Annotated in this window: 132 protein-coding genes and 3 pseudogenes; 70 read left to right on the forward strand and 65 right to left on the reverse strand. The window is 48.4% G+C overall.

Features of this window, described 5'->3' with window-relative positions:
* Nucleotides 1–214 precede the first annotated feature (214 nt).
* The 3 genes from ACYQ2M_RS03475 to ACYQ2M_RS03485 all read left to right on the forward strand — a co-directional run bounded on the left by ACYQ2M_RS03475 (nt 215) and on the right by ACYQ2M_RS03485 (nt 4,127).
* On the forward strand, nt 215–1,822 hold the full coding sequence (locus tag ACYQ2M_RS03475) for a phosphoethanolamine transferase (protein ID WP_459914926.1): 1,608 nt from the start codon (nt 215–217) through the stop codon (nt 1,820–1,822).
* 382 nt (nt 1,823–2,204) lie between these two features.
* A complete protein-coding gene (locus ACYQ2M_RS03480) occupies nt 2,205–3,011 on the forward strand; it encodes a substrate-binding domain-containing protein (protein WP_459914927.1) in 807 nt (268 codons plus the stop codon).
* Nucleotides 3,012–3,287: 276 nt separating this feature from the next.
* Nucleotides 3,288–4,127, forward strand: a complete 840-nt coding sequence (locus ACYQ2M_RS03485; RefSeq protein ID WP_459914928.1) for a sodium:proton exchanger — start codon at nt 3,288–3,290, stop codon at nt 4,125–4,127.
* Nucleotides 4,128–4,157: 30 nt separating this feature from the next.
* Here ACYQ2M_RS03485 and ACYQ2M_RS03490 read toward each other — a convergent pair whose 3' ends face one another.
* Complete coding sequence (locus ACYQ2M_RS03490) at nt 4,158–6,188, reverse strand: molybdopterin-dependent oxidoreductase (RefSeq protein ID WP_459914929.1); 2,031 nt, start codon at nt 6,186–6,188, stop codon at nt 4,158–4,160.
* A 335-nt stretch (nt 6,189–6,523) separates the two neighbouring features.
* Here ACYQ2M_RS03490 and ACYQ2M_RS03495 point away from each other — a divergent pair, with 335 nt between their 5' ends.
* The 15 genes and pseudogenes from ACYQ2M_RS03495 to ACYQ2M_RS03565 all read left to right on the forward strand — a co-directional run bounded on the left by ACYQ2M_RS03495 (nt 6,524) and on the right by ACYQ2M_RS03565 (nt 25,746).
* The gene (locus tag ACYQ2M_RS03495; RefSeq protein ID WP_459914930.1) at nt 6,524–8,131 is read left to right on the forward strand and encodes an alkaline phosphatase; all 1,608 of its coding nucleotides are present in this window, start codon (nt 6,524–6,526) and stop codon (nt 8,129–8,131) included.
* Between the two features lie 89 nt (nt 8,132–8,220).
* Entirely contained in the window at nt 8,221–8,592 is a 372-nt protein-coding gene (locus tag ACYQ2M_RS03500) for a DEAD/DEAH box helicase family protein (RefSeq protein WP_459914931.1), read from the forward strand.
* A 267-nt stretch (nt 8,593–8,859) separates the two neighbouring features.
* Complete coding sequence (locus ACYQ2M_RS03505) at nt 8,860–9,837, forward strand: virulence RhuM family protein (RefSeq protein ID WP_459914932.1); 978 nt, start codon at nt 8,860–8,862, stop codon at nt 9,835–9,837.
* A complete protein-coding gene (rhuM, locus tag ACYQ2M_RS03510; RefSeq protein WP_459914933.1) occupies nt 9,737–10,450 on the forward strand; it encodes a RhuM family protein in 714 nt (237 codons plus the stop codon). The genes ACYQ2M_RS03505 and rhuM overlap by 101 nt, the downstream gene beginning before the upstream one ends.
* A 2-nt stretch (nt 10,451–10,452) precedes the next feature.
* Complete coding sequence (locus ACYQ2M_RS03515; protein ID WP_459914934.1) at nt 10,453–10,986, forward strand: hypothetical protein; 534 nt, start codon at nt 10,453–10,455, stop codon at nt 10,984–10,986.
* A gap of 293 nt (nt 10,987–11,279) precedes the next feature.
* Nucleotides 11,280–11,615, forward strand: coding sequence for a hypothetical protein (locus tag ACYQ2M_RS03520; RefSeq protein WP_459914935.1), 336 nt, complete (start codon nt 11,280–11,282; stop codon nt 11,613–11,615).
* A 34-nt stretch (nt 11,616–11,649) separates the two neighbouring features.
* Nucleotides 11,650–13,038 (forward strand): annotated as a pseudogene (gene mtbB, locus ACYQ2M_RS03525) ([dimethylamine--corrinoid protein] Co-methyltransferase).
* A gap of 13 nt (nt 13,039–13,051) precedes the next feature.
* Nucleotides 13,052–14,365 (forward strand): aspartate aminotransferase family protein, encoded by a 1,314-nt coding sequence (locus tag ACYQ2M_RS03530; protein ID WP_459914936.1) that lies wholly within the window; start codon nt 13,052–13,054, stop codon nt 14,363–14,365.
* Nucleotides 14,366–14,395: 30 nt separating this feature from the next.
* Entirely contained in the window at nt 14,396–15,850 is a 1,455-nt protein-coding gene (locus ACYQ2M_RS03535; RefSeq protein ID WP_459914937.1) for a CoA-acylating methylmalonate-semialdehyde dehydrogenase, read from the forward strand.
* A 135-nt stretch (nt 15,851–15,985) separates the two neighbouring features.
* A complete protein-coding gene (locus ACYQ2M_RS03540; protein ID WP_459914938.1) occupies nt 15,986–16,408 on the forward strand; it encodes a hypothetical protein in 423 nt (140 codons plus the stop codon).
* A 508-nt stretch (nt 16,409–16,916) separates the two neighbouring features.
* Nucleotides 16,917–19,193, forward strand: coding sequence for a sigma 54-interacting transcriptional regulator (locus ACYQ2M_RS03545; protein WP_459914939.1), 2,277 nt, complete (start codon nt 16,917–16,919; stop codon nt 19,191–19,193).
* 702 nt (nt 19,194–19,895) lie between these two features.
* A pseudogene (mttB, locus tag ACYQ2M_RS03550) lies at nt 19,896–21,335 on the forward strand ([trimethylamine--corrinoid protein] Co-methyltransferase).
* Nucleotides 21,336–21,796: 461 nt separating this feature from the next.
* A complete protein-coding gene (locus ACYQ2M_RS03555) occupies nt 21,797–22,453 on the forward strand; it encodes a cobalamin B12-binding domain-containing protein (RefSeq protein ID WP_459914940.1) in 657 nt (218 codons plus the stop codon).
* A gap of 142 nt (nt 22,454–22,595) precedes the next feature.
* Nucleotides 22,596–24,158, forward strand: a complete 1,563-nt coding sequence (locus tag ACYQ2M_RS03560; protein WP_459914941.1) for a BCCT family transporter — start codon at nt 22,596–22,598, stop codon at nt 24,156–24,158.
* 166 nt (nt 24,159–24,324) lie between these two features.
* The gene (locus ACYQ2M_RS03565) at nt 24,325–25,746 is read left to right on the forward strand and encodes a trimethylamine methyltransferase family protein (protein ID WP_459914942.1); all 1,422 of its coding nucleotides are present in this window, start codon (nt 24,325–24,327) and stop codon (nt 25,744–25,746) included.
* A 401-nt stretch (nt 25,747–26,147) separates the two neighbouring features.
* Here the strand turns inward: ACYQ2M_RS03565 and ACYQ2M_RS03570 are convergent, their stop codons facing one another.
* Complete coding sequence (locus ACYQ2M_RS03570) at nt 26,148–27,665, reverse strand: BCCT family transporter (RefSeq protein WP_459914943.1); 1,518 nt, start codon at nt 27,663–27,665, stop codon at nt 26,148–26,150.
* A gap of 99 nt (nt 27,666–27,764) precedes the next feature.
* Nucleotides 27,765–29,201: a trimethylamine methyltransferase family protein gene (locus ACYQ2M_RS03575; protein ID WP_459914944.1), complete on the reverse strand. Its 1,437-nt coding sequence runs from the start codon at nt 29,199–29,201 to the stop codon at nt 27,765–27,767.
* A 394-nt stretch (nt 29,202–29,595) separates the two neighbouring features.
* On the opposite strand from ACYQ2M_RS03575, the gene ACYQ2M_RS03580 reads away from it, so the two are divergent.
* A complete protein-coding gene (locus ACYQ2M_RS03580; protein ID WP_459914945.1) occupies nt 29,596–31,071 on the forward strand; it encodes a sigma-54 interaction domain-containing protein in 1,476 nt (491 codons plus the stop codon).
* A gap of 405 nt (nt 31,072–31,476) precedes the next feature.
* Here ACYQ2M_RS03580 and ACYQ2M_RS03585 read toward each other — a convergent pair whose 3' ends face one another.
* Both ACYQ2M_RS03585 and ACYQ2M_RS03590 read right to left on the reverse strand, forming a co-directional pair.
* Nucleotides 31,477–32,889 (reverse strand): VWA domain-containing protein, encoded by a 1,413-nt coding sequence (locus ACYQ2M_RS03585; RefSeq protein WP_459914946.1) that lies wholly within the window; start codon nt 32,887–32,889, stop codon nt 31,477–31,479.
* A gap of 8 nt (nt 32,890–32,897) precedes the next feature.
* Nucleotides 32,898–33,806: an AAA family ATPase gene (locus ACYQ2M_RS03590; protein WP_459914947.1), complete on the reverse strand. Its 909-nt coding sequence runs from the start codon at nt 33,804–33,806 to the stop codon at nt 32,898–32,900.
* Nucleotides 33,807–34,245: 439 nt separating this feature from the next.
* On the opposite strand from ACYQ2M_RS03590, the gene ACYQ2M_RS03595 reads away from it, so the two are divergent.
* From ACYQ2M_RS03595 to ACYQ2M_RS03610, 4 genes are all read left to right on the forward strand, one after another.
* Nucleotides 34,246–35,391 carry an ABC transporter substrate-binding protein gene (locus ACYQ2M_RS03595; protein ID WP_459914948.1) on the forward strand — a complete coding sequence of 382 codons (1,146 nt, stop codon included), beginning with the start codon at nt 34,246–34,248 and terminating at the stop codon, nt 35,389–35,391.
* Nucleotides 35,392–35,404: 13 nt separating this feature from the next.
* Complete coding sequence (locus ACYQ2M_RS03600) at nt 35,405–37,144, forward strand: sensor histidine kinase (protein WP_459914949.1); 1,740 nt, start codon at nt 35,405–35,407, stop codon at nt 37,142–37,144.
* 13 nt (nt 37,145–37,157) lie between these two features.
* A complete protein-coding gene (locus ACYQ2M_RS03605) occupies nt 37,158–40,028 on the forward strand; it encodes a response regulator (RefSeq protein ID WP_459914950.1) in 2,871 nt (956 codons plus the stop codon).
* Nucleotides 40,029–40,098: 70 nt separating this feature from the next.
* Entirely contained in the window at nt 40,099–40,698 is a 600-nt protein-coding gene (locus ACYQ2M_RS03610; protein WP_459914951.1) for an FAD-binding oxidoreductase, read from the forward strand.
* Here the strand turns inward: ACYQ2M_RS03610 and ACYQ2M_RS03615 are convergent.
* The 7 genes from ACYQ2M_RS03615 to ACYQ2M_RS03645 all read right to left on the reverse strand — a co-directional run bounded on the left by ACYQ2M_RS03615 (nt 40,688) and on the right by ACYQ2M_RS03645 (nt 49,993).
* On the reverse strand, nt 40,688–42,268 hold the full coding sequence (locus tag ACYQ2M_RS03615; protein WP_459914952.1) for an acyl CoA:acetate/3-ketoacid CoA transferase: 1,581 nt from the start codon (nt 42,266–42,268) through the stop codon (nt 40,688–40,690). The genes ACYQ2M_RS03610 and ACYQ2M_RS03615 overlap by 11 nt on opposite strands.
* A 156-nt stretch (nt 42,269–42,424) precedes the next feature.
* Complete coding sequence (locus ACYQ2M_RS03620) at nt 42,425–44,449, reverse strand: 3-hydroxyacyl-CoA dehydrogenase/enoyl-CoA hydratase family protein (RefSeq protein ID WP_459914953.1); 2,025 nt, start codon at nt 44,447–44,449, stop codon at nt 42,425–42,427.
* Between the two features lie 139 nt (nt 44,450–44,588).
* Nucleotides 44,589–45,776 (reverse strand): thiolase family protein, encoded by a 1,188-nt coding sequence (locus ACYQ2M_RS03625; protein ID WP_459914954.1) that lies wholly within the window; start codon nt 45,774–45,776, stop codon nt 44,589–44,591.
* A 141-nt stretch (nt 45,777–45,917) separates the two neighbouring features.
* The gene (locus ACYQ2M_RS03630; protein WP_459914955.1) at nt 45,918–47,066 is read right to left on the reverse strand and encodes an acyl-CoA dehydrogenase family protein; all 1,149 of its coding nucleotides are present in this window, start codon (nt 47,064–47,066) and stop codon (nt 45,918–45,920) included.
* 37 nt (nt 47,067–47,103) lie between these two features.
* Nucleotides 47,104–48,399, reverse strand: coding sequence for a TRAP transporter large permease (locus ACYQ2M_RS03635; protein ID WP_459914956.1), 1,296 nt, complete (start codon nt 48,397–48,399; stop codon nt 47,104–47,106).
* A gap of 3 nt (nt 48,400–48,402) precedes the next feature.
* Nucleotides 48,403–48,870, reverse strand: coding sequence for a TRAP transporter small permease (locus ACYQ2M_RS03640; RefSeq protein ID WP_459914957.1), 468 nt, complete (start codon nt 48,868–48,870; stop codon nt 48,403–48,405).
* Nucleotides 48,871–48,997: 127 nt separating this feature from the next.
* A complete protein-coding gene (locus ACYQ2M_RS03645) occupies nt 48,998–49,993 on the reverse strand; it encodes a TRAP transporter substrate-binding protein (protein WP_459914958.1) in 996 nt (331 codons plus the stop codon).
* 922 nt (nt 49,994–50,915) lie between these two features.
* On the opposite strand from ACYQ2M_RS03645, the gene ACYQ2M_RS03650 reads away from it, so the two are divergent.
* The 12 genes from ACYQ2M_RS03650 (at nt 50,916) to ACYQ2M_RS03705 (ending at nt 64,413) form a co-directional block, all read left to right on the forward strand.
* A complete protein-coding gene (locus ACYQ2M_RS03650; protein WP_459914959.1) occupies nt 50,916–51,590 on the forward strand; it encodes a TetR/AcrR family transcriptional regulator in 675 nt (224 codons plus the stop codon).
* A 181-nt stretch (nt 51,591–51,771) separates the two neighbouring features.
* Nucleotides 51,772–52,452, forward strand: coding sequence for a GntR family transcriptional regulator (locus ACYQ2M_RS03655; RefSeq protein ID WP_459914960.1), 681 nt, complete (start codon nt 51,772–51,774; stop codon nt 52,450–52,452).
* A gap of 407 nt (nt 52,453–52,859) precedes the next feature.
* A complete protein-coding gene (locus ACYQ2M_RS03660) occupies nt 52,860–53,777 on the forward strand; it encodes a malate dehydrogenase (protein ID WP_459914961.1) in 918 nt (305 codons plus the stop codon).
* A 315-nt stretch (nt 53,778–54,092) separates the two neighbouring features.
* A complete protein-coding gene (locus tag ACYQ2M_RS03665; RefSeq protein WP_459914962.1) occupies nt 54,093–56,213 on the forward strand; it encodes an oxidoreductase in 2,121 nt (706 codons plus the stop codon).
* 210 nt (nt 56,214–56,423) lie between these two features.
* Nucleotides 56,424–57,485, forward strand: a complete 1,062-nt coding sequence (locus ACYQ2M_RS03670; protein WP_459914963.1) for a TRAP transporter substrate-binding protein — start codon at nt 56,424–56,426, stop codon at nt 57,483–57,485.
* A 225-nt stretch (nt 57,486–57,710) separates the two neighbouring features.
* Nucleotides 57,711–58,184: a TRAP transporter small permease gene (locus ACYQ2M_RS03675; protein ID WP_459914964.1), complete on the forward strand. Its 474-nt coding sequence runs from the start codon at nt 57,711–57,713 to the stop codon at nt 58,182–58,184.
* Nucleotides 58,181–59,482 carry a TRAP transporter large permease gene (locus ACYQ2M_RS03680; RefSeq protein ID WP_459914965.1) on the forward strand — a complete coding sequence of 434 codons (1,302 nt, stop codon included), beginning with the start codon at nt 58,181–58,183 and terminating at the stop codon, nt 59,480–59,482. Before ACYQ2M_RS03675 ends, ACYQ2M_RS03680 begins: the two co-directional genes overlap by 4 nt.
* 91 nt (nt 59,483–59,573) lie before the next feature.
* A complete protein-coding gene (locus ACYQ2M_RS03685) occupies nt 59,574–61,241 on the forward strand; it encodes an AMP-binding protein (protein ID WP_459914966.1) in 1,668 nt (555 codons plus the stop codon).
* Nucleotides 61,242–61,428: 187 nt separating this feature from the next.
* The gene (locus ACYQ2M_RS03690; protein WP_459914967.1) at nt 61,429–61,986 is read left to right on the forward strand and encodes a 2-oxoacid:acceptor oxidoreductase family protein; all 558 of its coding nucleotides are present in this window, start codon (nt 61,429–61,431) and stop codon (nt 61,984–61,986) included.
* Nucleotides 61,977–62,291, forward strand: a complete 315-nt coding sequence (locus tag ACYQ2M_RS03695; RefSeq protein ID WP_459914968.1) for a 4Fe-4S binding protein — start codon at nt 61,977–61,979, stop codon at nt 62,289–62,291. Before ACYQ2M_RS03690 ends, ACYQ2M_RS03695 begins: the two co-directional genes overlap by 10 nt.
* The gene (locus ACYQ2M_RS03700; RefSeq protein ID WP_459914969.1) at nt 62,272–63,465 is read left to right on the forward strand and encodes a pyruvate synthase subunit PorA; all 1,194 of its coding nucleotides are present in this window, start codon (nt 62,272–62,274) and stop codon (nt 63,463–63,465) included. The genes ACYQ2M_RS03695 and ACYQ2M_RS03700 overlap by 20 nt, the downstream gene beginning before the upstream one ends.
* A gap of 18 nt (nt 63,466–63,483) precedes the next feature.
* A complete protein-coding gene (locus ACYQ2M_RS03705; RefSeq protein ID WP_459914970.1) occupies nt 63,484–64,413 on the forward strand; it encodes a thiamine pyrophosphate-dependent enzyme in 930 nt (309 codons plus the stop codon).
* Nucleotides 64,414–64,891: 478 nt separating this feature from the next.
* Here the strand turns inward: ACYQ2M_RS03705 and ACYQ2M_RS03710 are convergent, their stop codons facing one another.
* Entirely contained in the window at nt 64,892–65,146 is a 255-nt protein-coding gene (locus ACYQ2M_RS03710; RefSeq protein WP_459914971.1) for a helix-turn-helix domain-containing protein, read from the reverse strand.
* Between the two features lie 322 nt (nt 65,147–65,468).
* Between ACYQ2M_RS03710 and phoU the strand changes: the two genes are divergently transcribed.
* The 4 genes from phoU (at nt 65,469) to ACYQ2M_RS03730 (ending at nt 70,294) form a co-directional block, all read left to right on the forward strand.
* Nucleotides 65,469–66,116 (forward strand): phosphate signaling complex protein PhoU, encoded by a 648-nt coding sequence (phoU, locus tag ACYQ2M_RS03715; RefSeq protein WP_459914972.1) that lies wholly within the window; start codon nt 65,469–65,471, stop codon nt 66,114–66,116.
* A 91-nt stretch (nt 66,117–66,207) separates the two neighbouring features.
* Nucleotides 66,208–66,894: a response regulator gene (locus ACYQ2M_RS03720; protein WP_459914973.1), complete on the forward strand. Its 687-nt coding sequence runs from the start codon at nt 66,208–66,210 to the stop codon at nt 66,892–66,894.
* 123 nt (nt 66,895–67,017) lie between these two features.
* Entirely contained in the window at nt 67,018–68,796 is a 1,779-nt protein-coding gene (locus tag ACYQ2M_RS03725; protein ID WP_459914974.1) for a HAMP domain-containing sensor histidine kinase, read from the forward strand.
* Nucleotides 68,797–69,148: 352 nt separating this feature from the next.
* Nucleotides 69,149–70,294 carry a GGDEF domain-containing protein gene (locus ACYQ2M_RS03730; protein WP_459914975.1) on the forward strand — a complete coding sequence of 382 codons (1,146 nt, stop codon included), beginning with the start codon at nt 69,149–69,151 and terminating at the stop codon, nt 70,292–70,294.
* Here ACYQ2M_RS03730 and pruA read toward each other — a convergent pair whose 3' ends face one another.
* Nucleotides 70,295–71,926: an L-glutamate gamma-semialdehyde dehydrogenase gene (gene pruA / locus ACYQ2M_RS03735; RefSeq protein WP_459914976.1), complete on the reverse strand. Its 1,632-nt coding sequence runs from the start codon at nt 71,924–71,926 to the stop codon at nt 70,295–70,297.
* A 487-nt stretch (nt 71,927–72,413) separates the two neighbouring features.
* Between pruA and ACYQ2M_RS03740 the strand changes: the two genes are divergently transcribed.
* From ACYQ2M_RS03740 to dut, 6 genes are all read left to right on the forward strand, one after another.
* Entirely contained in the window at nt 72,414–73,292 is an 879-nt protein-coding gene (locus tag ACYQ2M_RS03740; protein ID WP_459914977.1) for a LysR family transcriptional regulator, read from the forward strand.
* 250 nt (nt 73,293–73,542) lie between these two features.
* On the forward strand, nt 73,543–73,926 hold the full coding sequence (locus tag ACYQ2M_RS03745; protein ID WP_459914978.1) for a response regulator: 384 nt from the start codon (nt 73,543–73,545) through the stop codon (nt 73,924–73,926).
* Nucleotides 73,923–74,561, forward strand: a complete 639-nt coding sequence (locus ACYQ2M_RS03750; protein ID WP_459914979.1) for a hypothetical protein — start codon at nt 73,923–73,925, stop codon at nt 74,559–74,561. The genes ACYQ2M_RS03745 and ACYQ2M_RS03750 overlap by 4 nt, the downstream gene beginning before the upstream one ends.
* 5 nt (nt 74,562–74,566) lie before the next feature.
* Nucleotides 74,567–75,565, forward strand: a complete 999-nt coding sequence (locus tag ACYQ2M_RS03755) for a GGDEF domain-containing protein (protein ID WP_459914980.1) — start codon at nt 74,567–74,569, stop codon at nt 75,563–75,565.
* A 181-nt stretch (nt 75,566–75,746) separates the two neighbouring features.
* Nucleotides 75,747–76,382 carry a flavodoxin family protein gene (locus ACYQ2M_RS03760; RefSeq protein WP_459914981.1) on the forward strand — a complete coding sequence of 212 codons (636 nt, stop codon included), beginning with the start codon at nt 75,747–75,749 and terminating at the stop codon, nt 76,380–76,382.
* Nucleotides 76,383–76,542: 160 nt separating this feature from the next.
* Complete coding sequence (dut, locus tag ACYQ2M_RS03765) at nt 76,543–76,983, forward strand: dUTP diphosphatase (protein WP_459914982.1); 441 nt, start codon at nt 76,543–76,545, stop codon at nt 76,981–76,983.
* Between the two features lie 25 nt (nt 76,984–77,008).
* On the opposite strand, the gene ACYQ2M_RS03770 is transcribed toward dut, so the two are convergent.
* Nucleotides 77,009–80,089: a response regulator gene (locus ACYQ2M_RS03770; protein ID WP_459914983.1), complete on the reverse strand. Its 3,081-nt coding sequence runs from the start codon at nt 80,087–80,089 to the stop codon at nt 77,009–77,011.
* Between the two features lie 469 nt (nt 80,090–80,558).
* On the opposite strand from ACYQ2M_RS03770, the gene ACYQ2M_RS03775 reads away from it, so the two are divergent.
* Nucleotides 80,559–80,726: a hypothetical protein gene (locus ACYQ2M_RS03775; protein WP_459914984.1), complete on the forward strand. Its 168-nt coding sequence runs from the start codon at nt 80,559–80,561 to the stop codon at nt 80,724–80,726.
* A 203-nt stretch (nt 80,727–80,929) separates the two neighbouring features.
* Here ACYQ2M_RS03775 and ACYQ2M_RS03780 read toward each other — a convergent pair whose 3' ends face one another.
* The 7 genes from ACYQ2M_RS03780 to ACYQ2M_RS03810 form a co-directional block, all read right to left on the reverse strand.
* The gene (locus tag ACYQ2M_RS03780; protein ID WP_459914985.1) at nt 80,930–81,562 is read right to left on the reverse strand and encodes a GntR family transcriptional regulator; all 633 of its coding nucleotides are present in this window, start codon (nt 81,560–81,562) and stop codon (nt 80,930–80,932) included.
* Between the two features lie 174 nt (nt 81,563–81,736).
* The gene (cuyB, locus tag ACYQ2M_RS03785) at nt 81,737–82,462 is read right to left on the reverse strand and encodes a cysteate racemase (protein WP_459914986.1); all 726 of its coding nucleotides are present in this window, start codon (nt 82,460–82,462) and stop codon (nt 81,737–81,739) included.
* A gap of 273 nt (nt 82,463–82,735) precedes the next feature.
* Nucleotides 82,736–83,734, reverse strand: coding sequence for a D-cysteate sulfo-lyase (gene cuyA, locus ACYQ2M_RS03790; protein ID WP_459914987.1), 999 nt, complete (start codon nt 83,732–83,734; stop codon nt 82,736–82,738).
* 23 nt (nt 83,735–83,757) lie between these two features.
* On the reverse strand, nt 83,758–84,138 hold the full coding sequence (locus ACYQ2M_RS03795) for a RidA family protein (RefSeq protein WP_459914988.1): 381 nt from the start codon (nt 84,136–84,138) through the stop codon (nt 83,758–83,760).
* A 136-nt stretch (nt 84,139–84,274) separates the two neighbouring features.
* On the reverse strand, nt 84,275–85,486 hold the full coding sequence (locus ACYQ2M_RS03800) for a DegT/DnrJ/EryC1/StrS family aminotransferase (protein WP_459914989.1): 1,212 nt from the start codon (nt 85,484–85,486) through the stop codon (nt 84,275–84,277).
* Nucleotides 85,487–85,802: 316 nt separating this feature from the next.
* Nucleotides 85,803–86,921, reverse strand: a complete 1,119-nt coding sequence (hisD, locus tag ACYQ2M_RS03805) for a histidinol dehydrogenase (RefSeq protein WP_459914990.1) — start codon at nt 86,919–86,921, stop codon at nt 85,803–85,805.
* Nucleotides 86,922–86,936: 15 nt separating this feature from the next.
* Nucleotides 86,937–87,113 (reverse strand): hypothetical protein, encoded by a 177-nt coding sequence (locus tag ACYQ2M_RS03810; RefSeq protein ID WP_459914991.1) that lies wholly within the window; start codon nt 87,111–87,113, stop codon nt 86,937–86,939.
* A 394-nt stretch (nt 87,114–87,507) separates the two neighbouring features.
* Here ACYQ2M_RS03810 and ACYQ2M_RS03815 point away from each other — a divergent pair, with 394 nt between their 5' ends.
* The gene (locus ACYQ2M_RS03815) at nt 87,508–87,861 is read left to right on the forward strand and encodes an inorganic pyrophosphatase Ppa (RefSeq protein ID WP_459914992.1); all 354 of its coding nucleotides are present in this window, start codon (nt 87,508–87,510) and stop codon (nt 87,859–87,861) included.
* Nucleotides 87,862–88,161: 300 nt separating this feature from the next.
* On the opposite strand, the gene speB is transcribed toward ACYQ2M_RS03815, so the two are convergent.
* The 5 genes from speB to ACYQ2M_RS03840 all read right to left on the reverse strand — a co-directional run bounded on the left by speB (nt 88,162) and on the right by ACYQ2M_RS03840 (nt 95,692).
* Nucleotides 88,162–89,064: an agmatinase gene (gene speB, locus ACYQ2M_RS03820; RefSeq protein ID WP_459914993.1), complete on the reverse strand. Its 903-nt coding sequence runs from the start codon at nt 89,062–89,064 to the stop codon at nt 88,162–88,164.
* Nucleotides 89,065–89,590: 526 nt separating this feature from the next.
* The gene (gene nspC / locus ACYQ2M_RS03825) at nt 89,591–90,760 is read right to left on the reverse strand and encodes a carboxynorspermidine decarboxylase (protein WP_459914994.1); all 1,170 of its coding nucleotides are present in this window, start codon (nt 90,758–90,760) and stop codon (nt 89,591–89,593) included.
* Complete coding sequence (locus tag ACYQ2M_RS03830; protein ID WP_459914995.1) at nt 90,760–91,950, reverse strand: saccharopine dehydrogenase family protein; 1,191 nt, start codon at nt 91,948–91,950, stop codon at nt 90,760–90,762. The genes nspC and ACYQ2M_RS03830 overlap by 1 nt, the downstream gene beginning before the upstream one ends.
* A gap of 15 nt (nt 91,951–91,965) precedes the next feature.
* Nucleotides 91,966–93,879 (reverse strand): biosynthetic arginine decarboxylase, encoded by a 1,914-nt coding sequence (gene speA / locus ACYQ2M_RS03835; RefSeq protein WP_459914996.1) that lies wholly within the window; start codon nt 93,877–93,879, stop codon nt 91,966–91,968.
* Nucleotides 93,880–94,372: 493 nt separating this feature from the next.
* Nucleotides 94,373–95,692: a (Fe-S)-binding protein gene (locus ACYQ2M_RS03840; RefSeq protein ID WP_459914997.1), complete on the reverse strand. Its 1,320-nt coding sequence runs from the start codon at nt 95,690–95,692 to the stop codon at nt 94,373–94,375.
* 513 nt (nt 95,693–96,205) lie between these two features.
* Here ACYQ2M_RS03840 and ACYQ2M_RS03845 point away from each other — a divergent pair.
* Together ACYQ2M_RS03845 and ACYQ2M_RS03850 are read left to right on the forward strand one after the other, a co-directional pair.
* Nucleotides 96,206–97,588: a sigma-54 interaction domain-containing protein gene (locus ACYQ2M_RS03845; RefSeq protein WP_459914998.1), complete on the forward strand. Its 1,383-nt coding sequence runs from the start codon at nt 96,206–96,208 to the stop codon at nt 97,586–97,588.
* Nucleotides 97,589–97,596: 8 nt separating this feature from the next.
* Nucleotides 97,597–98,958, forward strand: coding sequence for a serine/threonine protein kinase (locus tag ACYQ2M_RS03850; protein ID WP_459914999.1), 1,362 nt, complete (start codon nt 97,597–97,599; stop codon nt 98,956–98,958).
* Between the two features lie 5 nt (nt 98,959–98,963).
* Here ACYQ2M_RS03850 and ACYQ2M_RS03855 read toward each other — a convergent pair whose 3' ends face one another.
* Nucleotides 98,964–99,698: a metallophosphoesterase family protein gene (locus tag ACYQ2M_RS03855; RefSeq protein WP_459915000.1), complete on the reverse strand. Its 735-nt coding sequence runs from the start codon at nt 99,696–99,698 to the stop codon at nt 98,964–98,966.
* A gap of 350 nt (nt 99,699–100,048) precedes the next feature.
* Here ACYQ2M_RS03855 and ACYQ2M_RS03860 point away from each other — a divergent pair, with 350 nt between their 5' ends.
* On the forward strand, nt 100,049–100,972 hold the full coding sequence (locus ACYQ2M_RS03860; protein ID WP_459915001.1) for a hypothetical protein: 924 nt from the start codon (nt 100,049–100,051) through the stop codon (nt 100,970–100,972).
* Nucleotides 100,973–101,136: 164 nt separating this feature from the next.
* On the opposite strand, the gene ACYQ2M_RS03865 is transcribed toward ACYQ2M_RS03860, so the two are convergent.
* From ACYQ2M_RS03865 to ACYQ2M_RS03880, 4 genes are all read right to left on the reverse strand, one after another.
* Complete coding sequence (locus ACYQ2M_RS03865) at nt 101,137–103,818, reverse strand: ABC transporter permease (RefSeq protein WP_459915002.1); 2,682 nt, start codon at nt 103,816–103,818, stop codon at nt 101,137–101,139.
* Complete coding sequence (locus ACYQ2M_RS03870; RefSeq protein WP_459915003.1) at nt 103,815–104,495, reverse strand: ABC transporter ATP-binding protein; 681 nt, start codon at nt 104,493–104,495, stop codon at nt 103,815–103,817. Before ACYQ2M_RS03870 ends, ACYQ2M_RS03865 begins: the two co-directional genes overlap by 4 nt.
* Before the next feature lie 60 nt (nt 104,496–104,555).
* Nucleotides 104,556–105,254 carry an arylesterase gene (locus ACYQ2M_RS03875; RefSeq protein WP_459915004.1) on the reverse strand — a complete coding sequence of 233 codons (699 nt, stop codon included), beginning with the start codon at nt 105,252–105,254 and terminating at the stop codon, nt 104,556–104,558.
* Between the two features lie 308 nt (nt 105,255–105,562).
* On the reverse strand, nt 105,563–105,784 hold the full coding sequence (locus ACYQ2M_RS03880) for an MCP four helix bundle domain-containing protein (RefSeq protein WP_459915005.1): 222 nt from the start codon (nt 105,782–105,784) through the stop codon (nt 105,563–105,565).
* A 458-nt stretch (nt 105,785–106,242) separates the two neighbouring features.
* Between ACYQ2M_RS03880 and ACYQ2M_RS03885 the strand changes: the two genes are divergently transcribed.
* The 5 genes from ACYQ2M_RS03885 to pylB all read left to right on the forward strand — a co-directional run bounded on the left by ACYQ2M_RS03885 (nt 106,243) and on the right by pylB (nt 111,566).
* Nucleotides 106,243–107,052 carry a formate dehydrogenase accessory sulfurtransferase FdhD gene (locus tag ACYQ2M_RS03885; protein ID WP_459915006.1) on the forward strand — a complete coding sequence of 270 codons (810 nt, stop codon included), beginning with the start codon at nt 106,243–106,245 and terminating at the stop codon, nt 107,050–107,052.
* 738 nt (nt 107,053–107,790) lie between these two features.
* Nucleotides 107,791–108,141, forward strand: a complete 351-nt coding sequence (gene pylSn / locus ACYQ2M_RS03890) for a pyrrolysine--tRNA(Pyl) ligase small subunit (RefSeq protein ID WP_459915056.1) — start codon at nt 107,791–107,793, stop codon at nt 108,139–108,141.
* A gap of 546 nt (nt 108,142–108,687) precedes the next feature.
* Nucleotides 108,688–109,320, forward strand: a complete 633-nt coding sequence (locus ACYQ2M_RS03895; RefSeq protein WP_459915007.1) for a cobalamin B12-binding domain-containing protein — start codon at nt 108,688–108,690, stop codon at nt 109,318–109,320.
* A gap of 111 nt (nt 109,321–109,431) precedes the next feature.
* Nucleotides 109,432–110,232, forward strand: a complete 801-nt coding sequence (locus tag ACYQ2M_RS03900; protein ID WP_459915008.1) for a dihydropteroate synthase — start codon at nt 109,432–109,434, stop codon at nt 110,230–110,232.
* A 230-nt stretch (nt 110,233–110,462) separates the two neighbouring features.
* A complete protein-coding gene (gene pylB / locus ACYQ2M_RS03905) occupies nt 110,463–111,566 on the forward strand; it encodes a methylornithine synthase PylB (RefSeq protein ID WP_459915009.1) in 1,104 nt (367 codons plus the stop codon).
* On the opposite strand, the gene ACYQ2M_RS03910 is transcribed toward pylB, so the two are convergent.
* From ACYQ2M_RS03910 to ACYQ2M_RS03920, 3 genes are all read right to left on the reverse strand, one after another.
* Entirely contained in the window at nt 111,541–113,214 is a 1,674-nt protein-coding gene (locus tag ACYQ2M_RS03910; protein ID WP_459915010.1) for an ABC transporter substrate-binding protein, read from the reverse strand. The two genes, pylB and ACYQ2M_RS03910, sit on opposite strands and share 26 nt — an antisense overlap.
* A 223-nt stretch (nt 113,215–113,437) precedes the next feature.
* Nucleotides 113,438–113,872, reverse strand: coding sequence for a (Fe-S)-binding protein (locus ACYQ2M_RS03915; protein WP_459915011.1), 435 nt, complete (start codon nt 113,870–113,872; stop codon nt 113,438–113,440).
* A gap of 118 nt (nt 113,873–113,990) precedes the next feature.
* Nucleotides 113,991–114,389, reverse strand: coding sequence for a hypothetical protein (locus ACYQ2M_RS03920; RefSeq protein WP_459915012.1), 399 nt, complete (start codon nt 114,387–114,389; stop codon nt 113,991–113,993).
* 292 nt (nt 114,390–114,681) lie between these two features.
* On the opposite strand from ACYQ2M_RS03920, the gene ACYQ2M_RS03925 reads away from it, so the two are divergent.
* Nucleotides 114,682–116,127 carry a diadenylate cyclase gene (locus ACYQ2M_RS03925; protein ID WP_459915013.1) on the forward strand — a complete coding sequence of 482 codons (1,446 nt, stop codon included), beginning with the start codon at nt 114,682–114,684 and terminating at the stop codon, nt 116,125–116,127.
* A 46-nt stretch (nt 116,128–116,173) separates the two neighbouring features.
* Here ACYQ2M_RS03925 and ACYQ2M_RS03930 read toward each other — a convergent pair whose 3' ends face one another.
* From ACYQ2M_RS03930 to ACYQ2M_RS03950, 5 genes are all read right to left on the reverse strand, one after another.
* Complete coding sequence (locus ACYQ2M_RS03930) at nt 116,174–117,466, reverse strand: diaminopimelate decarboxylase family protein (RefSeq protein ID WP_459915014.1); 1,293 nt, start codon at nt 117,464–117,466, stop codon at nt 116,174–116,176.
* Nucleotides 117,417–118,700, reverse strand: coding sequence for an ATP-grasp domain-containing protein (locus ACYQ2M_RS03935; RefSeq protein WP_459915015.1), 1,284 nt, complete (start codon nt 118,698–118,700; stop codon nt 117,417–117,419). Before ACYQ2M_RS03935 ends, ACYQ2M_RS03930 begins: the two co-directional genes overlap by 50 nt.
* An 86-nt stretch (nt 118,701–118,786) precedes the next feature.
* Entirely contained in the window at nt 118,787–119,875 is a 1,089-nt protein-coding gene (locus tag ACYQ2M_RS03940; RefSeq protein WP_459915016.1) for a GNAT family N-acetyltransferase, read from the reverse strand.
* Nucleotides 119,856–120,245: an S-adenosylmethionine decarboxylase gene (speD, locus tag ACYQ2M_RS03945; protein ID WP_459915017.1), complete on the reverse strand. Its 390-nt coding sequence runs from the start codon at nt 120,243–120,245 to the stop codon at nt 119,856–119,858. Before speD ends, ACYQ2M_RS03940 begins: the two co-directional genes overlap by 20 nt.
* Before the next feature lie 95 nt (nt 120,246–120,340).
* Nucleotides 120,341–120,553 (reverse strand): hypothetical protein, encoded by a 213-nt coding sequence (locus tag ACYQ2M_RS03950; RefSeq protein WP_459915018.1) that lies wholly within the window; start codon nt 120,551–120,553, stop codon nt 120,341–120,343.
* Between the two features lie 523 nt (nt 120,554–121,076).
* Here ACYQ2M_RS03950 and ACYQ2M_RS03955 point away from each other — a divergent pair.
* Complete coding sequence (locus ACYQ2M_RS03955; RefSeq protein ID WP_459915019.1) at nt 121,077–122,585, forward strand: sigma-54 interaction domain-containing protein; 1,509 nt, start codon at nt 121,077–121,079, stop codon at nt 122,583–122,585.
* Nucleotides 122,582–125,143 (forward strand): mechanosensitive ion channel family protein, encoded by a 2,562-nt coding sequence (locus ACYQ2M_RS03960; RefSeq protein WP_459915020.1) that lies wholly within the window; start codon nt 122,582–122,584, stop codon nt 125,141–125,143. The genes ACYQ2M_RS03955 and ACYQ2M_RS03960 overlap by 4 nt, the downstream gene beginning before the upstream one ends.
* Before the next feature lie 557 nt (nt 125,144–125,700).
* Here ACYQ2M_RS03960 and ACYQ2M_RS03965 read toward each other — a convergent pair.
* The 15 genes and pseudogenes from ACYQ2M_RS03965 to ACYQ2M_RS04035 all read right to left on the reverse strand — a co-directional run bounded on the left by ACYQ2M_RS03965 (nt 125,701) and on the right by ACYQ2M_RS04035 (nt 146,030).
* Nucleotides 125,701–126,804: an NADH:flavin oxidoreductase gene (locus ACYQ2M_RS03965; RefSeq protein WP_459915021.1), complete on the reverse strand. Its 1,104-nt coding sequence runs from the start codon at nt 126,802–126,804 to the stop codon at nt 125,701–125,703.
* Between the two features lie 25 nt (nt 126,805–126,829).
* Nucleotides 126,830–127,864, reverse strand: a complete 1,035-nt coding sequence (locus ACYQ2M_RS03970) for a branched-chain amino acid ABC transporter permease (RefSeq protein ID WP_459915022.1) — start codon at nt 127,862–127,864, stop codon at nt 126,830–126,832.
* Nucleotides 127,865–127,898: 34 nt separating this feature from the next.
* A complete protein-coding gene (locus ACYQ2M_RS03975) occupies nt 127,899–128,942 on the reverse strand; it encodes a branched-chain amino acid ABC transporter permease (protein WP_459915023.1) in 1,044 nt (347 codons plus the stop codon).
* A gap of 104 nt (nt 128,943–129,046) precedes the next feature.
* Nucleotides 129,047–129,754 (reverse strand): ABC transporter ATP-binding protein, encoded by a 708-nt coding sequence (locus ACYQ2M_RS03980; protein ID WP_459915024.1) that lies wholly within the window; start codon nt 129,752–129,754, stop codon nt 129,047–129,049.
* 79 nt (nt 129,755–129,833) lie between these two features.
* Nucleotides 129,834–130,565 (reverse strand): ABC transporter ATP-binding protein, encoded by a 732-nt coding sequence (locus ACYQ2M_RS03985; protein ID WP_459915025.1) that lies wholly within the window; start codon nt 130,563–130,565, stop codon nt 129,834–129,836.
* Nucleotides 130,566–130,728: 163 nt separating this feature from the next.
* Entirely contained in the window at nt 130,729–131,991 is a 1,263-nt protein-coding gene (locus ACYQ2M_RS03990; RefSeq protein ID WP_459915026.1) for an ABC transporter substrate-binding protein, read from the reverse strand.
* Between the two features lie 503 nt (nt 131,992–132,494).
* Nucleotides 132,495–132,737, reverse strand: a complete 243-nt coding sequence (locus ACYQ2M_RS03995) for a BCCT family transporter (protein ID WP_459915027.1) — start codon at nt 132,735–132,737, stop codon at nt 132,495–132,497.
* Nucleotides 132,737–134,542, reverse strand: a complete 1,806-nt coding sequence (locus tag ACYQ2M_RS04000; protein WP_459915028.1) for a sigma-54 interaction domain-containing protein — start codon at nt 134,540–134,542, stop codon at nt 132,737–132,739. The genes ACYQ2M_RS03995 and ACYQ2M_RS04000 overlap by 1 nt, the downstream gene beginning before the upstream one ends.
* Before the next feature lie 451 nt (nt 134,543–134,993).
* Nucleotides 134,994–136,448 (reverse strand): trimethylamine methyltransferase family protein, encoded by a 1,455-nt coding sequence (locus tag ACYQ2M_RS04005; protein WP_459915029.1) that lies wholly within the window; start codon nt 136,446–136,448, stop codon nt 134,994–134,996.
* A 48-nt stretch (nt 136,449–136,496) separates the two neighbouring features.
* Nucleotides 136,497–138,029: a BCCT family transporter gene (locus tag ACYQ2M_RS04010; RefSeq protein ID WP_459915030.1), complete on the reverse strand. Its 1,533-nt coding sequence runs from the start codon at nt 138,027–138,029 to the stop codon at nt 136,497–136,499.
* Between the two features lie 16 nt (nt 138,030–138,045).
* On the reverse strand, nt 138,046–140,061 hold the full coding sequence (locus tag ACYQ2M_RS04015; RefSeq protein WP_459915031.1) for a (Fe-S)-binding protein: 2,016 nt from the start codon (nt 140,059–140,061) through the stop codon (nt 138,046–138,048).
* A gap of 4 nt (nt 140,062–140,065) precedes the next feature.
* Complete coding sequence (locus ACYQ2M_RS04020; RefSeq protein WP_459915032.1) at nt 140,066–141,019, reverse strand: electron transfer flavoprotein subunit alpha/FixB family protein; 954 nt, start codon at nt 141,017–141,019, stop codon at nt 140,066–140,068.
* Nucleotides 141,020–141,029: 10 nt separating this feature from the next.
* On the reverse strand, nt 141,030–141,797 hold the full coding sequence (locus tag ACYQ2M_RS04025; protein WP_459915033.1) for an electron transfer flavoprotein subunit beta/FixA family protein: 768 nt from the start codon (nt 141,795–141,797) through the stop codon (nt 141,030–141,032).
* Between the two features lie 155 nt (nt 141,798–141,952).
* A pseudogene (gene mttB / locus ACYQ2M_RS04030) lies at nt 141,953–143,422 on the reverse strand ([trimethylamine--corrinoid protein] Co-methyltransferase).
* A 160-nt stretch (nt 143,423–143,582) separates the two neighbouring features.
* Complete coding sequence (locus ACYQ2M_RS04035) at nt 143,583–146,030, reverse strand: GcvT family protein (protein ID WP_459915034.1); 2,448 nt, start codon at nt 146,028–146,030, stop codon at nt 143,583–143,585.
* 814 nt (nt 146,031–146,844) lie between these two features.
* Here ACYQ2M_RS04035 and ACYQ2M_RS04040 point away from each other — a divergent pair.
* The 6 genes from ACYQ2M_RS04040 to pyk all read left to right on the forward strand — a co-directional run bounded on the left by ACYQ2M_RS04040 (nt 146,845) and on the right by pyk (nt 154,318).
* On the forward strand, nt 146,845–148,242 hold the full coding sequence (locus ACYQ2M_RS04040; protein WP_459915035.1) for an aminotransferase family protein: 1,398 nt from the start codon (nt 146,845–146,847) through the stop codon (nt 148,240–148,242).
* Nucleotides 148,243–148,504: 262 nt separating this feature from the next.
* On the forward strand, nt 148,505–150,046 hold the full coding sequence (locus ACYQ2M_RS04045; RefSeq protein ID WP_459915036.1) for a CoA-acylating methylmalonate-semialdehyde dehydrogenase: 1,542 nt from the start codon (nt 148,505–148,507) through the stop codon (nt 150,044–150,046).
* Nucleotides 150,047–150,700: 654 nt separating this feature from the next.
* Nucleotides 150,701–151,162, forward strand: a complete 462-nt coding sequence (locus tag ACYQ2M_RS04050) for an Lrp/AsnC family transcriptional regulator (protein WP_459915037.1) — start codon at nt 150,701–150,703, stop codon at nt 151,160–151,162.
* Nucleotides 151,163–151,574: 412 nt separating this feature from the next.
* Nucleotides 151,575–152,078 (forward strand): acyl-CoA thioesterase, encoded by a 504-nt coding sequence (locus tag ACYQ2M_RS04055; protein ID WP_459915038.1) that lies wholly within the window; start codon nt 151,575–151,577, stop codon nt 152,076–152,078.
* A 98-nt stretch (nt 152,079–152,176) separates the two neighbouring features.
* Complete coding sequence (bamJ, locus tag ACYQ2M_RS04060; RefSeq protein ID WP_459915039.1) at nt 152,177–152,788, forward strand: BamJ family beta-barrel-assembly machinery protein; 612 nt, start codon at nt 152,177–152,179, stop codon at nt 152,786–152,788.
* A gap of 114 nt (nt 152,789–152,902) precedes the next feature.
* Nucleotides 152,903–154,318 carry a pyruvate kinase gene (gene pyk / locus ACYQ2M_RS04065; protein WP_459915040.1) on the forward strand — a complete coding sequence of 472 codons (1,416 nt, stop codon included), beginning with the start codon at nt 152,903–152,905 and terminating at the stop codon, nt 154,316–154,318.
* A gap of 6 nt (nt 154,319–154,324) precedes the next feature.
* Here the strand turns inward: pyk and ACYQ2M_RS04070 are convergent, their stop codons facing one another.
* From ACYQ2M_RS04070 to ACYQ2M_RS04090, 5 genes are all read right to left on the reverse strand, one after another.
* Nucleotides 154,325–155,377 (reverse strand): response regulator, encoded by a 1,053-nt coding sequence (locus tag ACYQ2M_RS04070; protein WP_459915041.1) that lies wholly within the window; start codon nt 155,375–155,377, stop codon nt 154,325–154,327.
* An 11-nt stretch (nt 155,378–155,388) separates the two neighbouring features.
* A complete protein-coding gene (locus tag ACYQ2M_RS04075) occupies nt 155,389–158,322 on the reverse strand; it encodes a hybrid sensor histidine kinase/response regulator (protein ID WP_459915042.1) in 2,934 nt (977 codons plus the stop codon).
* Nucleotides 158,323–158,361: 39 nt separating this feature from the next.
* The gene (locus tag ACYQ2M_RS04080; protein ID WP_459915043.1) at nt 158,362–158,739 is read right to left on the reverse strand and encodes a response regulator; all 378 of its coding nucleotides are present in this window, start codon (nt 158,737–158,739) and stop codon (nt 158,362–158,364) included.
* A gap of 69 nt (nt 158,740–158,808) precedes the next feature.
* A complete protein-coding gene (locus tag ACYQ2M_RS04085) occupies nt 158,809–160,806 on the reverse strand; it encodes an ATP-binding response regulator (protein ID WP_459915044.1) in 1,998 nt (665 codons plus the stop codon).
* A gap of 173 nt (nt 160,807–160,979) precedes the next feature.
* Entirely contained in the window at nt 160,980–161,123 is a 144-nt protein-coding gene (locus ACYQ2M_RS04090) for an acyl-CoA thioesterase (RefSeq protein WP_459915045.1), read from the reverse strand.
* Between the two features lie 152 nt (nt 161,124–161,275).
* Between ACYQ2M_RS04090 and ACYQ2M_RS04095 the strand changes: the two genes are divergently transcribed.
* From ACYQ2M_RS04095 to ACYQ2M_RS04110, 4 genes are all read left to right on the forward strand, one after another.
* Nucleotides 161,276–161,404 carry a hypothetical protein gene (locus ACYQ2M_RS04095; RefSeq protein WP_459915046.1) on the forward strand — a complete coding sequence of 43 codons (129 nt, stop codon included), beginning with the start codon at nt 161,276–161,278 and terminating at the stop codon, nt 161,402–161,404.
* Nucleotides 161,405–161,426: 22 nt separating this feature from the next.
* On the forward strand, nt 161,427–163,499 hold the full coding sequence (locus tag ACYQ2M_RS04100; RefSeq protein ID WP_459915047.1) for a 2,4-dienoyl-CoA reductase FMN-binding domain-containing protein: 2,073 nt from the start codon (nt 161,427–161,429) through the stop codon (nt 163,497–163,499).
* A gap of 28 nt (nt 163,500–163,527) precedes the next feature.
* A complete protein-coding gene (locus ACYQ2M_RS04105) occupies nt 163,528–163,995 on the forward strand; it encodes an outer membrane lipoprotein (protein ID WP_459915048.1) in 468 nt (155 codons plus the stop codon).
* 309 nt (nt 163,996–164,304) lie between these two features.
* Nucleotides 164,305–165,468, forward strand: a complete 1,164-nt coding sequence (locus tag ACYQ2M_RS04110; protein WP_459915049.1) for an ATP-binding protein — start codon at nt 164,305–164,307, stop codon at nt 165,466–165,468.
* A 77-nt stretch (nt 165,469–165,545) separates the two neighbouring features.
* Here ACYQ2M_RS04110 and ACYQ2M_RS04115 read toward each other — a convergent pair whose 3' ends face one another.
* The 4 genes from ACYQ2M_RS04115 to ACYQ2M_RS04130 all read right to left on the reverse strand — a co-directional run bounded on the left by ACYQ2M_RS04115 (nt 165,546) and on the right by ACYQ2M_RS04130 (nt 171,002).
* Nucleotides 165,546–165,773, reverse strand: a complete 228-nt coding sequence (locus ACYQ2M_RS04115; RefSeq protein ID WP_459915050.1) for a VF530 family protein — start codon at nt 165,771–165,773, stop codon at nt 165,546–165,548.
* Nucleotides 165,774–165,966: 193 nt separating this feature from the next.
* Nucleotides 165,967–166,620 (reverse strand): TetR/AcrR family transcriptional regulator, encoded by a 654-nt coding sequence (locus ACYQ2M_RS04120; RefSeq protein ID WP_459915051.1) that lies wholly within the window; start codon nt 166,618–166,620, stop codon nt 165,967–165,969.
* A 437-nt stretch (nt 166,621–167,057) separates the two neighbouring features.
* Nucleotides 167,058–167,963 (reverse strand): MBL fold metallo-hydrolase, encoded by a 906-nt coding sequence (locus ACYQ2M_RS04125; RefSeq protein WP_459915052.1) that lies wholly within the window; start codon nt 167,961–167,963, stop codon nt 167,058–167,060.
* Between the two features lie 207 nt (nt 167,964–168,170).
* The gene (locus ACYQ2M_RS04130) at nt 168,171–171,002 is read right to left on the reverse strand and encodes a tetratricopeptide repeat protein (protein ID WP_459915053.1); all 2,832 of its coding nucleotides are present in this window, start codon (nt 171,000–171,002) and stop codon (nt 168,171–168,173) included.
* Between the two features lie 483 nt (nt 171,003–171,485).
* Here ACYQ2M_RS04130 and ACYQ2M_RS04135 point away from each other — a divergent pair, with 483 nt between their 5' ends.
* Nucleotides 171,486–171,794, forward strand: coding sequence for a histidine kinase (locus ACYQ2M_RS04135; RefSeq protein WP_459915057.1), 309 nt, complete (start codon nt 171,486–171,488; stop codon nt 171,792–171,794).
* Nucleotides 171,707–172,249, forward strand: coding sequence for a sensor histidine kinase (locus ACYQ2M_RS04140; RefSeq protein ID WP_459915054.1), 543 nt, complete (start codon nt 171,707–171,709; stop codon nt 172,247–172,249). Before ACYQ2M_RS04135 ends, ACYQ2M_RS04140 begins: the two co-directional genes overlap by 88 nt.
* A 105-nt stretch (nt 172,250–172,354) precedes the next feature.
* Here the strand turns inward: ACYQ2M_RS04140 and ACYQ2M_RS04145 are convergent.
* Nucleotides 172,355–173,588: ABC transporter substrate-binding protein (locus tag ACYQ2M_RS04145; protein WP_459915055.1), on the reverse strand; the 1,234-nt coding region annotated here is incomplete at its 5' end.

Below are 173,588 nucleotides of genomic sequence, written 5' to 3' on the forward strand. Positions count from 1 at the left end.
CCCAGCCACAACGAAAAATGAAACCCCTACGATTCCAGTCTGTTGTACGGCGTTTCATATAAAAAAAATATGGGGCTGATCCTCTTCAGGTGGCCCATGTTGTGCCCAAGCCCTGAAATGTACTATATGATAAAATTTACGATCTGAAAAGTTGGTTTTCATATTTTGGCCCATGATCTTGCATAAATAATGATGATCGGATATGAATGTCAGAATGAGAAAAGACAATTATTTTTCAAACCAGATGACAAGCACCCGCCTTATTATTTTGAGTGCGGTTTTTTTTATTATCTTCAGTAATATCGCCTTTTTTTCCAATGTGATCCAGATCTATCCGATAAGCGCAAAAAACATCGGGTTTCTCCTTTCTCTGGTCTGGGGATGCGGGGGGCTGATTGTTCTTGTGCTGTCCCTGTTGTGTTTTCGGTATACCATTAAACCGGTGTTGATACTTCTTTTTCCGGTCTCTTCCATGGCCGCCTATTTCATGGACACCTATAACATCATTATTGATGAAACCATGATTCAGAATATCTTGAACACCGATATGGCGGAATCCCTGGATCTGTTGAGTCTGAAGCTGATACTGTATGTGATTTTTACAGGACTATTGCCGGCTTTTTTTGTCTATAAGTCAAAAATTGTGTCCCGATCCAGATGGCAGGCCAGTCTATCACGGATAAAGCTGTTTGTTTTCACATTGTTGAGCGTCGTTGCCTTGATGTTTGCGTTCAGCGATTTTTATACATCGTTTTTCAGGGAGCACAAACCCCTGCGATATTATGCAAATCCTTCTTATTATCTCTATTCTTCCGGTAAATATATCCATGGACTTTTTAAAACAACATCTTCCGGATTGAAACAGGTGGGGCTGGATGCCACCATCCCGGTGTCTGATGTCCCCAGAAAACTTGTTATCTTTGTCATTGGTGAAGCGGCCCGGGCAGACCGGTTCTCCCTGAATGGCTATGAACGGGAGACCACCCCCTTGCTGAAACAGGAAGATGTCATCAGCTTCACCAATTTCTGGAGCTGCGGTACAACAACGGCCGTGTCCGTGCCTTGCATGTTTTCCATTTATAAGCGCTCCGCATTTAATGATCAAAAGGGAAAAACCACCGAAAACGTATTGGATGTACTTAACCATGCCGGAGTGAACCTTTTGTGGCTGGAAAATAATTCAAATTCTCTGAAGGTGGCAGGAAGAATTCCCTACCATGATTACAAGACCTCTGCAACGAATGCTGCGGGAGACATTGAATTCAGAGATGTGAGTATGCTGGAAAATCTGCAGTCCTATGTTGAAGAACAGCAGCAGGGCGATATTTTTATTGTTCTCCATCAGATGGGGAACCATGGCCCGGCATATTATAAAAGGTATCCCCCTGAATTTGAAAGATTTACACCGGTGTGCAAGAGCAATCAGCTGGAAGAATGCAGCACAGAGGACATTAACAATGCCTATGACAATGCCATCTTATACACCGATTATTTTCTTTCCCGGGTGATTGGGTTTTTAAAGCAGAATCAGACATCCTTTGACACGGCCATGCTTTATGTGGGGGACCATGGAGAGTCCCTGGGGGAAAACGGCTTGTATCTACATGGACTTCCCTATCTTATTGCGCCCGATAACCAGCGTCATGTTCCAGCGGTGTTTTGGTTCGGGGAACATTTTAAAAAAATTGACAGGGCTGCACTTTTAAGAAAACGTGATCATAAGTACAGCCATGATTATCTTTTCCACACCATTCTGGGGCTTATGGATGTTGAAACCGCCGTGTATGATCATGGACTGGATATTTTAACTGCTAGAGATTAATCGGGCTTGATAACATGGGGCACAACATGATGCCATCCCCAAGAGAAGTCCATGTCAAGAAAATTTACAACCTGTAAAGAAAATTCATCATATCCTCAATGAATCACTTTTTATTTTTGTTAAAAAGATCCCTGATAACAGGCTTTTATTAACTCGTCAGTCATAAGTTCTTCAATTTGCCACCACATGATGTGCCCAATGATAAATTAAAACAGCATATGTATTATGTGAAATGAGAACTTACGACTCATGAGTTATTAAATATAAAACAATGGCACATGATTTGCTTTTCAATCTTTAGAAAAAAGCAGTCGGAAGTACGAAGAGATAACGCTGCTGACAGACAAAAGGCATTCAACCGTCAGGGATGAGGAGAGACATCATGAAAAAAGCGATTCGTTTATCATGTGTAACCGTTTTAAGTTTACTGGTGATATGGGCCATGGTGCCCGCGGGGTCGGCAACGGCTGCTGAAGGCTTGCGATACAGCTGTTCGGCCCAGGTGTATGAGGCATTTGAAAATAAAAGGCTGGATCTGTTTACAAAAACCACAGGTATCCCCATTGAGTTATCCGTGGCATCTTCACAGTATTGTGTGTACAGGGCCATGCGAGATCTGACGGACATTGCCAGTAGCACGCGCTCATTGTACCAGCGTTATAAAGACTATGGACTGGTGGAAATCCCCTTTTGCAAAGATCCTCTGGCGGTTATTACCCATAAATCTGCCACTGTGGACAAGTTGACTTCCGGCCAGCTCCAGCAGATTTTTTCCGGTGGGATTACCAACTGGAAAGAGGTGGGAGGGCCAGACCTGCCCATTACCCTGGTGGTTCCCGGCGAGGAAACCGGTGCCCATAAAAACTTCAGACGTCTGATCATGAAAGACAAAGAAATCAAATATGATTATGCCACCTACCTGGCCCCCAGGGTGCTGGAAGCCATTGAATCATTGCCCCTGGGAGCGGTTTCCTTTATTTCCAGAGGCGCCCAGATTAGCCATCCCAACATTAAAGTTGTGGCCATTGACGGCAAAAAACCCGGTGAAAAAGAGTATCCTTACACCCAGACCTTTTACATGATTTCCAAAGGTCAACCCACAGGATCCATCAAAACCTTTGTGGATTTCATTAAATCCGACGTTGGTCGCGCCATTATCCTGGAAAGAGGGATGCTGCCCATTAACTGAAATTTTTGATCAGACTTTCTTTCCGCCCTCCTCCATCACTTCATACTGAAAAACACAACACCTTTCCGGCCGGGAAGGTGTTGTGTTTTTTGCGCTTTGCAAAAATGTTTTTTTGCCGGGAGCAACTTGTGATAAAAGATAAGGTTTTACGGAACGGATGATAAAATGTGCGTCTCCTTTTTTTGAAGGGGTGGCTTTCAATGGGCTTGCCCGGGCGGGGGCAGACTTTTTTATCGGTCCTTAAATTTATATATGCAAAGCGGGGGGAGGACGGCCATGAAGCAATTTCTGGTTAATTCTGTGGGGCGGCTGGACATGATATGCTGGATACTGGTGGTTATGTTCTTTTGCACCTGTTCATTGCTGTTCGACGGTGATTTTAATAAATCCTTCATCGCGGCGGGGGGGGTTGTGCTGGTGATGATTTTAATTGGCTTATCCATTGAAATCATCATTGAAACCCTTAAGGAGGTGAAGGGATTGGGCACTATCACAGGGTTTATCACCAATGGTCCGGAGCTTGTATGCCTTATTGTGGGGCTGGTGGCCGGGGATGTCCTGTTTGCTGCCAGCACACCGCTGGGTTCCAATTTTATGAATCCCATTTTGCTCATTGCCGCCGCATTGGTTTGCGGGGTGTTTTTAAAAACCCTTCAAACCAACTGGCAATACAGTTTGAGCTGCATTGTGCTTACGGCAGGCATGGCCGTGGCTTTTTATATTATCCCTGTGGCTTTTCATAAATACTGGGTGGGCGTGGGGCTTGCTGTGTCCGGGTTGCTTTTTTTTAAACGGCCGGTGGAGGTGGCACAGGCATCCATGGAAGAAGAGATGATCGCCGGGTGGAGCATATTTCCCGCCATTATCGTGTTAATCATGGGCGGCTATTTTCTTGACCCGGTGGTGAGTTTTGCCTCGGAACAAAGCCATGCCCCAAAGGGGGTCATCGGGTTTTTTGTGCTGGCAACCCTTTCCAGCTGGCCGGAGTTTAAAAGCTGCCTGGTCCTTTTGAACCGCGGGAAGTACCAGGCGGCCATACTCAATATTACGGTGAGCAATATCACCAATATCTGGCTTGCCATTGCCGGGGTGGTTACCTATATGTTTGTGTCGTGATTAATCTGTGATCAAACCCTGTTGTTGTGATCAAGCTCCATTTTCCAGCCGGGCATACTGACTGTAATACGCAGCCGTTTCCCCCATGTCCGTTATGGCAGGCTCAATGATTCTGTTGACGCATCGGTTATGCTTGAGCCACCCCCCCCGACGGATGATAAGGGCCATGGGGTGCAGATTTTTCAGCATTTTTACCTGTACCAGTATACTTCCGAGGGGGGTGACCAGATGGACGGGGAAGGCAAGATCAATCTGAGCCAGATGGGGAGCTTCGGGGTTGATCCACACTTCAATGGGGGTGGGTGTGCTCTCCAGGGCCAGGAATTGTTTTTCCGGCACCTGGGAGTGCATGGCATTACCGTTAACCAGGGTTAACAGGTGCATGGGAAATCCCCGGGGCGGCAGGGGTTCCGGACTCAGGGGGCCGGGCAGCCGGTATTTTCCATCCCCATGGTCAAAGACAAGATCCGGCCAGGCAATGTCCGGATGGGACGCTTTTACAAATCCTTTGTTTTTAATTTCCTCCAGGGGATCTGCAAGTTTTTTCATGGGGGGCGTGTCCAGGGCTTTGTTCAGAACCTGTTCCCTTTCCGGAAATGAAATCCCAAGACGTCCGGCAAGATCGGACATGATATCAAAGTCGCATCGGGCCTCTCCCCATGGTGGAAAAACAGGCCGGGCATAGTTTACCCAGTTGTGCAGGCAAGATCCCACAATTTCTTCCCTTTCATAATCCAGTGCACAGGGCAGGATGACATCGGCAAGAGCTGCCGTGTCGGTCATGAAGGCATCAATGACCACCTTAAAATCAATTTGTTTCATGGCTTTGATGGTGGTGTCGGCGTCCGGGGCCTGGTTTACGAAATTACTGCCATCGGCCAGCAGGAACCGTATGGGGGGATCGGCCGTTAATATCTCTTTGCCGATGCGGGGTAAAACAAGGCTTCGGGAGGGTTTCCCGGCCCGGGTTACCCAGTCTGTGTTGATATTCCGGCTGGAAGGGATGTTGTAATAGGTGCCGCCTCCGGATTGTCCCACATGACCTGACAAAAAGGAGAGGGCATTGAGGTACCGGACGGTTTCCCCCCCGAAGAGATAACGCTGGATCCCCCATCCCATGATCAGGGCCACGGGGTCTCTTTCCGGGAGGCTGGACTTGTTTTTGGCATAGCCAATGGGCGTTTCAACAGTGGGTTTTTCAGTTTTTTCAACCTGTTGTTCAGCAGATTTTTTTTCCTGGGTAAAAATAGAAACCAGATGTTCCAGGTCTTTGACGGAGCCGTCACAGGCATTTAAAAGGCCTTCCTGGGTGTGATGGGCCAGACCTTTCAAAAACCCGTCAAGGCCCGTTGCCCGTGAAAGGGCAGGGCGATGGGCAAGGCCACGATCTAAAACAGCCTTGATGACAGCTGCGGCAAGAAATCTGTCTCTGCCGGGACGGATACGAATGATATAATCGCTGCAGGCGCTATTTTTATCTCCCCCTGGAGAAATGGTGGTGACCCGACATCCCCGTTTGCGCGCCTGGTGGACAATGTGCGCCAGATGAATGGAAGATCGGGAGAGGTCTTTGCCCCAGTTGATGATGTGACGGGCATTGAGAAGATCCATGGGGTCATTCATCTTGAGGGCACCGAAATCTGCCATATATGCCGTGCATCCGGCATCGTCGCACAATGCACCCCGGGTGGTGGAGGCCCCCAGGGCATTGAAAAGATATTTGCTGCCGTCGGCAAGTGCCCCCCGGTAGCCGTAATGACGGACATGGAGCATGGAAGCAGGCTGGTTACCCAGGGCAGTGATTTTTTCGGCAATGAGATTAAGGGCTTCATCCCAGGTGCCTGGTCGGAACCCATCCCCCCGGCGGATCAGAGGAGTGGTGATGCGGCGGGGGCTTGTCCGGCGCTGGTGGGCGTTTTTTCCCTTGGAACAGATGAATCCTTTGGTAAATGGATGGTCCGGGTTGCCGGTGATGGATACGTGGTTGTCCTCTGGATGAACCGTGACAATGGTGGAGCAGGTGTCCTGGCAATCCAGTGTGCATGCGGATATTTTTTCCATTTTTATGTGATCCCTTTGGTCCACGAATGATCGTCCATGGCCGGTGGTCCGGCCCTTGTTTGATCTGGTCAAATTAGCATTGCCTTGTGTCCGGGTCAAGGCGGCGCAGGTTTTTCCCGTTGTTTTTGTGTTTTGTCTCTATCATTGTCGAACGGGGGGAAAAATCATCCATTCTTCATAATATTGTGATACTTAGTGCTTATTAGACTCGGAGGCAATCCTTGATTTGTGCCCGAGATGATTTCATGGGACAGTGGCTGAGCACAACGTCTGCATAACCTTAAGGTCAACGAATCTTATCTGCTAACCGAAATAGAGAAGGATATTAAATTATCATGCAACGGAAAATCAATTTTAGATTTCTTTATGTATTAATAAGCTTTATCTGTCTGTCAGGGCTTTATGGCGGGCATGCTGCCGCATCGGAATTAAAGTATGTGTTTCTTTTCATAGGTGATGGCATGGGCATCAGCCAGCGGGTGGCAGCCGGTCAGTTTGCTGGAAAACCCCTTCTTATGGATAGCTTCCCCGGCCAGGGAATCACCACCACCTGTGCGGCGAATCAGTTCATTACACGATCTGCCGCAGCTGCCACGGCCATCTCCTGTGGAGAGAAGACCCGGTTGGGGATATTGGGGCTTGATATCCACCACAGCCCCCTTAAAACCATTGCAGAGCGGGCCAGGGACCAGGGGAGGAAGGTCGGTATCATCACCAGTGTTTCCATAGATCATGCCACCCCGGCCGCCTTCTACGCCCATGTGCCTTCCCGAAAGCAGTACTATGACATTGCGCTTGCCCTGGCCCGGAGTGATTTTAACTATTTTGCCGGGGGCGGGTTCAGAGATCCTGAAAACAAATATGGTAAGTCACTTGATTTTAAAGGCAACGCCCTGGATGTTATCCGTAAGGCCGGGTATGGTCTTGTCAATACCCGGGAGGCGTTCAATGCCCTTTCTCCTGGGGCTGATAAAGTGATTGTCATGAACCGTCAGTCTGGACATGGCCATTCATTACCCTATGCCATGGACGCCGATGATACAGACATCTCCCTGGCGGAATTCACCCGCAAGGGCATTGAACTTCTGAAAGGGGAGAAGGGGTTTTTCATGATGGTGGAGGGAGGACAGATTGATTTTGCCTGCCATGCCAATGATGCGGCTGCGGCCATTGGTGATACCATTGCCTTTGATGCTGCCATCAATGAGGCCTTTGTCTTTTTGCAGAAACATCCCCTGGAAACCTTGATTGTTGTCACCACCGACCATGAGTGCGGTGGAATGAGCCTTGGATTTGCCGGTACCCACTATGACATGGATTTTACCCTTCTCCACCATCAGAAAATGTCTTCCCGTAGGTTTGAAAAAAAGATTGTCATGCCCCTGCGGGCCATGGGAGAAAAACCGTCCTTTGAGGAGATGAAACCCATCATTACCAAATATTTCGGGCTTCGATTTGCGGAGGATATTATCATTCCTCTGCGGACCATGGAAAAAAAACCTTCCTTTGAGGAAATGGAACCCATCATCACAAAGTTTTTTGGACTTGGATTTGCGGAGGATATTTCAGCGGTTGAACAGATGGAACCTCTGGCCAAAAAATACCTGGGACTTCACTTTGAAGGTGATGACAGCGATATCATGCACTTGAAACCAAGTGAAGTGGAACAGCTCCGGGATGCCTATAAAATCAGTGTGCACGGTGAGGCCACCCCATCGGAAGCGTATGCATTCTACCTCAGGTATGGCGGAAATGACCCTTTAAGCATAACGTTGACACATCTTTTAAACCAGAAGGCCGGTATTGCCTGGGGGTCTTACAGTCACACCGGTACCCCCGTCATTACTTCGGCCACGGGTGTGGGATATGAACAGTTTCTGGGGATGTATGATAATGCTGAGTTGGGAAAGAAGCTTATGTCTCTTATGGGGATGACAAAATAAAAATGTAAATATTCGGTCAACATGCCATCTTCACCTGTTTGGGGATGCTCACATAACATTAGTATCTAAGCATCCCCAAACAGGTGAAGATGGGGCACTGGCCAAACTACAATCGGAACCTGAAGACCAATATTCTGGCGGCGGATCGCCTGAATTACGATGTGCTCTGTCACACCGATCTCCTGCGCACCAGTGGGGATTCCTTTGGCACCCCTTTGAACAAGATCAACTGGGGTAATTATGACCTGGTTGTAATTGATGAGTCCCACAACTTCAGAAACAATGATACTTACAAGGATAAAGAGACCCGGTACAAAAAACTGATGAATACCGTCATCCGGGACGGTGTAAAAACAAAAGTGCTGATGCTCTCAGCCACGCCGGTAAATAATCGCTTCAATGATCTGCGCAACCAGCTTGCCCTTGCCTATGAAGGGGAGTCAGAAAATCTAAGCCAGTAACTTCGGACGGGTAAAAGTATAGAAGAAATATTCCGGCAGGCCCAGACCGTTTTTAACTGATGGTCAAAATTACCCCCCGGTGAACGTACGGCCAAATCCATACTGGATGCCCTTGATTTTGATTTTTTCGAACTTCTTGACAGCGTCACAATCGCCCGTTCCAGAAAGCATATTGAAACCTTTTACGACACAAGCGAAATTGGGCAATTTCCCGTCAGAAAAAAGCCTATCTCCTTTCGTTGCCCTTTGAGTGTTCGTTCCGATGTCATGGATTTTAATGGAATCTATGCGCAACTTTCACTGCTGAAACTCTCGGTGTACGCCCCGGTGAGTTATGTATTGGCAAGCCGTTTGAAAAAGTATGAAGAATTATACGACACGTCCATTGAGGGTGGAAAAGGAAAATTGCGCCAGGCAGATCGGGAAAAAAGTCTTCAGTCCCTGATGACTACCAACCTTCTGAAACGCCATGAAAGCTCGGTGTACTCTTTCCGCATGACCCTGACGGCCCTTGAAGAAAAACACACCACCATGCTGGCACGAATTGAGGAATATAAGCAATCAGGATCAGATTTTGCCATCCATGATATGTCTGACGACCTGAAAGAGCTGGAGGCAGAAGACGGAACCCTGAAACTGGATGTCCGACTGGAAGATGAGACGGTCTGGCTTTCTCTAAAGTTGATGGCGGAGTTGTTTCAAAAGGATGTGCGCACCATAAACCATCATATTCAAAACATTTATGAAGAAGGGGAGCTTGATCCTGCCCCAACTATCCGAAAATATCGGATAGTTCAAATTGAGGGGAAAAGAGAAATTACCCGCATGGTGGATTTCTACAATCTGGATATGATTATTTCCGTGGGTTATCGGGTAAAAAGTCATGTGGCCACACGTTTCCGCATCTGGGCCACAGAACGGTTGAAAGAGTATATTATCAAGGGCTTTACCCTGGATGATGAACGATTGAAAAACCCAAATTTGCCCTTTGATTATTTTGAAGAGCTGACGCGACGCATACAGGATATCCGGACCTCGGAACGTCGTTTTTATCAGAAAATCACCGACATTTACGCCACCAGCATTGATTATGACCCCACCATGGATATCAAGCATCAATTTTTTCAAAACCGTTCAAAACAAGATGCACTGGGCCATTACCGGACAGACGGCCGCAGAAATTGTTCATTCCAGGGTGGATGCGGAAAAACCCAATATGGGGCTGACCAGTTACCGGGGGGCTAAAGTCCGCAAGCAGGATGTGGCCATTGCCAAGAATTATCTCAATGAAGATGAACTGGCCGCCCTGAACGAACAGCAGATGCTTGAAAATATACAGCAGGTGCAACGCCGTCAGAATCTGCCCCAAAGCCAGTCAATCAAGGAATTCAAAACCATAAAACGCAACGGATTTGTTGTTGATAAGCCATACACTAAAAAGGCCCGGGCCATTGCCCCATATCATCTGGATGTGGAGATGGAAACCGGTACCGGAAAAACCTACTGCTACATCAAAACCATTTTTGAGATGAACCGCCGGTTTGCTTGGACCAAGTTCATCATCGTGGTTCCCAGCATTGCCATCCGTGAGGGGGTTTATAAATCATTGGAGATAACGGCAGAACATTTTCAGGAGGAGTACAAAAAGCGGGCCAGGTTTTTCATCTACAACTCCAGGCAGCTCCATAACCTTGAAAGTTTTTCCTCCGATGCAGGTATCAACATTATGGTGATCAATGTCCAGGCCTTTAACGCACGGGGCAAGGACAACCGACGCATCTACGAGGAGCTGGATGAATTCCAGAGCCGCCGTCCCATTGACGTGATCAAGGCCAATAAGCCGGTTCTTATGTTTTGACGGTGGTTGCCAGTGAAGGTTATAAGGATTTTGTCACCGGCCTGCAAAAGGACCTCAGCCAGTCTCTTTCGGATCGTCCCCGGGTGGCGGATGAGGCCTATTTTACAGGCAAGATTATGGATATTGATGGTGACACGGTTGAAGTAACCCCCCAGATGGCCAAACAGATATACAAATATCTGTTAAAAAATGTTTACACCGATGACAATGATCATGTTGCCCAGGCGTATCATAATGCCGTAAAAGAGGGGACGGTGGCCCCGCTTCCTGAAGCGCTTCAGCCTTACAAAGAACAGATTTTTCAGTTGATCGAAAGCCTTTACTGCGATGCAAAACTTCCCCAACCCGAAAATGGGCGTAGCGTCAAAACAAATCCTTTAAATGATAATTTTAACAGGAAGGAATTCAAGGCGCTCTGGCACAGGATTAACCGCAAAGCCGCCTACAGCGTCCATTTTGACCGCCCCGGATCAAGGTGGATTTACTTTTTGCTGCTTCTTGAGTTGAAATCGAATTTTTTGGAGATATGGAATTAAATTTATATTAAAATTAATGGGTTATGTTGAGTCGATATAAATTCTTTTCATAAGCTTCTTGAATAAAAGTCTTTTTATCAGTTTTGAGTTGAAAAAGGATCAAGGATCCTCGATGAAATGAAAGGGCGTTTTGGGATTTGTGGTGAAAATAACTTTTAAAATCAGTAGATTATATCTAATTTTTCTGTTTTGAAAACCTGGTATGATTGTTGCTAAATATTTCTTCTATCTCCGGGATGGATCCTCTTCACATGGAACAGCCATGTGGCTGTCAACGTGTGCAGATGCATCCCATGGCGGTTGTCATTTCAGGCTCCAGACGCAGACTGCAATCTATCGTTTGGTATTACGGCAAGCACTGTAATGATATCTGGCACGATGGCATCAAAACAAGATTTCATCGTGTTTTAAAAAGTTTGATTTTGATAAAGGACTCGCGGATTACAGCTTCTAATTTTTCATGCGGCATCTGCTGTGATGAAATTTTAGTGAAGACAGGACATCCATCATTTACCACTGCAAAGTGGTTTGCTCTTTTTTTGAAATTTCCATCCCCATGGGGACATGGTTATGGAAAGTGTAAATTTGGGAATGAGGAGCGCCGAATACAGCAGTTGGCTGGAGGTTGAAGATGGTTGTATCCGTTGAGTAAAGGAGAGATAGATGGAAAAAATCTTGACGCGTACCGGCGACGGATATCGGCTTGAGATGACCCCGGATGAGGTCATGGCAGATATCGAAGCCGGAGTGCAGGATGCAGTGGATCGGGGCAAGGTACCGCCGCTTGGCCAGGATGAGATCCAGCACATGTTTGATATTTTCAAATGCAAAGATAAAATCATGGGTGTGGAGTCGGGCAGGGAAGTGTGCATGACCTACGACGGCATGTCCTCCAAGATCCGGCGGGCCCACATTGTCATTGACAGGGTCCAGTCCCTTCAGGTGTTTGAAAGGGCCATGGGGGCAGACACTCTGGAACTGCAGCACATCGACTACAGTTATAAACCGGTGAAACCCATCGTGGGTTTTGAGCTTCCGGACCTGGATCTTTTGCTCAACTCCACCGTGGCACCGGTGTTTTATGGCGGTATGCCTAACCTTGGCCTCTACAGCCAGCCCGACGGGCCCTGCCCCAACCCCTCTGATCTTCTGCCCATGGGCAAGATTGACGAGGCCCGCCAGGCCTATGAAGAAGCCATTGAATATGCCGTCAGCGACATGGTGTTTGTGGCATCGGAAATGTACGAAGGTGGGGTGGACGGCATCAACATTGATACCGTGGGTGCCGCCGGTGATGCCGATTTTCTGGCGGCATTGAAGACCGTTAAAATTTTAAGGGAAAAATACCCGGACATGGGTATTGAAATGGGTATGGCCGGTGAATTTGTCCTTGGCATGCATGGCGATCTTTTCTGGGAAGGTACCCGCCTTGCCGGGCTCTATCCCCAGGATCAGGTACGCCTTGCCCAGCAGGCCGGGGCCACCATATTCGGTCCTGCCATAAACATTGTCACCAGCGAATCCCTTCCCTGGAATACGGCCCGGTCCGTGACTTTCTGCAAGGCGGCTTCAGAGGCCTCCTCCATCCCGGTCCATGCCAATCTTGGCATGGGGGTGTGCGGCGTTCCCCTGACCTTGACCCCGCCGGTGGGATCACTATCCAAGGCCAGCAAGGCCCATATTGAGATCTGCCGACTTGACGGGCTGTAGGTTGGCGTCGGCGATCCATACGGGATGCATGCCGCACATGCACTCTCCTCGGGAATGGGCGGAGTACGCACTGCCGGAGATCTGGTGGCACGTCTGCAGCTGAACCGTGGAATGAGAATCGATGCGGCAAAAAAAATGGTTGCTGAGAAGCTTTCTGTCTCTGTCTTTGATTTGAATGATCCTGTGGTGATGGGAGAAGTGAGGGAGGACCTCAATATTTTCCGGTTATCAGAAGGTCAGGGAACCACCGACAGCATGGCAGCAAAGATCAACATCGCACGTCTGATGGGCATGGATATCAACTGTGTCAATCGCTTTAAACGAAAAAGCGGGTTAATGTGAAAGGAGATCATTGATGAATCACTACAAACCCATTGAAACCAGCTGGGATTATCAGGCTACCCTGGACCGTCGGCACAAGTACATGTCTCCTTCCCTTGCAACCTTTACAGCCTTCCAGAAATCGGTGGTGCTTAAGAAAGCAAGCATGCAGTATGTCTGGGATGAGACCGGCAAAAAATATCTGGACTGCCTGGCCCAGAATCTGTGCATCAGTGTGGGACACAATCATCCCCTGGTGAACCACGAAGCCAAAAAGCAGATTGATGAAATGGTGCACTGTACCACCATGTACTACCAGGCCGTGCCCGCCCACTTTGCCCAGGAGCTGGTGGAGACCCTGCCTCCTGGGGAAGACTGGGTCGCCCATTTTGTCAACAGCGGTGCCGAAGCCAACGATCTGGCCATGTTGATGGCACGACTTTACAGCGGTAACTTTGATATCTTATCCCTCAGGAATAGTTTCCATGGGCTTCATTTCGGGGCCATGTCCCTCACCGGTATCGGCACCTGTCGGCACAAAATCCCTTCAAGCCCCGGCATTCTCCATGTCCATAACCCGGATCAGTATCGGGGTGTCCATGGTGCCGTGGTGGAACCCTACCTGGACGAGATAGACATCACCATCCGTTCTTCCACCCCGGGACAGATTGCCGGTTTGATTGTGGAGCCCATCCAGGGTTTTGGCGGGGTGATTCCCATGCCCGACGGCTACATGAAGGGGGCCTTTGAAAGGGTGCGTGCCGCCGGTGGCGTGTGCATCGTTGATGAGGTTCAGACGGGCTTTGGACGCATGGGTTCCCATATGTGGGGTTTTGAGTCCCATGGCGTGACCCCGGATATTGTGGTCATGGCCAAGGGTATCGGCAACGGCTATCCCCTGGCGGCGGTTGTGGCAAAAAGAGAGGTGGCCGAGGCCATGGCCCAAAAGAAATTCTTTAACACCTACGGCTCAAACCCTATGGCATGTGCTGCGGGCAGGGCGGTTTTGCGGGTGATTAAAGAGGATCAGCTCATGGAAAACGCCATGGCGCTTGGGAATCTGCTGGAAGAGAAAATGGTTGCCTTAATGGAGAAATATGATGTAATCGGTGATTTCAGGGGCAAGGGCCTCATGCGAGGCATTGAGTGTGTCAAGGACAGAACCACCAAAGAACCCGCACCCGATGAGGCCATGCAGGTGGCTGAATATGCCAAGGCCAAAGGCGTTATCATGGGCCGTGGTGGCGTTCATGGCAATATTCTTCGCATCAACCCCCCCATCTGCATTGAACGGGAAGATATTTTGAACCTGGTGAATGTGCTGGAAGAGAGCCTGGCTCAATTGTAGCGCCATGATTTTTAAATGGGAGACAGAAACATGAGTATACAGGTGATCAAAAATTATATAAACGGCGATTGGGTCAGCTCCGCTTCAGAGGTTTTCGGTGATGTTTGGAATCCTGTCCTTGGCGAAAAGATTGCCACGGTGCCTTACGGAAACAGGGCGGACGTGGATCTTGCCGTAAAAGCAGCAGCAGAGGCTTTCCCCGAATGGAGACAGACCCCGCCCCTGGCCCGTTCCAGATATTTGTTCCGGCTGAAAGAGGCTTTTGAGGATGAATTTGAGGAGATTGCCCGGGTGCTCACCACCGAGCAGGGAAAGGCCATTGATGAATCCCGGGGTGAAGTGCGCCGCATGATCGAAAACATAGAGCATGCCACCGGCGTCACCACCATGATGACCGGCTACTGCCTGGAGGACATTGCCCGGGGCATTGACTCTTCCCTTTACCGCCAGCCCATGGGTGTCTTTGCCTGTGTGGCTCCTTACAACTTTCCAGCCATGGTGCCATGGTGGTTCATTCCCTATGCCCTGGTTACGGGAAACACCTATGTGCTGAAGCCTTCAGAGCAGGTGCCCATGACCCAGAACCGCATCTTTGAAATCATTGATGATGTGGGATTCCCCGAAGGGGTGATCAACATGGTCAACGGTTCCCGGGATGTGGTCAACGGTCTTCTGGACCATCCTGACATTGAGGGCATCTCGTTTGTGGGCTCCACCCCCACGGCCCGCTATATCTATGAGCGGTGCGGTGCCACGGGCAAAAGGGTTCAGTCCCTGGGCGGGGCCAAAAATATTGTGGCCATCATGCCCGATGCAGAAGTGGATGCCGGCATGCCATCCCTTATCACCTCCTTTTTTGGATGTGCGGGTCAGCGCTGCCTTTCAGGCTCCATCCTTTCGCCGGTGGGTGAGGGGGCAGATGCCTTTATCGAAAAATTTGTGGCAGCCACCCGTGCCATGAAGGTGGGCAACGGGCTGGATGAAACTACTGCCATGGGGCCGGTGGTAAGCCAGGCCCACCGGGAACGTGTCCTTTCCTATATTGAAAAGGGGCTTGAGGAGGGGGCAGACCTCATCCTTGACGGCCGTAATTTTACCGTGGACGGGTACCCGGACGGGTTCTTTCTGGGACCCACCATTTTTGATAATGTGACACCGGACATGACCATTGCAAAGGAGGAGATCTTCGGGCCTGTGGTGAGCATTGTCCGTTCAGAGACCCTGGACGATGTGATTGAGCTTATCAATACCCGTAATTTTGCCAATGCCGCCTGCATCTACACCCAGAACGCCAAAGCCGTCCGGGAGTTGAGATATCGGGCAGCTCCCGGTATGATCGGGGTGAACATTGGCATTGCCGCTCCCATGAGCTTTTTCCCCTTTGGTGGCTCCGGTAACTCCATGTTCGGTGATATCAAGGGCCATGGCCGAGAGATCTTTCAGTTCTTCACAGACACCAAGGTGGTGATTGAACGGTATTTTTAAGCCAAATTCAGGCCTTGATCATAAGATGGGGCGCCCGTCACAATTGCCGGGTCAGCGGGGGCAGGCTATGTGGTATCAGCGCCTGGCCCCCACCCCAAAGAAAAAACAATATGAATTGGAACGAAAAGAGGTGCCATGCCCCTGATTAATTTTGGAAGTATCCTTGGATTTGCCGAGGAGATGGAAAAGGAACAAAAGGCTTTTTTTGACGATGCCGCAGGGAATCCGGCCCTGGCCGCCCACCATGTTCTGTGCCAGGCCCTGGCCAAAACAGCTGGCAAGCGCATAAAAGAGGTGCAGCGGGTCCGGCGGGAGAACGTCACGGAGATGATCCTTGAGACCATACAGGGGTTTACCCAGGCACCCTATGTTCTGGAAGGCGTGGCATCACAGGGGATGGACGACGCAGCTTTTACCCAAAAGTCCCGGGCGTTGATTGACCGTGCCCTGGCTTATTACGAAGCTGCTGCGGAAAAACTAAAAGGGCAGGCAGATGTGGCCCGGGCCTTGAAAGTTCTTGCAAAACAGCAGACAAAAGATTTAAAAAAGCTTATGTAAAAAAAATTAACAATGTCCATAATTTTTTTTATATGAAACAGCAGGTGCTGGGTATTAGGTGCTGGGTGCTGATAGCAACTGCTTTGTAATTGTTCGTTGTGGCTGGTGGTTGCAGCCATGTATGTTTTTTATATGAAAAGGTAGCCTTCAAGTTTACCTCAGCAGAGCCGCCCCCCCGACGGGCAATAGGAACCGGCCAATCGAGCCGTCTACGGTTCCGGGCCGGGCCCATTGCCCGTCGGGGGGGCGGCGGCATAATACCATTTGGCTCCGCGTCTACGACCCTATCTTCGTTATGTTCGATAGGACATGCCCGATTTATATGAAACGCCGTACAACAGACTGGAATCGTAGGGGTTTCATTTTTCGTTTTGGCTGGTATTTACAGCCATGTGGGTTTATATGAAAAACCCGGTAAACTGGTTGGTTTTACTATCTTTGTTGTGGTCAGACCCGGGTCACGAAATATACTCCGCCCGTGGCGGTTTAAAAAGATCAGGTTTTATTGATGGATGTGGAAAAGAACGCATTGATTCGTGCAGCCGTTGACAAGGCCCCCCAGGGAATCATCATCACCAGCGGGGTCGACAACACCGTTGTGTTCATCAACCCTGTCATGGCTGATCTCATGGGCGTTTCCCGGGAAAACCTGCTGGGGAAAACCCTTGCACAGGGTTTTTTCAATGCGGGCGGCAAGATGTTTTATCCTGAAAAAACACCGTACAACACCTTCCTTTTAAAGTCTCCCGGACCCGAGAGTCCTGACACTCCCGACAGCCACTGGGTGGCCCGGGATATTTTTGTCATCATTAACCCCCTGCAGGGGAAGAAAATATGGGCATTGATGAGCACCTCCTGTGTATCGGATGAAAACCGGAAAATAACCCTCCTTATTTCCATTGTCCATGACATTACCGAAAGAAAGCACGAGATAGAACGCCTTGATTACGCCATGACGGCATCGGTTGACGGCCTGTGGGACTGGGACACCGGAAGTGAAGAGGGCTATTTAAGTCCACGCTATTATGAAATGCTGGGGTTCCGGGTCGGAGAGTTTCCCCCCACCCTGAAAGCCTGGGAGGAGATGCTCCACCCAGATGACCGAAAAGACGCCCTGGCAAAATTTGATGAGGTTGTCAACGGTTCCTGTGATACCTACTGCTCCGAGTATCGGCTCAGGACCAATAATGGCAGTTATCGCTGGTTCCGTTCCCGGGGCATGCGGGTGGGCGAAAGGGAAGGGCAGGGCTCTGTCAGGGTGGTCGGCACCCATCTGGACATCACCCGGGAGCGGGAGATGGAAGCAGAGTTGTACAACTCCCGGGAGAATCTCCAGGCCGAATTAAAGGCCCAGACCCTTGACCTGCAGAACACCAACCAGAAGCTTGAATCCATCCTGGACAGCTCCTCTGAAAGCATATGGGTCATTGACGGTGACGGCACGGTGGTGCGCATCAACCGCAAATCCGAAACTCTTTTGAACATCCGGGCAGAAGAGGTGGTGGGAAAGCATTATAAAGCCCTTGTCAGTTCCGGCATTGTGGATCTGTCCGTCACCCGTAAGGCGTTCCAGACCCGCAGAACCGTGAGCATGATGCAAAAGGCTCTGCGAACAGGACGTTCCCTGCTTGTTACCTCCACCCCCGTTTTTGACGATGAAGGCAATATTTCCATGGTCATCGTCAATGAGCGGGATCTGACCCAGTTGAACCGCCTGCAGCAGGAACTGGAACAGGTGCGGGGCGAGACCGACCGTATCAGGGAGGCCATGACGGCCCTGAACTTGAAAGAACTCCGGGATCAGGAGATCATCGCCAGAAGCAAGGAGATGCAGGAGGTGCTGGTGGCGGCCCTGAAGCTTTCCCGCATCCATGTGTCAACCATTCTTATCCTTGGGGAATCGGGCACCGGCAAGGGCTTGCTGGCAAAGTTCATCCATATGAACAGTCTCAATAAAAAAGGCCCTTTTGTCCAGATAAACTGTGCGGCCCTTCCGGAAACCCTGCTTGAGGCGGAGCTGTTCGGGTATGAAAAAGGAGCTTTCACCGGTGCCAGGGATCAGGGCAAGATCGGATTGTTTGAAATGGCCCAGGGCGGTACCCTTTTCCTGGATGAGCTGGGGGAGTTGAGCCAGTCGGTCCAGGCCAAGCTTTTAAAATGCCTTGAAGACAAGGAGGTGTTCCACTTGGGAGGGCTTAAACCCATTAAGATCAACTGCACGGTCATTGCCGCCACCAATGTGGATCTGGTGGATCAGGTCAACCACAAGCGTTTCCGGCAGGATCTTTATTTTCGCCTGAACACCTTCACCCTGACCCTGCCACCCCTTCGCCGCCGGCCGGAGGATATCCTTGAGCTTACCATGTTTTTCCTGGAAAAATATAATAACGAGTACGGCATGGAGCGGCGGATCTCCTCCCGGGGGCTGGAACGGCTCCAGTCCTATCCCTTTCCCGGCAACGTCCGGGAGTTGAAAAATGCCATCAAGAAAAGCGTTGTCATGAGCGAGACCAATTTGATGGACACTGTCCTTGATGCCACCACCGCCACCATGAATCCCCGGGGGGGCGCCATGGCATACCCCGTTTCCCCCGACGATGGAAAGCAAAGCTTTGACGAAATGGTCATGGCCTTTGAAAAAGAACTTCTCACCCGTACCATATCCCATTGCACCACCACAAGGGCCATTGCCTCCCACCTTGGTATGACCCAATCCCAGGTGATGCGAAAGCTAAAAAAGCATGCCCTCTCCAAGGTGTTGAAAGCCAATAAACGCATGAAGTGACGGCTGCCGCCTCACCGTGTTATATTCGTGGGGACGGGGTAAGGCTTCAATAATGCAAGCCTGACCCCGTCGGTCTGACAACGATGACGATTGGCCCTGTTGTGCTTCAGAATTTTTGAGTCGATATAAATTCTTGTGTAATTTTAATTTAATAAAATCAGCAATTTGTGTTTGGTGGTTGTTTGAGACGATATCGCCTCTTGACAAGTCTCTGCAATTAAACGTTTTTTTTGCTTTTGAGTCGATATCGACTGTTTTATCTCTGATGATCGCTGTCTCGCATATCTGATTTTTGATCCATAACCGCCTGTTATTTAATTATATTTTTTTAAAATCGTTGGTGGCATGTAGATTGCATTTGGATTTGGGCAGATTGCAGAATCGTTTGGGGCATGAAAATCGCCGCAAGAAAGTAAGTGCCTTGTCAAGGCTGATATGAAAGGATGGGCGTTGGGGGGAGCAGTGCACCGTGCATCGAATTCTCCTTCAGGGTCAATACCTCTGAATTCAAGAGGTGACAACGCAAAAAGTATTATTTGAAGATGGGGTTTTGGTGGACTTATTTTCCCAAGGGGATGTGCACATCTGCGGACATTTCCCTTTCCGCCTGTAAACCAATGGCATGAATGGAAAAATGAAGGAAAAAAAATGAGACGTAACCTGCATGCAGGAAAGCGGTCAAGCGGGGGTTTTAACCTCAACATGCTTTCCGATGACGAGCTTCATGAAATTCACCTTGCAACCCTTGAGGTGTTAAAGGAGACCGGTCTTTTTGTGGAGGATGAATCGGCGCTGGATGTTTTTGAAGGGGCCGGTGCCATGGTGGACCGAGATAAAAAAATTGTACGTTTTCATCCGTTTATGATTGAGGAAGCCATCGACAGTGCGCCTTCCAAGATTCTTCTGGCCGGACGAAATCCTGAGCACGATTTTGTGATGGAGGGAAATCGCGTTGGATTTACCAACTTTGGTGAAGGCATCAAGATCGTGGATATTGATACGGGAGAGATCCGTCCCACCACAAAACGAGACGTGGCCATGACTGCCAGAATGGTGGATGCCATGGACGAAATTGATGTGAATTTGAGGGCCGTGGGTGCCCACGATGTGGATCAGGCCGTGGCCCCCCTTCACAATGCCGAGGTGTTGCTTGCCAATACCACCAAACACTGTTTCATCGGCCCCATAAGCGGTTTTCTGGTAAAGAAGCTTGCCGAAATGGCTGCCGCCGTGGCCGGGGGGATGGATGCCCTCAGACGTCGTCCCCTTCTCTCGTTTAACACCTGCCCGGTAAGTCCCCTTAAACTGGTGCGGGATACCTGTGAAATCATCATGGAAGGTGCCCGGCATGGCCTGGCTGTCAATGTCCTTTCCATGGCCATGGCCGGGGGATCGTCTCCTGTGAACCTTGCAGGCACCATGGTGACCCACAATGCCGAGGTGCTGGGCGGGATTGTCCTGGGACAGAACACCGTAAAAGGTGCCCCAATGATATACGGAAGCTCCACAACGGCCATGGATCTGCGCTTTGGTTCGGCATCTGTGGGCACCCCGGAATGCGCCATGATAAACGCTGCCGTGGCACGGCTTGGCAATTACTATGGACTGCCCACGTGGGTCGCCGGTGGTTAGGGCGATTCAAAGACATGCGATGCCCAGAGCGGACACGAAAAAACCCTTACGGCCATGACGGCGGCGTTGGCAGGTGCCAACCTCATCTATGGTCTGGGAATGCTCGAAAGTGGCATGACATTTGATTATGGTCAGCTGGTCATGGACAATGAATTTGCGAAAATGATCAAGCATGTTGTGATGGGAATTCCGGTGAATGATAAAACTCTTTCCGTGGACGTGATCAAGGAGGTCGGTCCATTTAAAGATTTTCTCAGCCATAAAAATACCTTTCAGAACATGAAAATTCAATCCAGCCCACGTCTCATGGACCGCAGGGTGCGTGCCCAGTGGGAAGCAGCGGGCTGTCCGACTCTCTACGACCGGGCAGTGGCCGAGGCCAGACGTCTTATGGAACAACACTATCCAGAACCCCTTTCGGCTGAAGTTGCCCTAGAGTTGAGACGCATTGTGGAAGAAACGGAAAGGGAACTTGGAATCCCCGTGTGGAAGGAGGTTCCTTCCGCATAACCGCCACGGGCGGACCGTATTCTGATCCCATTCCGCCCACAACAAACCATGAAAGTAATGTCAGGCATTTCCACACTTTCTTATAACCCTCATGTCCTGGCGGACACAACGAAGATAGGGTCGTAGACGCGGAGCCAAATGGCATTATGCCGCCCCTCCCCCGATGGTCAATGGGCCCGGATCGGAACTGTAGACAGCTCGATTGTCCGGTTCCTATTGCCCATCGGGAGAGGGGCTCTGCTGAGGTAGACTTAAAGGCTACCTTTTCATATAAAAAAACATATGATTGTCGCGCCAGCCAGAAAGGCGAATGAAATTTCTATGATTTCAAAATGTTGGACGAAGTTTCATGTGGAGAAAATGGGTTGAGCACCGGATTTATTTAAATGGTCGCTGTTGTGATCCGGTCCGGCTCGGAAAAACCATATAGATAACACAACGAATATTCAGGAGTACTTTATATGATTGAGCAACAACTGCTTGAAGACGCAAAACAGATGATATTAACCCAGAATATGGAGCGTATCCGGCAGATCACCGAAGGGGTGATTGATTCGGGTGAAGATCCCCTTGAACTTCTGGACAAGGCGTTGATCCCCGGCATAGCCGAAGTGGGAAATTTGTTTAGCCGGGGCACTCTGTTCCTGCCTGAACTTATCCAGGCCGCCGATGTGATGAAGGTGGCCACGGATCTTGTAAACGATGCCCTGGCAAAAAATGAGACCACCAAACGGGCTGCCAAAGCCGGGGTGCTCATCGCCACGGTAAAGGGAGATGTCCATGATATCGGTAAATGTATTGTGGTGTCACTGATGAAGGCCAATGGTTTCACCGTGCATGATCTTGGAAGGGATGTGGACGTGGATACCATCATTGAAAAGGCTTTGGAACTCAATGTTGATGTCATAGGGACAAGTGCTCTGTTGACCACCACCATGGATCAGCAGAAACGTCTGGAACTGGCCCTGAAGTCGGCGGGCCTGAAGGAGCGCTTCATCACCGTGGTGGGTGGTGCCCCTGTTACCCCCCGTTGGGCGGCCCGCATCGGAGCCGATGCCTATGCCGAGGATGCCCAGGACGGAATCGTGAAAATCACCGAGTTGCTTAGCCAGAAATAAAAATGATGAACCTGTAAAAAGTCGGGACTTTGTTTTTTTTGATACATCAGGTGGTCGTTATCAGCATTTTGAAAGCCCAATATGATGTGGAAAAAATGTCGGTCTTTTTACCAGGGCATCTACATTAAAAGGAAAACCGATCATGTCAAATCATACAGATTCAATGGCCGTCCCGGGCCAGGAAAGAAAAGAGAGCGGTCTGGCCGGATATCTGGGGCCCTTTGACCCGGTCATCTTCTGGGTTACGGCCGTCATCACCCTTTTTGCCGTGGTGTACGGTTTTGTGGCACCGGAAAGTTTTGACGGGGGATTGTCAAGTGTCCAGTCCTGGATCACGGCCCGGTTCAGCTGGTTTTTTATCTTGTCTGTGGCCATCTATTTTATCGTCATCATGGTGATCGCCTTTGGAAAGTACGGCAGCCTGAAACTGGGAAAGGCTGAGGACAAGCCTGAGTTCAGCTATTTTTCCTGGATCGCCATGCTGTTCAGCTGCGGCGTGGGTGTGGGATACGCCTTCTGGGCCGTGGGTGAACCCATCATGCACTACATGAACACCCCCTATCTTGCAGAATCCCAGACCCCTGCGGCCCGGATCATTGCCATTCAGATCGGAGTCATGCACTGGGGCCTCCATGCCTGGGGTATTTTTGCCCTGGTGGGCCTTGCCATTGCTTTTCCCGCCTATCGCATGGGCAAACCCATGAACGTCTCCATCTCCCTTTACGGCCTTTTTGGCGATAAAATCATCGGCAGCGCCTTTGGCCGCCTGGTGGAAATCCTGGCTGCTTTCGCCACCATCGCCGGTGTAAGTACCGCCCTGGGGCTTGGCATTATCAGCATCAATGCCGGTATCAAGCATATTTTCGGTGCCGGATTAAGCACCGGCGGGCAGATGGTGTTCATGGCCTTTCTCATCACCGCCTATGTGATTTCCGCCATCTCCGGCATTGACAAGGGCATCAAGAATCTCTCCACCGCCAATGTTATCATCGCCTTTTGCTGGGGACTTTTCATCCTCTTTTCCGGCCCCACCATTGAACTGTTGAACATCACCGTGCAGACCGCCGGCAGTTATCTGAGCAATTTTGCCCTGCTCAGCTTCTGGACAGATGCCACGGCCAGCAAGGGGCAGTGGCTTGGCTGGTGGACGGTCTTTTACTGGATCTGGTGGATCTCCTGGGGTCCCTTCTGCGGCGGTTTTGTGGCCCGTATCTCCAAGGGGCGTACCCTTCGTGAATTTGTCCTCGGGGTTACTGCCGTTCCAACAGTTGTGGCCATCATCTGGTTCAGCATTGTGGGAGGGGCTGCCCAGCATGCCCAGATTTCAGGTGTTGCCGATCTTGCAGGTGCTTTAAAGGCCGACATGGGCTCGGGCATTTATGTGCTTTTATCCACCTATCCCATGGGAACCCTGGTGGGATTCATTGTTTTCATCAACCTTATTATCTTTTTGATCACCTCTGCTGATTCAGCCTCGTTTTTTGTGGCCATGCAGATGTCCAATGGCGACACTGAACCCAAAACGCCCATGAAACTCATCTGGGGCGCTTTCATCGGCTCCCTTGCCATGGTGCTTCTTGCCAGCGGTGGTCTCCAAGCCCTTCAAAAGGCAGCCATCATAGCCGGAGCCCCCTTTGCCATTATCACCATCATGATGGCCGTGTCTGTGTTTAAAATGCTGAAACAGGCGGCGGACGAAGAATAATCTCATTACATTGCACGGCTCCTGTTCGATGGAGCACCTGTGGGTGCCTGCCATGGGGCAGGAGTCCTCTTTATTTACGGATTCAATGAAAAACACCTGTTGTTGTGCTTTAAAGCCCTTCAGGTAAAGCCGGTTTTCAAAAAAGGTAGGAAAAAAGGATATTATTATGCCACTCAACAATCATCTGGAAGTCATTTCCCCGGAACACTTTGACGCCATTCACCAGGCATCCATGGAGGTGCTTGAAAACACAGGTGTGCGTTTCCATTGTGAAGATGCCCTGGAACTCTTTAAACACCATGGGGCAAAGGTGGATGGTGAAACCGTTTTCATCACCCAGGTCCTGGTTGACAAGGCCCTTGAAACCTGCCCCCGGACCTTTACCTGGACGGCCAGGAATGAAGCCCGCAGTAAAACCGTGGGAGAAGGATTTCTGGTGCAGCCCAATGTGGGGCCGGTGTTTGTGCAGGATCTGGACCGGGGACGACGCAAGGCCACCCTGGAAGATTATGCCAACATCATGAAGATTTGCCAGGCTGGCGAACACATCCATCTCAACGGCACCATCCCCGTTGATCCCTCTGATGTGGACCCGGAAAAAAAGCATCTTCACATGCTCTACGAAATCGTAAAAAATACGGATAAACCCCTCATCGGCTTCTGCTTTGACAAGGAGAAGGTGCTGCAGAATTTTGAGATGCTGGATATGATTTTCGGTGGAAAGGATTTTGTGGATGGCCATCATCTGGCAGGTGTTCTGGTTAATCCCCTGACCCCCCTTGGGTATGCATCGGAAACCGTGGAAACCATCATGGCCTATGCAAAAAGAAACCAGATCACCCTGCTGGCCCCCTGCATAATGGCCGGTGTTTCCGGTCCCGTAAGTCTTCTGGGTACGGCGGTACTCCAGAATGTGGAACTTCTGGCCGGCATCGTGCTCACCCAGCTCACCCGGCCCGGGGCACCGGTGGTGTATGCCACGGCCTCCACCACCGGGTATATGAAAAACGGCAGTTTTGCTGCAGGCACTCCGGAGGCCATGCTCATCAACACCCCCAACATCCAGATGGGACGGGAATATTACCATCTCCCCACCCGTACCATGTGCGGCATTACCCACTCCAAGGCTGTGGATTGCCAGGCGGGCTATGAAACCATGATGAGTCTGTTGATGGGGGTGTTAAGTGGTGCCAACATCGGGGTGCAGTGTGTGGGCACCCTGGATGCATTGATGACCATCTCCTATGAAAAAATGATCATAGATCAGGAGATCATCAGCCGTGCCTTGCGCATTAAGGAGGGCGTTGCCTTTTCCACCGAAGCCCTGGCCGCTGAGATCATCCAGGAGATTGGCCATGGCGGCACCTATCTGACCCATCCCAGCACCTTTAAGGCCTGCCGTGGTATGTGGTCCCCCACCATCTCCGATTGGGATGCCAATGATGCCTGGGAGGCCAAAGGGTCTCCAGACATGGTTGTCACTGCCAATAAAAAATACAAGGAAATTCTGGAAAAAGCTCCTGATAGCCTTCTTGAACCGGATCTTGACCAGGCACTTAAGGCCTATATTCAAAAGAGAACGGCTTGATCACCGTGTTACAGGGGAAAAAAGAGTGGCGTATCCGTATTTACTGGTTGACACTTGTAAAAAAAGGGCCAGCAAACCAATCAACCGCCGGTGATTTTCTGGGGAGTTGGTGAAGTGTTAAAACGAGTTTGGACGGATTTCGTGGCAGAGGGATACCGCTTTTTTGGTAATTCCATGGCACTGGGCTCCAATTTTTCTAACTCTTTAGATGTATCCATTCATAGGGTGAATGAAATTATTGTATCACTCTCCCAAATTGTACAAGCCAAAACTTTAAATGGACTCCCTCCTTGTGGGAGCGCCCTTTGACCGGATCTGATTCGTTCCCGGACATTTGAGGTAGACGATGAGAGCTTCATGTCCGGTTCCTTGTATATCCGGTCAAAGGGTGCTTGCAACATTTAGGCTGAAACGTTTGTACGTAAATCTTTTGCTAAACTGAACATCATTAGAATGATGATTCCCATAAAAGGTAATGCAAGGGCAATTGAACAGTTTTGAAGCGTTTTGAGTCCACCAATAAAAAGAAAGAGTGCCGCATTCGCAAACAAAAAAACCCCCCATACAACCCGTAACCCCATTGAAGACACGGCTGTTCCGCCGGAGGCGATGGTGCTGATTTGGTAAGTTGCTGAATTGACAGAAGTTACAATCAAGGTAAGACATAAAAACGTTGCTACAAGAATTGTAATACTGTTGAAGGGTAAATTGTTTAATAAAACAAACATGGAGTTTGGAGGATCTTTTACGATCGTACTGCCAAGACCCATGTTTTGAAAAAGATCAAGATGGATGGCAGTACCTCCGTATCCAACAAACCATACGAAACACAAAATTGAAGGAACCAATGACGTTGCCAAGACAAATTCTTTAATCGTCCGGCCTCTTGAAATCTGCGCCAGGAATCCGCCAACAAATGGAGCAAAAGCAACCCACCAGGCCCAGTACATTACCGTCCAGCTGCCGATCCAGTTATAACCGACATGTTTTTCAACCTGACTGTTTGCATCCAAGAAGAAGGACAGCCAGGGAAGGTCACGCAAATAGTTACCGAAAGTTTCGAAAAATAAATAAATAATATATTTTGTCGGACCAAATAAAAGAATGAAAGCGATCAAGATGTAAACCAGCAACATATTAGCGTCACTGATTAATTTGATGCCTTTTTCAATTCCTTTTACGGCCGACAGCGTTGATATGATCGCAATGAGGCTAAGTACAATCATAACAACGGTTTGCCCTGTTTCAATGCCGAATTGGGTGTGGAGTGCAGAAGTGATCTGGTTTGCACTGAACCCCATTGAAGTTGAGACGCCGGCAATAATGGCGATAATTGAAAATGCATCTACTACTTTTCCTGCCAGGCCGTTGGCTTTTTCTTTTCCGAGTATCGGAATAAGGGTGGAACTGAAAAGCGCCGGAGAATCTTTTCGAAATTGGGCATAGGCGAAACAAAGCCCGCATAGAGAATACATCGCCCAGGGGTGGACTCCCCAGTGAAAAAAGACATGCCTCATGGCATTGGAGGCGGCCTCGGCTGTGCCCGATTCATTGAATGGGGCGGTCATGAAATGACTCATCGGCTCGGTGACGCCAAAGAAAACCAACCCTACGCCTAATCCCGCACCACAAAGCATACCGATCCAAGAGGTAAAGCTATATGCTGGTTTTTCATCCTTTTTTCCTAATTTTAGTTGACCGTATTTGGAGAAGGCGATCCATATCATGAAGAGGAGTATACATGTAAAAGAGAGCATGTAAAACCAACCAAAACTGTTCAACGTAAAATTCAAAGCTCCGTTGATCAGTTCCTTTGCCGCATCTGGTAAACCGATAATAAATATAAACAAGCAAAGATACGCTATGATGGAGAAAAAGAAAATGGTTTTATCAATTTTATTTAGAAAGTTATTTATCATTTTAAGCCCTTACATTATTTTTTTCAGTATGGAGCAATTAAGCACCTCTTCTACAATTTTGGTATCCTGGTAAAAGAGGTGCTTTCTCCGTATCTCCTGCTAACCTGAGATCCATCCTTCCTGGCGTCGGTCAAATTCGGCAACAATATCTTCGGGCAGAGGATTGGGGGCAGGGGCTGCCATCAATTCTACTGTTTTTGCCCTCAGCCGTTGTTCCATGGTGGTTTCAATCTTTGTACCCGGTGCCTGTGCCTTGGTCCGCTCAAATAGTTCGGGGTAAACCACGCTTTTAAAGTTCTTCATGGTGTGGGGATCCATGAGGAATGTGCCCCCCGGGCCGATCTTATCGATGAGGTCCAGGGCCAGGGTCGCTTTTGAAACCTCTATACCCTGGGTGAATTTTTTGACCATGGCCAGTATCTCCTGGCCCACCACCAGGTGTTCCGGGGAAAGAATACTGCCGTGGTCCAGCCAGCAATGGGTGTCATGTACCAGGCCGCCGCCCACGGTGGCCATGATCAGGTCCTGAAGGCTGCCCTCGACTGCCGCCTGGAAATCCACCTGTTTGGCATCGGTGCATCCGGCTGTACCGAAAAAGGGAAGGCCGTATTTCTGGGAAAGCTGAGCAATGCCGCCCACCATCATGGCCATCTCAATGGCACCATAGGAGAAAACTGTGGTTTTCATGTCCATAATAGTGATAAAGGAGCCGAACACAAAGGGGGCGCCGGGATTGATAGTCTGCTGGAGGACCAGCCCGCTTAAGGATTCCGCTGCACCCATCACAATACCCGATGCCAGGGTGGCCGGAAAACTTACCCCCAACTGCATGCCGGAATAATGGACAATGGGAATCCCTTTTTCAGCGGCATAGATGTTTTTTTCAACCAAGTGGTCATCGTGGGTGAGTGGTGAAATGGTGCAGTTCAGGGTGCCCATGATAGGGGCTTTTTGAAAGGCCGCTTCACCGCCTGTTTTGCACATCAAAGCCATCTCATAAATTTCTTTAAGGCTGGCCCCATCGTTGCAGGAGACAATCACCGGTTTGCTGCAATGCTCCAGGGCCACCCGTGCCACCCCCCGGTCCTGTACATGTTCCGGCAGGTCCCTGGCAATGCCCAGGGTCATGGTCCAGTCGTAATTATCCAGCATGTCGCACAGCTTTGCCATGGAAGCAGCGTCCTTGCTCTGGCATTCACTGACTTCCTGGGTTTCCGGATCAAGGTAATTGACGCAGTCAATGGTGGCTCCGAAGTAGGTGGCGGCCCCTTCAAGGACGATCTGTCTGCTGTCGTCCCGGTTACCCATGACTACCCGCTTGGGTGCGGTGGATATTGCCTTTTCTACCAGGGCGGCAGGGATGCGCACCCGGTTTTCCTCCACTGTACATCCTGCCCCTTTAAGGATTTCAATGGCTTGGGGATGGGTGATGGTTACCCCGGTATTTTCCAGAACCTCAAGGGTTGCTGTGTGAATGGCTGACAATTGATTTTCATCAAGAATTTTCATGCTGGGTGTAAATTTTAATTGATCCATTTTATCTCCTTTTTAACTGGTGGTGCTGATGATTTCAGCATTGTGTCAATTCCTGAAAATATCGAATTGCAAAGAAGGTGCCAAGATCTGAAATTGGGATGGTTTGATTATAGAAAAAAGTCATAAATTCAAAATATTTCAGATATATAGTGTGCGCAAAAACAGATTGTGTGTGGTGAAAGAATTTAGAAACAGTAAGATATTTTGATGCTGGCTCGAAAGGGTAAAAGAATTTTTGATCAAAAATTTTTGTTTTTTCTAAAAACAACGGTTTTAAGTCTTGACGAGGCCACTGTCACATGGTTCATAGATGCTAGGCGACTGAGTTGTGTGATTGTGTTTGGTGTATTAAAAAAGGCTTTAAACAAACTGGAAGCAAAACGGAAAAGATAGTATGACCCATCAAAGATTAACTAGGGTATTGTCGGAACTGCTCAATTGTCAGAATGTTGATATGTTCAGCTTTTATGAGAACCTGCACGAAGGGGTTGTGATAAGCGACAAGGACGGGACAATACTCTATTATAACACGACACAGGCGAAAATTGATGATTATGAACGGGAATATGCCATGGAAAAGCGGATCACCGATCTCTACGAACTCAGCGATGACACCAGCATCATGCGGCAGTGCATAGCGATAAAAAGACCGATAAGAAATCGGGTTATCATCTATCGTACAAAACTAGGTAAAATTGCCAACACCATCAGCAATGCGTTCCCTTTGTTCAATGATGTTGAACTGGTGGGGGCCATTTGCTTCACCAAGGATTATCAGATGCTGGAATCCATTGTTGCACAAGAGGTACCGTCAAAACAGCAGCAGTTCCCAGGTAAAGGCTGCAAGTACTCCTTTGATGACATCATCGGCTCAGACCAGACACTTGTGGAATCGGTGAATATTGCCAAGCTTGCATCGGGTTCGCCGTCTCCCATCATGCTTTCCGGTGAAACCGGCACAGGCAAAGAGCTGTTTGCCCAGTCCATCCACAATCACGGCTCCCAATCCAAGGGGAAATTTATCCCTGTGAACTGTGCGGCCATCCCGGAAAATCTTTTGGAAGGCATACTATTCGGAACGACCAAGGGCGTCTTTACAGGATCCGTTGATAAATCAGGGCTTTTCGAACAGGCCAACGGCGGTACCCTTTTTTTGGATGAACTGGATTCCATGCCCCTGGGGCTTCAGGCAAAACTATTAAGGGTGGTTCAGGAGAAAAAAGTACGGCGGCTGGGGGCAGCCAGGGAAATAGAGCTGAACCTGAAAATAGTCAGCACTGTTAGCCGCCCCCCCCTTGACATCATTAAAATTTCAAAAATGCGTCAGGATTTGTTTTACCGCTTAGGTGTCGTCTTCGTTACGATTCCCCCTTTAAGGCAACGCAAAACTGATATTTCACAGCTGACGGACAGATTTATATCAAACTTTAATACCATCCTTGACGAAAAGGTGACCGGGTTGTCTTCAGCGGTGATGGATCTGTTCTCGGCCTATGACTGGCCTGGGAATGTTAGAGAACTTGAGCATGTCATCGAAGGTGCAATGAACCTTGTCAACGGTTCAAACCTTATCTGTGTTAAACATCTGCCCCTCCATGTTCGCTCCTACATAACACTCAATGCCCCGGCGAAGGTACCCCCGATCGGTAGGCCGTCACCACAGCCGTCGAAAAGCCCCAGGGCCTATTTTTTCAGAGAGAACATGAACCTGGTAGAAAATCAAAGTGTCAACGAGATCGAAATTATCATCAACGCCCTCATAAGCACCAAGGGCAATGTTGCCCGTGCAGCCAAGCAATTAGAGATATCCCCCCAATCACTCCACTACAAGCTGAAAAAGTATGGACTTGACCGTAAACAATTTATGTAATTATAGGCCTGGAACAGTGTCAATTATAATACAGCTTAACGACAATTAGACGTTTCGAAAGTTAAAAAAAATGGCAAAAACGTCCAAGTCATACTAAAGGAATGGATTTGAATTGTAAAATTGGCATATTACCAAGCGAACTTAAATAGGAGCATAATTGGTATAAACCTAAGGACCCTTTTGAAAATGCATGGGATAGCATCAAAGTATTATCTTTTCTAAGGGTGACGTACTCATTTAAAATTTTCTGATTATAACGGATTTGGGGGACCGGTTCTCAATATTCGGCAAGGGAAGTTGTGATTCGGAAGTCCTGGCCGCTGAGAACATCCAGGAAATTGGCCATGGCGGCACAGCCATCCCAGTATCTTCAAGGCGTGCCGCAGCAATGCGCTCCACCACCATTTACAGGACCAGATCCTGTATAAAATCAATGAGCTGGTTCAGGTTGCCACAGGCCCGGACCTCATTGCAATGGTGGCGATACCGGGGCATCTCCGAATCACCGGTGCCCCAAAATCTTTCCTGTTCAGGATTGAGCCATATCAGACGTCGGCATCGTTCCCTCAAAGCTTCCAGCACCGGTTCCCGGGGATTGAAATAATTGGATCGAGCATCCCCCATGATGATCAAAGTGGTTTTTTTGTCCAGCTCCTGGAAATGATTTTCCTGGAATTTCTGGAAAACCAGGCCATAATCAGTTTTTGCGATGTAGTTGATCCCCGGGTCTTGCATAATTTTACCTATGGCCCTGTTGGCCCCATGGGCCATGAAAAAGCCGGTGACATCAAAGGGCCGGTCAATGAACACATGGGATTTCACCCGGGCAAAGCAGGATTGAAGGGAATAGAGGATGGCCAGCATAAACCTGGCCGTGGACCACACAGATCCGGACACGTCGCACAGGGTAAGTATTTTTCCCTTACGCAGGGGACGGTCCCTGCGTACGATCTCCACGGGCACGCCCAGGTACCGGCTGGAACGGCGGATTGTTTTTTGTACGTCCATCTTACCCTTCCGGGCCACTGAAAAACGCAGGGTGGTAATATCCGCCAGCTTTTTTACCCATTGATCCACCACTTCAGAAACCCGGGACATTTCATCCCGGGTGAGATTGGCAAAGGGGACGTCTCCCAAATCGGCATATCGCTTTTCACCGGTTCCCACCGTGCGAAGTCCGGCATTGTCCGGCTGGGGGTCTTCCTTTAAAAAGGCCATGGCCCTGTCCAGACGATGAAACACCGTTTTTTCAAGGTGCTTGCGCTCCCCATTCACCACCTGGACATCGGGGCCTCCCAGAAACCGGGCCATGCGCCGGTGCATTTTGTTGATGGTGAGCATGATCTCCATGCGGGCGCTGAGCTGGCCCAGGTTTGATTTCACCGCCTGGTTGGACGGGGTTTCCTGATCATGGACCTGTCGCACCGCCGCAATAAAGGCCTGGGGTTTTCCCTTTATGAAATCCATGAGGGCCTTGTCTAAATCCGTGTCCATTTTAATCATATCCACCGGGAATTCCGGTAAGGGTTCACCGGCATATGGGGGGGGATCCGGTTCCTGCTCTCCTTCACCCTTTTCCAGATTCAACAGGGGCTTACCTTTTTTCATATCATGAAAAAAAAGATGGTAAAGCCTTTCAAAGGCGGATTGTTCCCGACGACTTTTGGCAAAATTGGCCCTTAACACCGTGTGAAAAACCAATTCATCCACCACCCCTGCCAACTCCAGCTGCCCGAGGCAGTCCAGAACTTCGGCGGTGGAAATTCGCATGCCATGGGCCCGGCAGCAGGAGACAAATTTCAGAATGGTATTTTCCATGGAAGGGATCAGTCCCCAACCAGTTCATGTATCCGGGAGCGCACCACCCCGTAATCCGCCCTGTGTTTGCACAGCGTATTCAGGGTTTGATCCAGGGTCTCCGGGGTGAGATGATCCCGTTGGAGGATCATCAGGGAGCGGGCCCAATCCAAGGTTTCAGAAATACAGGGTTTTTTCTTTAAATCCAGCTTCCGGATACCGGCCACCACCGTTATCACCTGCTCCAGGAGTCGATCCCCAATGTTTGGGAGTTTTTTGGCAATGATTTTTTTTTCATCCGCCATGGACGGATAATCAATATAAATGTGAATGCAGCGCCGTTTTAGAGCATCGCTCATGTCACGGTAATTATTGGAGGTTAAAAGAACAAAGGGGTGGGTTTTGGCCTGGATGGTGCCAATCTCCGGAATGGTAACCTGGAAATCCGAAAGCAACTCCAGCAAAAAAGCCTCGAATTCAGGATCGGCTTTATCGATTTCATCCACCAGCAGCACCACGGGCACCGGGGAGGAGATGGCGGCCAAGAGAGGGCGGGTCTGAATAAACCGTTGGGAAAAAAAGGCATCTTCGTGACGGGCGATCTCATCCACGGCTGCTGCCAGACCCGAGGTGGCAGACACCACCTCATCTATTTTTTCCTTGAGCATCTGGGTGTAAAGTAACTGTTTGGCATAGGCCCATTCGTACAGGGCCTTGGATTCATCCAGTCCTTCATAGCACTGGAGACGAATCATTTCCCGGTCCAGGCACAGCGCAATGCTTTTAGCAAGCTCAGTCTTTCCCACCCCGGCCGGACCTTCCACAAGTATGGGTTTATTTGTCTCCTGGGCCAGGTAGACAATGGTGGCGATTTCTCTGGAGGGAATATAACCGACGGTATCAAGCCGGTCTTGGACATTAGCCACGCCGCTAAACATTGTTTCTATATTCTTTTTGTTGTTTTCATTCATAATGAAGATTTAGTTAACAATAAAATGGATAAAGGGCAAGCATGCAGATGTAAAACCTTTACTTTTCCATTTCATCCACCCCAGGGTGTGCCTGAATGGTTAAAGATGCACAGGATCTGTCGGATATCCATGACAGGGCCATTCATTTTTTTCTGACCATGGCCCGGTGCCAATTCTTTTATGATGTGAACAAACACATGCAGTTCCAAAATTAGAATTGCTGATTTACTGAATCTTGACTTGATCTTTACATGGCATATAGATTATCCTTTTAAAGTTTTCAAGTGATCAACAAGTAAAGAACAAAGCGCAAGGCATTTAAACATCTGCACCTGCCTGTATTTGTATGTCAAAAAGTCCCATCTGTTTTTGGTTTCTCAGATATTTAACACCGGGAGGTTCTGATTTGATAATACCGCATGCCATTGCAAAAAGAAGACAATGCCAAGCCTCAATAGGGCTGAAGAAAAAATTAGTTATTACAGATATGCTGGCTCCGCCATTCCATGAAACAATTCAAGAATCATTCCCGCGTGATAAGGTATTCAATGGGTTTCTCAATGGTGCCAGGAAATTTATCATAAATATATTTGTGTTGTCATTCCTGTTAACATTCATTTTAGCCAGTTGTGAAAATAAAGAGGCAGACATACCCATCCAGAAAGTACCCGTACAACTGAAATGGAAGCATTCAGCCCAGTTTGCCGGGTTCTATGTTGCCCAACAGAAAGGATACTATGCTGCAGAACATATAGCGGTTACCCTGAAAGCCAGACCGCCACATTTGACCAATGAGAATATGGTCACCGACCTCATTGAAGAAAAAACCCTTTTTACAATTATGGGAGGCGAATTTTTACTGGCCGCAAGGAAAAAGGGCGTTCCCATTACGGCCATTGCGGTTGTCTTTCAACGAAATCCCTATGTGTACGCAACGCTTAAAAATTCAACAATAAAGCGTCCCCAGGATTTTATCGGAAAAAGATTAATGCTTCCACCGGATGGAGAGATTCAGCATAGAGCACTCATGGAAAAATTAGGCATCCCATGGGATGATATCAAATACATACCCTATGATCGGGAAGCAGACTTTCTTAAAGAGGGTCAGATAGACGTCCAGATGGTCTATCGCCCGGGTTCAGGACTTGCCCTTGAAGAACGAGGCCTTGATCTGGATTTCATCTGGATGGATGATTACGACATAAGGCCCTATGCAGATACCATTGTAACCACAGAAAAAATAATCGGCGAAAAACCTGTTCTGGTTGAGGGATTTTTAAGGGCTTCTCTAAAAGGCTGGCGCCATGCCATTGAGAATCTCGAAGATGCCGTCTCTGTGGTTTTGTCTTATAATTCAACATTGGTCAGGGAGCAGCAGATGCGTATGATGCAGATTCAAACCCCTCTCCTTCACACCGGGGACCATCGGTTGGGCTGGATGGAACCGGCTGTCTGGCGGGATATGCAGGCACTTTTTCATAAAACCAATGATAAGTTGATTGTCACCCCTGTATACACCATGGAATTTCTTCATCGTATTTATGACCAATGAAAGAGGTGTGCTGATGAAATCCATTCGAACCAGCCTGAGCCTCCAACTGCTGACAGGATTATTATTGTTTTCCATTGTACCTCAATCTATTATTGGGATAATTGCCTACGGTTCGGGTCGGAACAGTATCGTAACCAATGTACAGACACATCTGGAACGGGTTGCCCATTTAAAAAAACAGGCCATTGATAAATGGGGAGAACGCCTTTTGCATTCATTGTCCTGGGTGGCCCATGAGCAACAGGTGATCCAAAGTACCAATACGGTGATTCATTCCACTGATTTCACGAAAAATTTTCGAGCCCCCCGGGGCGATGCATATAAATTCCTGGTGGCGGAGTTCAATCGCCTGGTGGAATTGGGAGAAGTTTCCCAATTATTTTTGATTGATAAAAACAGTGGGCAGATTATCGTCTCTTCAGATTCTTCCTGGGAGGGAAAATTCAGATCAAAGGAATCGTTTTTTATCAAAGGCAGGCAGGAACTCTATATATCTGATATTTTCCTAAGCCTTTCCATGGGGCGACCGACCATGGTGGTTTCAGGGCCGATAAAGGATAACCAGGGAAACCTGCTGGCCGTTCTGGCAGCCCATGCCGATTTTGATCGATTGAATGCCATCATGCTGGAACGCATTGATCTGGGTAAAACCACGGAAACCTTCCTGGTAAATAATTATAATCTGTTGATAACCAATACGGTCTTCGCCCCGGAGGGTGCGTTTAAAAAATGGATATTCGGCGAAGGTGCCGAGCGGGCTATAGATGGGCAAAGTGGTGTTGATCTGTTTATGGATTACAGGAATGTACCTGTGCTGGGCGCCTACCTCTGGCTGCCGGACCGTAAACTGGCATTGATCGCCAAGCAGGATGTTTCAGAAGCCTTTGTCGAGATTTTCGCTTTGAAAAGAAAAATTTTTATTGTGGTGGTAACTGTTTGCCTGGTGATTGTATTTTCTGGTTTTCTGTTCGCACGCAGAATTACGGATCCCATGCAGAAATTGGTGGAAGGAGTGCTGGCCATTGGCAAAGGAAACCTTGGGTATCGTGTTGGCATTACAAGGCAGGATGAGATCGGACTCCTGTCACGTGCCTTTGATAAGATGGCTGAGAATCTTAATGCAACAACCATTTCCCGTGACGAAAAAGAGGTGTTGTTAAAAGAAATTCATCATCGGGTCAAGAATAATCTCCAGATGATTCGAAGCCTCCTGAGTCTTCAAATGAACCAGATTAAAGATAAAAAACTGGTGAATATCCTGGAAGACAGTAAAAACAGAATCTCTTCAATCGCCATGGTGCATGAAACACTTTACAAAGCTGAGGATCTGTCTATCATAGATGTGAAATCCTATTGTCAGGAACTCACCAATTACCTGTACAAGTCTCTGCATCCCACAGGGTCGGTTATTGAAATCAAATGCGACGTTGAACAATTGCCAATGGACCTGGATGCCGTGATTGCCTGTGGACTCATCATCAATGAATTGGTGACGAATGCCTTGAAATATGCTTTTATTGGAAAGTCCACCGGGCGAATCAGCATCCAGTTGTTTCGTTGCAATCAAACCGAAGCAATGCTTGTTGTGTCCGACGACGGCATTGGGATGCCATGTTCAAAATCTTCTTCGAGTGAGGGCTCTCTTGGCATTCATCTTGTTAATATCCTTGCAGAAAAACAGCTTGAGGGTAATATAAATATTAACCAGGAAATCGGTTTGATATATCGGATCCGATTCCCTTTGGTAACCTGAAAGGTTTGGTTGTATGGGTGATAAAGTAAGCATTTTGATTGTGGAAGACAACGCCATTGTGGCGGAAGATATAAGGGTGCGGGTTGAAAGAATGGGGTATCATGTGAGCGATTGTGTCACAAGGGGTGAAACAGCTCTGACCAGCGTGGACAATAACCCCCCGGACTTGATTCTCATGGATATCAAACTCAAGGGCAAAATGAATGGTATAGAAACCTCTGCCTTTATACACGACGGTCATCATGATATTCCTGTAATTTATTTGACTGCTTATGCAGATAAAGAGACCCTGGAACGCGCCAAGCGTACAGAGCCCTTTGGTTATATTCTCAAACCCTTTGAGGACAAAGATCTTCGATCAGCCATAGAAATTGCCATTTATAAGCACCGGATGGACCACAAAGTAAAGGTCAGTGAAGAGTGGCTGAGGACCACATTGAGAAGCATCGGGGATGGTGTCATTGCAACTGACATGCAAGGCTGCATTACCTTTATGAATCCCGTTGCAGAATCTTTAACCGGTTGGCCCCAGGATGAAGCATATGGAAAACCGCTGACGGCAGTTTTTAATATTATCAATGAACAGACTCGAATTACCTGTGAGAACCCTGTGGCCAAGGTTATAGAGACGGGTCAAATTATCGGGCTGGCCAACCATACCCTGCTGATTACCCGGGATGGCCGAGAATTGCCCATAAAAGACAGTGCTTCTCCCATTTTGTTAAATGATGTACATAAAATGGGGGTTGTTCTGGTATTCCAAGATGATTCAAAATCAAAAATTGCTGAAAAGAAAATACGAGACAGTGAAGAGAAGTATCGTTTGTTGTTTGAAAATATGATGGACGGTTTTGCACTTCATAAAATTGTGCTTGATGACAAAGGCAAGCCCGTTGATTATATATTTTTGGAAGTAAATGATGCGTTTGAACGTCTCACGGGCCTTAAACGGGAAAATATCGTCGGTAAAAAAGTAACCCAGGTACTGCCGAAAATTGAAAAAGACCCTGTAGACTGGATAGGCCGCTATGCAAACGTCGCCTTGACCGGTCAGGAAATCCGTTTTGAGAGTTATTCCAAAAACCTTGATAATTATTTTTCAGTGCTTGCCTTTAACCCGAGTGAGGGGCAGTTTGCCACCATTTTCACAAATATCACCGAACATAAACAGGCAGAGCAGCGCATCATCCATCTGAACCGTGTGTTGCGCTCTATCAGGGACGTAAATCAATTGATCGTCCGGGAGCGTGACCCTGAATCCCTAATTCGTGAGGGGTGCCGGGTGATCGTTGACAATCGCGGCTATTCCGCTGCCTTCATTGTGCTTACCGATATGAATAAACACCCCCTCACCTGGGCTGGATCAGGGAGTGGATTATTTGTTGAACCGTTGACTGAAATGTTGGAACGTCATGAATTACCACCCTGTTGTGGCGTACCCAACGTTTCCCAAGAGGGGAGATTCATAAATGAGCGGTTCACTTTTTGCGGGCAGTGCCCCGTTGTGGATAAATGCCCCGAGCCCTCCTCGTTATGTACTTCTCTGATTTACGAAAATAACGTTTATGGTTATATGGTTGTGTTGATGGATCATGAGCTGGTTGTGGATGGGGAGGAGTTGAGCCTTTTTGTTGAGATGGCCAAAGACATCGCCTATGCCCTGAATTTTATGCAACTTGGGGTGGAGCATGAAGCTTCTGAGCTTAAACGTAAGTCTTTGGAAAATCAATTATTTCAGGCCCAAAAGCTGGAATCCGTAGGTCGGTTGGCTGGAGGGGTCGCCCATGATTATAACAATATGCTCGGTGTGATCATCGGTTATACGGAAATGGCAATGGGTAATGTGCCGGGCGATGATCCACTTCAGGATGATTTGAAAGAGATTCTCAAAGCGGCCCAGCGCTCAACCGAAATAACCCGGCAGCTTTTAGCCTTTGCTCGGAAACAGAACATCAGCCCCCAAGCGCTTTGTCTCAACGATACGGTTGAAAGTATGCTCAAGATGCTGCGCCGTCTTATTGGGGAAGATATAAATCTTTCATGGAAGCCCGGCGGCGGGTATAGCTCCGTTTTTATGGATCCTTCACAGATAGATCAGATTCTGGCCAACCTGTTGGTCAATGCAAAGGATGCCATAGGCGGTGTGGGAAACGTTACTATTGAGACTAATTGTGTCTCCTTTGATGAGGAGTACTGTGCAGATCATTTGGGATTTGTGTGTGGTGATTTCATGTCGCTGGCTGTCAGTGATGATGGTTGCGGCATGAACAAGGATGTCCTTAATAATTTGTTTGAACCTTTTTTTACCACCAAGGGCCTGGGAAAAGGGACGGGACTTGGGTTGTCAATGGTTTACGGCATTGTCAAGCAGAACAATGGTTTTATAAATGTATACAGTGAGCCGGAAAAAGGTACCACTTTTAGGATTTATTTCCCACTTTATTCAGCCGATAGTATTGAAGAGAAGGTGCATGATAGCACACAGATCCCCTTGGGGAGGAATGAAACCGTATTAATTGTTGAAGATGAAGTGTCTATTCTCAATCTTGCCCGGAAAATACTTGAAGCAGCAAATTATTGCGTGTTGACAGCCAATAATCCAAACGAGGCATTGGAAGTAGCCAAAGAACAGGGCCGAAACATTCAGCTCTTGATCACTGATGTGGTCATGCCGGAATTCAATGGACGGGAGCTGGCCAGCCGTTTGGAGACCTATTCTCCGAAATTGAAGATTCTTTTTATGTCCGGATATACCGCCAACGTTATTGCCCACCATGGTATTCTGGATACAGGGGTTAATTTTATTCAAAAGCCTTTTTCGAAAAAAGAGATATTAACGCATGTACGAAAGGTGCTGGATGGCCCAAATCCAGAAGGAGCATAAAGAGAGCAGGCGCATTTCCATGGGCTGGCGTGAAACATGAACATTGAGGTGATACGTACTAAAGAAAGAATTGCATGAAATTATTGCCGTTACCCCAGGCAAAGAAAAGCATGTTGTTTTTTTAAAATCCATTGAGGGCGCGGCCCAAGGGGTATCAAAGATCATTGCAGGCAAAATTATTCCCACCACCCTTGAGTTCATGGACAGCCGTACCCTGAAATGTATTCGGAGCGCAACGGATCTTAAAGTTCCCGGCGACACCCATGCGGTGCAGATCATAGAGGCCAATGGTGACCGGGACGGGCTGGACAGGCAGGCTCGACTTATCTGCAGTCTTATTGAGCCTTTTAGGACCGTGGCGGTGCGCATTGCCAACACAGTGGAAGAAAGCGAAGCATTGTGGCGGATTCGCAGGGCAGTATTCCCTTCTCTGGAGGCCAGCCCGGACAGGTTCACAGAAGATCTTTGTGTGCCCCGCAGTAATGTGCCGGAAATGATCAGACAATTGATCCGCCTCCACCCCAGGAAGCTTTGGAATTCCAGAGACACCATGAATTTTATCAACTATCTGTGTTTAAGGTTAAATCTAAACAAACGCACCAATAACACAGGCCTGAGCCCATCCCAAAGTGGGCCATGTTGTGGCCAAGCCCGAATAATCAAATCCTGAAATACGCCTCCGACATGATTTTTATATTGGAATCCACAAGCGGTTGAAATTCCATCTGTGACAGGATATTTCTATCTAGATCCACGCCAGGCGCGATTTCGGTGAGCATGATACCCTCCGGGGTCAGGCGAAACACACACCGCTCCGTAACATAAATAATTTCTCTTTTCTGCCGGGCGGCAAGTTTTCCTGAAAAGGAGATCTGGTCCATTTTATTAACAAATTTTTTGATTCGGCCCTCCGACCTGATAGTCAGTTTTTTCTTGTCAAAACTGACGGACAGTCCCTTTGTATCGGTAAATGTGGTCAGAAACACCACCTTGCGGGCGGCCGCCGTCAGATTGGTGAACCCTCCCACGCCGATAACCCGTCTGCCGATAAGTCCCACGTTGACACTTCCCTGTTGATCAATCTGGGCCGCACCCACGCAGACAAGGTCCAATATCCCCCCGTCATAAAAATCGAACATGGTGGGCATGTCCGTCATATACATGGGATTCAAAGATGCGCCAAAATGGGCCGCAGGCAATGGAATGCCACCGATGGTACCGGCCTCGTTGGTCATGAAAATCTGGTCCTGCAGGTCTTTTTCCGCCGCGATTGTCGGTACCAGCCCGGCCATCCCGATGCCTATATTTACCACATATCCAGGTTTAATCTCTTCTGCTGCGCGCCGGGCCACTGCATAGTGCTCAATACCACGCTGGGCAAAAAGGCCTCCCCCTTTTTCAAAAACGGATTTCAGCTGATCGGGAATGAGATTTGCCGATAACACGGTTTCACCCGAATAGGCCGGATGATAGACCTCTTTATAGGTCTGCTCCTGATGGGAATCAACCACGATATAATCAACAACCAGGCCGGGAACCAGAATCTTCTTGCAGTGGGCCTTGCGCTCGCTCAACCTTTCCACCTGGGCAATAACAACACCGCCATTGGCTCTTGTGGCCATGGCAAGGGTCAGGGCATCAATGTATGCGGCCTCCTTTTCACTTGTGATGTTGCCCATGGGGTCAGCCGTTGTTCCCCTGATAAAACAGACATCAATTTTAGGCGTTTTATACTGAAGGAACTCCCTGCCGTCAATGTTGACGATGGTGACGTAATCTTCCGTGGCCATCTCGTTTAACTTGCCTCCGCCATGGCGGGGGTCGGCAAAGGTTTCCAGTCCGACTTCACTGATAACCACCGGGTTCCTTCCTGCTGCTGCTCGGTATAAATGCGAAACGATCCCCTGGGGAAAATTGTAGGCGGCAAATTTATTTTCTGCCGCATGTTTAACAAAGGTTGGCACGGTCACCCAGTGACCCATGATGACTTTTCGAAACATTCCATCGCACCGGGCAAGGCTCTCTGTATAATCATTCAAGGCGTGCATGGATTGCGCAGTGGAGCCCCAGAACTCGATATTCCGGGGCTCACCTGTGTTTTGAAACTGATCGCATAAGGCCCTGCTCAACGCCAACGGGTAACCTGTGGAGGACATCGTATTGATGGCCAATGTCATCCCATTTTGAATGCATCTTACCGCTTCGGCAGCGGAAACAATCTTTGGAACTTGATATGGCATCAGTCACCACCTTCTAAGTGAAATCAGATAAAAATAATGTTTATGGGAAATGTGGGACACGTTCCAACGCCTGTCAGAACATGCTTTTTCATTACTGCCACGGGCAGGCCGCATCCTGGACTCGGGTTCGCCCATGGCGGTTACAGGAAAATCCCGTTATCTGGTAAAATGTGGTTTTCGCTTTTCAAGAAAAGCACTTACGCCCTCCTTGGAGGCGTCAATGCACGAAATCTCTCCAGCCGCCAGATAACTTATCTCCAGGGCCTCTTCCAGCGTATCGGCGGCAGCGGCTTCATTTATAACACGGGCAAAGATTCCAAGGGCTTCCCGGCTCAGGGGCAACTTGCCGGCAGTGGGTGTTTCAGGAACCGTAAAGGACGTGATGGACACCGGCCCATCTGTTATTGAGGGCATATTATCCTGCAGTCGCGACACCTCGGCAATGGCCGCATCAATGAGATCTGGATAATTATCTGTAATCTGGGAAACCATGCCGATTTCCCGTGCTTCTTCTATTTTCAGTTTCCGGGCACTGCCGATCATGGCGTTGAAAGTTTCCGCAGCATGGGACCATTTTCGGTAGGGAATCACCACTCCGCCCATGCCCGGCATGATGCCCAGGGTGATTTCAGGCAGCTGGAAAAATGCATTGTTCGTGGCCACCATGCCATGGCACCGGGTGGCAAGCTCCACTCCACCACCCATGGCAAGACCGTTAACCGCAGCCACCACGGGTTTTGTCATCCCGTCGATAAAGTGCAGCACCCGGGAGTTGCCCCGGGCCAGATCAACACCGGCTGAATAGTTGTCAAAGGTGGCAATAAAGCCGCCGATGTCCGCACCGGCACAGAAGGCCTTGGTGCCGTATCCTGTGATGACAACCCCTTTAAGGGCAGAGTCTGCCTCTGCTGCCTGCAGCTCAGCCAGGATTTCATCGCAGGTGCCGCCGCCCAGGGCGTTGGCGGCCTGGGGTCTTCTGATGGTGATGATTTTAACGCCGTCCCGTTGATCCACAAGAATATCCCGGGGAAAATCAAAATAGCTGTCAATATCGCCCTTGGGCTGGGGAAAACCCGGCCGTTCAGCGTTGAAATCCTTGCTGATGCGGGCAACTTCCGCAGGTCCAAGATCGGCCATAATGTCAAAAATACCCTTTTTAAATCCCAGGGCGATGAGACTGCCGAAGTTGAGATCCGAAGATGTGCCGATGTTTCGATGTGCAATATCATAACACTGGGAAAAAATCACCCCCAGCATGCGATCTTTGATCCAGTCGGCAAGATCCAGGGGAACATCCACCGGGGTGCCCGGTCGCAGGGTGTTCCATTTATCTACGGACAGGAGCACCGGAGAGGGCTTATAACATGCCCTTTCCGCCGTACGCCGGGTCTGGGACTCATAGGTCAGGGGATTTCCACCGGCCATGTTCAACACAAAAAACGGACCCGCCCCCACAAACTCCTCAGTAACGGAATCCACCTGCATGGTGGTGGCCCGGTCCACCAGATAGGCTGCCTCGTTGGTCCAGTTCTCAAAAATTCTATTAAGCAGAAAGGAGTAGACATTGCGGGTAACAATGGGTGCCTTGCCTGTCTGGGCGAAAAACCAGAGCAGAAAATCAAGAACATTTCGATCAGCCCCCTCCCAGTTGATCACCTCAACGGCCATGCTGCGCCAGGCCGGTGAAAAGAAATGAGTGATGGTGGTACGCTCGGGGTGAGCAAGCCCTGTGAAGATCTGATCTGCCGGAATGGAACTGGTATTGGAGCTCAGGATGGTATCTTCACCCACGATGGATTCCAGCTGCTGGAAAATCTTCTTTTTAAGATCCAGGTTCTCGGTGGCCGCTTCAATGACAAGGCCGCAGTTCTTGATACTGCTGTAATCTGTGGTGTAAACAATGTTGGCAAGCACTGCCTCTGCCTGCTCCGGGGTCAGCTTTTTTTTGTCAATTCCTTTCTGTGCATAGCCCTCAAAGCGTTTTTTGGCTTTCATGAGCGGCTCTTCAACCACATCCACAAGATAGAGTTTTTTATCGGGAAGGCCGGTGCGCAGATAATAGGCAATGTCCGGACCGATATTACCGGCCCCGATCACAGCCATTTCTTCCGGCATGCTACGGGTGGGGCGTATGAGAAAGGGATTATTAAAGGATGGATAGAGCGGGTCTCTTTCCTTCATGGGGTATCTCCTGTAAATATTATGATTATATTTTTGTCAGTCATAGGTTCTCAGATTTGACATTGCATGGGATCGGCAATCCCGATTCAAAACAGCCCATACAGTATGGCCAAGGAAGCCTCATGACGTCTGATTTTAATTAATTGACCTTTATAATAAGGGCGGCACCGGAATCTCCTGCGGCGCATCCGGCAAGCAGGCCGTATCCTCCGCCTTTTATGGCAAGCTCTTCTATGAGCTCCACGAGAAGACGCATGGTCGTTGGCCCCTGGGGATGACCAAACACCAGAGAACTTCCGTAGTTATTAAAGATAGCATCGTCCACACCCAGCAGTTTTGCCATGGCCAGATCATTTACGGTGAATGGATTATGAGTCTTCACAGCGGACAGGTCCGCAACACTGATACCGGCATTGGCAAGGGCTTTTTTTGCCGCCGGAGTGGGTGCTTCAGGCATATGGGCTTTTGGGGCCCGGGCAAATCCATAGGCGATGATCTGGATGGTGATATTTTTATCATGGGATAGTTCGTTTGCCCGCTCCCGGGAGGTGACGATCATTCCGGCATTGCCGTCTGCGGGATGGGTCTGGGCACCAAAGGTCAGTATGCATCCCGGTTTTGTTTTAAGGCGGGCCATGCCCTCGGCGGTGCAGGGGGTGATTCCCTCATCCGCATCAATGATGATGGTCTTTTTCCTGGAAACCTGAAGCTCCATGGGGATCATATACCGTTTCTGAAATTCACGATCGTTTTTCAGAGAGTCAGTATATTTTTCGTAGCGGCTGATGGCCATGGCATCGGAGTCTTCCCTCGTAAATCCATATTTTGCAGCCACATTTTCACCGGTGCCGGTGGGGCTTGTTTCGGCTGTGGGGTCCCACCCAAACCCGTCCATGACCCAGCTTTCAAAGTCCGGCATCCCTCCGGGACCCTTGGCGTTGGGCCAGATCAGATTGGGGCCATTGGACATGCGATCACTTGCAATCACCAGCATTGTATTATTGGAATCTGACTCCACACAACCGGCTGCATAATTAACAGAAACAGTGGATGTGGCACATGCCTGGGCAATGCGGGGACCGCTGATATCGGGATTTCCCATCAGGGTTGCAACATGGGGTGAATCATAAAACCACCATCTTTGGGGAATGGTCGATCCATATACAATACCGTCAAACATATCTGGCGTATAACCGCGAAGCTCCATGAACTTGCGGGTTGCGGCTGCACCTAGTTTAACGGAATCTTCATCCTGAAAGGATCCCTGCCATTTACAAAACGGTGAACTCCAATATCCTCTGTAAGGGACAAACGCTTTCTTAAACATCTTTTTTCCTTTCTGAATTCATGTGATTTCAAGCCGCCGACGCTCCGGGGCCGGTCCGATGGCATGTCGGGGGCGGCATAATGATATTTTAATTGTTCGTTGTGTCGGCAAACCGACATGCAACATGATGTCTGCCCACGATTAATGGCGACCGATTAATTTTTTGGCAATGATCACCTTTTCAACTTCTTTACTGCCTTCGAAAATTTCCAGCACCTTGGCATTGCGCCAGTAGTGGGCCACCCCATACTCTTCAAGAATTCCATAGCCGCCGTGGAGCTGGATGGTCTCATCGGCCACCTTTACGGCAACCTCGGCGCAATACCACTTGGCCATGGAGCTTAGGGAGGGGTCAGGTGTGCCCGAATCAAGTTTTGCTGCCGCACGATGGCATATGGATCGGGCAGCTTCGGTCATGGTAACCATCTCGGCGATTTTACCCTGTACCAGCTGCAATGCCGCCAGGGGTTTTCCAAACTGTTTCCGCTTGCGCACATGGGCCAGGGCTTTGTCCAGTGCCCCCTGGGCCGTTCCCACACCCAGAGCAGCCACCTGAACCCGGGTTCTGTTGAATAACTCCATGACATTGTAAAACCCCCTGCCTTCCTGTCCCAGAAGATTATCAAAGGGCACTTTCACCCCTTTAAAAAAAGAATCTCCGGTATTGGAGGTTCTCAAGGAGAGCTTCCCGTGATAGGCGTTGGAGCTGTATCCTGGATCACTGGTTTCCAGAATAAGGGTACTGAACCTGGAATGGGTTTTGGGATTCTCCGGATCGGTGACGCATAAAACGATGAGAATATCGGCAAAAGAGCAGTTGGTGATAAAGATCTTACTGCCGTTGACGCAATAGTGATCCTCTATTTTGTCGGCTGTGGTTGATATGGAGGTGACATCGCTCCCGGCATCGGGCTCTGTAACTGCCACGCCCATGCGCATCTCACCTTCACATATGGCGGGAAGATATTTCATTTTTTGCTTTTCCGTGCCCAGAAGCTGGATCAGCTGAGAGCCGAAAAAAGTGGATTCCAGGGCATGGGCAAGCCCCAGGTCCACCCGGGAAAATTCCTCCACAATAAGACATTGCTCCAGGTACCCCATGCCCATTCCGCCGTACGCTTCAGCCACGAAAACCCCCAGGAAACCAAGCTTAGCGGCCTTTTTCCAGAGGTTTTCATCAAACCGTTCCTGACGGTCAAGTTCCCTTGCAACGGGCTCAAGTTCTTTTATGGCAAATTCCCTGGCTGCCCGCTGAATATCCAGTTGTTCCTTGGTTAAATCAAATTGCATTTCTTATATTCCTCAATAGTTTGGTTGGCGTCGATGACTACAGGCCCGAATCCAGAAGCCGTGGAACAACCGTTGAAACCCACGGTACAAACGTCAGAACAATCAGCATCGTGATATAAATCATCAGCGTGGGCATAACCGCCCTTGAGACATAGGTAAAGCCCTTCCCGGATATGGCACAGGCCGTGTATAGCAGCAGTCCCAGGGGCGGGGTAATGTATCCGATACCAAGGGCGATGGTGATGATCATGCAGAAATGTAATGGATCAATGCCGAACTGGGCGGATATGGGCATTAAAATGGGAACCAGAATCATGATGGCACCAATGGGATCAATAAAGGTACCCACAAGCAGCAGAACAGCATCCGTGAACAGGAGAAAAATCATTTTGTTGGGAATGTACTGCATGGCAAAATCAAGAATTCTTCCGGGAATGCCTTGTATGGTGATGTAGTCGGAGAGCACACCCGCACCGGATACGGTGATGACAAGTGCCCCGCTGGTCAGACCGCTGGCCAGGACCAGGCGGTAAAAATCTTTCCATGTAAGGGTTTTAAAAAAGAAGGTCTCAATGATCAGGGCAAATACGCATGAAACCACAGAGGCTTCGGTGATGGTAAACGCACCCGTATAAATCCCTGCAAACAGGATAAAAACAAGCATGATGGGCAGGATCGCATCCCACAGTACGGTTGTAAGCTTTGGCTGTTCAAAACACGCATCCACTTCGGGACGATTGAGGCCGCCGTGGAGCGATTTTAAACAGGCATAAATACACAATGCCATGACAATGCAGAGGGCGGGCAGATAACCGGCGGCAAATAATTTGACCACCGAGACACCGGCGGTCAAGGCACAGATAATCATGATAATACTGGGCGGAACGATAATGCCCAGAATTGCCGAGCTTGTAATCAGTCCCAGGGAAAAGTCCTTGGAATAACCGTTCTTGTCCATATGAGGAAGCATGATGCCGCCGATGGTTACCACCGTTGAAATGCTGGAGCCGGACAGTGCGCCAAAAACGGATGAACTGACAACGCTTGTTATGGCAAGTCCTCCGGGAAAACACCCTATTAATCTTTCGGGTACCCGGATCAACCTTTTTGCTGATTCGCCGTGTACCATGATGGCGCCCAGAAAAATAAAAAACGGAATGGCAAGTAACGAAAAGTTTTCAAGTTTTTTAACCACTGTCTGTGCAATGAATACGAATTCAAGATCGGTGAAGACAAAAATGCCAAACACTCCTGTAAGAAAAAGGCAGAGATAGACAGGAATGCGAAGCAGCAGCAGGGTTAACAGGACAAATAAAAAAAGTGCTATTTCCAATGGTCAATTCCTTTTCCATAATTTGCAAAAACGTTCAACAGAGCGAAACGCCATGAGCACTCCCCAGAATGGCAGCATGCTGAAGATAAGAAAAACCGGTATTCTTAAAATGGGGGTATCGGTTGCCATCTGCCATTCAACAGCGGCAAATCTGTAACCCATTACAATAAAAAAGATACAAACTGCAAAGCGTACCAGATGAAGCAACACATCCATGAACAGACGTATTCGGGTTAATTTTTCGTATAGGACCTCCACTTTCAATTCAGAATTGTCTTCCACTGAAGCGGATGCCGCAAGAAATGTCATTAAAATAAATAGATAGGTGGTCAGCTCATCGGGCCATGAGAGGGGTCTTTGAAATACATAACGACTTAGAATACTCACGGTCAGGATAATCAATATCAAAGTGAAACTTGCAAAAATTCCCCATTTTTCGACCCGTCCCAGTATAGCGCTGATTTTTTTCACAATCGGTTTCCTATGATGTGGTTTGGGATCATACGCCGCAGTCCGGCCCGTCATCGCCATCAGACTGCGGTTTTACAGGGGAAAACGCCAGGTACATATTTGTTCCTGGAGGATTTCCCGTCAACCCTTATAATTTAGAGGTAAAATCTACGATCTTGTCCAGCCACTCTTTTCCAATTTCCGGCTCAAGTTCTTTCCATACCTGCATTTGACTTTCCTTGAATTTTGCCATCTCTTCAGCTGGCAGTTGGATCACTTCAACTCCCTTGGCCGTCAAAGAGGAATCCATTTTATCGTCCAGGGCCATGTCTTCTGCCCGTTCCCTGGCCAGATTTTTAGCAATACTGGCCATGATGACATCCCTGGTTTCAGCTTGAAGGCTCTGGTACCATTTTTCGTTAACCACCATGAAAGTAAGGCCCAGCATATGATTGGTGCGGGTAAAATACTTGCACAGGTCTGCCAGCCTCAAATCGGTGACAAAGGCCGTATGATCGGTGCCTTCCACAACACCCTGCTTGATGGAGGGGAATACATCCGCCCAGGCCAGGGGGACAGGATTAACGCCCATGGCATTCCAGAACGCCACGGGATAACGGGCCTGGGTGGTTCTCATTTTCATCTGCTTAAGATCAACAAGTTTTCTAACGGGCTTGGTGGTGGCCATACCGTAGGAACCAAAATAGGTGACATCCACCACACGAATTCCCTTGTCCAGCATGGAGGTGAAAAGTTCGTCCCGCAGGGCCTTGTTTTCCAGGAGCGCATTCCATTTTTTGTAGGAATCCATGCAGTAAGCCAGGGTTCCGATACCAAATTTGGAACTGAGATCTGGCGCGTAATTACCCGTCATGAATCCGCCCTGGAGCATCCCCATCTTGACTTTTTTAACAATTTCAATGGTGCTGCCCATCTGGGAGCTGTGAAAAAACTTGGTTGTTACAATGTCCTTTGCATTCTTGTTGAGATCTTCTTCAATCCACTGTCCGCAGCACACAGCCGGTTCGTTCGGAGGGGCGAAATGTGCAAATTTAAAGGGCACCGGTTTGGCCCATGCCATACTGCCAGAAATCATCAGGATAATTAACAGAGACACGCTCAAAAAATTTTGTCTGTTCCTCATTGGTTTTCCTCCGCTTGCTTACACGTTAACTGCAAAATTAGGGTGGATGGGGCATAAGCCATGAACCTTTTAATCTATTCACAGCATCAAAACTATTTTACGAAGTTGCCTTTTAAGAACCTTTCGCCGGGGAAGGTTACAGGATGCCTGGATTCTTCATCGCTGATTTCCAGTTGGTTTTGACAAGAAAATCAGGGCATCGTTTATTTCTACTTTACACTTTCACTGGGTGGATCCCCATTTTTCAAAGCCAATCTTTAAACAGTGTAAAGTGTTTTTGATGGCATATGTAAGGATGCCAAAATCAGCGCTTCTTTTCAGTGACGACTTGCCTGGCTAGAAATCTCACGGGATTGAAAATGAATTATTTAGAACGAACGATTTATTTTTCAATACCTGGTTTTTTTCTGCTTGTCAATGAATTTAATTCAACAAAAAACAGATAGTATGCTAAATTAAAAGTACCCTTCTCCATGCCGCAAAAGAATCCTTATTTATATGAAAATTTTAAAAAAAATGTTATGATAAGAAAGAAAAATGCTTTTATTTCAGGAATGATAATAACGTGGGCCTATCTTGTCATGGCAATTTGAAAGATTCCATGTGGCATGGAAATAAAATTCTGATCACAAGTGGCTCACGTTATAATCAAGGAACAAAGAACAATCGTTTCATGGAAAAAAGGTTGTGTTATGAAGATGAATTTAGCATTATTTGAATTAATTAGATCGTTCGATATACATTGGTATGAGTATACTGTATACTGTATACCGTATACCTATTCAGTTTGCCGACACCGAAAACGGTGAAAAAAGGCAATATGCCCCCCGAAATCCCACATATGCGGACCGGCAGGGCAGCTGGCGGCAATGTTGCTTTGAAAACCACTCCATGGAGTGTTAACCCACAGGAAAAACCACCCATGAGCATAGATTTTGCGTCTCTTAAAAAAAGCTGGGACGGCCACATCAATGAGTTGATCAACGTCACGGCAAAAAAAACCGATGTCATTGAAAAAAAACACGAACAGATTGTTGCAGGTGCACTCAAGGTGTTTTTGGAAAAAGGATATCATCCGGCTACAATTCGGGAAATTTCCGAAGCAGCCGGCATGTCCCTTGGGCAATTGTACCACTATGTCTCTTCAAAGGACGATGTGCTTTTTTTAATTCAAAGGCACCTTCAGATTGGATTTTTAAGCCATATGAACAAAATTGAAGAGCCGGAAAAAGGTGAGGATTCCGTACAATTACTTCTTAAGTCCCTGGGGCATGCCGTCATGTATCTGGTAGAGCACCGCAAGCAGTTTCAATTTATATACACTGAATCAAAGTACCTGAATAAAAGACATCTTCAGGTGGTGCTGCAGATGGATGACAGAAATATAGTTCAGTACTGGCGGAAACTGCTTGACGACATCAGGAGGACAAAAAATATCTCCATTGATATTGATCTTTCAGCCAATTTAATCGCCTACCTGACGGTTTTCATCCCCATGAGAGGATGGAACTTAAAGAACCGATCCTTGGAGGAACAAAAAGAGATTGTGATTGATTTTATCATGAAGGGAATCGGCTTAGATAATCCCGGAAGATAATCACAACGTCGGCCATTACAGGGTGGCTCAGTTAATCGATAGACCCGGCAATGATGATTCGCCATCATCATTACTGGCATAACAGGGATTGAACTTGACAAAATCGGTTGGCATTGATAAGTCACATAATTATTGAAGTACCGTATACAAAGTGCATCATAACTTGAAAAAAGGTGTAAGCATGGTCATTGGAAAATCAAACAAACTTGTCATAGAGCAGCCATCACCCATACGTAAACAGGTTTACGAACACTTGAGAGACCAGATCCTGGAGAATATCATTGAACCGGGAAGTCGTCTGGTAGAGGCTCAGATCGCCAAAGCCCTTGGTATTTCCAGAACGCCGGTTCGAGAGGCGCTTCATATTCTGGAAAAAGATGGTTTTATAGACTCCATCCCCAGGGTGGGTTACCGGGTCAGAGAATTGGTACTTGACGAACTGGAAGAAATTTTTGAAATCCGTAAAGTAAATGAGCTTTTGGCCTGCAGTTGGGCTATAAGGAAGATTACCCCCGAAACCATCAAAGCCCTTGAAAAGAATCTTAAATTGACTGCACAGGCGTTAAAGAATGATCAACCGGAAACCTTTCTTGAACTTGATCAGGAATTCCACGAGATGCTTGTGCTTGCCAGCGGCAGCCAGCATTTGACAGATCTTTGTCAGCAACTCCGACGATTGATGCTTCGATATCGCATGGACAGTATTAAGAGCACGGAAACTGTGGAAAAAGCCCTTAAAGGCCACACAGCCATCTTAAATGCCCTTAAGGAAAAAGATGAAAAAGCATTGATGGATGCCCTTGTATCCCACCTTCACTACTCCAAACTGGACATCCAGGAAAAGGGAAAATCCGACTCGTAAAACGTCCCATACCGGTCTTTGAAAATATACGCCGGTATTGGGGTATTTCGGAAGTTAAAAAAAAACTTGACAACGCACCTGGGATACCGTACACAATATAAAAGATAAAAATTTATGACTGCATTCCATGCGGTGGCATTTATCTGCAAATTACCGGAATTACTAAAGCTTAACAAAACATAAATGTACGAGGGGTCCAGGCGGGAGAAACCTTTTTTTGATTTTTTTTCTGGGGTACCGTACACAATATAGCAGATCATTCCAGGAAAATTGTACGAAAGCATGGGATAACGCCCGCATCTTCAGAATGAAAAATAAATAAAATTACTGGACCTGGATCAGGTATCCGTCACCCCGGGAAACCAGATAAAAAAAATTTCTACGCCTTGAAAATTAGGAGATAAAACATGAAAATTACCGTCATTGGAGCTGCTGGATGTGTTGGATCATGTGCCGCATTTTATATTGCAGCAAGGGGACTTGCCGATGAGATGGTTCTGCTTGGTGGAAAGCGCCAGAACGTATTAAAGCAGCACGCAATGGATCTGAGTACAGCTGTCTCCCATCTGGATGTCAAGGTTTATGCAGGTCAGTTTCCCGACATGGCAGGATCAGACATTGTCATTAATTGTGCAGGAGCCGCCCAGGGCGTGATAGCAGACCGCATGGAGATGCTTCCCAAGAATGTGGGCATCATTCAAAAGATAACTGCCCAAATCATGAAGTACTGCCCCGATGCCATTGTTATCACCGCCAGCAATCCCCCAGGGCCTTTGAATGTGGCCACACAGATGGCTTCGGGCATTGATCGCATGAAACTCATCGGCTATTCCACCAACGACTCCTTTCGTTTCAGGGAAATGCTGGCCAGGGAATTTAATGCCAGCGTAAGTCAGGTGGAGGGCGTTGTCATCGGCGAACACGGCAGCACCCAGGTGATGCTCTTCAGTTCCGCAAGAATTGATGGAAAATCCGTAACGATGACGGAAACCATCAAACAAAACATTCGAGGGGAAGTACCCCACATCCTGAGACGATTTGAAGAACTGAAATCCGGCCGTACCGCCGGATGGACTTGCGCCATAGGCCTTGCAGACATTGTTGAGGCCATCACCGCTGACACGAAAAAAATGATTCCCGTATCCGTGATTCTGGATGGCGAATACGGCCACAGCGGTCTGAGCATGACGGTTCCTGCCATCATAGGCAAAGGCGGAGTACAGGAAATACTGGAATATGAGCTGGCAGAGGATGAAAAGCAAGGACTTAAAATAACTACAGATACATTAAAAACAGCCGTTGAAACGGTAATAGCCGGTTTTTAGCACGACAGCGACATTTTCATGATCAATTCTGTTTTTGATCTTATTCTAAAAAGTGTTGAGCAGCCCATAAATATCTTTTACTCGACGATCAATGGGAAGGGGTCAAATTTGCGTTATGGGCATTATCGGCGGCGTTTGGGGTTCGCCCCGTATTTAGTCGATAACACCAATAACAGATCCTCTTTTCGCAAAATCAGTAGAAAAAACTTGATCATCGAGTTTTAAAGATTCGATTCTGGATAAATTATGGGGTTTGATCATAATATGCGAAATGTCGCTGTGGCATCAGGACATCGCTAACAAGGAGATATATATATGTCATCACGATTTTCAAAACTTCTGGAACCTGGAATGATCGGCCCCGTAAAAGTGAAAAACCGCATCATTAAAACGGCCAACGGAACCTCCTTTATGGAGGATGACCAGACCTGCGGACCCCGCATGGTGGCTTATTACGAAAGGCTTGCCAAAGGGGGAACGGGGTTTCTTGTGGTGGAATCGTGTGGAACAGAGTACCCCCTTGGTATCCAGCACATCCACTACCATGACGACGGCACCTACGATGGAGTACAGCTTCATTTTGACGATGACAGGCTTATCCCGGGATTTAAAATCCTCACGGAGAGGGTTCATCAATATGGGTGCAAGGTATCCATTCAGTTTCAGCACGCAGGCCCCTGGAATCCCACCGGGCTTCTGCCAAGAGACCCTGCCATCCGTGACGTTAAATGTGCATCGGCCATGACCCAGGAAGAGCTGCCGGGACCGGATTTCCTTCCCTGCCGGGCCATGACCAGAGATGAGATTGAAGAACAGATTGACCTGTGGGCATCCGCCGCGGAAAGGGCCTGGAAGGCAGGGTTTGATGCCTGCGAAATAAACCACGGCACCTGTCACCAGGGAAATACCTTTCTGTCCCGGGTATGGAACAAGAGAGATGATGAGTATGGCCCCCAGAGTTATGAAAACCGTACCCGGTTCCTGCGCCGCTGCATAGAAGAGGCAAAAAAACGTACCGGAGCAGAATTTGCCGTGCACACCCTCTTTAACATTGCAGAATACAACCATCCCCTTGCAACAAGCATTGAGGAGGGGGCGGAAATGGCAAAACTCATAGCCGAAGTGGCCGACGGCATCAATTGCCGGGCCGAACGTTACGGCCACCGTGGGGGGCTCCTCCAGCCCGATCGTATCCTGTTTCCCGAGGTTCCCGACGATCTTCCAAAGGGGCTTGACTGGAGCCGTAAAGGCAAGGGCGCAACAGTTCCCCTGGTGGAAGCGGTTAAACGAAAAGGTGTAAAAATTCCCGTGTGGACCGCCTGCCGGCTGGACCCTGTCCTTGGAGAGGCGTTTTTGCAGAAGGGAAGCCTCGACTTTGTGGGTATGACCCGTCGTCTTCTGGCTGACCCGGAACTTCCCAATAAAGTGATGGAAAATCGTTTGGAGGATATTCGATGGTGCAACGGCTGTCTGCACTGCTTTGACATGCGAAATCGCAATAAAAAACTGGAATGCCGCACCAATCCCACACTGGGGCGGGAAATTATGCCCGAATTCATGCAAACCCCCGCGCAAAAGAAAAAAAAGGTGATGATTATCGGTGGCGGTCCATCAGGCATGGAAGCGGCCCGGGTGGCAGCCCGCAGGGGACATGAGGTGACACTTTACGAAAAAGGCGCCTTTCTTGGAGGGCTCATCCGCCTGGCAGCCATTGTCAAAGACCTGGAAACAGAAGATCTCATTCTTTTTGTCAACTACCTTGAAACCCAGTTGAAAAAAGAGGGGGTCACCGTTCACATGAAAAAAGAGGTGACAAAGGATCTTGTTAAAAAAGAACGTCCCGATGTGGTGATTGTGGCAGCCGGTCCGGAACATGCCACCTTTGATCTTCCGGGGGGAGATACCTCCAAGGTGCTCAAGGCCGGAGATATGCATGAGCAGCTTAAATTCTTTCTCAAATTTTTCAGCTCCGCCCAGATGGAGAAGCTTTCCAAGCTCTACATGCCGGTGGGGAAAAAAGTGGTAATCCTCGGGGGAACACTCCACGGCTGTGAACTTGCTGAATTCCTAACCAAACGTGGCAGAGATGTGACCATAGTCCACAATGGTCCCAAAGAGGAGCTTGGGGATAAAATCACCGTGGACGATCTGGATAATCTGTGGCCATGGCTGAAGCAGAGAGGGGTACCCATATGGTCCGACGTTAAATATGAAAAAGTCACCGAAGATGGCCTGCAGATCCAGCTTAAAGATCAGAGAAGATATGTGATCAAGGCCAGACATATCATCGACACACAGGATCTTATCCCTAATTCAGCCATGTTTGATGCCTTGAAGGACATTGTTCCCGAGGTCTACAACATCGGCAGTTCAAGGGAACCGGGATTGATTGTGGATGCCATCCGAGAAGGTGCAAGGATCGGATATGCCATATAACTGCCACGGGCGGACCTTACTGTGACCATGGTTCGTCCACAACCAAATAGAAAATAATTGGGGTGGGTCCAGCAAATGTGACGGGTGGTCATGCTGTGACCAGTCCCCTGAACATGCCGCTCGTTGGTAGCTCTGCTGAAGAACAACCGCAAAATCATGACAGTTCATGATTATAAACAATACCCAGGAACAAGAAAAGGAGTGCCGGAAATGAGAAAACAATCATCGCTTTCTGTTTGCTTAGTGTGCTTTATTGTTGCATTTGGTTTATTCACGGGAGCTGAGGTCGTCACAGCCAAAACGGTTAATCTCACCTACAACTGTTTTTTTCCTCCCACGGTGATCCAGAGCAAGCTTGCCGAATCCTGGTGTAAGGCAGTGGAAAAAAAGACCAACGGTGAAGTTAAAATTGCCTATTATCCCGGCTGCGCGCTCATCAGCTCCAACCAGACCTTTGAAGGGATTGAAAAGGGCATTGCAGACATTGGTTTTTCCGTTCTTCAATATACCAGGGGTCGATTTCCCCTGATGGACTTCATCAATCTTCCCCTGGGCTACCCCAGCGGTCCTGTGGCCACGGCTATTTTAAACGAGGTGTATGATAAATTTCAACCCAAAGAACTTGACAGTGTCAAAGTGCTTTACCTGCACGGCCATGGCCCCGGAGTGATTCATACCAAGGGTAAGGCCATCCGCACCATGGACGATCTTAAGGGCCTTAAAATCCGCTCCCACGGCCCGACGGCGGAAATGGTCAAGGCCCTTGGCGGCACACCCATTGCCCTGCCCATGCCCGAGCTTTACCAGGCCCTTCAGAAAGGTGTTGTGGATGGCGGCGTATGGGATTTTTCCGCAAGCTATGACTGGAAACTGGCAGAGGTTATCAGTAATTCCACCGCCAGTTATTCCACCGGCTATTCCCTTGGTTTTTTCGTTGTCATGAACAAATCAAAATGGGAGGCGCTGTCTCCCCAGGCCCAGGAAGCCATCACAAAACTCAACCAGGAGTGGACAATTAAACACGGCCAGGCATGGAGTGCAGCAGATGCCCAGGCCATGAGCTTTTCATTGAACCTTGGCAAGGATCTCATCGGTCTTGATCCCAGGGAAGCTGAAAAATGGAGTAAGGCCGTACAGCCGGTGGTGGATGCATGGCTTGCAGATACTAAATCAAAAAACCTTCCCGGTGAAGATGTGCTCAAGTTTGTCAAAAAACGGCTTAAGGATGCTGAAAAGGGTAAATTCAAGAGTATATATATGGCTGCTGAATAACGGCCTCTCCAGGAGAGCCCGGAACCCTGCTCCTCCTGCAACCAAGCCTGAAAGTTCCGCCTTGCTTACCGTGCTTTCAGGCCCCATAAAGACCGGATTTTTACAAACCTGACCCCGTGATAAAAACCTTATGCTCCCGGAGCTTGTCAATGCCGGAAAACGAAATCATTGCGTGAAATAAAACCGGATAAACATCTTTTTCACATTAACAAATGGTGTCCATCAATGAAAATGATTCAACTTATATCGCTTTTCTTAAACAAACTGGCCGGCATATTGCTGTTGGGAATGATGCTGTTGACCTGTGCCGATGTGGTTGGCGGGGTATTTAACTATCCCGTACTCGGAGCGGAAGAGCTGACCGCCCTGATGGCGGCGGTACTGCTTGGCTTTGCCCTGCCGTCGGCCCACAGGGACAAGGCAAATGTCGGGGTGGAACTGCTTTATCTCAAATTTCCTGCTCCCATGAAATGGATCAATGACTGCATGATCACCCTGGTGGGTGGTGTTTTGTTCGCACTTATCACCTGGCAGTGCTTTTCCTATGCCAATGAACTCAGGATCTCCCATGAGGTCTCAATGACACTGCAGTTTCCCACCTATATCCTTGTGTTTTGCATCTCTTTTGCCATGTTCATGCTGACCCTTGTAATGGCCATGGAACTGTTTTACCTGGCGTTTAAAAAGGAGTCTCTATGAGCCAATTCATGATAACCGGCTACGTGGGGATATTTCTGCTGCTGGCACTTTTCTTCACCCGTATGCCTGTGGCCTATGTCATGGCACTGGTGGGATTTTTAGGTTATAGTTTTCTGACCAACATCAATGCAGGTCTCATGATACTCTCCCGGGATATCTACTCGGTGTTTTCATCATACAGCCTGACCCTTATCCCTTTGTTTGTTTTCATGGGATATGTTGCCTTTTATGCCGGTACCAGTAGTCGCCTTTACGATGTGGCCAATAAATTTTTAGGACGGGTGGAAGGAGGCCTCTCCATGGCCACCATCGGTGCCTGCACGGCCTTTGGGGCCATCTGCGGTTCTGCCACGGCAACGGCTGCCACCATGGGCACCATTGCTCTGCCCGAGATGAAACGATATAAATATGGCCCGGAAATCTCCACGGGGTGCGTGGCCGCCGGCGGCACCCTGGGTAGCCTAATGCCCCCTTCCGTGGTGTTGATCATCTACGGCATATCCACCCAGCAATCCATCGGTAAACTCTTTATTGCCGGTATTTTTCCCGCTTTTTTCATCATGGTCCTGTTCTTTTTTGCCATCAGCATCTATTGCAAGTTAAAACCTGGTCAGGCCCCTCCCGGTGAAAAATTCACCATCAAAGAGATGGTCCTTTCTCTTTTGGACCTGTGGGAAACCATTCTGGTGTTTCTGTTTGTAATGGGCGGCATGTTTTTCGGATTTTTTACCCCCACCAAGGCAGGTGCCGTGGGCTCCATGGCCATTCTGATCATCGTCATGGTTCAGAAAAAACTGGACTGGAAAGGACTCTGGATGGCCATCCATGAAACCCTGAGAATCTCGTGCATGGTGCTGATGCTCATCACCGGCGCCACCATCTTCGGTCATTTTTTGGCATTGAGTCGGATTCCCATGGAAACGGCGGGCATGGTCTCTACTCTCACCTGGCCCTCCTGGTCCATCATGACCCTTATCTGCATCGTTTACATCATCGGGGGTTGTTTTATTGATTCCCTGGCCCTGATCATGTTGACCATCCCCATTTTCTATCCCATTGTCGTCAATCTTGGATACGATCCCATATGGTTCGGCATCATTATTGTTCTGCTTTCCCAGATGGGTATTATCACCCCGCCTGTGGGTATAAACGTTTACGTGGTAAGTGCCATTGCCAAACAGCCCATCACCGTTGTCTTCCGGGGAATCACCCCCTTTTTGATCGCATTGATTGTGGGAACGGGCTTTATGATTGCGTTTCCGGTAATTGTCACCTTTCTGCCGGACATGGTGCGTTAGTCAAGAGACAAACGTTTAAAATTGCACCTAAAAATTGCAAGCCCTATGTGACCCCAACAGTGCTTTACTTTTATTTTTTAAGGAAAAACGAATGGTTCACTTATTGGAAGGCGTTACACCTTATCGGAAAGAGGATGTTGAAACCTACACCAGAAAAGGCTGGTGGCGGGGTATGACCCTGGGTGACCTGCTGGACAGGGCTGCAGCCATGCAGCCAGACAAGGAGGCGGTGGTGGATGATATCGCCCGTCTAACCTATGGGGAAATAAGGGAAAAAGTCGATCGTCTGGCCGCCGGAATGATGGCGCTGGGCATCAACCCCCTGGATCGGGTTATGATCCAGCTGCCCAACTGGCACGAGTTTGTTTTCGCCTATTTTGCCTGCCAGAAAATCGGTGCGGTCACCGTGCTTTTAATTGACCGGTATCGTCAGTTTGAAATCAATCACCTGGTGGAACTTAGCGGGGCAGTTGCCTGGATCGTACCGGTTAAATACAAAAAAACAGATTATCAGCCCATCATCAACGATGTGCTCCAGAAGCATCCCGGGATTAAAAATGTCATCACCGTCCGGGGGGAAATCAACAAACCCGGATTCTCCAATATCGAGGCGCTGATTGCCGAAAATCCCATCACCTCACCTGTGAAAGAGGCCATCAAAGCGCGGAATCCTCATCCCATGCAGGTGGCTCATATGGGCCCAACAGGGGGTACCACGGGAAGTCCCAAAATCGTCCCCCGCATCCACAACAGTCTTGCCTGTGGTGTGGAGCATTGTTCCATGTCCTGGGACCAGCATACCGAAGACATTAATTTAATCGCCGGTCCCATAGGCCATGACCTCTCTTTTACCAAGGGGTTTCTGGGCAGCATCATCACCATGGGAAAAATAATATTCCTTGATAAAACAGACAATGAATCCATCTGTGCCATCATAGAAAGGGAAAAAATAACGGCCATCATATGGGTTCCCACCCTGGCCCAGCGCATGCTTCAATACAATGAGCTTGACAGATTTAACTTAAGCTCCCTTAAAAAAATGCACAGCGCGGGGGGGGCAAGTCACCCTGAAATGGTCAGGGAAGTGATGGAAAAGCTGCAGATGAAATTCTACAATGGCTATGGTGGTACAGAGGGCATGACCTGCATCACCCGTTCAGTGGACGACTATGATACCATCTGCTGTACCGTGGGCCGTCCCACTTTTCCCCATGATATTTACAAGGTTGTTGACCCCATGGGAAAAGAGATGCCGCCTGGGGAACCCGGAGAACTTGTCATCAAAGGGCCCTGCGTATTTTCAGGGTATTATAACAACCCGGAAGAGAACACCAGAAACTTTGACAGGGACGGCTTTTTCCGCACCGGTGACATCGCCCGTATCAGTGAAAAGGGATATATTACCCTGACCGGAAGGTTAAAGGAGATGATCAACCGGGCAGGCGAGAGCATTAGTGCCACCGTCATTGAGCGGCTCATCCAGAAACACCCGGATGTGGCAGTGGTGGCAGTAATCCCTATGCCAGATCCCCTCATGGGAGAACGGGCATGTGCCTATGTCCAGCCCGTGGAGGGGAAAAAACTTGCCTTTGAGGATATCATCCGCTTTTTAAAGGAACAGAAAGCATCTGTTTTGGAACTTCCGGAACGTATTGAATTTGTAACGGAAATGCCTTTAACCAAAGCGGACAAACTGAACAAAAAACAGTTGGTTGATGATATCAGGAAAAAACTGGCAGTGGAACAGCAATACGGTTGAAATGGGTATAAATCATTCTGCTTTTGAACAATTGTCCGCGATGATTCATTATTAAAAGAAATGAAAACCAGTGAATGCAACTTTCAGGCAATATTATGCTTGACACAATGCATGAATTTCCATTACCATAAGATTTATTGGGGTACCGCATACCAGTATTTCAGAAACACAACACAAAGAGGTGAAAATGTCAGGAAAAGAGATCCGATTTCACGGAAGGGGGGGCCAGGGCGCAGTAATGGCGGCGAAAATGCTGGCATCGGCCATGGCTGTGGAGGGAAAACATGTAGCCAGTTTTCCCATGTACGGTTTTGAACGGCGCGGAATGCCGGTCATTGCTTTTACAAGATTCAATGACGAAATCATCCGGGAAAAGACCCAAATATACACCCCCGACTGCCTCATGGTCATTGATCCGACACTGCTGGGACTTGAAAATCTCTTCACAGGCTTGAAAACCGGTGGTGTTTTAATATTAAACAGTGCCAGCCCCCTTGAGAAACAGCCGTCTGAGAACCTTGAACGGGTGGGGCGTATCAATGCCACAGAAGTTGCGCTTTGTGAAATCGGCCGGGATATTCCCAACACATGCCTGATTGGTGCCCTTGCCAAAACCACGGGCTGGCTGTCTCTGGGCTCCATTGTCAAAGGCATGGAAGATTACCTGAGCGGATCAATATTAAAAAAGAACATCCGCAATGCCGAACGGGGTTACAACGAAGTGGAGGTGCAGACATGGGCATAACAATCAAACAGGAAGGCTGCATATTTGAAACCGAAGCCAGCTGGTCCTATGCCAATAAAAATCTTCTCTGTCTTCACACAGGAGAGTGGCGAACTGAACGACCGGTGGTGGATACCGCTGTGTGCAATGCCTGCGGTATCTGCGTCACCTTTTGTCCCCCCCAGTGCATGGTGGACGACGGTGATTTTTACAAGGCAAACCTTGAATTTTGCAAGGGGTGCGGTGTTTGTGCCAAAGAGTGCCCCAAGGGTGCAATAACCATGAAATCCGAAGGAGATTACGCCAATGAGTGCCCCAGTGAATAAAAGTACAACCAAGGTGATCACCGGTAATGCCGCTGCGGCCTATGGTGCCATGCTCTGCCGCCCCGATGTGGTGGCAGCCTACCCCATCACCCCCCAGAGCGAAGTCATTGAGCAGCTTGCAAAATTCCATGCCGATGGCGTGATGGACACGGAATACGTCACCGTTGAGGGCGAAAACTCCGCCCAAAATGTGGTGTGCGGTGCCTCCATGGCTGGCGGAAGAACCTTTACGGCAACATCTTCATACGGCCTTGTTTACATGTACGATGCCATGTTCAACACGGCAGGATACAGGGCCCCGGTGGTGATGATCAACGTGAACCGTGAACCCCCGGGCATCCATGCCGTCTGTTCAGGTCAACAGGACATGATATCCGTTCGCGACACCGGCTGGGTTCAGCTCATCGCCGAAACCGGCCAGGAGATCCTGGATCTCACCATTCAGGCATACCGGCTTGCAGAGGATTATGATATACAGCTGCCCGTGATTATCAATTATGACGGCTATTATTTGTCCTTCCTGGCCGAAGCCGTGAATATTCCGGCCATAGAAGAGGTTGATCAATACCTCTCCGTTCTAAAGACCCAGCCCCGTCGTCCCACCCTGATTCCCGGCGAAGCCATCGGGTGCGGCAGCCATGGGCTCGGCATGGGATTTGTGGAACTCAGAAAAAAACACATGGCTGCCATGGACCGGGTCATCTCCCTTGTGGACACCATTGATGAGGAGTTCGGAAAGGCCTTTGGCCGCACCTACGGCGGACAGATAGAATGCTACCGCACCGAAGATGCCGATTGTGTTCTGGTAACCTCGGGAAGTGCAGTGGGGACGGCCCGCACCATCATTGATGCCAAACGCGAGCAGGGCATGAAAGTGGGGCTTGTAAAACTTCGCCTTTATCGCCCCTTCCCCATCACCCGTCTGGCCGAAGCCCTGAAGGGCATGAAAGCCATCGGTGTTCTGGATCGCAGCCTGTGCTTTGGATGGGGATGCGGCCCGCTTTACATGGAAACCAAGGCGATCTCATCTAAAATCGGCGATGTCCCCATGTTGAGTTTCATTGACGGCCTTGCCAATATGGATATCACTAAAGAGCATATCGGTCGCATGGTCGATGATATTTATAACGCATCCCAGGGAAATTCCTACGAGGAAGTCACCTGGTTACCATAGGGAAAACGAGGGCATAACATGGAAACAAAAGAGAAAAAAAGACCCAAAGTATTTGATTACTTTGAAAGTGAGGATCAATTTGCAGGGGGCGTGGCATTCTGCGCCGGCTGTGCCCTGGAACTCAACGCCCGGTTTGTTTCCCAGGTGATGGGCAAAAACACCGTTCTGGTGGGCACGCCCTCCTGTTCGGCACCGGTACTCAACGGCCAGAACATCGCGGCCTGGCACAAGATGGGACACTATGCCTGCACCATGACCGGTGTGGCATCCAGCGCCACGGGCCTTGTCAGATATTATGAAAGAGCCGGTATTGATGCCAACGTGGTCTGCTTCACCGGTGACGGCTGTGCCCAGGACATCGGGTTTCAGACCCTGAGCGGTGCTGCCGAACGAAACGAAAAGATGATCTACATCTGCTATGACAATGAAGGATACATGAACACCGGTATCCAGCGAAGCAGCGCCACCCCCTTTGGTGCTTCCACCAGCACCACACCGGCGGGGAAAAAGAGCCAGGGCAAAACCACAGGCTCCAAGAACATGCCCCTTGTCATGTCCATGCATGACATTCCCTATGTGGCCACGGCAACCCTGAGCCACCTGGAGGACTACGCCAAAAAATTGACCAAAGCCAAGGAGATGTCCAAAAAAGGTTTTGTCTATCTCCATGTCTTCTGCCCCTGCCTTGTGGGCTGGAAGATTCCCATGGATAGCTCCATACAGGTATGCCGTGCCGCCGTCCGGAGTAACTACTTTCCACTGTGGGAATCAGTTGAAGGAAAATTTACGATGACCCACACGGTTAAAAAACCCAAACCGGTTCAGGAGATGACGAATCTTTTGGGCAAATACAAACACTTAAATGATGAGAACATGGCCATTCTTCAAGGACAGGTGGATAAAAGATATAACACCCTCAAGGCCCTGTGCGACGGTATGGGAGCCTAATCCCAAGAATATCCACATTGTATTTAAAAAAAAGGCACCTTGTATTTCACTCCCGTTGCCGATGCTTTTTTATAAACCGACGTCTGCGGTTTATCTTTTGCGAAAAAAGCTGGCATGAAATAGAGGGTGCTTTTTTTAACCCTCCCATTGCAAAGCCCGGTTTTGTCTCCCCAATGAATTTCAACCTTCTCTTGTTTTGCTCTTTTGGCAATAGTTGGATATTTTTCTTTCCGCCAGGTGCCAACTGCTTAGGGGTTCTGCTTGTAAGCCTTTTCCTAAGGGGTTTTTGAGGAGTGACTCCCCACCGAAGCAAGTATTCACCGACGGTTCGAATGGGCATATTCACTGAAAAAGCTCTTTGATCAGCTGCTGAACTGCAACTCGGGCCCAGAATGCAAAGGGAAACTTTAACTGGTCAGGCCATTTATCCATGATAGCTCTTTGGATTTCATTCTCTTGGGAATGAGGATAATGTTTTTCAATTTCCCACAGTCCTGCCACGTTTTTTGATTTTAAGGGCTTGCACACCTTCTTTTTGATATCGTTTGTACCAGCTACAAATAGTTGTGAGGTAGGCTTTAAGAATTGTAGCAATTTCTTTATAGGTTTTACCGGATTCTTTAAGACGAATTGCTGTATTTCGAAGTACCTGTTGAGCCTCTGAGCTTAGTTTTCTTGCGTCTCTTTTTTTCATAAAAAAAATATAGCACAATGCGTTAAAAATTTTGAGCAATTTAATTCCCGAATTAATATGACTGGTTTCTTTTCATGGGTGGATAGCCAATTGGCCCGGGCTGTTGAAAAGTACCCCATGTTGTGGTCAAGCCCGTCAGACAAGATTTTTATCAGGCATGGTATTGTGCCTGGTTACAATTTGAGCAGATTTAATTCACTCTTAACAGAATCATAACAAAATTCTAACATAGCAGGCATATACTCTCGCTTACAATGAATCTAATGGGGTTTACTCGGAGTCATGTTTGGTCAATTTTTGGTGTCAAAAGATAATTGACGTAGATTTTGTAATGTAAAAATTCAGTTAAGGAGGAAAATATATGGCAGGACATTTGCATAATGAAATAGAAAAAATAAAAAAAAGGCTTTTGGCTCTGGGGACCATGGTGGAAGATCGCCTTCAACAGGCCATGCATGCCATTAAAACCGCTGATATCCACCTGGCCCGGAAGATTATTGAAACGGATGTCGAAATTGATCAGCGGGAAATAGAATTGGAAGAGGAATGTCTGAAAATACTGGCATTGTACCAGCCCGTTGCCACGGATCTGCGGTTTTTGGTGGCGGTTATCAAGATCAATAATGATCTGGAGCGAATTGCCGATTATGCGGCCAATATAGCAAGGCGGTTTGAAACCTCTTCCCAGGCCCCTGACAAGTTCAAGTATGACTATACTGCCATGGCCAATCAGGTGGCAAAGATGCTGAAACTGAGCCTGGATGCACTGGTCAGATGGAATGTGGACATGGCCTGTGATGTCCGGAATATGGACAAACAGGTCAATCACATGCGAAATGAGGCCTATGATTCCATGAAAAAAGATATCCAGAAACATCCGGAGATGGTAAGTGAAATCATTAACATGTACCTGATTTCAAGGCACCTGGAGCGCATAGGAGATCACAGCACCAATATTGCTGAAGAGGTGATTTATCTTATTGAAGGCGAGATTATCCGGCATACCTGATCCCATTGGATCGCCAATTGTGACAGGTGCCCCATGTTGTGAGCAGGTCCGATCTTTATTTACAGCTGATTAAACAACAGGAAGAGATGAAATGGCAAAAGAAACCATTCTGATTGTGGACGATGAAGAAGACATCCTTGAATTGATTAAATATAATTTAACCCATGAAGGCTATGTTATCTTGACGGCCAAAACCGGGGAAGATGCCATTAAAATAGCCACACAGTCCCGTCCGGATCTCATTGTACTGGACCTGATGCTTCCGGGCATTGACGGTCTTGAGGTTACCCGTCACCTGAGACGTCAAAGCCTTACCCAGGATTTACCCATTGTAATGCTCACAGCCAAGGGAGAAGAGACTGACATCGTTGCCGGGCTGGAACTGGGAGCCAATGATTATATTGCCAAACCCTTCAGTCCCAAGGTGCTCATCGCACGTATCCGGGCCATCCTTCGCCGTCGAGTAAAAAATGCCTTAGATGCCCAGGATATTAGACAGGAGGGAGATATCATCATTGATCGAAAAAGGCATGTCATCACCCTTGCGGGGGAGGCGATGGATCTGACCCGTTCTGAGTTTGAACTGCTGTCCTTTCTGGCAGACAAAAAAGGCTGGGTGTTTACCCGCAATCAGATTGTTGATGCCATCCATGGGGATAATTATGCCGTTACGGAAAGAAGTGTGGACGTCATTGTTGTGGGGTTGCGGAAAAAACTGAAAAACCATGCCTCGGTCATTGAAACCGTCCGGGGCGTGGGATACCGTTTTCGGGAATGATTCATAAAACAAGCGATATCCTGAAAAAATCCAGAGCCCAGAACCCAGTTGCCAGAATTCAGAAGCTGGAATTTGAAATCCAGCACCCAACAACCCTGTTAACGGAGCATTAAACATAAACAAATGAACAAGAAAAAAAAACTAATCTGGCAGATTTTTCCGGCATTCCTGGTGATCACTGTTTTGTCGCTCCTGGCTGTCACCGCCTGGACCACGAATTATTACAAGACAGTCTTCATTGAAAATGCCGAAGAAGAGTTGACCATCCGGGCAAAACTGCTGCAGCATAAATTTGCGGATCTTTTGGGAAATACACACCATAACAGCGATTATATTCATCAGCAGTGCAGGGAAATCGGTGACATTACCGGTACCCGGGTAACGGTGATGCTTCCCTCGGGGGTGGTCATCGGGGATTCCTTTGGGGATATCCAATCCATGGAAAATCATATGAAGAGGCCTGAAATCATGTCTGCCTTAAAACGGAAAAAAGGCATTTCCATACGATACAGCGAGACCCTGGGCCAACGCATGATGTACATCGCTCTTCCGGTGATGGGGAATAACGGTATGATCGGGGTTGTGCGAACGGCAATTTCCATATCCACCATTGATGCAAAAATAAAAGGTATCAGAAATAATGCCCTTTTTGCCTTTCTCTTAACCCTTCTTGGGGCAGCACTTGCAAGCTTATATGTAAGTCGCAGAATTACCCGGCCCATGGAGCAGATGAAAAAGGGCGCTGTGCTATTTGCCGGAGGCAACCTGGAGGCTCGTCTGGCCGTACCCGAATCCGAAGAGCTTTCTGAGCTTGCCCAGATCATGAATCAAATGGCGGAAAGCCTTGATGATAAGATTAAAACCCTTAAAAGTCGCACCATGGAGCTTGAGGCGGTGCATGCAAGCATGCAGGAAGGAGTTATTGCCATTGATAATGAAGAGCGTATTATTACTATCAATGCTGCAGCTGCAAGGGTTTTCGGCTTTTCTGCATCTAATCTTAAGAGTCGGTATATATTGGAAATCGTCAGAAACATGGCCCTGCAGACCTTTATCCAGCAGGCACTGGCCACCCATGAGCCGGTGGAAGCAGACATTGTACTTTCCGGTGATGGGGATATTATTTTAAACATTCATTCCACAGCCCTTTATGATGCAGGGGAAGTGCGCATGGGGACCTTGATCATTTTCCATGAAATTACACGTCTGCGTCGTCTTGAAAGCATGCACAAGGATTTTGCTGCCAATGTATCCCATGAACTTCAGACCCCGCTGACAGCCATAAAGGGATTCATTGAGACTTTGCAGGAAATGATATCCCGCAATGATCTCGATGCCTGTGAGAATTTTCTGAAAATAATTGAAAAGAACGTCAACCGGATGATTGACTTGATCAACGATCTGCTGGCTTTGTCCCGGCTGGAACGGCTCCAGGGAACCGATGTGGTCTTTGATTTTCAGGATCTTGACACCTTGATCCAGGGAGCCCTACATACCTGTCAGCCCCATATTGATAAAAAGGATATCACCGTCAGTGTGCATTGCCCCGGGGATATCAGTGTCCGGGTGGATCCCCTTTTGATGGAGCAGGCCCTTCTTAATCTGCTGGACAATGCGGTCAAGTACAGTCCCGATGGCAGTGCCGTGGCCGTACAGGTTAACCGGCAGGAAAATCATGTGAACATTGTCATCAAGGATAATGGCAATGGCATAGGCAGTGAACACCTGCCCAAGATTTTTAAGCGGTTTTACCGAGTGGACAAGGCAAGAACTCGTAATGAAGGCGGCACCGGTCTGGGCCTTGCCATTGTCAAACACATTGTCCAGTATCATCACGGCAAGGTAAGTGTAACCAGTGAAAAAGGTCGGGGTACGGCCTTTACTCTCTCCATCCCCGCATAATTTTTGTGAAGATTTGGCAATTACGCCATCTCCACCTGTTTGAGCCTGCTAACATAGCATTACATAATTTATGTAAATTTTTTTGTTTTTTCTCCTGTGAATCTGATATAGAAAAAGATGAAAACACTGTTCAGGGTTTGATCACAGCATGGACACCCGTCACAATTGATGGGCAAACGGGGTCAGGGTTGTGTTGTTGTGCTTTTTGTAACTAGCTGTGTTTCAAAGTAAATTTAAACAAAAACAGCAATAGCGCAAGCCTGATTCCGCCTTAAAGTGGCCCATATTATGGTTTACATGTTGAGATTTAAAAGTATCATTCAGGGTTTAAATTGATTTGCGGGAGTGGAGGATGCCTTTTCCAAAACATCGGATTAACCGTCGGGTCATCAGGGATTTAAAAAAGAGATCCTCTCTGGGTATCTTTTTTTATTTTCTTATTCCCTATCTTCTTTTATTTTCCGATGACTATTTCTATCGCCATCCCCAATTTTCCTTTTTTTTTCTGACGGTTCAGACGCTGATCTGTGGATTTCGTTTCAGTCATTTGTTGATCTCCGATAAATCTCCAGATAAATTTGAGCGAATTAACAACACTATTTTTTTGACCAGTGTGGTATTGACTGCCCTGGCCTGGGGCACAGGGCAGGCCTATTTTTTATTCCAGGAAGGCGAACAGAAAGTGCAGTTGCTGATGACCATTTGTACTGTGGGGTTCTGTGCCGGTGGAGTTGTCTCTTTTCTGCCGGAAAGGCGGCTTTCCATCGCATATAATATGTTGATGTTTCTGCCTGGTTCCCTGGCTGTTTTTATCAGGGGAAACAATGTCACGTTGGGTGCATTTATCCTTTGTTACTCCCTGTATCTTGTCCTGATCACCCTGCGGGGCAGCGATGAATACTGGCGAGCCCTTGAAAATGAATTCCTCCTTGAAAAGAAATCCAGGGAGTTGAAGCAGGCCAGCCGCATAGACGTATTGACAGGCCTTTACAATCGTCGCCATTTTGATGAACTTTTTCATCTGGCATGGGGGCTTTGTGCCCGGCGGCAAAACCCAATCTGCCTTGTCATGTGCGATATTGATTTGTTCAAAAGGATAAATGACACCTTCGGGCATATGGCCGGAGATGAATATCTGCAGTTGCTCAGCCGTTGTCTTCTGGAGATTTTTAAGCGGGAAACAGATGTGGTGGCAAGGTATGGTGGTGAGGAATTTGTTGTGCTTTTGCCGGATAAGGGCATTGATGCCGCCATGGCGCTGGCGGAAACTTTCCGAGGGAAGGTAGCCGATTCTGTACTTGATTACAATGGCGAAAAAATAAAAACAACCATCAGTATGGGGATCGCCTGTTGTATTCCTGAAACCGATCAAAGGCCTGAACTACTTGTTTTTAAAGCGGATACCGCCCTTTACAAGGCCAAAAACGGTGGACGTAACAGGGTGATGGTGCATGATGGGGAGAATTTAAGTTTCCTCCCCAATTGGCCCACCGCCTGATCAGGATTCTTTCATCAGTGGAAGTCTGTAATTCTTTGCCGGATTGTAATTTTCTTTGATGGTTCTGGGGATCATCCATCGGGACATATTGTGTCGGCTGCCCACTTTTTCATTGGTTCCCGAGGCCCTGGCGCCGCCAAAGGGCTGGAGGCCTACAAAGGCACCTGTGGTTTTATCATTGATGTAAAAGTTGCCTGCGGAATAGGTCAATCGTTTTTCCATCTCAACAATGGCCAGTCGATCCTGGGCAAAGATGCCACCGGTGAGGGCATATTCCGATGTGGATTCGCATAGATTAAGAGTGGCTTCATAGTCCTTATCTTCATATATGAAAATGGTCACCACGGGCCCGAAAATTTCTTCTTCCATGGTTTTAAAATGGGGATTGGTGGTGACGATCACCGTGGGGTCCACAAAAAATCCTGTTTCATCGCTGCACTTTCCTCCAATGATAATGTCGGCTTCAGGTGATTTTTCAGCCACTTCAATGTAGGCTTTGATATTATCAAAGGATGCCTGATCAATGACAGCACCCATGTAGTGGGTGAAATCCTCCACATTCCCGGGCTTTAGATCTGCGGTTTCCCGGATTAATCCCTCTTTTATGTCCGGCCAGATACTTCTTGGAATATAGGCCCTGGATGTGGCGGAACATTTTTGTCCCTGGTAGGAAAAGGCCCCGCCGATGATGGCATGGACCACTGCCTCTTTGTCCGCCGATGCATGGGCAAACAGAAAATCTTTGCCGCCTGTTTCCCCCACAATCCTGGGATAACTGCGATAGTTTTCCAGGTTGGATGCCACGGTTCGCCACATGTTGTTGAAGGTGGCGGTGGAACCGGTGAAATGAATTCCTGCCAGCATGGGATGCGCCATGGCAATTGGGCCGATAACGCTGCCGGGACCGGGGACAAAGTTGATGATCCCGCCTGGCAAACCGGCTTCCATTAAAAGTTTCATGACCTGATAGTTTGAATATATGGCCGTGGAGGAGGGTTTCCATATGGTGGTGTTACCGGCCATGGCCGGGGAGGAGGGCAGGTTACCGCCAATGGCGGTGAAATTAAAGGGGGTGACGGCAAGGATAAAGCCCTCCAGGGGACGATACTCCATGCGGTTGAACATACCCTGCACCGTCCGGGGCTGTTCCTCCATGATTTGTCTGACATAATAGCTGCCGAAACGGAAAAAATCCATGAGTTCACAAGCGGCATCGGCTTCTGCCTCATATACGCTTTTACCCTGGCACAGCATGGTGGCGGCATTCAGGGTTTCCCGCCAGGGACCAGCAAGGAGTTCTGCGGCTTTCAGAAAAACAGCCAGTCGATGTTCCCAGGGGGTTTCTGCCCAGATTTTCCTGGCATCCAGGGCTGCATCAATGGCCATCTGCATTTCTTCCGGGCCTGCCATGTGATAGGTGGCAAGGACATGGGAATGGTTGTGGGGGATAACACAGGTGCCGGTACGACCGGTGCGAACTTCCTTGCCGCCGATGATCAACGGAATCTCTATGGTTTCAGCTTTCATTTCCTTAATACGTTTTTTCAGGCGTATTTTTTCATCACTTCCCGGCAGATAGGAAAGAAGTTTTTCTGTTTCCGGTTTTGCAATCTGGTAAATGGCGTTGGACATGACAGCCTCCTTGGGTTTTATGGATAATATGGACAATGATAAAAAATAATGTTTCGGGCTTGATCATAACATCGGCCAGTCATCATAATTGGCAGGCCAACGGGGTAAGGTGCCTTTACAGGTAACGGCAGGCTCCAGCTTGTTTTATGGTTTGATTATAACCATAAAATATTGTATAAGTAAAATTCATAATATTCATATTTTATTTGAATATTTTTCATAACAGACGGTGGGTATTCGGCGCTGGGTGTTTTAGGATAAACCTACCCGCAGTTCCTGCGCTTTAGGCCGGCAGGGCAAAAGGGCCGCCGACGGTTCCGGGCCGGATTGGATGGTCGTTGGGAGCGGTATTATACCATTTTCATACTTGGTTGTGTCCGTCAAGATATTGCAGCTATATGAAAACGCAGACATCAGAGTCCCCAACGGCCGCCCGACATGGCAATGAACGAGATAAACGAAATATGGGGCAGAAGAGAGAAATATTATGGACTTGAATAAACTGAACACGTTTTATGTGCTGGCCCAGGTGAAAAGTTATTCCAAATGTGCCCGGAAACGTTTTGTGACCCAGTCCGCCGTGAGCCATGCCATTAAAAACCTGGAAGAGAGCCTGAACCTTACCCTGGTGGAAAAGAAAAGGAATGCCTTTGCCCTGACCAGTGAAGGGAAGATTTTGTTTAAAAGCTGCCATAAGATTTTTTCCGAGGTTGAAAAAACCCGGGATCTTCTGATGAAGACAAAAAAATATCCGGAACTTATCCGCGTGGGTTCCACGGTGGAATTCGGGGTCAGTGTGCTCTTGAAGGGTATGGAGGGGTTTTTTGAAGCCCATCCAGATATTCATGTTGATTTTACCTTGAGTCATAATCTGTTTCAACCTCTTCTGGATGATGAGCTGGATCTTATCATTGACTGTAAACCCCATGTCCGGCCGGATCTTGAGACCATTACCTTGTTTCAAGAGGAGTATGTGGTAATTGCCTCACCCCGTTACATTCGCAGGCATAACATCACCACGGTGGAAGATCTGGCACGGTGCAATGTTTTTTCCCAGGATAAAGAACTTGCCTGGTGGGGTAATTTCATCCATATTCTTCCCCTGGATCAACAGGTGCTTTTTGATCGGGTCACATGCATTAATCATGTTCGAGGAATGATCAATGCGGCTCTTTGCAACATGGGAGTGGGTTTTGTCCCCCGATATACCGTATTACGGGAGTTGGAGGAGGGACATCTTGTGGCGTTATTTTCGGAGCTGGATATTCTGAATGATCACATCAATATTTATCTGAAATCCCGTAATATATTATTGAAAAAGTTTCAATACCTTATTGAGCATATAAAGGGGTTTCAGCTGCAATAACCGAGGGGATGGCCACAATCTGTCCATCTTGGGATGGGTTCAGAGTTTGATTTGTCCAAGCAATTTTTATGTTAATCTTGCCAAAATAACAGCAATTGATGTATCTTCCTATCGTGTGTAGGGGTCAGGCTTGTGTGATGGGCACAAAAAAGTTGAACATTAATTGATAGATCTAAATTATTAAAATACGCTTCAAGGGTTACGCTTCAACAGCTCGTTGCGGTATATATGAAATACAGAGGTAAACAGTATGACTATGTCAATTTTGCTGGTTGATGATTCCAAAATTATGCGAAAGGTTATTGCAAAAGAACTTTCGTCGATTTTTAATAATCATGAACTCAATATTACGGAAGCGGCTAATGGCAATGAGGCCCTGGAGTGTTTGTACGCTTTTGAATACAGCCTGGTTTTTCTGGATTTGACCATGCCTGAAAAGACAGGATATGAGGTCCTTGAAACTTTACAAGCAAAGGGCATTAAAGCCAATGTTATCGTTTTAACTGCAGATATTCAGCCCCAGGCGGAAGAAATTGTCAAGTCCCTTGGTGCCATTGGATATATTAAAAAAGAGCGTCCACTGAACATCGTCCCTTTGACTAAAATCTTAAAGGATCTTGGAATGATAAAATGAGCATTGACCTGACTGAAGATCAATATGAGATGCTGAAAGAGGTGGTCAACCTGGCCATGGGACAGGCCGGAAGTGATCTGGCTTCTATCCTGAAGTCCTTTGTGGATCTGTCTGTTCCTGACATTCAGATTGTTAAAGCGGAAAAGTTGGCAGAAAAAGTGCTTCAAGAAAGCGTTTTCGGGGAAACGGAAAAGGTAACCCTTTTCAGGCAGACCTTTTATAATGCCGCCTTTTTGGAAGGGGAAGCCATTGTTATTTTTAATGATGAAACCCGCCAGCGTTTTTCTGAAATTCTTGGTATTTCCAACCAGATGAATCTCGTTGAAGAGATGGACTTCATGCTTGAGTTGAGTAATTTGATGGTGGGCGCATGCCTTAACAGCATATCAACACAGCTCTTTAACAAGGGGATGACCTTTTCGTCACCGGAGCTGTTATCTGAGCATAAAGAATTGAGGATCATCGCCTATGAGACCTTTAAGCGACGAAATATAAAGTGGGACTATACCCTTCTTTCCAAAATAACTTTTAACCTTAAGGAAAAATCCTTTAAGAGTGATTTGTTGATTTTTATTTCCGAAGCGGCCATCAAAGCTGTTAACAAGTCCCTTGATAAACTGTTGTCAGAATTATGAATTATATGGGCATCGACAATATCCAAACTTTATATAATATCCTTAATCATATCAATATCGGCATGACCGTTCTTGACGACCAAAACAGGATCGTGGTCTGGAATCAATTCATGGCAAAACACAGCGGTATTGATGAAGCTGATCTGCTGGGGAAAAATCTGTTTGATGTTTTTGCCTATCTACCCGAGCAGTGGCTTGAATTAAAACTAAAAAGTGTGCGGCTTATCAAGAACTATGCGTTTGTTTCGTGGAGACAGAAACCCTATCTTTTTCGGTTTCATCATAAGAGTATGATGACAGGTGAAAATATTGATTTTATGCACCAGGATTGTACATTTATCCCTGTGAAAAATGAATTGACCGGAGAAGTTTATGTTTGTATCGCCATCCATGATATGACAGATGTGGTCATCTCTCAGATGAAATTTGCCGAGATCAACGATATTAACAGAACCCTTGAACAGATGACCAATCACGACAACCTGACTTCGTTGTATAACAGGGCCTATGTGGAAAAGCAAATTGAGCTTGAGTTTGACAAGGCCAAGCGATATGGCAATGAGTTTTCCATTGTTTTTTGCGACATCGATAAGTTTAAGCTTGTAAACGATACCCATGGGCATCTTGCAGGGGATGAAGTCCTGAAAAATGTCTCGGCAACCTTGCAGAATCAGCTTCGGGCTTCAGATATTCTGGGTCGCTACGGTGGAGAAGAATTCATTATTCTCTTGCCGGAGACCAACCTGGAAATGGCGTCAAACCTTTCCAGAAGACTTTGCCGAACTATAGAAGGAATTGTTACCCATTTTCATGATGTTGAAATAAAAACATCTATCAGTCTCGGCGTTGTTCAGTTTAGATCCGATATTCAAAATTACCTCCAGATGATCCATGAAGCCGATGTTGCACTTTATCATTCCAAAAAAAATGGCCGAAATGTAGTTACCCAATATAAAATAACGGGTTGCGAATTGCTTGATTCTCCTTCACAAAAGGATGCTTGATTTTTGCTTTATGGTGGCCAATGACTTTGAAATGGGGCCGGATCATCACTGCGTCCAATAATAACCCAAGCCTGGCTCCGTTGCTCCATGTTATGATTAAGCCCATCAAAAAAGTGGTCGCTGACACTGCCTGCTTGGAAGTTGTTGAAGTTTATAGTTAAGAATTTAAAGGAGCATACGTATGAAAGTTGTCGCATTTAACGGCAGTCCAAGGAAAAAGGGAAATACGGTCGGTTGTCTTAATACGGTATTGGGAGAAATTGAAAAACAGGGAATAGAAACCGAGCTTATTCATGTGGGTAAGGAAAAGGTCCGGGGATGCATGGCTTGTTTTTCCTGTGCCAAGAATCAGAATGAAAAATGCATTATTGACGATGATCCCGTCAATGAATGGGTACAGAAAATAAAAGAAGCCGATGGCATCCTTCTGGGTTCTCCGGTGCATTTCTCCGGGGTGGCCGGTACCATGAAATCCTTCCTGGACCGGGCTTTTTTTGTGGCCACCACCAACAACAATTTGTATCGGCACAAGGTGGGGGCATCTGTGGCTGCGGTGCGGCGATCCGGTGGTGTTCCCACCATGGACGAACTTAATCATTATATCATCTATTCTGAAATGATCATGCCCAATTCTAACTACTGGAACGTGGCCCATGGGATGAATCCCGGTGAAATGGAGCAGGATGCTGAAGGTAAACAGATCATGGAAGTGCTGGGAAGAAACATGGCATGGTTGATGAAAGTCATGGAGGTCGGTAAAAAACAGGTGCCGGCACCGGAGCAGGCGGCCAAGGTTTTAACTAACTTTATCAGATAATCAGGCCTTGATCAGGGCCTGATCGCAAAATTGGCACCCCGTCACAGTTGGCGGGGCATGGGGTCAGGCTTGCCTGAAAATTGGATTCATAGAATGGTGCGATGATGCAAGAAAAATGGGAACGCACCCTGCATCATGGGCTATTTTGCAGGGTGATTTAATGAATAAAACTATACTGAAAATAACCCGAACCAGAGAAGATGCCATTTTTCCCCGGTACGCCCATAGAGATGATTCCGGGCTGGATCTTTTTTCCGTAGATACCCTGATACTGGCACCGGGGGAGTTCTCCCTGGTTCATACGGGGATCAAAATTGAACTGCCCCCGGACACAGAGGCCCAGATTCGTCCCCGCAGTGGCCTGGCATATAAAAACGGCATCACTGTTTTGAACAGCCCGGGAACCATTGATGAGGGTTATCGTGGGGAAATAGGGGTTATCCTGATCAATCATTCCAGGGAACCCTTTCATGTGGTTGCCGGTATGAAAATTGCCCAGATGGTTATCATGCCCGTGTTGCGTCCTGAACTTCAGGTGTCCGGGGAACTGTCGGAAACCCTTCGGGGACAAGGGGGCTTCGGCTCAACCGGCAATCGTTGAATATCGGGCATCTGTTGCAGGATTTCTAATTTAACCATTTTTCAATGGTTGTGGCCAGAGTTTCCGGATTTACCGGTTTGGCGATATGATCGTTCATACCGGCTTCAAGGCATCTGTCCCGGTCACTTTTCATGGCATGGGCCGTCATGGCGATGATGGGAACGGCGTGGTTGAGACATCCGGACTGAATATTCCTGATGCGGCGTGTGGCTTCAATTCCATCCATTTCCGGCATTTGAACGTCCATGAGCACCAGGTCGTAAGGGGTGGTTGCAAGGGCTTTGAGGGCTTCTTTGCCGTTTTTCACCGTATCAACTCCGGTGTGTCCTATTTTTTTCAGAAATTTTATTGCCACATGCTGGTTTACTAGATTATCCTCGGCCAGCAGTATTTGGATGTTTTTACGGCGCATTTCCCGGACAGTGTGCCGGGTGACAATGGGGTAAAGTTCCGTGGAAGGAGGTTTTCCTGAAACAACGGTGGCCAGGGTATCCAGAATATCCTGTTGACACACGGGTTTTACCAGGTATGCTGCAAAACCGGCCTTTTTAAATCGTCTGGCATCACCGACCTGCCCCACGGATGTCATCATGATCAGGTGAGGTTTCGGCCCCTGCTGTTCCTGTATCAAGTGTGCCAGGGTTAACCCATCCATCTCCGGCATCTGCATATCCAGGATGGCCAGGTCAAAGGGTTGCCCCTTTTTAGTGGCTTCAGCATGACCCTCAAGGGCCGAGGGGCCGTCGGGGTAGCTGGTGGGGATCATTGCCCAGGCCTTAAGTTGGGTGGAGATCACCTGGCGATTGGTTTCATTGTCATCCACAACCATGGCTCTCACCCCCTTGAGATCCGACTTTTGTGCCGGGGGAAGTGGGTGTTCTTGCCCCGGCTGTTTTTTAAATTTCGCCGTAAAGCAGAACTCAGATCCCAGATTTTTTTCACTGTTGACATGGATGTCTCCTCCCATCATTCGGCAAAGCGTACGGGAAATGCTCAATCCCAGTCCGGTCCCCCCATATTTTCGGGTGGTGGAAGTATCTGCCTGGGAGAAGCTTTCAAACAGTTTTTTTTGCTGTTCCTGAGCAATACCAATGCCCGTATCTTTCACAGAAAACTGCAGTATGGCCTGTTTTGCGGTTTCAGAGACAATACTGACTTGTACTGAAATTTCTCCCTGGTGGGTGAATTTGATTGCATTGCCCACCAGGTTGATCAATATCTGGCGCAGCCTGCCGGGGTCCCCCAATAACCTGGAGGGAACGCCGGGGCTGGCAGAACAGATAAATTCCAGCCCTTTTTTTTCAATTTTCAGGGACATCATGGCGGAAAAATCGCTTAAAAGAGACCTAAGATCAAAGGCAATGGTTTCCATTTCAAGTTTTCCGGCTTCGATTTTAGAAAAATCCAGGATGTCATTGATGATATTTAAAAGTGAAGTGCCGCTGTTCTGTATGATTCGGGCATATCTGCGTTGATTTTCCTGCAGATTCGTATCCATTAGAATCTGGGTCATGCCGATGACCCCGTTTAGAGGTGTGCGGATTTCATGGCTCATGTTGGCCAGGAATTCACTTTTTGCCTTGTTGGCAATACCTGCTTTGTCTGCCATGATCCGGGCCTCTGCCAGGGCGATCTCCAGCTTTAAATTGGCACTTTCCAGGTCATTTCTCACCTGGGTCAATTCGGAAATATCCACAAAGGCTTCCAGCAGAACCTCCTCGCCTTCAAGGACCGTTGAAAGAACGGTTTTGATAATGGGAATCAATCTGTTGTCCTTCCCAATGAGTATGCGTTCGGAACTGTCCACGGTCTGCCCGAGATCCAGAACCGGGCAGTTGCATTTCTCTGCCGGACAGATGCGGTTATGGCATATTTTACCCACAATATCGCTTTCGTCTTTGACACCCATAAGCTCCAGGGCCACTTGGTTGGCGCTGCGGATGGTGCGGTCTTTGCCTACGATGATGATACCAAAGGGCATACTTTTAATCATGTGCATGGTATTGTTCAACAGTTCTTGGATACGTTGTTCCGTTTTTTTCTGCTGGGTGATGTCAATGCCTATGGACAAAATTTCAACAATGTCACCCCGGTCATTTCTGATGGGTTTGTTGGTCCATGCAATCCAGGTTTCTTTTCCATTGTTATCAATGTGTTGATTTTCATCATGGGGAAGGGATTCAGGTGCCCGGCACAGTGTTTCAAACATGTCAGCCATGTTTCCGGTGCCGTTACCTGGGGCCGAGGGAAGTGTAAGGCTGGCGAGCAGATGACGATCCTTTATCTGATCTTCCTGTAAGCTGAAAAAATTCAGCCCATACCGGTTCAGGAACAGGATGCGACAGTCTGTATTGAATCGAACAATAATACCGTTGACACCCTGGACCAGTTCTCGGTGATGGGCTTCACTTGCCTCCAGGGCCTCCCGTGTTTTCTGTTGTTTGACCATGGTGCTGGCCATTTCCTTTAGAACCGCAAGGATAATCATGGAAAGGGCCAGGGCAAGCCCCGACATGAGGCCCATGGAGATGAGGATCTGTTTTTTCAGATCATTGATTCGGGTGGTGACATCATAGTAAAGTTTCAGTGCACCTCTAAATTTATTGTCGCCCATGATGGGATAATAGCTTTCCACCATATCTGTGCTGATGGGGGGGCCCTCCAGGGACAGGATTGTTTTTTTCACCATGCGGCTGAAAATTTTTCCCTGGCTTACGATATCCGTGAAATATCCATTGTGATTGGGTTGACCGATATCCTTTGACATGGTGGAGTAAAAACGGTGTCCGTTTTCATCAAAAAGATCAATCTTGAAAAGCTCAAAATCTTTTTGGACCTTTTCCAGTTTTGCCATGGTCAAAGGATCAATTGCGTGGTTCTGGGGGCCGGAAAACCATGGTTGAAGTTCCGGAGCCAGGTGTCTGGCAAGCCTTAGGGCTTCGTTTTCCGTATTATTGGCCAGTTGTTTAATAAAGGATGGATAGATGACAAAGCGATCAAAGGCGATCAATGTACTGAACACAATAATGGCCATGAGCATCAGAGAGCAGATTGATTTTACCTTGAAAATATTGATCAGAAAATGATTTGAAATTTTAAAGGACATATCTGCTCCTGCAATTGTTTGGAATTAATCATGAATCAATGTAGACTATCCCATATATAAAACTATTGCAAATAGATGTAATTGTGTGTGAAGAATAAGAAGTATTAGATTAACTAAGATATTAAGTAAAAATAACATTTACAGTTCCAGTACTGATTTCATTCTTATTATTGAAAATAATAACACATTCATGAATAGGTTATTGATACTTGTTGCCTAAGGTTTTTTTATGACTGCTTGATGGGAGGGTTTAATCCAAGATCACGCTCCGTGGGTTACTTTGGTGCATGCCAAGTTCATACTGGCATTTTAGAAAAAGATTCATGGCATTGAACAGGTGCTGATTGAAATCCGGTTAAAAAACTGCTGGAGGGAATAATTTTGTCGTCCATCCGGAAAAAGCTGGTACTGATTTTTCTGGTGATCATCATTATGCCCACAACCTTATCCACCTCCATCAGCATGTGGTTTGACCCTGGATCGTCTGGAAAAGGGCTTGAAGGAGCAGAGTCTGCGGGCCATGGGCTGGAAAAAATTTAGACGATCTTTTTATCCCCAGGGCCTGGCCCTTAAAAGTACGGAAACCATTGTGGCCATGCCCACCCTTGAACGCATGGGTGGTGACTTATCCCTTTAATGACAGGCTCATGCAGGCGCTTAAAACCCGTATAAAAGCAGAGGTGGTTTTGCAGTGAAACCACAATGGTAAGATTGTGAGGTTCCATTCAGGAATCCCGGGGCACTTCCCTTGACGAAATATGGCCGGGGGGCATAACGGATTCAGGCCTTCTTGGCAACATTGAAAACCATTCCCGAGACCGTCCCTGCCCCGGCTGATCGTCATGGTCTTCTGACCATCCTGCTGTAGGTTTTTTCAATTATTTCAAGTCCGCCTTGAATGTTATTGGTCAGGGCCTCTTTAAGGCCCTGGGAGTTTTGTTCCTTCAGGCTGGAAATAATGCGGGCATGCTCTTGGTTGAATCGCTGATAGTCTTCTGTTTTTTGCTGGTAGGCATTGAGAAAGGTTTCCACGGGCAGGATCAGTTTTTTTACAATGCTGTGCAGGTGGGGCAGATCCGAAGCCTGGTAGATGATATTGTGAAATTGCCGATCCAGGCTGTAATAGTTGGGGGGGATTTCCAGCATTTCCCGGTGCAGGGCCTCAAGTTCAGCCAAATTGTTTGGAGACAAGTTGGACATGGCTTCCTGGGCCAGCTTGACTTCCAGATCCACACGTATGTCGTAGATATGAAGAATTTCCTTTTGTTTGGGAGGAGTGGCCACCAAAGCACCCTTGTAGGGTATATTTTTGACCAGACCGGAGCGATCCAGTCGCATCAAGGCTTCTCTTATGGGACCCCGGCCGATACCCAGTTCCGACTCAAGATCCGAAAGGATAAGACGGGTTCCCGGCAGTTTCTCGCCGGAAAGTATGATGTCTCTGATTTTTTCATAGGCCATGAGAGATTTCATGGAAGATTTTTTTCCAGCCAAAGAATACGGCTCCTTTTCCGCGATGATGTGGGTTCCTCCCAACCGGCTCAAGGCAATCCTCTTCCAAGAGTGGCCGATGTTGTGATCAAGCGTGATCACCGCGTTTTACCCGACGATCAAATTTTGTTCTTTCCCTGGAGTTCAACATCATATTCATGGTGTTTTGTCAAGTTCCTTTCCCCCTTTGATCACATCCACAATTGCCATGGCCAGCAGTTCTGCGGCATCCATGGTGTCCATGGGCAGAGGGCCTTCAAGTGCACTGAGTTCGGTACAGGCCACGATGGCATGTCCCGCCTGACGGGACATCAGGTTACGGCACACAGCTTTGTACCGTTCCAGAACATCTGCTCCTGTGTTCCCTGCTTTAACGTCTTTGATTACCTTGAAAAGGATTTCCTGGTGTTTTTGATCTGGATATACCGGCTCAATGCCAAGGGGTGCCAGGCGTTTCTGGTATAGCCCTGTTATGCGGATAGCCGGAGACGCCAGAATGCCCACCTGTCGGCTTTGGTGGTAGATATTTTTTACTTTTTCCACCACCAAATCAATTAGATGAAGTACGGGGATGTTCACCGCCTGGTTTACCGCATCGTAGTAGAAATGGGCGGTATTGCAGGGAATGACCAGAAAATCTGCCCCCCAGGTTTCCAGCCGTTTGCCCATGTCGGCCATGCAGGGTCCTGGGTCTTCCCCGTCGCCCTCAATGATGGCCTTTATCCGGGAGGGTACCTTGGGATTGTTGTCCACAATGCAACGGATGTGGTCAATATCATCGGTGGCCGGAGTGAGGCGGATGATGCGCTGCATCAGATCCACGGTGGCTTCGGGGCCCATGCCGCCCAGAATACCCACAATTTTTTCTTTTTCCTGGTTCATTATCCTGTCTTTTTTTTATATGAAAAGGTAGCCCTTAAGTCTACCTCAGCAGAGCTGCCCCCCGACGGGCAATAGGAACCGGCCAATTGGTCCGTCTACGGTTCCGGGCCGGGCCCATTGCCCGTCGGGGGGCGGCGGCATAATGCTATTTTCATTATTTGTTTTGGGCAGGCCGAGGGCAGGCCGGATTAAGAAGACGGTCTGCCCGTGGCAATTATAGAAAAACAGCAAGAAACCCCCTGAGCCTTTAGCTCAGGGGGTATTGATTTAGAATTATCTGAAAGTATCCAGATAGGCATACAGCGCCGGAGATCCACCGGTGTGAAGGAAGAGCACATTGGACCCTTTGGGGAAATGTCCTTTTCTCACCAGATCAATGAGTCCTGCAGCAGCCTTGCCAGAGTATACCGGGTCCAGAAGGATGGCTTCGTTCATGGCGAAGAGCTTCACCGCCTCCACCATGGAATCGGTGGGGATGGCGTATCCCGGTCCCACATAGCCGTCAAAGCACACAAAGTCTTCCCGGGCCACACCGCTTTTTACTCCCACTTTTTTAGCGGTTTCAACGGCCAGTTTGTATACAATCTCTTCCTGGACATCTTTGGGCCTGGATACGTTCATGCCGGAGATGGCAATGTTTGCGTTGACACCGGTCATGCCCACCACCATACCGGCATGGGTACCGGCAGATCCAGAGGGGACCACAATGTGATCAATGGAAAGATGCATATCGTTGAGCTGATTCATGGTTTCTTCGGCACAGGCCACATATCCCAGTGCGCCGATGCTGTTGGAGGCACCACCGGGGATGATGTAGGGGGTTTTGCCTTCTGCTTTGAGGACTTCGGCTTTTTTTGTCATCTCTGCCATCATGTCAGAGCCTGCGGCCACTACACCGATGGTTTTAACATCTAAAAGCTCAAACAGGAAATTGTTCCCGCTGGCCTCTTTTTTGTAGGAGCCCTTTACCCGCTCTTCAAGCACAAGGTGGCAGTCCAGACCTTCCTTGGCGGACCATGCGGCGGTGAGACGGCAGTGGTTGGACTGCACGGCACCACAGGTGATTATAGCATCAGCCCCTTTTGCCAGGGCATCGGCGATGCAGAAGTCAAGCTTACGTGTCTTGTTGCCGCCAGCGGCACCGGGGAGCAGATCATCGCGTTTGATGTAAAGATTAACATCGCCTCCCAGGGCCTTGCTCAGACGGGACATGGATTCAAGGGGTGTGGGAGTCTTAACATAGTGTCTTCTGGGAAATTTGGTGAAGTTCATTTTTAAGGTTCCTTAAATATTTCTTAGAGTTGAAAGATTGCCTCTACTTCCAGGGCCGCACCCAGGGGCAGGGCAGCCACCTGAAAGGCACTTCTGGCAGGAAAGGGTTCTTTAAAGTAAAGGGCATAGACTCCGTTTACGGCCTGGAAGTTATTTATATCCGACAGAAAAACGGTGGTTTTCACGGCATTGTCAAGGCTTGTACCTGCCTCCTCGGCAATGGCAGTGAGGTTTTTAAATACGATGTGGGCCTGGTCCTCAATGGAAACATCGGGGATTTTGCCCGTTGCCGGATCAATGGGCAGCTGGCCCGAGGTGAACAACAGGTTACCTGTGACAACGCCCTGGGAATAAGGGCCGATGGCAGCGGGGGCATTCGCGGTGTTGACTGTTTTTTTGCTCATGTTTTTCTCCTTGGCTGAAAATCAAAAACAATACTGGATGTTCAGACCGTTATGGATGTTGTCTTTAATTGTTTTACATGTAAATGTCATTTTTACCACAGCGCATGGTGGCCTGAATGGCGTGTGGGGCTGTTTATTAAGGCTTTTTAAGAACCTTTTGCGCAACTTCACCAATTATTTCAGCTATCAGTTGACAGTCTTCAAGGGAAAATGTCAATGGAATTCGCATGTCGCACATCACGGCAAGAATCCGTCGGGTGTTGGGCAGATCCGGTAGATTTCCCAGGTATTTCCAGCTCTCATAGGCACTAGTAAAGCCCACGGGCTCCTTGTTCCCGAACCATTTAAGTTCCACCCCTTTTTCCAGGCAGGCTGTCAGAAAATTTTGGATGGTCCCGGCATCATGGCCGTTGAGGGAAAACTGGATGGAACTGCCCACATATTTTTCCCTTGGATCTTTTTCGGGACAGGTAATGCCGTCAATGGCGACCAAGGCCTTTTCCAGAAGATCATAGCGCTCATTCCATCGTCGGCACTGGGTGTCCAGATTCCGCAGCTGGGGTCTTAAAATGGCGGCCCTTAGATTATCCATGCGGCTGGAGTAGTTGGGGATCATAGTTTTTAACGGTTCAAAGGTTGCCATGGCAGGTCTTGAGGTGTGCCTTTCATAGAGCATGTAAGAACCGGAATGAATAATGGCCCGTGCAATGAGATCGGCATCGTCGGTGACCAGAAGCCCCCCTTCACCGGAATTCATGTGTTTGTAGGTTTGGGTGCTGAAACAGCCTGCTTTGCCGAAGCTGCCGGATTTTTTCCCGTCCCAGGTGGCCCCCATGGTGTGGGCACAGTCTTCAATGAGTACCAGGCCATTGTTGGTGCAGATCTCCATGATGCGGTCCATGTGGGTTATGTGACCCCTCATGTGGGAAAGCATGATCCATTTGACATCCGCAGGTGCTGCTTTTTTTTCCAGATCATTAAGGTCAATGGTGTAATCGTCGGTGATGTCTACAAGTTCAATGGTTGCACCGGTATTTTCAATGGCTCCGGGCACCGGGGCCAGTGTGTATGCGTTGCACAGCACCTTGTCACCGGGTTTAACCCCGGCACTTTTCAAGGCAATGTACATGGCGCTGCCGCATGATGCACAGGCAAGGCAGTATTTTTTGCCCATGTAGGCGGCAAATTCTTTTTCCAGGAGGGCTGACTCTCCCTCTTCTCCGGCCTCGATATTGTACCGGTGGATTTTTCCCGATCTCAGAATTTCAAGTGCCTTTTCTATCCCTTCTTCGCAGATGGGTTCCTGCAGGGTAAAATCTTTTTTAAATACAGCAGCCGTTTTTTCCATGTGAACATCTCCTGTTATTCGGGCTTAATCCTCGCATGGATGTATTGTCTGCGGGGGGGCCTTGTTCAAAAAGATCGGGTTTGGTCACAACATGGGCCATTTTAGAGATGAGTCAGTCTTGCGTTATTGGCATTATCGTTGGTTTTGGCTTTTGCACAGGCTGTGAAAAGATAACGCCAATAACACAAGCCTGACGCTGTTGACCCAACACTTATGACAAGTGCCCCATGCTGTGATCAAGCCCCAAAAAAAATTCTTGGGTTCCGTGAACGGCGGGATCCTTCCGGTATGGGAATGGGGTACCCCCCATCCGGCATTAATATTTTTCCAGGTCGTATACCTCAAAATTCCAGTTTTCCTGGGGAAAATATTTTCTCAGCCACCAGTCACAGGCCCGGGCATGGCCTTCCATACCCTCCACCCGGGAAAGTCTCGATGCCGAACCGCTGATCACCCGGTTGGCGTCTTTGCTGATTTCCTGCCAGGTGTATATTTTAAGGAACTTATGCACATTGAGACCACCGGAATAGTATCCGGCCTTTTTGGTGGGCAGAATATGATTGGTACCGGAGCATTTGTCTCCATGGGGTACGGTGCTGCCTTCCCCGAGAAGTAGAGACCCATAGGCGCGGAGTTTTGCCAGCCACCAGTCAAGATCATCGGCCATTACCTGGACATGTTCTGCGGCATAATCATCATTTACCCGGCAGAGTTTCTGACGATTTTTGCACAGGATGATTTCCCCGTAGTTTTCCCAGGAACTTTGGACCACCTGGGGATCGGGCAGATCAGCGATGACCCTGGGTATGATTTCAAGCACCTTTTCCCCCAGTGCCTTGTCGTCGGTGAACAGCCACACCGGAGAATCGTATCCGTGTTCGGCCTGGGACACCAGATCAACGGCCACGGTCATGGGGTCGGCGGTGGCATCGGCGATGATGGCAGATTCGGTGGGACCTGCAAACACGTCAATGGTGCATTTGCCCGTTGAAGAAAGGATGGCCTTGGCTTCTGCCACATAGGCATTGCCCGGTCCCACAAGGATATTGGCAGGTTTTCCGGTGAACAGACCAAAGGCCATGATGGCAACGGCCTGGACGCCGCCCATTTCCAGGATAATGTCCGCTCCGGCAACTTCCAGGGCATACACAACCGCCGGTGCAATGGAATCTCCCCGGAGAGGAGAGCAGGCAATGACGGTTTTAACCCCTGCAGCCTTGGCTGTGGCTACGCTCATGATGGCGGAACAGGCATGGGCAAACCGTCCCCCAGGAACGTAGCATCCGGCCACTTCCATGGGGATGATTTTCTGACCCAGTCGTACCCCGGACAGGGTTTCGTGTTCAAATTCGGCGATGCTCTGTCGTTGGGCCTTGGCAAAACCACTGACCTGGGCGTGGGCAAAGCGTATATCTTTTTTTACACTTTCCGGCACCGTTGCAATGAGTTTTTATTTCTTCACTTCATTGAGAATGAAATCTCCTTCCCAGTTATCGAATTTCCGGGCCAGTTCATAAACGGTGGTTTCTGCCCCGGCTTTAATCTCTGAAAGAATCCCTTTTACAATTGTGCGAATTTTCGGGGTGTTGGTCGTGGCGGTTTTCAGAGCTTTTTTAATGTATTCCATGGATTTTCTCCCCCCGTCTAACAGGGTCTTGGCTGTTTTTATGCCTTGGCTGTAAAGGTTTGGTATGTATACGCCGATCATCGGCATTATTGTCCGGAAGTAGGCGCTTGATCCTGCTGTTCCCCAAAGGCTTGTCAATGGGTGTTTCTGTTGGCATCAATCACGAAAGTCTTATTGTTGAACATCAAGATAAAATATCTATGAATGCATGTCAATTATGTTATAAAATATGTTATAAATTATTTTATAAAATAATTTTAATGAAAAGATCTCTTCTTTTTTAAGGACTTTTTGATGTATAATAAGATAATCAAACCGTGGTTTCGTAACCGATTCGGGAGCAGGGCATCATCACAATATGTAGAATTTCAGATTTAATTTCAGGAGGAGTATAATGGCCATAGTTAATCTTGTTGAGTTAAAGGAAAAATTTGAGATTCAGAGATACCAGAAACCCAGAAATGTGGACAAGACGTCCCACATTCCTTTTTCCGGTTCTCCCAAGAAGCATCCCCACAACAAGGCAAAGGTGATTCTCATTGCCGACCCCTTCACCGTCAACACCTTTTACTATGAATTCAATATTCAAGATATTGGGTTTGCCGAGGAGCTTGCCAGTATAACCAATATTGACGGAGAATCCATTGCCATGGCCCGGATTTGGCTGAAAAAACACAGTGTGGCCATCCGATGCACCCCTTTTATTGTGGATAACATAAATCCGCTGGGAAATTTACCTTCGGCATGACACGGATGAAGCGTTATTTTCATACCTGTTGTTTGTGGGTTTTAATCCTGTTCTTATTTGGTGTTTCCCTGGCCATGGGTCAGGATTCACCAATAAAAACAGGTCTGGATGAAGACCTGGCGCGTCAGCGGGTAACTATTGATGAACAAAAAAACCTTTGCGATTCAGTTTATCAAGTCAGAATGAGGCATGTCTGGCACCGGCCGCATTCGCATTTTCCCGGTTAGACGCTTAATCCCGGAGGGGTCAGGCTTGCGTTATTGGCATTATCGTTGTTTTTGGCGTTTGCACAGGCTGTGGTCAATAACGCAAGCCTGAGTTGTTCCCATGGGGTATTTTCCATGACCTGTTAATCATGCCCATGGTGCTGTACACCAGCTGGGCCGCTGCAAAATCCGATGCATGGTCCCCGGCCACAGGGGCCAGCTCCACCACATCAAATCCCACCACTTTTTTATTGTGCATGCTTTTTTCAAGTAAGGTCAGTGTGTCGTGCCACCCAAGCCCTCCGGGAACCGGTGTGCCCGTAGCCCGGATCACAGAGGGATCAAGTCCGTCCACATCCAGGGTGATGTAAATGTTGTCGGGAAAATCAGGGGGAAACAGCTCCTCGGGAATGCCCTGGAGATGCAGCTGCCGGGCATCAAAAAAGGTGATGTTATTTTCCCGGCGATACTCTTCCTCTTCCCGGCACAGGGCACGAATCCCCAGCTGAACCAAGGGGATCCCAAGATCCTGGGTGGCCCGTCGCATGACACAGGCATGACTTAGAGGGCTTTCTTCGTAGGTGTCCCGGAGATCGGCATGGGCATCCACCTGGACAATGCCAAACGCCCTGGAGGATGCCTTTTTCAACGCCCGCAATGCGCCCAGGGTTACGGTGTGTTCCCCCCCGAGAATTACGGGAAGGGCATTCAAGGCCAGGGTTGTTGACACGGCCTTTTCAATGCGGGCCAGAATATCTTCAACGGTTCCGGTGCAATCCACAGGGGCTGTTGTGTGAATGCCCTGCTCCAGGGGCAGGCATTGGCCATCCCAGGCTTCCAGCTGTTGGGAGGCTATGAGAATGGCCCGGGGGCCCTGGGCCGTTCCCCCCCCATAGGACACAGATGTCTCCATGGGAACGGGAATGACGTGGAACCGGGAATTTTTTTCATCCCGGAGGGTGAGTTCTGAATCAATAAAGTCAGGGGTCTTATTCATCTTTTTCCGATCTGTTTTTTTATAAGAAGCTCCGCCTAAGATGCTCCAATAATTGGACTTTCAATCTTCGTTGTGTAAATATTCGGTCAGCACCCCATCTTCACCCGTTTTGGTCTGCTCACATAGCAATCAATATGCTACGCAGCCCCAAACAGGCGAATATGGGGCACTGACCAAACATTTACATGACCAAACCGAATATTTACTTCGTTGTGGCTGGTGGTTACAGCCATGTGGGTTTTTATATGAAACGCCGTCCAAAATGCTGTAATAATGAGAGTTTAGGTGTTTACTACCATGTATGTTATATGAAAAGGCAGCCTCCAAGGCAACCTCAGCAGAGCCGCCCCCCCGATGGGCAATAGGAACCGGACAATTGAGCTGTCTACAGTTCCGGTCCGGGACCATTGCCCGTCGGGGGGGCGGCGGTATATTACCAGTTTCAATATTCGTTGTGACAGGTGATTACTGCTAGTGCAACGTCAAATCTTAATTTTAGGGTTGTTGACGCTGGATAATGCCATTTTTATGAAAGCCGGGATCTGAAATCTTCATACCCGAAGGTTTTTATGATTTCCGGTTGGGTTTTTCCGGCGGGCAGAAGGGCAATGGCTGGCAGCTGTACCCCGTTAAAGGTGTTGGTTTTTACCATGGTATAGATGGCCATGTCCGTGAAAATGAGTTTGTCCCCCACCGACAGGGGCGCATCAAAAGAATATTCCCCGGCCACATCTCCTGCCAGGCAGGAGGGGCCGCCGATTCGGCAGGTATAAGGCTTTTCCCCGGGGAGAGCTGAACCCATGATATGGGGCCGGTAGGGCATCTCCAGGACATCGGGCATGTGGGTGGGCACCGATGCATCCATGAGAATGATCTCCATGTCCGCCTGGATAATATCCAGAACAGTTGCCACCAGAACACCGGCGTTCAGGGCCACGGCTTCCCCGGGTTCAAGAATTACGTCTTTGCCCCATCTGGCCTTGAAATCCCGGATGATTTTTACCAGCAGATCCAGATCATATCCCGGGCGGGTGATGTGATGTCCCCCGCCGAAATTAACGTATTTCACTTTGGGGATATATTCTCCAAAGCGTTCTTCAACGGCCGTTACAGTACGTTCCAGGCAGTCAGCATCCTGTTCGCACAGATTGTGCCAGTGAAGGCCAGTGATGTCTTTGGGGAAGTTTTCTGGAAAGGCCTTTTTACGGATACCCAGCCGGGAGCCTGGCGAACAGGGGTCGTAAATGGGCACGGCCCCTTCGGAGTGCTCCGGATTGATGCGGATGCCAAGTTCAATGTGACGTCCGTTTTTTTTTGTTAGCTCCGCCACCAGAGGCCGGAAGCGATCCAGCTGGGCAAAGGAGTTGAACACCAGGTGGTCGGTGGTGTCACACAAGTTTTTGATATCAGTTTCAGCGTAAGCCGCTGCAAAGGTGTGCACCTCCCGGCCGAATTCTTCCCTTCCAAGCCTTGCCTCGTGGGGGGAGCTTGCACAGACGCCGTCCAGGGTCTTTGAAAGCAGGGGAAAGACCCTAAACATGGCAAAGCACTTCAGGGCCAGGAGAATCCGGCATCCGGCTTGTTTCTTCACCGATGCCAAAATTTTCAGGTTGTGCATGAGTGCCGCCTCATCCACCACAAAGCAGGGGGAGGGTAAAGCTGTGGTATCAAAGGACGTGGGCACTGGGCAATCCATTAAAGTTCCACCGCTTTCCAGGGAAGGCCATGGGCGTTCAAGGCATCCATGAAGGGATCGGGATCAAACTGTTCCATGTGCCATACCCCCTTTTTATGCCATTTTTTCTGGAGCATGAGCATGGCACCAATCATGGCGGGTACGCCGGTGGTGTAGGAGATGGCCTGGGAACCCACCTCTTTGAAGGCCTCTTCATGGCTGCAGATATTATATACATACAGGGTTTTTTCTTTGCCGTTTTTGATGCCCTTTAATAAACATCCAATGCAGGTACGGCCCTGGGTAAGGGGGCCTAAAGATGCCGGTTCCGGCAGCACCGCCTTGAGGAACTTTAACGGAATAATTTCCTGGCCGTAGTAATTTACAGGGGCAATGCCGGTCATGCCCACATTTTCAAGAACTTTCAGGTGGGTCAGGTATTGCTGGGAAAAGGTCATCCAGAAACGGGCTCGTTTAAGGCCCTTGAGATGCATTACCAGAGATTCCAGTTCCTCATGGTACATGAGATAGCATTTTTTGTTGCCGATGCCTTCGGGGAAATCATAGTCCATGGACCAGGAGAGGGGATCTGTTTCCACCCATTCGCCATGCTCCCAGTACCGGCCCCGCTGGGTGATCTCCCGGATATTGATTTCGGGATTGAAGTTGGTGGCAAAGTGCTGGCCGTGATCCCCGGCATTGCAGTCAATGATGTCAAGGGTATGAATTTCATCAAAGTGATGTTTCTGGGCCCAGGCACAGAAGACATTGGTGACGCCGGGATCAAACCCGGAACCCAGAAGGGCCATGAGCCCCTTTTCTTCAAATTTTTCCCGGTAGGCCCATTGCCATTTATACTCAAACTTGGCCTCATCCGGGGGCTCATAGTTGGCCGTGTCCAGATAGTCCACCCCGGTGGCAAGGCAGGCATCCATCAGGGGCAGATCCTGGTAGGGCAGGGCTAGGTTCACCACCACATCGGGTTTTACCTTTTCAATGAAGGCAATGGTTTCTTTTACATTGTCCACATCCAGACAGGCGGTGGTGATTTGTTTGCCGGTGCGTTCAAGGATATCCCGGGCAATGGCATCACATTTGGACAAAGTTCTGCTGGCAAGTACTATTTCCGTAAATATATCAGACATCTGGGCACATTTGTGAGTGGTGACACTGCCCACCCCGCCGGCACCGACGATTAATACCTTTGACATTTAAATTCTCCTTTTTTACCTTTCAAAATAGGTGTAGCCCCGGAGACCCAGTTCATAGGCCTGCATGATTTCCCGACGTTCCTGGGCCGTGATGTTGCCGTGACGTACGGCTTTTTCTGCTGTTTTTCTGAAACGGACCAGGAGCCGTTTGGGATCGTATTCCACATAGGAGAGAATATCGGCCACAGAGTCGCCTTCAAGTTCTCCCACAAACTCATACTCTCCGCTTTCAAGGACCCTGACTGTGACCACATTGGTGTCCCCCAGCAGATTATGCAGATCCCCCAGGGTTTCCTGGTAGGCCCCCACCAGAAATGTTGCCAGATAGTATTCCTGGCCCTCGGTGAGTTCATGCAGGGGCAGAAAGCGTTTGACACTTTTACGATCAATGAACCGGTCTATCTTGCCATCGCAGTCACAGGTGATGTCGGCAATGATCCCCTTTCTGGTGGGTTCTTCATGTAGTCGGTGGATGGGCATCACCGGAAACAGCTGATCAATGGCCCAGGCATCGGGCAATGACTGAAATACGCTGAAGTTGCAGTAGTAAATATCAGACAGCACACGCTCTATGTCGGCAATCTCCGGCGCCACATGCTTTAATTCCCTGGAAAGTCTTGCCACCTCATTGATGGTGGTCCAGAATATTTTTTCCGCCAAGGATCGTTCCCGGAGGGACATTTTGCCGTGATTGAACATCTGTCGAACTTCATCCCGGTAGTAGATGATGTCATTGAAACACTCCTGCAGGTTCCGGATGGAAAGTTCTTTCAGAGAGTCGTGCATATACCGGATCTGGGCAGGGCAGGTTTCCGGCAGGGTTTCCGGCAGGGGTTCCGGCTGGAACCGGGTGACATCCAGAACATTGAAAATGAGCATGGAGTAGTAGGCCACCAGGGCTCTACCGGATTCCGTGATGATGACAGGATGGGGGATGTTCACCTCATCAAGGGAGGTCATCACCGCCTCAATGATATCTGTACAATACTCACTTAAGGTGTAATTACGGCTGCTTAAAAAATTGGACTGGGACCCGTCATAGTCAACGGCAAGGCCGCCCCCCAGATCCAGATAGTTTACATTGGCTCCTTCCATGGCAAGACCTGCATAGACCCGGCAGGCTTCATTCACGGCGGTTCTGATCTCTCGGATATTGGATATCTGGGAGCCCAGGTGGTAATGAACCATCTGCAGGCAGTCCAGCATGCCTTCTTGGGCAAGAAGATCCACCGCTTCAATCATCTGGGTGGTGTTGAGACCAAAAATGCTTCTTTCTCCACCGGATTCTCCCCAGTGTCCTCCGGCCTGGGCCGCAAGTTTGATGCGAATGCCAAGTATGGGTTTGGCCCCAAGCTTTCTGGAGCGTTCGATGATCAGGGGCAGTTCACTTGGCATTTCCAGCACCAGGATGCATTTGTAGCCGATTTTTGAGGCATAGAGCCCCAGATCAATGAATTCTTCGTCCTTGTAACCATTGCAGATCAGGGGTGCTTTCTTATCGGTGAGCATACCCATGGCTGCCACCAGTTCTGCTTTGCTGCCCGCCTCCAGGCCATGGTGATACCGGGATCCGAAGTGGGTGATGGCTTCAATGACCTGTTGCTGCTGATTCACCTTGATGGGGTAGGCACCCATGAATCTGCCTTTGTAATTAAGGGCTCTCATGGCCTGGGCAAAGCAGTTGTTCAGGGATGCAATCTGGGAATCTAAAATGTTTTCAATTCTTAACAGTACGGGCATGTCCAGACCGCGATCCCGGATGCCTTCAACAATATGTTTGATGCTCACTGCCCGATCTTTTTCACCCGGTGAGGGCATCACCATGAGATCACCGTTGTCGGCAATGTGGAAATAGCCGCCGCTCCATTCATCAACACCGTAGATGTCTGTGGATTTGGTGGTATTCCACCGTTCCAGGGTATGATTCACAAAAAAACTCCTATTCAAAAGGCAAGATGCCGTTGATTGTCATGATATTTGATTGTTTGTATTGAATTAAGTCACTATATACAATGGGTTGTGCCTTTAGGTAAAGATGTTTTTTGGGGGCTGTGCGGTGGCAAGGACACGAGCTGAAAATTTACACCATATTGATGAATTTAGGCCTTGGCCATAAGATGGGGCATACTGGGGAGGTGTCAGGCTTGCGTTATTGGCACTTTTGTTGAAATTATTTGTCTTGAAACACAGCTAGTTGGAAAAAGCACAATAACAAGCCTGACACCATTGGTCCACCAATTATGACGGGTGGTCCATCTTATGGACAAGCTTTGAATTTATTGAGTTCGGATGTTCTTGATTTAGAATTGCAATTTTTCAGGGGGGGAGATGTTTTAATCGGCAGGGATGGCAGGAGAGGGGGAAACAGGAAGCCGCGCCCAACGGCTTCCTGATCGCCAGTTACTGCATGGGTGAAGCAGTGTTACATGGCAGTTTCCGGGTGGAATACATTGACCTCTTTGAGATCATCCCCCAGATATTCCCTTTCATTGGGACCCAAAATCCCGAGAGAAAGGGCAATTAAGGACCACAGATGAACCACGGGGTAATTGCTGCCGTAGTGTTCACTGAGTTCATGGATTTGTGCATGGCAGTTATGGCAGGCAGCAATGCAGTAATCGGCACCGGTGGCCTTGATCTGATCATCTTTGATCTTGCCGTAGATCAGGCGTTCATCCTTGAATCCGGATTGAAGAAATCCGCCGCCGCCGCCGCAGCAGAAGTTATTGGATTTGTTGGGGGTCATGTCCACAAAATTTTCTTCCCCCACCACGGATTTCACCACAAAGCGCAGATCATCAGCAATGGCATCACCATAGCTTTTTCGGACAATTTGACAGGGATCCTGAACGGTGAACTTGATTTTCAAGTCTTTGTTCCAGTCGGAATTGACTTTTAATCGGCCTTCCCGGATCCATTTGGCATAATATTCATAGATATTTTTAACTTCAAAGTCGTGTTTGATGTCGAATTTTTTCAGTCCGGCCCGGACTGAGAATGTGACGTGCCCTCACTCGGTGTTGAGGAACGTTTTGCACCCCAACTTTGTGGCCTGATTGGCTGTTGTGGTGGTGATATGCTTCCAGGCATCATCATCGGCCAGGAACATGCAGTAGTTTTCTCCTGCCCAGCCTTCACTGCCGTAGGTCCAGTCTACACCGGCCAAGTGGAGAATTTTCCACAGAGGTACCATCTCATCGGGTTCGGTGACCGGTTCCCTTGAGTTCTGGTTCAGAAAAAATTCTGCCCCTTCCTTGTCAATGGGAACTTGCATGTCTGCAAATTCAGGTTGGATCTCCCTGTATTCTTCAGCCACATCTTCCACAACAAAAACAAAATCATCCGGGGCTGTACCCATGGCGCTGGTGCTGGCATTTCTAAGGGCCATGTCACAGGAACCAAGGATTCCCTTGGGTCTTTCTTCCCTGGGACGAAGGGCTCTTGCATTGTATACCAGCTGGGGAATATCTATTTCCATGGGGCAAACGTGGATGCAGCGCATGCACATGGTGCACATCCAGGGCCAGTCTGAGGCCGCAATTTCTTCATCCATGCCAAGGGCTGCCATGCGCAGAAATTTTCTGGGGTCCATGCCGATGAGGCCCGTGGCCGGACAACCTGATGAACAGGCACCACAGGTTAGACAGAGATTTAAATTACCGCCTTCGGGCAATATCTCTTTGACCTTGTCCATAAACGTCGTACGTTTTTTGTTGCTCAATTTAATTGCAGCTTCGCTCAATATTTTTCCTCCTGAATTGTGATGGAAAAGACTTCTCAGGATCTCTTCTCAGATAAAATCCATCTCCAGTACATTTAAATATCCGGAATACTAAAAGCATAAAATATGCCATTGCTTCTCTTAAAGGTGCTTGTAAGAGAAATATACTTTTTTATCAGTGTGTTGTGGCTTGTTTGCTGGCGGGTGAATATATGCATAAAAAGAAGCAAATGTGCGACGGTGTAATTTATAGAATTTCAGAAATGCGTCTCTTTGTTCAGAAAACGCATGACAAAAAAATATAAATCCTTTACCAATAGATCATTGCGTTTGGGTTTTATCACCACCTGGGTATCCCAACGTGTCCCATGGTGTGACCAGGCTTTGTTCTTGCCATTATTGATGATGTTGGTGTTTGGCTTTGGTCACACAGCATGGGTCTCTTTGGGGAGGGGCGTTGGTCCAACACTTATGACGAGTGAGCCATGTTATGACCAATCCCTTGGGTGAAAATGAATAAGGGTGAAAAAAATAATGAAAAACAAGTATGCCAACGGTCTCTTTGATCTGAGTACCACAGAGACAATTCTGGAGAGTATTTCCGATGGGGTGTTCACAGTGGATGAAGACTGGAGAATCATGTCCTTTAATCGTGCCGCAGCAAAGATTACCGGTGTGGATGCCCAAGAGGCCATCGGCAGAAAATGCTGGGAGGTCTTTCAGTCCAACATGTGCGGTGAAGAGTGTGCCCTGAAAAAAACCATGAAGGAAGGTAAATCATTTATCAGTTCCGCTACACACATCACCCGAAGGGACGGTGGGCAGGTACCCATCACTGTTTCCACCTCCCTTTTAAGGGATCATGACGGCAGGGTGCTGGGAGGGGTTGAAACTTTTCGGGATCACAGTCTGGTGGAAGAGTTGAGAAAAAAATTGTCCGGCACCTGGAAGATGGGGGATATCATCAGCCGGTGTGCGGTCATAAAAGATATTTTCAATGTGCTTCCCCAGATAGCGGAAAGTGACAGCACCGTGGTGATCGGTGGAGAAACCGGTACTGGAAAAGAACTCATGGCAAAGGCCATCCATGGCTTGAGTCATCGAAAAAATGAACCCTTTGTGGCCATTAACTGCGGGGCATTACCCGATTCTCTGCTGGAATCGGAACTGTTCGGATATAAAGCCGGGGCCTTCACCCATGCCGTAAAGGACAAACCCGGGCTTTTTTCCCAGGCCCGTGGGGGAACCATTTTTTTAGATGAAATCGGAGATACCAGTCCGGCCTTCCAGGTGCGCCTGCTCCGGGTGCTGGAGACCCGGGAATTCCAGCCCCTTGGTGCCATTAAAAAAGAACGGGCAGATGTGCGGATTATTTCTGCTTCCAATAAGAATCTTGAAGAAATGGTGGCAGATCAGTCCTTTCGCCAGGATTTGTATTATCGTCTGAATGTGGTTCAGCTGAGCCTGCCTCCTTTAAGAGAACGCATGGAAGATATGCCGCTTCTGGTGGATCATTTCATTGGCTGCCTCAATGTCCAGCGGGGGAAATCCGTTCGAGGCATGGACCAGCAGGCCCTTGCGCTTCTCATGAGTTACACCTTTCCCGGTAACGTCAGGGAGTTGGAAAATATCATAGAGCATGCCTTTGTTCTCTGCAGTGCAGGAGATATCCTGCTGAGCCACCTGCCGGTGAAATTAACCCGGCATTTTGATGCACACAGCCATGCTCCCGCTTCGTGGGACCCTGTTAAATCGGCTGAGTTTAGTGTCATCATGGGTGCGTTGGAAAAAAATCATTATAATCGCAAGGCTGCTGCCCGGGCGTTGGGGATGCATAAAAGCACCCTTTTCAGAAAAATCAATCGCCTTGGGATCACCCTGCCCGATGTGGACGGGAGGTCCAGGCACCAATCATAGGGGAAGCCATGGGTAGTGAAATCATTGTGCTGATGGGGGGAAAGGAAACGGAGACCGCCCTTATAAAGCGGTTGATCTCTTCCTTTGATATTGAACTTTGTGTTCCCGTTGATGATGTGTTTGCAGATTCCGGCTCTTTTTTTAGGCACAAGCCCGTGTGTCTGGTGATTCTGCAGGTGGATGACAAACAGGGGCGCCGGCTTAGAAAACTGCGCTGGATTCGAAAACAGCTTATAAAGCCTGTTCCAGTGCTGGTCCTGCTTCCGGAAAAGTGGGTAGCACAAATCCCGGCCTACATTAAGGCCGGGGCAGATGACTGTTGTTTACTCCCCCTGAATGAAGGGCGGTTTTCCATCCGATTTATGGTGCTTTTAGAGTGTGGTCAGGCCATGGTTCACGCCTCTGTTTCCCGGAATGTGATCAACACTTCCCCGGGTGGTCGTGGGGGCAGGGCTTCTGATTTTCGGGGAGATGCACAAGTATGGCATCGAATCGTGGGATTTCTCCGTGAAGGCATATCCTTTTTTACACCCGGTTCCCAGATATCGGGTAAGGATACCCGGCCCATAATCAATCGATGGGAGCGCATTCAAAAACTGGGTACCGGCGGGGATGGCGTGGTGTGGAAGGTGAGGGAAATTGACACCGGGAAGATGGCTGTGGCCAAGATTGCCCATAATAGAAAGATGAATACCAGTGCCCTTCGGGCCGCTGCCATTCTAAAGCGCCTGATACACCATCCCAATGTGGTGCATCTTATTGAAGTGATCAAGGAGGACGATCGGTTTGTGCTGATCCAGGAGTATGTACCGGGGCATACCCTTGCGGAGCTGTTTGAGTCGGGGATGACCTCTCGTCAGAAAGAGGATGTGTTTCTCCAGCTTGTTTCCGTTACTGCCTATGCCCATCATCACAGTATCATGCATAGGGATATCAAGCCCGATAATATCATCATCAGTCCCACAGGCAATGTTAAACTTTTGGATTTCGGTATCGCCGGGGATCTTGTGTGGCAGGACGGAGGGTATCACAGTGAAGGCACCCTGGATTTCATGCCCCCGGAACAGTTTGACGGCAAAAGTAGCCTAGCCACGGATGTGTGGGCGCTGGGTATTATTCTTTATCTTTTGAGTCTGCATCGATTGCCCTTCTGCCATGATAACAGTTCTTTTCCCATGGACATTTCCATGGAAATGCACGTGGTGCCACCTGTGAGCATTAAGCCGGATATCTCCACGGATTTGAATCGCATCATTCTTACCTGCCTGGAAGTAAGCCTTGAAAAACGTTACCCCAGCGCCCTGGTGTTGCTGGAGGACCTTTCCCGGACCTTTCCCCGTTTTGGTGACGGGTATGTGATTCCCGGCTAAGCTTTTTATACACCTGTGGCCAGGCGAAGCGCCAGGGATGGCGGAAGACCCGCATCCATGATTTTCTGGGCCGCCGTGCCATGATCATAGGTCACCCGGTGGAATTCCACCATCTGTTTTTTCATGTCATAAATTAGATAGGAGGCCCGGGGGTCACCGTCCCTGGGCTGCCCGATGCTGCCGCAGTTAAAGATCTGTCGTTTCAGGGTTGCGGCGGGCATAACACTGTTATTCAGGGGGTTTTTGACATAGACGCAGAAAAAATTTTTCCGGGTGATGGCCGAGGGAGTATGGGTATGGCCGGCAAATATAATTTTGGCCCGGGTCCTTGAAAAGGTTTTTGAGATGATGTTTCGTTGTGCAATGTAGTACCAGTTCAAGGGATTGTAGGGGGTGGCATGGCAGAAAAACAGATCATCGTGTTTTATGACCACCTCCATTTTTTTTAAAAAAGCAAGGTTCTGTTGGGAAAGTCGCTGTCGGGTCCACGCTATGACAGCGTTGGCATCACCGTTCATGTTGCTGCGCTGTCCCATGGCGGCATTGTCATGATTGCCGAGGATGAAACAGATGTCGGGCAGGGTCTGCAGCAGGGCAATGCACTGGTTGGGATTTGCTCCATATCCCACAATGTCTCCCAGGCAGACATATTTGTTAATGCCCTGGCGGGCGGCATGGAAGATGAACGCCTGGAGAGCCTCTTGGTTGGAATGAACATCTGAAAAAATGGCAATTCGCATGGGGACACCTCTTTTCTTTTTTTCCGGCGATGGTCGGGGCAGTTATCCGGATGGTATGGACGGATTTTCGCAGAACAGGCTGGGTGCAGGTTATTGACGGGTAATGCTGCATGATAATACAATGACCGGCAATTATCAAAGAAAAAAGTGGGAATGGATTACAATATCAGGCGGAGATGATGATGGTCTGCAAAATTATTTGACAACATCCATGTTAATCTGTTTTTATGAGCCTGATCACAAGATCTGCCACCCGTCACAGTTGGCGGGCCAATGGGGTCAGACTTGGATTCAAGATATTTATCTAATTAAAGGAATCAGGGAGAATTAGGCTCATGGGGAAAAATCCGATGAAAAAAAAAGTAAATAAGTGGCTGAAAAAGGGGAAAGATCCCAGAAGTGCCCATTGGCAGGCGGCCCTTGAAGCCACGTTAAAGCTCTTTGGGCCGGATCTGGAACCGGGAAAACTTATCCCCATGGGTTCTCTGGATGATTCTGATATCCCCGTTTTTGAAAAAGCACTGGCCATTGCGGATCTGAGTCCCCATCTATCGGCGGCATTTCTTCCACCGTCACTGGCAGATAAACTGATTCCCCCAGACACGGCGGATGAACTGCATCGTGTGCCGGAGGGTGCCCCTTCTTATAAACTTCTCATTGCAAGACCCGGAAAGGAAATGAGAATTTTGTGTGCGGAGATTTCCGAACATGCCATCCGGCCCGGTGGGGATCTTTTTCAATCCGGGGCATTGCTGGGCAACTATGATTTTCAAAATCAGGCAGATTGCCTGGAAAGCATGAATAAAATTATTCGGGCACACATCTGGGAAGGGAAAAACTGGACCCGGGAGGATTACCTGGCATACACCCTGAACTGGTTTGAAAAGGTTCGTCTGCTTAATACGGCAAAAGTGATGGTTGAAAAAGATTTTTCCTTTTTTCACAGTCCTACTTTGATTAAGAGCAATAAAATGGATGCCATGTTTACCTTGATGACCCAGGACCTGCTAAAAAGGGGGAAAGATAAGAATGATGCCTTTGGTCAACGGATTTGCGACATGGGCACAGCAGGGAAGGATAATCATCAATTCCCGCTATTGATCCAGACCATTGAGGACGGGATGCTTGGACAACTCAATCTTCTGAAGTCCTTTGATCTTGTGGCTTTCGCTGATTTTACCAATGCCCAGACTGAGCAGTTTAAACGGGGATTTGCCGAGACTGTGCGTTATCTGGAAAGTCAGTTCCTGTCTTTTATGCACAAGGCGGTCTGATGCCTGTCACTTGATGTTCAACTTTTTGTTGGCTGGCCGGTTGGGCACATTCCCATTTTTCCGGTGTCAGGCTTGGTTAACCATGGGGGCATGCCATGGTTATATAGTCCTCAAAAGACAGAAATATGTGCCACAGGGCAGGGATTTGTTTTGCCACCCCATGGTTATGTGGCCCTCAAAAGAGCCACCGGTTTCTGGCGGATTACCCGACCCGTGGCCATGAGGGCAGTAGCCATGGAGATAAAAGAGATGGCTCCCAGGGAAAACAGTATGTAGCCTGGATGGAAAGCCCACAGTTTCTCAAATAAAAACCAGGAAATACCGTAGGAGACCCCAAGGCTTAAAATAATGCCGAATAGGGCTGCCGTGGTACTCAACACACCGAATTCAAGCACAATGATCTGCCTGATATCAGAGCTCCCCGCCCCCAACACCTTTAATAAATTGATCTCCCAGGCCCGGGTCCGGGTTTCATGACGTACAATGGAATAAAGAACCACGAGACCGGCCAGTATGGCCAGCCATGCCATGAAATTGATGGAAAGGGTCAGACGCTGGGTGATGTCCATGAGTTGGGCCACGGTCTGATTGACATCCAGTACGGAAATGTTGGGAAATTTACCTATGATGGCATTTTGCAGGGGCATTTTCTCCGCCGCTGCCATCTGGGGAATGGATGCCAGAAAGGTCCGGGGAGCATCGTCAAGCACGCCTCTCTGGAAGAGAATGAAAAAATTGGGTTGAAAACTGTTCCAGCGAACTTTGCGAAGGTTTACCACCCGGCCTTCAAGTGCAATCCCCTGGACATCAAAGCCCATGATATCGCCGATTTCAAGGTGAAATCGCCGGGCAAAGCCCTCTTCCAGGGAAACCTCAAAGGGCTGGCTGCTTTCAAAATCCCAGGGGGTGGTGCTTAAAGGCTTTCCTTTAACCATGGTTTCCGATGCATCCAGTTTTTCTCGCCAGGAAAAGGTGAAATTTTTTCTGTGAAAGGTTCCCCGGGGTCCTCCACTGTCAGTTTCTGGTGCTTTTTTTTGTTGAAATTTACTTAAAAATGTATTTTTTCTATCTTTCATTCCTTCGTAAAATCCCCCACCGTTCACAGTGTTAATGCGACCCTGTACCAGGGGGGAGGCATTGGTGAGTTCAAGCTGTCTTGCCTTAAGAAAACTTTCCAGTGGCGCAAGCTGTTCGGGTTGAATGTCAAAGAGAAAAAAACCGGGTACCTGGAGTCCCCGGGGCTGACGGATTTCATCCAGGATACCGTTTTTCACCTGGGGAATGACATTGATGAGAAAGGCCCCCATGGCAATGGTGATAAAACAGGATATGGATGCATGCTTGTGGCGGAAAAGGTTTCTCAGGGCGATTCCAGGCAAGATCCTGGAGGTGCGCGAAAATCGTCCGGCAAGGCTCAGAAGTCCCCGACCGATGAGGGCCATGATGCCGAACACGGCAATAAATCCCGCCAGAAAAAGGGTGCCCCGTTCAAGGGAACGGGTCTGGGCCATGGCCATGGCCCAGAAGGCCATGCCTCCGGGCATAAAACTGATGAACAGGAGGTATTGGTGTTTTGTGGGGGGGGTAAAAAGTCCCCATTTTTTTGGGGTTTGGGTGTCACTGGATGCCCTCTGAAAGGGTGAAATTCCCTGGAGCAATACCAGGGGTTTTAATTTATGAATACGCACAAACACGGGCAGGCAGAAAATAACACTGCCAAGGGTGCCCATAAAGACGGCCAGCCCAAGGCTTCCAGTATTTATAACTGTCTTGAAATTCGGGGGAATCAGGCCCTTCATGACTTCGGGGAACAGCGGCAGCACCACAAAGGACAGGGCCACGGACAGCAGGGTGGCACCAAGACCCAGCAGCATCACCTGGCATAGCAACAGTCCATAGGTCTGCACACGACCGGCACCAAGACTCATGAGAATGGCGATTTCCCTGAGGCGTTCATTTAGATATCCCCGAAACAGATAGGCAGTTCCGATACCGGCAAGGAATAATGCCACAATGGCCACAAGTCCCAGATACCCGGTGAAGTATCCAAACACCCGGCCCAGATTTCGATTCACATCTTCACTGTTGTAGACATTTATCTGGGGTTCTCCCTCAAACAGGGGCAAAAGGGATTTACGAAGGGTTTTAGTGGTCTTTGGGATATCTGTTCCCCAAGGCAGCCGGTCATAACGGGTGTAACGGATACGGCTGCCAAAGCCCAGAAGTTTTGTCTCTTTTAATCGGGAAATGCCGATGTGAATCACCGGGGCCAGTTCCAGAGAGGTAACAGCCCCGGTGGGTGTGGCGGTGATAATACCATCCAGTTGAAACTTCTGGGCACCGATGCCAAGAAGATCGCCCTTTTTCACATTGAGTGCCATGGCCAGATCCCGACTGATCCAGGCCGTGGGGTTGGGTCCGTTGAGAGCCGCATGCCCGGGGCTGGACGAATTTTGGGTATTTAATACGGGCAGACGGTCTTCAAACTGGATGCTTCCGTAAAGGGGAAAGGCGTTGTCAATGGCCACAATACGGGCCAGGCGGGAAGTCCCGTTACCCGAAATCATGCTGAAAAAAGTGATCTGCCGGGCGGTGCGGCGTTGGGGGCCGAGAACGGTGTCAATGATATTTTCTTCCGTCGGGGTGAGAGGTCTTGAGGAATAAACGGCCATATCCGCCGTGAGAATTTCCTTTAAATTGTTTTTTAAATGGGTCTCCATGGAGTGGTTAAAGGCATTGAGAGAAATGAATCCAACCAGTCCGATGGAGAGGTTGATGATAAAAAAAAGGGAAAACCGTCGGTTTCTCAGCAGTTCTTTTCCGGCCAAGCGCATCCACAGGTTCATTGCAGTTGCCCCTTTCTCAGTTCAAGGCTTCTCTGGCATCGCCCGGCAAGGGTTTTGTTGTGGGTGACCACCATAAGGGTCATGCCCGAAGCGGTCACCAGATCAAAGAGCAGATCCGCAACCTGTTCTCCGGTGTCGGAGTCCAGATTCCCCGTGGGTTCATCTGCCAGAAGCAGGGCCGGTTTCACCACCAGCGCTCGGGCAATGGCCACTCGCTGGCATTCTCCGCCACTGAGCTGGGAGGGCAGGTGATTTTGCCGATGGGTTAAATTTACCTGTTCCAGTACCTGCCTTGTTCGATCCTGGATCTCTTTTTTTTTGTATTTCAAAATTTCCAGGGGCAGCATGATGTTCTCTGTTGCCGTGAGATGGGGCATCAGGTGAAACTGCTGAAAAATAATGCCGATGTGTTCTGCCCGGAACCGGGACAGAAGGTCTTCGTTCATGGTGTTGATATCCCGGCCGTTGAGTACGATGCTTCCGGTGTCCGGGCTGTCAAGGCCTGCCAGAAGGGCCATGAGGGTGCTTTTGCCACTGCCGGACTGACCGGTGACGGCAACCGTTTCGCCCGGGTAAATTTCAAAGTTGGTATCAAATATAACTGTTAGGGGCGCGGCACCGGCCTGGGGATAGGATTTTCTAATATGGGAGACAGTGAGGATTGCTTTGTTTTTCATGGGGTTACGCTGGTGCCTTTTTAAGTGATTTATAAATGACTTTTATTGTGATCAAGCCCATCAATTATCATGGCTGGACGATGGGATATCAAGACCCTTTAACTCCTTGACGATATAGGGAAGGACATTGGCGGCAATGATTCTGTGGCCCGCAGCAGTGGGATGAATACCGTCGGCCTGGTTGTACTGGCTCCGTCCAGCCACACCCTTTAACAGAAAAGGCATCAGGATAATGGAATATTTTTCAGCAAGGGTGACGAACACCTGTCTGAACTGCCGGGTGTACGCCGGGCCGTAATTGGGGGGGATTTCCATGCCGGCTAGGATAACGGTCATGCCCTGGTCCAGCGCCATCCTTATGGTAGCGTCCAGATGTTTTTCCATGGCGGAGAGAGAAAGTCCCCGCAGGCCGTCATTGGCCCCCAGTGCCAGGAACAGGATGTCTGGCCGGGTCCGTTTATACCATTTAAGCCGGGAAAGGGCGCTGGCCGTTGTGGAACCGCTGATGCCTGCGTTGATGAGCTTTACATCGGGGTATCCCCCGGCGGCGATCAAGGGGCCGAGCAGGGAGGGGTAGGCCTGCTCCTGTTCAACCCCGTATCCGGCGGTGAGGGAGTCACCCAGAAACAAAATACTGGTTTCCGCCTTCAGAGGGGAGGTCATGGCAATTATGATAAAAAAAATAATTACCGTACTCCATGCAAATCCATGGGGGAAATTATGGTGATCTGTTTTTATGCTCAATGGGTTTGATGGCATGTTTGTCTCAACCTGACTATGAAAGGTTTACTGAAAGGAAATTGGGGCTTGATCACAACCTGGATCAATCTTGGGTATTGTATGACCAAGTCCAGAAATTACTTTTTTATACCTATTCTAAATTTAGTGTTATCACATGATTATACATATAACAAGACTGGTAAAAATGCCTTTACAGGGGGCTTTAATTTGTTGTATCCCCCCGAGGATGGAATCGGATGCCCCTGTCTTAAGCGTTGTATCGCTGTACAGCCATTTTTCCAGACCACATTGTTTGTGGTCTGTCTGAACCGTAAGTTTCGTGACGTTCACATCGGTGAGCAATTCATTGAGTTCTGCAGCCCAGTCCGATGATCCACCTCTTTCTGGGCAAACTCAGCGTTTAGAATGTTTCCGTAAATCACTTCGACATTTTCCACAATACCGGCAACACCGGTAAAAGATAAAATTCCCAGTAAAAATAAGAAAACAATTACGATCCCGAATCCCGTTGCAATTTGTTTCCCAATATTCAGGTTTTTCCAGTGCATTTTTTCTCCTTTTGCTTTGAAGATGTAGTCTCGGGCGCATTCCCATTTTTCTGGTTTGGTTGCAATATGGTTTGTTTGCCATAGCTGGCGAGGCCAATGGGGTCAGGCTTGTGTTATTGTGATTTTGTCAAGAGCCTGTGTTTAAAGATAAATTTCAATAAAAGCGCTAATAACGCAAGCCTGACCTCTTTCTGATTAAGTGTGGAACTGGAAAATGGGAATGCCCCACCGATGGTCATCCAAAAAAATAAAAAAATAAACATTCACAGATGGGTGGATAGTGGTTATTCTTTATTAAATTAAACGCTCAAATAAACATTGCCGATTCCCTACCCCCCCCCTGCGTGCTGGAGCATTTCTCCCCGCCTTTGTTTGACATGGACGGTTTGCCCATGGGGACGGCATGAAAAATAGACAGGGATGACGCACCAAGGCCATTGGCGGAAAAGAGTTTTTGAATGAAAATAAAAATGAGTAATGCCGGTTTAAATCCCACCCGTACCATAAAGGTGATGGACCACACCGGGGAGTTAAAAAAGGTGGGGGTTGCCAGTGAATATCCTCTGACCATAAAGGTGGATGGTAAGGAGATCGTCACATTGATGACCATTGGTACCAATCCCGAGGAACTGGCCCTGGGCTACCTGAGAAATCAGAAACTCATGGCAGATCTTGAGGATATCGCCGAAGTCATGGTGGACTGGACCCATGAAACAGCAGAAGTTATCACCATGGGCAGAAATGCCATCCTGGACATTGAAAACAAGCTGTCCTCGCGGATTGTCACTAGTGGCTGTGGCCAGGGAACACTTTTCAGCTGCAGCCTGGATAAACTCTATGAGCTTGAACTTCCCCGGGTAAAGGTGTATCAAAGTGATGTGTATAATCTTTTAAAAGGGCTTGCCAGAAAAAATGAAGTGTACCGCCAGGCAGGTTCGGTGCATGCCTGTGCGCTTTGTCAAAAAGAGAAGGTCCTTATCTTCATAGAAGAGGTGGGACGTCACAATGCAACGGATGCCATTTCCGGTCGCATGTGGCTCAACAATATTTCAGGCCATGACAAGATGCTTTATACCACGGGGCGTGTCACTTCGGAAATTGTTATTAAGGCAGCCCAGATGGGAATACCGGTGTTGATTTCCAGATCCGGTGTAACCTACATGGCCCTGGAGTTGGCTCGGGATTTAAATATGACCATTATTGGCCGAGCCAAGCAGTCACGTTTTTTGGTTTTTCATGGCAACGATAATGTGGTTCTGGATCAATAACAAAAGCCTGCCCTGTTGGCTCCGTCAATTATGGTCGGTGCGTCAATGCCGGGGTTAAAACAAAAGATTGTATTTACTGTACAGACATGTTAAATATTTTTTCAAACAGCGGAGGGTGGATCGGATGTGATCACATGGACTCTAAATCCATGCAGCCGGGTGCGACTCCCGGGCTCTCCGCCAACATGCCTTTTTCCGCCTGCTCCCAATGCAGTTCTAACTCTTGACCCATAGAAGCAGGGGGCAACAAAGGGTGCAAGCCAAGTTTCCCCGATGGTTCCTTGTTCTTCTCCGAAAAATTTTGATTTGATTTTGGTTCTATAAATTTCCTTTTGCGTGGGTTTTCTTTTTTATTTCAGGATGTTGTGGTGAACTGTTTTTGGGCCTTGATTGTAATTATTTGTTTTTATTGTTTTTTTTGATATGGTTCGATTCGTTTCTGGTTCGAGCATAATGGTGCTGGTCAGCAATAGAGTGAAACAGTTCATAATATTTTTTTACTTTTTAAGTGTCAACATGGGCAGTTACACCTCTATAAATCGTGACTATTTTTCTGCATCTATAGCACGCCAACTATTTTGGGCTTGGTCATAACTTGGCTCACTTGTCATCGTTGGGGGGCGACGGGGTCAGGCATGGGCGAAACAGATTTTTCCTTGAACATTAGGCGGAATCAGCGTATATGAATTCCGAAAAATCAGGCAAGCATTTGTTTACGGGAAGGGGGTATTGAAAAAAATGACAACGGGAAAGCCGTCAAAGGCCATAAAAAAACGTTTTTACAGAAAGCGTGTACCTCTTTTCAGCCTGATCAACAAGATCAAGTTGTGGCCCTCTCGAACCGGGCAACTCCATGGGATTCGTTCCGTGGTAATAACAGGAGATATGGCCCGTGTTGTCACCCATTGCAACAAAGAATTTATGATCAGTAATTCTTTGAACAGCCGGGCTGCACGCTGGTTGCGCAATAAATGGTTCAGCCGGGTCTGTCCCAAATGCGGGGTGCCTGACTGGAAACTTGAAAAATATTCCTCAACTCTTTTTAAACGCCATCAAGGCTCCATGTTGATGACGGATAAAGAGCAATGATTCTTTACCACCTCGGTGGATCATGGAGAAATATTAAAATTTTTTTATGACTGTGTCTGATAATTTTTCAACATTGTTGAATATATTAAAATTTTTTTATAAATTTAACCTTTCTCCAAAGTTAAAATCAGCCCTGGCCTATACAATCGACATTTTTGAGCCTATATATGGAATATGGATGTGATGTGAAATAAAATTGCCCAAGATGTTGTGAAAGGTGTTTAATTTTTTAGATTTTAGCACAATATAACCCACATCGCCATGTCATTGGTGGGTTATCGTGGCAGATGCTGTGATCAAGCCCTTCTTTCTATGCGTAATGAATTTTCATCACGTCAGGATGTTTCGAAGAATTAGGGGATTGTTTTTTTGCAAGATTTTATTATAGAGATGATAGTCGGCGTAAACAACAAGGAAATTTATTTTGTGGCACAAAATATGCATTGATTTTATCAAAATAAATTTTATGTTTTAACTTAATGATGAAAATCAAAGAGGGCACCAGACTAGAGGTACCTCAAACAAAACAGATTTAAGGAGAGAAAAATGGTAGATTTTAATGCAATGATTGAAGCACTGGTAGCCTGTGATACAGATAAAGTGACCCAGCTGGTAAATGCAGCCATCGAAGAAAAGGTTCCCGCAACGGATATCCTGAACAAGGGCCTTATCGCCGGTATGGATATTGTTGGGGAAAAAATGGAAAACGGTGACATGTTCATTCCCGAAGTATTGATGGCAGCCCAGGCCATGGGAAGCTGCGTGGCTACCCTGAAACCCCTTCTTGGAGAAGGTGAAGGCGATGCCGGTGCCAGCGTGATCATCGGTACCGTTAAAGGAGATCTCCATGACATCGGAAAGAACCTGGTTGGCATGATGATGGAAAGCGCTGGCATGACCGTTCATAACCTGGGTGTGGATATTGCTCCTGAAGATTTCGTGGCTGAAATCAAAAAGAAAAATGCTCAGATCGTATGCCTTTCCGCCCTTCTGACCACCACCATGCCCATGATGAAAAAAACCGTTGACGCCATTGTTGAAAGCGGGCTGCGGGATCAGGTAAAAATCATGATCGGTGGTGCCCCTGTAACCCAGGCATTCTGTGAGGAGATTGGTGCAGATGGTTTTGCTCCGGATGCAGGTTCTGCTTCCAAAATGGCAAAAGCATTCGCCGCATAATTTTTTTTATATGAAAGACCAAGGTGCGTGCCACATGTCTTTCAAGTTTTGTTGCGGGCAGGCTCGGATTAAAATAAGGTTTGCCCGTGGCAGTTATAAGGAGATTTTTTGATGTTTGAAGTAATCGGAGAGAGAATTAACACGTCCAGAAAACTGGTCCAGGCTGCCGTGGCAGAGCGGGATGCAGAATATATCATCAACGACGTTAAGAAACAGCAGGAAGCCGGTGCCAACTTTATCGACGTTAATGCTGGTGCCCGCATCGGTCATGAAACCGAAGACATGAAGTGGCTGTTAGATACCATTCAGCCCATTGCCACGGTCCCCCTGGCATTAGACAGTCCTGACCCCGCCGTACTGGAGATGGCCTTCCAGATGGTTGAAAAGACCCCCATGATCAACTCCATTAGCCTGGAGAAAGATCGTTTTGATGCCATGATGCCTTTCCTTGAAGGTAAAGAGTGCAAGGTTATTGCTCTTTGCATGGACGATTCCGGCATGCCTGTCTCTGCCGATGATATTCTTGCCCGGGCCACCACCTTGGTGGAAGAACTCAATAAAATTGGCATTCCCACCAACGCCATCTATATTGATCCCCTGGTACAGCCCATCAGCACCGACAGCAATAAGGGTATGATGATTTTGAACGCCACACGGGCAATCAAGGCTAAATATCCCGAGGTTCACATCACCGGTGGTTTGTCCAATATTTCCTATGGACTTCCCCAGCGAAAGATCATCAACAGAACCTTTGTGGCTCTGATGATGGATGCCGGTATGGATTCAGCTATTATTGATCCCCTGGATGCCAAGATTATGGCCACCATCAAGACCGCTGACATGCTCATCGGAAATGACCAGTTCTGTGGGAATTATCTGAAAGGCGTTCGCTCTGGTGCCATTGAGAGCTGATGAAGTTTTTTAGGGCATCTGCTGTTTCGGGGTGCCACAAGTACCAGGATATTAAATGATAAGTTACCACTCATGAATATCAGTGCTTTTTTGCACAAAATATATTTGAAGCTACAATTTCAGTTCTAAGTTATGGGTTAAAAGTTGTGGGGTTATCGTCAGGCTTTTTCAGCGGAAGACTCTGGAAAAGCCTGATTTTTTTTATTCAAAGTGTACCCGTGGAGGAAATCATGCACACAGAGCCAACTGTTTTTTATTTGCCGGAACTTTTACATCATCTGGCCAACGGTGGCCGGGCCGACAGAAATCAAATCAAATCTTTACTCAGCCTTACCCACACCGAAGATATTGAACGGCTGTTTAAAACTGCTCGGGAGGTTCGTGAAAAGCATTTTGGCAACAAGATTTTTTTGTATGGATTTCTTTATTTCAGTACATTTTGCCGCAATGATTGCCGCTTCTGTCAATACAGACAAGCCAATCGTCTCCTTGCCCGGTATCGCAAAAATGAATCCGAAATTCTGTCAGCGGCACGGGAGATGGCCAACACAGGTGTGCATCTCATTGATCTGACAATGGGAGAAGATCCACAGTTGTTCGCCGATGGGGACAAGGGCTTTGAACGCCTTTCCGATATCTGCCGTAAGGTGCATCAGGAAACCGGATTGCCGATTATGATTTCTCCGGGAGTGATGCCCGATCATGCCCTTGAAATGCTTGCGGATGCCGGTGTCACTTGGTATGCCTGTTACCAGGAGACCCACAGTAGACCCCTTTACAGCCGCCTGCGATCCGGACAGGATTTTGATGAAAGAATGGCAGCAAAGCGCACGGCCCTGAAGCGTGGAATGCTCATTGAAGAAGGCCTTCTCACCGGTGTGGGCGAATCCGTGGATGATCTGGCCACATCAATGGAGATGATGGCGGACTTAGATGCCCATCAGGTCCGGGTCATGACCTTTGTTCCCCAGGAGGGAACCCCCATGGCGGAGGTGCCCCCCAGTGACAATCTCAAGGAACGGATGATTATTGCCGTTATGCGCCTTTTGTTTCCTGACCGATTGATCCCGGCCTCCCTGGATGTGGATGGCCTGGATGGATTAAAGGCTCGTCTGGATGCCGGTGCAAATGTCATCACCAGTATCGTTCCACCGAAAAAGGGCCTTGCCGGTGTGGCACACAATTCCCTTGATATTGAGGATGCAAGACGTACCCATGAGTCCATTAGCCCCATTCTGGAGACCTGTGGACTGGAGGTGGCTGGCACAGAGACGTACAATGCCTGGATAGAAAACCAGATTAAGACGCTTATGCCGCTCCACCCTGATTGTTGATCCACATGTCTTCTATTTTGCAGTATCCACTGGGATGCGCCTGGACACCTTCAATTTTTTTCCCGGTTATAAACCAGGTATTAATCCAAAAGGCATTACAGATGGAGCCCCGTTCCTGCTGAATCTGCTCCAATTGAGCAAAGATTTTCCGCCGTTTCTCAATGTCAACGGTGCCGTTGGCCTTTTTTAACAAAGTTGAAAATTCTTTGTCGACCCATCTGGTTTCGTTCCATGCCACAGGTTTTCCGTTTTCATCTGCGGTATAGGCCAGGTTCAGTACCATGGTTCCCAACGGGCGATGGCTCCACACAGTGATACCAAGATCAACTTCAGTCCATTTTTCCCAATACTGGTTGTTGGGCATGGATTTGATGGCGATGTTGAAGCCTGCCGGAGCCGCGTCCTGTTTGAGAATTTCTGCGTATCGTACAATTTCATTCCACCCGTTACCAACGGCAATATTCACCGTCAATCCATCGGGGTATCCGGCCTCTTTTAAAAGTGCTTTAGCCCGCTCCGGGTTGTATTCCGGGGTTTTAATAGGGGCGTATTCGGGGTGTTTGGGAGACACATGGATATCCTGGCCCAGTAAGCCTTCACCAAAAAAGGCCAGGGACAGTATTTTTTCCCGATGCTGGCACAGCTTTAATGCTTGACGGACGCGATTGTCGGACCATGGTTTCATATCCACCCGCATTCTTACAACCCGGGTCTGGTTGGTGGCAATGGGGTAGATATTGACGTTGGGATCATCCTTTAACGCCCGGAAGGCTTCTGTGGCCCCCAGATCCCCAAAGTCAATCATGTCAATGTCCCCGGAGCTGATGGCGGATATCATGGGGGCCATTTCACCGCCCATGTCCAGGAATTCCACCTTGTCCAGATAGGGTAAAAGCTGTCCATCAGCACCTTTTTTCCAATAGTCATCGCGGCGTTTGATGACACATCGTTCTCCTTCAACATATTCTTCCAGCGTGTATGGCCCTGTGCCGTGGGGGGCTTTGATGAAATCTCCTTGAAAGGTCCGGTGGTTTAAAATCATTGCAGGATAATGAAATAAATGCTCGGGCACCGCAATTTCAGGTGTTTTCAGGTGCAATTTAATCTGGTGATCATTTATTTTTTCTATGCCGGAAAGATCCAGATATCCACTCATCAATGCCAGCATTGATGAGCCGACATCCTTGTCAAACCACTGTTGAAAGGTGAAAATAACATCGTCTGCTGTAAAATCGTCTCCGTTATTAAATTTAATGCCTTTTCGCAGATTCAATGTCCAGATTTTGATGTCATCACTGACGTGCCAGTTTTCCAGCAGATAGGGGTGCGTCACATTCTGGGCATCTGTGTAGGTCAGATACTCTGCTATGTTTCTCAATTGGTTGGTGGGGGAAATCCATGAGATGTTGGATGGATGTGATATTTTTTGAACCGGAGATGCAATACGTATAATGCCGCCACGTTTTATGGTGGAGGCCTCTGCCTTGGCTGCCGGATACAACAGAATGCCGGCCATCTGGGATGCCGCAGCAGCGGAAACGCCTAAAAGCGAAGCATATCGAATAAATTCTCGACGGGTCAATTTTTTTTTGTCCAGGTCGTTTTTCAGTGAATGAACCGCTTTGTGGACCTGTTTACTCTTATTCATTTTTCCTCCTTAATGGTTGATAATGCGTAGCCATTGAAAATGAATAAAAGAAAACATCTCTTTGTACATAGAAACCAGAATCTGTGCACATTTTTTATAATTTTAAAGCAAATTCAATGGCTTGTATTTGCCTGCGTTCTGAGCTTTTGGAATGAAATTCAAAGACTGGATACTTCCAGATTAGATATCATCTCCAGTAGCCTATGGTGTTTAGGCCCATATTTCAAGGAAAAGTTGTGGGTTGTACTTTGCGCAGCAGCTTCGCAAGATCATGGACAACTATATTGCTGTTACATTCTTTAAGACCGTACTGGAGCATGGTGATGCAGTAGGGGGAAGCAGATGCCACCATTTGCGCTCCGGTGTCCGTGATCTCTTTTGCACGGTTCACATTCATATGGCTGCCCAATGTCTCCTCCATGAACATTCGTGCACCACCGGCACCGCAGCAGAAACCGTTGCCTTTTGAGCGTTTCATCTCAATGGTTGGCTGGCCCTGGTTCATCCGGGTGATGAGCTGTCTTGGTTCATCAAAGATTTTGTTCCATCGACCAAGATAGCAGGAGTCATGGAAGGTGATGGTACCAAGGGCTCTGTCATCCAGGATTAATTTGTTCTGCTTGAACAGTTCCATCAGGAATTGGGAATGATGCGCCACCGGAAAGTGGCACCAAATTCCGGGTATTCGTTTTTCAAAATATTGTAAGTGTGGGGGCAAGCCGTGAGTATGCGTTTGGGCTTGCATTCATTAAGGGGCTCAACAGGGTGCATGAGCATCATCTGGGCCAGATATTTATATCTTCGTAGGCACGGCAGGTGGTGCAGACCCACAGGACATCAGGCGTGATGCCCGAGGTTTTCCCCGCAAGGGGTTCGATCTCATCTTTATTGCCGTCCAAAATGGGCTGGGACCATTGGAATAAATTGGTTTTGAGATTAAGGATAACGGTGTGGGTCCAGCCCGTTATTTTTTTGCGCCGTACATTGCTCTGGCCCAGTATATCCTTAAACACAACCTCCATTCGCTGTCGTATGGGATCTGGCAGACCTGGACCTTTTCCGTCCATGGATTGCATGATGAGATAAAGTCGTTTTACTTTGGTTTTAAAGAGGTAAAACGCCCCGGCGAGAAAGAGTGTCATAATCGCTGATTTGAGAGCAATATACAGTGTCATGGTTTCAGTATTCCTGTTTTTCCCGTTCCTTTGTTAATGCCGGTGCCACAATTTTTGGACTTTATTGTGCCCTGACTTCTTTGAAACAAGTCAAGTCAGGAAGTTGTGTCGAGGGTAAAAAAAATTGCTCATCAAGTAATAGGTGTTGGCAAGGACTCTTTATTTTTATAAAGTCAAACTCCAATAGATATCAATGAAATTGTAACCAAGCCCCGAACGTTTGATTGACGAGGTCCTGTTAACAATCGTTGAAGACCAACTTAAACATCAAATAACCGGAGAGACACTGCCTATGGATGAATATGCCTTTAATTGCAGCTGTATCCGCGAAAGCATGGAAGGGTTGAGGGAAGGCCTGACCCATTTTTCCGGGCCCAGCCGCACAGCCGTGATTTACGCCATTAAACCCGAAGATCCCATATACATTTATGATCCGCAAAATCTTCTTGCCGGTCATGAGCCAAAAATCAAAGAGCTGTATCTTGATGTGGATGCATGGCGTAGAAGAATCAACCTTTGCTATGATAAAAAAAAATTCAGCAATCTGGTTCCGGAAAAGAACCTGGAACTGGCAGGACTGATTTCCTGTGGCGGATGCTCAAGTTCTGTGGTTTATCAAATGTGGTTTACCGAACACCATCCGGACATGTGCTCCATCGGCCCCACTGAAAGGTGGCTGGAACAGGCTGTGTGGCGGGTCTCCCATGATATCGCCAATGAAGAAGAGCTGTACACCGGCATTTCAGGTGGTTTCCTCAAAGAATATGCCACCCATGCGGTGAGGGATTATCTGGTGGATGAGATGAATGTGCTGCTCGGATGGGACACCCGGGTCCGGGTATACCCGATTCTGGAAGCGGTACTTAAAATATCCAGAACCCCTGAAGAAGGGGCATGGCCAAAGGGTAAATTGCTTTTTGCGGAAAAGCACTCCCTTGGTAAAATGAACTTTCTTGCAAAGTTTCCCAAGGCAGAACAACCCCTTTTGGAGAATGTTAAGCATATTAGAAAACTCCTCCAGGCCGTTCAAAACTCAGACCGGAGACTGGTGGCAGATGAAAAAAATATCATCGGCATCATCAACGAAGACAATCCTGATTTTTCCATCATGGCCGATTTTAAAGGTCGGTATGGATTTTTAAAACTCAATGAAAAGAAGGTGTGTTCTTTTTCAGACGGCTGTTTTAAGTCAACCACCCGTAAAGCAAAGCTTGTGCAGGTTGAAGAGGTGTTGCTGGACTCTGACATGAATCCTGAAGATGTGTCCACTTTATTTAAAATTATTTCCGGGATTGTTCATAGTGCAGCCAGTCAGCGGCATGGCTGCAGCATTGTTGTTGACCTGAATGAGTCCCCCATTTTTATGCCGGGTAATTCGGTGGTAAATCCCCTTGAACTTGAAGATTATGAAAATCTGGAACTGGCCAAATCTCTTGCCAGGGTGGATGGTGCCCTGCATATAGGGATGGACTTGAAATTGCACAAATTTGCCTGTCTGCTGGACGGCGATTATGTGGCAACTGAAAACAGAGCCCGGGGGGCCCGGTTTAATTCTGCGCTTCGGTTCACTGCAAAACATGAAAAAATCATGGTCATTGTGGTCTCATCGGATTCCCTTGTCTCTGTGGTGATGGGCGGTATAGTGCTTGACACCAAATGGCGCCTGAAGCCTTCCATGATTTGCAGCGGACCTGTGCTGCTGCAAAGGTGGATTGATACCTCTGATTTGTCTTATTAGGCTTTCATCGCCATTGAGGGACTTCATTCAGGAGCATCACGCTTACTCAAGGAAAAGACAGCACCGGGGGAACGGCCTTGATGAATTCCTGACGCAGGCTGTATGTGTAAGCCCCCTGGGTGGGAATCATGAGAATATCTCCCTCTTTTATTTCCTTTCCAAAGTAGCGGTATCCCCATACATCATGGGGGGTACAAAGCGATCCAAGGATCAGGCATTCCTTTTCGGTCATGGCTGGGCGGGTGAGATTAAGTACCGGGAAATAGTCAATTTCAAAGCGTTCCCACCCCACGGCACTGGTACCGGCGTCGGTGATCACCAGATCCTCATATTTTTTGTCCATGACCTTGATGATAATGTGCATGGCGTCATTGCATATCCAGCGCCCGGGTTCAAAGCAGATACGGCAGTCCAGGCGGTTATGGATATGTTCACAGATTGCCAGGCTGAGCTCCCGGGCAAAGATGTCAATGGGGGTGGATGGGTTAATTTCCATCACCGTTCCATTTCTTCGCTTTTCCATGTCCGGCTGTAAAAGCACCCATTCGCCCTGTTCCGGCCAGTAGCCTCCGCCGATATCGATAAACGCAATGAGGTTGAGATCCGGGGCCGTAAGCGTTCCAAGGGTTTCTCCCAATTCTTTGATGAAAGCCACCTGTTTTTTCGGATTCATGTTCCAGCTGGAGTGAAACTGAAGTCCCTGGAAACGGATGTGCGGGCAGTTTTTTGCGGCCTGGATGAATGCATTTAAATCCCTTAAAAGAATGCCGAATTTTTTCCATAATCCTGTGGGTTCCGTGGTGAGGCGCACACCGGTGCGAATTGTGGTATTCTGCCGGGCTGCCCGGTCTTCAAGGCGCTTAAGTTCGGTTATGCTGTCCATGAGAACCACCACCTGCTGGCTGTGGCTCACAGCCAGATCCAGCTCTGCCTCTGTTTTGCCTGGCCCGCTGAAGACGATGTCGGTGGCTCCTATGTCCAGGGCCAGGGCCAGCTCTTCACCACTTGATACATCAAGGCCGAACCCACTTTTCAGCACCGTCCGGGACACATCGGGAAAGTTGTTGCTCTTCATGGCATAATAGAAGCCCGTGTCCGGCAGGTGATTCTGAAAGGCCCTTTTAAAGGTGGTGGCCCGGGCGGTGATGATCCCGGGTTCAAATACATAACAGGGGGTCAGATGTCTGCCCATGGTGGCTATAAACTGCCTGCCCTTACTAAAACAGGTCTCCACAAAGGAAAGCATCTCATCCCCGGCTGGTGTCACGGTGTCGGGCTTCAGTGTCTCTTCAATCTGCATGGTCGTGTGATCTTTGTTCTGTTTTGGAAGGTGCCACATGCTCCTTGCCATGGTTGATGTCGATATTCAAGAGCGATAACAGCTGAAGGCTCTGGGTTTCACAGGATAAAAGGGTTGAGGGTTTGAACAGAATATGTCCCAGATTCCATGAATCATAATCCTCCGGTGGCAGTTGAATCACATGGCCCGGTTTGTGTTTGATGTACACATCCTGTACCCGGCTGTCTGCCATGAGACGGGAGGTGTCAATGTCCTTAAGGATTCCGGCCCGGTGAGCGTGGATTCGAAGGCCCACCATAGGGGCGAATCGTCGGGATGGTTGGAATTTAAACTCCGGCTGGGCGCTCATGCTGATATTCAAAGACAAGATATCAAGATTCATTCCTTTTTCAATGAGCCAGGGCAGGCAGTCTCCGCCGGGTCGTGGGGTCATCTCCAGCAGGGAGGCACCGGTTTCCGTGACAATGAAATCCAGCATGCAGATGCCTCTTTTGATACCCAGGGCCCGGGCCGCGTTCATCAACAGGCGCTCAAGGTTTTTTGGTGAGACATTGCCCCTGGGAAAATCCACCAGCTCGTAGGCCATGATGGTGCCGAAAACCGGTATGGGGGAATGGATTTTCCGGGTGAACCGGATGGGATGCGCCCCCTGGTTGTCCATGAAAAAATCACAGCTGTACTCATTGCCCTCCACAAAGGTTTCTATGATGACGTCCTGATGGTCCTGTCCCTGGCAGACGGTGTGGTATGCGGTTTCACAGGCCGTGGCAGTGTCACAGCGATATACGCGTTCGCTGCCACTTCCGTCTATGGGCTTGAGCACGCAGGGTGTTCCCATTTCTTTGAAGAAATCCATTGCCGCCGGAGCGGACCCGATCCGCTGGGCCCAGGGGGTCTCCACATCGTTTCGGGTCCACAGACGACGGGTGATGGATTTATCCCGGCAGGCCTCAATGGTTTTAAGGCTGTGATAAGAAAGATTGAAAGATGCGGCCATGCGGGCGGCAAGTGCCATGGATTCACAGTCAAAGCATGAGATACCATTGAGTTCAATGCCATGGGTCTGCAGGTGGGCCTTTACGTTATAAATCACCGTATCCGGGCAGGAAAGATCACACAATACCTCTTCGTCGGGGGCGGGTGCTTTTTCCCGTGCCTTTTTCCGAATGGATGTTCCGGTGATGAACAGCAGTTTGCCGGGTAATTTCTTTCCTAAAAGATCAATGTAGTCCGAGGTGGTTCCCACCACAGCGGTTTTATGACGGAGATGCATGTCCGCATCCTTTTTCGGGTATGTTTGTGTATGAAAATGTGGACCTAACCAGCGGGCACCAGATCCGATTCGTTCGGTCCCAAAGGCTATAGGCCCGTGGTGGTTATTTTATACAATGGGCGGCAAGAGAGGTGAAACCGTTCTTTCCATCCGAAATCGCCACATAGAAAATCAAGGGTATGTATGTCCTCCAGGGGCATGTTTCCCAGCCGATCTTCATGGGCGCAGGCCCATTGGATGTGATGAAGGTTGATCAGCTTTGCAATGCCCGGAACGGCTTTGGAGGTTCCCCCTGCCAGAAATGAGCAGGTGTGGTTCCACACCGCTGCCATATCCACGGCGGTCACTTCATTGTCCACCAGTACGGTCACCACCCGCAGCATGTTTTCCCGGTGCAGCATGTGGGCAAGTTCCCTGAAGGCGTTTAAAAAACGGGGGTCATGAAAGTACCCGTTTTCTCCGAAATTGTTGCGATTAAACTGGAACAGGGTCTCCACATCTTCCAGGTCATTGTATCGAAAATCAATCCCTTTTTTTTCAATGCCACGAATTTCCGCCAGGATTTTCTTTCTGGATTTCCCGGCAAATAATTCCAGATAAGCGGGGTATTGCGCCTCCTTTATACCATGATTTTTCGCATGAAAGAGATATCCAGTTTCATCAATATCCAGACCCCAGGGTAAGCCAGGCATGGGGGCAATTCCATCCTTGCCGCTGGCTTTACTGGTTTTTTTCAGGTGGTCCGGGCACAGGTAACGCATCTCGGCAGCACCGGGAATCCCATGGAGCAGTTGCGCCATCACCGCCATGTCCGGGGCAATGATTTTATTTTGCTCCATCCATGTCCGCCCCTTCCAGGTTTCCCCGGGAAAGAAGGAGAATTCTTTTTTCTCTTCAACCCATGACAGGGGCAGCATGCCGTTAATGTCATTTATATCAATGTCATCTGTTTTGATGCCCTCCGCATTTTTCCCGGGGCAGGTGCTGTGTTTTTCCCCGGCATAATGAACCACAAAGCAGTTCTTTCGCCCAAAATGCCGGGCAAAAATTTCTCTGATCTCCCATAGATCAAAAATATTGTCCCGGGGATAGAGGCGCTTCCACAGGCGCTCACAGGTTGCGTCATCTTCTATGATGGCAATCTTTCCCACGTCACTATTTCCGGTGGGTGACATTGGACAGAGTCGCAATTCCTTCAAAATATCCCTGGGAAAAAACTTTTACCACTTCCGGGTCATAGGCTTTGCAGCTGAAAACATCCAGATACACGGTGTTGGTCAAGTTGGCAAAATGGGCAGATATAAGAGATGTCTCAATGAGCTGCACCATGGAAAAACCCGCCACTTTTTCATCTTCTCCGAAGTGGACCACCAGGGTTTCTCCGAATCGTTTCATTTCTATGAGATCACACAGATCTTTGACAAATTGTTTGATATATTCGGCATCCCGGATTTTGTCGGGATTGCAACCATAAATATCAATGGATGAGGCAATGCCCCACGCCTCTTCCGCGGGTGCAACGTTTTTAAATGCGACAACTCCCATTTCTTAAAGTCCTTATATAATTCATTCGTTGTTTTTCTTGCGGGACACATCCCATTCATCGGAAAAGGCCGATGCCGTTATCAGCTCATTTGTATTCAGCGTTGTTTTTTGCTTCTCAGCTCATCATCCAGAAAATCATCTTTAGCGGTCTTTTTACGATGGAGGCGTTTGCCCACATCTTTACGTTTCTTTGATTCTGTTGTATCTTCATCCTCATAGAACTCATCATCAAGGGTGTCCTTGAATTTTAAACTCGATTTTTTGCTGCCGTCGCTGTTTTTAATGTATCTGGTTTTGGCTTTTTTCATTTTTTTTGGTCTCTTTTTCAAATTGTTGTCAAAGTCTTATGCCTGTCAGTGATCAAGAAGCCTCGACACCTTGTTGAAATACTTATTTAAAGATATGATTGATCTGGACTTACGCCCCCATGGCAATCTGCCTGTTTATGCATATCCGTGTATGTCATTATCTACAGCAAGGGGTGTGCCATTTTGAATATAAATGGTGTATAATGCTGATATTATTTGATAAAAAAAATATTAATCGGGCGGAATAAAAAATATCGGTAATTTTTTTCTTAAATTGTTGACGAAAAAAAAGAATTTATGTACCGAAAATTAAAATACGGATAATTAATACCGATTTTTGACAATGATTTGGCAGGCCTTGATATGCTTCCCTGGAAGATTTCATGGGGGAGCCATGGTATGACAACGCTTCTTTCATGCATATGACAGGTTTTTCTCCATTTGAGACCATATATAAAACATCTGGAGCACATAAAGCCTGAATCACGAACTGCTTAGTCACTGAGGGTTTCAGGAGAACCACATGCTGCTCAGACTGGCGCTGGCCATCAATGATAAAAAACTGGAAACAAAAATAGCTGGAAAACTGGATGCCATCTCCGATCTTCAGATCAAACGCTTTGGTTCCAATAACAGTGCATGGCAATCCCTGGTGAGGAGTTGTGCCGATATCTTTCTCATCAGTGATACCATGATCCCCAAACCGGTGGAATCGGGGCTCTCCATATTAAATAATCTTCCGGAAAATCCCATGACCATTGTCCTGCATGCCAATGACTCCTCTGAGGACCACGCCGTTCTGCTGGCAGCGGGGGCGGATTCCGTCCTTTATTCCGGTATGGTCACCCCCAGGCTTGTTGAGGTCATGGAAACTATCATTGAGTCCCGCCGGCAGTACAATCTCATGGATCGATATGATCGCAAGGGCCGCCTCAAGCCCAAAATCAGTGATTTTGTGTCGGACAGCCAGCAGATGCAGATTTTCATGGAAGAGGTACACCAGGTGGTTACCAGTGACACCACCCTGCTGATTCTCGGTGAAACCGGCGTGGGAAAGGAGCATCTGGCCAAGGCCATCCACGCAGAAGGACCCCGTTCCAACGGCCCTTTTGTTGCCGTAAACACCGCAGCATTACCGGATCAGCTGCTGGAAAGTGAGCTCTTCGGCCACGAACAGGGAGCCTTCACCGGTGCCATCCGTGCCCGTCGGGGCAGTTTTGAACTGGCCCATGGCGGCACCATTTTTCTGGATGAAATCGGGGATATGCCCCTGCACCTTCAGACCAAACTGCTCCGGGTGCTCCAGGAGTATGAAATTGTCCCCATTGGCGGAGAAGAGCCCACCTGGGTGGATGTCAGAATCATTGCCGCCACCAACAAAGATTTGGAACAGGAGATTGAGCAAGGAAGGTTCCGCCGGGATCTGTTTTACCGCATCAGCGTTATTTCTTTGACCATTCCCCCCCTGAGTCGTCGAAAAGAAGATATTCCGGCCTTAATCCGCAGTTTTATTTCCCATTACCGCAAGAGGATAGGGCGGGATGTGGTGGCTATTTCCGATGACGCGGTGGCTGTCATGAGCAGGTATGCCTGGCCCGGGAATGTCAGAGAGTTGATGAACGTCATTGAGCGTGCCATGCTTCTGTGCCGGGGTGATATCATTACCCTCAAGAATCTTCCCGAAGGTATTTTGACAGGGGGGAATTCTGAAAATGAAAAAAGCATGATTCGTCCCGGGGGGGGGAGTGTTTATCCCCTGTCTTTTTCCGGTGAGTCTGTGACCTCTTCACAGGAAGAAAATCCGCATCCCCGGGATAAATATCAATTTGATGTGAGCACCTGGGAAGGGAAAACCCTTCCTCAGGTGACGGAAGATGTGTTAAGGCAGGTGGAAAAAATTTACCTTGAACGGGTGCTCTCAAAGGCCCGGGGACGGGTGGGTAAGGCTGCAGAATTGGCGGGTATTCATCCCCGGGGTCTTTACAATAAGATGAAACAGCTGGGGATACAAAAGGAGATTTATAAAAAATGAGAAAAACCATTCTCTTGTTCACTGTGGGGTTAATATGTCTCTCATCGTTATTGTATGCCCAACCCCCTGTGGCTGCGCCATCCGTGGACGATAGAAATAACCAGGTGCAGTTTGAGCAGGCCGTTGAATCCGCCAGGGAGGGGCTGGGTCTCTTTGAAAAAGAACTGCTGGCGGAAAAGAAAATTTTTGAAGACCTGATGGCCCAGCAGCAGATTTACCGGACCCAGATTAATTCCCTTCGCAATTTTCTCATTGTCCCTGATATCAGCACCTCGGTCATTGGAAAAGGTCTGGAAGAGGTGGATATCGCCACCACCCTGATTCAATCAAAGATTCAAAAGGCAGGGGAACGGGATGTAAAAATCCGCCAGACCCTTTCAGGGGTGCAGGACAAAATCCAGTTGATCGATGAGCGGATAAAAGAAGCAGAGTCTATGTCCAAAGAAAGCACGGACAGGGAAGGCATGGACAGAACTGCGGATATTAAAAAGTTTAAAGCCTATCGTACCCTTCTGGAAAAACAGAAAAAAGTCTTGCTGACCCTCCTGGATGTGGTGGCTTCGGAGATAAAGGCTGAAGATGACCTGCTCATCGCCTTTAAAGAGATTCGGGTGACCTTGAAAAAGGAGCTCAAAGACCGAAAGGGTGGGCAGCTGTTCCAGCGCAATGAGATTGAATTAAAAACCTTTTCCCCCACCACTGTGGCAAAGGAGCTGCTGCTTTCCTTCTCAACGGTGAGGCCGTTGTTTACCCGGGACCAAGTGTCCCAGAGATGGATACAGTTCCAGGAACAGATGAATTTGAGAGCTGTGATTATCCTGGTGGTTTTTTTTCTGATCAGCTTTTTTTTCAGAAAGGGTCTAAAACTGATCCGCAGCAAAGAAGAATACACCAATGTTATTTCCCGGCGGACGGGGTATCCCCTCATCGTGTTTGAGGATGCTCTTTTTTATATTTTCTGGATATGTCTCACCATCACATTGTCCAAGACCAGCTTTTATGTGGTTTTCCCCGATATTATCAATTTTTTTAAAACCCTGCTGATTGTCTGCCTTTGCACCAAGATTGCAGCGGATTCCATTCGTCTCATCGTCAATGAAAAAGGGCATGAACTTTTCAATGCTCTGTTTAAATGGAAAAATGCCTTTGTTCTCGGGGTGAGACTGTATGCCCTTGTGTATCTGCTGTTTTACCGTTTTCTGTCCCTGGAAAGCGCGCTTCTGGTGCTCATCAAAATTTCCTCAGAGCTTGTGCTGCTGGTGGGGGTTTTTCTGTTCTGGAGAGATTTTGCAAAGACAAAAATCCCCACAGCTGCCATGGGCATCAAGTTGTTAAATATCTGGTCAAAGGTGGTGGTGGTTTCCGGGCTTTTTGCGGAAATTTCAGGATATGGTAATTTTTCCGCCTGGTGGTACATCTCCTGGGGGATTTCCATTGTGGTTTTGTGTGTCTGTGGTTTGCTGTTTTATTCCATGAAGGACATCGACCGCAAATTCAAGGATAAATTTGTGTCCGAGTCCCGACAGACCCATGGGGTTTTTTCGCCCCTGTACTGGATTTTTTCCAACGGCATTTATTTTTTTATTATTGCCTTTGCTGTGACCGGGCTGGCCTTCTCCTGGGGCATCAGCGATCTGTTTTTTCCTTTCATCTGGGAGAACTTTAACCGGAAATATGTGATGGGTAATTTCCAATTAAGCTTTGCCGGTTGTGCCTACTGGCTGCTGGTGATCCTTGCCACCTATTTTTTCACCCGCATGTGGAAACGGTTGATGGCCGATCATATTTTAAAGCAGAGCGGACTGTCCACCGGGGCAAAGGAATCGGTTATCACCATTTCCGTTTATATCATCTGGGGCATCGGTATTCTCATCAGTTTGAATGTTTTCGGTCTTGACACCACTTCGCTCACCGTTGCCTTTGGTGCCCTCAGCATCGGGCTTGGGTTTGGGCTTCAGAATATATTCAGCAATTTCATCAGCGGGTTGATTTTGTTGTTTGAACGCCCCATACAGGTGGGGGACGTGGTGGAAGTGGCCGACATCTGGGGGGAGGTGAAAAAAATAAATGTCCGCTCAACCCTGGTTCAGACCTATACCAATGCCTCGCTGATTATTCCCAATTCGGAATTTATCAGTGCCAAGGTGACCAACTGGAGTCATCAGGATCCTTACATCAGGAGGGATCTCCTGGTCGGCGTCTCCTACGGGTCCGACACCGATCTTGTGAAGAGCCTCTTACTGAAGGCCGCGGAATCGGTGAAGGAAGTTTACTCCTATCCCCGGAAACCCACGGTGCTGTTCCTTGATTTCGGCTCAAGTTCCCTGGATTTTAAATTGCGTTTTTGGTCCAGTATTGATGATTTTGTGACAGCTGAAAGTCAGCTGCGATTTGAAATTGACAGGCTTTTCAGGGAACACGATGTGGTTATTCCATTTCCCCAGCAGGATGTTCATATCATGGATGTTCCCTCGGGATTGTTCCAGAAACGGCGAAATGACAGCCTTGAAAAAGAAGAGGCGCATCTTCCGGAAACTCCGGTACCTGAATCTGTGTAAGGGAGTTCATTATAACGGGCATGTCCTGTCGGACACAACGAATATTGAAAATGGTAAATGGCATTATGCCGCCCCTCCCCCGACGGTCAATGGTCCCGGACCGGAACTGTAGACAGCTCGATTGTCCGGTTCCTATTGCCCATCGGGGGAGGGGCTCTGTTGAGGTAGACTTGAAGGCTACCTTTTCATATAAACCTACATGGCTGTAACCACCAGCCACAACGAAAATAGAAAAAGCAGGGTATACTATAATACCCAGCACCAAGAACCAAGTACCCAGTACCCGATTTTTTATATAAAAAATAAACTGGGCTTGGTCATAACATGGGCCATTCATTATAAATGGCGGGCCAACGGGGTCAGGCTTGTGTTATTGAGCTTTATTGATGAAAATGAAAACTCCCAGCGATAATGCAATAACAATAGCCTGAACCTCTGGTGAGAGTTTGAAATCCAACAAGAGCCTATTGTCGAGTCAAAGATCTAATGTCGGATTGAGCTGAAATCGGGTGACATGTACACTATAATAATATGTGGCAATGTGCTGGATTAGTGGATTAGTGCTTTAGTGTGTGAAAAATGCAGCCTAATCCTGAGGTGGCGATTAAATCCAGGCATTTATTACACGAAATGCAGTGGGCAGGTTCAAGGTCGCCACTTAATAACCATCTGTTGGCCAGATCGGGCTCTCTGATAAAGGGGCGACACATGGAGACAGCATCCACTTTTTCAAGTGCTTTTTCAATTTTCACCGGATCCCGCCATCCTTCAACGGAGATCACAGGGCAGTTGACCTTCTCTTTAATGGCCAGGGCGTATTTCAACAAAGAGCCCTCTTCAAAGGGGGCGGGGATGATATGATCCCAGCCCCCTTTTTTAGCCCCTTCGGCGGTGCCGGCACTTACCTCAATGGCGTCAATGCCCATTGTGTCAAGGGTGGCGGCGACTTGGGCGGCATCTTCTGATGTGAGGCCACCTTCAAATCCGTCGTAACCGCTCAGTTTAATAAACACGGGGAAAGTTTTGCCCACCGCCTTTCGCACGGCTTCATAAACCTCATAGAGAAGCCTGGCTCGATTTTCCAGGGAGCCGCCGTATTCATCGGTTCTATGGTTCCGGGACGGACTTATGAACTGATTGAGGAGATATCCATGGGCGGCATGGAGTTGCACCGCGTCAAAGCCTGCTTTTTTAGCCCGCAATGCTGCTTTGGCGTAATTAGTTATAATGGTTGATATTCGATCTTTATCCATCTCCAATACGGGCTCACCGCACAGGGGATCAATCATGGCCGAGGGGCCGTAAAGTGCCTCCTTTTCAGGGAGAATGTCCGGGTTCACCGTGGAGCCGCAATGGAGCAGCTGGGCTGCCAGAAAGCCGCCCTCTTTGTGAACCTCATGGCACAGCAGGCCTAAAGGTTCGATGAGATCATCATGGTCCATTCCCGTGGTGTTGATGTCTGCCATGCCGTCACGGCTTATATATGCGGTGCCGGCGATGATCAGGCCCACCCCACCCCTGGCAAGGGCTGCCGTGAGATCAATGAGTGACTGGGTGGGTGCACCCGTTTTGCTGGACAGGCCTTCCACCGTGGCGCTTCTGACCAGACGGTTCTTAATCTCAAGGGAGCCCAGTTTCCAGGCTTTGCCCATGTTGTTCATTTTCTTGTCTCCATCTATTTGAAGGTTAAGCGTTGATTTTTTCGGATTTGGTTTTGTTACCCAACAGTTTGCCTAAGAATGAAGGGGTGGTGCTGGTTTTGAGGTTTTCATAAAAATGGGCCAGACCGCCAGGGTAATAAATCATGATTAAAATTAAGAATAAACCGTAAAAAATAAGATTGACACCGGGCATGTCCGAGGTGGAGGATCGGACAAGTTCCATGACAAAGACAAAGGGAATGGCAGCCACAGCGCCTCCCCACAGGGCAAACCTGCCGCCGAGATAGCCAATGACCAATACCTCAACGGTCTTACTTGTGTGCAGAAGGTCGGGCATCAGAATACCAAAATAGTGGGCATAAAATCCACCGATCCAGCCGCCAAAGGCACAGGATATGGTAAAGTTCAATACCCTGTAGAAGGTGGGGTTGATACCCGAGGTTCTGGCGGCATCCATATTCTGACCGATGGCGATGAAGGCAAGACCTGCATGGGACTGAACAATTTTGTTTAAAACAATGTAGACCACCAGAAACATGGTCAGCATGACATAAAAATAGGGGACATTGGATGTGGATTGTAATAACTGTGGACAATTGAGCCCCAGGGGCCCTTCTGTGAGCCATACCATTTTGGTGGCAAGGCCCATGAGGGCAAGGCCCACAAACCAGGCCATTATGGCCGCATAGATACCCCGCAGGCGCAGGGTTAAAATACCGGTTAAAAATCCCACCAATGCCGGTGGGATGGCTCCCAGAAAAATGGTGATCCATGGTGAAATTCCAAGTTTCGCAGATAATATTCCCGATGTATAGGCCCCCAGTCCCACAAAGGCGGCAAAACCAAAATTTACGATGTTAATGTAGCCGTTGGTAAAGTTAAAGGCAACGGTCTGGGCTGCCATGAAAAGTCCCACCACCATCCAGCGGACAAGATACTCCTGGTTAAAAGGAGGCACCAGGGGAAGAATGGCAAGGACGATGAGGGCCACAAATCCGGCTTTGTTCATGCCCAGATGGGTTAAAATAGAGTCTTTTGTATTGTTTTCAGTGCTTTCCACTATGTCTCCTTTCCTGCGATTCCGCTTAAGAATATTACTCTTCAAGTTTTCCCCTGATGACCGTGCCGAACAATCCCGTGGGTTTAAAGATCATAAGCACCATGAGAAAGGCCACCGGAACGGTATAATCCCATCCTTCGCCTATGTATGTAATGGTGAGTACCTGGAGCAGTGCAATCATAAAACCGCCAACGGCGGCCCCAGCCACATTGCCCATACCGGCGATGATTACGATGAACCAGGAATTGTAAAGGGGGCCCATGCCCACGGTGGGGTAGGCCGGATACATGAAAAGAAGGGCTGCCCCGGCCAGGGCGGCCATGCCGCAGCTTAATGCCATGGTTAAAGATTGAATGCCGTCAATGTCAACCCCCACTATCATGGCACCTGGCTCACTCTGGGACACGGCCCTGATGGCCCGGCCGACTTTGGTGCGGCTCATGAGTATCCAGAAGGCAAGGATCATGAACATGGCAATGAAGAAAACCATTAATCGATCAAAGGAGACATAGGTGCCAAGTATTTCGACGGAGGGATAGTTCCAATATTTTACAATGCCCCTGAACTCGGCCCCAAAGAAAACCTGGTGGCAGTTGATCAGAAGGACGGATACCCCCAAAGTGAGCACAAATGAGTTCATGAGCCAGTCTTTTTTGCTTCGCCGGCGCATGGGACGAAAAACCAGATATTCCGTTAAAATGCCGGCAATTCCCCCCATGATAAGGGCCGCGGTCATGGCCACCAGGGGCATGACCGCGGCAAAAAAGGTGTCAGGGTTATCAAGGACAGTATCCACAAACGGTGAGTATACATAGTAGGCCAGCAACGAGCCGATCATGAAAAATTCGCCATGGGCAAAACTGCTGATATTCATCACCCCGAATACCAACGCAAGTCCCATGCCCACAAGTGCCCACATTCCCCCTGTCACCACCGTGTTTAATAAAATGTAGCTGCCACTGTGCATTGTGGCAAGGGCTGCCACTATAATCGCAAAGATGATGGTCATGCCCGAGGCAGTTTTGCAGTATTCACCAAAGCGGCTTGAAAATGATGTTATTCCTTGCGCGTTTATCATTGATCTATTCCTAACCCAGGCGAGCTGGATAACTACCTTAAGCAAATAAATTTTCTTCCAAATAACGCAGAAATTATTTCTAAGGTATTAATTATTTGATGATTTTAAACACCTAAGAACACTTTTCTCACATGGGTATTTTCAGACAGTTCTGAACATGGACCCTCCAGGACAATTTTTCCGTGTTCCAGGACATAGCCCCGATCACTGACCTTGAAACTTTTGGTGACATTTTGTTCCACCAGGAGTATGGTGATCCCCTTGGCATTGAGAACACCCAGGGCATTGAAAACCGCATTGGTCATTTCAGGGGACAGTCCCATGGAAGGTTCATCCACCAGTATCAACGTGGGATCGGACATCATCCCTCTTCCGATGGCAAGCATTTTTCGTTCGCCACCGCTCATGGTCCCGGCCAATTGTTTTTCCCTCTCTTCAAGTCTTGGAAAAAGTTCGTAAACAAACCTCAGCCGTTGATCCACGATTTCTTTGTCGTTCACCGTGTAGGCCCCCATGGCGAGATTTTCCCTTACGGACATGGCCTGGAAAAGGTCGAGATCTTCGGAGATGTAACTGATTCCCAGTCGATGGACCTTGTTGCCTGGTAATCCACTGATCTCTTCTCCCTGGAAATTGACAACGCCGGACATGGGTTTCAGCATGCCGGCAAGGATTTTAAGTATGGTGCTTTTCCCGGCACCATTGGGTCCCACAAGGCAGACATATTCCCCCTTGTCCACATGGAAGGATACATTTCGCAGAATTTGTAAGAAGCCATAACCTGCATTAAGATCGGTTGCTTGGAGCAGCAATTTTTTTCTCCTTATGTTTTTAAATCAATGCCATGGTAAAAAAATTTGGTGCTGGATGGGACTCTTGTCCATCGTTTGGCTAATCTTCTTCTGCGGCGCCCAGGTATGCCTCGGTGACTTTCGGGTCCTGGGCCACCTCCCGGGTGGGACCCTCTGCAATTTTATTGCCGAAATTAATGACCACCAGACGGTCACAAAGTCCCATGATCACTTGCATGATATGTTCCACCATGATGATGGTGATCCCCGAATCATTGATTTTCCGGATGATTTTCATGAGATCAACCAGTTCTCCTTCGGTGAGGCCCGAGGCCACCTCATCCATGAGCAGCAGTTTGGGGTCCGATGCCAGGGCACGGGCCATGTCAAGGCGTTTTAACTGGACGGTGTTTAAGGTTTCGCAGATGGTGTCCGGGGGCATGGGGAATTCAAGGAAATCCAGCTTCTCCTGGCAGTAGTCTCTGTATTCTTTTTTGGAGAGTTTTTTCTCCAGACCAAACACCGCCGCAACCATGACATTCTGCAGGGCGGTCATCCGGGGAAAGGGGCGGGGAATCTGGAAGGTTCTGGAGAGTCCTTTCTTACACATCTCTTCCGGGGGTAATTGAGAACAGTCATCTCCCATGAAAAAGACCTGCCCCGATGTCTGGGGACTTAAACCGGCAAGGGCATTTAAAAATGTTGTTTTTCCTGCGCCATTGGGACCGATGAGTCCCAGAATTTCTCCTTGTTTGCAATGCATGGATATCTTGTTGTTTGCGATCAAGCCCCCGAATCGCTTGGTTAAATCTCTGCTTTCTAAAATATTCATTAATTGCAACCTCCTGTTTTGGTCCACATGGGGCTTATGTTGAAGGCACCCATACTGTCTCATCGTTTAAAAAAATGGTGGCGTAACTGGCATCGGGTGGTGATTTCGCTGGATAATCCCGCCAGGCCCTTTGGGTTCCTGGCGGGGTTATCCTGGAGACGGGTTATTTGATTTTAAGATCGGTGACTTTCATGCTGTCGGGAAAAACGCATTGTCCCACACCCTTTTCATACTGTACCATGGGAAAGTAAAAGTCTTTGGTCCCAATTTTGGGATCGGGTACGTTGTCTGCATCGGTGCCGTAGTTGGCATGGAACAGGGCACCATCTTTAAAGCCATAGCTCATTTTGCCCGTGGCCACTTCTTCACGACCCACTTTTGTCATGGTCTCTGAGGTGATCTCTCCATATTTTTCCAATGCCCGTTCAGCGATTTTGATCATGAAATGGGCGTAATCATAACTCATACCCGCCGAGGCAGGGCTTGGTGTTAAATTAAATTTTTCTGTGTATTTTGCAGCCCAGGCTTTCTGGGCCGGGGTGACGATCTGGGGAACAAGATCCAGCACGCCGTCCGAGGCACGCCCGGTGAGTTTATACCAGTCACCGATCCATCCCAGTCCATCTGCAATTTTCAGCCCTTTCAAACCCAGTTCCTCACCCTGTTTGATCATGGCCGAAACAGAACCAGCACCGGTGCTGGAACCGGCCATGGCAGTAACCCCGGCATTTTTGCATTTACTTAAAAAGGGATAAAAATTGGTTTGGGTCAGGGAGAAATACTCTTCGGTGAATATTTCCCATCCATCGTTTATCAAGTGGGTCTTAAGACCGTTGATAACCCCGCGTCCCCAGTCAGTATCTTCTCCCCACAGGGCGATGATTTTTTTCTCTGGTTTCCAGGCACCGCTTTCAATGGCATCCCTGAAGCAGTCGGCATATGCCACCACCATTTTCTGGGGAATGGGCCATCCCTTCATGATGAGATAGCGATCTTCGGGGGCAAAGGACGCCCATTTTTCATTGCCTTTCATGCCGGCACCCATGCAGAAAAAATGGGGAACCTTGTATTTGGCCCACACCGACTGACAGGAGACGGTCACGGCCGTGTTCCAGTTGAGAATTCCCGCCTGAACCCCTTTTCTTTCAATGGCTTCGGCATAGGCATTGGCCCCCTTGGAGGGATCGGACTGGTCATCAATGAAGACCAGTTTGACAGTATAATCACCAATTTTATTGTCAATTTCGTCAAAGGCCATGGTGGCTGCATTTTTCATGTCCTGACCCGTGGTGGCGGCCGGACCGGTGAAGGGGCCAAGTACGCCAAGTGTGAGGGTTTTCTCCTGGGCCATGGAAGGGGGTATGGAAAGTAAAAGGAATAAAGACATCACCACTGGGATAACCATAAAAGTTTTCAATTTTTTCACGTTGAAGCTCCTCTTGGTAGGGGTTGATATATCGCTGCACAATGCAGTTTTAGTTGATTCCAGAGCGGCATCTTGTGCATGATCTGCCGTGCTGAAATATTGGATAACTTTAATTTCCATCGTCCATGGCAGGACCATTAAATTTTAATATTCAGTGGTGGAATATGGTCGCATTGGTGTTTGTATTCGTTCCTTTTTGTTAAATCATAACCGCACTGTACTTTATCTTAAATTGTTGGGAGCTGTTTTAAACCGTCTGCCTCCCTTTTATGGGGCATGGTGTCATCTGTGATTATTCGGTTGTCACAGCGGTCTATTTTTAGTCATCTTGAGATCGGAATATTACATGTAAAGCAAAATACGTGCCGAAATTGGGTAATAATGTAAGTATCTGATTTTAAAGGCAGGTATGTAATTATCTGTTTGTCATGTAAGTGGGCTGATTCAGTTGTGGTTTGATGTGTTTGGACAACTTACTGAAAAAATTACATATGGTTGGTGAATCAATGTTGAAGCCGGTTTTGATTTGTGTTCTTCCCCGGATCGGTTCTTTCCGAATCCGGGGATGATTGTGCATCCGATCCGAAAATGGAGTGGTAGATACTGTTGAATATCTGGGACGTGGGTCCAGGAAGGATAACGATGGCAGCCCAGGATAAAACAGAAGCTCCCATGGCTGCGGAAAAGATCATGGCGATCCAGGTGCTGGTTTTGAATTCCGGTTTGTTGTCGTCGGGTCCCCCCATCAGTCAACAGAAAGTCCATGCCGTTTCAATTTTCGCACCGCGGTGGATTGACTGATATTGAGATATTTCGCCAATTCCCGGGTGGACTCCACTTTTGCCAGGGCCTGCTTCAGCTTTTTACGTTCAAAGAGTATAAGAGATTCATTCAGTCCCCTGGCAGGGGGGGATTGTTGTTCAGAAACGGTTTCCCGGGAAGGCTTGAGGCGGCTTCTTCCGTCGGGGAGGATTTTTTCCAAGAGGTTCTTCTCTTTGATCACCACCGCATTTTTGATGAGGTTTTTCAATTCACGGACGTTCCCGGGGAAATCATATGCCTGGAGTTGTTCAAGGCATTTTTCTGAAAATCGCTTTTTCTGATGATATTGTTTGTTGTATTTGTTCAGGTAGAAATTTGATATTTTCAGAATATCCTCCCTTCTTTCTCTCAGGGGTGGCAGATGAACCGGGAAAATATTGAGGCGAAAATACAGATCCTGTCGAAATTTCTTTTGATGTACCAGCTCTTCAAGGTTATGGTTGGTGGCGGCAATGACGATGCAGTCCACCTTAATGGCCTTGGTCCCCCCCAGACGTCTGATCTCGCCGTCGTCCAGACATTTAAGCAGTTTGGCCTGGACAGAAAAGGGCAGATCTCCGATTTCGTCCAGAAAAATGGTTCCCTGGTTGGCCAGCTCAAAAAGCCCGGCTTTTCCGGTATCAGACGCACCGGTGAAAGCGCCTTTTTCGTACCCGAACAGTTCTGCCTCCAACAGCATGTCCGGCAGGGCCGCACAATTGATGGAGATAAAGGGTTTATCCTTGCGGGAGCCGTTGTGGTGTACGAATTTAGATAAAAAGCCTTTGCCGGTGCCGGAATCCCCTGTGATGAGAATGTTGGATGCATCCATCTTTGCAAGTTTGAGCAATACCGTTAGCACCTGTTTCATGGCCGGAGCGTCCGCAATGATTTCACTGCTTTTCAACTCCAGAAGATTACGATCGGACAATTCGTTTTTGATGGTGGCCGCCACCTGTTTGGCCTGTTCCAGCTGCTCCCTCAACTCCTTTACTATGGTCATGTCATGTTCAATGACCACCACAAAAAGAATGTTTCCGTTGTCATCAAATATGGGCATGCCCGATGCCATGATGTGTGTGTTGTTTTTAATGACATAAATGGGGCGGGTGAGGGGTTTTTGGGATTTCAATATGGCAGGAGTCAGGGCCTGATCCACAATACCTTGCTCTGAAAGATCACGGATGTCCATGCCGATCATCTCCTCTTTCTTAAGCCCGATGAGTCCAGCTGCCACATCATTGACCCTTACGACTATGCCCAGTGCATTAATGATGTAGATGCCGTAATAGCTGTGATCCATGAGGGATTGAAACTGCAGGCGCATTTCTTTCACCCCGGGGTGTTCCCAGATAGAAGTTTCAACCATTTCAAGGCTTCGCATGAAACAGATGGCCCCTTCAATGTTTTTTTCTTCAGGGTGAAGGGTGTCCTTTATCAGAGAGACCAGAAGTTCAATCCCTCCCTCCGGTTTCAGGATATGTATTGTCCGGTCATTTCTTCCCTGTTCCATCAGTGCCTGTATCTGTTGCCATGCCTCAGGATCAATGGCAGCAAAGGGCGTGCCTGTTTCAAGGGTATGGCCGAGCATTTTCTCAGCCCGGGGATTGGCATAGTGAATAACGCCTTGTGCATTAAGGCCGATAATGCCTGTGGCCGCTTGATTTAACATGGTTTCAGGTGGCATGGTCATTTCATTTTCCTGTTGGTCTGTGGGTAGTACCCTGGTGAAAACGGTTTGTTTTTCCATTGCCGGTGTGCATGGAAAAAATTTGCAGTTTTCATTAAGGCACCGTGTATGTGATGGTGTTGTCCCCCATTGTAAGGCCACCTTGTCCATGGCGGCTGTTTGGTTTTATCACACTCTTTTCCGGGATGCTTTGATTTTTATCCCGGTGTCTTTTTTTTTGTGCTGAATTCCTCCCCAGAATGGCCGATGTTATGACCGGGCCTTAAAAAAACGTAAGTTTTCAATAAGTCCTTGCATTCATTGAATCATTCTGAATAGACACCCGGAGCCTAAAGGATATTCAGCTTGATGAGCCCGGGGGTATTGAGAAGTTACAAAAAAACGGGCTTGGTCACAAGATGGGCCACCCTGTTGGCCCGCCAATTGAGAAGAATGGCCCATCTTATGACCAAGCCCAAAAAAACTTGTCATGAAATTTAAAAGACACCGGGGAACAGATGTGGACCTTGGTTTATTCTCCCCTTACCCTTCCAAGAAAGGCTTTCAGATCTCTGTCCAGATCCTTTGAAATCATCATCTCCGGACGACTGCCCAGGACCTCCTTGTATTTGCGGTTGGCCCTTGCCATTATACTTTCTTTTCCCGTGGATTCCCATTTGTCATAGGAGGTCCAGCAGGAAACCGTGGGCAGCCACTGGTTTCTGAATCGTTTGAAGGTATCTGGATGGGCCAGATAACTGCCGCCGGGGCCCACCTCTTTCATTACCTCAAGGGACATTTCGCTGTCTGAGGTGTCCACGCCTTCGCAGATGCGGATCACCCGGCGCATCATCTCTTCATCTATGATGAATTTTTCATAGGAGATGGTCATGATGGCATCAAGAACCCCGAATACCTGCTCAATCATGTGACCGCCGGACATGAGTCCCATCATCATGTTCTGCATGGTATCATAACCCGCCTGGATGTCCACCTCTTTGGAATCGGTCATGCCGGCCATGATCCGGGTGGGCACCTTGTAAAAATCAATGGCCATCTGAAGACAGGTGGAATTGATGAGGAACTGCTCCGGCGGGGCATAGATGCAGATGGCGGTTCGCATGTCCGCCACGGTGGAGGCAGGGCAGTAGACCATGGGCCCACCGGGGTTGATCAGCTGCACCAGGGCGTTGCCGGCAAGCACCTCGGTATTCTGCTGGACAATGCTGGCAAAAATCGACATGGGCGCGGTGATGCCGGAGAGAGCACAGGGCAAAAGATACACCGGCTGGTTCTTTTTGGCATAGGCGATGACGGTGTCCAGGGTCTCTGTGGCATACTTTAATGGACTTAAGGGGTTGGTGCTGACCCCCACACAATAGTTGTTTTTAAGATAGTCTTTGCCAAAGATCATCTCCACCATTTGAAGGGATTCCTCGGCCTTTTTGGTGACGGTGCAACTGCCGATGAGGGGCTTATCCGTGTGTTTTATGGTTTCGTAGAGCATGTAAAGTGCCCGTTCCGATGCTTCCACATCATCGGGGGCCACGGGGGTGGCGCCGGTGAGTTTTACGATGTCGCTGGCCTGGGACAGCTTCTGGAAATTGGCGTAATCCTCAAGAAGGCCCCGGCGTTTCCCCCGGTCCATGTCCTCACAGAAGACACAGCCCACATTGGGATGGGGGGCCATGCCGTCCCCGATGGTGACGGACTGGGCATCGTTCCTTGCCACATGGCGATAGACGGTGGGGGCTTGGTCCATGGCCGTTTCCGCCATGTCTCTTGGGATGAATACGGTTTTACCCTCCACCCTTGCTCCGTGTTTTTTAAAAATGGACAGGGCCTCTTCGTGTTCGAAAATTACCCCGGTATTTTCCAGAAGATCAATGCTTGCCTCGTGGATGCGGGGCAGGTCCGCCTCCCCCACAATTTTGGTTCTGGGAAGCTTGCGGGTGCTTGAATTGCAGAATGTATTGGAAGTCATCATAATTTGTTATTTCTCCGAATCTGTTCAGCATGTCTGACTGGTAAGTGGTTATAATTTTTCCTTTTTCAACATGAGGATGGTGGATATCACCATGCCCACCATGACAAAGGCAAAGGGCAGAGCCGCCACAATGGAGGCTGTCTGCAATGACTTTAATCCGCCGGTGATGAGCAGCACCACGGTTATGGAACCTATGAGAAAACCAAAAATAAGCTTGATGGGGGTGCTGGGTTCAAGCTCTCCGCCGGAGATGATCATGCCCACAAAAAACGATGCCGAATCCGCCGATGTGATCAAAAAGATAATCAGGTTGAAAAATACCACGAAACTTACCAGGCTTCCCAGGGGATACTTGGTGAGCAGGGTGAATATGCCGGAGCCTGCATCCGCCGATATGGCCTTGTACATTTCCAGGGTGCCGTTTATTTCGGCATGAATCGCACTGCCTCCCACCACGCTGAACCAGACAACGGTGATAACAAGGGGAACCATTACAACACCAAATACAAACTCTGAAATGGTTCTTCCCTTGGATATGCGGGCAACAAATCCCCCCACAAAGGGCCCCCAGGCAATCCACCAGCACCAGTAGAAAATGGTCCACCATCCCAGCCATTTGCCTTCACTGGCCTGGGCCATGGGGTCGGTCCAGAAAGACATGAAGATGAAATTTGAAAAATATTCTCCCACGGAATCCACCATGAGGTTGAGAAGAAAGGTTGTGGGACCTGCAAAGAGAAAGAAGATCAGGACCAGAAACGCCAGGATCATATTGATGTTGCTCAGGTATTTGATGCCTTTGTTAAGTCCTGAAACAGCTGAAATCGTGTAGCCGGCAATGAGAAATAGCATGACCACCACAAGGCCTGTGGTGCCAAGATCGGCTCCGAAAACGTGATTTATGCCGAATTTGATGGACATCAAGCCCATGCCAAGGGAGGTGGAAATGCCGGCAATGGTGGCAAAGGCGGCCAGAAAATCCACCAGTTTTCCCCAGAATCCATTGATTTTGTCCCCCAGAATACCATACAGGGAATTGGAGATGGAAAGGGGCAGTTTTAAACGGTAGGTGCTGTAGGCAATGGCAAGGCCGGCCACGGCATAACAGGCCCATCCGTGTATGCCCCAGTGCAGAATGCTGATCTGAATGGCCACCGGTGCGGCACCGGGGGTGGCTCCCTTGGCCAGATAGGGGGGTGACATGTAGTGATAAAGGGGTTCTGCTATTCCCCAGAATATGAACCCGATGCCGATGCCGCAGCTGAACAGCATGGCAATCCAGGAGGTGAAGGTAAAATCAGGTAAATCCCCATCCTGTCCCAGGGGAATGGAGCCGTAGCGGCTCATGGAAACCCAGAGTAGGAAAATCATGAAAAAAGACACCGCAAGCATGAAAAACCAGCCGAAATGAACGGATATCCAGCCCTGGGATGCGTTCATGGCATTGGAAAAATTGTCCGGCGCAAGGATACCCCACAAGGTGATTGCGGAAACCAGGATCAGGGTGTTCCAGAATAATTTGGGGTCATAGGTTCCCAGGAACCCATTGGGTTTGGGATTTAATTGTGCATTGTGCTTCATTTTTTTTCCTTTGTTTTCAGTTATTGGTTTGTATTTTTCGCAGCAGCAGTTCCGCAAGATCATGAACGATTATATTGCTGTTGCACTCTTTAAGTCCGTCCTGGAGCATGGTGATGCAGTAGGGGCAGGCAGATGCCACCATGTCGGCACCGGTGGCCGTGATCTCCTTTGCCCGGTCCACGTTGATGTAACTGCCCAGGGTCTCCTCCATGAACATTCTTGCCCCACCGGCACCGCAGCAGAAGCCCTTTTCCCTTGATCGTTTCATCTCAACGGGTCGCTGTGATCGGTTCATCCGTGCGATGAGCTCTCTTGGTTCGTCAAAGATGCCGTTCCATCGTCCCAGATAGCAGGAGTCATGGAAGGTGATGGTACCAAGTGCCCTGTCATCCAGGATCAATCGGTTCTGTTTGACCAGCTCCAGCAGGAATTGGGAATGATGCACCACAGGAAAATCTGCACCAAAGTCCGGATATTCGTTTTTCAGCATGTTGTAGGTGTGGGGGCAGGCCGTGAGGATTCTTTTGGGCTTGCATTCGTTCAGGGTCTCCACATTTTGCATGATCATCATCTGTGCCAGGTATTCATTTCCAGCCCTGCGGGTCGTATCACCAACGCCCCACTCCTGCTCTCCGAGAATTGCCACATTTACACCGGCGATTTTCAACAGCTGGGCAAGGGCTTTTGAAATTTTAATGGCACGATCGTCAAAGGAGGAAGCCGATCCCACAAACCACAGTATCTCCGGGTTGGGATTCTCATTTATGGTGGGAATACCAAGCCCACTGGCCCAGTTGCCCCGGGTGTCTGCACTGAATCCCCAGGGATTGCCCTGGTTTTCAAGGTTGGTGAAGGTGTCCTGCATTTCGGCAGGAAAACTTGCCTCCATGAGCACCTGGTATTTTCTGGCCTCTAGGATAAAATCCAGGTGCTGGATGTTCACCGGACAGATATCTTCGCAGGCCCGGCAGGTGGTGCAGGACCAGAGTACATCAGAGGTGATGCCCGAGGCCTCCCCTGCAAAGGGTTCGATCTCCTCTTTTTTGCCCTCCAAAATGGGCTGGGACCACCGGAAGAGCTCCGTTTTCAGATCGTGTATAATGGCCTTGGGAGATAACGGTTTTCCCGTATGATCAGCCGGGCACTGCTCCTGGCATCTGCCGCATTCGGTGCAGGCATAGAGGTTCAGCACATTGTACCAGTTGAGTTCGCTGATTTTACCAAGTCCGAAGCTTTCTGCATCTTCGTCTTCAATGTCAGTCTTCTGGATGGCTTTTTCCCGTTTCAGGGGTTTTAAAAATACATTGGGAACCGCAGCCAAAAGGTGCAGGTGCTTGGAACCGGGGATATAGATAAGAAATCCCAGGATGGTCAACATGTGAATGAAGTAGAAGATCTCAAACAGAATCGTCTGGGTGCCGGCTGACAGGCTTTCCATGCCGAAAATCGTGACGATCATGCCGGAAACGGGAAATACGCCGCTGTAATCATAGCCATGGGCCGCATATTCGGAGACAACCTGGCAGGCATTGATCAGGTGGAAGGTGATGATAATAATACAGGTGAAAAGGATGATCAGATTGGCATCCCTGCCCATGGTGAGGTATCTGGGTTTTTCAACGAACCTGCGGTAGGCGGCATAGGAAAACCCTGCAAGTACCAGGAAACCAAGGAGATCTGCAATCCATAGATAGGCGTTGTACAGCCCCGGCACAAGGTGTCCCACGCTGAAACCGGGGATAACTCCCCGGACCATCAGTTCCAGGGAGTGGGGCTGGACCGCCATGAATCCGAAAAAGATAAGGGTGTGTGCCCAGCCAGTCATTTTTTTGCGCCGTACATTGCTCTGGCCCAGCACATCCTTAAACAGAACACCCATGCGTTGTCGTATGTGATCCGGCTGACCGGGACCGGTGCCGTCCACGGATTGCATGATGAGATAAAGCCGTTTTACCTTGGTTTTAAAGAGGTAAAATGCCACAGCGAGTAAAAGTGCCATAATCGCTGATTTAAGAGCAAGATACAGTGTCATGGTTTCATTGTCCCTGTCTTTCCAGTTCCTTTGTCAATGCCGGTACCACCTCAAACAGATCCCCGATGATGCCGTAATCAGATTTGCTGAAGATGGGGGCATCCTTGTCCGTGTTGATGGCCACAATTACCTTGGAGGTTTTCATGCCGGCAAAATGCTGCACCGAACCCGAGAGACCGCATCCGATGTAGAGTTTGGGGCTGACGATTTTGCCGGTCTGGCCCACCTGCATGGAATGGGGGACAAAGCCCGCATCCACTGCGGCCCTGGATGCACCCACCACCGCATGGAGTTTTTTTGCACAGGCATCAAGTATTTTAAAATTTTCACTGGAGCCCATGGGTCGTCCGCCGGAGATAATTACGGTGGCCTCGGTGAGATCTTTTTGGGAGGAATCCACGGCATCAACGGCGGTGACAATGATATTTCCAGGGTCTTTTATGGTGACATTGTGTTCAATGACGGTGGCACTGCCGGGGGCCTGAACGGCTTCAAAGGTGTTGGGCCGTATGGCGCAGACAAACACATCGCCTGTCATTTCCAGGGTGGCAATGGCCTTGCCGGAAAAATGGGATTTTTTCACGCAGTTTGCTGCAAAATCCACATCAATGCAGTCCAGGGCCAGAGGAGCCTTTAATTCCATGGCGGCCCGGGCCAGAAGATCGTTGCCCACGGGGCTGCTCACACCGATGAGGGCCTTTACGCCAAAGGCTTTTGCTCCCTGGGCCAGGGCCTGTCCTGCGGCCTCCGGTTGTCTGGAGAAAACAATGTCTCCCCCGGTGAGGTTCACAATCTCCGTGACGCCGTAAGCTTCCAGTTCTTCCTTGTAGTTGTCGGCATTGTCTTCCAGGATGAATCCCACAACCTGGCCAGCCCCGGCAGCGGCAGAGATGACGCCGGGGACACTTTTTTTGATCTCCTGGTTTGCCGTTTCGATGAATACGCCTATCTTGGACATGGTTTTCTCCTTAAAGAACCTTTTCTTCTTCCCTTAAAATTTTCACCAGAGAGGACACGATTTCCTGGGTGCTTCCCTGTAGTATTTTCGCATTGGAGCGTTCCTGAACCGGTTCCAGGGATTTAAGTTTACATTGCCCTTCGTCGGTAAATCCCATGCTTTGAAGATCCACTTCCTTGATTTCTTTTTTCTTTGCCTTGAGAATGTCGGGCAGTTTGGGGAATCTTGGTTCGTTCAAACCCTTGGTGGCGCCCAGAATGCAAGGGGTCTTCACCGCAAGGGTTTCCCTTGCGCCGCCATCTATTTCCCTTTGTACATTAATGGTGTCCCCCTCCTGGGCAAGGGATACAACGCCGGTGACCACGGGAAGGGACAAAGCCATTCCCAATCGGTAGGAGGTCTGCATGCCCTCTGAATCCACGGACTGTTTTCCCATGAAGACAAGATCCGCATTGCCATCGTCCGTGATGGCTTTGGCCAGGGCCTTTGCCGTCAGATCACTGCCGGGGAACTGATCATCGGTTTTCACCAGAATGCTGCGGTGAGCCCCCATGGCCATGACGGATTTCAAGGTGTTGGCAGCCCCTTTATTGCCCACACATACGGCAACGACTTCTCCCTCTTTGGCCTTGGCCACCAGGGTCACCGCCTCTTCCACACCGTACTCATCGTAGGGATTGGCAACATACTTGACCTGGGTGTCATAGGCGTCATCTCCAACAATCTTAATGTTGGCAGCTGTGTCCGGCACATGTTTGACACACACATAAATACGCATTGTTGATATCCTTCTTTAGATCGTTTTTTTGGGGTTGGTACCGGCCATGGCGTGAAGCCATGACCGGCATTTTATCGTGTCCGGAACCGCCCGGGATGCATCAAAGCCGTGGTGATTCCATGTCGGTGGCGGCAGGGCCTTCTACCGCCGGGGATTTATTCGATTCCCACCTCTGCTTCTGCAGCATCCACGATGTCACGTACCTTTTTCAGTATTTCGTCGGACAGTTTCGGGGGTTCATAGGTTTCCAGAATATGGTGCACCTCATCCCGGGCCCTTTCATAGGCGTTCTTGCCACCGGCGGCTTCCCATCGGGGCCGCATCTGTCGATTCATCAATTTGGGACTGGTGGTCAGCCGCATGTTCTTGAATGTACTTTTGTGGGCAAGATAATCCTTAAAGGGTCCGACCTCCTTGATCGTATCCAGAGAAAGGGTTTCATCGTTGACCTCAATACCGTTCACCGTTCTTTTGATCATGCCGGCCACTTCATTGTCCAGTACCAGTTGTGCCAGATCAAAAGTGATGCCCATCTCCAGCATTCCCAGTCCGTAAATGACGTTGCACCCTGACAACGCCGGAAGGATACCGGTGATGGTTTTTTCGTGGCCTGACTGATAATCAGTTACTTTGGAATCGCCCTAACCACCGGCGGCAAAGCTCGGCAGGTTGTAGTAGCGGGCAAGCCTTGCCACGGCGGCATTGATGATGCCGGTTTCAGGCGATCCCACCGAAGCGGTGCCCTGTTTCATGTCCAGGGGACAGGTGGAACTGGCATAGATAAAAGAGGCTCCTTTTTTCACCAGCTGGCAAAGAACAAGGCTGGCAAGTAGTTCGGCGTTCTGCTGTACCAGGGTGCCGGCGATGTGGATGGGGGATGAGCCACCGGACATGGCCATGCCGATGCAGTTGACGCCCATGCCGTTTTGGGCGGCTTCAATGATGATGTCGCAATGGTGGCTGGAAAGTTTTAAAGGGCTGATGGGGCAGGTGACAAAGGTTAAGAAGGGACGTTCCCTGAACTTGTCGTTGCCCCCGGCGATGGCCGAGCAGATCTCAATGATTTTTCCGCATTGGTATCGGTCCACCGGACCCAGCCAATGGTGTTTGGTGGTGTTGGTCAGTGAGGCTTCGGCATTGTGAAGGGCCTGGACCGCGTGGTGTTTGTCATGGGAGAGCATGCACCGTTCGTAGGTTTCCACGTTGGGAAGAAAGTCGATGACCCGGGCCGCCATTTCCACATCTTTTTTGGTGGTTTGACGATGTTCTCCGGTGTAGGGATCCACAAACATGATCCCTTCCCCAAAGTTGGTAAAGGTCACCCGGTTGGCCTCCAGCACCACGTCGCTTTCCGGAATGCGACCGTATGCGTGGAAGGTATCCGGTGCCGACCTTATGGCATCCTCCACCACATAGGAAGGGAAGGTGACCACTTTGTTTTTTTCGTTTATGGTGGCACCGCCGCTGCTGAAAATTTCCCGGGCCTCCTCACTTTCCACATATACACCGGTGGTTTTCAGTATCTCAAGGGTCCCCAGATGAATTTCGTACAGCTCGTCATCGGTGAGGACATTGAGGCTGAAGCCGCCATTGTACAGTTTTCCTGACTTGATGGGTCGCTTCATGTTCACTCCTTTTTAATCTTGATACATCTCCCGTTGGGGCTGCATCGTCCGTGGAAAAACAGGCGATACAGCCCTCACAGAAATTTTATAGTATCCTGTTATCTTTTCCTGCCCATGGAAAACAGGGGCTTTTTCTCATCAAAAGGTCGGGACGTCGGGTTCAGACCTTGATGGATTTCCCCTGGGGATCATGGGGGGCTTTTAAATGAATGGTGATGGGATAGCGCTTGTTTTCCACCTCTATTTCATAGGAGCCGTCCATGATCCACTCATCGGTGATTCCGTCCTCATTGGAGAGGTATACCATGCCGATGGAATGCCCGGTGACATGGGCATAGGAACCGTGGGTGTTCTCTCCGGCCAGGATACTGTTCCGATAGATGGGCTCATCATGGTAGATCAGGGGCTCTGGATCGTCAATGGTGAATATCACCAGTTTTTTCTTCAGGCCCTCTTCCTTTTGTTTTACCAGGGCGGCCTTGCCGATGAAATCATCCTTGCCAAGCTTGACACCAAACCCGAGGCCCGCTTCGTAGGGGGTGTCATCAGGGGTGATGTCGCTGCTCCAGTGGCGGTATCCCTTTTCAAGGCGCAGGGAATCAACGGCATGCAGTCCGCACATCTTGACATTGAATTCCTCCCCGGCCTTTATCAATTCGTCGAAAATACCCTGGGCAAAGGGTGTGGGAATATAGAGTTCCCAACCCAGCTCGCCCACAAAACTCATGCGAATGGCATAGGCCGTGGCAGAGCCCGCGTAAATTTCCTTGGCAGTGGCAAAGGGAAAGGCCTCATTGGAAAGATCGGCATCCGTGATTTTACGCAACAGATCCCGGGATTTGGGACCCATGACACCCAGCAAGGTATAGGACCAGGTTACATCGGTGAGGACGGCGTGGGCATCCTCCGGGGTGTGGCGTTTTATCCAGTCAAAATCCCGGGTGGTGGTGGCGCCTGCGGTGACGATGAAGAATTTGTCTTCTTCCATTTTGGTCACGGTGATGTCGGCTTCAATGCCGCCCCGTTCATTGAGCATCTGGGTGTACACCACCTTGCCAATGGGTTGTGCCACATCATTGGAGCACAGCATCTGGAGTACCTTTTCTGCGTCCCTTCCCTGCATGAAAAATTTTCCCATGGACGTCAGATCGTAGATACCCACATTTTCCCGGATGTTCATGTGTTCCTGGGCGGAGTATTCAAACCAGTTCTGACGTTCCCAGCTGTACTCATATTTGGCTTCCACACCCTTGGGCGCAAACCAGTTGGCCCGTTCCCATCCGGATACCACGCCAAAGCATGCCCCCATTTCTTTTAAACGGTCGTGGATGGGGGTTTTCAGAACATCCCTTGATGAGGTGGGCTGTTTAAAAGGGTAATGGTCGGCATAGAGATTGCCCACGGATTCCACATTGACCCGTTCTTCAATGTATTTCAGGTTGTTTTGCCATTTGTTGTACCGCCGGACATCCACCGGCCAGAGGTCTTCGTCCGGATATCCCTGGACGATCCAGGTGGCAAGAGCCATGCCGGCACCGCCGGCGCTGGTGATGCCAACGGAGTTCATTCCGCAGCCCACGAAAAAATTTTTCACCCCCGGGGCTTCCCCCAGCAGATAGGAGGTGTCCGGGGTAAAACTTTCGGGTACGGTGGTGAGGTTGGTGACACCGGCTTCGGCAAAGGCGGGGCATCGGATGATGGCATTCTGGATGAATAGATCCATCTGGTCCCAGTCCTCATCCAGCTGGGTGTATTCGAAATTGTCGGGAATACCTTTGACACCCCAGGTTTTTGCCATGGGCTCAAACCCGCCCATGAGCAGTCCGCCCATTTCTTCTTTGATGTAGATGTAGCCGTCCATGTCCCGGAGATAGGGCATTTCCTTGTAAACACCTTCAATGGGTTCCGTGGTCATGTGCATGTGTTCCGCCGCCACCAGGGGGAGACTGACCCCCACCATTTTGCCCACTTCCCGGCCCCACATGCCGGCACAGTTGACCACATATTCACAACTGATGTCGCCCTGGTCGGTTTTTACCCCGGTAACCGTGTTATTTTTAAGGGTGATGTCCAGCACCTTGATGTTTTCAATAATGCTGGCCCCACCCATGCGCGCCCCTTTGGCCAGGGCCTGGGTGGTGTCTTCGGGGTTGGTGACGCCGTCATCGGGCTGGTACCAGGCACCGGTGAGATCTTCGGTCTGCATGACGGGAAACAGCTTTCTTGCCTCTTCCATGCTGATTTCTTCCATCTTGATGCCAAAGGCCCGGGCCATGCCAAGGGCTCGCTGATATTCGCTTCTCCTGGCCTGGGTACGTGATACCCGGAGGGATCCATTGCGTTTATAACCGGTGGGCTGACCTGTTTTGGCTTCAAGGCCGGCATAGAGATCCGCACCGTATTTGGCAAGTTTCGTCAGGGGACTTGTGGACCAGAGCTGTCCCAGAAGTCCTGCCGCTGCCCAGGATGTTCCGGAAGAAATGCGTTTGCGTTCCAGTAGTACCACATCTTTCCATCCCAGTTCCACCAGATGGTAGGCGGTACTGCAACCGACGATGCCGCCACCGATAATGACCACCTGTGCATGGGAAGGTATTTGACTGCTCATGATGTTGCCTCCTTTAATTTTGGAATATGCTTTTTAAGTATGTTTGCTGAATAAAAATCATAAAGTGCAGGATTTTACCTGATTGCTATTTTAAAAATCTCAACTTTCGGTGTTCGCCTTTCGTGTGGGGTCAGGTTTGGGTTATTGACGATTCGGTTACAATTTGTCTTGAAAAACAGCCTGTTGTCAAAAGTACAATAACACAAGCCTGACTCCAACCGGATAAGACTCTGGAATCTGATATGAGTCAAAATTTATATAATCCAGTGTCTTGATCTATGTCTGGATGCAACTCTGGATTATCGAGTATGAATCCTTGGATTTAGCTTGCTTTCTAATGTTTATCTCATAAAGCAAACAGCATGCCATGGGGTGTTATTTATTTTAAGTATCTGATTTTAAACTTTAATTCAAATAACGATAATTGTGAGCGCTAAACCTGATTCATATCTGCATGGGGTGTGAGATTTGTAATTTGCTGAAATAACAAATTATTTTAAATGTAAATTTTATATTTCAAAAGTGAAGCGAATGTTTTTTTTAAAAAAAACAAGATATTAATCGATCTTGGTGTCTTCTGTAAGTCTATTGTGACTCGGTTTTCGGGGATGGCATGCGCTGAAGATTTGTGTTGAAATGCTCAATTGGCAAATATTTCCTTGTAATTCAAGTTGTTGTTTTGTTTCCACCTGGGTTGGCATGTAAACTGCTTAAATGAAGCGAAAGTAAAGTGTTATGGGGCAGGGCCTGTTACCATTTTTTCTAAACGGCCTGGGCAGGACAGTCAAAAAATTACAATATAAGGAAAAACAAAATGGCATCACCAGAAAATTGGCTTGAATATGATGTTGAAGAGATGGTGGCCCAGGACAAGAATAGTCTGTGGCATCACCTGAAATCACACAGTTGTTTCAAAACCCGGGAACAGATGATCGTTGTTGGTGGAGAGGGGTTGATGATCAAGGATATCCGGGGGAATGAATACCTGGATGCCACCTCCGGGGGGGTATGGAGTGTCATGGTGGGATATGGTCGGGAGTCCATCGCAAAGGCCGTGTACGAGCAACTGAAGGTTATGCCTTATTTTGCCGGGGCCTACGGTACCATTCCTTCCATTAAATTTGCCAGTAAGCTGCTGGAAAAACTGCCTCGTCTGGACAAGGTGTATTTTTCCAACTCCGGTTCGGAAGCCAATGAAAAAGCTTTTAAGATGGTTCGCCTGGCTTCACGTATTGATCCTGCACGTAAGGGAAAATACAAGATCCTTTATAGAGATCGCGATTATCATGGTACCACCGTTGCCGCCATGAGTGCCTGCGGCCAGCTTGAGCGTAAAAAAGATTTTGGGCCCTTTGTGGAGGGGTTCCCCGAAGTGCCCCATTGCCTGTGCTACCGATGTCCCTTTGACAAGACCTACCCCGGATGCAACATTGACTGTGCCCGGGCAGTGGAAGATGTGATCCTTAAAGAAGGGCCGGACACCGTGGGGGGCTTCATCGTGGAGCCCATCACCGCAGGTGGCGGTATTATACCGCCGGTGAAGGAATATTTTCCCATTGTCCAGGAGATCTGTAAAAAATATGGGGTGTGGATCATCATGGATGAGGTGGTGTGCGGATTCGGTCGAACCGGAAAATTCTGGGGTCATGAGCATTATGATGTTGATCCGGACATTGTCACCATGGCAAAGGGCCTTGCAAGTTCCTACGAAGCATTGTCCGCCACGGCGGTGAAGCAGGAAATTTACGATATTTTTCTAAACGATCCCGCAAACCCCGAAACCCAGACCCACTATTTTCGGGATATCAGCACCTATGGGGGGTGTACGGCACCCATGGCGGCGGCCCTTGAAAGCACAAGAATCATAGAAGATGAAAATCTTGTGGAAAACAGCCGGGAAAAGGGAATGGTACTGCTGGAAAAACTGCAGGCACTTACAGCCCTGTCTGTGGTGGGGGATGTGCGGGGGGTAGGACTCTTTTGCGGTGTGGAAATCGTCCAGGACAAGAAAAGCAAAACCCCGGTCACAGAAGCCAAGATGGCAGAGCTTATGGGAAATATTCTGGCGGAAAAGGTAATTGTGGGACGAACCAATTCCAGTCTTCCCGGATTGAATACCACCCTTTATTTTGTACCCTGTCTGACGGTTTCCAATGACGAAATCGACAGAATTGTTGTTGCAGTTGAAAAAGCGATTAAACAGACCTTTTAATTAAACGTTCAAGTTTTGCTTGGGCGATTTTGGGGTTTGCTCATAACGTGGCCCATTCATTATAATTGGCGGGTTACCTTTTTCTCCAATAAAAAAGTTAATACGGACTGATTCTACGTATATCGAATTATTTTTTTATATTTTTAATATATATCGTTTAATTGTGGTTGATTTTTTATTAAATATGTCGTATGATCCCAAAGATCACATTTAAAATTAATCTGATATGGCGATGCCAATTTAACCCCAGGAGTTTAAAATCATGATAAGCCAGCCAACGAAATTGAAATATTTTGTCAACAATGAATTTGTTGATTCCAAAACAGAAAAATATATGGAGTGCTTCAACCCCTCCACCGGGGAGATAACCCACCTGGCCCCCCAGTGCACCCAGGACGAAGTGGAGGCAGTCATTGACGCCGCAAGCCAGGCCTTTCCGGCCTGGGCCGCCACTCCTCCCAGCAAGAGAGTTCAGGTTCTTTTCAAGATGAAAGCACTTCTGGATAAGCACCTTGAAGAATTGACCCATATTGTTGCCGCCTCGGAAGGGAAAAAATGGGAAGAGGCCATGGGCGATATATTAAAGGTGACAGAGGTGGTTGAGTTTGCCTGTGGTATTCCCCACTTGATGAAGGGCGATTCCGTCATGAATATCTCCAACGGCTATGACACGGTGTTGTTCAACGAACCGGTGGGTGTTTTTGCCGGCATTGCCCCCTGGAATTTCCCCGCCATGATTCCCATGGGCTGGATGGCACCATTGTGCATCGCCACGGGAAACACAATGGTGCTGAAGGCGGCAAGTTTTGTTCCCCAGGCGGTGATGAGAATAGCAGAACTTTGGGTTGAAGCCGGATTGCCGGAAGGTGTATTAAATATTGTCACCGCCGGTAGAAAAGAGGCGGAAATTTTTCTCAAACATCCCTCCATTGTTGGGGTCAGCTTTGTGGGGTCCACCAAGGTGGGGCTTCATATCTATTCCACGGCAGCTGCCAATGGAAAACGGGTCCAGGCCCTGACAGAAGCCAAAAACCATGCCCTTGTCATGAGTGACTGCAAGCTTGACCGCACGGCAAGGGGAATCATGAATGCATACATTGGTTGTGCAGGTGCCCGGTGCATGGCTTTACCCGCCATCTGTGTGGAAGACGCCATTGCCGACGATCTGGTGGCACTGCTGGTGAAATACTCAAAGGAAGCCTCACTGGGCAAAGCCTACGAAAAAGGGGTCGGCATGGGCCCAGTTGTGAATTCAGGTCACAGGGATTATATTACCAACTGGATTGAGACCGGCGTAAAAGAAGGGGCCAAACTGGTTCTGGATGGCCGTAACCCCAGTGTTCCTGAAGAGTGTAGAAATGGTTTTTGGGTGGGGCCCACCATTTTTGACCACGTCACCGAAGATATGACCATTGGCAATGAAGAGGTGTTTGGACCGGTGCTGTGTGTTAAACGGGTGAAAAATTTTGAAGAGGGCATTACCGTTATGAACAATAATCGTTTTGCCAACGGATCTGTTATTTATACCCAGAACGGCTATTGGGCAAGGCAGTTTGCCTTTAGAACCCATGGCGGCATGGTGGGGGTTAATGTGGGAATTCCTGTTCCCAACGGTATTTTTGGATTTACGGGTCACAAGCAATCGTTTTTTGGTGATCTCCATGCCATGGGCAGGGACGGTATCCGTTTTTTTACGGAGCAGAAAAATGTGACATCAACCTGGTTCACCGAAGAAGAGGTTGATGCCGATGCCAAAGTTGATACCTGGGATGGGACCATTACTTCCATGCCCGTGGAAAAGTAGCCGTCCGCCTGGGCAAACATAAATGCCCCCGGGATAATCATCAGCTGATGATGATCATCGTTTATGTAAGGCGTAAAATAACTAAAACCCATGTCCTCCTTATTCTTTAAGATGACATGGGTTTTTTTTATGTTGGGGCTGCTCTTAACATTAACCCGCCCCCATAATGGGTACATTCCCATTTCCCAGGCATCGTCATAGCATTCTATGGATATGATTTTAGGAAAGCCCGATCCCCATTACTCCCCATAGCTAATGAAGCCTCCGGGCGGGAAAATGGGAATGAGACCCTCGTAATTGTGGGTCAATGAGTTTGGCTACCCATCATAATTTAGTGGGCAAGGTTGACAGCCTTGTGCTATTGGAGGGTGAGGCTTTTATTAGGTTCCATGTTTTTGATAAGTGTCTGTGCATAACTCGTCAGTCATAAGTTCTCACCATGGTTTCTTTTGATTTTAGATAACCCATTGAAATCATTAAGTCTGGCTTTGAGAATCCATTGGATCTGGCATAATGATTTCAATAGGTTATGAGAACTTATGACTCTGGAGTGCATAATAAATAGGACTTTAAATAAAAATAACAACAACGCAAGTCTGGCCCATGTGCTGCCCAAGCCCTTTTTTTGAATAGTCGTTTTTTGAAGGAGATGCCGTGGAATCCCATATAGATCAAACCGATTGTAAAATCATTGAGTTATTACAGAAAGACGGCAGAATGGCCAACACCCTCATTGCCAAAGCTCTTGGTATCTCCGAGGCCACTGTCAGAACCCGCCTTGCCCGTCTTATCAAGGAAGAATATATTCAGATCGTGGCTGTGAGCAATCCCCTGAAACTTGGATTTGAAATTGTGGGAATTCTTAAGATCAATGCCGATGTAAAAAAGATGGATCATGTCAGTAGTGAGTTAAGCAAAATAAAGCAGATATGGTATATTGTTCACACCACAGGCGGATCTGATATCTATGCGGAATTCAATGCGCACTCCATTGAAGATCTCAATACCTTGATTTCCCAGAAAATTTATAAAATTGACGGGGTGGTGACTACTGAAACATCCCTGATTCTCAAGTATATTAAACGTCGCTATGACTGGAAAACTGCGGTGGATTGAAGCCAGCTTGTAGTTTAAGGGAAAAAGCGCTTGATGTTAATACCCGGTACCTGCTTTTCCATATAAAAAAATGCAGGTGAATTTTGATTTCAAATCCAGCGTGATAGTTTATATGAAAATGCCGACAGCAGAGCCCCCGCAGGACCATCGGACCGGCCCATTCGGAGCTAAAGGCGATCAGCCCATTTGCCCTGCCGGTCGTTAAGAAGCGCAGGCTGTTTGAGGACAAACCTGCCCGCAGTTCCTGCGCTTTAGACCGGCAGAACAAATGGGCCGCCGACGGCCCGGGGCCGGTCCGATGGTCCGCCCGGGGCGGTATAATGCCATTTGGCTCCGCGTCTACGACCCACTGTTCGTTGTGTCCGCTGGGACATGGCAGTTATATAAAATTTAAAATTATAAAGGTAGCCATATGAAAGATCAGAAAAGTACACATGACTCCAGTGTTATAATATCAAAGGTGATGCTGCCCCAGGACGCAAATCCGGCAGGTATTGTTCACGGAGGGGTCATAATGAAGGAAATTGATAATGCAGCCGGTGTGGTGGCTGTGCGTCATACAAGGCGGATTTGTGTGACAGCCTCCATAGACCGGTTGGATTTTCATAATCCCTGCTTTATTGGGAATCTGATAACCATAAAAGCCGGTATTAATATGATCGGAAAAACATCCATGGAAATTGGTGTGCGTGTGGAATCCGAGGACCTTCTGGCCGGAACCCGCGTGCATCTGGCCTCTGCATATCTTACCTTTGTGGCTCTGGATGATAACAGAAAACCTGTGAAGATTCCCCCTTTAAAGCTGGTGACAGCAGAGGATATCCGGCGCAACAAAGAGGCAGTTTCCAGAAGAAAATTGCGCCTGGCTGAAAAATGCCAGGAGAAAAAATGCCAGGATCGTCTTGACGGATGTTGATGGTAAAATCGACTTAAAAGATGAACAGACAAAAAGTATAACTCCATGGGAGTCCGCAAGGCAGGGAAAAATCGGATCATCAACCAAAAGGAATTAGAATGAAAATTGAATTAGACAAAGTGAGCTACGTTCTGGGACAAAGTGTGGGTGGAGATTTTAAAAGACAGGGGCTTGAAATTGATCCTGAGATTTTTGCCAATTCATTTATTGCGGCTTTTAATGGTGAACAATCAAAAATGCCTGTTGGTGAAATGCAGCACATTATGCAGAATTTTCAAAGAGCAATGCAGGATAAAAAGCAGGCAGAGCAGATGAAAGTGGGAAGTAAAAATATTGAAGCCGGGAAAAAATTTCTCGAGGAAAACAGCAAAAAAGAGGGTGTTATCGTTACTGCAAGCGGGCTTCAGTATAAAGTGATTACTGAAGGAAGCGGGAGAAAACCTGCTGTTACAGACACCGTTGAAACCCATTATGAAGGTAGAACCCTTGATGGTATCGTCTTTGACAGCTCTTACAAACGTGGAAAAACAGCATCGTTTCAACTCAATGCCGTAATTAAAGGGTGGACAGAAGGGCTTCAACTTATGACCGAGGGCTCAAAATATGAGCTGTATATTCCATTTGAACTGGCATATGGCCCCACCGGTGGTGGCAAGATTGAACCCTATGCTGCATTGATTTTCACCGTCGAACTTATTGCAGTCAAATAGGGGGGAGGGGGCAGCTGTCTCCACCCTCAGCGGCAACGGTGGGGTTTGCCCACAACAACGCTTCACTGCACACAGCGTGTTTGTAACAATTAAAAGTAATTCAGGGGAAACATTATGCCAAGAAAAACAAAAATTGTGGCCACCATATCCGATCTTAACTGTCAGCCTGATTTTTTAAAGATCCTTCACCAGGCGGGCATGGACGTTGTACGCCTTAACACGGCCCACATGACCCATGAAAGTGCCATGAAGGTCATCACCGCTGTCCGCCAGGTTTCAAATAAAATTGCCATCCTCCTGGATACCAAGGGGCCGGAGATTCGCACCTGTGCCTCTAAAAATCCCCTGAAGGTTACCTATGGGGACAGGGTACGCATCAAAGGAGATCCCGAGTGTCAATGCATGGGGGAAACCATCTGTGTCTCCCATGGCAATTTTGTCCATGATGTGCCGGTGGGAAGCTCTGTCCTTATTGATGACGGGGATGTGGCGTTGACAGTGATGGAAAAGGATGAGGATTTTCTGTACTGCAAGGTGGAAAACGACGGGGTGATCCAGGGGAAAAAAAGCGTGAACATTCCGTCGGTGCACGTGAAATTACCGGCCTTGAGTCAGAAAGACAAGGATTTCATTCGGTTTGCCGCAGACCAGAACCTGGACTTCATTGCCCACTCCTTTGTGCGTAGCAGGGAAGATGTCCTGGCCGTGCAGAAGATTCTCGATGAAAAACAAAGCCCCATGAAGATCATTGCCAAGATTGAAAACCGGGAAGGGGTGGATCATCTGGAGGAAATTTTGGAGGTGGCCTATGGGGTAATGATTGCCCGAGGGGATCTGGCAGTGGAGATCCCAGCTGAGAAAATTCCCCTGATCCAGAAAAAGATGATTAAAACCTGCATCAGTCACCATTGTCCGGTGATCGTGGCCACCCAGATGCTGCATTCCATGATTCATTCCCCCCGTCCCACAAGGGCCGAGGTCTCCGATGTGGCCAACGCCTGCCTGGACCATGCCGATGCCCTGATGCTGTCCGGGGAGACGGCCAACGGTCGCTATCCCCTGGAAGCGGTGCAGACCATGGCCCGCATTGCCGGGGAAGTGGAAGCCGATCGCAGTTCGTTTCTGGATACCCCTTATCTTTTGGAAAATAAGGTGACGGCCTATCTGGCCAAATCAGCGGTGAAGGCATCCATGCGTCTCAATACCCGGGCCATTGTGGCAGATTCCATTTCCGGTCGTACCATCCTTGCCATTGCAGCCTATCGGGGAGATAACCCCATTTATGCCCAGATGTATAATGAGCGGGTCATGCGGGTGATGGCATTGTCCTTTGGCGTGTTTCCCTATTTTATTGAGCGCCGGGATTTTAACACCGATCCCATTCAAAAGGCCATCCAACGCCTGGTGGATGAGGGTAAATTTGATTCAGAGGATCTCATCACCGTACTTGCCGGGCATTTTGGCTGTGACCACGGGGCATCCTATATTGAAATCAGCACGGCTGGAAGCATGATTCCCCGGGCATGTTAAGGCTCGTTACATGATTTCATCCTGGTGGGCTTCCACGATTTTCAGGATCTCCGGTTCCAGAGAAAGAAAGAGGTCCACCAGCTCCGGATCAAAAAAAACGCCTTTTCCCCGTTTGATTTCCGCCATGGCTTTTTCCACGGGCCAGGGTTCTTTGTAGGGCCTTCGGGAGATCAGGGCATCAAATACATCACAGATGCAGGTGATCCTCCCAGCCAGGGGAATTTCTTTTCCCTTTAGCTGCTGATGATAACCGGTGCCGTCCCATTTTTCGTGGTGGGTCATGGCGATGATGCGGGCCACCTCCAGCAGCTGGGATGATCCCCCGGACAGCAGTTGTTCGCCGATGCGGGTGTGGCTTCTCATGGATTTCCATTCTTCCACATCCAATTTGCCCGGCTTTAATAGTATGTTGTCCGAGATGCCTATTTTACCCACATCATGCATGGTGGATGCCAGATCCAGACGATCATATTCTTCCCGGGTCAATCCCAAGGCTTTGCCCATGATGCGGCAGTATTTACTCATGCGGTTGATGTGGGTACCGGTGTCCTGGTCTCTGTATTCCGCAGCTTTTCCCAGGCGGCTGATCACTTCAATCTGGGCTTTTCTAAGTTCCATGGTTCGTTCCCGGACCATCTCCTCCAGGATGACATTCTGATTTTTAAGGGCTTCCTGGGCCAGCTTCAGGGTGAGATGGGTTTTTACCCGGGCTTTGACCTCGGTGATATCAAAGGGTTTGGTGATGTAATCCACGGCTCCGAAATCAAATCCCTTGGTTTTATGGCTCAGATCATCCATGGCGGTGATAAAAATAATGGGGATATCTTTGGTTTCAGGCATTGCCTTGAGTCTCCGGCACACTTCAAATCCGTCGGTGCCGGGCATGACAATATCCAGCAGGATCAGGTCCGGTTTTTTTTCCTGGGCAAACTTTATGGCATCCTCTCCATTGAGGGTGACTCCCAGTTTATAGGTTTCTCTTAAGGCCTGGACAAGTACCGCCACATTGGCTTTGGTGTCGTCCACCACAAGGATAGTGCAGTCATTAATGGTTTTCATGGATTAAATCCTTAAGACTCCAGGGGAGCCATGAGCGCTTCTAAAATTTTACGGGCATCATCAAACTGGTAATTTTTAATATGTTTTGTAAGGGATGCCATGTCTGTTTTTGCGGTTTCAGGCATAAATGGCTGGATTTCAGCTGCCAGGGTTTCAGACAGGATGGGGTCAAAACTGTCCAGGCTTTCCAGCAAGGATTGCATCATTGGCCAAAGCCTCCGGTCATGGGGCTGGCTTTCCGGATATTCCGGATGGTTGGGGTCTTGTTGTTGCCGGATGTGGATAAAAAATTCCCGGGCTCCCTGGCATACTTCATCAAAGGCCTTCTTTGCCGGGGGTAACAATGTTTTAATTTCCATTTTTTTTTTGTTCCAGCAGGCCAGTTCCAGCTCTTTTGCGGCTTGAAACAGGTGGGGGGCTGAAATGTTTCCGGCGGCTCCCTTTATGGAATGTGCCAGGGTGGCAGCCCCCTTGAAATCATGTTTTTCAAGCAGCTGTTTCAGTGCCTTGTGAAATGTGGCGTGTTCTTCACAGAAATCAGATAAAATATCTGCAAAGATTTCTTTACTGCCCCCCAGGCGTTCAATGCCTTCCTTGATATTGAGTCCGGGAAAGCAGGTAGATTCTTTTATCTCCGGCGCCTTCTGGGGTGTTGGGGGGGGCTGGGGCATCTTAGGGGGAAGTATGCCATGGCGGTAGCCCAGTTGATTTTTCAGAACGGTTAACAGGGCCTCTTTACTGAAGGGCTTTAGAATATAGTCGTTGATACCAGCGTCCACACAGGCCTTCCATTTTATGGATTTGGCATGGGCGCTCATGGCAATGATGGGCAGATCCCGGCTGGAAAATTGCTGGCGGATGATGCGGGAGGCTTCAATGCCGTCCAGGAGTGGCATCTGGATATCAATGAGCACGGCATCATAGGCTGTGTGCTGTACCTTTTCAACGGCTTCTATTCCATTCTGGGCGGTTTCCACATCCACGCCTGCCAGTCGCAGCATTTCTGAACCGACTTTCAAATTGATGGTATTGTCTTCCACAATGAGAACTCTGGTATTTAAAAAGCGTTCCCCGGATGGGGCAGGGTCTTTTTGTACATCAAGATCTTGTGGGGAAAATCCAAATCTCTTTTTGATGGTTTCAAGCAGCAGTGATTCTTTAACGGGTTTGGTCAGTGAGCTTGTGATACCGAGATCCACTGCCCGCAGGGCCTCTTCCTTTATGCCCATGCGGGTGATGGAAATAAAAACAGCTTCGCGGGAAATGGTTTTTAATTTATTGCGGATATATGCATCTGACAGATCGGCCAGGTTCATATCCATGACAATCAGCTCAAATGGTTCAGGGGTGCCAGACAGAGCTTCAAGGGCCTTAAGCCCGGAATCTGCAAGGGAGACTTTGAATCCCCAGGTGTCCAGGAGACGTCGGAGTACCTGACGGCCGGTGCCCTCATTTGCGGCAACCAGTGCTCTGTATTGTCGGAAATCCCGGGGAATTGCCAGGGAATCCTCCGGATTTTCTTCGGCACATTTAAAAGGGGCCTTGAAATAAAAGGTACTGCCCTTGGCCGGGGTGCTTTCCACCCAGATAGTGCCGTCCATCATGGTAACGATCTGCCGGGATATGGCAAGACCCAGTCCAGTGCCGCCGTATTCCGGCTTCACCGGATCATTGACCTGGGTAAAAGAATCAAACAGGTTCTCCATGTGTACAGGTGCAATGCCGATACCCGTGTCACTGACATAAAACTCAAGTTCGGCATGGGAACCGTTGGCAAGACAGGGGGCCACGCCGATGACAATTTCGCCCTGTTCGGTGAATTTCAGTGCATTGGAGGTCAGGTTGATCAGCACCTGTCTCAGGCGCATGGGATCGGAGATGACGTTCATGGGAACTTTAGGGTGGATATCCAGCACCAGGTCCAGTTCTTTTTTGGATATCAGCTCCAGAAATAGATCGGAAACATCCTCAATGACATCTCTTATGTCAAAGGTAGTTTCCATGAAGGCCAGTTTCCCGGCTTCAATCTTGGAAAAATCCAGAATATCATTGATCAGTCCCAGGAGGGAAATGGCAGCATTTTTGATGATGCCAAGGTATTCGTTCTGCTGGGTGGAGAGTGCATCGGCCATGATGAGATCGCAGGTGCCGATGATGCCGTTCATGGGATTTCTGATTTCGTGGCTGATGACGGCCAGAAATTCGCTCTTTGCCCGGTTGGCCTTTTCTGCCTCTTTTCTGGCGGTTTCAACGGCTTCAATGGCCCGGGAGAGTTTTGCCGTGTTTTTTTCCTGGATTTTATGAGCAAGTTTCAGGGCCTGGGCGTTTTCCTTGAGTTGCTCCTGGGTGCGCAACAGTTCTTCTTCTGCTTCCATTTCTTTGGTAACCAGGGTCAGGCATCCCGATGAGATATGAATATGATCCTGGTTAAAGGCTGTCACCGTGGCCTGGTCCTTGAGCCATGCAATGGAACCGTCGGGGAGTTGAACCTTGTACACCGCTTCCACCAAGCCTTTTTTTTCTCCTTCTTCCCGGAGCCCCCTGCGGGAGCCGGACAATTCCCATTGTTTCAGGGTCTGGGTGTTGACACATCCGCTGTTTTGTTCCAGGTAATTGTAGACTCGTCGTTCAAGAATATTTTTGCGGAAGGTTGTCGCCACCGTATCCGGACCACAGGCCATAAGCTGGCAGAAGCGTTGCCCTGCAAATTCATACCACATGGCATTTTCTTTCTCCTGCCAGGCGGACAGGTAGGGAATGACTGGAACCATGGTATTCTCAAAGGATTCCATGGCAGCAATGGTTGTTTTGATATGGTCTTTCAGACGACGGCTGTGGTTTCCCTTGAGTATTTTCCCGTGGTAATCCGTTGTGATGGCAGTACCGTCATGGGGGTTTTGTTCCATTTTGTTGTCGGTCTCTCTTGGTAAAAGGATTTCAGTCATGGGTAATGGGCGTATCCATCAATGGGGCAGAGTCAAGTATCAGCCGGGGATGAGATGCCTGGAGATCTTTTCCCTTACTTCTTTGGGAACAAAGGGTTTGGTGATGTAATCCACCCCGCCGCATTCAAAACATCGGGTGCGGTGGGCATGGTTGTCCATGGCCGTGATGAAAATAATGGGGATATTTCTGGTTTTGGGGGCGGCTTTTAAAGCCAGGCATACCTCAAATCCATCCATTTCCGGCATGATGATATCAAGCAAAATCAGGTCCGGGTGATGGCTCCCGGCAAAGCGGATGGCATCTTTTCCGTTAAGGGTTACCCCCAGCCTGTAGTCTGATTTCAGGGTCTGTACCAGCACGTCAACGTTGGTTTTGGTGTCGTCAACGATGAGGATTGTGCGGTTATTGTTTTTCATCGGGTATTCTCCATGTTGATCTTTGATTTTATGGAGTTATCATCTGGGTTTGATTTTTTCTGCACAAAGTTATGGATTGTGACTTTCCTGTAATGGCGAAAATTTGTTTATGATGTCTAGTAGATCTTTGGGTGTATAAGGCTTGGATATGCTGGCATGGAAACCGTATTGCTTGTATTGTTTTATTATCGGATCAGATGGATAGCCGCTTGACACGATGGCTTGAACATCTGGATTAAGCTTTTTCAGCTGCTCTAAGGTGCTTACGCCGGTCATTTCATTATCATTGGTCATAAGGTCGAGAATTACTACCCTGAAGGGATAGTTTGCTTCCATGGCATTCCGGTAACTCTTGACGGCATCTGTAGCGTTTTTGGCACAGGTAACTTTTAACCCCGCCCTTTCAAGGACGTGTCGTGTTATATCTCTGACCATTTCATCGGCATCCATGACCAAAATTTTTTCAGGCTGTGATGGAAAAAAACAAAGTGATTCCATGGTGGTGTGCCTTCCGGGTTTTTGGGCCGGGAGATAAATGTCTATGGTTGTTCCCACTCCTTTTTGGGAGTTAACTGCAATTACACCGTCATGCCGTGTGATAATGGCTTTGCTTAGCGACAGTCCCAGTCCTAATCCATGTTTAATATCCCGTCTTTTGGTGGTGAAATAGGGATGAAATATGCGCTGAAGATTTTCGGATTCAATTCCTCTCCCATTATCCCTGATGGTTGTTTTTAGATAATATCCTGGTTTTACGATAATATTTGAAACAAACTCCCTGGTTTCAATGGAGATATTCTGCAAAATCACTTCAATGAACCCATCCATTCTCACTGCCTCTTTTGCGTTGAGGAGCAGGTTCTTCATAGCTTGGCCCATTTGTTCTGTATCTACTCTGCAGGGCCACAAATCTTTCGGAATATCCAGTTTGGTAAGTACCGTGTTGTCCCCCAGCACTAAGTGGGTGGCTTTGGCTAAGATATCTGGCAACAGTGCGTCTTTGATCGGTTTACGGTCGCTTGAGATGGTAAAAAGGCTCTGGGTAAGCTCAGAGGCGCTGCTACTGATTTGAAGGGCTTTGGCGAGAAAATGATTTTGTTCCGTCGGAGTTGTAGAGGGCATGCGTGCGATTTCAATGTAGCCTGCAATGCCGGTGAGAAAATTGTTCAGATCGTGGGCTACTCCCCCGGTAAGCGTTTGAATGGCTTTGGCCTCTCTGAACTCCATTTGGTATTCCTGGAGATATATTTTCTCAGAAATATCAATGGAAACACCATCCGCATACAGTCTACCTTTTTTGATGTATGGCTTGCCTGATTTTTCATGGAGCCAGATCATATCGCCATCCCGACATTCAAAAAGGTATTCAATGTCCAGGGCCATCTGGTTTTTGTAAAGATTTTTGTAGGCAGTCTTTACCTTTTCGGCATGGGACGGATGGACCCTTGCCAGCCATTCTCTTTTACCTGTTTTAATGATGTGGTCCATGCTAAAACCGGTTATCCCTTCCACGGTAGGGCTGATATAAGCGATGTTGCCTCCAATATCAACTGTCCATACCGTGCAGGGAATATTATTTAGTAATGCTGTACAGGATTGCTTTCGTTTTGCCAACGCTGTATTTCGCGTCTCCAGCGTATTTACGAGTTGTTCAGTGTATCGTCTTTCAGGCTTATTATGGTTTGAGACGCTGGAATTATTTTTATTCAGAATATTATTTATGGTTTTTAACAACATTGCTGGATCGGCCGGTTTTACAATAAAGGCCTGTGCTCCAACCTTACTGGCTAGTTTTCTGGCTTTGGCTTCGGTGTGTGTGGATGAATAAAATACAAAGGGGATATGTTGCAGATTTTCATCCAGCTTGCACAAGCGACAAAATTGGAATCCATCCATTTCGGGCATGAGAATGTCTGAAATGATCAGATCAATGGGCTTGATTTGAAGCAGACTCAAGGCATCTTTTCCACTTATGGCTGATGTGGTATTATACCCATTTCGGGTTAACAAAACCTCAAGAACTTTCAGATTGACTTTAATGTCGTCAACAATGAGAATACTCTTCATCTGTGCTCCATATAATGTTCGAGGGTTAGACCTGCGTGATCAAGCCCATTGAATGTATTTCCATGCATTCTAAAAAATATCTATAAGCAATAAAAACAGTAACAAAGATGGATAGTTAAAGTCAACTTATTTTGATTGACCCAATGCAGATGTGCCGGTGCTTTTTTAGAGCATTATTTTACCAGATGTCGATACAGTCCCTCCTGGGCCACACTGGCCACCAGCACGCCATCCCGGGTATAGATGGAACCAAAGTTAAGGCCCCTTCCTTGTGCGGCGCTGGGGCTTTTTACTACATATAAAAGCCAGTCATCCATTCTGAAATCATCTCTTTCCTTTCAAAGGCTGAAATGGTATCGGTTTGTCGGTGCTGGTTATTCCTCAGGTTTTACTGGACGGCTCTTGAAGCTTCGTCCCTCTGGCCGACATCAGACCCTGGCCAGGTTTGTTTTTTTTTGAGAAAAAATGTATGGTTACCCCGATGCTCCTGATCACAGCCCATGATACCCCGGAACTGGTGATCAAGACCTGGGCAGCCATAAAAATCAATTGCCGGTTGCAATCGGGAAATAAAAGTCCGACACACAATGTGTTGTAACATACTTTGGAGGATTAAAGAAATGGAACATGCGCTGTTTCCCCATCTGTTCAGACCCTTGGATTTGGGATTTACCACATTGAAAAATAGAGCCGTCATGGGCTCCATGCACACAGGGCTTGAAGAGGTTCCCGGCGGGTTTGAACGAATGGGTGTTTATTTCGGGTTGCGGGCAAAGGGCGGGGCGGGGCTTATTATCACCGGCGGCATTGCACCCAACCTCGAAGGCTGTGGGGCAGAGCATGGGGCCATGCTCACCTGTGAATCCGAAGTTGATAATCACCTCATCGTCACCCGGGCCGTGCATGACAATGGGGGAAAAATTGCCATGCAGATTCTCCACACCGGACGGTATGGATTCCATGAAAAGCTGGTGGCTCCTTCGGCTATCATGGCCCCCATTAATTTTTTTACCCCCCGGGCATTGACCGAAGACGACATTGAACGTCAGATTGAAGATTTTGCACGGTGCGCTTCACTTGCGCGGCAGGCCGGGTATGATGGTGTGGAAATCATGGGCTCGGAAGGCTATCTGATAAATCAGTTTATTTCCCAGGTGACCAACCAGCGCAAGGATCAATGGGGGGGCAGCTATGAAAATCGAATTCGTTTTGCCCTGGAAATTGTGAAGCGGGTGCGTCAGCGGGTGGGGAAAAATTTTATCATTATTTATCGCCTGTCCATGCTGGATCTCTTGCAGGGGGGGAGTACCCTGGACGAGGTGATTCTCCTGGCCCGGGAGGTAGAAAAGGCCGGAGCCACTATTATTTCCACGGGCATCGGCTGGCACGAAGCCCGGATTCCCACCATTGCCGGCATGGTGCCCCGGGCGGCCTTCACCTGGGTGACGGCAAAATTAAAGGGGGCTGTTTCCCTGCCCCTGGTGACCAGTAACCGTATTAATACCCCGGAAACGGCGGAAAAGGTGCTGGCCGACCGGGAAGCGGATTTGGTATCCATGGCCCGGCCTTTTCTGGCGGACCCGGATTTCATGGAAAAGGCCCGGAAGCATAGACCCCGGGATATAAATGTGTGTATCGGCTGCAATCAGGCCTGTCTGGATCATATTTTCCAGGGAAAAGTGTGTTCCTGTCTTGTCAATCCCATGGCCTGTCATGAGACCGAGCTTGTGTTTGCACCGGCAGAGGTTCCCAAAAAAATTGCCGTGGTGGGGGCCGGGCCTGCCGGGATTTCCTTTGCCATTTATGCGGCCCGGCGGGGGCATCAGGTGGTCTTGTTTGATGAGCAGTCATACATCGGGGGACTTATTAATCTGGCGGTGAAAATACCGGGAAAAGAGGAGTTCTATGAGACCCTTACATATTCCCGGCGGCAACTGGCCCTTTTAAAGGTACGTGTGGTTACGGATATGCGTGTGACGGTATCGGACCTTTCCATGGAAGAGGTGGACGGCACTGAACCGGGCAAACGTCTTTTTGATGAGATTGTTATTGCCACGGGTGTGGTGCCGAGACAACCGGCATTTCCTGGAAGCGATGACGTCCGGGTGGTTTCCTACATCTATGCCATAAAAAACAGTGAGAAACTGGGACGTCGGGTGGCCATCATCGGTGCCGGTGGCATCGGGTTTGATGTGGCAACCCTTTTAAGTCAGCAGGGGGAATGTACCAGTCAGGACCGGGACGGTTTTTTAAGGGAGTGGGGGGTGGACAAGGCCTATGCTCGCCCCGGAGGCCTTGGGGAGATAAAACCCCCGTGTGGAAGGAGCTGTGCCTGTGCCAGAACCATTTACCTGCTCCAGAGAAAAGAAAGTAAACCCGGCGCCGGGCTTGGCAAGACCACCGGCTGGATTCACCGGGCTGTGTTAAAGCAGCGGGGAGTGAATATGCTGTCCGGGGTGCTCTATGAAAAATTTGATCATGATGGGCTTCACATTGTCCATGACGGCGAAAAAAAGGTGTTGGCCGTGGATCATGTGGTGATCTGTGCCGGGCAGGAGTCCCGGATGCACCTGGTCCATGCTCTTGAAAAAAAGGCGATTCCCTTTCACCTCATTGGCGGTGCCCGCAAGGCCGGAGAGCTGGATGCCAAAGAGGCCATTGCCCAGGGTGCAAAGCTTGCCGCAGAGATTTAGATGAATTCGTTTTGGGGAGGATTTTGATATGAAACAGTTGGTTTTGGTGGTGATAATGAGTATTTTCCTGGCCATGGTGGCCTTTATGACCGGGTGCGCATCCTCAAGGTCCGGTGAGGTGTACTCCCGGGATCAGGCAAGACAGGCCCAGACCCTGGAGTATGCCACGGTGGTATCGGTGAAGAATGTGACCATTGAAGGCACCAAGACAGCCCTTGGGACATCCGCCGGGGGCGTGGCAGGAGGCGTTCTTGGCAGCACCGTGGGCAGTGGTGCAGGAAGGACCGTTGCAACGGTGGTGGGTGCCCTGGCAGGTGCCATGGTGGGAACCGCTGCCGAAGAAGGGGTTACAAGGAAGCCGGCCCTTGAAATTGTGGTGAAAAAAGACAATGGCGTCACCATTGTAGTGGTGCAGGAAGCAGATGTGATGATGGCTCCCGGGGACAGGGTGAAAATTATTACGGCCAATGATGGCACCACCCGGGTCTCAAAATAAGCGTAAATATTGGGCCAGTACCCTATTTTGGCCTGCTCACATAGCATTGCATTGGTATGCTAGTGCAGCGTCAAAGCTTAATTTTAGGATTGCCGATTTCCAAAGATGCCGTGGTGAAACACGCTTTGGGCTTTATCATCCCAAATTTTCGCTTTGACCATGCATTGGGCAGTCCCAAACAGGCGAAAATGGAGCACTGACCAAACATTTGCAATATCAACCCAAATATTTACTAAAAGCGTCAATTACGAAAGGCTGACCCCGACGCTGTGATCACGCCCGAAAGAAAAAGGAGAGATAAACAGATCCATGGCAAGGCAAGACAAGATATATCGACGGCTGCAGCAACATCTGGATCGCCAGGTAATGGGATTTCCCGCCGCACAAAACGGTTCAGACATCCGGCTGTTAAAGCATATTTTTACACCGGAGGAGGCGGAAATTGCCTGCCATTTAAGTCACGAATTTGAATCCCTGGACCACCTTTTCCCAAGGCTTAAGCACCGGGTGAACGATCCTGAAACCCTGGAAAAAATATTGCACCGCATCCAGAAAAAAGGGGGCCTTGAGTCCAGATTCAGAAACGGGCAGTACCAGTACTGCAACTCCCCGCTGGTGGTGGGAATGTATGAAATGCAGATGGAGCGCATGACTCCGGCATTTCTTAAAGATTTTGATGATTACACGGCAGGTGTTGGTTTCGGTATGGATTTTCTGGGCACAAAACTGCCCCAGATGCGCACCATTCCCATCGGGAAAAGCATTCCCATTGAAAGTCCTGTGGCCACCTTTGATGAGATTACAGGTCTTATTGCCGGGGCATCGGGTCCCTTTGTCGTTGTGGAATGTATTTGTCGAAAGAAAAATGAGATGCAGGGCCATTCCTGCAAGGTGACCCGGCGCACCGAGACCTGTCTGGCCATGGGGGACATTGCTCAGACCTGTCTCATCGGGGGCGTTGGTCGGGAAATCACCCGGGAAGCGGCCATGGCTATCCTGGATAAAAACCAGCAACAGGGGCTGGTGCTTCAGCCCTCCAACACGGAAAAGCCCGAATTCATCTGTTCCTGCTGCGGCTGCTGCTGTGGTATGCTCAGCCTCCATCAGAAACTGCCAAAACCCCTTGATTTCTGGTCTTCCAATTTCCAGGCACGGGTGGATATCTCCCTTTGCAATGGATGCGGTGTGTGTGAGCGCAGATGCCAGGTCCATGCCATCAAGGTGACCGGTGAGCCCCCCCGGGCTGAACTGGATTTCAACGTGTGTTTCGGGTGTGGTGTGTGTGTGGCTACCTGTGCAACCAAGGCGCTTTCTCTGGTGAAAAAAGAACAGATTACCCGGCCCCCGAAGGATCGGGAAACACTCCATGCCATTCTCCTGGAAAACCGTAAAGGGGTGCTGGGCAAGGCCGCATTGGCAGGCAAGCTATTAAAAGAGATGGTGCAGACGGGGAGAACCGGGCTTTTAAAATAGAAAAGTCAGTTTGCTCCCGGCACGAGGTAAGTTTGGACTTTGCGTAAATATTCGGGTTAGTAATGTACGACTGTCCCTTACCCCACCCATTTTTGCAATCCGATGTATAGGGTTTCCACCTTTTTCCTTGCCCAGGGCGTTTTTCTCAGAAATTTTAGGCTGGATTGCACCGAGGGGTCTTGATTAAAACACCGGATGTCAATGCGACGTCCCAGTTCATCCCATCCATAGTGTTCAACAAGACTGTTGACAATGTGGGCAAGAGAGATACTGTGCAGGGGATTGTTGGTTTGCTGTTTATCCATTATCCAAGACCTTTGCTTTTTTAAGTCGTGACTTATAAGTTTTTTTGAGGGGGAAATGAACCCAAATGTTTCCCAAGTTTTGCATAAAATTTATTTAGTGCGTTTTTTTTTATTCATTGATATGACTAAGTCTATGATTGAGGAAATATATCAGATCATATAGTAAAATGAGATTGGTCTGACAGCGAAGATATCAGGATGCAAGTTTCAGGATAAATTTGGTTTGCTCTTCTATGAATTCATTAATGGTAAATTGTTTGGTAAAACACCATCTTCGAAATGCCCACATTTGACCCAATACAACTATATTATGACCAACAAGAAATGCTGTTTTTGTATCCAATATGGGCGTATTCTTATCATTGAAATCCCTTTGCAACGCCTGAACAAAAATATTTGTAATGTGTAGCTCATTTTCAAGTGCATTGTTTTTCCAGTGTTCTGGTAGGAATTGAGTTGCTTGATACATGAGTAGAATATGGTCACTCATGTGATCACAAACTCTGAAATAGCCCCGAATCATTTCAGATAGGGTTTCTTTTAAGTTTTCCGTTTCTGTTAGTACATCCTTTATTCCCCGTTCTAATTCTGAATGGATCGCTTCACAGACCAGGTAGAGAATATCCTCTTTTGAACCAACATACTCATAAAGAGACCCAATGGAAAATCCAGCCTCACTTGCAATCATTCTTGTGGTGGCTTTGGGGTAGCCATGCACCACAAAAAGGTTGACTGCAACATCTATAATCTGTTGGCGACGCTTTCGAACAAGATTCACGTTTTTGATTTGGGTAGGCACGCCTTCAGATTTGAACTTATTGTTCATACCTGGAGATTTCTTATTCATTGATAGTTCTCAATCCGTATTTTATTATTTCGTTAAAATATTCGGTAGGAGTCAGCAGATTTTTAATCTACCGTTTAACCAAGGCAAAATATCGAGCATATGGTAATTTGAGTTTTATAAACGAAAAATCAATAGTATATGATTTCCTTATGTTGTGTTTCAGAGGCTTGTTTTACGGGCAACTGAATAAGTGAGTGCCGCAGGGCTTTGCCATTTTTCCTGATGTTATAAATAAATTCAAAAAAACCAGGATATAAAGGGACTTTTTTTGCGAGATTCCTTTAGCCTGTTTATAAGGTTTTATCAACCCTTTGGGGCTATTGTATCTATTGGATGTTCTTTGTGGGTTGAAAAACCCAGCATCTTCATTTGCCACATAAGACCCCAAAAATCAACATGAGCCTGAGAACTATATGACTATAGATGTTCTTACATCTTTAAAGCAATTCCTCTTCAATGGCGTTGCGCACCATCTGTTTGCATATGTAATGCATCATGTTGAAAGGAATGAATTTAAATCCCGTCTGATCCAACCATTGGTGGGCGGCCCAATCAATGACGGCCTCAACGTCTCCAGACGCTTCAACCTTTTTTTTCAAGGTCTCTTTATAAACCAGGGTTGAATCCATAACACGTTGCACGATCTGGTGCGCGTGTTTATCCGTCATAAGGCCGAAGTGTTCCCAGGCGCAAAGGCTCACATCAAGCTTTTCGAGCCGCTTAAGGCTGCGCACATAATCAACAAAACTCTCCGAAGCCATACATGCAAAATCCCATCCCTCATGAATGGGGATGGACATGGCATCGGAGGGGAAAAGCCATTTCTGCTCTTCAGCGTACAGGGCCATGGTGCACCGGCTATGTCCAGGGGTTTCAAAGGCACGCAATACCAGGCCGTCGCCGATGTCAATCCGCTCGTCATCACCAAGTACTTGGACATGGTCAATTGGATCAAAATCAAGGGAAATTCCTTCTACAGTATCGGGAATACCCATACGATTAAGAGCGTCCTTACAGAATTTGCGTGCATTTTTAACGGCCTTTGGCATAGCAAGAAAACGGGCCGCTTCTTGTGATGCCAAAATTTTCAGATGCGGGTAGCGTTTTTGTAAAAAGGGCACTGCTCCGGCATGGTCGAAATGGGAATGACCCACAAACAGATACTGTATGCGCTGCATATCAATATCCCAATCCTTGATTTGATCCATGAGTTCGGGAACCATCCACGGGGCGCCCCCGCCCACTAGCATATGAACCTCGCCTTTCAGCAAATAAATATTATTTTGGCCCGTGCCGAGCAGAACCATACGGTCATTGATAATCCCCGGTGTTTTTATCCACATGTCAAACTCCTCTCTGGTCTGTGTGTTGTGTATCGTATGGCATATTTAACAAGTCGGACTATAATTTTAAGCAAACATATCTGTGACAGTGCATCTCCTGGCCTTTTTTCTGCTGCCCCAGGGCCTACAGGAGCCATTGCGCCTGATCTTGTTATTTGGGTGTCGAAGCCCCGGGCGTATCAGCCAACATTTCCTTGTGCATGTGCTTCAAGCCAACAGCTCCTTGCGCATGCGCTTCAGAGAAAGCCCGGCCTTATGGGCGACGGTTGCCATATGTGTCTTGATGGCTCCTGCTTCCTGGGTCATTTTCATTTTGCTGTACAGATCCAGTGCCTCCTTCAGGCAGTCACGGGCGCTGCTGTAATTTTCCTGAGCTTCATGAACAAAACTCATGTTGGCCAGTACCCCGGCCAGTCCCACCGGATGCCCTGTTTTACGAAGCAAGACAAGGGCCGCCTCAAATTCTTTCCGGGCATAATCCAACTTTTTTGTTTCATAGTACAGAGTTCCCAGGTTGGCCAGCAAATTGGCCTCGTTTTCCCGGTCCGCTTGTTCCCTGAAAATGTCCAGTGCTTCACGGTAATAGCGTTCGGCCCGGTCATAGTCTTTCTGGTCAAAATACAGCAATCCGCTTTGAAAAGCAACGTTGGCCCGGCCTAAATCATTATCCATTTGCTCACACAAGCTGCGGGCCTGGGACAGCATGGACTCGGCTGCATCCATATCATCCTGGGCTTTGTGCACCTGGGCCAACAGAACAAGACAGATGGTTTGCTTTTCGCCATGCCCCAGTTTGGCAAATAATTCCCTGGCATGATTGAAATTTTCAACCGCTTTGCCAAAATCCTCTAAAGCCATGTCCACCTGGCCCAGTTCCATGGCCGCATCACTTTCTCCCAGGTCGTAATTGAATTCCCTGTAGCGATTCATGGCATTTAAGTAGTGCTGCCTGGCCGCCTTGAGATCGTTTTGACCCCGACGTACATGCCCCAGACGCATTACCTGGATCACTGCATTCACGGGGTCTCCAAGTTCTTCATACATCGCCTTGGCCCGGTTAAAGTAATCGACGGCTTTATCGAACTGACCCTGATCCCCTTTCACAAGGCCCAGGTTTGAAAGTTGGGCAGCCTCCCCCCCTGGGTTGCCCAAATCTATGTACTTATCCATGGCTTTTTTAAACAGAGTTTCCGCTGGCTCAGGCTTTCGTCGGGCATACATGGTATGCCCCATATTGGCGTACCGCTGGGCTGCCATTAAGGGTTCTCCCGCGTTTTCATCATATTCCGCAGCCCGCTCATAGGCATTGATGGCTTTTTTGTAATTAGCGGCCGCAAAATAGGTGTGTCCCAAATACCCCCACTGGCTGGCGGTCTTTTTATCATTTTTTAGAAGTTTGTATATTTCAATGGCCTTCAGATGGTGGGCCTCGGCCTGGTCAAAATCTCCCCGGGCATAGGCCACATGCCCCAAGCTGGACCATTGTGACGCCTTTCCTCGGCAACCCATGTCCGGGTTAACGCCCTCCAGAAGACGATACTGTTCCAATGCCTGCCGATACTTTTTTTCAGCGGTATCCAGCTGTCGGGTGGAGAACTCCAAGTAGGCGCTTTGGGACAATATATCCGCGATCAGATCGGTTCTCTCCAATTCCACCGCCAACGCCAAAGCTTCTCCAAAGGCACTGCGTGCGGTCTCCATATCACGCAAGGCAAAAGCCGACCGTCCTTTGAGTTCAAATGCCTTTTGCAAACCGATGCGGTGGCCGCTTTTACGCAATACGTCGATGGCCTCTTTAAGAACCTTTAACGCATCATGACTGTGACTTAAGTTTTCCTGAACCTCTCCCAATGCCAGCAGCAGCCGACCGCGGATGGTCTCAGGATCGTAACCAAGGTCATCCGCATCCGAAATTTGATCCCCGCCGGAATCTAGCTGCTCCAAAGCGCGCTGCAGTTCCATCTCAGCCATCTCACCGGCACCCAAGGCCAACTTGGGACCATATCCGGCCAGTGCCTGTTCCGCCGTTATTCGGGTATCGGTACTGCGATATACACCCAGGGAGTGCCCCAGGGCGGCAAAGGCTTCAGGGTTGCTGCCAAGCTGATCCCGGTAGTAGGTCAGCACTTTTTTGTCCATATCCGCTCTATCTTCCGCTAAAGCCCTGCGCACGGTTTCGTCATGGGGATAAAACAGACGCGGATAGGTCAGGCGTATACCCTCGTCTCCATGATCCGACAATATGCCCTCAAATTTTTTTGATGCCAATGCCGCCGTTACCTTGTCTTCGGATATCCCTGTAAACGTAGATAATTCATGGATTTTCACCGGATGGGCCAAGTGAACTATTCCACGCATCAACTCTCCTTTGATGCCCCTGTCGTGGTAACAGTTGTGATAATTATCCAATAGTTTTTGGGTTTCACCGGAGTTGGTTCCGTTAACGGTTATGCGGTTGGAAGGGCAGAAATCCTTCTGGTCGGCCATAACGTCATTTGTGCATTGAAATATGATCATCTTGGTTTTTGCAGGCAGCATACGCAGAATCAACTTAAAAAAGTCGACCAAGGCAGGTTCACGGGTGGTGACCAAGGGAACCATTTGGAGAACCAGGGTTGCATTGTCCATTTTTTCGCCAATAAAACGGATCGCTTCTAAAAAGCGTATTTCAAGGGGACGTCGATCCTGGCCTTGGAGCAGCGCCAATTGGGTTTGCAGACCGGGATGGGCGGCAATGAACGTGCACCATCCCTGGGGGGACTGGCAGGACAGCCCGGAGGTGGTGTCCGCCAACCAGCGATAGAGGAAGTGGCGAGAATGTTCCTGGGGCCAAATATCATAACGAAGAACAAAAAGATTGTCCTTTTCCAGAAATGCCTCTGTTTGACGGCGCATACATTTTTCCAGGCCGATTTCCTCGGTCCCAATGATCATAAATACTTTTTCGGTTTCCGAATCAATAAAGTCGAATAATCGAACCGTTTGCTCGGACGTATGGGCAAAACGATCAGACGTGTGGGCGGAACGGATACATGGCATGGATCACCTCTGGTGAAATGTGAAAATTATTATTCAAGGGCACATAGGGTACGATAATGCGCGTCTATACGGAAGAAATTGTGGCATTCTCCACCCTCCCGGAAGTGTCGGCATTCCTGATCGCTCAATGCAATCAAGGCCGATATCTCCGCAGAGGTGCCGTCTTTTTAAGGACTGCAAAAATGTACTCCAGAGTCATACGTTCCCAGAACACCCTGAAATTATTGTCAACATCAAAATCAGATTGAGAAAATATGGTTCAACGATTTCAATCGTTTCGCTTCTTTGGGTAAACATTAAGCTGAAGAAATTATGACTTGCGATAAAGGTAAGACAGGAAAATGCTTTCTGTCAATTCAAATATAAGAATTTCAAAAAAATCGTTACCACTCACCATTTTTTGACACATGGCCAAAAGCCGAAAAACGAATTCAAACGCTTTCTTAAAAGCTCATTCGGGCACAGGAAATCGAGCGGAGCTGTATTGCCAGGAATCTGTGCGATGGACTGGCCCAAAATTTATATTCGTTCAATATTCAGTTATCGAGTTTTTTTAAGCAGGTGCTGCCAGATGAAAAATTTGTCCAGGAAACTTCGGAGATTTTGGATTCTTTGCAAAAAATTTTTATGGATGTTCGAAAGATGGTTTTTAATATCCATCCGGCCGGCCTTGAAACCTTAGAAATAACAAAACAACTCACAATTTGTGTAAAAAAAATTCACAAATTTACAATTTTAAAATTGATTTTAAGACTGCGGGAATTGATTTTCTGGATCTTAATTTTGATATAAAAATTGCAATTTATCGCCTCGTACAGGAAGGTCTAAACAATATGGCAAAGCATGCACAGGCCACGATGGCTAATATTCGGATGGTCTATTCCTATCCCAATATTATTCTACGTATCGAAGACAACGGCATCGGATTTGATTCGGACAAGTTGATGGAAACGGTAAACAAAAAAGGATGCATGGGAATTTGGAGTATGAAAGAACGGGTCACGTTACTAAACGGACGAATGAATATTGAATCCAAGCGCCTATCCCAAAAATCCCGTGAGAGGATTAACCCAGAGGAGACAGACAGCAAACATAATAAAACCATTCCAATATTTGTTACGGCGTTCCCATCGTACAACTTTCTCATTGTTCAAAGGTTGTTCTTTCTTGTCAGGCAAAAAATAAGACATGGTAAGAACACTGTAAAATGGATTTTTGGGATAGATTTATATAAACTAAATGCGTAAGATCTCAATGGCTTGGGGTCATAAAGCCCACCTACCTTTTAAACGCCGGGTGCTATTCAAACGGATGCCCTGAATGCCCACACTTATTGAGAACTTACGAAAATATTACCGGATCGACCAATGTTTCTTGGAAATCTCGATTTCCCAAAGTGGCATACAAGCCATTCGGTAAGGCTTGTAATTCACATTTTTATTGACTGCCAGAAGCTTATTCGGTGCCGGAACAAACAGCATATAGGCGTTATCATACACATGGTGCATGATTTTGCCACAGATAGCGGTGAACTCCGGTGTTCCCACGGAGACGCGGGAAAATACATCAAAATAACTATCCAGGATAGGATCGGGGAAGATGGTACTCCAGGCATTGTGAGTCCGGTAAAGGAAAAAGACGGACCAGGGGTGATTGTAGAACCAATCATCACAGCCAAATATTAGAAAATCCCATGATTTGGTGTTTTTTTCGGCATTGGTGGCGAGTAACTGGTTAAACACGTATTTTTCACTGGTGGTGATCTCGAATTCCAGCTTGACGCCGACCTTTCTCAAGTCGCGTGCGATCCCTTTCCAGATAAACATGAACCGATCCTGGGTAAGGACTTTCAGTGTCAGCCCATTCAAAATGCCTTTAAGTTCCCCCCGGACTTCTTTGGGATTTTGAATTTCAGAATAGGGCCGCAGGCTTTTTACAATTTCCCGTACACCCGGAAACAAAGGAGACGCAACTGTGGGGTTCACCCTTCCTTCACCGTAATAAGCGCGCTCCAGTAAATGGAACTGATCAATGGCACGATTCAGCGCAATTCTGAGTTTTTTATCCAGTAGTCTTTTATTGCCATTACGCAGATTCATGCAAATGGCGAAGCTGCTGGTGGATGGCAGAGAGATTAGTTTTGCATATAGAGAGACGTTTGTTCTGCATTTCATGGAAAAGGGAATCGGCATGATATCGAGTACGCCGTCCTTGTCAAACATATTTTCCATGGCGATTTTGGTATCCAGTTCCGTATAGACGGTGATGGTCTCAACTTTGGGATAATTCGGGTTCCAATAGTTGGGATTGGCCACCAGCACCACCTCCGGTGTCTGTCGGTCTCCTTCTGCATATCCTTCCTTCAGAATATAAGGACCCAACCCGTAGGGACCGGGTTCGGTCAGATTCGGGCAGGTTAATTTTCCATTCCAGCCGAATTTTTTAAGGTAGGCGGAGGTATAAAATTGAATCCAGATGGCATCGTTCAGGAACTGGCCGTATTTTTCGGTGAGATAGAACCGGACCGTGTAATCGTCGATTTTTTCCACCCGATCAAAGACCGTATCTATCTTGGTGAAAAGAAAA

The sequence above is a fragment of the Desulfocicer niacini genome, assembly GCF_054657595.1.

Bases quoted from the DNA above. Each gene is read 5' to 3' on its own strand.
- ACYQ2M_RS03850 (WP_459914999.1), top strand. From the start codon at position 97,597: ATGGGTAGTGAAATCATTGTGCTGATGGGGGGAAAGGAAACGGAGACC.
- ACYQ2M_RS03860 (WP_459915001.1), top strand. From the start codon at position 100,049: ATGAAAAAAAAAGTAAATAAGTGGCTGAAAAAGGGGAAAGATCCCAGA.
- ACYQ2M_RS03965 (WP_459915021.1), bottom strand. From the start codon at position 126,804: ATGAACAACATGGGCAAAGCCTGGAAACTGGGCTCCCTTGAGATTAAG.
- ACYQ2M_RS03670 (WP_459914963.1), top strand. From the start codon at position 56,424: ATGAGAAAACAATCATCGCTTTCTGTTTGCTTAGTGTGCTTTATTGTT.
- ACYQ2M_RS03880 (WP_459915005.1), bottom strand. From the start codon at position 105,784: ATGCACTGGAAAAACCTGAATATTGGGAAACAAATTGCAACGGGATTC.
- ACYQ2M_RS04115 (WP_459915050.1), bottom strand. From the start codon at position 165,773: ATGGATAAACAGCAAACCAACAATCCCCTGCACAGTATCTCTCTTGCC.
- ACYQ2M_RS03500 (WP_459914931.1), top strand. From the start codon at position 8,221: ATGGGGCACTGGCCAAACTACAATCGGAACCTGAAGACCAATATTCTG.
- ACYQ2M_RS03975 (WP_459915023.1), bottom strand. From the start codon at position 128,942: ATGATAAACGCGCAAGGAATAACATCATTTTCAAGCCGCTTTGGTGAA.
- pyk (WP_459915040.1), top strand. From the start codon at position 152,903: ATGCCAAGAAAAACAAAAATTGTGGCCACCATATCCGATCTTAACTGT.
- ACYQ2M_RS04095 (WP_459915046.1), top strand. From the start codon at position 161,276: ATGGTTACCCCGATGCTCCTGATCACAGCCCATGATACCCCGGAACTG.
- ACYQ2M_RS03580 (WP_459914945.1), top strand. From the start codon at position 29,596: ATGACCCATCAAAGATTAACTAGGGTATTGTCGGAACTGCTCAATTGT.
- ACYQ2M_RS03810 (WP_459914991.1), bottom strand. From the start codon at position 87,113: ATGGAATACATTAAAAAAGCTCTGAAAACCGCCACGACCAACACCCCG.
- ACYQ2M_RS03730 (WP_459914975.1), top strand. From the start codon at position 69,149: ATGCCTTTTCCAAAACATCGGATTAACCGTCGGGTCATCAGGGATTTA.
- ACYQ2M_RS03885 (WP_459915006.1), top strand. From the start codon at position 106,243: ATGAAAATAAAAATGAGTAATGCCGGTTTAAATCCCACCCGTACCATA.
- ACYQ2M_RS03490 (WP_459914929.1), bottom strand. From the start codon at position 6,188: ATGGAAAAAATATCCGCATGCACACTGGATTGCCAGGACACCTGCTCC.
- ACYQ2M_RS03875 (WP_459915004.1), bottom strand. From the start codon at position 105,254: ATGCCATCAAACCCATTGAGCATAAAAACAGATCACCATAATTTCCCC.
- ACYQ2M_RS04055 (WP_459915038.1), top strand. From the start codon at position 151,575: ATGAAAGATCAGAAAAGTACACATGACTCCAGTGTTATAATATCAAAG.
- nspC (WP_459914994.1), bottom strand. From the start codon at position 90,760: ATGGATTGCCCAGTGCCCACGTCCTTTGATACCACAGCTTTACCCTCC.
- pylSn (WP_459915056.1), top strand. From the start codon at position 107,791: ATGACAACGGGAAAGCCGTCAAAGGCCATAAAAAAACGTTTTTACAGA.
- ACYQ2M_RS03660 (WP_459914961.1), top strand. From the start codon at position 52,860: ATGAAAATTACCGTCATTGGAGCTGCTGGATGTGTTGGATCATGTGCC.
- ACYQ2M_RS03665 (WP_459914962.1), top strand. From the start codon at position 54,093: ATGTCATCACGATTTTCAAAACTTCTGGAACCTGGAATGATCGGCCCC.
- ACYQ2M_RS03925 (WP_459915013.1), top strand. From the start codon at position 114,682: ATGGATGAATATGCCTTTAATTGCAGCTGTATCCGCGAAAGCATGGAA.
- ACYQ2M_RS03540 (WP_459914938.1), top strand. From the start codon at position 15,986: ATGCCCCTGATTAATTTTGGAAGTATCCTTGGATTTGCCGAGGAGATG.
- ACYQ2M_RS03985 (WP_459915025.1), bottom strand. From the start codon at position 130,565: ATGAATATTTTAGAAAGCAGAGATTTAACCAAGCGATTCGGGGGCTTG.
- ACYQ2M_RS03800 (WP_459914989.1), bottom strand. From the start codon at position 85,486: ATGGAAAAAACGGCTGCTGTATTTAAAAAAGATTTTACCCTGCAGGAA.
- ACYQ2M_RS03555 (WP_459914940.1), top strand. From the start codon at position 21,797: ATGATTGAGCAACAACTGCTTGAAGACGCAAAACAGATGATATTAACC.
- ACYQ2M_RS03695 (WP_459914968.1), top strand. From the start codon at position 61,977: ATGGGCATAACAATCAAACAGGAAGGCTGCATATTTGAAACCGAAGCC.
- ACYQ2M_RS03760 (WP_459914981.1), top strand. From the start codon at position 75,747: ATGAAAGTTGTCGCATTTAACGGCAGTCCAAGGAAAAAGGGAAATACG.
- ACYQ2M_RS03600 (WP_459914949.1), top strand. From the start codon at position 35,405: ATGAAATCCATTCGAACCAGCCTGAGCCTCCAACTGCTGACAGGATTA.
- ACYQ2M_RS04025 (WP_459915033.1), bottom strand. From the start codon at position 141,797: ATGCGTATTTATGTGTGTGTCAAACATGTGCCGGACACAGCTGCCAAC.
- ACYQ2M_RS04015 (WP_459915031.1), bottom strand. From the start codon at position 140,061: ATGACACTGTATCTTGCTCTTAAATCAGCGATTATGGCACTTTTACTC.
- ACYQ2M_RS03920 (WP_459915012.1), bottom strand. From the start codon at position 114,389: ATGACACTGTATATTGCTCTCAAATCAGCGATTATGACACTCTTTCTC.
- ACYQ2M_RS04130 (WP_459915053.1), bottom strand. From the start codon at position 171,002: ATGCCATGTATCCGTTCCGCCCACACGTCTGATCGTTTTGCCCATACG.
- ACYQ2M_RS03815 (WP_459914992.1), top strand. From the start codon at position 87,508: ATGGCCATAGTTAATCTTGTTGAGTTAAAGGAAAAATTTGAGATTCAG.
- ACYQ2M_RS03560 (WP_459914941.1), top strand. From the start codon at position 22,596: ATGTCAAATCATACAGATTCAATGGCCGTCCCGGGCCAGGAAAGAAAA.
- ACYQ2M_RS03575 (WP_459914944.1), bottom strand. From the start codon at position 29,201: ATGGATCAATTAAAATTTACACCCAGCATGAAAATTCTTGATGAAAAT.
- ACYQ2M_RS03955 (WP_459915019.1), top strand. From the start codon at position 121,077: ATGCTGCTCAGACTGGCGCTGGCCATCAATGATAAAAAACTGGAAACA.
- ACYQ2M_RS03680 (WP_459914965.1), top strand. From the start codon at position 58,181: ATGAGCCAATTCATGATAACCGGCTACGTGGGGATATTTCTGCTGCTG.
- ACYQ2M_RS03720 (WP_459914973.1), top strand. From the start codon at position 66,208: ATGGCAAAAGAAACCATTCTGATTGTGGACGATGAAGAAGACATCCTT.
- ACYQ2M_RS03830 (WP_459914995.1), bottom strand. From the start codon at position 91,950: ATGTCAAAGGTATTAATCGTCGGTGCCGGCGGGGTGGGCAGTGTCACC.
- ACYQ2M_RS03545 (WP_459914939.1), top strand. From the start codon at position 16,917: ATGGATGTGGAAAAGAACGCATTGATTCGTGCAGCCGTTGACAAGGCC.
- ACYQ2M_RS03615 (WP_459914952.1), bottom strand. From the start codon at position 42,268: ATGCCATATCAAGTTCCAAAGATTGTTTCCGCTGCCGAAGCGGTAAGA.
- ACYQ2M_RS03845 (WP_459914998.1), top strand. From the start codon at position 96,206: ATGAAAAACAAGTATGCCAACGGTCTCTTTGATCTGAGTACCACAGAG.
- pylB (WP_459915009.1), top strand. From the start codon at position 110,463: ATGCACACAGAGCCAACTGTTTTTTATTTGCCGGAACTTTTACATCAT.
- ACYQ2M_RS03700 (WP_459914969.1), top strand. From the start codon at position 62,272: ATGAGTGCCCCAGTGAATAAAAGTACAACCAAGGTGATCACCGGTAAT.
- ACYQ2M_RS03910 (WP_459915010.1), bottom strand. From the start codon at position 113,214: ATGAATAAGAGTAAACAGGTCCACAAAGCGGTTCATTCACTGAAAAAC.
- ACYQ2M_RS03740 (WP_459914977.1), top strand. From the start codon at position 72,414: ATGGACTTGAATAAACTGAACACGTTTTATGTGCTGGCCCAGGTGAAA.
- ACYQ2M_RS03675 (WP_459914964.1), top strand. From the start codon at position 57,711: ATGAAAATGATTCAACTTATATCGCTTTTCTTAAACAAACTGGCCGGC.
- ACYQ2M_RS03530 (WP_459914936.1), top strand. From the start codon at position 13,052: ATGAATCACTACAAACCCATTGAAACCAGCTGGGATTATCAGGCTACC.
- ACYQ2M_RS03570 (WP_459914943.1), bottom strand. From the start codon at position 27,665: ATGATAAATAACTTTCTAAATAAAATTGATAAAACCATTTTCTTTTTC.
- ACYQ2M_RS03960 (WP_459915020.1), top strand. From the start codon at position 122,582: ATGAGAAAAACCATTCTCTTGTTCACTGTGGGGTTAATATGTCTCTCA.
- pruA (WP_459914976.1), bottom strand. From the start codon at position 71,926: ATGTCCAACGCCATTTACCAGATTGCAAAACCGGAAACAGAAAAACTT.
- ACYQ2M_RS03650 (WP_459914959.1), top strand. From the start codon at position 50,916: ATGAGCATAGATTTTGCGTCTCTTAAAAAAAGCTGGGACGGCCACATC.
- ACYQ2M_RS04090 (WP_459915045.1), bottom strand. From the start codon at position 161,123: ATGGATGACTGGCTTTTATATGTAGTAAAAAGCCCCAGCGCCGCACAA.
- ACYQ2M_RS03620 (WP_459914953.1), bottom strand. From the start codon at position 44,449: ATGAAGGAAAGAGACCCGCTCTATCCATCCTTTAATAATCCCTTTCTC.
- ACYQ2M_RS03565 (WP_459914942.1), top strand. From the start codon at position 24,325: ATGCCACTCAACAATCATCTGGAAGTCATTTCCCCGGAACACTTTGAC.
- ACYQ2M_RS04045 (WP_459915036.1), top strand. From the start codon at position 148,505: ATGATAAGCCAGCCAACGAAATTGAAATATTTTGTCAACAATGAATTT.
- ACYQ2M_RS03745 (WP_459914978.1), top strand. From the start codon at position 73,543: ATGACTATGTCAATTTTGCTGGTTGATGATTCCAAAATTATGCGAAAG.
- ACYQ2M_RS03625 (WP_459914954.1), bottom strand. From the start codon at position 45,776: ATGTTTAAGAAAGCGTTTGTCCCTTACAGAGGATATTGGAGTTCACCG.
- ACYQ2M_RS04125 (WP_459915052.1), bottom strand. From the start codon at position 167,963: ATGTGGATAAAAACACCGGGGATTATCAATGACCGTATGGTTCTGCTC.
- ACYQ2M_RS03780 (WP_459914985.1), bottom strand. From the start codon at position 81,562: ATGAAATCTCTCATGGCCTATGAAAAAATCAGAGACATCATACTTTCC.
- rhuM (WP_459914933.1), top strand. From the start codon at position 9,737: ATGCACTGGGCCATTACCGGACAGACGGCCGCAGAAATTGTTCATTCC.
- ACYQ2M_RS03935 (WP_459915015.1), bottom strand. From the start codon at position 118,700: ATGCATCTCCGTCATAAAACCGCTGTGGTGGGAACCACCTCGGACTAC.
- ACYQ2M_RS03750 (WP_459914979.1), top strand. From the start codon at position 73,923: ATGAGCATTGACCTGACTGAAGATCAATATGAGATGCTGAAAGAGGTG.
- ACYQ2M_RS03870 (WP_459915003.1), bottom strand. From the start codon at position 104,495: ATGAAAAACAAAGCAATCCTCACTGTCTCCCATATTAGAAAATCCTAT.
- ACYQ2M_RS03995 (WP_459915027.1), bottom strand. From the start codon at position 132,737: ATGGGGGGACCCGACGACAACAAACCGGAATTCAAAACCAGCACCTGG.
- ACYQ2M_RS03895 (WP_459915007.1), top strand. From the start codon at position 108,688: ATGGTAGATTTTAATGCAATGATTGAAGCACTGGTAGCCTGTGATACA.
- ACYQ2M_RS04080 (WP_459915043.1), bottom strand. From the start codon at position 158,739: ATGAAAAACAATAACCGCACAATCCTCATCGTTGACGACACCAAAACC.
- ACYQ2M_RS03655 (WP_459914960.1), top strand. From the start codon at position 51,772: ATGGTCATTGGAAAATCAAACAAACTTGTCATAGAGCAGCCATCACCC.
- ACYQ2M_RS03590 (WP_459914947.1), bottom strand. From the start codon at position 33,806: ATGTTTAGCGGCGTGGCTAATGTCCAAGACCGGCTTGATACCGTCGGT.
- ACYQ2M_RS03585 (WP_459914946.1), bottom strand. From the start codon at position 32,889: ATGGAAAATACCATTCTGAAATTTGTCTCCTGCTGCCGGGCCCATGGC.
- ACYQ2M_RS04105 (WP_459915048.1), top strand. From the start codon at position 163,528: ATGAAACAGTTGGTTTTGGTGGTGATAATGAGTATTTTCCTGGCCATG.
- ACYQ2M_RS03505 (WP_459914932.1), top strand. From the start codon at position 8,860: ATGGATTTTAATGGAATCTATGCGCAACTTTCACTGCTGAAACTCTCG.
- ACYQ2M_RS03705 (WP_459914970.1), top strand. From the start codon at position 63,484: ATGGAAACAAAAGAGAAAAAAAGACCCAAAGTATTTGATTACTTTGAA.
- phoU (WP_459914972.1), top strand. From the start codon at position 65,469: ATGGCAGGACATTTGCATAATGAAATAGAAAAAATAAAAAAAAGGCTT.
- ACYQ2M_RS04020 (WP_459915032.1), bottom strand. From the start codon at position 141,019: ATGTCCAAGATAGGCGTATTCATCGAAACGGCAAACCAGGAGATCAAA.
- cuyB (WP_459914986.1), bottom strand. From the start codon at position 82,462: ATGAACCAGGAAAAAGAAAAAATTGTGGGTATTCTGGGCGGCATGGGC.
- ACYQ2M_RS03485 (WP_459914928.1), top strand. From the start codon at position 3,288: ATGAAGCAATTTCTGGTTAATTCTGTGGGGCGGCTGGACATGATATGC.
- ACYQ2M_RS03855 (WP_459915000.1), bottom strand. From the start codon at position 99,698: ATGCGAATTGCCATTTTTTCAGATGTTCATTCCAACCAAGAGGCTCTC.
- ACYQ2M_RS04040 (WP_459915035.1), top strand. From the start codon at position 146,845: ATGGCATCACCAGAAAATTGGCTTGAATATGATGTTGAAGAGATGGTG.
- ACYQ2M_RS04075 (WP_459915042.1), bottom strand. From the start codon at position 158,322: ATGACTGAAATCCTTTTACCAAGAGAGACCGACAACAAAATGGAACAA.
- dut (WP_459914982.1), top strand. From the start codon at position 76,543: ATGAATAAAACTATACTGAAAATAACCCGAACCAGAGAAGATGCCATT.
- bamJ (WP_459915039.1), top strand. From the start codon at position 152,177: ATGAAAATTGAATTAGACAAAGTGAGCTACGTTCTGGGACAAAGTGTG.
- ACYQ2M_RS03940 (WP_459915016.1), bottom strand. From the start codon at position 119,875: ATGTCACCCACCGGAAATAGTGACGTGGGAAAGATTGCCATCATAGAA.
- ACYQ2M_RS03535 (WP_459914937.1), top strand. From the start codon at position 14,396: ATGAGTATACAGGTGATCAAAAATTATATAAACGGCGATTGGGTCAGC.
- ACYQ2M_RS04120 (WP_459915051.1), bottom strand. From the start codon at position 166,620: ATGAATAAGAAATCTCCAGGTATGAACAATAAGTTCAAATCTGAAGGC.
- ACYQ2M_RS04100 (WP_459915047.1), top strand. From the start codon at position 161,427: ATGGAACATGCGCTGTTTCCCCATCTGTTCAGACCCTTGGATTTGGGA.
- ACYQ2M_RS03900 (WP_459915008.1), top strand. From the start codon at position 109,432: ATGTTTGAAGTAATCGGAGAGAGAATTAACACGTCCAGAAAACTGGTC.
- ACYQ2M_RS03645 (WP_459914958.1), bottom strand. From the start codon at position 49,993: ATGAGGAACAGACAAAATTTTTTGAGCGTGTCTCTGTTAATTATCCTG.
- ACYQ2M_RS04085 (WP_459915044.1), bottom strand. From the start codon at position 160,806: ATGAAGAGTATTCTCATTGTTGACGACATTAAAGTCAATCTGAAAGTT.
- ACYQ2M_RS03795 (WP_459914988.1), bottom strand. From the start codon at position 84,138: ATGAGCAAAAAAACAGTCAACACCGCGAATGCCCCCGCTGCCATCGGC.
- ACYQ2M_RS04000 (WP_459915028.1), bottom strand. From the start codon at position 134,542: ATGGAAAAACAAACCGTTTTCACCAGGGTACTACCCACAGACCAACAG.
- ACYQ2M_RS03495 (WP_459914930.1), top strand. From the start codon at position 6,524: ATGCAACGGAAAATCAATTTTAGATTTCTTTATGTATTAATAAGCTTT.
- ACYQ2M_RS03770 (WP_459914983.1), bottom strand. From the start codon at position 80,089: ATGTCCTTTAAAATTTCAAATCATTTTCTGATCAATATTTTCAAGGTA.
- ACYQ2M_RS03690 (WP_459914967.1), top strand. From the start codon at position 61,429: ATGTCAGGAAAAGAGATCCGATTTCACGGAAGGGGGGGCCAGGGCGCA.
- ACYQ2M_RS03630 (WP_459914955.1), bottom strand. From the start codon at position 47,066: ATGCAATTTGATTTAACCAAGGAACAACTGGATATTCAGCGGGCAGCC.
- ACYQ2M_RS03865 (WP_459915002.1), bottom strand. From the start codon at position 103,818: ATGAACCTGTGGATGCGCTTGGCCGGAAAAGAACTGCTGAGAAACCGA.
- cuyA (WP_459914987.1), bottom strand. From the start codon at position 83,734: ATGAACTTCACCAAATTTCCCAGAAGACACTATGTTAAGACTCCCACA.
- ACYQ2M_RS04070 (WP_459915041.1), bottom strand. From the start codon at position 155,377: ATGAAAACCATTAATGACTGCACTATCCTTGTGGTGGACGACACCAAA.
- ACYQ2M_RS03475 (WP_459914926.1), top strand. From the start codon at position 215: ATGAGAAAAGACAATTATTTTTCAAACCAGATGACAAGCACCCGCCTT.
- ACYQ2M_RS04005 (WP_459915029.1), bottom strand. From the start codon at position 136,448: ATGATGACTTCCAATACATTCTGCAATTCAAGCACCCGCAAGCTTCCC.
- ACYQ2M_RS03755 (WP_459914980.1), top strand. From the start codon at position 74,567: ATGGGCATCGACAATATCCAAACTTTATATAATATCCTTAATCATATC.
- ACYQ2M_RS03950 (WP_459915018.1), bottom strand. From the start codon at position 120,553: ATGAAAAAAGCCAAAACCAGATACATTAAAAACAGCGACGGCAGCAAA.
- ACYQ2M_RS03685 (WP_459914966.1), top strand. From the start codon at position 59,574: ATGGTTCACTTATTGGAAGGCGTTACACCTTATCGGAAAGAGGATGTT.
- ACYQ2M_RS04010 (WP_459915030.1), bottom strand. From the start codon at position 138,029: ATGAAGCACAATGCACAATTAAATCCCAAACCCAATGGGTTCCTGGGA.
- ACYQ2M_RS04035 (WP_459915034.1), bottom strand. From the start codon at position 146,030: ATGAGCAGTCAAATACCTTCCCATGCACAGGTGGTCATTATCGGTGGC.
- speB (WP_459914993.1), bottom strand. From the start codon at position 89,064: ATGAATAAGACCCCTGACTTTATTGATTCAGAACTCACCCTCCGGGAT.
- ACYQ2M_RS03480 (WP_459914927.1), top strand. From the start codon at position 2,205: ATGAAAAAAGCGATTCGTTTATCATGTGTAACCGTTTTAAGTTTACTG.
- ACYQ2M_RS04110 (WP_459915049.1), top strand. From the start codon at position 164,305: ATGGCAAGGCAAGACAAGATATATCGACGGCTGCAGCAACATCTGGAT.
- ACYQ2M_RS03725 (WP_459914974.1), top strand. From the start codon at position 67,018: ATGAACAAGAAAAAAAAACTAATCTGGCAGATTTTTCCGGCATTCCTG.
- speD (WP_459915017.1), bottom strand. From the start codon at position 120,245: ATGGGAGTTGTCGCATTTAAAAACGTTGCACCCGCGGAAGAGGCGTGG.
- ACYQ2M_RS03605 (WP_459914950.1), top strand. From the start codon at position 37,158: ATGGGTGATAAAGTAAGCATTTTGATTGTGGAAGACAACGCCATTGTG.
- ACYQ2M_RS03930 (WP_459915014.1), bottom strand. From the start codon at position 117,466: ATGTGGCACCTTCCAAAACAGAACAAAGATCACACGACCATGCAGATT.
- ACYQ2M_RS03520 (WP_459914935.1), top strand. From the start codon at position 11,280: ATGGCGGTTGTCATTTCAGGCTCCAGACGCAGACTGCAATCTATCGTT.